Here is a 228,715-nt window from a genome sequence, read left to right as displayed (position 1 = left end):
GCACCTGCGCGGGCGCACGCGCGCCAACCGCCTGCCCGATAAGGCTTTCCGCCGCAAAGGCGAACCCGTCGAGCGCGTAAGCCGTGATCGACAGAAATTGCATCAACACCTGGTTCGCCGCGAGCGTCTGATCACCCTGCCCCGCGCCCAGAAACATGAAGCTCGTGAAAGAGGCCTGCAGCAGGATCGAGCGGATCATGATATCCGTGTTGACCCGTGCCATCTCGCGCAGCGCAACCGCATCAAGTAACCCGCCAAGTCGCACGAATAGCGCCGCACGGCACAGCCACAGGCCGATTGCCGCGCCGCCCAACTCCGAGATCAACGTGGCGATCGCAACCCCCTCCACGCCCCATCCGAACCCGAGCACGAACAGAAGATCCAGCCCGACATTCAATCCGTTCATCGCGAGTTGAATCATCAGCACGGCGCCGGTGCGTTCCGATCCAATCAACCAGCCATTGAGGGCGTAGAGCGCGATCGTCGCAGGCGCGCCCCAAATCCGGATCGCGAGATAGGCGCGCGCGAGATCCTCCACCTCGCCGCTCGCCGGGGCGATACGGAACGCGAGATCAATTAACGGCACCTGCAAGAGGACCATCAAGATCCCCGCGGCGAGCGCAATCATCAACGCGCGTTGCAAGGTTGCCGCGACCTCATCGCGCGCGGCCGCCCCTGTCTTCGCGCCCACGGCCTGCGCGGTAAGCCCCGTGGTGCCCATGCGCAAGAACCCGAAGATCCAGTAAATCGATGTCAGGATCACCGCCGCAAGCCCCACAGCGCCAATCGGCGCCGCTGCGCCCAACTGTCCGACGACGCCCGTATCCACCGCCCCAAGCAGCGGCACCGTCACATTGGACAAAACAATCGGCGCAGCAATCGCAAGCACACGACGATGCGTGATCGCGCGGGAAGGAATGGCCGAAGCCGCCGGCTGTGTCACGCCTCAGCTTGCCTCAAGAGGCGCACGATCCGGCATCAGAAAATGCCCCGTTGCCTGCGCGAACAGGCGCGTGCGGTTATCTTGCCAAGCCTCGACATGTACGCTCGCGTAGCGCCGCCCCGATCGATTGACGCGCGCGCGCGCATAGGCATCACGCGGCAAACCGGATCGCAGATAATCGACGGTAAAATCAATCGTCTTGGGCAAACGTGGCAACGCGGCCGGATCGGTCAGATCGATCCGGCCCGCCTCCACGTCCTCCCACAGATAGGCAAAGGACAGCTCGATGATAGCCGTGACCTCCATGAAGGCCGCCGTCGCCCCCCCGTGTAAGGCCGGAAGCATCGGGTTTCCGATCAGCTTCTCGTCATAGGGCAAGATCGCCGTGATCTCGTCACCGCGCCTGTCGAAGTCGATGCCGAGAAAACCGATATAGGGAACGCCATCGACAAGCGCCTTGAGGGCCGCATCGCGGCGCTGCTTGATAACTTGAACAGGTTCAGGACGTTTCATGCCGAAGTCTCCGCATCCGTTGATGGGGGCGTGTCGGTCGGGCGCGCCGCTCGCACGAAGGTAAACGTGCCAGTTGCCGCCGCGACAGGGTTTTCACGGTCGTCGTCATAGGCAAAGGCCCGCACGAACGCCACCGACCGCGTCACGTGATAGCATTGCGCGCGCGCGGTAATCCTTTGCAACGGCACGGCCGCGCGCATGTAATCAATGCGCAAATCGATCGTCGCTGTGCCCCCCGTGGCAAGGGGATGCGACATCACCGCCGCCCCACAGCACGTATCCATCAACGCCGAAACCGCGCCCCCATGGATGACCCCCGTATTGGGATCGCCGATAAACCGCGTATCGTATGGCATCGATATTTCAGCCGTCCCATTGACCAACTCATCCAGTCGCATCCCTAACGCTTTGGAATGCGGGATCACCTCAATCCATGAGCGCGCGCTTTGCATCAACGCCTCCGGATCTTTTCCCTGATCTTTGGCGGAAAGCGCACTCAAATCCGTGAATTGCGGCACTTCGGGGGCGTTCGGGGCCATGTCGACTCTCCTCCTCGGGATCTGACGCCTCTCGCGCGGATCACACCGCGTCACTCTAGGGCACAATTAATCGCGACCTCAAGCGGTTCAACCCGCCCTGCGCGCCGCAGGTATCTTGAGCTACGCGCGCGGGCGCGATAGCGTCTTGGCAAGAGGAGACGTCGAATGAGCGAAAAGATCAGTTTTAAAGAGATGTGTGCGATGTTCGATGCGACGCCGCGCACGTTACGCTACTATGAATATATCGAGCTGCTCTCGCCTCAACGCGAAGGTCGCGCCAGGTTTTACGGGCCCCGTGAGGTGGCGCGTATGAAATTGATTCTGCGCGGGCGGCGGTTCGGCTTCTCACTGGAGGAAATCCGGCAGTGGCTCGAGCTCTACGGCAAGGAAGGCACGAGCGCCCAAGGCATTGCTTGGGTTGAAATGGCTGACCGGCAACTGGCCGAATTAACGCGGCAACAAGACGAACTCGCCGCCTCGATTGAGGACTTACGTCAGCTCCGCTCCGAAGTTGCACAAAAAATGGGCATCTCGTAGCGGGTGAATTGTCGATGCTTTGGTGACAATCGGGGGTAAATGTCCACTTAACGGCAACAACAATGCGTGACATACATTTGACCCGTCGCCCCAATCGCCCAATGACATAAGTTCAAAAATGGCTTGAGACGGCGGAATTACACTTCTTAAGAGGTAATTGGCCCCGCTAACGCGACCCGATTGCCAATGTTGCACCTTTCGACGATCCGTGATGGATAGTCATCGTGAGCGCGTCGACTGGCGCCGAGCAGGTATCCGAAGCGGTCTGCATGTAGCAGGCTCCCGCCGTTTCGAGTAATGATTAATGCAAGAATATTTCGAACTTGCATCGGCTTATTTGCTGACATTACGTCATTCTTTTTTTGACGCCACGTTACAGTGACGTTCACGTCAACTTCACTTGTAAGATGTCTTTAGTTCACCTTTTTCAGCACTCCGCCCGACCCTAACGCGACCCTGAGAGGTGACTATGAACGACGATGTGATGACAATCCGCGCGATGTGCGATGCGTATGATGTAACGCCACGGACTTTGCGCTTTTATGAAGCGAAGGAGCTGCTGTTTCCGATCCGCGAAGGGCAAAAGCGCCTGTTTACACGGCGCGACCGTGCGCGGCTGAAGTTGATCTTGCGGGGCAAGCGCTTCGGGTTCAGCCTCGAATCAATTCGGCAGCTTCTGGATATGTACGACTTGGGCGATCAGCAGCACCTGCAAATGGTGGAAACGCTGAAGGTCGCTCGTGAGAGGCTCGACGAGATGACGCGCCAACGCGACGAGTTGGATGCGGCGATCGCCGAGTTGAATGATCAGATCGAGATGGGTGAAGCCGCAGTGCGCGCCAAGGTAGCCGCTGGGGACTAACCCGAAAACGGGAGAGAGAAATGCCTAGCTACAGCGCCCCAGTCAAAGATATGCAATTTGTCCTGCATGAGCTTTTGGAAGTCTCCAAAGCCGATATCGCAGGTTTTGAGGAAATGGAGGCCGAGTTTACCGAAGCGGTTTTAGAAGCCGCGGGTAAGGTCTCGTCCGACATCCTCGCACCCCTAAACAAGACGGGGGACGCCGAAGGCTGCGTTCTCGAAAACGGCACCGTCCGCACCCCGAAGGGGTTCGACAAAGCCTTCGCCGCGATGAAAGAGGGCGGCTGGACGGCCCTTGATTGTGATCCTGAATATGGCGGCCAAGGCATGCCATACGTCCTTGCGACCGCCGTGGGGGAGATGTTTGTCTCCGCGAACATGGCGTTCAACATGTATCAGGGCCTGACGCATGGCGCCTATTCCGCGATTCACGCCCATGGTACCGATGCGCAAAAGGCGACCTACCTTCCCAAGATGGTGACCTGCGACTGGACAGGCACGATGAACCTGACCGAACCGCACTGCGGCACCGATCTGGGATTGATGCGCACCAAGGCCGAGCCCCAAGACGATGGCAGCTATCTGATCACCGGTCAGAAGATTTTCATCTCGGCGGGTGAGCATGACTTGGCAGAAAACATCATCCATCTCGTCCTCGCGAAGGCGCCGGGCGGCGGTGAGGGCACGAAGGGCATCTCGTTGTTCATCGTTCCCAAGTTCGAGGTAAACGAAGACGGAACCCTCGGGGATCGTAACGCGGTGTCGGTCGGCGCGATCGAAGAGAAAATGGGCATCCACGGCAACGCGACCTGTGTGATGAACTATGACGGCGCGAAGGGTTACCTGCTGGGCGATCTCCACAAGGGTATGCGCGCGATGTTCACAATGATGAACGAGGCGCGTGTGGGCGTGGGCCTGCAAGGCTATGCGGTGGCCGAAGCCGCCTACCAAAACGCGGTCATTTACGCCAAAGACCGCCTGCAAGGCCGCGCCGTGACGGGCGTAGAAAATCCGAACGGCCCTGCGGATCCGTTGATCGTGCATCCTGACATCCGTCGTAGCTTGATGGATCAAAAGTCCTTCGTCGAGGGCGCTCGTGCGTTCACGTTCTGGGGCGCGAGCCTGATTGACCGCGCGCATAAGAACCACGACGCCGAAGCCGAAGGTCTGATTTCGCTGATGACCCCCGTCATCAAGGGGTTCTTGACGGATAAAGGCTTCGAAACGGCCGTCGCCGCGCAGCAAGTCTACGGCGGGCACGGATACATCGAGGAATGGGGCATGTCCCAATTCGTTCGTGATGCCCGTATTGCCATGATTTATGAGGGCGCGAACGGCGTGCAGGCGCTTGATCTGGTCGGTCGCAAGCTGGCTGCGGATGGCGGTAAGCATGTGATGGCGTTCTTCGAGATGGTGAAGGCGGAATGCAAGGCGCATGAGGGCGATGAGGCGATGGCCCCGTTCACCGAGGCGCTGAAGGTCGCTTCCAAACAGATGCAGTCGGCGGGCATGTTCTTCATGCAAAACGGGATGAAGAACCCCAATGCGGCCCTCTCGGGAAGCAATGACTTCATGCATCTGATGGGGCATGTCTGCCTCGGCCTGATGTGGACACGCATGGCGAAGGCCGCGCATGTGGCGCTTGCGAATGGCGCCTCGGACAAGGCCTTCTACGAGACCAAAATCGCCACCGGTCGCTATTACATGGCGCGCCAACTGCCCGCTTGCGCGATGCACTTGGCCCGCATCGAGAGCGGCGCGGACCCTGTGATGGCGCTGGCGGCGGATCAGTTCTAATCTGCGCGATGTGATATGATCTAGAAAGGGCGCGGGAAACCGCGCCTTTTTCATTTTCGCGCGGTGCTCCGTGCGACAAATTCAACCCTTTGAAATTCAAAATTTCTTGCCCGCAAGTTGATAGCGCCGTGATAAAATCAGGGCTAGAGTTTCCTTGGGCGAGTCTTTCGCCCTTATCCGGATACGACGACAGGATCACACAGATGCCCAAACGCCTGCGCCTCACCCGCCGATTTCCGGTTGCGATGACGAACGACGCGTATCGCCGCCTGCAAAGCTTTGCGAAAGACGCTGACCTCTCACCAGATGAGGCGCTGACCTTTGTGTTCGAGCATTTCAATTCGGTTCTGGACGAAGAGAAATTCCCGCACCGCCTGCGTTTGTTCAAAGCGGAACTGACCGCGCGCAAGGCCTGACGGGGCTCGCCCGCCGGAGCCTTCGAGATGTGACGTGCCGTCATTCAGCGAGTGACGTGGCGGCTTAGCTCTGGCGGGGGGATTACGTGCGGGTAAACCTGTGGCATCATAGCTCTGAGCGGGCATCGACTTGAGGAGGAAGTCATGACGGCGAAACTCTATTGTTTTGGGGAAAGCGGCAACGCTTACAAAGCGGCGCTGACGATGGCGCTGAGCGGTTATCCGTTCGAGCCTGTCTACGTCGACTTTTTCAACGGTGGCGCGCGCACCCCTGAATATCTCGCGATTAATCCGATGGGTGAAGTGCCCGCCTTGGTCGACGGGGACAAAACCCTGACGCAAAGCTGCGCGATCCAGTTATATGTTGCCCGCAAGACCGGCAAATTCCTCGCGGCGGATGAAGACGAGATGATGCGCTGGATGTTCTGGGATGCGCAAAAAGGATCGGGCCAGCAAGGCGGCCTGCGGTTTTTGAAAAACTTCCTACCCGAAGACAAACGCCCCAATGAGGCGATTGCGTGGCTATCGGGCCGCGTAGATACCGCGCTCAAGACGTTGAACACCCATCTTGATCACCGCGACTGGATGGTGGGCGATGCCCCTTCCCTCGCGGATTTTGCCTGCTGCGGTTACCTTTTCTATCCCGAACCTTTCGGGTTTGACCGCACGCAGTACCCCCATATTTCGGCTTGGCTGGATCGCATCAGCGCCCTGCCCGGCTGGCAACACCCCTATGATTTGATGCCCGGCAATCCGTCGGATCGGGCCTGAGGAGGATCTATGACCGAAGCATATATTTATGACGCCGCCCGCACACCGCGCGGCAAAGGTCGCAAGGATGGCAGCTTGCATGAGGTGACCTCCGTTGCGCTCTCAGCGCGTCTGTTGAATGCGATGAAAGCGCGCAACGGTTTGGAAGGCCATGCGGTTGAGGATGTGATTTGGGGCAACGTCACCCAAGTGGGCGAGCAAGGTGGATGCCTTGCGCGGTCGGCCGTGCTTCTGTCCGATCTGGACGAGCGCATCCCCGGCCTCGCGATCAACAGATTCTGCGCGTCGGGCATGGAGGCGGTGAACCTTGCCGCCAACCAAATTCGCGGCGGCGCGGGCCAAGCCTATATCGCAGGTGGCGTGGAAATGATGGGCCGCGTTGCGATGGGGTCGGACGGGGCGGCGATTGCCGTTGATCCGTCGCTCGCGATGAAGACTTACTTCGTCCCTCAGGGCATTTCGGCCGATATCATCGCGACTGAATACGGGTTCACCCGCGAGCAAGCCGACGCGTTCGCGCTGGAATCCCAGCGCCGCGCGGCCGAGGCTTGGGCCGACAACCGCTTTGCCAAATCCATCGTGCCCGTGATCGATCAAAACGGCGTCGTGATTCTGGACCGCGATGAATATATGCGCCCGGAAACCACTGCGGAGGGCCTCGCCGGCCTCAAACCTGCGTTTAAGGACATGGGCGAGGTGATGCCCGGTTTCGATAAGGTTGCGATGCTGAAATATCCGCACCTCGCGGCGGTAAACCACATCCACCACGCGGGGAACTCGTCGGGCATCGTCGATGGTGCGGCCGCGCTGCTGATCGGATCGAAAGAGTTTGGTATCGCGCACGGCCTCAAACCCCGCGCCCGCATCCGCGCGACCGCCAAAATCGGCACCGATCCGACGATCATGCTGACTGGTCCGGTTCCGGTCACCGAGAAAATCCTGCGCGATAGCGGGATGAGCATCAATGACATTGACCTGTTTGAGGTCAACGAGGCGTTTGCATCGGTCGTTTTGCGCTTCATGCAGGCGTTCGACGTCCCCCACGATAAAGTCAACGTCAACGGCGGCTCCATCGCGATGGGACACCCCTTGGGCGCAACGGGCGCGATGATCATCGGCACGCTTCTCGACGAGTTGGAACGCCGCGATCTGAGCACCGGCCTCGCTACACTTTGCATCGCATCCGGCATGGGTGCGGCCACCATCATCGAGCGTGTCTGAGGAGGACAATATGACTGATTTCACCTATGACCTCGGCGCGGATGGCGTGGCACAAATCACTTGGGATGTGCCGAACAAATCAATGAATGTCATGAGCTTGGAGGGGTTTGCCCTTCTCGACAGCATGATCGACAAAGCCTTGGCCGATGAGGCTGTTAAGGGCATCGTCATCACGTCGGGCAAGAAAGATTTTGCCGGCGGGATGGATCTCAACGTGATCGCGAAAATGCGCGATGAGGACGGCGCAAAAGGTCTTTATGAGGGCGTCATGCGGATGCATGGCATCTTGCGCAAGATCGAACGCGCCGGCATGGACCCGAAAACGCTGAAAGGCGGCAAGCCGATCGCGGCGGCCCTTCCGGGCACAGCCTTGGGCATCGGGTTGGAGCTTCCCCTCGCGACGCACCGGATTTTCGCCGCCGAGAACCCGAAGGCCAAAATCGGTCTGCCGGAGATCATGGTCGGTATCTTCCCGGGAGCGGGCGGCACGACACGACTCGCGCGCAAAATGGGCGCAATGATGGCCGCGCCTTTCTTGTTGGAAGGCAAGCTGTCCAGCCCGGCTGCGGCGAAATCCGCAGGCATCATTGACGAGGTTGTTGCCGACCCTGTCGCCGCCGCGCGCGCGTGGGTTCTCGCCGCGAAGGATGCGGATCTTGTTAAGCCGTGGGATGCGAAGGGCTTTAAGATGCCCGGCGGCGCGCCCTATCATCCGGCCGGATTTATGACTTTCGTCGGCGCATCGGCGATGGTTCACGGCAAGACGATGGGTGTCTATCCCGCCGCCAAAGCTTTGCTGTCCGCAGTCTATGAAGGCGCGTTGGTGCCCTTTGATACCGCCCTCTCAATTGAGGCGCGCTGGTTTACGAATGTCTTGCTGAACGCTTCCTCGACGGCGATGATCCGGTCTTTGTTCATCAACAAAGAGGCGTTGGAGAAGGGGGCGAACCGTCCGAAAGTCGCCGATCAGACGGTGAAAAAGGTTGGTATTCTCGGCGCTGGCATGATGGGCGCAGGGATTGCCTATGTCTCGGCCAACGCAGGGATCGAAGTCGTCTTGATCGACGCCGCGCAAGACTCGGCGGATCGTGGCAAAGCCCATGCGGCGGGCATTCTCGACAAGGGGATCTCACGCAAAAAGGTCACGCCTGAGAAGAAAGATGAAGTGCTCGCGCGGATCACAGCGACCACGGATTATAGCGCGCTGGAAGGGTGCGACTTGATCGTGGAAGCCGTGTTCGAAGACCCCAAAGTCAAGGCAGGCGTCACCGCGCAGGCCGAGGCCGTGATCGGGGCGGATGCGATCTTCGCAACCAACACCTCGACGCTACCCATCTCCGATCTGGCGAAAGCGTCCTCGCGCCCCAATAATTTCATCGGGATCCACTTCTTCTCGCCGGTCGATAAGATGAACCTCGTTGAGATCATTAAAGGCCGCGAGACAGGCGAGGTTGCCGTCGCAAAGGCCCTCGATTTCGTGCGCCAAATCCGCAAAACGCCGATCGTCGTCAATGACGCGCGGTTCTTCTACGCCAACCGTTGCATCATCCCCTACATCAACGAGGGAATGCGGATGGTGGCGGAAGGGGTGAGCCCGGTTCTTGTGGAAAACGCGGCGAAACTCGTCGGGATGCCGCTTGGGCCTCTGCAACTGGTTGACGAAACCTCGATTGATCTGGGCGTGAAAATCGCCAAGGCGACCAAGGCCGCGATGGGCGATGCCTATCCGGATGGTGCGGTGGACGAGGTGGTATTCTGGATGGCCGATCAAGGGCGTCTGGGCAAGAAAGCGGATGCGGGGTTCTACACCTACGCGGGCGGCAAGCGCCAAGGGCTTTGGGATGGTTTGGCGGCGCAATACCCCCTCTCCGATACCCAGCCAGAGTTGCATGAGGCCCAGCACCGCCTGTTGATGGCGCAAGTGTTGGAGGCCGTCCGCGCGTTTGAGGACGGCGTTCTCACCGATATCCGCGAAGGCGATGTCGGCGCGATCTTGGGCTGGGGCTTCGCGCCGTGGTCGGGCGGGCCATTCTCGTGGCTCGATATCATCGGGGCGGCGCGGGCCGTGGAAATCTGCGACGGGTTGACGGCGCGTTACGGCGCGCGGTTCACCACGCCGAAGCTTTTGCGCGATCTCGCAGCGACGGGCGAGAGCTTCTACGGCCGCTACGGCACGGGCAAAGCTGCCGCGGCGTGAAAGACCCTACCTAAAAACGCGAGAAAGCCGGGCAACATGCCCGGCTTTTTTGTTTCGTCTCAATGGGCTCATCACGGCGCCTAAAACTCGTATCCGAACCGATCGATATCGTGCCCGCAGATCCGCCGCACCAATGCGGCATCTGCATCGGTGTAATATTCGCGCCAATCGCGCCCGCGCGCGCTTTCATTCACCCGCGCGATCTGCCCCAATGCAAAACCGAGATGCGCCTCCACCGGCGCTAGATCCTCCGCGAGATGCTCAAGACGCAAGAATGCGGAGCAGTGCTCGCGCCCGTTCATTCGCAGATAACTGCCGTAGGGCGCGGCCTGCACCGAACTGATCGTATGCGCCGCGTTTAAAAAGCCCGAAAAATTCGACGCCTGCGCAAGATGCACGGCGGGATGATCGAAACTCTGCGCTTGGAGCCAATGATAGTAGCTCACCATCCGGTCCCAAGGGTTACGCACAAGCGTGAAGGTAAAGAAGCTCTCGGCTTCCTGCGGGGTAATCAGCCCAATGACATCGGAAAGGGTTGAATGCTTCCAGATCCGCCCCTGCGCCGTCAGGTTTTTCAGCCGCCCGCGACGCCGTTTTGCCTTTGGCGTGTCACCGATCAAGATATCATCCGCCATCGCTCGCGCCTCAAGCGCGAGGCTTAAAGCGGTGCCGCCCGTTTTGGGAATATGCACGAAGATGTAGCGGCGACCGCGCGAGATAATCATTCCTTATCCTAACTTCATTCGGGGACTGTGAGAAGCTATCCCTTACGGGCGCGCGGGCGGGCGTCCGCCGGAATTCGTCTCCCCGCCCCGTCTTCCCCGTATCCGCGAGTTGACCCCAACGCTACGTGCGCTATCGTGATGGAAACGCTATAAAAGCCGAAACGGCCCCCGACGACCAGGATACCTATACAGGCACATGACCGCGCTTCCCGAATTTCAAAGGCTCGAATGTTCGGGCGTCTGGCGCGAGAACGCCAAGACGCAGCGCCGTGATGTCATCGTGTCCTTTGGTGAGGCCACGATCGTCATCTCTGACGAACGGTCCGCCCGTGCTTTGACGCACTGGTCGTTGCCCGCCCTCACCCGCCTGAACCCCAACCAGATCCCCGCACGATTTGCGCCCTCAAAACCCGAAGACGGGGCAGATCAGGATGAGGAACTCGAGATCGACGATACGACGATGATCGGCGCGATCGAGAAGGTTCAAGCAAAGATCGAAAGCCGCCGCCCCCACCCCGGGCGCCTCCGCACGCGTATCGGGATGGGGACGGCAGGGGTTTTTGCACTGTTCGCGATTTTGTGGTTGCCCGGTGCGACCACCCGCCATGTCGCGGATGTCGCCCCCTTCGCGAACCGCATTGAGCTCGGCCACGCAGCGCTCGCGGATCTGACGACCCTGACGGGCACGCCGTGTCATAGCGTGCAAGGCGACGCCGCCCTTGCCCGTCTTGCAGAGCGGTTGAAGGGCGCAGACGAGATCTCGATCCTGCCCGAAGCGTTAAACGGCGTGCGCCGCCTTCCGGGGCGGGTCGTCGCGGTGGGCTTGCCATTGCTCGTCACGCAAGACACGCCGGAGGTTGTCGCGGGGCATATTATCACCGCCGAGCTTGAGGCCGAAAAACAAGACCCGCTCGTCAGCTTGCTCGACTGGGCGGGATTTGGCGCCGCGTTCGATCTTTTGACCACGGGGGAAGTCCCGCCGGATTCGTTGCGCGGCTACGGGGAATTCCTTCTGCGCGGCATGGACAATCACACACCTAAACTGGACGCCGTTCGCCTAGAAGCGCTGCTCGCGGAATTCGCCAAAGTCGGTGTGTCGTCCACGCCTTACGCTTATTCGATCGACCCGACGGGAGAGAGCGTTTTATCGTTGATCGAGGCCGATCCCTTCAAAGGTGCGCCCGCGCCGGAACCCGTTTTGGAGGATTCCGATTGGATCGCTCTCCAAACGATCTGTGACGGATAACACCGCAAAACATCCCTTCATGTTGACCCGCTGCGTGCCGTGCCGCATAGGAGAGATGACCCCACATGACCCCGAGTCCATCGGACACAGCCTTGAGGATCGACCATGACCACCAAACTCGAACAACTCCGCAAGCTTTCCATCGTCGTCGCTGATACCGGTGATATTGATGCCGTCGCAGCCCTGACGCCGGAAGATTGCACGACCAACCCTTCGATCGTTCTCAAAGCGGTACAGTCCGATGCGTTCAAGGCGCATTTCGATGCGGCTGTCGCGAAGGGCGGCGATACGATGGCGATTGCAGATGACCTGACAGTCACTGTCGGCGCAGAGCTTTCGAAACTGGTGCCCGGCCGTGTGTCGACCGAAGTCGATGCGCGCCTGTCGTTCGACACGCAAGCCTCTGTTGCGAAAGCGCGCCAAATCATCGCGGCGTACGAGGCTCGCGGGATCTCGAAAGATCGCATCCTCATCAAACTCGCCGCCACATGGGAAGGTATCGAGGCAGGCCGGATTTTGGAAGCCGAAGGCATCAATTGCAATCTCACGCTGATCTTCTCGCTCGCGCAAGCCGTGGCCTGCGCCAATGCGGGCGTGTTCTTGATTTCGCCCTTCGTTGGCCGCATCACCGATTGGTATAAAAAGGCCGAGGGCGTCGATGGCTACACCCAAGAAACAGATCCGGGCGTGCTGTCGGTGCGTAAGATCTACGACTATTACAAATCCAACGGCATCAACACGATCGTCATGGGCGCGTCGTTCCGCAACATCGGGCAGATTGAAGCGCTTGCGGGTTGCGACCGTCTGACGATTTCGCCGGACTTGCTAAATGAGTTGCAAGCCGCGACGGGCGATCTGCCAGTGTGCCTCTCGGCCGATAAGGCCACGGGTATGGCGGCTATTCCGATGGATGAGGCCGATTTCCGTTGGATGATGAACGAGGACCCTATGGCGACCGAGAAAGTCGCAGAAGGTATCCGTAACTTCAACAAAGACACGATGAAACTCTACGCGATGATCGAAGCTGCGCGCTGATCGCTTATCGCGCCGTTCAACTTAAAAGGGCCGGAGAGTACTCTCCGGCCCTTCTTTCATCACAGCTCGTGCCTATTTGCCTTTGAAAGCGGCGGGGCGTTTTTGCAAAAAGGCCGTAACACCTTCCATAAAATCTTCAGTCGCCCCGCATTTGGCCTGCAATTTGGCCTCGAGTTCGAGCTGTTGCGGCAAATCACGCTCAAACGAGCCGCGGAGGGCTTCTTTGATCGCCCCGTAAGCGACACTCGGGCCGTTTGCCAAATGTGCCGCGCGCGCTTTCCACCCTGCCTCGAACGCATCATCGGGCAAGGATTCCCAGATCATACCCCATTCCGCCGCCTGATCCGCCATGATTTTATCGGCGAACAGGGCGAGCCCCATCGCGCGCGAGAAACCGATTTGTCGCGGCAACCAATAGGTGCCGCCCGCATCGGGCATCAAACCAATGCGCGTGAAGGCCTGCACGAAGGACGCGCTTTGCGCGGCGATCACAACATCCGCAGCCAACGCGAGATTGGCGCCCGCACCCGCAGCAGGACCATTCACGGCACAAATCGTTGGGATCGGGCAGTCGTAAATCGATTTGAGCATCGGCTCATATTCGTCACGCAGCGTGCGCTCAAAATCCAGACCACCCTGACGCACGCCGTCCGCAAGATCTTGACCAGAACAAAACGCACGCCCCTCCCCCGTCAACACTGCGACGCGCGCTTCCCTAGCGGCTTGCGTCATAGCGTCCGTAATCTCGGTGCGCATTTGCGTATTGAGCGCATTCATCACGGCGGGCCGCGCCAAAGTGATCTGCGCGATGCCGTCATGCAGCTCGTATCGGATAGTTTCGAAGCTCATCTGTTCCTCCCGTTTCCCCTCACATTACCTCTGGCAGGGCAAGGCGAAACCGGAACACAGCGTCACTCGCGCAGGATTTCGTCGATCCGTGCCTGCTCCTCCGGCGTCAGCGCCTTCGGACTTGCCGTGTTGCGACGACCACGGATGAACCCGAAAGCCCCCAACATCGCCAAAACAAGCGCGACCGGCCCAAGCCAGTACAAGATCAGGTTGAAGCCCTTCGCCTCCGGCTCGAACAAAACATATTCCCCGTAGCGATCTGTGACATAGGTGATGACTTCCCAATTCTCATCGCCCGCGACCAGCCGCTCGCGCACCAGAACCCGCAAATCCTTGGCAACCTCGGCGTTAGATTCGTCGATATTCTCGCCTTGGCACACAGGGCACCGCAGCATCTGCCCGATATCGCGCGCGCGCAATTCCAACGCAGGATCTGCCAGAACCTCATCCGGTTCGACCGCGAAGGCCGGCCACGCCAACAACAGGACAAGCGCAAGATATCTGAACATAGTCACTCCGCCGGTTGCAGTTTTGCAGCTTTGCGCGCGCCTGCCGCAACGCGGTACCGCCGATCGGTCAAACTCAAGAACCCGCCAAACGACATGATCAAAATACCCGCCCAAATCCAATTGGTGAACGGCTTGATATAGCTGCGCACAGCCCATCCGCCGCCCTCTTGAGCATCCCCAATCACCAGATAAATATCGCGCCAGAACCCGTTATCGATTGCGGCCTCTGTGGTTGGCATCGCTTGCACGGGATAGTTCCGTTTCTCGGGCTGCAACACGGTGAGCAGCTCGCCATCGCGACGCACGGAAAGTGTCCCCATCACCGACACATAATTCGGGCCTTGAACCTGATCGACGCTGTCGAGCGTGATCTCGAACCCTGACACAGTGAATGGCTCGCCAATCTGTGCGACGCGCACGTCCTCGGTGGCCCAGGCCATCAACAAGGCAACCCCGATGAACAACACGCCGAGCCCACCATGCGCACAGGCTTTTCCGAGATCCGCGCGCGGCAAGCGCATCAGCCGCGCAGGTGTCCGACCTGCACGCAGCCACAACTCCGTCAGTGCGCCAAAGACCAGCCACGAGCCCAAACCCGCCCCGAACAACGCAAGCGCAGAGCGGTTTGCCCCCATCGCCCAGATCAGCGCCATAACCGCCAGCGCCAACCCTAAAGCCGGCATCATAGGTTTGACTGCCCGTGAAAGCTGGGCGCGTTTCCAAGGCATAACGGCCCCGATCGGAAGAATAATCGCGAGCAAGATCATGAACGGGGTGAAGGCCTGCTCGAAGAACGGCGCGCCCACCGATAGCTTGCGCGCCCAGAACAATTCCGCAATCAGGGGCCAAATCGTGCCCGTGAAGACAACAAGCGCCGAGACGGCGAGCAGGATATTATTTGCGACCAAAGCACTCTCGCGGGACACCATCGAGAACACGCCTTTCGCCTCCATCGCACCGGCTCGTGCGGCGTAAAGGATCAGCGCGCCTCCCACAAAACCGCCCAGAATCGCAAGAATGAATACCCCGCGCTCGGGGTCACTTGCGAAGCTATGGACTGATGTAATGACGCCAGACCGCACGATAAACGTCCCGATCAGGGAGAAGCCGAACGCCATAATCGCAAGCAAGATCGTCCAGCTTTTCAGCAATTCCCGCTTCTCAACGACGATGGCGGAATGAAGCAAAGCGGCGGCCAGAAGCCAAGGCATGAAGGACGCGTTTTCGACCGGATCCCAGAACCAAAATCCGCCCCAGCCAAGCTCGTAATACGCCCACCACGACCCCAAACCGATGCCGATTGTCAGGAAAATCCAAGCCGCAAGCGTCCACGGGCGAACCCAACGCGCCCACGCGGCATCCACGCGCCCTTCCAGCAAGGCCGCAACCGCGAAGGAAAATGCCATCGAGAGGCCGACATAGCCAAGGTAGAGGAATGGTGGGTGGAACGCGAGACCGGGATCTTGCAACAGCGGGTTCAGATCGCGACCGTTGAACGCGGGCTCTACCATGCGGGTAAATGGGTTTGACGTGAACAAAATGAACGCCAAAAACGCGACCCCGATCGCACCTTGAACGCCCAAGACGCGCGCACGAAGGCTATCTGGTAGGTCGCCGCCAAACCACGCCGCCGCCGCCCCGAACCCTGCGAGGATCAACACCCAAAGCAGCATGGAGCCTTCGTGATTGCCCCAGACACCCGATATTTTATAGAGCATCGGCTTATCGGTATGCGAATTTGCGTAAACGAGTTGCAACGAGAAATCGGACGTAACGAACGCATAGGTAATCGCCGCAAACGCGCCCGCGATAAGCAAGAACTGCGCCGTTGCCGCGGGATCGCCCACCGCCATCCAGCTACGCCATCTTTGATGCGCTCCGATAAGCGGGAAAACCGTCTGGATGATGGCCACGCCAAAGGCGAGGATCAGGGCGAAATGGCCAAGTTCTGCGAGCATGATAGCCTCCTATGCGCGGCGCGATCATATGCGGATGTGCGTGGAAGGCCAAGGCGGATGCGGCCGCAAAACGTGCCGTGATGTCGCAGCCGGAAGAAAGCGCGATGTGAGCGCCGCGCGGCGGCGAGAACGGCCGCGCGGCCTTAAGACCTCAGGAGGCGGGTTTGCGCCCGTGCCGCACCATCCAATCCATCAGCGCCTCATTTTCCTCAGGGCCATCCACGCCGCGCACATCGCCGCCAACCCCAGACACAGAATGATGAGAACCCTGCGTGCCTGTGGCATCAGTTTGAGAAGTTGCAGCACGCGGCGCGACACTGGGTTGCGCACGAAAATGGAACGCCTCACGCGCCCCGAAATAGAAGCCCACAATCGCCCCCAACAGCCACCACAGCGGCTCTGGAATATAGCCAAGCCCCACCATCCTTTGCGAAAAGCTGACCGGATCAATCATCGCGTAAACGAATAACCCCAATGTCCCAAAGGCCAGAAACGGCCGCGGAAGTCGGTTCAAGCCATTGACAACGCTGTCAAAAATACCAGGGCGCGCCACAGAAAACTCTGTGCCATATTGCGAGAGAGACGCGATATACGCCTCGTGCGAATTCGCCATCTGCGCTGTCGCATTCGGCTTGAAAACTTCCGCCACCGATGTCGCCGCACGGCCCAAGGCTTCGGTCGCGGCCGCACCTCCCAGAACTTTGTCGATCAAGCCCATGACGCCACCCGTGCGCGATGCGCCCCTTCCGTGAGGTGGTATTTCGGCGCGATGAATTCCTCCGCGCGCAAGATCCAACCGCCCTTGCCGCCATCGCGCCGCCGCGCGTATTTACGGCTCATCGGGCGCGCATCCGCCAGCGCATAATAGTAGTTGCGCCGTGCAATCCCGTAGGCATCTCGCAGATGGTCCGGGGCTGTCTGCGCGGCACGGTGGCTGGCCGCGACGGTCAAGCCGCCGAGCATTCCGTCCACGACAAGGCTCTCACCCATGTCATTCAAAAGACGTTGCAAGATGCGCACCGCGTTTGATCCGGCGTTGACATACATATCAAAAACGGTGGCTTGCAAGCTATCTGGAAGCCGCGCCAAACCGGTCCGCTCAAAATACTCTGTGACGAAAATCTGCACGGCCTGTTCTTGGGTCAAGGCTCGAACATCAGCCTCGGTCACAACACCGTCGCGCGTCAAATCCAACCCCAACCGCCGCATCGTCGCGATGGTCACGCCGTATTTTGTTGCCCCGCCCGGATCGGCGAGATCATTCACATAGCCGCCCTCACGCGCGACAATTTCTCTAGCGATTTCTTGAACTGTTTGCATGGCACCCTTCCCGAATTCCCATCGGGAAGGTGCTGCAGATTTGGTTAAAGCCCGCTACCGCGGCGCGCGCTGGTCAATACGACACGCTTTCGTCTTCGTCAGCGGGTTGGTAGATGCCTTGCTCTTTCAAACTGTCGACGACCTCACGCGGCATGTAGTTTTCATCGTGCTTAGCCAGAAGCTCATCCGCCTCAAACACCCCCGCACGGTAATACCCCTTGGCGATCGTGCCCGTGCCTTCGGAAAACAAATCCGGCCGTGGGTCGCGGCCGACATAGCGCACCGGGATTTCCTCGGCATTGTCGGTGATCACGAAGCTGAACTGCACGCCATCCAGCCCCGAAATCGATCCCTCTTTCACCAAACCGCCGAGCTGAAAATACTCCGCTTCGGAGGGGGCTTTTTCGACCAGTTGCGAGGGCGATCGGAACAGGTTGATCCCGTCGCGAAACGCGTAGCCAATCAACGCCGCCGACACGGCCAGCGCCAAGGATGCCACAATAAGCACCTGAATTCGGCGTGTTTTCTTCAGACTTTTCATCCAGCCCTCGCGACAGGTTTCGGTTTACGGGAAGACCGGCGCCAAAAGCAGACCAGCCGTCTCGTCGTTTCCGAGCATCAAGTTTGCGTTTTGCATCGCCTGACCGGACGAGCCTTTGCACAGGTTATCAAGCGCCGCGACAACGATCACCCGTCCTGCGATCCGGTCCGCCGTCACGCCGATATGAACGTAGTTGGACCCTGCAACCGAGCGTGTCGAGGGGAGTGCGCCAAAAGGTAGCACCTCGATGAAAGGCTCATCCGCGTACCGCGTGGCCAGCGCATCATAGATCGCCTGAGCTTCGCCGCGCACATAAACTGTCGCTAGGATACCACGATTAAACGGCATCAAATGCGGCGTGAATTGCACCTGCACAGGGCGTCCTGCAAGCAGGCTGAACTCTTGGTCAAACTCGCCCAAATGACGGTGCGTGCCACCGGCAGAATAGGGATGCGTGCCACCTGACAGCTCGGCATGGAGAAGATTTTCCTTGAGCGACCGCCCCGCACCCGAAACACCCGCCTTGAGATCCATGACGATTTCATCGAGGTCAATCACGCCCGCCTCGATCAAAGGTCGCACAACATATTGGCCTGTTGCCGCGTTGCAGCCCGTCCCTGCGACAAGTCGCGCTGCGCGAATCTCGTCGCGGTAGAATTCGGTGAGCCCGTAGACCGCTTCTTTTTGCATCTCGATGGCGGAATGCGGCTTGCCATACCATTTCTCATACTCCGCCGGATCCCGCAGCCGGAAATCGGCAGACAGATCGACGATCTTCAGCGTCGTTGGAAGATCCTTAATCACTGCCTGAGAGGTCGCATGCGGCAAGGCGCAAAATGCGAGATCAACGTTCGAGAAATCGATATCCTCGATTTTTTGCAACACTGGCAACGACATATGCCGCAAATGCGGGAAAACGTCGCCCATCGCCATTCCCGCCTTACGGTCGCCGGAAAGGGCTACGATTTCCATGCTGGGATGTGTCGCGATAAGGCGCACCAATTCCGCGCCAGTGTATCCCGACGCACCCAAAATTGCGATTTTCTGTGTCATAACTGCCCCCAATGCCGCGAAACGATGCTGATCATCTGCGCGAAATGTAATGTAAAAGCCCGCTTTTTGCCATGCTAGCCCCAGTGAGCGCCCTGCGCCCTAGGCGTTCTCGAACGTGATCGAACGCTTTAGGAATTGCGTCGCATGTTTCGACACCGCCGCCGCAGACCCAGTCGTAAGGTATTTTGACACGGTGCCCGCGCCCGTGAACTCCGGCCGCCGCGTGAGATAATCCGCGAGGCTTTCAGCAACGAGATTGGCTTGCGAATAGACTTTCACGTCCGCACCTAACGCAGCCTGAAACTCGTTTTGCAGCAACGGATAATGCGTGCATCCGAGGATCGCCGCTTCGGGCTTCGGCATCCGGCGCAAGAGCGCTTCGACATGGCTGCGCACGATTTGTTCTGCGAGAATCTCATCGCCCGCCTCGATCGCATCCACGACACCGCCGCAGGGCTGCGCCTCGACGTCCACGCCGATCGCACGATACGCCAGCTCACGCTGAAACGCGCGGCTCGCGACTGTGGCCGGGGTCGCAAACAACGCCACATGCTTCACCGCGACCTCGCGTGGAGGCGAGTTGTCGCCCCATTGGCGTTCGGTCAGCGCCTCGATCAACGGGACGAAGACCCCCAGAACCCGTTTATTCTCGGGCAGCCACATTTCTTGCATCCGCTTGAGAGCGGCCGCAGAGGCTGTGTTGCAAGCAAGGATGACGAGATCGCACCCCTCCTCCCAAAGCCGCTCCACCCCTTGGCACGTCAGCTTGTAAATATCATCCGCATCGCGCACCCCGTAGGGCGCGTTGGCGTTATCGCCGTAATAGACAAAAGCCTGTTCCGGCAAGCGTTTGACCAGCGCTTCATGCACCGTCAGCCCGCCAAGCCCACTATCGAAAACGCCTACTGCCATGCCAGCCCCCGCATGCGAGATTGATGATCCGGTCACGCCAGATCGTTCTCTCCCTCTTAGCGATCTACGTCGCGGAAATCCATCGCAGATCACGCGATATTGCGGGCTTGAACGCAGTGTCGACCGCGCGAAAATCTCGGCCCTATCGGAGGAGCGGCGCCCCACATCGACATGAGCTGGCCGTCATTCAGCGAATCATGTTGTTCATGCGCGCGGGGTGCGGCCTGCCTTTTTGTTTGTCATACGTTCAAAAAACAGGCATCCGCGCATGGCTTGCAGGCTTTCAGGTAGCGGGTGAATAAAGCCTGCACATCCGGAAACGCCCATCCCCGCAGTGCTTTTCAATGCTTTCCGGAACCATCGCAGCGCGCAATCAGCGCCGCAAAAGCAAGATCGCGGCCTGTCTTGTGACACCGATTGCTGGCGCCAAACGGCCCACCTTGCAACGGGCTGCGTAGCCCCTGCGAATTTACGGCCCGCAAACCAATGCCTTACGCATGAGGCCCAGAAAACAGCGCCATACCTCGCACGCGGCCCCCATCAAGCTTGCCCCGCGCGCCCTACGGCGCTGCACTTAAACAAAACCGCTTCTCCCCCCGACAAACACCGATAGCAAGGCCGCCTCAAGACCGCCCCCAGCCGACCAGGGCCGCAATGTGATCACATCAGATAAAAACCGCGTTGCGAGACGAAAAATTCCCGCAAAGTCATTTGTTATATCATTCAATGCTATATATTGACGGTAGCTCTTTAATTGATCGATTGTTTACCAGAAGGTGCCGTTATGGATTGGGATAAGCTGCGGATTTTTCACGCTGTCGCGGATGCGGGCTCGCTCACGCATGCGGGAGATACGCTGCACCTTTCGCAATCGGCCGTCTCGCGGCAGATCAGGTCGCTCGAAGAAAGTTTGGGAACGACCCTTTTCCACCGCCACGCACGGGGTCTTATTCTCACAGAGCAAGGCGAGCTTCTGTTTGATGCCACCTCGACGATGGCGCAAAAGCTCGACACCGCCTCCGCGCGCATCCGTGACAGCGAGGAGGAAGTTTTTGGCGAACTGAAAGTCACAACGGCCACGGGCTTTGGGACACTGTGGCTCGCGCCACGCCTCGTCAAGCTCTATGACCGCTATCCTGATCTGAAAATCGATCTGATCTTGGAGGAGCGAGTCCTCGACCTCCCCATGCGCGAAGCGGACGTGGCGATCCGGATGAAAGAGCCGTCGCAGGCCGATTTGATCCGCAAACGACTGTTGAACATCCGCATGCGTCTTTACGGCTCGAAAGAATATCTCGCGCGGAACGGCACTCCCACAACGCAGGCAGAGCTATCGACCCACCGCTTGATTTGCCAAAACCCCTCTACGCCGCAGGTGCAGGCGGGCGCTTCGCTCAGCCAACAGCTTTTGACCAATAGCGCGCCGTCTACCCTGACGATGAATAATTACTTCGGCGTTCTTCAGGGCGTCTTGAATAATATTGGCCTCGGGATTTTGCCGGACTATCTGACGGCCGATTTCCCGAATCTCGTGCGCGTTCTTCCCGATGTGGAATCTGTCGAAGTGCCTGTCTTCCTCGCCTATCCGGAGGAGCTGCGCCAATCTCGCCGAGTTTCAGTGTTCCGTGATTTCGTCCAAGAAGAAATCATGGCCTACCGCCGGCAGCAGTCGCAGGACGAGAGCAACGAATAACCACCATCTCGGCCACGTCGGGGCAATGCCTCGTCCCGCCATGTGCCCAGCGCATATCAGCAATGCGGTTTATCAAGCCGATTCCCCTTGATCGGTTCGCACACCGCCCATATATCGGGCAACGAAGCTGGTGATATGAGGAAACTCTCATCAGTTTTACCTCCCTGTTGGACTTCGGCCGAGCGAAAGCTCGGCCTTTTTTTTGGCACTCGCTATTATATCGCGCCGCCCCGCGCAGATGAGAGAGCTCCCCCAAAGGATACCCCGCCCTCCGACTTGGTGCGTCGAGGATGGAATGTGCACAGAATGTCGGCGCGGCAGATGGCACGGCAGGTGGCGCGGGGCCGCGCAAACACATCGCGCCGCAAAAGGTTCCGCAGATTCACGCGCCGCAGCTTCACATTATTGCGTTTGAACTTTCTCACGCCGCGGCGAGTTGTCTTCCCATGAACAGTCGGACGAACGAGCTACCTGCATCCTGCAGAGCCGCCGGCACTAAGATATGGAGAATAGACATGACCAAGTTCAACGCTCTCATCACCTCGACCACCCTCGCTGGCCTGATGGCCCTTTCCGGCCCGGCACTTGCGGATCAGTTCACAGATTCGGAATATCCGGCAGGCATCATGGACGCGCAAATCGGTAGCAAATTCATCGATAAAGACGAAACGTCGACCGGCATGATCCCGACGAGCGACGCAATCGAGGACGAGTATGGCCTTGTTGATGCGCAGCTTGGCGCTGCCGAGCCGGAATTTGGCGGCTCGATGGGTGAAGCAGCCATCCCCGCCGACCAGCAGTTGGCCCGCGATAAGGGCATCATCGACAATCAATCTGAGCTGGGCAAAATGGGCGCTGTAACCACGGCCGATAACGCCTCCATCGGCAGCATTGAAAGCGTGACGCCGTCGGGCGACGGTTACGATACAGTGCTGGTGAAGGTCTCGGAAACCTTGGAAACCGAAGTCTCGCAGTTTGAGATTAAAGTCCCGCAAGGCACGGCCGCTGATGGCCAGATCGAGCTTGCTTGGACGCTCTCGGATCTGTTGAGCAATCTCGAAGCACAAATCTAAGGCTAACGTTCAAGCGCCTAGCGCGATGAGCACTGCTGCGAGCGCCCCCGATTTTCGGGGGCGCTCGTCATTTTTACGCGCCTTTCGCGTAAAATGCTGGCTGCGTGACGCTGCGGCCCCTTTCCCCGAGCCCCCCGATAGCCTATGAAACCGCAAACTTCGCGCCCTTCGGAGGACTCCATGAACGAGCCGCAAATCACCCCCGACCTGATTTCCGCACACGGCCTGAAGCCCGACGAATATGCGCGGATCCTCGAAATCATCGGCCGCGAGCCGACCTTCACCGAACTCGGTATTTTCTCCGCGATGTGGAATGAGCATTGCTCCTACAAATCGTCGAAGAAATGGCTGCGCACTTTGCACACGACAGGCGACCAAGTGATCTGTGGCCCGGGTGAAAATGCGGGCGTCGTCGATATTGGCGATGGTCAGGCGATCGTCTTCAAAATGGAGAGCCACAACCATCCGTCCTATATCGAACCCCACCAAGGCGCCGCGACGGGCGTAGGCGGGATTTTGCGCGACGTATTCACCATGGGCGCGCGCCCGATTGCCGCGATGGATAGCCTTTCCTTCGGGATGCCAAGCCATCCGAAAACCAACCACATCGTTAAAGGCGTGGTTGAGGGTGTCGGATCCTACGGCAATTGCTTCGGCGTTCCGAATGTTGGCGGCGAAGTACGTTTCCACCCGTCCTACAACGGCAATTGCCTCGTGAACGCTTTCGCGGCGGGCTTGGCGGATGCGGATAAAATCTTCTACTCTGCCGCTTCGGGCGTCGGCATGCCGGTGGTGTATCTTGGCGCGAAAACCGGCCGCGATGGCGTGGGCGGCGCGACGATGGCCTCGGCAGAATTCGATGACACCATCGAGGACAAACGCCCCACCGTGCAAGTCGGCGATCCGTTCACCGAAAAATGCCTGATGGAAGCCTGCATGGAGCTGATGGCGTCGGGCTCCGTTATCTCGATTCAAGATATGGGCGCGGCGGGTTTGACCTGCTCCGCGGTGGAAATGGGCGACAAGGGTGGCTTGGGCATCAAGCTGAACTTGGAAAACGTGCCGCAGCGCGAAACCAATATGACCGCCTATGAAATGATGCTCTCGGAAAGCCAAGAGCGGATGCTCATGGTTCTCAAGCCCGAAATGGAGGCCATCGCACGCGCGATCTTCGTGAAATGGGATCTCGATTTCGCGATTGTTGGGGAAACCATTGCCGAAGACCGCTTCTTGATCTTGCACAATGGCGAAGTGAAAGCGGATCTGAAGCTTTCCGAGCTCTCCTCCTCCGCGCCCGAGTACGATCGCCCATGGGTGGAGACCCCTAAGGCCGGCGCGATGACCGATCTGCCGCACATCAGCCCGATTGAGGGCCTGAAATCGCTGATCTCCTCGCCGAACTACGCCTCCAAAGCGTGGGTCTATGAGCAATACGATACCCAAGTTATGGGCGACACGATCCGCCGTCCGGGAATGGGCGCGGGCGTCATCCGTATTCACGGCACCAATAAAGGCGTGGCTTTCACCTCGGATGTCACCCCGCGCTATGTGAAGGCGAACCCGTTTGAAGGCGGCAAACAAGCCGTTGCCGAAGCGTACCGGAACCTCACCGCAGTTGGCGCATTGCCCCTCGCTACGACAGACAACCTGAACTTCGGCAACCCTGAGAAGCCGGAGATTATGGGCCAGTTCGTCGGCGCAATTAAGGGCATCGATGCGGCTGTGCGGGCACTGAATGTGCCGATCGTTTCGGGCAATGTCTCGCTTTACAATGAAACCGACGGCGCCGGCATTTTGCCGACACCGACAATCGGCGCGATTGGTCTGATTTCGAACCTGGACGATTTGATCTCTGGCGTGCCGGCTGAAGGCCATATTGCGCTGGTCATCGGCGAGACCAAAGGCCACCTCGGCCAATCCGCGCTGGCGTTTGAGGCCTTCGGCAACGAGACAGGCGATGCACCGCACGTTGATCTCGATGCTGAATTGAAGAACGGCACCTTCTTGCGCGACAATCGCAAACTGCTGTCCTCAGCGACCGATCTCGCAGATGGCGGCCTCGCGTTGGCCGCATTCGAGATGGCACAAGAGGCTGGCGTCGGCGTCACACTGCAGTCTGACGAAATTGCCGCTTTGTTCGGTGAAGACCAAGCGCGCTACCTCGTCGCGGCCACCGAAGCGAACGCAGATGCGCTCGAGACTGCCGCACAAGCGGCAGGCGTCCCGATCGCCCGCGTTGGCCATTTTGGCGGCGATTCTGTGATGTTCGGGGGCGATACCGCCGCGTTGGACGCCCTCGCCGCGACCTATCGCACGGCTTTCGCCGCAGCGATCTCGGGCTAAGAATTGATTGGGGGCGTCCCTGCCCCCAATTCTCGCCTGCTGCTCTGCGGCGGTCCCCACGCGGAGCGTCACGCCAGCGCAGCCAGTTAAGCGCGTGCAACCCCCACCCACCCCTTGCAGCTTGCGCGACGGACACCTAGATTCATTTCAACCATTGAGGAGATGCCCATGCCGATGGAAGCCCATGACATTGAAGCCCTGATCCGCAGCGATTTCCCCGATGCGAAAATCACCATCACCGACCTTGCTGGCGATGGAAACCATTGGGCAGCGGAAGTCATCGATGCCTCGTTCAAGGGGATGAACCGCGTGCAACAACAGCGCGCCGTTTTCGCCTCATTAAAAGGGGCAATGGACGGGGCAAACGCGCCGCTCCATGCTCTTGCATTGACCACCAAAGCCCCTGAATAAACTGCGCCCCGCGCGTATTCCCGAAAGGATCACAGCGATGACCGCTATCGACCAAATCAAAGATACCGTTACGAAAAATGACGTCGTCCTGTTCATGAAGGGCACGAAAGAAATGCCGCAATGCGGTTTTTCCAGCCGCGTCGCAGGCGTGCTGAATTTCATGGGCGTCGAGTATCAAGATGTTAACGTGCTGGCCGATGCCGACATCCGTCAAGGTATCAAGGACTATTCCGACTGGCCAACGATCCCACAGCTCTACGTCAAAGGCGAGTTCGTTGGCGGCTGCGATATTATTACCGAGATGACCATCACCGGCGAACTAGACACCCTGTTTGAAGCTAACGGCGTGGCGTTCAACAAAGACGCAGCAGAGCAAATCCGCGCCGCGAACGCCTAAGGTCTGCACGAACCACAGTTTAAAAGGCGGGCCCGTGATGGAGCCCGCCTTTTTTACCGGACAACTTGCGCGACATGCGAAATGCTTACCGCTTTCCCGTCAGACGCCCCCAAAGGCCCTTGGCCTTTTTACCAGCACTGCCTGCACCTTCCTCGACATCGTCCCATGCCTCACCGATATCGTCAAAAACGGGATCGATCGACCGCTGCTTGAACTGCAAGAAGATCGCGCGGATCGTCAGCACCAAGAGCAAGAGCGTGATCAGGATAGTGATATTCACCCATGGCACGACCGTCGCGTCAGGGGATTCAACCTCTTTCAAGCCAACCGCGTTGGGGAAAATCGTAAACCATTCGTTGCGCCAACCATAATGCGTCACCATGACCCATTGCGGGTTTGCCGCGTTGGAGACCATCGATTGCGCTTGTGCCTGAAGGTTCGACGAGTTCAGCTTGAAATACGGCGGCCAGCCCCAGCCGGTATCTTCATTGCGATAGACCATGGGCTTTCCGTTCGGTTGCACCGATTGGATAAAGAAGACATCGCGATTGGTGTTCGCCGATGTACCCACATCCGCTTGCGCCCAGAAGAACGAATTCTCACCGAAATCGATCCGGCGGTTCTCCGTTCCCACGATCCGCACGACATCATGCTGCGGCAAGGTGTAGTGGAAGAAAGATAGCAACAAGATCGCGATCAACGACAGGAAAGTCCACTTTACGTATTTCATTTGCGCCTCACGCGTAATTCACGAGATAAATCAACACGCCGACCACCGTGACCGGAATGATGTAGACCAGCCAAACGAGCTTCACTCGTAGACTCTTGGCGTAGTCCGCCATGCCTTGCTCGACGAAGGCGTCACGGCCCACCCTATCTTGCGGATGCTCCCGATCCCAGTCGTTTTCAAGGTCCTCACGCCGGAGCGACCGCAGGTAAAGGCGCATGATCCAGTAGATTACCGTCAGGATCACGAGGCCGAAAACCCCTAGACGCAGTAAAGCCACCATCACTCACCCCCACTTATCGGCCCCCAAGGGCCAACCAACTCAACCGTATCGCGCACTGGCATCTGTGGCTCAGCGCCAAACAATCGCTTGCGTGCCCCAACCTTATCAATCAGATACTCTTTTTCGAGAAAATCCGCCACATAGGCACGCTTGATGTCCGGCCAGGCTGCGTAAAGCTTATAAAACAGCTCCTTATGGCAGATATACAGCGCGCGCACATCCAGCGGCGCGAGCTCAGCCAGCAACATGTTGACCTGATCCCGCAACGGGCCCTGTCGCGCGCGCAACGTGTAAAAATACGCTGGATGACGGGAATCGATCGCAGGCCACGGGCCATCGGCCTCCGCCCATCGCAAGAGCGCCGCCAAGCCGTCAAACGCTGGTGGCAAATTCGCGCCTAAGGATTGCGCGACTTTGCGAAGCTCCCTGCGTGAACCTACCTGCGCCACTCCCAGATCTGCGGCCGCGTCGACTAAAATGAAATCCATCTTTTGCCGGATGATCGCCCCCGCCTGATCGCCGCGCCCGTTTACAAGCGGCTCGACAAGGCCGTTTTGCTCCAGAAACTGGGCGATTTCGTTGCGCTGCACACCGGTTAGAACCTTGTCGACACGTAGCTGCGCCAGACGCTCGCCCATACAGATCGCAACCGCCTGAGCTGTCGAGCGAAACAGATAGACACCCCCAAAATGCGACGTCCAGTAATCCACGGACTCGACTTCGGTCGCCTGCAAGGTCAGGGGGTTGCGCGTTACGTCACCCGTTTTGCGCGACGCCTCAATGATATCGCGCATCAGATCGTCATCATGCCAGGCGGACGCCTCCGTCTGAAACCGCGCGATAAGCTGGGTCAGACGCGCCGCCTCAGCGACGTGATTGCCGGTGGTATCCGCCACGACCGACAGCCACCGGATGTTGAGGAGCCGGTTCGGATCATGAAGATCGAAGACGGAATTCTCGATCTCACCGCACATCGCATCCCGCGCGGTCAGCGAAAAGATTTGCGCCTCGTTTCGCGTGATAAACTGTCGCAAAACATCCCGCGACATGGAAAACTTCGCATCCAAAAGCGGCGCCGTTTTCTGCTCGGGCGCGAGCAAGATAAACTGCCGATTGCATCCATTTGGGTTGAGATAGAGAGGGTCTCCCAACTCATCCGCAACCTCGGGCGAAAACCCCGATATATCAATATGGAACGCCTCCAGCGCTGTCCGCCTGCCCGTCAACTGGCTCAAGGCACGGTTGTATCGTTCAACCAACGCGGGGCTCTCAACCCGAATTAAATTACCGAACATCAATCCCTTATCGATGAGGCGCCTCATCCGCGCCCCTCCAGATAGCGGCGTTTGGCCTCCTCCGCGCGGCCCATGTCACGCACCATCGCCTCAATCGCGAGGGCGTCGGATTTATCGGCATAGCGGAATTCGGAATCGGCGTAGCGGTTGATTTCCTGAACAACCATCTGTGCCGTCACGGGCTTGCGCAATTCCGCAATCATCGCGGCCTTTTCGTCATACCCCTTACGCAGGAAGAGGTCCGGCTGCTCCATCCAGTCATCCGGCAATTCGAAATCCATCGCGCGGGTTTTAACCGCGTCCGTAATGTTCTTGATGGCTCGCCCTGTGAAGCGCGGATCGGCGTCCTGAATAGCCTTGAGATACCCGCCGAGCTTCGCAATCGTATCAAGCGGCCCGATGCGACTCTCGACGTGCGCGAAGACCTTGAGCAGTTCCGGCTCATGGGGGCGCGCATGACCCTCATAGCTTTCTCGCACCGCGCGCTGGATCTCTTGCGCGGCGTAAAGCGAATGATCGCCCATTGGAATATCGTGCCGTTTACCCAGCAAAAGTGCGAGAATATCAACGTAGTCGTCGCGCGTTTGCGGGCCGTCCACCAAAAACCGTGCCCCAGCGCGCTGGCGCAGCGCATCGTCGACATTCTCGGGATAATTGGAAAACATCCCGAAGGTACAATTGCCGCGCACGACCGTATTCGCCCCTGCAAAGGCCTCCATCAATACCGCCGTAATCTCCTGCTGACCCGCCGAGCTTTGCTTATCGCCGCGCTTGCCCGCGATCTGATCGATATCGTCAATCGTCCCAAACCCGATTACGCTAGGGTCTAGAATGTTCGAAATAAACGATTTTGCGTTCTGGCCCGACTTGCCTTGATAGCTGTCGACCTGATCAATCGACAGGTTTTGATACCGGAATGCATAGCCCGCGACGTCGCAATACTCATGCAAAAGCCCCGCCATCATTTGAATCAATGTGGTCTTTCCGGTTCCCGGCTTGCCATCCCCCATGAAGGTAAAGATGAAACCGCCCAGGTCCGCAAACGGGTTCAATTTGCGCTCGAAGTCATAAGCCATCAACATTTTCGCCAGCCGCATGGCCTGATACTTCGCGATATGATTGCCAACGACTTCATGTGGTTTTTTGAACTGCATTGTCAGGCTTGTTCCGCGGGATTTTCGGGCGGGCTCGAACCCCGCAATCGGAAAATCATCCGCCGCAACGCGCCATGTCGACCCGGTGAAGGCCCCGATTCGCGCGGCCCCCATGCCGCGCATCTGCACCTTGCGCATCAACGCCTCTGCATAGGCCAGCACGACCTGCACCAATTTGATCTCGTCATCGGCAAACACCGCAAGATCTTGATCTAACTCCCAAAGTGCGCCGTGCAGCGCAAGCTGGGCATTATCCGTGAGGACTTCCTCAACGTCACCAATTTCAAGACTGCCCTCCGCCGCCAAGGGCGCGAGCAAAAACCCCGTCGCGTTCGCGAAACTCGACAACACGGCGATCGATTGCACCGCCAGCAACTCAGAAAATTCGAGCTTGCGCTCGACAGGCAAGCGCCCCTCAAAATTCGCTCGCTTCAATTCGGTCAGGCCCGATGCGTCCGCGACGGCTTCGCCAACCGCCAAAGCGATCGCCAAAGCGCGCCGCAACCCTTTTAACACCGACGCCCCCGCAACGCTCGGCAGGTCTTCGTCGCCCCCCAAGATACGGTCGCGCAACCGCACCCCCTCCGCGCGTGCGCTCGTCCGTGTCACCAAACCGGGCGTGGTTGATCTAAACCGAGGGCGCGTTCCGATCCCGGTTGAGCGTTCCGCCGCCAACGCCTCCACCGCTGTCGCCAGACGGGGCGCATGATCAAACCCCATCAGCAAAGCGCGCGCGGCCGGATACTGCGCCCGAATTGAGGCTTCGGCCAGCTCCATTTCATCCCGTCCAGCGCTCATCAGACTTTCCTTCCCAACAGGCTCTCGGCCTCACGTATATGCAATGACCCGCCCCTCGCGCCCGACGACATACTTACGTATATCGCGAAATCCCTGCGGTGCTTTTTCCGCAAGCACTTGAAACGCGCGCTGCGGCAGAATGACCGAGCGCGTCATCTTCGTTGTGCCCGTTTCCGTCCCTGAGAGCGGATCAAGCGAGAAGACTTGACGCTCCGTTTTGGAAAACCAGCCTTTTTCGATTTCCACCCCCGCAGAGGCCAGTTCCTCCAAAGTCCACGCCAGCGCCCAATCCTCCCCCGCGGGGGATTTTGCCTCATCGAGAACTTCGCGGATCGGGCCAGTTTGCAAAGTGAAGGCGCTGGAATACATCGGACCCAGATGAATACGCCGCAGCCGCTTGGGATGGAGCGCCTCGAAATCGGCATCAATCCCCTTAACGATCGTCAGCAGCTTGAGCCCCGCCGCCGCTTGAGCCAACAGGTGTGCTTGCAAGGACGCCCAGCGCCCCGCATCACGGTCCAACGGCGTGCGCGCGCTATCCTCGATCTCCATCAAATAGATGACAGGCACGTTGAGCTGCGTGTCGTAGACCGCCCAATGGATTTGATACAGCCGCCGCGCCCGCGGCCCCTCCGCCTCGCCCATCGGCGACGAGCAATGCGGATGCATTTGGGGCCAAAACAGGCCGCCTTCTTGCAATGCCGCAAAATACTTTCGCTGACTCATCGCGTATTGCTGCGCCACGGGCATCCGCCCCTGCGACAGCATCACCCGCACCATCTCCTCACGCAGGCTCGCTTCGGTTTGCGCGCCGTCAAGATGGGCGCGCGCCTGCACGGCGTCGTTCGCCATCGTCGCCAACTCTTGATAGATCGGAAAACCGCTCTCGTGCAGATCGATGGTCAGGTGCTTGGCAAACGCCCCCTCCAATCGACCCGCAATGAGATATTTCGTCGATAGCGCCGAAAAGGTCGCCGAAATGGCCGAAATATACCCCGCGATCACGGAGGTTTCCGTGCGCGAAAAGCTGCCCTCGCGCTCCATCTCGGCGGCGACAGACATCAATAGTCGCGTGATCCGGTCAAATTTCGCGAAATAGCGCCGCGCGCGGCCCTCGTCGCGTAAAACATGATGATCGTCTGTCAGTGCCGTATCGACCACGGCCTACTTCCCGTAAAGATTTTTGTCGTGTTTCTCGACAATCGCCGCAAAGCGCCGCGCAAAACGCTCATCCGCCTTGGCCTTAGCCTCCAGCACATCCCGCGCAAAAACCATCTGGCCCTCGTGGCTCTCCAGCATATCGGCCATCCGGGCATTTGTTGCTGCGCCGATCCCCGCCATCGCGGCTTGCGCTTGTTGATCCGTCTCCACGCCGATCTCGTTGATCCGATGCGCAACCTCTTGTTGCTGTGCAGTTTTCAACGACTTCGTCAGCGCGTCATAAAGGACAACGCGTTGTTTGGTATCCGTCACCAGCTTATTAACAAGTACCATCTGCGTCGCGGCTTGGTTTTGCAGGGAATCCATCCACGTCTTGCCTTGCTCGATGTAGCGTTCCAAGGTCTGGCTCTTGGCAAGTTTGACCTGCTCATCGCGCACCATCGCGTTGTGCTTGACGTTCAAATCCGCCAGTTCGGTTTCAAGTGACGTCCGCTTGGCGGCGTCCATCTCCATCGCAATCTGGTTTTCAAGCTCGATAATCGCAGGATCAAGCGCGGTGATCTCACGCCGCAGATCTTCCAATTCCTGCACGGTCATTTCGCGCTCGTCCAGCGTCGCCACCAAATTGGCCTCAACACGGGTTTTCTGATCCTCCAGAACGGCGAGTTGCCCATTCAGGAGCTTCACAATCACGTCCGATTTCGCGATGAGATCTTGCAGCTTACTCTCGATCGACGCGCTGCGGAGACGTTCCTGGCGCATTGCTTCGGATTTTCCCTTCGAGAAAATGCCGATAAAACTCTCCATCCCCGTTTTGGAACGAAGCGCGTCGAAATCCTTTGAGAAGCCGGACGTAACATCGTCGAGCCCCATAATCAGCTCCGCGATATTTCCGCTCATCGCGTCGGCGTGGGCTTGGACATCCGCGAGGGAGGCGTTCTCGATATCCAGCGCCGCGCCCTCGACATCCGTCCCGATTTTGACACGGGCGGATTCAATATGGCGGGTCAGTTCTGCGATTTTGCTTTGCGTCGTCGCCACTTGCTTGCTCGTGTCTGCAATTTGCACGTCGAGGTTGGACATCCGGCCCTCCAATGTTAATCATATTTACAATCTTGGGGCGCGATAGCGAAACAACAAGCCCTTCAGTCCCAAATGCTACCGAAAAACGAGGCGTATCGCTATCTATTTCCAAAATAACGGGTGTTGAGCGATGATCCCCCCCCACGAAGGGCCGCATCCGTGACTTGCACGGCTTTAAACGTCGATATTGTCGATCAGCCGCACATCGCCCAACCAAGCCGCCGCCAAAAGCCGCACGGGGCGCGAGAGGTCGCTCACCTCGCGTAGAGTTTCGGCATCGCGCAGCTCAAGATATTCGACTTCGCCAAACCCCGCCGCGACGATCATAGCCGTCGCCTCCTCAAGCGCCTGAGCAATCGGCACGCCCGATCTGATGCTTTGTGCCGCATGTTGCATGGCGTTTGGAAGTGCTGGCGCGCGGCTACGGTCTTGCGCAGTCAGGCGCACATTGCGCGATGACATTGCCAAACCATCGGCCTCGCGGATCGTCGGGCACGGAATGATCTTGATCGGGATATTCAGGTCACGCACAAGTCGCTGCACCACCTGCACCTGTTGCCAGTCTTTCTCTCCAAAAAACGCGCGCCCTGCCTGCGTCATCCCAAAGAGCTTACTGACCACGGTCGCAACGCCGTCAAAATGGCCGGGCCGCTTCGCCCCCTCGAGCATCTCGGAGACCCCCGCCACCGAAACAGTCGTGGCAAAGCCCTCGGGATAGACCTCCTCAGGCTGCGGCGCGAACAAGACATCAACACCTTCCGCCTCCAACAGCGCGAGATCCTGCGCTTCCGTACGCGGGTATTTCGTGAGATCTTCGGGGTTGTTAAATTGTTTGGGGTTCACGAAAATCGTGACGATGACACGATCTGATTGCGCCCGTGCGGCCCGCGCGAGGCTAAGATGCCCGTCATGCAGCGCGCCCATCGTCGGCACGACGCCGACCAAAATTCCCGATCGTTTCCAACCGGCAACCTTCTCCTGAAGCTCCGCAGCTGTGCGGATCACTTGCGTCATAGTCAATTCTCCTGGAACAAGCGGCGGCGTGCGCGCACTCGGATCAATCCGCGAAAAGGTGCTCGGCGGCGGGGAATGCACCGCTGCGGACCTCAAGCGCATAGGCCTCCACGGCCGCTTCGGAAATCTGCGCCACCTGCGCGTATCGTTTGACGAATTTCGGTTTGAAATCCGCGAAAATGCCCAGCATGTCATCGACGACAAGAACTTGCCCGTCGCACCCCGCCGAAGCCCCAATGCCAACGGTCACAATCCCGATCTCTGCTGTGATCGCGTCCGCCAATGAGGCCGGCACTTTCTCGAGCACGACAGAAAACGCACCTGCCTCCGCGACGGCGCGTGCATCCGCACGCAAGCGCTCGGCATCTGCGCCGCGCCCTTGGACTTTATACCCGCCCAGCGTGTTCACAGATTGAGGCGTCAGCCCGATATGCGCCATCACCGGAATCCCGCGCTTCACCAGAAACGCGATTGTCTCGGCCATATGCATGCCGCCCTCAAGCTTCACCGCCGCGCATCCGGTTTGAGACATGATTTTTGCCGCGTTACCAAACGCCTGCTGCGGGCTTTCCTCATACGACCCAAAGGGCATATCCACCACGACCAAGGCGCGCACCGCCCCGCGCATCACGGCCTGCCCGTGCATCACCATCATCTCCATCGTTACACCAATGGTCGATGGCATCCCGTGCAACACCATGCCCACGGAATCACCAACGAGGATCAGGTCGCAATGACTGTCCACGATCTTGGCGACAGGCGTCGTATAGGCCGTGAGGCAAACGACCTTTGACTGGCCTTTCATCGCGGCAATATCTGATGGTGTCTTGGCCCTGTTGCTGGCGCTTGCACTCATGGCTTATCCCCCCTTGCGCGGCACGAATGCCGCAAAACCCGCTCAATTCATATCCCGCAGCTTGGTCGAAAGAAAGATCTACGCAAGAAAGTTTCTCGCTTGATCCGGCGCCCATCAAAAAGGGCCCGCGAAGGCCCTTTTCAATTCATCGCTCTCGAATGCGTCCTCACGCAGGCACATCACCCGTCAGCGCCGCCTCGCGCGCGGCGTCGTCTTGCGCTGCTTGCTCTTGCATCGCGCGATCCGCGTCGATCACTTCAAATGATGCCGCCGGCACAAGATAGCCAGTCGAGAGCTCGACCATCTCGCCCTCAAGCTCCAAGCTCTCGGCCTTGGTGCGCACCTTCACCTTCGTGTTCAGCGGAACTTCGTCGAACATATCCATCACGTCTTGATTGAACAGACGGATGCACCCTGCCGATGTCGCTTTGCCGATCGAACTTGGGTCCATCGTGCCGTGGATGCGATACATGGTGTCGCGTCCGTTACGATAGAGGTAGAGCGCCCGCGCGCCGAGCGGATTATCCAACCCGCCCTTCAATCCGCCCTTGAGCGGGCCGTAAACATCCGGCTCTCGACGGATCATATTTTGCGTCGGCGTCCAGTTGGGATATTCTTCCTTGCGGCGGATCACACCCGTGCCGGAGAACCCAAGGCCCGCCTTGCCGACAGCCACGCCAAAGCGCATCGCGCGGCCTTCCTCGTAAATATGGTAGAGCACCCGCGCATAGGGATCGACGACGATCGTGCCGACCTCTTCGGGCCCGTTATAGGCAACCCAGCGGCGCTTGTTACGCTCGTTGAGGTATTTCGAGTTCACCGCTGGGACAACACGCGTGCCATCCTCGCGCGCCGCATATTCAGAAGGCACATTCGAGGACGACGGCGAAGATGTCGGTGATCCTCCCGCGCATGCCGCAACAGTCAAGACCAGAGGCACAAGCGCCATGCGACGTATCTTCATAAGTATCGTTAATTTCAAAGCAGCACCCCAGTCAGCGTCTTATTCGGCATCCCGTTTCCCTCGCCCGATCGCCCCCAGCGACTCCGGCGGGAAGCCTCCACAAGAGCCTTACCATCGCTAGGCGCGTCAAGCCCTTACGCAGTTTTGGCACGCGAATGGTGCATATGTGCCTGCATTTTACGAATGCTGGACCGCCACAAGGAACCAAACCGGATCGGGCGGCGTTTGCTATGTTGTTCCCGCCGCCGCGCGTCCGAATTCTCCTAGATTTGCCCAAAAATTAGGCGCGTGCGGGCGCGCGACTCAGGCTACGGGATGGACAAAGCCGCCGCTTTACGGTGAACCTTTTGCAAAGCTCTCAGGAGGCTCCAATGCTCGATTCGAACACCGATCTGAAATCGCTTCTCAGCGACCCATCCCTTTTGGAAACACGTGCGTATGTCGCGGGCGAATGGGTTGAGGCCGATGACGGCGCAACCTTCGACGTGCTGAACCCCGCGCGCGGCGACGTGATCTGCTCGGTGCCTGATCTGGGCCGTGCGGAAACCGCCCGTGCGATCGAGGCCGCGCGCATCGCCATGAAAGAATGGGCCGCGCGGACGGGAAAAGAGCGCAGTCAAATCATGCGCAAATGGTTCGACCTAATGATGGCGCATCAAAACGATCTGGGCCTTATCTTGACCGCCGAGATGGGCAAGCCCTTGGCAGAGGCGAAGGGCGAAGTCGCCTACGGCGCCAGCTTCATTGAATGGTTCGGCGAAGAAGCGAAACGGACCTACGGCGAAACCATCCCCGGCCATATGCGCGACAAACGTATTCAAGTGATCAAACAACCCATCGGGGTTGTCGGCTCTATCACGCCTTGGAACTTCCCCAACGCCATGATCGCGCGCAAGGCGGGGCCTGCGCTTGCCGTGGGGTGCGGTTTCGTCGCACGCCCAGCGTCAGAGACGCCTCTCTCTGCGCTGGCGATGGCTGTCTTGGGCGAACGCGCGGGGCTGCCGAAGGGCATCTTCTCCGTCGTCACATCCACCAAGGCCTCCGATATCGGCAAAGAGTTCTGCGAAAACCACACCGTTAAGAAACTGACCTTCACCGGATCGACCGGCGTCGGCAAAATTCTTCTATCGCAAGCCGCCGAGCAGGTTATGAAATGCTCCATGGAACTTGGCGGCAATGCGCCGTTCATCGTGTTCGATGATGCGGATCTCGACGAAGCCGTGAAAGGCGCGATGGCGTCGAAATTCCGGAACAATGGCCAGACCTGTGTCTGCGCAAACCGGATTTACGTGCAATCAGGTGTGTATGACGCGTTTGCCGCCAAGCTCAAAGAGGCCGTCGAGGCGCTCAATATCGGCGACGGGCTGGTTGATGGGATCGACACCGGGCCGTTGATTTCCGGCAAGGCTGTGGACAAGGTTGAGGAGCATATCAAGGATATCCTCGATCACGGCGGCACCATTTTGACGGGCGGAAAGCGCCATGCTCTGGGCGGCACGTTCTTCCAACCCACCGTCATTACCAATGTCACGCAAGGTATGAAGGTCGCGCAGGAAGAAACCTTCGGCCCGCTCGCGCCCTTGTTCAAATTTGAGACCGAAGAAGAAGTCGTGGGATACGCGAATGACACGATCTTCGGCCTTGCCTCGTATTTCTACGCGCAAAACATCGGCCGTATCACCCGCGTGCAAGAAGCACTGGAATACGGGATCGTGGGCGTCAATACAGGTATCATCTCGACTGAGTTGGCCCCGTTCGGCGGTGTCAAACAATCGGGTTTGGGCCGCGAAGGCTCGCGCCACGGCACCGAGGATTACTTGGAGATGAAATACATCTGCCTGTCGGTTTGATCGACCGCGACCTCAAAGCAAAAGGCCGTGCCACATTGGCACGACCTTCGCTTTCAAGAACGGTCCCCGATAGGGGCGCGTGATCAATTATCGTCTTCGTCGTCTTCATCCGCATCAGGCAACGAGAAGAAGCTGTCCGCGTTCGAATAATCCTTCGAGTCTTCGTCTTCCTCCGGCTCAGGTTTCGCATTGCCCAAGGTGAAGTTTTCGAGGCCCGCGATCCCCGATGGCATCCGTGGCTCGTCCGACATGCCAAGCGACTGCTCCGTCGAAACGAGTTTGCGGCGCTCGTCATCCGTCATCAGCCCGCCTTCTGCGGCCTTCTTCTTCGCGGCTTTTTGCACCTCGGCATCCAATTCGGACTGACGGCAGAGGCCCAATGCAACCGGATCGATCGGCGTGATGTTCTGGATGTTCCAGTGCGTACGCTCACGGATTGCCGCGATTGTCGGCTTGGTCGTCCCGACCAGACGCGCCACTTGCGCATCCGCCAGCTCGGGATGGAATTTCACAAGCCACAAGATCGAGGCAGGGCGATCCTGACGCTTCGACAATGGTGTGTAACGCGGGCCACGGCGCTTTTCCTCACCCGCCGCAGCAGGATTGTTCTTGAGCCGCAGCTTGAGAGACGCGTCTTTTTCCGCTTTCTCGATCTGATCAGCATCCAGCTGGTTCGAGGCAACTGGGTCAAACCCTTTCACGCCGACAGCAACATCGCCATCCGCAATCCCCTGTACTTCAAGCTCGTGCAAACCGCAGAAATCCCCGATCTGCTTGAACGTCAACGTCGTGTTATCCACGAGCCAAACGGCAGTGGCTTTCGCCATAAGCGGCTTCGTCATCGGATCTCTCCTTTACAAATCTCTCCCACGCCGAGAAAAACGGCTGCGGCTTGGGTGCTTCCCGTGCCGCTATTCCTGTTTTCAGGGGGAATTGGAGCGTCTTATACGCCCGATATTCAACGGAGGAAAGAGAAAATGCGTCAAATTAAGCGTATGCCCCGCGCCCTGCGCGCAGCTGTGATTACAGGGGCCGCCGCGCTAACCCTGCTGACCGGTTTCTCCGCCCCTGCCCGCGCTGATGGCGAGCGCGCTGGCGATTTTGATTACTACGTCATGGCGCTATCTTGGTCGGCGACATGGTGCGCCTTGACGGGGGACGCGCGCAATGATCCGCAATGCGACCCGCGGGAGGATTACTCCTTCGTCTTGCACGGGCTTTGGCCACAGTACGAATCCGGCTACCCGAGCTATTGCCGTACCTCTCATCGCGACCCCTCCCGCCAACAATCAGCCGCGATGGAAGACATCATGGGCTCTGACGGAACCGCTTGGTATCAATGGAAAAAGCATGGCCGTTGCGCAGGGCTTCCCGCCGCTGACTATTACGACGCGATGCGCGATGCTTATCGCTCGGTGACCATCCCGGAAGTTTTCACCAAGCTCACCAGAGATGTCAATTTGCCCGCCTCGGTCGTGGAGGAAGCCTTCTTGGAAACCAATCCAGCCTTATCGCGCGACATGGTGACGGTAACCTGCGCCCAAGGCCGGATCCAAGAAGTCCGCATCTGCCTGACCAAAGATTTGGCGCCGCGCACATGTGGCACAGATGTCGTTCGCGATTGCCGCATGACAGATGCACGGATGGATGCCGTCCGGTGACGCCATTCGCTCCGCGCAATACCTGCGCATAAAGAACGGCGCGCCTTTCAGCGCGCCGTCTCCCGCGTCAAGCGCGGGCCTGTCCTCGGAGCCCACCCCCGCCAGACATATTGATCCGGCCCTCTCTAAACCCGAGCCGTGACACTCGCGCGTCACGCTCATGACACTCGTGTAACTGTTTACTTTACCCGCAAGACGATCTTGCCGATGTGATCGCCCTGCTCCATCCGACGATGGGCGTCGCGCGCGTCTGCCAGATCGAACTCCTGATCCATAACGGGGCGCAAGGCGCCCGCCTCAATCATCGGCCAGACATGTTCGCGCAAAGCTGTCGCGATCTCCGCCTTGGCCGCATCCGACTGTGGCCGCAGGGTCGATCCTGTGATCGTCAGGCGCTTCATCATCACCTGCGCAAAGTTGATTTCGGCCTTCGGACTTTCCAAAAACGCGATGAACACCATCCGCGCATCCGGCGCCATTGCCTTGATGTTACGGGAAATATAGCTCCCGCCGACCATATCCAAGACGAGGTTTGCCCCGCCATGCGCGGTCAGCACCTCGACGAAATCAGCATCGCGGTAGTTGATACCATGCGCGCCCAATTCCTCCACCGCCGCCACTTTCGCCGCCGATCCGGCTGTCGCAAAAACCTCCGCTCCGAGGGATTTTGCGATCTGGATCGCGGTCGTCCCGATCCCCGAGGACCCACCATGCACAAGAAACCGCTCGCCAGATTTGAGGCCACCGCGCATCACAACATTGGACCAAACCGTAAAGCAGGTCTCGGGCAGACAGGCCGCCTCGCGCATTTCGACGCCCTTGGGAATCGGCAAGGCATGATCCGCGCGGCAAATTGCGTATTGGGCATATCCCCCGCCGGGCAAAAGCGCGCAAACCTGATCGCCCACCGACCATTGTGTAACGCCCTCGCCCACGGCCACGACGACACCGGACGCCTCAAGCCCTGGCAGGGGCGATGCGCCGGAAGGCGGCGCATAGAGGCCCGCGCGCTGCAGGCAATCGGGACGGTTCACACCAGCATAATGCACCTCGATGAGAATTTCGCCCGACGAAATCTCGGGCTTTGCTACATCGCTCAGCGTGAGCACATCTGGCCCGCCGGCCTTGCTGATCTTGATCGCTTTCATGTCCGCACGCCCTTTCTCGAAGATCCGCCCGGTAAATCACTCGGCGCAGGTTTGTTGAACTGCGCGAGAAGGTGCGGAACGAATGGCAGCTTCAGCAAGGTGCCCTTCACCTTCTCGAATTGCATCACGTTATCGATTTGCCGGTCGAGGAAGGCCCATGTGTCGGCCTTGCCCTCGCTCTCGTCACCCATCCAATACAAAACAACCGAACTATACACGGCCGAAAGCGTCATGCGTTTGGTGTGCCAGTTGTAATCCTCCGACGTATCACCCAGCGCCGACCAGATTGCATCTGCGGTGCCCCAAAGGAGTTTTCCGCCGGTGGTCGCATTTTGCGGCAAGGCAAAGATGGACGCCCCGCGCCGCACGAGTTCCGCATCCGCGCCCTCAAGCCGCAACTTGACCGCCAACGCAACTTTCTCGCGAAACTTCAATGCACTCATATCCGCCTTCGCGAGTGCAGCCTCCATCGCGCGGTCCCCCGCGAGATGATAGGCAACGGCGAGATCCACGCCCCCGCGCGGGCACAACACACGCGCCAGATCCGGATCAACCCCTAGATCCCCAACCGCCGCCTTGAATGCGGGCTCTGACCAGCCATCGAAGGGCACATGCGGCAAGATCGCCGCCAGCAGATCCTCAACCCCCGTCTCGACGCTAAACCGCGAATTGCGTATCGTTTCCATCGTGAGACTCCCAGTAGACAAAATAAATTCTCACTGCTATATGGGCGCTTCCTGCAATCTGACGCAACTCAAACTTAGGAAGGTGGTGAAAACCACATGCAGGTCAGCGTTCGCGACAATAACGTCGAACAGGCTCTTCGTGCTCTGAAGAAGAAACTTCAGCGTGAAGGCGTATTCCGTGAAATGAAGCTCAAGCAACATTTCGAGAAGCCGTCCGTGAAGAAAGCCCGTGAGAAAGCCGAAGCTGTTCGCCGTGCTCGTAAATTGGCACGGAAGAAAGCACAGCGTGAAGGCGGTCTCTAAGGCCATGCCAAAGCTGGCGGGTTCGCCCGCATCAGATCAACCCCCGAGGCCCAGCCATCGGGGGTTTTTCAACTCTCCCCCCATCGTTTTCTCTTGCGCATAGCACAACGTTCATGCCTGAAATTCGCCCAGTCATCCACATCCTAAGCCTGATCGCAGCGTCTCTGGGCGTGACAATGGCTTTCCCGATGGCATTGGATTTAGTGCGCGGAGATGCAAATTGGGCCGGCTTCTTCGAGGCGATGGTCGTGACCATCCTCGGCGCCAGCCTCACCGCAATCGCGAGCCACTCGCATCAAAAAGCCACACTCGGCCTGCGGGAGGCTTGGCTGCTCACCGCGGGGATCTGGCTGGTGTTACCCGCCGTCAGCGCCCTTCCCTTCATCTTTGGCGAACCCGATATCAGCTTCACAGATGCTTACTTCGAATCGGTTTCAGGCTTCACAACCACTGGCTCGACCGTCATCACCCACCTCGGTGACTTGCCGCAAAGTGTTCTTTTGTGGCGCGGGATGCTGAATTGGATGGGCGGCCTCGGCATCGCGTTTGTCGCGATGATTTTCCTACCCGTGATGCGCGTCGGCGGGATGCAGCTTTTCCGGACCGAAGGGTTCGATACATTTGGAAAAATTCTCCCCCGCGCGCGCGACATTGCCGTCTCGCTTCTGCAAGTTTACGCCGCGCTAACTGTCCTTTGCGCGATCAGTTTTGCGATCTGCGGGCAAAAAGCGATCGACGCGATTGTGCATGCGATGGCCTGTGTCGCAACGGGCGGGTTTTCAAACTACGATGCTAGCTTCTCGGAGCCGTCACTGCGCGGCGCATCGGAATATGTTGGCACGATTTTCATGCTGCTCTCCGCGATGCCCTTCATCCGGTTTGTTCAACTCATGCGCGGCGACGCCCGCCCGATCTGGCACGATTTGCAGGTGCGGGCGATGCTGCGGTGGTTCGGATATGCGAGCGCTGTTGTGATCTTATGGCGGCTTGTGAACTCCGACGCCGGCTTCGAACACGTGTTGCGGACCAGCCTGTTCAACATCGCCTCCATTCTCACCGGCACGGGTTTTGGCTCGGACAATGTCAGTGCGTGGGGATCATTCCCGCTGATGGTCGCCTTCACGATCGGGATGATCGGCGGATGCTCCGGATCATCCTCGGGGGCGATTTCGGTCTTCCGCTGGCAATTGTTCGGCGCAGTTCTGCGCGCGGCCATCCGGCGTCTCTATTCGCCAAACCGCATCGCCCCCGCGCAATATAACGGGCACACCCTGACCGAAGACGTTGTCCAGCCCTTGATGCTTTACTTCACTGGCTACGTTCTGGTCAGCGGGATCTCGGCAGAGGCAATTTCGATGACGGGCGTTGATTTCACCTCCGCCTTATTCGCGGTTTGGACATCCATCGGGAATATCGGCTACGGGATCGGCCCGCTCGTCAATCGCACGGGCACGATGGTCGATTTCAACGATGCCGCAACCTGGATCATGAGCCTAAACATGCTGCTCGGGCGACTCGGGTTGCTGGCGATTTTTGTCATTCTGCTGCCGCGGTTCTGGCGCGACTGACACAGCCCTTAGACCGGCAGTGCGGTTGTCTTGAACACCGTCCGCAATGCGAGCGCCGATTGCATCTGGGCGACGCCCGGCAAACGCGCGAGCTTCTGACGATGGATGCGCGCGAAATCTTCGGTGTCCTGTGCGACGACTTTTAAAATGTAGTCGGCCTGTCCCGTCATCAGGTGACATTCCAACACATCGTCGATCTTGCGCACCTCACGCTCAAACGCGTCAAGCACGTCATCCGTCTGTGCCGAAAGCGTAATTTCAACAAACACAACCATCGCGCGGTTCACCGCTTTCGCATCGAGTAACGCCACAAAATCGCGGATCACGCCGCCTTCTTCAAGCCGCTGAACCCGCCGATGGCACGCAGAAGCCGAAAGATTGACCCGTTCCGCCAACTCCGCATTCGTCACGCGGCCTTCGCGTTGCAACACCATCAGAATTCGTTTGTCTGTCGCGTCCAATTCCATAAATGCACAACTTTCTGTTACACTTCTTGGGTTTCACGCAGAATAATTCCAACATAGCGCCAGACTCCAGCGATATTTTCAAACTCTTATCATCAAAAAGGCGCGATACTTGCCTTCTAAAGCAGGGAGAACATCATGATCATCGGCTGCCCCAAAGAAATCAAACCTCAAGAATTCCGCGTCGGATTGACGCCGGCTGCTTGCGCCGAATTGAGCGCCCATGGCCACACGATTTTGATCGAGGCTGGCGCAGGGCTGGGCGCCGGTTTCGGGGATGACGATTACACCGCAGCAGGCGCGCAAGTGACCGACCTTGACGCGGTCTGGGACGCGCAGATGATCGTTAAGGTCAAAGAGCCTCAAGCTGTTGAACGGGCACGCCTGCGCGAAGACCAAGTGCTCTTCACCTATCTCCATCTCGCGCCTGACGCCGCGCAGACCCAAGACCTCCTCGCATCACGCGCCACATGCATCGCCTACGAGACGGTGATAGATCGCACTGGCGGCTTACCGCTTCTCGCGCCGATGTCGGAAGTGGCGGGCAAGCTCGCGCCGCAGGTTGGCGCTTGGGCGCTGCAAAAAGCAAATGGCGGGCGCGGCGTTTTGATGGGCGGCGTTCCCGGCGTTTTGCCCGCGACCGTCTTGGTGATTGGCGGTGGGGTTGTGGGCACGCATGCCGCGCGCGTGGCGGCGGGTATGGGCGCTGATGTCACCGTTCTGGATCGTTCCCTGCCCCGCCTGCGCCAGCTCGATGATCAATTCGGCCGCGATTTCCGCACGGGCTATGCCTCTAAGGCGTTGACTGCCGAGCTTGTCTCCGCCGCTGATATCGTCGTCGGCGCGGTCCTTATCCCTGGTGCCGCGGCGCCAAAACTCATCACGCGCGAGATGCTCGGCACGATGAAGGCCGGCGCGGTGCTTGTCGATGTCGCGATCGATCAGGGCGGATGTTTCGAGACCTCCAAGGCGACGACCCATCAAGACCCGATCTACGAGGTCGATGGAATCGTGCATTACTGCGTCGCAAATATGCCCGGCGCCGTTGCTCGCACCTCCACACTTGCGTTGGGGAACGCCACCCTCCCCTTCGTCGTGGCGCTGGCAAACAAGGGCTGGCGGGAGGCCTGCAAGGCCGATCCACATCTTGCGGCGGGACTGAATACGCACGCGGGGCATTTGACTTATGCAGCGGTCGGCGTTGCCCAGAATCTGCCCGTGATCTCGGTCGAGCAAGCGCTCGCCTTATAATCCCCCCGAACGCAAAAAGGCCCCGCACCACGGCGGGGCCTTCCGGATTTACGCGGATCTCACTTCTTGAGTTGATCGCGAATTTCCAAAAGCACATCAAGCTCCGACGGTCCCTTCGGAGCGGCAGGCTCGGCGGGCTCGGCGGGCTTCTCTGCCTGAATCTTCTTGACCGCCTTGATCAGCATGAACACGACAAACGCAATGATCAGGAAGTTGATGACGGCCGTGATGAACGCGCCGTAAGCGAATACGGCAGCCCCTGCCTCACGCGCGGCATCAAGGCTAGCGCCCGCGGGCACATCACCCGACAGAACAAGATACATATTGGTGAAATCAACGCCGCCCAGCACAAGGCCAATGATCGGATTGATCAGATCAGCCACCAGCGAGCTCACGATGGCGGTGAACGCAGCGCCAATGATGATCCCGACGGCGAGATCCATAACGTTGCCTTTGGCGATGAAGTCTTTGAACTCTTTGAGCATAACCTGTCCCATACTGATTAGTTGATTTTTTCCGATACCGAAAAGGTTAACACATTCCTAGCCCCGTATCATCCGCCTAACTTAGTGGACGCTACGTAAGCTGCGCCTCGATCAGACAAGCATATCTTTGACGACTGGGCGAATGCGCACGGGGCGAAAAAAGCCCCCTCTCCGCGATGGACAGGGGGCTTCTTTTGGTCCAGCAAATTGGCGGCGTTAGCTACGCAGTGTGCCGCCCGTCGCTTTGCTGACTTTCTCGACGATTTTGGCGCAAACGGCCTCGATCTCCGCATCGGTCAGCGTTTTGTCTTTCGGCTGCATCCGAACCGACAAAGCGATTGATTTCTTGCCAGCGCCCATTTGCGCCTCGGCCTTTTCCCCTGTGAATTGGTCAAACACGGAAACGCCTTCAATCAACGCCTTATCCGCGCCCAATGCGGCATTCACGGCCGTCAGAGAATCAACCTGCGCGTCGAGCACGAAGGCAAAGTCGCGCTCAACCGCTTGCAAGTCAGAGCGTTGCAGCGCCGCGCGCGTGGTCGATTTGGATTTGGGGAAAGGTATTGCCTCAAGCCAGATCGTGAAAGCAACAGCAGGCCCCTTAATCCCCATCTCACGCAGCACTTTCGGGTGCACCTCGCCAAAGGCGCAAAGCGCTTTAGGGCCGAGCCCCATCACACCAGACCGGCCCGGATGCCACCAGCCCGCGACCTTGCGATTGATCTGCACCTTTGCGGGCGCGCCGATGGCCGCCAGAACGGCCTCGGCATCGGCCTTTGCGTCATAGAGATCGACAGGGCGCCGCGAGCCGAACGGATCGCGCGGCGCGGTGGAGCCAACCAAAAGACCTGTCGCTTGCAAATGCTGATCGCCCGGCTCGCCGCCATGGAACGCGGGGCCAACCTCGAACAGCGCCATATCGGCAAAGCCGCGCGCTTGGTTCCGCGCCGCCGCTTGCAACAGACCGGGCAGAAGGTCGGGGCGCAGATGCGTCATTTCCGAGCTGATCGGGTTCTCGATCCGCGTCGCATCCTCGCCGCCGCCAAACATCACAGCGGATTTTGCGTCGATGAAACTATAGGTCACGCATTCATTGTAGCCCAACGCCGCTGTGGTGCGCCGCGCGGTTTTCTCGCGAACCTGCATCGGGGTCAGGATCGCTTTGGGCACGCCGGTCGTCTCGCGCATCATCGGCTTTCCGACAAGCTTGGTCAGGGAGGCCACCCGCGCGACCTCCTCGACCAGATCGGCCTCGCCCAAAACATCGGGCCGCCACGTCGGCACATGCGCCATGTTGCCTTCCAGCGTGAAGCCGAGCGCGGTCAAGGTCGCGCGCTGCTCCGCCTCGGGAATATCCATCCCAACCAGTGAGATAACCCGCGCCGGATCCAGCTTATACGCCCGCGACACATCCAAAGCCGCGCCGTCCTCAACAACTTCGGACGCCTCGCCACCACAGATATCAAGCACCATCTGCGTCGCCAATTCCAACCCGTCACGGGTGAACGCCGGATCAACGCCGCGCTCAAACCGATACCGCGCATCGGAGTTGATTTTCAGCGCGCGGCCCGCGGTCGCAATCGTGATCGGATCCCAAAACGCGCTTTCCAGGAATACGTCTACCGTATCGTCTTGCGCGCCAGATACCGCGCCACCCATGATCCCGGCGAGGCTTTCCACCCCGTTATCATCAACAATCACCATCTGACCTGCGCGCAGGGAGTAGGTTTTGTCATCCAGCGCCACGAACTCCTCGCCGCCAACTGCCGGCACAATCCGCAGATCGCCGGCGACCTTCGAAGCATCAAACACATGCAAAGGACGGTTCAGATCGAAGGTGAACAGGTTGGTAATGTCGACAAGAGCCGAGATCGGACGCAAGCCAATCGCCTTGAGACGTCGCTGCAGCCACTCGGGGCTGGGTCCGTTTTTGACGCCGCGAATAACCCGCCCCGTGAAATGCGGACAACCCTTCGCCTTCAGCGCGGGATCAATCGCCACGCCAATCGGGCTTTTGAACGTGCCCGCGACGGGGACCACATTGAGAGGCTTAAGCGTCCCCACGCCCCGCGCCGCCAGATCGCGCGCAACGCCGCGCACGCCCAAAGCATCGGGCCGGTTCGGCGTGATCGCAATCTCGATCATCGGGTCCACCGTCTCGGGACGGTTCTCGGCCAGCCAATCAACGAACTTCTCGCCAACCTCGCCCGAGGGCAGCTCGATGATGCCGTTATGCTCGTCCGACAGCTCCAATTCGCGCTCGGATGCCATCATCCCATGGCTTTCAACGCCGCGAATTTTGCCGATGCCCAGCGTGGTATCAATGCCCGGCACATAATCGCCCGGCTTGCACAGAACCACCGTGATCCCTTCGCGGGCATTGGGCGCGCCGCAGACGATCTGCTTCTCGCCCTCATCCGACATCACACGACACACCCGCAGCTTATCGGCATCAGGGTGTTGTTCCGCGTGAAGAACTTTGGCAAGCGTGAAATTCGCCAGCTTCGCGGCGGGGTTCACAACCTCCTCAACCTCAAGGCCGAGATCGGTAAGGGCGTAGAGGATCTGATCGAGCGACGCATCGGTGTCGAGATGATCCTTGAGCCAGGAGAGGGTGAATTTCATGTCTGTCTCCTAGTGTTTCTTGGATGCGATATCGGCATAATCGCCCATCCGCAAAAGTTTGATTTCACGCCATAGGCGGATTGTCGGCTTGGCCGCAAAGAAAAGCGATCCGATCAGAAACAGCCACGTTCCAGCGTTCTGGAGGCTGTCATAAAAGAAAAACATCGAGCCCACGATGAAGCAGAGCGCCGCGCTGAAATCGACGATCGTGTAGCAAATCTCCGTCATCGCAACGAAGCGGCGTTGTTCTGGCGAATGATCTGCGGACGATGCCTCAAACAGTTTCATGCGCGGCTCTTATGTGGGCCGTTGCGGTAGATCACTTACTCAACCCCCCGAACACCGTCGGCAAATCGAGCGCCGCGAAACCGTAGTGGCGGAGCCAGCGCAGGTCGGACTCGAAGAAGGCGCGCAGGTCGGGGATGCCGTATTTCAGCATGGCGAGGCGGTCGATGCCGATGCCAAACGCGAAGCCTTGGTATTCGTTCGGATCAATCCCGCCCGCGGCCAGCACTTTGGGGTGCATCATGCCGGAGCCGAGGATTTCCATCCAGCCGTCGCCTTCGCCGATTTTCAACTGGCCGTTATCCCATGAGCAGCGGATATCGACCTCTGCCGAGGGCTCGGTGAAGGGGAAATGCGAGGCGCGGAAGCGCAGTTCGACGTCATCGACCTCGAAGAAGGCGCGGCAGAATTCTTCCAGCACCCATTTGAGGTTCGCCATCGAGATATCCTTGCCCAGCGCCATGCCCTCGATTTGGTGGAACATCGGCGTGTGGGTTTGGTCCATATCCATGCGGTAAACGCGGCCCGGTGCGATCACGCGGATCGGCGCGCCGCGGTCCTGCAACGCGCGGATTTGCACGGGGCTGGTGTGGGTGCGCAAAACATGCGGCGGGCGCGGATCGGCGGCGTTTCTCGCCATGAAGAACGTATCATGCTCTTGGCGGGCGGGGTGTTCGGGCGCGATATTGAGCGCGTCGAAGTTATACCAATCGGATTCGACCTGCGGGCCCTCGGCCACGGCAAAGCCCATATCGGCGAAGATCGCGGTGACCTCATCCATCACTTGGGAAATCGGGTGGATCGTGCCTTGGCGTTTAGGCCGCGACGGCAGCGTGACATCCAGCCATTCCGACGCCAGACGCGCATCAAGGGCGGCATCGGCCAGCGCCTCTTTCTTCGCGCGCAACGCGCCGTCGATCTCATCTTTGAGACGGTTGAGCGCGGCGCCGGTGGTTTGGCGCTCTTCCGGCGTCATTTTGCCCAGCTCGCGCATCTGCAACGAGATTTCGCCCTTCTTGCCCAGAGCCGCCAGCCGGATTTCCTCCAGCGATGCCTCATCCGAGGCCGCGATGATTCCGTCGAGATATTTTGCTTTGAGCAGGTCGAGCGCGTCCATGCCAATTCTCCTTGAAGGTTGCCCCGTGCTACCCACGCGCCGCCCGATTTTCAAGCGCGATCAGGCAAAAGAAAACCCCGCGCGGGCAATTAAGCCAGCACGGGGCGATTTCGGCGTAATCCGGTTGGATTAGGCAGCAACAGCTTTCGCAGCAGCCGCTTTGGCTTGCTCGACGATCGCGTTGAAGGCTTCCGGCTCGTGCACTGCGAGATCCGCGAGAACCTTACGGTCAACCTCGATACCGGCCAAAGCCAGACCGTTGATGAAGCGCGAGTAGGTCATCTCGAAATCGTATGCGCGAACAGCAGCGTTAATACGCTGGATCCACAGAGCGCGGAAGCTACGCTTACGGGCTTTACGGTCCCGCGTTGCGTATTGCATTGCCTTATCGACGGCCTGCGTAGCTGTGCGGAAGTTGCGCGAACGGGCCGAGTAGTAGCCTTTCGCTTTCTTGATGACTTTGCGGTGCGAAGCGTGGGTAACTTTACCCGATTTGACGCGTGACATGGTTCAGGCCTCCGATCAGCGGTTGTAGGGCATGTATTTTTTGACGATTTTGGCATCGCAATCAGCCAGAACCATCGTGCCCGCGGTGTCGCGGATGAACTTCGTCGAGCGCTTGATCATGCCGTGACGTTTACCAGCTGCACCAGCTTTTACTTTGCCGGAAGCCGTGAACGAAAACCGCTTTTTCGCAGCGGATTTTGTCTTCATTTTGGGCATTTCCATCTCCTCTTTCGAGTGGGGTTCTACGCGACTCGGCATGCCACTTAAGCCGGTCGCGCAACGATTAGAGCGCGCCAATTACGACAGCGCGTGACGTTTGACAAGCCCGTCAGGGAATTTACTTGATGATATCTGCAAAGACCCGCGCGAAAGTATCGGGAATCTGCGCAGGGGCGTAACCGCTTGGCTTACCCAAGAAGGCAATCAACAGCATCGCGCCGCCGATCATCAAGGCAATCGCGGCCGAACGGGGCGGGCGGCTATCAGAAAACGCGGAAACAGCGGCCGGAATGGCGAAGGCCGCAACGATCAGGCCAAAGACAAGAAAATAATCACTCTGCATAAGAAGCTCACTAAAAAGCGGCGCGACAGCCCTGCACCTCCCTCAGCGTTAACAAAAGGTAAACTTCAAATCAAGAATTGCAGACAAGGTGAGGCGCATCGCGGCCATTTGATCCCGCGCGAAGAGCCAAGCCTCCTTCACGTAAAAAGCCCCCACACAATGTGCAGGGGCCTCATTAAGCTGCTTCCCTCGCCTATGAGGCGAGATAGGCTTACTCGGGATCGGCCGAGAAGATCAGGCGCTCGTCACACGGGGCGACACGCAAGATATTCGTGGTTCCCTGAACGTTGAACGGCACACCCGCCGTCACAACGATCTGGTCGGTCTCATCGCCAAAACCATAGGCCCGCGCCGCACGCGCCGCATTGACAACCGCCGCTTTGAAACGCTCGACTTCCTCACAATGCACGTTATGCGCACCCCACGTCAGGCATAGCTTGCGCAACGTCCCGACCACAGGCGACAGCGCGATGATCGGCACACGCGGACGCTCGCGGGCTACGAGGCTCGCCGTTTTGCCGGACTGCGTGTAGCAGCAGATCGCCGCGATTTCTGTCGTCTCCGCAATTTCGCGCGCTGCCGCGACGATACCATCTGCAACCGTTTTGCGGGTTGCAGGGCGGGACGCCTCGATCACCTGACGGTAGGTCGGATCGCTCTCGACGCTCATCGCGACGGAATTCATCGTCGAGACAGCCTCGATCGGATACCGACCGGCGGCCAATTCTGCCGACAGCATGATCGCATCAGCGCCTTCATAAATCGCGGTGGCGACATCAGACACTTCCGCGCGTGTCGGCATCGGGCTTTCGATCATGCTCTCGAGCATCTGAGTCGCGACGATGACCGGCTTACCGGCAGCGCGGCACTTGCGGATCAAGCGCTTCTGGATCGGCGGGACTGAGTGCACGGGAAGCTCCACGCCCAAATCGCCACGTGCCACCATGATCGCGTTGGACACGGCCAAAATCTCGTCGAAGGATTCCACCGCTTGCGGCTTTTCAATCTTCGACACGATCGACGCGCGCCCTGCGGCAAGCTCTTTCGCCTCAAGGACATCCTCTGGGCGCTGCACGAAGGACAACGCCAGCCAATCCACACCGATCGAGCACGCAAATTCCAGATCCGCGCGATCTTTATCCGAGAGCGCGGCGAGCGGAAGCAACACATCCGGCACGTTCACGCCCTTACGGTTGGAGATTGTGCCGCCGATGGTGACAACGCAATGCGCGAAATCGGCGCCGCAATCCTCGACCACAACGCGGATTTTACCGTCGTTGATCAAAAGGCTCGCGCCTGGCTTGAGCGCCGCGAAGATTTCAGGATGCGGCAGTTGCACACGCGTTGCATCCCCCTCAGCCGGATCAAGATCAAATCGGATCTTATCCCCTTCGGCCAGATCATGCTCGCCTGCGGCAAACACGCCAACGCGCAGCTTAGGCCCTTGCAAATCGGCCAAAACGGCGATCGGCCGACCTGTATCGACTTCGATCTGGCGAATAATGTCATAGCGCTCTTTTTGCTCGGCATGTGTGCCGTGACTTATATTGAGCCGGAACACATCTGCCCCTGCTTCAAACAGCGCGCGAATTGTCTCATAATCACTGGAAGCTGGGCCCAACGTAGCCACAATCTTCACGTTCCGAAGGCGTCTCATATTGCCTCGTCCCCTGTTGTCATTTGTTAAATTTAGTGGGCCAACCCCATATTGTCGGATATTCTCGACAAGAGCAATGCCCCATACGTTAGCGCCAACATATCCTGCCTTTCCATCCCAATGACAGCGGTTTACTAAAATAGCATGACGATTGATCTAAAACCTTCCGCCGAAACCGCCCCACCTCTCCCCCTCCCGGGGCCACATCCCGCCTATCTCGTTACAGGCCATGCGCGCCAATCACGATGGTTGGTGACATGCGATCATGCCTCCAATGCGGTGCCAGAGCCGATTGACCCGACCTTGGGAATTTCGCCGCAAGACATGGCGCGACATATCGCCTTCGATATCGGCGCGAAGGGCTTGGCGCACCGGCTCGCGCACCGGCTCGATGCGCCGGTCATCGAGTCGACCTTCTCGCGCCTCGTGATCGACCCCAATCGCGGCGAGGATGATCCGACCCTGCTCATGAAGCTCTACGACGGGACCATTATCCCCGCCAATCGCCACGCCGATGAGGCGGAGAAGCAACGCCGCCTCAACGCCCTGCACCGGCCCTATCACGCCGCCTATGAGGCGCTGGCGGCGCAGCGCCCCGACCGTGCGATCTGCGCCATCCATTCCTTCACACCCCAGTTGAAGGGACGCCCCCCGCGCCCGTGGCAAGCGGCGGTGCTTTACTCACATCGCGACACGCGCCTCGCCCTGCCTCTGATCGAGGGTTTGCGCGCAGCAGGGATTTTGACAGGCGACAACGAACCCTACTCGGGCCATCTGGATGGCGACTCCATCGACAGGCACGCGCTGCAAACGTCGCGCCCGAATGTGTTGATTGAAGTGCGCAACGATCTGATTGCCTCCGAGGACGGGCAAATTGCATGGGCGGATCTGCTCGCCCCGATTATCGAAACCGCTTTGCGCCGCGCCGGAATCTGACACCGCGAGGGGACGGCGGCGGCAGACAGCGTCGCACCACCGCCTTTCACGAAAAAGGCCGCCCGTTGAGGCGGCCTTCTAACTTTTATCATGATCTCGCGAGACGAAACGCGCCTTAGATCGCCGCCTTGAGGCTTTCCTCAAGGTAAATTTCGCGCAGACGGGTCGCAACCGGACCAGGCGCGCCGGAGCCGATCTGAGCGCCATCGACCTCGACCACCGGCATCACGAAGGCGGAGGCGGAGGTGAAGAACGCTTCATCTGCGGCCTGCGCTTCTTCAATGGTGAATGCGCGCTCTTCAACCTGCATTTGGGCCTCGGCGGCGAAACGCAAAACGGCAGCGCGGGTGATTCCGTGCAAGATGTCATGCGACAGCTCACGCGTGATAATCGTTCCACCCTTAACGATGTAGGTGTTGTTTGAAGTGCCTTCGGTTACCTTGCCATCTTCCACCAACCAAGCATCGTCAACCTTAGCGGCCTTTGCGGCCATCTTTGCCATCGACGGATAGAGAAGCTGCACAGTTTTGATATCGCGCCGTCCCCAACGCAAATCCTCGACGGAAATGACCTTGATGCCGGTCTTCGCAACAGGGCTATCGGCCAAGCCGGGCTTATTTTGCGTAAACATAACAACCGTCGGCGGGGTATCGGCCGGCGGGTAGGCAAAATCACGATCGCCCGGATTGCCGCGCGTCACTTGCAGATAGATCATGCCCTCGACGATGTCGTTGCGCGACACCAACTCGCGGTGCACAGCCAGTAACTCTTCGGTCGACATCGGCTGCGCCATGTCCAGCTCTTTCAGGCTGCGTTCCAAACGGATAGCATGGCCTTGAAAATCAACCAGCTTGCCGTCGAGCACCGACGTCACCTCATAAACCCCGTCCGCCATGAGGAACCCGCGATCGAAAATCGAGACGGTCGCCTCTTCTTCGGGCAGGTAGGCTCCGTTCACATAAACTGTCCGGCTCATCGCTTTCTCCTCTTAGCCCCAAAGCTCTGCTACGGGGGGGTAAACCATTCCCTCTGCGTATCGCAAAGGCGCATCTCGGTCTTGTGCCAACAAAAGCGGGCCGTCAAGATCCACAAATCCGGCACCTTGCGCAACAATGAGGGCGGGCGCCATCGCAAGGCTGGACCCGACCATACAGCCAACCATAATCCCAAAGCCCTGCTGCACCGCCGCATCGCGCAACAAAAGGGCCTCCGTCAGGCCGCCGGTTTTATCGAGCTTGATGTTGATGAAATCATATTTCCCCGCCATGCCCTCCAAAGACGCACGATCGTGACAGCTCTCATCCGCACAGATCGGAACAGGGCGCGCGATCCCGCGCAGCCCCTCATCCGCACCGGCAGGCAAGGGCTGTTCAACCAGCACCACGCCAAGACGCTGCAAGTGCGGCGCCAAATCGAGATACGTCGCGACGTCCCACCCTTCATTGGCATCGACCAAAATCTTTGACTGCGGCGCGCCGCGACGCACCGCCTCCAGTCGCGCCATATCATCCGCGGTGCCCAGCTTGATCTTCAAAATCGGACGGTCAGCATGGCGCGCGGCAGCGGCCTGCATCCGCTCGGGCGTATCGAGCGACAAGGTATAGCACGTCACCTCAGGCTGCGGGGCGGGCCAACCCGCCATTTCCCATACCCGCTTGCCAAGCGTCTTTGCCTCAAGATCCCACAGCGCGCAATCAACCGCATTGCGCGCCGCTCCGGACGGCAGCGCCTCTTGCAAATCCATGCGCGTGATATCGGCGGGCAGTCCTTCGATCTGCGCAATGACGCTCTCGATACTCTCGTTGTAGCGCGCGTAGGGCACAGCCTCGCCCTGCCCCGTTACACCACCGCGCGTCACCCGCGCCGTAACAACCGCCGCCTCAGTTTTTGACCCGCGCGAGATCGTGAAAACCTCCGCCAGCTTGAACCGCTCCGCCTCTACCGAAATCATCGCCCGCCCTTTCTCAAACGCTGACGGGCCGTTGCCGACCCGTCAAATATCTTACAAGATCATCACACACAGATCAGATCGCCGCTAGCGCATCCACCAGCTTTCCTGCGCCAAAGCGGAACGGGTCCGTGGCAGGCAGCCCCATCTCGGCTTCTAGCTTCGCGAGATACTCAAGAGCATCCGCCTCTGCCATCGCCTGTGTGTTGACCGAAATGCCGACAACCTGACACGCCGGATTTGCAACTTTTGCCAACCCGAGCGCCGTATCACGCAACGACGCCAGATCCGGCAGCTTGTACCCTGGCAGGCCGCGCATATGCGTCCGCACGGGTTCATGGCACAGCACCAACGCATCAGGCTGGCCACCGTGGATCAATGCCAAGGTCACGCCGGAATAGCTGACGTGGAACAAGCTGCCCTGCCCTTCAATCAAATCCCAGTGGTCCGCATCATTATTTGGCGTCAGCCATTCAACCGATCCGGCCATGAAGTCGGCAATAACAGCATCCAGCGGAACCCCGTCACCGGTGATCAAAATACCCGTCTGTCCCGTCGCGCGGAAGCTCGCGGCCATGCCGCGCTCGCGCATCTCACGCTCCATACAAAGCGCGGTGTACATTTTGCCGACCGAACAATCCGTGCCGACCGCCAGCATCCGCTTGCCGGTGCGCTTCTCGCCATTCGCAATTGGATAGGCCACGGTCGGAACGCGCACATCGTGCAACGAGCGACCGCAAGCCTGCGCAACCGCGACCAAGTCCGCCTCGTCGCGCAGAAGATTGTGGAGACCGGAAGCGAGATCAAAGCCCTCCTCCAATGCCGCAACCAGCACCTTCTTCCACGCGGGGCTAATGACCCCGCCGCGATTCGCGACACCGATCACCAGCGTTTTGCAGCCCGCGGCCTTGGCCGCTGCCAAGTCCATGTCCGGCAGACCCATGTCCGCCTTGCAGCCTTCCATACGGAATTGACCCAGAGCGAACTCGGGACGCCAATCCTTAATCCCTTGCGCCACCTTCGCGGCCAAACCATCAGGGGCGTCGCCCAAAAACAGCAGATACGGTGTCTCGATCATCGCGCCTCTCCTATGCGTCAGCATGTCTTACCTTACCTTAACAAACTCGCGGGGGATTTCTTACGGAGTTAAGGCGCATACACGTCCATTTTCCGAATAATATTTTGAACTAAGCAGCATTGGCGCAAGATTTTGGCAGAGTATGCGAAATTATAGGCGATTATCTCTCACCGATCAGCACCGCAATCAGCCCAAATGCTGCGCCTGCATGTTGCAGTTGCGAAATAACTTGAAATCTATCGCGCAATATTATAATCAAAGCGCGCATCATATTGACACATAATTGCAAGGTGACCCATGAGCTTCCGCATTCAGCCGACACCCGTTGCCCGCCCTAATCGTTGCCAACTCTTTGGGCCGGGCTCGAATACGAAGCTCTTTACGAAGATGGCCGCCTCTGCCGCAGATGTCGTTAATCTCGACCTCGAAGATTCGGTCGCCCCGTCTGATAAGCCGCAGGCGCGGCGCAACATCATCGCCGCATCGCATGAGATCGATTGGGGCAACAAATATCTGTCCGTGCGGATCAACGCGCTGGACACGCCTTATTGGTATCGCGACGTTGTGGAGCTGCTTGAAGAGGGTTCCGAGCGGATCGATCAGATCATGATCCCGAAAGTCGGATGCGCGGCAGACGTTTACGCCGTGGACGCGCTCATTTCCGCAATTGAGGCCGCGAAAGGGCGCAACAAGCGCGTATCGCTGGAGGTCATCATCGAATCCGCCGCCGGCCTCGCACATGTCGAAGAAATTGCCGCCGCCTCGCCGCGCCTGCAGGCGATGAGCCTTGGCGCCGCCGATTTCGCCGCCTCGATGGGCATGGCCACAACTGGCATCGGCGGGACGCAAGAGAACTACTATATGTTGCGCGACGGCGTGAAGCACTGGTCCGATCCTTGGCACTGGGCACAAACCGCGATCGTGGCCGCATGCCGCACGCATGGAATTTTGCCCGTCGATGGCCCGTTCGGTGATTTTTCGGATGATGAGGGCTTCCGCGCGCAGGCTTTGCGATCCGCGACACTTGGTATGGTTGGTAAATGGGCCATCCACCCGAAACAAATTGCGCTTGCAAATGAAGTATTTACGCCCTCCGAAGCCGCAGTTGCGGAGGCCCGCGAAATCTTGAGCGCGATGGAGAAGGCCAAATCGGAAGGTCAAGGCGCGACGGTCTATAAAGGACGTCTTGTCGACATTGCTTCAATTAGACAAGCCGAAGTGATTGTCAGACAGTCCGAAATGATTAACACTTGAGCAAGAAAGAAACGAATCACCTGAGTCGCGGCGCGTCCGCCTCAGATGTCGTGATCCCGGAGCGGTAGGGAGGGGAGGCCCGACTGCATGAGGGATATCAGGGACGCCCCGGCCCCACCGCCGGGGCGTTTCCTTGTTCAAAACCCCGTAACCAGCCCCAAACAGGCTCCTGAGTTGCATTTCCCGCCAACCCGTTTCATATAGCAACCATTCCCAATCGGAGTGCGTCATGACCTATCTCGAATTCGAAAAACCTCTCGCTGAAATCGAAGGCAAAGCTGAAGAGCTTCGCGCGATGGCCCGCAAATCCGAGGGGATGGATGTCGGGAAAGAAGCAGCCGCCCTCGACAAAAAAGCCGCCGATATGTTGCGCGATCTTTACAAAGATCTGACGCCTTGGCGCAAATGTCAGGTCGCGCGCCACGCCGACCGGCCGCATTGCAAAGACTATATCGAGACGCTTTTCACCGAATTTACGCCCCTCGCAGGCGATCGTAACTTCGCCGATGATCACGCCATCATGGGCGGCCTGGCTCGCCTCGATGACAAGCCTGTCATGGTGATTGGCCATGAAAAAGGCCACGATACGGCCTCGCGCATCGCCCGCAACTTCGGCATGGCGCGGCCCGAAGGATACCGAAAAGCGATTCGCTTGATGGATATGGCCGATCGTTTCGGGATTCCCGTTATCACCTTGATCGACACGCCCGGCGCCTACCCCGGCAAGGGCGCAGAGGAACGCGGACAAGCAGAAGCCATCGCGCGCTCGACTGAGAAATGCCTCCAGATCGGCGTGCCCTTGGTCACTGTTGTGATCGGCGAAGGTGGCTCAGGTGGCGCCGTTGCCTTCGCGGGCAGCGACCAGATCGCCATGCTCGAGCATTCCGTTTACTCGGTGATTTCGCCCGAAGGCTGCGCGTCGATCTTGTGGAAAGATGCGGAGAAAATGCGCGAGGCTGCCGAAGCTCTGCGCCTGACTGCGCAAGACCTCAAGAAATTGGGCGTCATCGATCGCATCATCAAAGAGCCCTTGGGCGGCGCGCAACGCGGACGCGAGGCGGCCATCGCCTCGGTGGGCTCCGAGCTCGCGCTGATGCTGTCCGAATTGGAGGGCACCTCGCGCAAGGATCTTATCGCGAACCGCCGCAAGAAATTCCTCGCGATGGGATCCAAAGGCCTCGCGGCCTGATCCAGTCCCGTCAGAATGCACGACCTCCCCGCCCGAGCTTGCCTCCGGCGGGGATTTTTATGCGTGCGCAGATCAGTTATCAGGGTTTGAGCGTGCGGCCGCGCTTGCCGCGCAGCACCGCCACGCCTATAAGGCAGCCATGATCATTCTTGCCGTCTTGCCTGCGCGCCGCGCTGGATCGCACGAATTACCAGCCCGGCGCTCTGACGCGTCAGGGTTGCCGGGACTGTTGCGCGCCGCTTCCGGCCGCGCCCTCCTCTTTTGCTCATCGCTTCATGAACATCTGGGCCGCCGCTTTTTCGCCGCCCGAAGACCAAGGATCACCGAATGTCCGCCGAGACTACCAACACGACCGCGCCCGATTATCGCGACACCGTCTTTTTGCCTGAAACCGATTTCGCAATGCGCGCAGGCCTGCCATTGCGCGAGCCCGAGTGGCTTGCCCGTTGGGAACGCCTCGATGTGTATGGCCAACTGCGCGCGAAAGCAGCAGGCCGGACACCCTTCACCCTACACGACGGCCCTCCCTACGCGAACGGGCATCTGCACATTGGTCATGCGCTGAACAAAACAATCAAAGATATGATCGTGCGCTCGCATCAAATGATGGGCCATGACGCGCGCTATGTCCCCGGTTGGGATTGCCACGGCCTGCCGATTGAGTGGAAAATCGAGGAACAGTACCGCGCTAAGGGCCTGAACAAGGATGACGTAGATATCGTTGATTTCCGGCAGGAATGCCGCAAGTTCGCGGAAGGCTGGGTCGATATCCAGCGTGAAGAATTCAAGCGTCTCGGCGTCGCGGGGAACTGGGCCGATCCCTATTTGACGATGAACTATCACGCCGAAGCCGTCATCGCGGAGGAATTCATGAAATTCCTGATGAACGGCACGCTCTACCAAGGCTCCAAACCGGTGATGTGGTCGCCCGTCGAGAAAACCGCCCTCGCGGAGGCGGAGGTCGAGTATCACGATCACACGTCGCATACGATCTGGGTTCGCTTCAAACCGCTGTCCGGCCTCGACGGGGCGTCGGTTGTGATCTGGACGACAACGCCTTGGACAATCCCGCAAAACCGCGCCGTCGCCTTCAACCCGACGATCAGCTACGCAATGTTCCGTATTGACGCCGCCGCGGAGAATGCGACGGCCGTTGTGGGAGAGACGCTGATCCTCGCGGATGCTTTGGTGGACGGCGTGATGACGCAAGCGAAGGTCACCGAATTCACCCGCGTGCGCGATGTCTCCGCCGCCGAACTCGAGGGCGTGATGCTCGCCCACCCGTATCGCGGCATCGCGGATGGCCAAGGCGAGTGGGATTTCGATGTCCCGCTTTTGCCAGGCGACCACGTGACCGATGAGGCCGGCACCGGTTTCGTGCACACTGCGCCGTCGCACGGCGATGACGACTACCAACTCGGCCTGAAATTCAAACTCCCGATGACGTATAACATCGAACCCGATGGCAGCTACCGCAAGGATCTGCCCCTCTTTGCAGGCCAGCATGTCGTCACGCCGGATGGCAAAGAAGGTCCGGCAAATGTCAGCAATATCAAAGCGCTGCACGGCGCGGGCGCGCTGTTGGCCAAAGGCAAGGTGAAACACTCCTACCCGCATTCGTGGCGGTCCAAAGCGCCGGTGATCTTCCGCAATACGCCGCAATGGTTCGCGGCGATTGATGCGAAGATGGATGATGGCATGGGCGAATACGGCGATACGATCCGCCAACGCGCCCTCAAATCCATCGAAGATCTGGTGCAATTCACACCTGTTTCGGGCAAAAACCGCCTGCATTCGATGATCGCCCAGCGCCCCGATTGGGTGCTCTCGCGCCAACGCGCTTGGGGTGTTCCGCTGACGTGCTTCGTCAAGACGGGCGCACGCCCGACGGATCCGGACTTCCTGCTCCGCAATGCCGACCTGAACGCGCGGATCACTGCGGCGTTCGAGCAAAGCGGAGCGGACATCTGGTACACGGACGGCTTCAAAGAAAAGATGCTGGACGGGATCGCAGACCCCGCCGCCTATACCCAAGTGTTCGACGTACTCGATGTTTGGTTCGATTCCGGCTCGACCCATGCCTTCGTTCTGCGCGATCGTGCTGACGGATCGGAAGATGGCATCGCAGACGTCTATATGGAAGGCACCGACCAACACCGTGGTTGGTTCCATTCGTCCTTGCTGCAAGCCTGCGCCACCAAGGGGCGTGCCCCCTATCGAGGCGTTGTCACGCATGGTTTCACGCTGGATGAGAAGGGCATGAAAATGTCCAAATCCCTCGGCAACACCGTCGTGCCAGCCGAGATCATCAAAGATTACGGCGCGGACATCTTGCGTCTGTGGGTCGCACAGGCCGACTACACGAACGATCAACGCATCGGGAAAGAAATCCTCAAAGGCACGGCCGACAGCTATCGCCGCCTGCGCAACACGATGCGCTATCTGCTCGGCGCGCTCAAAGGGTTCGACGAAGCAGAACGCTTGCCGTTCGATCAAATGCCGGAACTGGAGCAATGGGTATTGCACCGCCTCACCGAGCTGGATCACACCGTCCGCACCGGCTTCAAAGCCTATGACTTCCAAGGCGTATTCCAAGCCCTGTTCAACTTCTGCACGGTCGAGATGTCGGCATTCTACTTCGACGTGCGTAAGGATGTCCTCTATTGCGATGCGAGCAACTCCGTACAACGTCGCGCCGCGCGCACCGTAATGGATATCTTGTTCCACCGCCTGACAACGTGGCTCGCGCCGATCCTCGTCTTCACGATGGAAGATGTGTGGCTCTCGCGCTTCCCCGATGACGAGGCGACCTCGGTCCACTTGCAGGACTTCGCCGAAACGCCTGCCCAATGGGCAAATGCCGCACTGGCGAAGAAATGGGACGGCATCCGCCGCGCGCGTCGCACCGTGACCGCAGCACTGGAAATCCAGCGCACCGCGAAAGTCATCGGAGCATCGCTGGAAGCTGCGCCGATCGTCTATATCGACGACGCAGATCTGGCAGGCTCGCTTGCCTCCGTGCCTTTCAAGGACCTGTGCATCACCTCCGCGCTCACCCTGACTACGGACCCTGCCCCTTCGGAGGCGTTCCGTCTGCCGGAGGTGGCCGGCGTTGCCGTCGTCTTCGAGATGGCCGAGGGCGAGAAATGCGAGCGGTGTTGGAAAATCCTGCCCGACGTCGGCACGCACAGCCATGCGAAGACCTGCAAACGCTGCAACGACGCGCTCGGCTAAACCGCTGAAGAAGGTTAGGGGTGCCCTTGGGCGCCCCTTTTCTGATTATCCAAGTGGCGGATCATGACACTCACAGTCTTCCTCGCGACCCTATGCGCCGCGTTTTTTCACGCCCTTTGGAACGCCTTTCTCCGAACAAAGGGCTCTAAAATCTCTGCAATGACGCGCTTGTCGCTGTTCGAAATCCCGATCGGGCTCATGGTTGTCGCGGTTCTTCCAATGCCCAATCTCGCCGCGTGGCCTTGGGTTCTGGCGGCGGGTTGCGTTCATTTCATTTACAAAAGCTTCCTCGCCTTGGCTTATGAGCAAGGCGACCTCTCACGCGTCTATCCCATCGCCCGCGGCGCGGCGCCGATGGCGGTTGCGCTGTTTAGTGCGGCGTTTCTGGCCGATCAGATCGCGCCTCAAGGCTACGCCGGGATCGTGGTTCTCGGCTTGGGCATTTTGCTCATGGCGCGGGGTATTTTCACCGATGGCGAAAGCCGCCGCCTCCTTCCCTTCGCGCTTGGCTCCGCTGCCGCAACCGCCGTCTACACTGTGGTTGACGGGATGGGTGCGCGTATCGCTGGTGACGCGGTGGCCTATATCGGTTGGACATACATCATCGACGGCATTTTATTCGCAGGCGGGATGACCTTATGGCGAGGCACCGCTTGCCTTCGGGCTGCGCGGCGCGATTGGTTACTTGCCTGCGCAGGGTCCATCGCGTCATTTATCGCCTATGCCACCTCAATTTGGGCGATGACGCAGGCCCCCATCGCCGTGGTCGCCGCCCTTCGGGAAACCTCGATCCTGTTCGCCGTTTTGATCGGGTGGCTGTGGTTCGGGGAACGGATGTCGCGCAACAAGGCCATCGCCGCCCTATTGATCGTCGCAGGCGTGATTATCACCCGCCTCTGACCGATCAGCCCTCGCGATTTGTCAGGGGAATGATCTGCTGCACGATGCCGACCAAAACCAGATAGACCGACGTCACCATCAGACCCCAGTGCGCCCAGCTCGCGATGTTAAAATCGACCCAAGCAGCCCAGCCCGCAAAACCCGTCCAAGCGATTGCCATTGGCAATGACACGGTGCGCCAACGCATCGTGCGCGTAGGGTGGATAAATTTGAGCGGAGTGAACATCGCAACGCACAGCCCCAAGACAACCGCCAGCACCACACCGTGGCCGGGTTGGAGCGCAAACAAGACAAGGACGAGCATATTCCAGCACGCGGGAAAGCCCGCAAAGGAATTATCCTTGGTTTTCATGCGCGTATCCGAAAAATAGACCACGCTTGCATAGATAATCGCGACAATCGCGAGCCAGCCGGCCCATCCCTCCAGCATGCCCGATTTGAACAGCGCATAGGCGGGAATGAAGACGTAGGTGAGATAATCGATGATGAGATCCATCAAGACCCCGTCGTAAGTTGGCCAGTTCCGCTTGACGTCATAGCGGCGCGCCAACGGCCCATCGATCCCGTCGACAACAAGCGCCACGACAAGCCACAGGAACATCAGATCCCATTTTTCCTCGACCGCCGCCAGCATAGCCAGCATCGAAAGCACTGCACCTGTCGCAGTGAGAAGATGAACAAGAAGGGCTTTAATACGCAATGTCATGTCGTGTTCATGCCGCAAACGGCATCCGCTGGCAATGCTTGTGCAACGCGCCCTCTACTCCGTCGCACGACACCAAAGGGCCTGTATACCGCAAGAGCACTAGGTTACCTGCCTCTAAAAAGGCAGGCACCTTTCGTGTTTTCAGGTTGCGCGTTTCGCCCTTAAGAGGTCAGCGAGGTGCCATCCTCCGCCTCGGTCAGGCTCTCAAACAGCGCGTTGAACATCGACTCTGCGTCGGTTCCGCTCGCGTTCGAAGGCGGGGGTGGGGGCGGCGGTGGGGGCGGCGCGTCCTTGCGATCCGCTTTGTCGGTCGAAGTCGTCTCCTCGGTCGAAGCCGCTGAGGTTTGCGATTGCAGCGCCATGATCGACGAGGCACCAGAAAGAGACACTTGCATGGGATACTCCAGATTAACCCGCATTCGAGCGGTAGCATCACCATAGAACCGATGTATTAGCGCCCCGTTCACCGACGTGTAGCGTTTAAAATACCAGCTATTTTATCCCTCAAGCGCGCGGGTGCGAGGCGCGGTAGACTTCGAGCAATCTGCCTGCATCGACCCCGGTGTATATCTGCGTCGTTGAAACGGAGGCATGACCCAATAACTCTTGAATCGCGCGCAGATCTCCCCCCGCCGCCAGAAGATGCGTCGCGAAAGAATGACGCAGCGCATGGGGTGTGGCGGTTGCGGGCAGGCCCAATCGCATCCGCGCCTGCGCCATCGCTCCCGCGATCATTCGAGGGTTCAACGCCCCACCGCGCGCGCCCAGAAACAGCGCCTCCGTCGGGCCGACGTCAAACGGGCACTGTCGCAGATACTCGGCAACCGCGTCGCGTGCGGCGGGAAGAACAGGCACGATGCGTTCTTTCTTACCCTTACCAATGATCCGCAAAACCTCAGGCAGCGGCGCTTGACCGCGAACCAGCCCCAGCGCCTCGGAAATCCGCAAGCCGCACCCGTATAGCAAGGTCAGCACAGCCGCATCCCGCGCCGCGATCCAAGGCTCCATCGCTTGGGTGTCCACCTCCGAAATCATCGCCCGCGCGGCCTCTTGCGTCAGGGGGCGGGGCAAAGACCGCGTGTATTTGGGCGCGCGCGCCGATAAAACATGGGTAGGGTCAAAATCCTCACGCTGCGCAAGCCAGCGAATGAAGCTTTTGATCGACGAAAGCCGGCGCGCCAATGATCGCGCGCCGAGGCCCCGCGCCCGCTCATGCGCCATGAAGGCGCGCATGTCGGATTGCGAGACTGATTGAAACGCGCCCAACCCCAGTCCCGCGCCGTGGTGGTTCGATAAAAAGCCCAGAAAGCTCGAGATATCCGTCCGATAAGCCGTCAATGTATGATCGGACGCATCATCGAGGCCACGCAGATGATCCAGATATGTTGCGAGCGCCGCACTTAAGGCAGGGGAAAACCCCAATGCCATTACGATAGATACCGCTGCATCGCGCGCTCAAAAACGCCGGCGAAGAAGGTCAACAGATCGGTGCCCTGCGCCGGCTTGAACTGATGCGGATCTTCCGCCCCCATCACCAACAAGCCCGGCAGACGCCCCTTCCCCAGATCGAGCGCCATAAGGGCCTCCGAGCGGACCCAACTCGCAGCCTCGCCGTAAATCGCATCGGATTGCGGCAGGGTTTGGCGCAAGATCACTTGGCGCGGCGGCGTTGTGCGGCCAGCCCGCATGTATTCATCGATAAACCCCGGCTCGGCGACGCACAGCACATCGCCCAAGGATCGCAACGCCGGATCGTCATCGGAATTGAGGCTCTCCAGCACCAAGCGCACGCTGTCCACGCGCAATATCTCCGCGACATCCCCACTCAAGACGCGCAAGAACTCCTCGAACTCAACAGGCTCCAACAGGCGCGTAATTGCCCGGTGGATCTGGTTCGTGCCGGCCAGATTTTCATAGGCGGCGGCAATCACCGAGCGGTGCGCATCCTCAAGCCGGTCCAAGCGTTTTTCAAGTCGGTCCATCGCAACCCCGCGCAGATCGACGATATTGGCGCCCATCGCGCGCTCGTTTGCGGCCACCAGTGCACGCATGAGGTCGTGATCCTCCAAGATCATCTCGGGGTCGGAAATAATCTTGTCGCGCAGCTGCGCGGCGAGTGCTGTGTCGGTCATGCCTGAAATCTCGATCTTATCATTTTGAGCAACTATACCGCGATACGGATCGAAATGCAGCCCCCTTCCACGCTGCCCGATGTCACGACTTGATAACCGCTGACAGGGATGCCACACCCGACGCCAAAGCATAACAGACAGCCCCCAACGACGGGTGACAAGCCACCGCCCTGACGGACGCAAGACAGGAGCTAGAATGCAGGCCGCTCTGACCGAGGCTGGATATTTCGAGGAAGGCCAATTGGTCGCGGTCCTCACCGCTGAACCGATTGGCCGTCCGTTGGACTACCGCGCGCCTGAGGGGGGCTGCGCGCTCGGCGCTTATGTCGAGGTGCCGCTTGGCCCGCGCAAAGTGATGGGCGTCGTTTGGGGCGCGGGTGAAGGCGGTTACGATCTGGCCAAGGTGCGTCGCGTGATCCGCGTTTTGGATGTCGCGCCGATGCGCGAGGAGATGCAGCAGTTTTTGGTCCGCGCGGGAGATTACACCCTCACCCCCCTGCCCTTGATGCTCCGGCTGGCAACCCGCGCGCCGGGGCTTGCCGATGCGCCCGGATCGCGAAAAATCTACCGGTTGGGAACCGCCGCACCGTCGCGGATGACGGAAGCGCGCGGCAAGGTTATTGAGGTGTTACGCGCATACGGCGGGGTCGGCTTTTATCTGACGGAACTTGCCAAGCTCGCAGGCGTCACGCCGCAAGTCGTGAAAGGTATGGTTGCTTCGGGCGCCGTTGACGAAATCGACCAGCCTCGCGATCTCCCCTTCCCTCCCTTGGATGCAAATCGTCCGGGCAAAGAGCTCTCGGAAGATCAGTCAAACGCCGCCGCACAGCTGCGAACTGCGCTCCTGACAGGCGCTTACGGGACAACGCTTTTGAAAGGCGTAACGGGGTCGGGGAAGACGGAAGTCTATCTGGAAGCCGTCGCCGATTGCCTGCGACAGGGGCGTCAGGCATTGGTCTTACTGCCGGAAATTGCGCTGACTGCGGAATTTCTGGATCGGGTTGAGGCCCGCTTTGGCGCAAGGCCGGGCGAATGGCATTCGGGCGCCTCTATGTCCGAGCGTCGCCGCCTGTGGCGGATGTGTGGTGAGGGCGGTGTGCAATTGGTTGTCGGCGCGAGATCGGCGCTGTTTTTGCCGTTCCGTGACCTGGGTTTGATCGTGATCGATGAAGAACACGACACCTCCTACAAGCAAGAGGAAGGTGTGATGTATTCTGCGCGCGATATGGCCGTGTTGCGCGCGTCCTTCGCCTCTGCGCAAGTCGTTCTGGCCTCCGCGACTCCCTCGCTCGAGACATGGGTCAATGCCGAAGCGGGCAAATACCAGCGGATCAATCTTGCCGCCCGGTTTGGCGCATCGGAATTGCCCGAAATGGCGGCGATCGACATGCGCGCCGAGCAGTTGCAACCCAACAACTGGATCTCGCCCTCGCTCGCCAGCGAGGTGCGCGCACGACTAGCGGAGGGCGAACAATCGATGTTGTTTCTCAACCGCCGTGGGTATGCGCCCACCACAGTTTGCCGCGCATGCGGGCATCAGATCGGTTGCGATCATTGCGATGCGCGCATGGTCGAACACCGCTTTCTCAAACGCCTCGTCTGCCATCAATGCGGCGAGAGCAAACCGGTCCCCGACGTCTGCCCCGAATGCAAGGCCGAGGGCAAACTCGCGCCAATCGGCCCGGGGGTGGAACGGCTGGCGGAAGAGGTGTCCGAACGGTTCCCTGATGCGAAAATGGCCGTGCTGTCGTCAGATCTGTTTTCTTCGGCGCGCGCCCTGAAAGAGGCGATTCACAATATTGCCGCGGGCGGCGCTGATATCATCATCGGCACGCAGATCGTGGCGAAGGGGCATAACTTCCCGCTCCTGACGCTTGTCGGTGTCATCGACGCGGATCTTGGCTTGATGGGCAGCGATATGCGCGCGGCCGAGCGTACCTTCCAGCTGATGCGGCAGGTCGCAGGCCGCGCGGGCCGCGCCGAACGGCCGGGCCGCGCGCTGCTGCAAACCCACCAGCCTGAGCACCCTGTGATCCGCGCCATTTTGAGCGGGAATGAGGAAGATTTCTGGCGCGCGGAAGCGGAAGGGCGCCGCGCGGAGGGTGTGCCCCCGTTCGGCAAAATGGCTGGGCTGATCTTGTCCGGTCCTGAGCCGAAACCGCTGTTTGACCTTGGAGAAACACTGGCGCGCAGCGCCGGGCCCCTGCGCGCAATCAACGCGGAAGTTTACGGCCCCGCCCCCGCCCCGATCGCGCGTGTGCGCGGCAAACACCGCGTCAGAATGCTGATTAAAGCGCCCAAAGGCGCGGCGCTGCAACCGGCCATTAAAGCGTGGCTCGCCCCGTTGAAAATTCCAAACTCAATCCGCATTGCTGTAGATATCGACCCGCAGAGTTTCTGGTAACATCGAACCGCACGACGCAGATTAAACGCCAATTGCCAGAATGCTGCACAAGGGATACAGGTTTTCGCATGATCATTTCAAAACGCACCTACACCCTTGAAGAGGCACGTGCCCTGCCTCGCTGGCGCCGCCCCGATACGTTGCTGTACGTGATGGCAGCGGCGATGCCGATTGCCTTTGCAACATGGTCGGCCCTGCTCAATAACTTTGTGATCGAGGCGGCAGGCTTTACTGGGAAAGAGATCGGCTGGCTCCATTCAATCCGCGAAATTCCCGGATTGCTGGCGATCGGGGTGATCGTGTTGCTCTGGGCGATGCGCGAACAGGTTTTGGTGCTCGCGTCTCTCTTTTTGCTCGGCGTAGCGACAGCCATCACCGCAGCCTTCCCGAGCTTCGGCGGCTTGATGATCGTTACCTTCCTATCCTCTGTCGGCTTCCATTATTACGAGACAGTCAACCAATCCCTGCAGCTGCAATGGATCGACAAATCCCGCGCGCCCCAAACACTTGGCCGCATTGTGGCGGTCGGCTCAGGGGCCTCGCTGGCCGCCTATCTTTTGCTGATGCTGACGTGGAAGACCCTCGATCTCAGCTATATGACGGTCTACGCGATTTCGGGCGGGACGACGGCGCTCATCGCGATCGCTTGTGCGCTTTTATGGCCAAGTTTCCAATCGCCGGAGCCGCAACTCAAGACATTCGTCCTGCGCAAACGCTATTGGCTCTATTACGCGATGCAGATGATGGCGGGCGCACGGCGGCAGATTTTCGTTGTCTTCGCGGCGTTCATGATGGTCGAGAAATACGGCTTCGAAGTGCATGAGATCACAGGGCTGTTCGTGATCAACTTCTTCGTCAACATGCTGGCAGCACCGCTCATCGGGCGAGCCGTGGGCCGGTTTGGCGAACAAGCCGCGCTGGTGTTTGAATACTCGGGCCTGATTTTGGTCTTCCTCGCATATGGCGGGCTCTATATCTACAACTGGCCTGTATGGGTGGCCGGCGCGCTGTACGTGTTGGATCACCTGTTCTTCGCGATGGCCTTCGCCCAGCGTACCTATTTCCAGAAAATCGCGGATGCAGGCGATATCGCCCCGACGGCCGCCGTCGCCTTTACCATCAATCACATCGCGGCCGTGTTCCTGCCGGCGCTTTTGGGCTATCTATGGCTGACCTCCCCGGTGTCTGTGTTCGGCCTTGCCGCGGGCATGGCGTTTATTTCGTTGCTTTTGGCCCTGCTCATCCCGCGTCACCCCGAAAAAGGCAACGAGACCCGCGTCACCATGGCACTTGAACGGATCGGGCTACGGGCATAACCCCGCCCCGAAGGAGCCAGTCATGACAACACCCCCAACCCTGCCGCCGCGCTTCGAAATCACAGAAGCGGAGATCGAACAGGTCGTCGCGGCCTTCTACGCCAGGGTGCGCGCGCATCACCTGTTGGGGCCAATTTTTGGTGCCAAGGTCGAGGATTGGGAAAGCCATGAAGCAAAAATTGCGCGTTTTTGGAAGGGCGCGATTTTGCATCAATCCGGATATGAAGGCAGCCCGATGATGGCCCACCGCCGCGCCGGAAATGTCGAGGCGGGACATTTCCCGATCTGGCTCGGCCTGTTCGACGATACCTTGCGTCGCGAACTTGACCCGCTGCAAGCGGCCGGTTGGTCTGCGTTAGCGCATCGCATCGGGCAAGGACTACGCCAAGGTGTCGAAGATATCGGCCGCGCGAAAGGCGAAGTGCCGCGGTTCACATGAGGCTTAGCTCTCGGGCGTTTTGCTTCGGCCGAACAGGCCCGCCAAACCACGGCTGACCACCTGCGTCACACGCGGTTTGGGCAGCGCCTTGAACGGCATCGGTCGACAAACCTCCATCGCCGCCACCCCGACGCGCGCCGTCAAAGCCCCGTTGACAACCCCCTCGCCAAAGCGCCGCGAGACTTTCGACAATACACCCCCACCCGCAACCGTCTCGATAAAATCGTCGCCCACCGCGACAGCGCCCGTGGCGACCAAATGCGTCAGAACCGAACGCGCTAAACGCCATGCGCCAAACACTCCCGCGCGGCCTCCGTAAATCTCACCCAAACGCCGGATCATCCGAACATTCGACGTCAGCGCCGCGAAAACATCCGCCAAAGCCAGCGGTACAAGCGCCGTCACAGTCGCAACCTGACGCGCGGCGGCTTCGATTTCACGGCGCGCAGCCTGATCGAGCGGCGCCATCAACTCCGCCTCGGCAAGATCCAACAACGTTTCCGCGTCAAGGATTTCGCCCTCGCGCTCCCGCAGGCGCGCGAGCCCCCAAGCCTGTTCAGGCGCCTTTGCATATAGACCGGCAACCTTAGCAACCGCTTTGCGGGCGCTGGCCAAATCCGTGACCGACCGCACATCCTTTTGCACGCGGTCAAGCCGACCTAGCCGCGCATAGCCCGCCAACTCGCGCAGGATCATCACGGTGCAGGCGATTATAAACAAAGCCGTCAAAAACGCCCCGAGCCAACCAATTACCGGATTGGACGCGATCAACGCATCCAAGGCACGCCATGCCGATACCGACAGGATGAAGGTCAGCAATGCCACAAGTGAGCGCCAGAAGAAGCGGCTCACACCAGACGCGGGTTTGCTTGCGAGACGCGCCGCAATTTGCATGGCGCGCCCCTCCGAAACCGGCCTTTCCAAATCCGGAACAGGTGGCGCATCCGAAGGACTTGGATGTGGGCGATCCTGTGCATCGACTTCAACCATGACGGGTCCACGCCGTGGTGCGGATTGCGGTTTGGGGTCGGGTTGATCACTCACAGCTTATCTCCGATCAAAAATTGTGCGGCGCGATCCAGACGGATATGTGGCGGCCCCTCATGCGGGCGTAGCGTGATCGGCGCGGGGGCGAACCCCATGATCCCGTAATCCCCGTCCAACCAGCGTTGCGCCCCCGAGCGCGCAGGCGCCAGAAGTTGCGCAGGATCGGCGGGCAACTCCCCCGGATACAAAACCGCGGAACGACCGTCGAGGAGCTTGCCCCGCACTGCGGGCAACGGCCCGTCTTTATGCGGCAAATCTTCCTCCGTCGTCGTACGCAGGCTGGCGATCGACATCGCCTGCGTTGCGGCACCCGCGAAATCAGCCCTATCGCGCGCCTCGCGCAAAAGAGCTTCCGTTATCGCGGTCAGGCGCGGATGCTGCGTGTGATGGAGGTGATCCGCTTTCGTCGCCGCGAAGAGGATCTTCTCAATCCTTTTCCGCCCAAGCAGCGCGCCCAGAAAACCGGTTTGGCCCGGGCGGAACGCCGTCAAAATGGCCCCCATGGCGCGTCGTAAATCCTCCAGCGCTTCGGGCCCCGAATGCACCGCGCCAAGCACATCGACCAAAACAACCTGCCGGTCGATTTTTGCGAAATGGTCTCGGAAAAACGGCTTTACGATCTGCGACTTATACGCCTCAAACCGGCGCTCAAACTCACGCGCCAGCGAGCCGCGCGGCGCGGCGCCCTCGGGCAGCGGCGCGAAGGTGAGTGCCGGCGATCCTGCCATTTCACCGGGCAGGATGAACCGCCCCGGTGAGCAATCCGAAAACCCCGCCGCCCGCGAAGCATGGAGATGCGCGGTAAATGCGGCGGCCAAGCTCTGCGCGTCAGGCTCGTTCAATGCCTCTGCGGGCGCGTGAGCGGCCAGCGTCGCAAGATATTCGGGCCCCATCGGGCGACGCGGCAAGCGCGCGAGCGCCGCCTTGGACCAGTCACGGAAGGACAGCTCCAACAGACCAAGATCCAACAACCACTCGCCCGGATAATCAACGATATCGAGATGCAACGTGCGCGGGCCACGGATTGCGCCGAGAAGGCCCGAGGGCTGGATACGGAATGACAGGCGCAACTCCGAGATCGTGCGCGTCCCCTCCGGCCAATGCGGCTCGGGGCCGGTCAAAGCCGCCAGCATAGTCTCAAATTCGAAGCGCGGGACGGTGTCATCGGGTTGCGGCTGCAAGAATGCGGCCTGCACTTGGGCAGCGCCCGTCAAAGCGGGCATCCGGCCGCGATCCATCAGATTGGCAATCAGCGAGGTGATAAAAACCGTTTTGCCCGCCCGCGACAGGCCCGTCACCCCCAACCGGATCACCGGATCGAACAAAGCCTCTGAGGCGGAATCGATGCGGTTTTCGATCCCGCGTAGAAGATCGTCCGTCAAACTGCCAATACCCACCTTCGTCCCTCGCCTTAGCCCTTGCCACAAACATAAGCATCCTGCCGCCCCGCGGCTAGGGGCAAGCCGTCTTCGCGCGCGGATCTCGATATGGGCCTAGCACCTCGCCCGCGCCAACGTCGCGCTCGATTGAGCAATTGCGAAACTCCGCGCGGGGCGCTAGGCAAAGGCATGCCTAGATATGCTTTCAAAATCGAGTACCACGGCGCGGCCTTCGCAGGTTGGCAACGCCAAGCGGATCAACCCTCCGTGCAAGGCGCGATCGAGGCTGCCTTGGCTCGCCTAGACCCCCGCGACCACACCATTGCAGCCGCCGGCCGCACCGATGCAGGTGTTCACGCGACAGCGCAGGTTGCCCATGCCGATCTGGAGAAGGACTGGGACCCGTTCCGCTTATCCGAGGCGCTAAACTTCCATCTGCGTCCGGCGCAGGTGGCCATCGTCGCCTGTGCCCGCGTCGCAGAGGACTTCCACGCGCGCTTTACCGCGATCGAGCGGCGCTACATGTTTCGTCTCGCGCAGCGTCGCGCGCCGATGGTGCATGACCGTGGCCTCGTATGGGCGGTGCAAAACCCTCTCGATATAGAGGCCATGCGCGCGGGGGCCGCGCATCTGATTGGCCATCATGATTACACGACGTTTCGCTCCACGATGTGCCAAGCCGCCTCGCCGGTGAAATCAATCGACGAGATCCGGATCGAGGAAGTGCCTGTGCAAAATGGCCGCGAGTACCGCTTTTACCTTCGGGCGCGGTCGTTCTTGCACAATCAGGTGCGCTCCATTGTTGGCACAGTCGAGCGCGTCGGGGCTGGCGCGTGGCACCCTGAGCGCGTGCGTGAAGTGTTAGAGGCCTGCGACCGCGCCGCATGCGGGCCGGTCTGCCCTCCGCAAGGCCTCTATCTCGCAGGGGTCGGATATGGCAACGCCGACCCTTTCGAAACGCCCTCTAGCTCACTCTGATGGAAGGTCGGTGACGCGGCTGCGCCGTTTCTTATCCGCAGACGTCACCTGAACAGGCAAAGCCGAGGCGGGCAAGTTCTGCGGGTGGTATTCCGGCACAGCACGGGCGAGAGCCGTCAAGACGCCCTGCTCGGACCCTTCCGCAATCGCCGCCCGCAGCGCGCGCAAAGATCCCGCCATTTCCAATTCGGAGAGGCCGTGCTCGCGAACGCGGATGATCTTGGGATGTGCGGTGCTTTGGCCGCCCGTCCCCATCATCAGCTCCTCATGCAGCTTTTCTCCCGGACGCAGCCCTGTGCAAATAACCTCGATATCCCCATCGGGGTTCAACTCGTCGCGCACCGAAAATCCGGCGGCATGTATCAAACGGTAGGCCAGATCGCGGATCAAAACGGGCTGCCCCATATCCAGAACGTAAACCTCGCCGCCCTCCGCAAAAGATCCCGCGACCATCACAAGCCGCGCGGCCTCCTCGATCGTCATGAAATAACGCGTGACGTTCAGATCCGTCAGCGTAACCGGACCACCTCGGGCGATCTGCTCTTGGAATAACGGAATCACCGAGCCCGACGAGCCAAGAACATTCCCGAACCGAACAATCGAGAAGATCGTGTCCGTCGCGCGCGCGGCCATATCTTGCACGATCAGCTCCGCGAACCGCTTAGATGCGCCCATCACATTGCCCGGCCGCACAGCTTTGTCGGACGAAACGAGGACGAAACGCTTCACCTTCGCCTCATGCGCTTTCGCGACAAGAACCGATGTCCCCAACGCGTTATTCGCTAGGCCAACCCGGATATTCGTCTCCACGATTGGCACATGTTTATAGGCGGCCGCGTGCAGCACCGCATCGATACTGTGGCCGGCCAAAACCTGTTCAACCAGCACCTCATCCGTGATGCTGCCCAACACGGCCACAAGCTCGATGCCCGCCTCTTGCGCAAGCACCACAATCTCGGAGTGGATATTGTAAAGCGCCAGTTCAGAGAGATCGAACAAAACCAGCTTGCGGGGCCGGCACCGGAGTATCTGTCTGCACAGCTCTTGCCCGATAGATCCGCCCGCGCCCGTAATCAGGACCGACCCGCCCGTGTAATCCGCAAGCGAGCCGCTGATCTCATCATGCAAATGCCCTCGCGACAGGAAGGCCGCCGGACCCGCAGGCGTCAGTTTATCAAGAAGCGCATCATCGCCCGTCAAACGCGCAAAAGCAGGCAATGTCTGGATTTCGACCCGCAACCGCCCGAGCCGTTGCGACAGATACGTCTGCTTATGCGTCGACAAGCTGGGCATCGCGATGATCACACGGTTGATCCCGTATTCCTTCACAACCCGCGCAACCCGCGCGCCCGAATAGACCGGCAACCCTTCGACGTTCAGCCCGTCGAGCGTCGCGTTATCATCGAGAAACGCATAGGCGATAATACCGGGTTGCTGGCGCAGCGCCTGCGCCAATGCCATACCCGTGCGCCCCGCCCCATAAATCGCGACCCGCGTGACGCCCGCCGATCTGCGGTAGATTGCCAGCAAGACTTGCAACATCAAACGCCGCGCACCGAGATAGACAACGAGGAACACCAACGCGAACAGGGGGTGGAACCCCGGCGCGAAGGGAAGCTCCAACACCCCCGCGACCGCTGACGACGCGAGCCCCATACTCACCGCCAAGGCGGCAGACCGTAAAACAGCCTTTTCCTGAAACTCTTTCAGGCGCACATGCCACAACCCGAGCACGAACAGCATTACTGCGGCAATCCCAACCAACGCCGGCAGCGCTTCCCAATTCCGGTTCAAGTGTTCGATCGGCGCCAACGACGAAAACTGGATCATCAACGCGACGCAAAACGCGATGGGAACCACCAACAGGTCGGCAGAAAGAAGAATTAAGTTCTTCTGGGAGCGGGTAAATTTAAGGATAGACCCAAACATTCCAGCACCAATCAAGCGGCGTTGCCGCGCTATTCCAAATGTGACGAGGCCGCGAGTGCCGAGCACCCCGAACTATTCCGAGGCTGCTCTTTTCCGCATACGACGACTAACATGGCAACGCAAGCAAACCGCGAATCCGCGGGCGTAAAACCGCCAAAATGAGGCAAAAACCACCCCTAAAAGCACTTACGGGCGGCACAACACGTCAGGTCAGCTTCGAATGAAGCGGAAGATCTGCGATGCAAGCCAGCCCGAGAACGCCGCGAGCGCCAGTGCCATCAACCCGTAGAGCCAAGGTTGTTCACGCGAGGCGACAAACAGCCAGCGCTCCAGACCAACCTTGCGCACATAAATCGCGGCGCGGCTTCGGTCGATGACCTCCCCATCGCGCAGCAAGAATATCCGCGCCTTATAGTCACCCTCGGTCAGGCTCGCGGGTAGATCGAAATCGACGCGAAAGAGGGTGTCTTGCTGAAGTTCCACTGTATTCTCGGCAAGGGAAAACAAGCCCTCCGCTTCGCGTATCCGCAACAGCGCCTCGGTGAAGGGGCGCGCGTCCTCAACCTCGAGCGGCCCTGCGAACGCGCGCATGGCATAGCGCGCGGTGATGCGCTCTTGCGTATCCTCAGCGGCGGAAAGGATCGTATCAATCGGCGCCGAGCTCGCCACAGCGTAATAGGTCGGCACCGCCGCAACCCCAACGGCCTGCGTGTTGATCCAAATCCCCATCTCGCGCGATTTCTTCCGGATCGTCAGCGGAGCACTCGGCCCCTCAAGCGTCACGATCACGCCAAGCTTGCTATCGGGCAACGGCGCGGTGCGTTTGACTGCGCCGTAGATCATAATGGCAGACCCGTCGAAATTCGCGTGGATGCCAACGGTTTCTTGCGACAGGCCCGCGACAACGGTCTCCGCTCCGATGTCTGCGGGCGCGATTTCGCTACCGGTCTGCGCCAAAAGCTCCACAGGAGACGCCTCATCCGCAGATTGCGCATAAGCGGGCAAAGCAAGACCGACCAACCAGATCGAGAAAACGGGCATGAGACCGCGTATCATTGCCCTGCCCCCTCTTGCTGCAGCGAGAATAGATCATCGGGCGTCAGCAACAGATCCAATCCGATTTGCACCGCAACCCCGATCACCATCAACGCAAGCAAGATCCGCAACTGCTCCGCCTTGAGCTTCGCCCCCAAGCGCGAGCCGATCTGCGCCCCCACGACCCCGCCGATAATCAGCATCATCGCCAGCAACACATCAACCGACTGGTTGGTGATCGCGTGCATGAAAGTGGTGAACGCCGTGACAAAGATAATTTGGAACAGCGATGTCCCGATCACAACCTTCGTCGGCATCCCCAGCAAATAGATCATCGCAGGGACCATGATAAAGCCCCCGCCCACGCCCATAATCGCCGCAAGAACGCCCACAACCAATCCGACGAGCAGCGGCGGGATCACCGAAATATACAAGCCGGACGCGCGGAACTTTAGCTTAAAAGGCAGGTTGTGCGCCCAGCTATGCGTGTGCAATTTACGCCGCGCGGCCCCCGGTTTGCGCGCCCGCGTCAGGCTGCGGACGCTCTCTTGAAACATCAAAAGACCAATCGAGCCGAGAAAAATTACGTAAGACAGCTGCACGACGAGGTCGATCTGCCCCAACTCGGTCAACAGGTTGAACACCCACACGCCCAGCCCCGAGCCGATCATCCCGCCCACGAGCAAAACAAGCCCCATCGGCACATCGACCGCCTTGCGCTTGAACTGCGCCAAAACGCCCGACACGGAGGATGCAACGACCTGGTTTGCACCAGTGGCCACCGCAACGCCCGGGGGAATGCCGATAAAAAACAAAAGCGGCGTAATCAAAAAGCCGCCGCCGACACCAAATAGCCCCGACAACACCCCCACCAGACCGCCAATCCCCAAAAGGCTATAAGCGCTCACCGATACTTCAGCGATGGGGAGGTAAATTTGCATTTTGCAGGCCCGTGACACCAGTTAGCCCACAGTGGCCCGTTGCAAGAGCCGTGTCAAACAGCTCCTGCCGGCGGGTCGGGCCACGGGACCGGAATTCATCCCTGCGCGCGTAAGAACCGCCGCAAGATGCGTTCGAGCTTGGCAGCGCCAAGGGGCGCCATCGCCTTGGTGTGCTCGTGGCTGATGGATTCAGATGACAGGCCCGCGCCCATATTCGTCATAACAGACACTGCCGCCACGCGCAGGCCAAAGAACCGCGCAAGGATCACTTCGGGGACGGTCGACATGCCGACGGCATCCGCTCCGAAGATCTTTGCCGCGCGAATTTCCGCAGGCGTCTCGAAGCACGGGCCCGCAAACCAGCAATAGACGCCCTCTTTGAGATCAATCCCCTCATCGCGCGCAGCCTGCGCCAACTCCGCGCGCATTCCGGCGTCATGCGCCTCAGACAGCGGCACGAACCGCGCATCCGTCGGCTCACCAATCAAGGGGTTACTGCCAGAGAAGTTGATGTGATCATTGAGCAGCATCAGATCCCCCGGTGGGATATCATCGCGCAACGATCCCGCGGCATTCGTCAGCAAGAGCTGCTCGCAGCCAAGGCCCTTCAGGACCTCCAAAGGGACGCGCATCTCGGCCGGGTTGCCGCGTTCATAATAATGCGCACGCCCGCCGAACACCGCGACCCGCACGCCTTCCAACGTGCCGATCACCAGCTTTGGATTGTGCCCCGAAACACTGGCGTGGGGGAAACCGTCAAGCTCGGAATAGTCAATCGAGACGCCCTCGACGGCCTCCGCCAAATGCCCGAGGCCCGAGCCAAGAACCAAACCGATGCGCGGCGGGGTGTCACCCGCGCGCGCTTGAATCAGACTGACGAGATCAGCGCTCTTTGACATAAGGTTCTCCTCCTGCGCGCGGCGCGTAAGCGCGGCCCATGAGCCCCGCGAGAACGACCACGGTCAAAATATATGGCAACGCGTCAAGGAATGGCACCGGCACAGACACATGCGCGAGCCGCTCCACGACATCGGGACGCAGGGCGAGCGCCTGCAAGAACCCGAAGAACATCGTCGCGCCCAGCGCGTTGAGCGGCTTCCATTTGGCGAAAATCAACGCAGCGAGTGCGATATACCCGCGCCCCGCCGTCATTTCCTTGCCAAAGCCTGCCTGCAAGCCGGTCGACATATACGCCCCCGCCAAGCCACATAAAACGCCGGTGATCATCACCGCCGCGTAACGCATCCGGACCACAGAGATCCCGGCGGTATCAACGGCGGCTGGGTTTTCGCCAACCGCGCGCAGGCGCAGGCCAAAGCGCGTGCGATAGAGCACCCACCACGTCACAGGCACCAATGCCAGCGCCGTGTAAACAAGGATGGAGTCTCCCGAAAGAACCGTCGAGTAGAGCGGACCAATCACCGGAACCGACGCGATCTGCTCGGAGAACGGCAGCGAGATCGGCGCGAACCGCGCGCCGCCCGACAAAGGCGGCGTCCGCCCACCTTGATGGAACAGCGACTGGGCGATCAACACCGTCAAACCGGAGGCGAGGAAGTTTAGCGCCACGCCGGAAATCAGTTGGTTTCCGCGGAAGGTAATCGACGCCAAACCGTGCAACAGCGAGAACAGCAGCGATCCGAAAATCCCTGCGAGCAAGCCAATCCACACCGATCCCGTCAGGGCCGCGACCGCCGCCGAGGCCATGGCCGCGACGAGCATCTTCCCCTCAAGGCCGATATCGAAAATCCCGGCCCGTTCGGAGAACAGGCCCGCAAGACAGGCCAACAACAATGGCGTGCCAAGGCGCAGCGTTGAATCAAGAATTGCAATGAGTTCGACATAAGTCATGCGCGTGCCCTCACCAGACCGAAGGCCCATTTCACAAACATCCGCATCATCCCGTCCAAAGCGCCCGTGAACAAAATCACAAGCCCCTGAATAACGATCCGCAGCTCGATCGGGATGTTCGTCCAAAGTCCGAGCTCCGCCCCGCCTTGGTAGAGGAATCCGAACAACAACGCCGCAATCGCCACCCCAACCGGATGGTTGCGCCCCATAAGCGCCACCGCGATCCCGATGAATCCGGCGCCCTCAGACGCGTTCAGCACGAGCCGTTCGCTTTCCCCCATAACATTGTTGATCGCCATCATCCCCGCCAGAGCGCCGGAAATCAGCATCGAGATCATAATGACCTTCGTGGGCGAGATGCCCGCGTAAATCGCGGCCGATTCCGATTTCCCGAAGGCGCGGATCTCGTAGCCCAAACGCGACCGGAACAGCAAAAGCCAAACCGCAAAACAGGCCACAACCGCAATGAAGAACGAGATATTTGCCGGCGTCTGCGCATCGAACAGGTTGCCCAACACTGGCACATCCGCAAGGCTAGGCAACTTAGCCCCCTCGGGGAAGCGCGCCGAGGCGGGCTCGCCCGCGCCGATCGGGCGCAAGACATCCGTCAGGAAAAACACCAGAACCGACGCCGCGACATAGTTGAACATGATGGTCGTGATCACGATGTGGCTGCCAAACCGCGCTTGCAGCCAAGCAGGGATCGCCGCCCAAGCCGCACCAAAGAGCGCGGCGCCGAGGGTTGCGGCCAAAAGCGCAACCGTCCAATGCGGCCATGGCAACGCAAGACACACGAGCGCAACGCCCAAACCGCCCAACTGCGCCTGACCTTCGCCACCGATGTTGAACTGCGAGGCATGATAAGCCACCGTCACCGCAAGACCGGTAAAAATGAACGATGTCGTGTAATAGAGCGTATAGCCCCAGCCGTATGACGAGCCGAGCGCGCCATCGACCATCACCTTGATCGCCTCAACCGGATCACCGCCGATTGCCAGAATAACGCCTCCGGAAATCAGGAATGCGGTCACAAGGCTCAAGACGGGGATCAATACCACGTCAGCCCACTTCGGGATCTGATCCATTACCCTTCTACCCCCGCCATCAACAAGCCTAGCTCGCGCTCATTGGTGGTCTTTGGATCACGTTCGCCCATGATCTTCCCGTCAAACATCACGAGAATTCTGTCCGAAAGTGACATAATTTCATCAAGCTCCACCGAAACCAGCAAGATAGCGGCCCCTGCATCGCGCAGCTCCACGATGCGGCGGTGGATGAATTCGATTGCGCCAATATCGACGCCCCGCGTCGGCTGCCCCACAAGCAAGAGCGCCGGATTGCGCTCGATCTCGCGTGCGAGCACGATCTTTTGCTGGTTTCCGCCGGAGAAATGCTTAGCCGCGAGATCTGCAATGGGCGGGCGCACGTCGAACCGTTCCATTTTCGCGGCCGTGTCGGCCTTCAGCGCGGCGTTATCCATCAGCAGGCCCGAGCGGTAAGCGGGATCGTCCTGATAGCCGAAGGCCGTGTTTTCCCAAGCAGCAAAATCCATAATCAGGCCGAGCGCCTGACGGTCTTCGGGCACGTGGGCGATGCCGCGCTTGCGCCGCGATCGACCGTCCGAATGCTTACCGGTCAGATCAATTTCCACGCCATTTACACGGATTTTCCCCGTCGCTTTCTGGAAACCTCCCAGAACTTGCAACAATTCCGATTGGCCATTGCCTGCCACGCCCGCGATACCCAAAATCTCGCCCGCGCGAATGGTCAGAGAGATCTCCTTCACCCGCTCGACCTTATCCTCATCGACGACCTTGAGACGTTCGACGCTCAGCACTTCTGCGCCAGGCTGGGCTGTCTCTTTGGGAACATTGAGCAGGACTTTGCGCCCCACCATCAGCTCCGCCAAAGCTTCGGGCGACGTCTCCGATGTGCTGACCGTAGCAGTCATCTCGCCGCGGCGCATCACCGACACCGTATTGGTGATGTCCATGATCTCGCGCAGCTTGTGCGTGATGACGATAATCGTCTTACCCTGCGCGCGTAGATTTCCGAGAATCCGGAACAAGTGATCCGCCTCTGCGGGGGTCAGCACCCCCGTCGGCTCGTCCAGAATCAGAATGTCGGCGTTGCGGTAGAGCGCCTTTAGAATTTCGACGCGTTGCTGGTGGCCGACGGAAAGATCCTCGATCAACGCATCGGGGTCGACATCCAATTCATATTCATCAGACAGTTCCGCCAGAACCCGCCGCGCTTTCGCCAGCGACGGCCGCAGCAAAGCACCATCTTCCGCACCCAGAATGATATTCTCAAGCACGGTAAAATTCTGAACCAGTTTAAAGTGTTGGAACACCATCCCGATGCCGGCGCGAATTGCCGCTTGGCTATCGGGGATTTGCGTGAGTTGCCCGTGAATGAAAATCTCACCGGCGTCCGCTTTATAAAACCCGTAGAGGATCGACATCAAAGTCGATTTCCCTGCGCCATTCTCGCCAATGATCCCGTGGATTGTCCCTGGAAGAACGCGGATCGAGATGTTCTTATTCGCCTGAACCGGCCCGAAAGCCTTTGAGATACCGCGCAGCTCGATGGCTGGCGCGGCATCCTTGGAAGCGGTGCGGGCGGCAGTTTCCTGCCGCCCCTGTGTCGCGCGCGTCACCATGGATTATTCAACAGGGCAAGTGCTGTCGGTTTGATAATCATGCACCTTGATAGCGCCCGATTTGATGCCCTCAGCCGCTGCGTCAACAGCCGCCTTCATCTCCTCGGAAACCAGTGGTGCGTTATTGTCATCCATCGCGTAATCAACGCCACCCGATGCCAGATCCATGACCTTCACGCCGCTGGAGACGCCAGCCTCAGCCGAGAACGCGTCAAACACCGCATTGTCGACACGCTTGGTCATCGAAGTCAAAACCTTACCCGGATGCATGAAGTTCTGGTTGCTATCCACGCCGATCGACAGGATGTTTTCATCCGCTGCGGTCTGCAACACGCCGATGCCGGTGCCCCCCGCGGCCGCATAAACAACGTCCGCGCCTTGCGCGATTTGCGCGCGGGTCAACTCGGCGCCCTTCACCGGATCGTTCCATGCAGACGGCGTGCTGCCGGTCATGTTCTGAACGATTTTCGCATCAGGGTTTGCCGCTTTCACGCCCTGAACATAACCGCAGGCGAACTTACGGATCAATGGAACGTCCATCCCGCCGATGAAGCCAACTGTTCCGGTTTCCGAAGCCTTCGCCGCCATCACGCCAACGAGATACGAGCCTTGCTCTTCGGTGAAAACAACCGATTGCACGTTCGGCTGATCGACGACCATATCGATGATCACGAATTGCGTCTCAGGATAGTCCGGTGCGACCGTGTTGAGGACATCGGCAATTGCAAAGCCGGTCATCACGATCGGGTTCGATCCTTGCTGGGCAAGGCGGCGCAGGGCTTGCTCGCGCTGCGCTTCGGATTGCAGTTCCAACTCTTTATAGGTGCCGCCGGTTTCGGTTTTCCAACGCTCTGCGCCAACATAGGCCGCTTCGTTGAAGCTCTTGTCGAACTTGCCGCCGAGATCAAAAATGAGCGCTGGTTCTGCAAGGCCCGCACCTGCGGTAAGCGCAAGCGTTGCCGCCGCGCCAAGGAATTGTTTCATCAGGGTCATGAGTATCTCCCGGTCAATCGTGATCTGCCTGCATGGTTATAATCCACGCGAAGCACTATTGGCGAGCCGTTAAGGCGCCCGCATCCCGACTGAATTAGGGCCCGAGTTTGACCATGTGGTCAATAGTGGAAATGGCCTATCGTCAGGCAGATAGCGGGTTACGTTCGGGAAAACGCCCAAGTCATGATCACTGCATCCTCACTTTGCCTGTCAGGATGGCGGTAATAGCCCCGGCGCAGCCCCGACTCCGCCCAACCGGACGCGCGGTAGAGCGCGCGCGCGGGCGCATTGCCCGCCGCAACTTCCAAAAACGCGCGGTCACTCTCACCCAAATGCGAGAGGAATTTCGCGAGCAACGCACGCCCCATGCCGCGCCGGCGCGCCGCAGGATCCACCGCTAGTGTCAGGAGTTCCGCCTCACCCGCGATCAAGCGCCCGACGACAAATCCTTGCGACGTCGCTTCGCAAAAAACGCCGCGCATCGACATCAGATCCGCGAACTCTGCCGCGGCCCAAGGGCGCGGAACAGTGAACGATGCCGCATGGATCCTCGCCATCTGGTCCATTGTAAGGACACAGCCTCCGGCCTCGCCTTCCGGCTTGGCGATCAAGGCAGGATCACCGGTGGCGGGTCGGACGGCGGAGCGGCATCGGCGGCCCGCAGATACAGCGGCGCAGGCCGTAGCTGGGGCGTAAGGCGGCGCGCCTCGGCAAGCCGCGCAATCGCCTCCGCGATCGGCATCCCGCGATCCTCGTTGATATTCATCGCATCGCTCGCCAAAGCATAGGCGGATTCCGAGGCGGTTCCTGTCAACGCGAACCCCTCCACAAGCGCGGCGGCCTCAGCCAACGGCAAAAGCTGTGGCGCTTCGCCCGCAGGCTCCGCCTCGCGGAAGATCTGGAGATAAACGTCGCCGCGGCGCGCATCCTCAACGACCGCAAGCGGGCGCGGCAGCCCGTAGGCGCGGGCCTCAAAAAGACTGACCCCGACAGCAGGAACCCCCAACGATAAAGCAAGCCCACGCGCCGCCGAAACCGCAATACGGACCCCTGTGAAATTTCCCGGGCCCGTCCCGACCCCAATCACCGCGAGATCGGACCATGTCAGGCCATGCGCGTCGAGCATCTCGATCATCATCGGCATCAAACGCTCGGCTTGCCCCTTGCCCATCTCCTCCAAGCGGGAGTCCAGCAGCTCGCCATCGCGCAACAAAGCGGCCGCGCAATGCGCGGCCGATGTGTCAAACCCGAGGCAATAAATCTCAGACGGCAACGGGACGCACCTCTGTCACCTCTGGAATGTAATGCCGCAAGAGGTTCTCAATCCCCATTTTCAGGGTCAGCGTCGACGACGGGCAACCGGCACAAGCACCTTGCATGTGCAGGTAAACAACGCCTCGCTCAAACCCGTGGAACGTGATGTCACCGCCATCTTGGGCCACCGCAGGGCGGACGCGCGTGTCGAGCAGCTCTTTAATCTGCGACACAATCGCCCCATCTTCGCCGGTATGCTCGGCATGGCCGCTTTTTGGGGCGCCTTCGCCTTCAATCGCCGCCTGACCGGATTGGAAATGTTCCATGATCGCGCCCAAAACGGCGGGCTTGATATGATCCCAATCCGTCGCTGCGTCTTTCGTGACGGTCACGAAATCCGACCCGAGGAAAACGCCCGTCACACCCGACACACGAAACACCCGCGATGCGAGCGGCGAGGTTTGCGCGGCATCGGCATTCGTGAAATCTGCCGTGCCCATTTCCAAAACGGTCAAACCGGGAAGGAATTTAAGTGTCGCAGGATTCGGGGTCGTTTCGGTCTGGATAAACATATGCGCCTCCTTGGCTTGGCACCGATATGCGCTTTGTGACCAAATTCGTCAAGTTTACCACAGGCGAAGATGGTCACTTTCCTGCGCAATGCCAAAGCGGCCACCGGTGTTCAGGTGATCATCTCCAGCCGCTCTTTCGACATCTCCCCCGGAACAATCGTCATCGGGCAAGGCAGCGACCCCGAATTGCGCGAGAGTTGGCTGACCAATGGGCCGGGGCCGGATTTATCGGTGCCCGCCCCCAGAACGAGAACCCCGATCGTCGGGTCTTTCGCAATCACGTCCAAAATCTCCGTGAGCGGTTCGCCTTCGCGGATCTCCAATGTGGGATCAACGCCCTGACGATCGCGCATCCATTTGGCGAAGACCTCGAAATGGGCCTCAATCCGCTCACGCGCCTCCTCGCGCATGATTTCGGCAACCCCCATCCAGTGCTGATATTCCTCAGGCGGTATGACAGAAACAATCGTCACACCAGCGCCCGTGTTTGAGGCCCGCATCGCGGCAAAGCGCATCGCGTTCAGGCATTCACGTGTATCATCAAGCACGACCAAAAACTTACGCATGGGTCCTCCTATTCGCGCGGAGTGTCGCGCGAAACTGACGCGCTGGCAATGCGCTTTGCAACGCCCCTCGCGCGGCGGCGTTACGGCAAAGGGGCCACGTCAAGCCTCAGGCTCCTCCGTCGGCGCAAGCGTCAGCGCCGCAACCCCGCGCGGCAGATCCTCAATCGACAGGGGGCCAGACGGGCGCCCAAGCCGGTTTCGCACAACCCAAAGCAGACGATTTTCCGCCCGCGTGATGGCGACATAGGCGAGGCGCTTCCAAAGGGGGATCCCCGCCTCCATCCGGCCAACACGGGCTGCCGCGAAAATATCGGGCGCGAAGACCTGCACCGAATCCCACTGGCTCCCTTGTGCTTTGTGGATCGTCACCGCCGCCCCGTGCAAAAACGCCGCCCCCATCCGCGCGGCGTAGGGGATGAACGGCTCCTCCTCATCAGGCAATTCGATTTTCACGATCGACGCGGCCGAGAGACGCGGGTCCTCCGCTCCCATGACATGAAGGCGCGAGAACCCCGGCTTTTTGCCGGGCCCAAGGTAAATCACCTGCGCGCCCTTGATGAGGCCGCGGGCCTCAAGATCGATCCGTTTTTTGCGGTGTTTGAGCGGCAATTCGATCCCGTCGCACACCAACGGCTCACCGGGCAAAAGCGCATCCACAGGCGCGCCATGCGCCGCACGAAACGCCGCGATCAATTTGATCCGCGTCACGTTACGCCAAACCAAAACAGGCGAGCGCGCCATCAAATCGGATTCCACCCGTTCGGCCCAAACCACGCGAGGATCACGTTTTGACGCCTCCTCGACCATCCGCTCAAACCGGTCAAACGTCAGAGAATCGTCCGCCAAAGCATGAGCGAGATCGAGGATCGGGTTATCGCCCGATTGCCGGTGGATGCGGTGCAACCGGCAGGTCTGCGCCTCGGGGAGGGTTTCGAACACCATCTGACCCGACTGGTTCACGGGCGCCAACTGGGCCGGATCGCCAAACATCACCAAGGTCGGGAAAATTTCGCGCAGATCGTCATATTGGCGCGAATCGAGCATCGACGCCTCGTCGACAAAGCCGATGTCGAGAGGATCTTCGCGGCGCTTCCACCCCTGAATAAAATCAGATCCCCGCAAACCCGCCGTCGCCAAAGCCCCCGGAATGGATTTATGCAGATCGTAGAATGCTTTTGCGCGATCAAGCGCCTCCTCTAACAGGTCTTCGATCTTGGGACGTTCGCCCTGCCCTGCCAGCCACTCCGCGATGCGCTCATACTGCGGATCATAAACGGGCGTGTATAAAATACGGTGGATCGTCGTCGCCGGAACCCCGCGCGATCGTAGCACCGAGGCCGCCTTGTTTGTGGGCGCGAGGATCGCCAAAGTCCGCTTTTCTTTGCGCTTACGCCCTTCCCAATCGCCCGAGACGACTTCGACGCCCGCCTGCTCAAGCGACTTGTAAAGTTCCGCCAATAGCATGGTCTTGCCCGACCCCGCCTTGCCGATCACCGACAGCACCTGATTTCCGCCGCCCTCGCCTGTGAAATCGCCGGAGGTGATATCGATGCCCGCCGCTTCCAACGCTGTGGCCACGCGGTCCCAAGCCTCTGCCTGATCCTCCGAAAAGGTAAAGGCAGGGGCGGCAGGTTTCGGGCGCTGGTCGGCAAAGAGATCGCTCATGCTGTCTTAGTATTCGGGAGCGCCGTCGGGGGCAATGACCATGCGGCGCTCCGAAAAAGCAAAGGCGCGCTTTTGGCTGGAACGCGGGGCCATAGCCCATGGGAGCATCGGTGGCGCGGGGGGGGCACAGGATCACAGTTGCATCGCCGCGCCATCGCGCTAGAACACCTATATGAACACAGCGCCGCATTCATCCACGCCTGAATTGGCCTCCCTGCCGGCTCTTGAGACGCTGATCGCCTGCCCATATTGCGATGCCTTGCTGGAGGTCACCCCGCTGGCCGAGGATGAACGCGCGGCTTGCGTCCGCTGCGGCACGGTATTGATCGCGCCGCGGATCTACTCTTTTTTGCACGTCATCGCGCTCTCGTTCACCGCGATGATCTTGATGGTCGGCGCCGTGTTTTTTCCGTTCCTGAAAATCTCGGCCAGCGGGCTATCGCATGAAAGTTCCTTGTTCGGGGCGGCCCTCGCCTTTTCGGACGGGCTGTTGTTGCCCCTTGCCGTGGCTTTGATGGCCAGCATCGTGGCGGTGCCTGTGCTGCGGTTTGCGGCAATCATCTATACGCTCGCGCCGCTGGCCAACGGGCGCCCGCCTTGGCGCCACGCCGCCCGCACATTCCGCCTTGCGGAAGAATTGGAGCCTTGGGCGATGGCCGAGATTTTTGTCATCGGGACAGCCGTCGCTTTGGTAAAGGTCGCAGGGCTTGCCACCGTCTCATTCGGGGCGGCGTTCTGGGCACTGTGCGCGCTGATTATTGTGACCGCGTTGAAAAACTCATTCCTCTCGGAAGGCGCGATCTGGGCAGAGCTGGGCGCCAACCGCGCCGAGATTGAGGGCGACGCATGAAATCGGGCGCATCGGTTCTGACCGCCTCTCGTGCAGGGGTCGTGGGGTGCAAACATTGCGGCCGTGTCTTGCCGCGCGAGACCGAAATCTGCACACGTTGCGGTTCGGTGATCGAGCCCCCCTCAACCGCCAGCCTACAAAAAGTCTGGGCATGGTTCGCGGCAGGGTTGGTGATGTATGTCCCCGCCAATGTTTTGCCGATGCTCGTCACCTCCACATTAAACGGCACGCAGGCCAGCACCATTTTGGGCGGTGTCATCGAACTGATGCTCCACGGAAGTTGGGGCGTCGCCTCCATCGTCTTCATCGCGTCGATCATGATTCCGGTCGCGAAATTCATGGCAATCGCCTATCTTGCGCTCTCCGTCGGCACAGAGCGCCGCGCGGGCGGACATCGCCACCTCGTTCTTTACGAGATCGTCGAATTTATCGGACGTTGGTCAATGATCGATGTCTTTGTCGTCGCGATCCTGTCTGCCTTGGTGCAGCTCGGGTTTGTGGCCTCTATCCATCCGGGACCGGCGGCGGCATCTTTCGCGCTTTCGGTTGCCTTCACAATGCTTTCCGCCCAAAGCTTTGATCCACGCCTGATCTGGCGTGGACCAGAAGATCGCGAGACCCAATGACCACTGACCATACCCCGCAAAACCGCACAGATGCGGACAAACCTGCCGAGATGATCCGGACAAAGGCACCGCGGCCGATCTGGTCGCGGCTGTCCGTCGTGTGGATGGTGCCTTTGGTTGCGCTATTGGTGACGCTTGGGATCGCGTGGAAAAGCTACTCCGATCGCGGCGAGCTGATCCAGATCGAGTTCGCGGATGCGACAGGCATCGCGCCGGGCGAAACCGCGTTGAAATTCCGCGAGATTCAGGTGGGCAAGGTTGAAACGGTCGGGTTCTCGGCCGATCTCACCAAGGTCATCGTCGCCGTGCGGGTGGATAAAGAGGTCGCTCCCTTTATCGATGCAGACGCCTCTTTCTGGCTGGTGCGGCCTGAGGTCTCGGCTCAAGGGATTTCCAATCTCGGGACGGTGCTATCGGGCACATATATTGAGGGCGCATGGGATTCCGAGACGGGCGAAGACGCCGACCGCTTCGCCGGATTAGACCGCGCACCGATTGATACTGGGCGCGGGAATGGCACTTGGGTGACCCTCGCCGCAGAAGATGGCGGCGGTTTGAGCGAAGGCGCGCCAATTATCTTCCGCGGCATTCCGGTGGGGCGGATCGCGAACCCCCGCTTGGCCGATGGCGGCACGGGCGTTGTGGTGGATGCGTTCATCGAAGCCCCCCATGACGAACGCCTCACCACTGCGACGCGCTTTTGGGATACGTCGGGCTTTTCACTTTCGGTGGGGCCATCGGGCGTGAACGTCGATGTCCGGTCGCTGGCGTCTTTGGTGCAAGGCGGGATCGAGTTCTCAACCTACACAGCTGGCGGCGCCCCTGTGCAAAGCGGTCAGGAGTTCCGGCTGTTTTCTTCCGCCGAAGAAGCTCAAACCTCGATCTTCGATAACAATCTAGCCTCGCAAGTGAACTTCACCCTACTGTTCGACGAGGCCGTGCAAGGTCTCTCTGTTGGCACGCCGGTGCAATTCCGCGGCGTTGAGGCAGGCGAGGTCAGCGATATCTCCGTCAGGGTGGCCAATACCGAAGACGGCGAACAGGTCGTCCGCCAACAGATCGTCATCGCAATCGCGCCCGGCAGGCTGGGCATGTGGGAGGGGTCCGATGCGGAATCGGTCGCGGAATTCCTATCCGTGGAGGTCGATGACGGCTTGCGGGCCCGTATCGCCGGCACGGGCCTTCTGGGCCAAAATATCATCATCGAACTGATCGATATCGAAAACGCCCTGCCTGAGAAACTCGATCTGACGGCCATGCCTTACCCGACGATCCCTGTCGGCCCACCGACAAATACCGATCTTTCGGCATCGGCGGAGGGGCTGTTCACACGGGTGAACAACCTGCCCATCGAGGAGCTTCTCGAGAGCGCCATTAAAATGATGGATTCCGTGTCCGGCGTTGCGGGCAACCCCAACACGATGGAGATTCCGACGGAGCTCTCGGGCCTGCTGGCCGAGCTGCGCACCACGGTGGCGGAGCTGAACGAGGGGAACGCCGGCGAGAAAACCGTCACCGCAATCGAAGCCCTAACCACAGCCGCGAATGAAACGGTTGAGGCGTTTGACGGATTGCCCGCAATGGTGACCGAGATGGAGAAAGTCGCCGCGAATGCCGCCGAAATACCGCTGAAGGATATCGGTGCGCAGATTGACGGGCTGCTGGGCGACATCCGGCGGATGATCGGCTCGGAAGATGCTGAAAAGCTCCCCCGCGCGCTGGCGGATACGCTCAACGAGGCTGCGGTCTTGCTCAGAGAATTGCGCGAGGGTGGTGCTGCTGAGAATCTGAACTCCGCGCTCGCCTCGGCGGGCGATGCGGCGGATGCGGTCGCGCAAGGCACCGACCGCCTGCCAGAGATCTCCGCGCGTCTCGAGACGCTTATCAATCGCGCAGACGGGCTTGTTGCCTCTTATGGCGAACGCTCGGCCTTTAATGCGACATTGCTGGATGCGATGCGCGAACTTAAACGCGCTACGGCGTCCTTCGGGGCACTCGCGCGCACCATCGAACGCAATCCGCGCGCCTTTATCTTGGGCCGGTGAGGAGGAATGATGACCCGATTTGCGATGCTGATCTTGCCATTGGCACTGATCGCCTGCTCGAACCCCGAAGCGACGGGCCGCTATCTCATTGAAACGCCAACCGTCGCTAAGACCTTGCCAAACCGGCTCGGATCAGTCGAGCTGCGCGAGGTCAGCTTGCCAGATTACGCGGCAGGGCAAGAGGTGTCGTGGCAAACGGCCGATGGCGCCGTGCGTTCAAACCCCGATCAAGTTTGGGCCGATGCGCAACCACGCGCCGTCACCCTCGCCCTTGCGCGGCAAATCTCGGGCCTCTCCGGCGCAACGGTGATCGCCGAGCCTTGGCCCTTGGCAGAGGCCCCAAGCCGCCGCCTGGAGGTCCGCGTCGAGCAAATCCTCGCCCGTGCGGACGGCCAATTCCGATTGGCAGGCCAGTATTTCGTGACGCCTGATCTGGGTGGGCGCGGGGCAGACGTTGTGCGCCGGTTTGATATCTCGGTGCCGATTGGCACCCAAGGGGAGGCAGATCCGCAAGACCCCGCCCTGATCGCCAAAGCGCAGGCCGCCGCCCTTCAGGTACTGGCCCAGCAAATCGCGCAGTTGCAATAAAATGACCCCGCGCAGATGATCTGCGCGGGGTTTTTCTTGGAGCACGCCGCGAGGATGTTTGCGCGAGGCCTCCATATCCCTGCCATCCGTCGAGGGCAGGATTTCAAGCTGCGTGACACGGGGCCCCCGCGCGCGCAGGCCGTCTCACCCCTTGGTGGGGCCAGCCGCTAGCGCATCCTCGAAGGTCCGCAATCCGGTGCGTGGCGATTGTACGAGCACGGCCATATTCCCCGGCTTGTGTTGGTTACGCAGCATTTTGATATGCGCATCGGGGATCTCCGCCCAAGGGAAAACTTCCGACATGCACGGATCGATCCGGCGCTCCAGCATCATCCGGTTCGCCGCCGCCGCTTGCTTGAGATGCGCGAAATGCGAGCCCTGCAGGCGCTTTTGATGCATCCACATATACCGGACGTCAAAGGTGCAATTGAATCCGGTGGTGCCCGCGCAGATCACAACCATGCCGCCCTTTTTGCAAACGAGGGACGACACGGGGAATGTCGCTTCCCCTGGATGCTCGAAGACCATATCGACACTGACGCCTTTGCCGGTGATGTCCCAGATCGCCTTGCCAAACCGGCGGGCCTCTTTGAGCCACGCGTTATATTCCGGCGTGTTCACTGTCGGCAATTGCCCCCAGCAATCGAAATCTTTGCGATTGATAACGCCTTTTGCGCCCAATCCCATGACGAACTCGCGCTTGTCTTCCTCCGAAATCACCCCGATTGCATTGGCCCCTGCCGCGTTGATCAACTGGATCGCGAAGGACCCCAACCCGCCAGACGCGCCCCACACCAAAACATTCTGACCGGGCTTGAGGTCATGAGGCTCATGCCCGAACAACATCCGGTAGGCCGTCGCAAGCGTCAGGGTGTAGCACGCACTTTCTTCCCACGTCAGATGCTTTGGACGGCGCATCAATTGCTGTGCTTGTGCACGGGTGAATTGCGCAAACGAGCCGTCATGTGTCTCGTAGCCCCAGATCCGCTGGCTGGGCGAAAACATCGGGTCGCCGCCGTTACATTCCTCGTCGTCGCCGTCATCCTGATTGCAATGAATCACAACCTCGTCGCCAACTTTCCAGTTTTTAACCTTGTCGCCCACCTTCCAAACGATACCCGACGCGTCAGATCCCGCGACATGGAACGGTTGCTTGTGGACGTCGAATGGCGAGATCGGCACACCGAGACCAGCCCACACACCGTTATAATTCACGCCCGCCGCCATCACGAGAACCAAAACCTCGTAGCTGTCGATCTCCCACGTATCAACGACCTCAACTTTGAAGGATTTGTCCGGTTCGCCGTGCCGATCTTGGCGGATCGCCCACGCATACATCTTTTTCGGCACATGACCGAGAGGTGGCATTTCGCCAATCTCGTAAAGATCTTTCTGCGGCGCATCGTAGGGCGCGATTTCGGTCTGTGTGTCGAGTGCCATGCCTGTCTCCCGTGCTTGTGCCGCAGCGCAGAATCGCCGCGGGTTCCCCAAAGCGTATCGCAGCGCAGCGCAATTTAGCAACTTTAATTTGATACATTGCGCAATAATGTGTCCTTACAGAATTTAACAACATGAAAATTATGGACAAAATATTGAAGTTGGCAGAAAAACGATCCGCCGCATCGCAGCGAATTGACAGCGACACAATATGTCGCATAATCATTAATCATCGGAATATTGTAACTTTCCGGACCACCAGCGGAGGCGCGCAAGATGACGCAGCAAAAGGACAAACCATGGCTGTTTCGCACCTATGCGGGCCATTCCACAGCGGAAAAATCGAACGCGCTTTACCGGAGCAACTTGGCGAAGGGGCAAACCGGCCTCTCCGTCGCCTTCGATCTGCCCACGCAAACCGGCTATGATTCGGATCATATTCTGAGCAAGGGCGAGGTCGGCAAAGTCGGCGTGCCGATCAGCCATTTGGGCGATATGCGGATGCTGTTCCGCGATATTCCGTTGGAACAGATGAATACCTCGATGACGATCAACGCCACAGCGCCTTGGTTGCTCGCGCTGTATATCGCCGTGGCGGAGGAGCAAGGGGCCGATGTCTCGAAGCTGCAAGGCACGGTGCAAAACGATCTGGTGAAGGAATATCTCTCGCGCGGGACGTATATTTGCCCGCCGAAACCGTCTTTGACGATGATCACCGATATCGCGGCCTACACCCGTGAGCACTTGCCGAAATGGAACCCGATGAACGTGTGCTCCTACCATTTGCAGGAAGCGGGCGCGACGCCGGAGCAGGAGCTGGCCTTTGCCTTGGCAACCGGCATCGCGGTGCTGGATGATCTCAAAGGCAAGGTGCCGGCGGAGGGTTTCCCTGCGATGGTCGGGCGGATTTCGTTCTTCGTGAATGCGGGTATCCGGTTCGTCACCGAGATGTGCAAAATGCGCGCCTTTACCGAGCTGTGGGACGAGATTTGCCGCGATCGTTACGGCATCGAGGAGGAGAAATACCGCCGCTTCCGCTACGGGGTGCAGGTCAATAGCCTTGGCCTGACCGAGCAGCAGCCGGAGAATAACGTCTACCGGATTTTGATCGAGATGCTGGCGGTCACGCTTTCCAAGAATGCCCGCGCCCGCGCCGTGCAATTGCCCGCGTGGAATGAGGCGCTCGGGCTGCCGCGGCCATGGGATCAACAATGGTCGCTGCGGATGCAGCAGATCATGGCGTACGAGACCGATCTTCTGGAATTCGGCGATCTGTTTGAGGGCAATGCCAATGTCACCGCCAAAGTCGAGGAGCTGAAGGACGGCGCGCGGGCGGAATTGGCGACGCTAGATGCGATGGGCGGCGCGATTGCGGCGATTGATTACATGAAGGCGCGTTTGGTGGAGAGTAACGCCGCGCGGATTGGTCGGATTGAGGGCAATGAGACGGTTGTGGTGGGCGTCAACCGGTGGCAGCAAGGCGAGCCGTCGCCTTTGACGGCGGGGGATGGCGGGATCATGGTCGTCGATCCGGCCGTTGAGGCGGATCAGATCGCGCGGCTCAATGATTGGCGCGAAGGCCGCGACGGGGTGGCGGTTGAGGCCGCGCTGACCGCTCTAAAAGCGGCGGCGAAGGCGGGCGAAAATGTGATGCCCGCATCGATTGCGGCCGCAAAGGCGGGGGCGACCACGGGCGAATGGGCGGGCGTCATGCGCGCGGTTCATGGCCAGTATCGCGGCCCGACAGGCGTCTCGCAATCCGTGTCGAATAATGTCGCGGGCTTGGACGAAATTCGTGAGGCGGTCGATGCGGCCTCCGCGAAACTGGGCCGCCGGTTGAAATTCCTGATGGGGAAGCCGGGCTTGGATGGCCATTCCAACGGCGCGGAGCAGATCGCCTTCCGCGCCCGCGATTGCGGCATGGATATCACCTATGACGGCATTCGTTTGACGCCCGAGGAGATCGTCACGAAGGCGATTGACGAGAACGCCCATGTCGTCGGCCTGTCGATCCTGTCAGGGTCGCATTTACCGCTCATCGACGAGTTGATGGGGCGGATGAAAGCAGCCTCTATGGATCATATTCCGGTTTTGGTCGGGGGCATCATCCCCGATGATGATGCCGCGCGCCTGCGCGCGATGGGCGTCGCACGCGTATACACACCGAAAGACTTTGAGCTTAACCGGATCATGTTCGACATCGTCGAGTTGGCGACAAACGACTGAACGTGGCGCGCCCTTAGCTGCGGTGCGCCTCAATTCCGCTCGCGGCGGCGTTTTTCAAAACGGTCAGCGCCGCCTGAACTTTCGGCGTGCGGTGCAAATCCACATGGGTGACCAACCACAACGGGAAGGACCATTCCGGCTTCGGGGCCATCACCTCAATGAAGCCCTCGCGGGAATATCCGCCGAGCATCGGTAGGAAACCAAGGCCGATGCCCCCTGCAATGGCCGCGACCTGCGCCTCGAACTCGTTCGTCCGAAACACAATCCGTTCCGCGGACACCCTCTCCAACAACCATCGGACCCACGGCGCGCGCGTCTCGACATTCTCCGCACCGACGAAGCGGTGATTTTGGAGATCCGCCTCGCTCTTTGGCATCCCGTTACGGTCGATATATTCGGCCGATGCATACATCGCCACACGGCGCTCGATGAACGGCTGCACGACGTTATCGGGCTCCGTCGGACGGTTCCCCGCCCGGATGGCAACATGCGCCTCACCGTATTCCAAACGGAAGACCCGCAAATCGGTAATATAGCGCAAGATAAGGCCGGGATGTTCCACCGCGAGATTTTGCATGGCGGGGGTCACGATGTCCGATAGCATCGGCAGGGACGTCACGATCAAATCGCCCGACACTTCCTCACCGGCGCCTGCGATCCGCGCGGAGAGCTGGGCGAACTGGTCTTCTGTGGCCTGCCCAACCGCAAGCAGATAGCGACCGGCCTCGGTTGGCGTGTAGCCGCGCGGGTGTCGCTGGAACAGCTTGGCGCTCAGCCGCAACTCGAGGGCATCGATGTGCCGAATGACGGTTGCATGGTGAACCCCCAAAACCTCCGCCGCGCCCGAAACTGTCCCCACCCGCGCAACTTGAAACGCCGTGCGAATCTCATCCCAATTTTCAAAGCCCATCACTGTGCACCTGTGAACAAATTTCGTGCGATTATGGGCGTTGTGTTTGTCTATGCAATAGCGATTTTGGGCCGCAATACGATTGCACTCACCTGAAAGAACCAGACATGACAAAAATTCTTCGAATTGATAGCTCGATTAAAGGCCCAATGTCGGTAACGCGCAAGCTTACCGATAAAGTGGTCGCTCATCTCGGCGGAGACGTAACGTTGCGTGACGCAACCACGATTCCCCTGATTGACGGTGCGTGGATCGGCGCCGCTTACACGCCCAAAGCCGATCGCAGCGAGGCTCAGAAGGAAACCCTCGCGCTGTCAGACGCGCTCATCACGGAAATTAAGGCGGCGGATGTGCTTGTTATTGGTGCGCCTGTCTATAATTTCGGCGTGACGGGGCCACTTAAGGCTTGGATCGATCAGATCTGTCGCGTGGGCGAGACCTTCGCCTATTCCGAAACCGGACCGAAAGGCTTGATCACACCCAAGCGCGTCATCATAGCCTATGCGTCGGGCGGCGTACCGCTGGGGTCTGCTGTGGATATGGCGACAACCTATCTCACGCAGGTGCTCTCCTTCATCGGCCTGACGGATGTGACCTTTATCGCGGCCGAAGGTGTGGCGCAGGGTGAAGAAGAAGCCATCGCCCGCGCGGACGCGCAAATTGCGCGCTTGGCGGCGTAAGCCAATCTCACCGCTTGGCATAAGAATAAAAGGCGCCTTGGTTGACACCTTGGCGCTTTTTGCGTAAACAACGCCAGATTCCCGAAGGTCTAATGCCTTCGGTCCCCGCATGACGCAGGGATCGCCACCAGTCAGCGCGTTGCGCCCACTGGTGCAAATTTCGTTTGCGCTGGTCCATCCAGCCATCTTTTCGCGTCGGCACTGCTGACACATTCAACGCCGGAGATCCGGTTCGCCTCTGGAGGCCCGATATGTTCGAGAACCTTTCAGAACGCCTTGGCGGTGTTTTTGAACGCCTGACCAAACAGGGCGCGCTGTCGGAAGCTGACGTTCAGGCCGCGCTGCGGGAAGTGCGCGTTGCGTTGCTCGAGGCGGATGTGTCGCTTCCTGTCGCGCGCAGCTTCATCAAAGCCGTTGAGGCAAAAGCGACCGGCGCCGCCGTCACCAAATCCATCACGCCCGGTCAACAGGTCGTCAAGATCGTGCATGACGAGCTGATCGCGGTTCTTGGCGGCGACGAAGACCCGATGAAGGTCGACAATCCGCCCGCGCCGATCTTGATGGTCGGCCTGCAAGGCTCGGGTAAGACGACGACAACCGCGAAGCTCGCTCGCCGCTTTAAAGAGCGCGACGGCAAGCGTGTGCTGATGGCGTCGCTCGACACCCAGCGCCCTGCCGCGATGGAGCAATTGGCGATTTTGGGTGGCCAGATCGGCGTCGACACGCTGCCGATCGTCAAAGGCGAAAGCGCGGTTCAAATTGCCAAGCGCGCCAAGCAACAGGCGAGTTTGGGCGGCTATGATATTTACCTGCTCGATACCGCAGGGCGCCTGCATATCGACGAAGTTCTCATGGACGAAGTCCAGCAGGTTCGGGACGTTGCAAATCCACGCGAGACGTTGCTCGTGGTCGACGGCCTCACCGGTCAGGACGCGGTAAATGTCGCGACCGAGTTCGACGGCAAAGTCGGGATTTCCGGCGTTGTCCTGACCCGGATGGACGGTGACGGGCGCGGCGGCGCGGCGCTATCCATGCGCGCGATTACCGGCAAGCCGATCCGTTTCGTCGGCCTCGGTGAGAAGATGGATGCGCTCGAGACCTTCGAAGCGCAGCGCGTCGCAGGCCGTATCCTTGGCATGGGCGATATCGTAGCCCTCGTCGAGAAGGCGCAAGAGACCTTCGAGGCCGAGCAGGCCGAGCGGATGATGAAGCGGTTCCAAAAGGGCCTCTTCAACATGAACGACATGAAATCCCAGCTCGAGCAGATGCAAAAGATGGGCGGCATGCAGGGTGTCATGGGGATGATGCCGGGCATGGGCAAGATGGCCAAGCAGGCCGAAGAAGCCGGTTTCAACGATCAGTCTGTGCGCCGCCAGATCGCGCTTATTCAGTCGATGACCAAAAAGGAACGCGCCCGTCCGGAGCTTTTGCAAGCGAGCCGTAAAAAGCGGATTGCTGCGGGCGCAGGTTTGGAAGTGTCCGAACTCAACCGTCTTTTGAAAATGCACCGCCAAATGGCCGATACGATGAAGAAAATCGGCAAGATGGGTAAGGGCGGGATGCTCAAGCAGGCGATGGCCGCGATGCAGGGCAAAGGCGGCGGGTTGCCAGCCGCTGGCGAAATGGACCCCGCGAAAATGGAAGCCGCCGCAAAGCAATTGGGCCAGATGTCCGGCATGGGCAAACTGCCTGGCTTGGGCGGCATGGGCGGGCTCTCAGGGCTTGGTGGCCTTGGCGGCTTTGGCAAGAAGAAGTGAGGCATCATGGCTGATCCAACTTCCCGCGCCGCAGCGCTGCTTAAAGAACACCGCGACAGCATCGACCGTCTCGATGCCATTCTCGTCTACACATTGGCCGAGCGTTTTTCGCAAACTCAGGCTGTCGGTAAACTCAAAGCCGAACACGATCTGCCCCCGTCCGATCCAAACCGTGAAGCGACCCAAATCGCACGGTTGGAACGTATGGCGCAGGAGGCTGGGCTCGACCCAACCTTCGCAAAGAAATTTCTTAATTTCGTAATCTCGGAAGTCATCCGGCATCACGAACAATTCCAGAAATAACCCGAAGACACTATTCGCGGGGCCCTGCCCTGCTTCAGACCAAACTAGGAGAACTTACAATGTCCATGAAAATCCGTCTCGCCCGTGGTGGTTCTAAAAAGCGCCCGCACTACGCAATCGTTGCAACCGACTCGCGTATGCCACGCGATGGCCGCTTCTTGGAAAAGCTCGGCACATATAACCCACTCCTCGCAAAAGACAGCGAAGATCGTGTGAAAATGGACGTCGAGCGCGTTCAGTACTGGATCGCAAAAGGCGCACAGCCGACCGACCGCGTTGCACGTTTCTTGGAAGCTGCTGGCCTCGCACCAAAGGCAGAGCGCAAGAACATGAAGAAAGCCGTTCCAGGCGCGAAAGCGACCAAACGCGCTGCTGAGAAAGCTGCAAAAGCGGCTGCACCGGCTGAGGAATAATCCTCGCTTGAGGTGTAACCTCATTGCTATGATAAGAGGTCCGGACGTTCGCGTCCGGACTTTGCCACATCTATTGGCCCGCAACAGCATTCCGCTCGGGCCGTGTTAAGGGATCGCAGTATGACCAAACCGGACCGGACCTGCGTCGGCGCCATCGCAGGCGCTTTTGGCGTGAAAGGTGATGTGCGCCTCAAGAGCTTTTGCTCCACTCCCGAGGATATTTTCGATTATCAGCCGCTGTGGTCCGAGGATGGGTCACGCAGCTTCACGATCCAGCCCGCCCGCCAGATGGCCGGAGGGATCGGCGTGCGCATGACAGGCGTGACGACGAAGGAAGAGGCGGATCTCCTCAAAGGGCTCACGCTTTGGGTGGACCGAGATAAGCTGCCAAGCCTTCCGGATGATGAATTTTACCACGCCGATTTAATCGGGCTGGAAGCTGTCGATACGGGCGGCGCGATTTTGGGACGGGTGCGCGCGGTGCATAACCACGGGGCGGGTGACATCATCGAGATCGTCGGCACCTCGGCGCTGCTTTTGCCCTTCACCCGCGAGGCGGTCCCGACGGTGGACCTGACGGCGGGACGCATCGTCGTTGACCCGCCGGAAGACCTCGTATGAGCGGTGACGAGCGCGCGCCAGACGCGCCGCGCGGCGTGCCCTCCTCAGGCAGCCAGAAGATGACCACAAGCGAGATCATCGAACAGGCCACGCCGCGCTTGGGCGGGCTCAAATCGCATGGCCGGCTTTCGGCATCGGCCTCCCTCAAGCCACGTGATCTGATGGCCGAGGCCCCCAAACTGGCTGACACTTGGACGGCGAAAATCGTGACGTTGTTTCCCGATGCATTCCCGGGTGTTTTGGGCCTCTCGCTCACTGGTAAGGCCCTTTCAGACGGGTTATGGGCGCTTGAAACGATCGACCTCCGCCCGTTCGGGATCGGCAAGCATCGCAACGTCGACGACACGCCCGCTGGCGGCGGTGCGGGGATGGTGTTGCGCGCGGATGTTGTTGGCGCGGCGCTTGATCACGCACGCATCGGCACCCCGAAAGATCGCGCGCGTTGGCCCGTGATTTACATGTCGCCGCGCGGCAAACCCCTGACGCAAGCGATGGCGCAGCGCTACTCCAGCGCCGAAGGGATGACGATCCTGTGTGGCCGTTTTGAGGGCGTGGACGAGCGCGCGTTGGAACATTTCGGGGTGGAGGAGGTCTCAATTGGAGATTTTGTCCTTACTGGCGGCGAGATTGCAGCTCAGGTCTTGATCGACGCGACAGTTCGCCTTATACCCCGCGTGCTTGGGAATCAGGCGTCCACGGAGGAGGAATCCTTCTCTCACGGGCTTCTGGAGCATCCCCAATATACGAAACCCGCTCTCTGGGAAGGCCGCGCGATACCGGAAACGCTTCAATCCGGACATCACGCGAAAATAGCCGACTGGCGACGGAGCATGGCCGAAAGGCTAACAAAAGAACGACGACCTGATCTCTGGCGGGCTTGGTGTGAAGATCACAACAGGGACCCGAATGAAGACCGAGAGCTCTGAGGCGTTTCACTTCACGGGAAAAACCGTGAGCATTTGAAAGGACTTAGCGATGAACCTGATCGCGCAGATCGAGGCGGAGCAAATCGCCGCTCTCGGCAAGACTATTCCGGATTTCAAGGCCGGCGACACTGTTCGCATCGGCTATAAAGTGACCGAGGGCACCCGCTCGCGCGTCCAGATGTACGAAGGCGTTTGCATCGCACGTAAAGGCGGCGCGACGATCGCGGCGTCGATCACCGTGCGTAAAATCTCCTTCGGCGAAGGCGTGGAACGTGTGTTCCCGCTCTACTCGACCAACATCGATTCGATCGAAGTTGTGCGTCGTGGCCGTGTCCGTCGTGCGAAGCTGTACTACCTGCGCACACGTCGCGGTAAGTCGGCACGTATTGCCGAAGTCACCAACTACAAACCCAAAGCCTAAGGAGCGGTCCTATGCGTGCGGATATCCATCCCGATTACCACTTCATCACTGTGAAGATGACCGACGGCTCCACCTATCAGGTGCGCTCGACTTGGGGCAAAGACGGCGACCAGATGTCGCTCGAAATCGACCCGCTTGCACACCCTGCATGGAACGGTGGCGCATCGCGCCTCATGGACACCGGCGGCCGCGTGTCGAAGTTCAAAAACAAATACGCAGGTCTGGGCTTCTAAGTCTCACTTGCGCAAATATGAGAGGCCCGCCCATTTGGCGGGCCTTTTCTTTTGCCACGCCGTTATCTTACGGCACGAGATGACGCGACCCGCCTTGAAAAACACGCCACCAAAATGCGCCCTCTTGCGCGCACGCGCTTCCTTCGGTAGCCCGAGCATCCTATAGTCCGCCTGCGCCCGTAAAGAGGCGCACATGCAAACGGATCGCAGCAGAACTGATCGAGGGAAAAACGTGGCGCATATCATCGTTGTCGGCAATGAAAAGGGTGGCTCGGGAAAATCGACCACCTCGATGCACGTGGCCACGGCACTTGCACGGATGGGATACCGTGTCGGCGCATTGGATCTTGATCTGCGTCAGCGCAGCTTTGGCCGCTATATCGAGAACCGTCTCGCTTTCATGGCTCGTGAGGGGCTCGATCTTCCGGTGCCCGATTACCGCATCTTGCCCGAGGCCGATCCGGCCGCGCTCGAGCCCGGAGAAAACCCTTACGACCAGCGGATTTCAACCGCCGTCGCAGAGCTGGAACCGATTTCCGATTTCATCATCATCGACTGCCCCGGCTCGCATACACGGTTGAGCCAGGTCGCCCATTCGCTCGCCGATACGCTCGTGACGCCGCTCAACGACAGTTTCATCGACTTCGATCTTCTTGCGCGGATTGATCCTGAAACGTCGAAAGTGGTTGGCCCGTCCATCTACTCCGAGATGGTTTGGGCCGCGCGACAGCTGCGGGCGAAAGCGGGCCTCAAGCCAATCGATTGGATTGTGCTGCGCAATCGTCTGGGCGCACAGCAGATGCACAACAAAAAGAAGGTCGGGGCGGCTTTGGAGCAGCTCTCCAAGCGCATCGGTTTCCGCGTGGCACCTGGGTTTTCTGAACGCGTTATCTTCCGCGAACTGTTTCCACGCGGGTTGACCTTGCTGGACCTGAAAGATGTCGGCGTTGAGAGCTTGAACATCTCGAACGTTGCCGCACGTCAAGAATTGCGCGACCTTATGCGCGAGCTTGATCTGCCGAATGTCGAAGTGAACTTCTAAGCTTCTGACCCGACCCGTCCATCGCCCCCCCCCCCTAAACTGAAAAAGCGGAAGCCGGTGGCCTCCGCTTTTTTGTATTTTGGATGTGCTTGCGATTACAGCTTTCCGAACGACCAGAAGAACGTCTCGCCCGAGCTATCATCGACGCCGTCGTTGTCGGTGCTCACCCATGCCGTGCCGTCAGCGGCAATCGCCAGACCCTCGACCTTGTCGACCACGTAGCCGTTTTGGGCTTTTAGATCCGGGATCAAGTCGCGCACTTCTTCCTTTAATACGACCGGTAAATCACCACCCAGTGCGGCAGGCACCAGTTCACTCAGCGCCACTCGGAAAATCTTTTTAACCTTTGCAGCGTCACCGATCTGGTTGTCACGCTCGACGATATACATCATCTCGCGATGCGCCACGATATCGGACAGCCCCATCCACCCCGCATCTGCGGTTTCAAGCGGATAGTGCACCGCGCCCCATTCCTCCGTTTCAAGGTTGTAGGACACCAGCTTGACCATCCCCGCCGGATCATCGCCCCATTCACGCTGAACCGCCATCCAAAGCGTGTCACCGACCTTGGTCACGCCCTCAAATCCGAAGCGCTTTTCCCCTGCGAGCAGCTCCGCTGGCAGGCCGATCTCTTCCGCGATCTCGCCATCCGCCGTCACGTGGTAAATCGCATGCGGCACAAGAACCGCGCTATTGCCCTCGGACGCGAGCCAGAAGCCGCCCTCCCCATCAACCGTGATCCCTTCGAGGTCCAGCTTCTGCGCCGGCATCCCCGCGCGGGTGATCCGAAGCGCGTTGACGATGTTTGCGGGAGAGACATTCGTATCGATCGTGAATATCGTCGGCTGATACCCGTAGAAGCTATCGTTAACGGCATAGACGATTCCGTCTTCGCCCGCGACCATGCCCGAAATCGCCCCCCATCCGATCAAGGTCTCCGCGCCTTTGGAGGTCACCTGCGGATAGGCGGCAAGGGCATCTTGGTACTCATAGATCATAACATGGCTGCGGACGCCGCCATCTTCGATAAGATCGGCCTCATTGGCCGTGACAAACAAATTCCGCTCGGGAATAGCGATTGCACCCTCCGGCGCGATCCCCGATGGAAGGATCTGGTGAAGCCTCGGCGCGGCCACGTCGGTCACGTCATAGACGCCGACGACTGAGGCGCGCTCGGCCAGAATGAACGCAAAAGGTGTTCCGTTGAAGCTGGCGAATTCCATGCCTTCTGGCTCAATCCCTTTGGCGTCCGAACGCTTGTCGGGATAGTGCCCCGTCTCGATCACGGCATGTTCAAAGCTGTTGCCCGCCTCGAACACTTCCTGACCGGACTTGTCGAAAATCGTCCATCCTCGCGAGCCGCCATCCATATCCCCTTCATTGGCGATGGCGAAATGGGTCTCGTCGAGCCATTGCACACCGTCCGGTTCGCGCAAGACACCCGTTTGAGATTGGGTGAAGGTAAGCGCGCCGCGCTCATCCGTCATATCAATCTCGGTGAGATCCACTTGACCCGCCGAGAAATGGGATTGGATCGTGCCGTCGCGATTGACCACAACGATGTGGTTATTCTCTTGCAAGGTCACAACGATCTCGCCCAGCGCGTTGATGTCGACGAACTCCGGCTCTGGGTCTTCGGGAGAAATCTCCGCGAGGCCGAGCATCTCAACCTTGGTCATCGCGGTGCAATCGGGGGCGCCGTCCTTCACATCGATGAGCATCAAGTAGCCCGCAGGTGCTTGCCCGACACGGCCATCTCCGGCCTCCTCGTCACGCTCGTTTTCGATCGCGACGGCAAGGAAGCTTCCGTCCTTCGCGACTGCGGTGCTATCGGGCTGTCCCCCTAGATCACATGCTGCGATCTCGGACTTGGTGGCGATATCAAAAGCCTTGAGCATCCCCGACGGCGCCGTGTAGCTCTCGGAGGTATTTACCCCCACAAACGCAGTCGTCCCGATGATCGAGACCGCTGTCGGCTCACCGCCGACATCAATATTGCCCAGCGCTTGGGGCGCTTTAGGGTCGGTGATGTCGATCAACCCGACAACGCCCAGCGGGCTGTCGGAATAGGCGAGGGTCATGCCATCGGACGAGGCGGCGATAATCTCTGACGATGAGGGCGCGCTGGCCTCTGCGTTATTATGATAGGTCGCGAAGCTTGCGATGCGATTGAAATTCATCTCCGCCATGGCCGCGTTGGCGGTGAGGCCGAGGATGGAGGTCATGCAGGCGAGTTTGAGAGACATCTTGGCCCTTCCCGAGGCAATTGTGATCGCGGGAGCTTTGAACCACGTCGTAACACCTGCATGACCGCAAGACGGCATTTGCATGAAACCCGTTGTCGCTTCGAGAGAGCTTAACTATCTCCTTGTTCCGAAACCCAGTCCTGCTACTTTCGAGGCAAAGATATCAGGGATATTCATGACCGATCATCCGATTGCCCATCTGCTCGCCCGTGTCGCGCTGAACGATCGCGCGGCCTTCGCCCAGCTCTATTCCGAGACCAGCGCGAAACTTTTTGCCATCTGCCTTCGTATTCTTAAAGACAAACGAGATGCGGAGGATGCGTTGCAAGAGATTTACATCCGAGTCTGGCACAGGGCCGCAGGGTTCGATGCAACAGCGGGCAGCCCTTTGGGGTGGCTCAATGCGGTTGCACGCAACCATGCTATTGATCGCCTTCGGGCGCGCAAGCCCGGATCGTTGCCCGACGGGATGGATATCGCCGAAGCAATCGCAAATTCCGGCCCGACCCCCGAGGAGGCCGCAATGACAGCCTCTGACGGGCGCCGCATTGATGGTTGCTTGAGCGAGCTTGACCTTGACCGAGCCGACGCCATCCGGCGGGCCTATGTAGAGGGCGAAAGCTATCTCGAACTCGCGGAGCGCTTTAGCGTTCCCCTCAATACCATGCGCAGCTGGCTCCGCCGGAGTTTGCTGTCCCTGCGGGAGTGCCTGAGCCGATGACCCGTTTAACATCTCAAGACCGCGCCGAAGTCGCCGAATACGTGCTGGGCGTGATGCCTAAAGACGAACGTCCCGCAATGACCGCGCGGATCATGCGCGACGCCGATTTCGCGCGCGAGGCGAAATATTGGGAAGCGACGCTTGATCCCTTGTCCGATGAGGTCGCGCCGCTGGCGCCGCCCAACCGTGTCTGGCGCGGGGTCGAGCGACGGTTGTTCAAACCTGCCGCGATGTCGGTATGGCGCTGGTTCGGTCCGGCTCTTGGGGGGGCGCTCGCCGTTTTGGCGGTGGTCGGCTTCCTTCGCTCACCGGATGCGGGCCCGGTTTGGGTCGCGGATATGGCGACGCCGGAGGGTCTTCGCCTTGCCGCGCTTTATGATGAGGACAAAGGCGAAATGCGCGTGTCGATGGCGGGGATCTCATTGCCAAACGACCGTGACGTGGAGCTTTGGCTGATCGCGGGCGAGCGAGCGCCGATTTCGCTCGGCGTTATGCCGCGCACTGGACAGGCCGCCATGCCAATCCCGGCCGATCTGCGTGATCTGGTCGCGGGCGCGACGATGGCGATCTCGGATGAACCTCTGGGCGGCTCGCCGACAGGGCAGGCAACGGGCCCCGTCCTGGCAGTCGCGCCGATGGTGCGGATTTAAGACCTTATCCGCGCGGAAACATTTGAAAATTTACGGTCACGCTGCAACTTATTCGCGGCGTGACGCGTCTCATTGCGTAACGGTTAACGAGGGGACGACATGCGGCAACGTGTAGCAATTATCGGAAGCGGAATTTCAGGGCTTGGAGCGGCTTGGATTCTGGGCCGTCATCATGATGTCACCGTGTTCGAATCCGAGGCCCGCGCGGGTGGCCACGCGCGAACCGCCGAGGCCTTCGGTACAGCAGTCGACACCGGATTTATCGTCTGCAACCGCCGGACCTACCCGCTGTTTATCCCGATGCTTGAACATCTTGGCGTTCCGTTGATCCCGACAGATATGTCGTTCTCCGCCTCGCTCGGCCAAGGCGACTACGAGTATGGCACCCGCACCCTGCCCGCCCTCTTTGCGCAATGGCGCCGCCTGCTTGATCCTTCGCATTGGCGTATGCTGCGCGATACGATGGCGTTTTTCAAAGGAGCCACGGCTTACAAAGACAGTCACTTGACCCTCGGTGAGATGGTTGAGGATATGGGCCTTGGCCGCGCGTTCAGGGATCGGTTTCTACTCCCCATTTCGGGTGCGATCTGGTCCACGCCGACGCGCGGCATGCTGGATTTCCCCGCCGCCCCCTTCGTACAGTTCTTCGACAATCACGGTTTGCTGACGGTGGCGAGCCATCCGCAATGGTTTACCGTCGAGGGTGGCTCGCGGCGGTACGTCGAGGCCTTGATCAAGGATAGCAATGCCCAGATCCGCCTTGCGGATCCGGTTAGCCGCGTCATTCGGAACGCCGACGGGGTGCATGTGCAGTCGGCCTCCGGCGCGCATATTTTCGACCGTGTCGTTTTCGCGACCCATGCGCCGCAAGCGCTTGCATTGATCGACGCACCGAGCCCGCAAGAACATGAGGTGCTAGGCGCTTTCCGCACCCAAGCAAACCGCGTCGTGCTGCATTCCGACAAACGGTTCTTGCCGCAACGAAAGGCCGCTTGGTCGGCATGGAATTACGTCACGGATGCGCGCGATCCTTTGTCAGACGCCCCTGTGAGCTTATCATACTGGATGAACCTGCTGCAATCGCTTGAAACGCCGCAGCCTTTGATCGTGACCCTCAACCCAGAGCGCGACCCTGAAGCGATCCATGATGAGACTTGGCTCTCGCATCCGCAATTCGACGCCGCAAGCCATGCCGCCCAAGCGCTCCTGCCGTCAATTCAGGGCGCGGACCGTCTTTATTTTGCGGGCGCATGGACGCGTTACGGGTTTCACGAAGATGGCCTCCTCTCGGCGCTGCGCGTCGCGCAAGCGATGGGGCATGACTGGCCGCTCGGAGCGGATCCATGGGCGTGACGACAACAGATCTGTGGTCTGGCGCGCTGATTGATGCTAAAATATGGCACGCGCGCTCAAGCAAGACCGCGCGGCGCGAGTTCACCTATCACGCGACCTATGCCGCGGTCGTTCCCGAACACATTGACGCGCAGATCGGCCCGATTGCGGTAGACCGTGCCGCATTATGGCAAATTCGCCGCGCGGATTATGGAGCGAAAGGCGAAAGCCTGCGGAGCTTTGCGGATCGCATCATCGGCCGTTCCGATCTGGACTTGTCGATTGTGACCTTGCCGCGCAGCCCGTTGCACGGGTTCAATCCGGTGTCGTTCTGGCTTGCGCGCGCGGCGAATGGGGATCTGATCGCGGTTATCGCGGAAGTGTCCAACACCTTTAATGAGCGCCACATCTATCTCGTGCGGCACCCCGACATGCGCGCGATCACCCGATCGTGTCGCATTTCGGGCGAAAAGCTGTTTCATGTCTCGCCCTTCCTGCCGCGCGAAGGACGTTACGAGTTTCGCTTTGACACAAGCCAAGGGCGCTTTGGCGCTTGGGTTGATTGGAGCAATGACACAACCACGCTGCAAACATCGCTCACAGGGCGCACTCGGCCATTGACCGCGAGCACGGTCCGGCGCGCCGCCATAACTGCGCCGTTGCAATCTGCGCGCATTATGGCGTTGATCCATTGGCAAGCCTTGAAACTCTTTGCCCAGCGCTACCGTTTCTATTCCAAGCCCGCCCCGATCACCCCAAATCTCTCCTCAGCAGAAAGTTCCACGCATGTTTCCCCAGACGCTGACTAAACCTCTACAGACAAGGTTCCTCACCACGCTGGACGGCATTACGCATGGCACATTGACCCTGACCACGCCCGACGGCCAAGTCCGGCACTTTGGCGGCAAGAGCGCAGGGCCGGAGGCGGCGCTGATCATCCACGACTGGCGTATGGTTCCCGCCATTGCTGCAAAAGGCGATATCGGCCTGACGGAAGCTTACCGAGACGGCTGGTGTGACACGCCCGATCTGACGGCGCTGTTGACGCTCGCGCTGGCGAACGAGGCGACGCTGGATCGGTATCTCCACGGGCATCCCGTGCAGGCCATGCTGATCCGGATGATTTATTTCATGAACCGCAACACCCGCAAAGGTTCGCGGCGCAATATCTCCGCGCATTACGATCTGGGCAATGACTTTTACAAGCTCTGGCTTGATGAGACGATGACATATTCCTCCGCGATTTATGCGGATGGCGACACCGACCTCGCGCGCGCACAAACGCGCAAATATGATCGCATTATTGACAATCTCAACGGCTCGTCAGGCCGGTTGCTGGAAATCGGGTGTGGTTGGGGCGGGTTCGCAGAACGCGCCCTCGCGCGCGGTGATTTCGCGCCCAAAGGGCTGACCCTATCAACCGAGCAAGCCGACTTTGCGCGCGCGCGACTGGGGCGGGGGGCAGATATTGCCTTGCAAGATTACCGTGATGAAAAAGGCCGCTACGATCATATCGTTTCGATTGAAATGTTCGAAGCGGTCGGCGAGCGCTACTGGCCGACCTATTTCGGCAAGGTGAAGGAAAACCTCGCGCCGAACGGCCGCGCGGTGGTGCAGACGATCACCGTGGGCGAGGCGCATTTCGATCGCTATCGCAACGGCGCAGATATGATCCGATCGTTCATCTTCCCGGGCGGGATGCTGCCCGCGCCGTCGAAATTCGCAAGCGCCGCCGAGACAGCAGGCCTGCGCGTCGAAGATGGATTCGGGTTCGGGATGGATTACGCGCGCACGCTGCAAGACTGGCTTGACCGTTTTGAAGCCCGCCTGACAGAGGTCCGCGCGCTCGGATTTGACGAAGCGTTCATCCGCGTGTGGCGTTTCTATCTCGCGGCTTGCATCGCGGGGTTCAAGACGGGCCGGACGGATGTCATGCAATACCGGCTTGCCCATGTCTGATCTGTCGCAAGAACGTATCTGGATCATTGGCGCGAGTTCTGGCATCGGCGCCGCCGTCGCGAAGGCCTATGCCAAAAGGGGAGCAAGCCTGATCCTGTCAGCCCGCTCGCAAGGGCCTTTGCAGGCCCTCGCGGATGAGATCGGTGCAACGGCCCTCGCCTGCGATGTCGGTGAGCGGGCGACGATCGAGGAGGCCACGGCACAGATCGCACAATCTGGCCCGCTGGACCGGATCATCCATTTGGCCGCGCTGTATGATCCCGGTGCGATTGCAGAGCTTGACCACGAAAAAGCGGCGCAGCTTGTTCAAGTCAATCTGATGGGCACGTTTCATATCGCCCAACTCGCGCCCTCTTTGCTGCGCGAAGGCGGGCAACTCGCACTATGCGGATCGGTGGCGGGGTACATCGGTTTGCCGAAGGGACAAATTTACTCGGCGACGAAAGCGGCCGTCATCAATCTCACCGAAAGCCTCCGAGCCGAACGCAAGGATCGTGATATCCGGCTGATATCGCCCGGGTTTGTCAGCACGCCGATGACGGCCAAAAATGATTTTGACATGCCCGCCGTGATCACGCCGGACGCCGCCGCCACGGCGATCGTTCGCGGCCTGGATGGCTCAGGGTTCGAAGTGCATTTTCCACGCCGACTGACGCTTGCTCTCAAGCTACTCCGGCTTCTTCCCTACCGTATCTCTTTGGCGCTGACCAAACGCATTGTTTGATCCCCACCCCGCACATCAAAGTGCCACCTGACGACATTCGGAAAGGCAACATCATGTCCATTTCAGCTCCGCACCGCAGCATTGCAACCGCAGTCGCCCTTTGGGGCGCCATGGTTGTATCCGCCCACGCGGAGCCTGTTCCCGATGTAACTTTCCCCTCAATTGACGGCGGCGAGATCGCGACGAAGGACTGGCGCGGGCATCCCGTGCTCGTCGTTAATACGGCATCGCTTTGCGGCTTTGCGGGACAGTTGGAAGACATGCAGGCCCTACACGAGGAGCTTGGCCCCAAGGGGCTGATCGTTCTGGCAGTGCCTTCAAACGACTTCAATCAGGAGCTGGAGGATGCGGCCACAGTCAAAGAGTATTGCAGTTTGGAATACGGCGTGACCTTGCCGATGACCGATATCGTATCGGTTGCAAAAGGCGACGTTCACCCGTTCTATCAGTGGCTTAAGGCCAGTGAAGGGTTCGTGCCGAAATGGAATTTTTATAAAGTCCTGATCGATGCAAATGGCGAGGTGGTAGAGACGTACTCCTCAGTCACGGCGCCCGATGCGCAGGCTTTGCGCCGTGATATCGACGCTGCCTTCTAACGTCGCGGGGGGCCTTCTAACGTCGCGGGTCGGTTTGAGACGCGCGCCAAATCCCGCGCCCGTCTCAAACAACTCATGCCTGCGTCGTCACCATCCGTGTCACCACAACACCCGCCCATGCCGAGAACCCCGTCAGCAGGCCGCCCCACAACGTATCCGCGACAACTTGCGCAGGCGACCAAGCTTTCAGCGTGGCATAGTTCGTAAACTCATACGTCCCGTAGCACATGAGCCCCAAAAGAGCGCCATTCATGAACACGCGCAGCAAATCTCCGTCACGCAATGCGGGCCAGCTCACGAACCATAACACCCCCGCGACATAGGCAAGATAAAACGCCGCCGCGGGGCCAACGCGCATCTGTTCAGGGTAGAGATCCGCAATGTGCCGATCAAAGAGCGGCTTGATGAAAAAGCTGATCCCCACCGCGTCGATGGCGAGGAAGATGAACGTCGTGACGAGGTAGAGAATAATCAGGGTCATAGCGCGCTCCTATCTGTCTTTTCACAAGTCTAGGGCGCGAGATCGATCTGTCACGCGCATTCAGTGCCGCAAGCCGCGCATCCGGACAATCTGCTGTAAAGTCATCATCGGTGAAACGGTTTGGAAAATATCACGGATCATCCCGAAATCGGCTCTGATCCCTGCCACCCACCCCGATTTTTCGGCCTTGAGCGGGCTGCGCACCCCGTCCCAACGAACGACCCCGACGCGCGCCGCGTTCTCTATCCAAATCTTATTGAGCCAAACCTCACAGCCAAATCGCGCCATCGCGTCAAGCTCGTGCAACCGCCCCGAAACCCAGTCGCGCGGCAAGACACGCTCCCCCGAGATGTAATCGAGCCCCAATGCCCGCCACGGGCGCGGTGCGTTCCCGCGCAGGCTGATAGAGACATCCGCGCGGGCGGCCAGAACAGGCTCGAGCAGTCGCGTGATCGCATCCGCATCAAGCCCTTGGAGATCAGCGTCCAACATCAACAAAAGCTCTCCGCGCGCCGCGCCGATACCGGCGGCCAACGCCCGCGCCTTGCCCCCATTGCGCGGCTGGCAGATGACGTGCGCGCCGAGACTCTGCGCGATCTGCGCAGTCGCATCGCCCGAGCCGTCGTCAACGACGATGACTTCCGAAATCAAGGGATGCGTGACGGCCGCTTGCAATACCGCCGCGATTCGCGCCGCCTCGTTGAACGCCGGGATCACGCAGCTGACCTTGCGCACTTGGGTGCAAGCCGATTGGTCCGAGGTTAAATCGCCCATCTGGATCTCCGTTTCCAAACCCATACCGCGACAATCGCGCCACCGATCCCCGCCCCAAACCAAACGCCGCGCGCGAGCCAAAGTTCAATCTGCGTGTGGGTTATTCGCGCCGACATCTGGCCCAGCCAATACCCCAACCCAAGCAAAGCGGCACTTTTTGGCAGCGTTGCGAGTAGATTCCATCCCAAGAATGACCACAGATTCATCCGCGCAGCCCCCGCCGCGAGCAACGCGATCACCCCCAAACTATGCGTCATCTTTGCGAGGACCAAGGTGCGCCCGCCGCGGGCCTCAAAGTGATGCGCGAGGCCCGCGAGCCGCGCCGCGCTGATCCGATCGCGCCAGCGACGTGGGAGGCAGGACGGAACAATTTTTGGACCTGCGCGGCCCAAGGCGTAAAACAATGCATCCCCAATGAGGTCGCCAACGATGACCACAAAAGCTATAGTCCACAGGCTGATCTCCATCGCGGAGGCGAGACTGCCTGCCAGAACCGTGACAATCGGCCCCTCAATGACCGCCAGCGGGGCGAGTAAGCTTAGCCCGTGCCCCTTGAGCAGCCCGATCACCGCCGACGCGTCAAGCACTGCTCGCCTCGGACTGAAGAACGCGCGCCCCTGCGGCCAATGGTTGCTCAGCACCAAAGCGCGGCGCCGTAACGGGCGCCATCGCCGTGCCACGCCAGACAAACCCGGGCCGAAGCCATGTGAGGCACCAGATCAAAGGCATCATCGCGTCGCGCAAGAGATAGGTGAGGCCATCGCCCGCCGCCGTGCTCACACGCCAACCCATCAAACCCGCAAAGCCGATCTCTGCGCCGTACCAGATCACCGCGAACACCAGCGCCGCCGGCGCTGCTGCGCCCATCTGCGCCCCCAAAAAAGAAGCTGCGATCAGGCCCAACACCGGCCCGTTAAGGAGTTCCAACGCGAAGATCCAGCGGAACCCGTCACGCCGCACCCGCGCCCAGCGCAACTGACGATCCCAAACACTGCGGAATGATCGGCGGCCGATAGGCTGCACGTAAGGCGTGTCAACCAAGCAAACCCGTTTGCCGCCCTCACGAACGACCTTCGTCGCGGTGACGTCCTCGGCCAGTTTGCGACCAAGTGCGCGCAAGCCCCCGATGTCCTCGAGGGTCTTGCGTTGCCAAAATAGGGTCTTTCCTTGCGCGAACCCGAAGCCGAGCGCGTCTGCGGCCAATTGCCAGCGCGCCTGATTGGTGTTGAGAAACGCGCATTCGACGCCTGCCCACACGCCCTCGGCGCGGTCCCCCAAAGGCGGCGAGGAGACTAAGCCTACGCCATCATTCCACGTGCCGATGAGATCGTAGAGATAGCTGCGCGGCAGAACCAGATTGCTATCCGCCATCGCCACCCACGGGGCATCCGTATTGATCCACCCTTTTTGAAGGTTGTTCAGCTTGGGGTTTCCCGTGATCGCATCCTCTCCGATCAACAAGCGCGCACGGACATGCGGGAAGGAGGCGATCAAGCGCTCGACCAGTTTGATCACCGGATCCGCTGGGTCTGCCGCGCAAAAAATCACTTCATAATTCGGGTAATCGATGGTGAAAGAAGAGGCCAATGTCTCGGCGTCGAACGGGTCCAACCCGCAGACGGGACGCATCAAACAAATGAACGGTGCACTTTGCGGCCGATGCGTCTGCGCCGATGTTCGTGAGCGCGCGCGCCAGATCACCAGCCCCATCGTTCCCAGATGCAGCACCAAACCAAGCGCGAGAACCGCCGTCGCACCCCAGATCAAAACGTTCATACTCATGCCCTTTCCGGCAAAGCGTCGTAGAGGCCGCTCACGACAGACACCCGCGCGGTTTCGCGTTGCAATGCAAGGAGTTGCAGACCACCGTCCGCGCGTTCGGAAACGGCTGTCAAACTATCGACCCAGTCTCCGCAGTTGGCGTAAACGCGGCCATCGCATGTTTCGAGCGCGGCGATGTGACTGTGACCACAAATCACACCATCCGCGCCTGCATCTTGGGCGCGGCGCAAAAGCTTGGCGCGGTAGCGATCCCCGAATTGCAAAAAGGCATTATATCGCGCGAGAAACCGTGCAATCAGCGTCGGGCCTTCGCACCGATCAGACAGTCGTGCATCGATCAATCGCAAGGCGGCATCGATCCGGCTTCCCAGACGTGTCATGATGTGGCTGCGCAGAATACGGCCATCCGCCACATCGCCATGCAGCACAAGATACCGCCGCCCGTCCGCGGCCTCATGGAGCGCTTGCTCGGCCACCTCGATACATCCCAGATGGTGGCCGTAATGTTTGCGAACCGCGTGATCGTGGTTGCCGGGCAGATAGACGATGCGCACTCCCGATTGGGCGCGTGCGAGTAGATCCGCCAAAATGGCATCATGGGTTGGCGACCAATGCGCCATGAGCGGGTGCCACAGGTCGAGAATATCGCCAACGAGATAGATCGTATCGGCGTGGTTTTCGGAGAGAAATGTCAGGATTTCTGTCGCCGCACAGCCGCGCGCACCGAGGTGAAAGTCCGATAAAAACAATGTCCGGTGACGGGCGCGTAGCCTGCCCTGCGGCCCGATGCCGGACTCACTACCGTTTCCTTGTCTGAAGTCGCGTGCCATTGCTCCGCCCCCTACGGCCTCGTTTGCTACGGGTCGCTTTTCCTTGACAGGCGCAGGCGTCGATTGCGTGACGGATAGGTTGCAGTTTCATGACGCGCCTAATCGCCCGATGTCGCAACATCTGGGATCAATCTTGCGCCACGAGGCTACATCGTGAGCGATGCATCAAGGCAGGCCGCGCAACACACCCGCAGCGCGCCGGCGCGGGATGGCGTTCTGGTCAAAAATGCGGAAAGACCAGTCATGAGCAAGGCTTATTTGTGCGCAGGCGCACAACACCCTGTCAGGCTTTGCGAGGCACATTCTCCTTAAATTCCTTGACACAAGAGTGCTAGATCTACCTTTTGCACACACCTGTCAGCCTGCCTGGCCTCCTCTCCAAAAGCTGCCCCCAAACGGGGCTCAAGGGACCGCAATGACCAAACGCTTTATCATCGCTATCATCGCCCTCATTGTGGTCGCCGGTGGCCTCATCGGATTCAACCTGTTCCGCGACAAGATGATCGCGGGCTTTTTCGCATCGATGAAACCACCCGTCGTGACGGTCTCGACCTCGACCGCCGCGCCGATCAAATGGGAGCCGGGCATTGAAACAATCGGCTCCGCTCTGGCGGGGCAAGGGGTCGACCTCTCGACGGAAGCGGCGGGCGTTGTTCGCGAAGTGCCGTTCTCCGCGAATGACAGGGTCGAGAAAGGCGCGCTTTTGCTCCAGATCGACGACCGTTCGGAACGCGCTGATCTGGAATCCGCGCAAGCCAGCCTCGCGCTTGCGCAAACCGAACTTGAGCGCGCAGAAGCATTGCAGAAACGCGGAGTGTCTTCCGCGAACACCTTGCAAACCGCGCAAGCCTCCGCAACGGCCGCGGAAGCCACCGTTGCCAAGCTGGAAGCTGCGATGGAAACCAAGCGCCTCACCGCACCGTTCAGCGGCACAATCGGCATTCCACAGGTTGAGCTTGGCCAGTTCGTGACAGCAGGAACGCCCTATGCGACGTTGCAAGATACCACGACAATGCGCGTTGATTTCTCGTTGACGGAACAACAAGCGCCCCTCGTCTCGGCGGGTCAGGCCGTGGTCGTGACGAGCGAGGTTGGCGATGTGTCCGCAGAAGGCAAAATCATCGGTATCGAGCCAAAGATTGATGCCAATTCGCGCCTCGTCACCATCCGTGCATCGGTCGAAAATCCGGGTGGATTGACGCCGGGCCAATTCCTGCGCGTGCGCGTTGTTTTGCCCGCAGAGGAAGGCGTGATTGCCCTGCCGCAAACGGTTGTGGCATCATCGCTTTACGGTGATTCCGTCTACATTGTCCGCGAAGATAAGGATGAAGAGGGTGAAGCAATCCTCAAGGCGCAGCAGGTGTTCGTGACCTTGGGGCGCCGTTCGGGCCCATTGGTCGAAATCGTGAAAGGCGTTGAGGCGGGCGATAAAGTTGTCAACGCCGGGCAGAATAAACTTTATTCCGGCGCAACAGTCTTGATCGACAATAGCGTCTCGCCAGACCCGCAATCGGCCTCCGCAGCGACACAAACCGAAGACACCGCGGCTGACGCGCCGGCGGCGAATTGAGGTCGGTATGAGCATTTCAGAACTCTTTATCCGCCGCCCCGTCCTGTCGACGGTTCTCGGCGCCTTCATGTTGCTCTTGGGGTTCCAAGCGATCTTTTCCCTTCCGGTGCGCCAGTATCCAGAGGTCGAAGAGACGGTTGTCACCATCACAACCGTTTACGCGGGCGCCCCGTCGGATCTGATCCAAGGCTTCGTCACCGCCCCGATCGCCGCAGCAGTCGCGACAACGGAGAATATCGATTACGTCACCTCGCAATCGACGTCATCGGCCTCGATCGTTTCGGTCAACATGAAGCTCGGATCCGACCCGGATGTCGCGCTGACCGAAGTTCTCGCAAAGGTTCAACAAGTTCGCGGTCAATTGCCGTCTGAAGCCGATGACCCCGTCATTGTCAAAGGCACGGGACAGACCTTCGCGCTCATGTATCTCGCGGCGCAAAACCCGAATATGACGCAAGAACAGATCACTGAATATCTGGATCGCGTGATCCGCCCGCGCATGTCGACAATCTCTGGCGTCGCGGAGATTCAGATTATTGGTGCGTCCGAATATGCGATGCGTGTTTGGCTTGATCCACTCAAGATGGCATCGCGCAATGTGACGGCATCCGAGGTTCTCAACGCTATTCAGGCGTCGAACTTCCTTGCTGCTCCCGGCAAGACTGAAAACGAGTATATCGCGCGCTCGATCACGCTGAAATCAACGCTGCAGACATCTGACGCGTTTGGGGCGCTGCCGCTGCGCTCGGAGGGCGATGCGGTTGTGCGCCTGCGCGATGTCGCCACAATCGAGCTGGCTGCGGCAGAGCAAGACGAGATCGTGACCTTCAACGGAACCGCGGGCACGTTTATCGGCGTCACCTCGACACCGTCCGCGAACCCGTTGGACACGGCGGCTGCGGTCGTCGCGGATTTGCCTGCGATTAACGACTCGTTGCCCGAAGGAATGCAGATCGAATTGGTTTACGATTCGACCGATACGATCTCGGCCTCCATCTCCGAGGTTTTCAAAACTTTGGAAGAAGCGGTCATCATCGTGGTGCTCGTGATTTTGCTGTTCCTCGGATCGTTCCGGTCGGTGGCGATGCCAATCATCACAATTCCGCTTTCGCTCATCGGCGTGATGTCGTTGCTGTTGGCGCTGGGTTATTCGATCAACCTGCTGACCTTGCTGGCGATGGTTCTGGCGATCGGCCTTGTGGTGGATGACGCAATTGTCGTCGTCGAAAACATCCACCGCCACATCGAGGACGGCATGGAGCCGATGCCCGCCGCGATCAAGGGCATGCAGGAGATCACCGGCCCCGTTATTGCGATGACCATCACGCTCGCCGCCGTTCTCGCGCCGCTGGGCTTTACCGGCGGCATCACGGGGGCCCTCTTCCGCGAATTCGCCTTCACTCTGGCGGGTGCGGTGATCCTCTCTGGGGTTATCGCCTTGACGATTACCCCGATGATGTCTGCGCGACTGTTGAAACATGGGGGCGCGTCGAAGTTCCAAAAGGCCGTGGACCGCTACTCCGACCGCATTTCGGCGTGGTATGGCCGCATGGTCAGCGGCTCGCTAAACTATCGCCCCGTGACACTGCTTATGATCATCGTGCTCGTCGCGACGACAGGTTTCCTGTTCCAAAAAACGTCTAGCGAGCTTGCACCCGATGAAGATCAGGGCGTCTTGTTTGCTTTCCTGAACGGCCCGCGCTACGCGACGACCGATTACACCAAGCTCTACACCGATCAGATTTCCGCCGCGACGAGCGACATCGAAGAAGTCCGCACCGAATTTTCGATTGCTGGCTTCGGCGGCGCGTCCAATTCGGGAATCTACATCTGGTCGCTGAAAGACTGGGCCGATAGATCGCGCAGCCAAGCCGAGATCCAAGCCGAGGTGCAAGGTCGCCTCGACAAGATCGCCGGTGTGCAAGGCTTCGTCTTCGCGCCCCCTACCCTGCCTGGAACGGGCGGCGGTTTGCCTATTTCGATGGTGATCCAATCGATCCACGCGCCTGACCGCGTCGCGGAAGTTGCCGAGGAGATCAAGAACAAGGCCCAGGCATCAGGCAAGTTCATCGTCGTGCAAAACTCCCTCGCGTTTGACGCACCGGAAGCGCGCGTGACAATTGACCGTGATCGCGCGGCGACGCTGAACGTCCCTGTCAGCCAGATCGGAACGACGCTTGCGCTTTTGGTTGGGGGCGGTGCGGTATCGCAATTCGATCGCGATTCCAACAGCTACGACATTATCACGCAAGTCCCGCAGGACCTCCGCGAAAACCCAGAACAGCTCGGCACCTACTTCGTGCGGGCCGCGACGGGCGAGATGGTTCCTTTGTCGTCCGTGGTGAGCATCGAGACAGGCGTCATGGCGTCCTCCATCGAGCAGTTCAACCAGCTCAACTCCGCCACGCTCACCGCGCTGCCCCTGCCGGGGCAATCGACGGGCGACGGGCTGGCCGAGTTGAAACGCATCGCGGATGAGACATTGCCCAGCGGATTCTTCATCGATTACTCGGGGCAGTCACGTTTGGAAGTCACGCAGGGCAATACGATTGTAATCGCCTTCGCTGCAGCGCTCATCGTGATTTACCTCGTGCTGGCCGCACAGTTCGAGAGCTTCCGCGATCCGCTCATCATCATGATGACGGTTCCGCTGACGATTTTCGGGGCGATTATTCCACTGAACCTCGGCCTCGGAACCCTGAACATCTATTCGCAGGTGGGATTGATCACGCTGATCGGTCTAATCACCAAGCACGGCATCTTGATGGTCGAATTCGCGAATATGCAGCGCGAAAACGGGATGTCACGTCGCGACGCCATCGTGGAATCCGCAACTGTGCGTTTGCGCCCTATCCTGATGACAACCGCCGCCATGGCGCTCGCGGTGATCCCGTTGATCCTCGCAGAGGGGGCAGGCGCGGCGGCCCGTCAGGCCATGGGAATCGTGATGTTCTTCGGTTTGATCCTTGGAACAGGGTTCACCCTTTTCGTCGTGCCGATGTTCTATACCTTCATCTCACTCTCTGACGAGAAGTGGAAAAAGGCCCAACACGCCCACACGGCGCATTAACTCCCCGCCCCCGCCGACACCTTCGGTGGGGGGATAAAACGTGAAAAACGCAGCGAGAGGATCGCTGCGTTTTTTATATATAATGCTGGACGTTTTGATCAGCTTGGCTTTGCTTGCGCCAGATAATGCAAGACAGACGGCCTCACGGTTTGCGCGCCTGTCGCGCGGGCTTCCAAGATAACCTCTTTGAGGTCCGCCAGATTGGTGCGCCGGATCAGGTGCTTGATCGGACCGATGGAGGCGGGTCGCATCGACAGATTGCGGAACCCGAGCGCCGCGAAGGTCAGCGCCTCAACGGGCCGCCCCGCGTCCTCCCCGCAAAATGACAGCGTCGTATCGGAGGCCGCGCAGCGCGCGACGATCTTTTCCAAGAAGGTCAGGAAACTGACATCCAACGTGTCGTACCGCCGCCGCACGCGTTCATTCTCGCGGTCCGCCGCAAAGAAGAACTGCTTGAGATCATTCCCGCCGATCGAGATAAAGTCGCACGACTGGAAGAACTTATCGGGCGCGAAGGCGAGCGACGGAGTCTCAAGCATCGCCCCGATGCGGATTTTGCTCGGCAATGTCCGGCCCCGACCGCCTTCGCGATCCAATTCTTTATAGAGCGCATCACGCGCGTCGTAGAATTCGTTGGGCGTGGCGATGAAGGGGAACATCACCGACAGCGGCCGCCCGTTCGCAGCCCGAATGAGTGCCTGCAACTGCATCCGCAACACACCCGGTTTATCAAGCCCCACACGGATCGCGCGCCATCCCATCGCAGGGTTAGGCTCATCCTGCGGTTTCATGTAGGGAAGGACCTTATCCGACCCGATATCAAGAGTGCGGAAGTTGACAGGTTTCGTCTGGGCTGCGTCCATCACCCGCGCGTAGAGCGCTGCGAGATCCCCGCGCGAGGGCACGCGGGTGCGCGTCAGGAATTGCAATTCCGTTCGGTAAAGACCGACGCCCTCCGCCCCCGAGCCCTCCAGCGACGGTAGGTCCGCCATCAGCCCCGCGTTCATCATCAAGCTGACCGTCTCGCCACACAGGGCCTGCGCAGGCAAATCGCGCAGGCTTGCATAACGGCTTTGGGCCTCGGCCTGCATCGCGATACCCTCGCGAAAAGCCTTCGCGACACTTTCTTCGGGCCGCAGATGGACAATCCCTTGGTCGCCGTCGACCAAAATCTGATTGCCGTTCAAGGCTTCAGTCGTGATCCGTTTGGCATTGATCACCAAGGGGATGGAAAGCGCCCGCGCCACAATCGCCGCATGCGACCCGACGGAGCCTTCTTCAAGCACCACGCCCTTAAGCTTACGCCCGTAATCGAGCAATTCGGCTGGCCCGATGTTACGCGCCACAAGCACCGGCTGGTCCGGCATCTCGGCGCCAGTGTCGTGGCCTTGCCCCGTCAAGATACGTAGCAAGCGATGCGAAAGGTCATCAAGGTCGTTCAAACGCTCGCGCAGATAGGGATCGGGCGATTGCTCCAGCTTTGAGCGGGCGAGCGATTGCTCCTTTTCGACGGCTGCCTCGGCAGACAGGCCGCGTTGGATATCTTCGCACATCCGCCGCAACCAGCCCCGTGAATGGGCAAACATCCGGTAGGTCTCAAGCACAGCGCGGTGGTCTTTGTCCAACCCCGCGCTCGCGGTCAGCATCTCGTCGATCTGATTGCGCAACGTCTCAATGGCGCCCGTCAGGCGCGCTTCTTCGGCATCAGGATCGTCGCCGACCGGATTGGTGACCACCACACGCGGCTCATGCAGCCACACGCGCCCCTCCGCGACACCTTCCTGACCGGTGCCGCCACGGATCATCAACGGGTGTCGATGCTGCGCACCGAGGGTCTCGCCCTCGTTCACAAACGCGCCGAGCTCCGTCATCTCTGCAAGAACCATCGCAACGACTTCAAGCCCGTAGACCTCATCGTCGGAATATTGCCGCGCCTCACGCGATTGCACGACCAAGACGCCGAGCTTCTCGCCAACGCGCTGGATTGGCACACCGAGGAAGGAAGAATAGATCTCCTCGCCCGTCTCGGGCATGTAGCGGAACCCTTGCTCTGCGGGTGCATTGCCGGAGTTTACGGGCCGACCGCTGCGGGCCACACGCCCCACGAGCCCCTCGCCGAGACGCATCCGCGTCTGGTGCACAGCCTCGGCCTTCAGGCCCTCGGTTGCGCAAAGCTCAAGGGTTTCTGGGTCTCGGAAAAGGTAGATCGAGCACACATGCGTGTGCATCGAATCCGCGATCAGATGGGTGATCCGGTCGAGCCGATCCTGCCCGCCCCCTGAGGTGGCGAGTGTGTCGCGAAGACGCCGCAGCAATTTACGGCTGTCACTCTCGCTTCGTTCGGTCATTCGCCCTGCCGTCCCCTCCGAACCGATCCGCAACCTCAGGTTGTCTGGCGCGTCCGCCACCACCCGATATCCGGCTCAGGTCATTCAACGGCCTGATTAGACCGCTTTTTCCAATTCAAAAGCATCATGGAGGGCCTGCACGGCCAATTCCATATATTTTCGGTCAATCAATACGGAAATTTTGATTTCCGAGGTCGAGATAACTTTGATGTTCACGTTTTCCGCTGAAAGCGCCTTAAACATCATCGCCGCCACGCCTGCATGCGACCGCATCCCGATGCCGACGACCGAAACTTTCGCAACATCGGTGTCGATAACCAGATCGTCATAGCCGATCTTGCCCGCCGCTTTCGCGTCTTCCATCGCCTTTTGCGCCCGCGCAACCTGATTGATCGGGCAGGAGAAGGTCATATCCGTGACCGCGCCCGCATGGCCTTCATAATCCCGCTCGGAGATATTTTGCACGATCATGTCGACGTTCACGCCAGCATCCGCCAAAGGCCCGAAGATCGCCGAAGCGATTCCCGGACGATCTTCGACCGTCACGAGGGTCATTTTCGCTTCATCGCGCGAATAAGCTACGCCGGAGACAACTTTCGATTCCATGAGTTCATCCTCACCGCAAACAAGGGTTCCAGAGGTTTCATCCGTATCCTCGAACGAGGATAGCACACGCAAGCGCACATTGTAGCGCATCGCCAATTCAACAGACCGCGTCTGCAAGACCTTCGCGCCCAAGGACGCCAGTTCTAGCATCTCTTCAAACGCGATCTTATCGAGCTTGCGGGCCTTTTGGCTGATCCGCGGATCGGTGGTGTAGACGCCGTCCACATCGGTATAAATATCGCAACGCTCGGCCTCAAAGGCCGCCGCGAACGCGACGGCCGTGGTGTCTGACCCGCCGCGCCCCAATGTCGTGATGCGGCCTTCGGGCGAAACGCCTTGGAAGCCAGCCACGACGGCCACGCGCATACCTTCGTCGAATTTCGTATCGAGGTTCTCACGCGGGATCGACACGAACCGCGCCGACGAATGCGCCGAGGTCGTGTTGATCGGCACCTGCCATCCCTGCCAGCTCCGCGCAGGAACGCTCATCTCTTGAAGCGTGAGCGCCATCAAGCCGGCGGTGACATTCTCGCCCGACGAAACGATTGCGTCATATTCACGCGCATCGAACAAGGGCGAGGTCTGTTCGACCCAGTTCACCAACTCGTTGGTTTTTCCCGACATCGCGGAAACGATAACGATCACATTATATCCGCGGTCCACTTCGCGTTTAACCTTCGCGGCCGCATTTTTGATGCGGTCGAGATCGGCTACCGAAGTGCCCCCAAATTTCATAACGAGAAGCGGCATGACGACCCCCCATAAGCAACCGGGAACGGCCCCGGAAAACAATCAAAAACCTGCTAACGGATGGGGGGGGCGCATGCAAGGACAATGGTTGATTTGGCGCATTTCACCAACGGCTTGGCGCAAGTTCTTGCGACCGACCGCCCGCAAAGTTCGTGAGCCCCGCATCGATTTGAGCGCGTCTTCGCCCATCACAGGAATATCGCGCGACGGTTGTGCGCACGTCACTTAACCGTCACGGCAGTGTCGCATGCCCTGCCTAGAGCAAAGCCATTAGGGAGGAGCGCGCCATGACACGTATCGAAATCGACGCCGCAGAACGCCGTGCGGAGGCCCGCGGCCTGCATACGGCCTTGCTGGAAATCCGTGAGGACATGGCGCGGCGCGCCAATCTGCGGTTCGATCAATGGCGCGGGCACATCCTGCGCCCTGAATTCCACGGCTCCGCCCGCAACCTGGCGGATTATCTGGCGTTTCGGCGGGGCGATCTGGCGCCGTTTCAGCCGCGGCTGACCGCGCTCGGGCTCTCATCGATGAGCCGTGCGGAGGCGCATGTCCGCCCCTCACTTGACGCAGTTCTTGCGGCCCTTGCGTTGATCGGGGAAGAAACAAGCGCGCAGGAGCGTGTGATCGATTTTCCGCCCACGGAGATTTTCGCTGCCGGACCGGCGCGGCTGAAAGCGCGCCGCGACGCGTTGTTTGGAGCCTGCGGGGAAAACGGGACGCGCATCATGGTGACCCTGCCTGCGCAGGCCGTCGAGACGGACCTCACACCGCAAATCATTGCGGCGGGCGCTGATTGCTTACGGATTGATTGCGGCGTTGATACGCCCGAAATTTGGGAGGCACTTGCCGCGGAGGCCGCGGGGCGCAAGATCCAGTTCGATCTGGTCGGGCCCGAAATCCGGATTTTGGACGTGCAGATTGATGCGCCACGCCTGCATCAGGGGGGGCTGTTCTACATCTCCAAATCGCTCACCGTCGGCAAAGCCCGCCGGAAACTACGCGCGCCGGAAGTCACCCTGACTTATCGGGAGGTTTTCGCCAGCCTGACTGCCGGTGCGGAGATCCGGATTGAAAACGGCAAGCTGCGTGCGCTCGTGGTTGAGGTCGAAGACGATCGCGTTCTGTGCGAGGTGCAAATGCTGCGCCCGAAAGGAATGCGGCTGAAGCCGGGACGCCGGGTAACTTTGCCGCGCGCGGATCTGGAGATACCGGCGGTGACACAACACGATCTTGAGGCCCTGCCCATCGCGATGCGTCATGCTGACATCATCGGATTCGGATTCGTGCAGACGCGTGACGATGTGGGGACCCTGATCAAGGCGATGGAGATCGAGGCAAAGGTCATCAATCGAGCCGATCTCCCCGCGATCATGCTGCGGATCGAGACGCCCAAAGCGTTGCAGAACCTGCCGGAGCTGATCGTCGCTGCGGGGGGGCGGGTGCCGGTCGGCGTGATGATCGCGCGCGCCGATCTCGCGGACGAATTCGGGTTCGAACGGCTATCGGAAATCCAGGACGAACTTCTTTGGCTGTGCGATGCCGCGGAAGTGCCTGTGGTTTGGGCGCCGCAGGTTCTTGAGGGTATGCTGGGCGACGGGCTCGTATTGCAAAGCGAGACGGCCGATGCCGCGCTTGGCCAGCGCGCCGAATGCGTGATGCTCGAAAAGGGCCCGCATATTCTTGGCACGGTAAAATATCTGCGCGCCCTGCTCACGAGGCTGGATCGCTATCAAACCAAACATTCGCCGCGCCTTGGTGCGCTCGGCCTATGGCAAGAAACACAGCAGGGCTCTACGAGCTGATGCGGCGGATCAATTCGTTTTGCGTTTGGGAATGAACGGCAAAGGCAGAACCGGCACACCGTCCTCAATCAATTTCTTTGCCTCCTCGGGGCGGGCCTCGCCGTAGATCGCGCGCGTCGGGGCCGTGCCCTCATGCATATCGCGCGCTTCCTTGGCAAAATTACTCCCGACATAGGCCGAATTCTCCTCAACCTCTTTGCGCAACCGCGCGACAGCACGCTGCATCTCGCCCTCGCGCGACATATAGGCGCCACGCGGATCCGATGACGGCGCGGGGACGGTCTCGCCCGCAGCGGCTTGAGGTGAAGAGCCTGCCGATTTGTGGCGCACTGCGGGCGCCATCAGTGTTTTCTCGACCCGCGTCGACCCACATTCCGCGCAAGAAATCATCCCGCCTGCGGCAAGCTTGTCATAAGCATCGGCAGATGCGAACCAGCTATCAAAACTGTGGCCTGCATGACATTTCAGCGCGTAGCGGATCATCGGTTTCTCCTCGCACCGTGAAATATGCGATGGGGCGCAGATTGCAAGATAGCACGATCGACGCGGGCGTGCCTCTACGCTTTGGGTTTCGCGATACGGGCGATCAGTTCCTCGCGCATCAACCCCTCATCCAATCCGCGATCCCGCGCCAGCGCTTTCAGGCCGAAATGCACCCGCGCGATCTCTTGATAATAACTGGTGAAGGAATAGTTCACCGCCGCGCCCGCAACAGCGCCCAAGACGGGAGCGGCCTGCGCGGCAAGTTTTTGCCCCAAAACGGCCGCCAGCTTCGGCGCGACCTTGGCGATCAGCCCCTGTAAACCCTGCCCCGTAATCGTGACCTTCGCGGCCACAAACGCCATATCCGCCCCGTCATCTTGCGCGAGCGGCCCCGCGCTTGCGAAGACGCGCAGACATTCCAACCGCACCTCGTCTTCATCAGGGTCGAACCCGTGTTCCTTGGCAATTCCTTGAATTGACCGCAGCAAAACCGTCACCGTGAAGGGCACCTCCGCGAGGGATGTCGCCAACCCGCCCGCGCCGCCAACGACCCCCATCGCCGTCGAAAGAGCAGTGTTCATCCAATCGGGACGATCCCCGACAACGCCCCGTGAACGCTGGGCCGCGCCGAACGCGCCTTGCAATGCACGCGCAGTCGCCCCCTCCAAACCATCGCGGACCGGCGCGGGCAGCTTGGACAGTAAAGTTTCCGCCGAGCCCCCGAGGTAGGTCATGATCTGCATGCCGACGCCGCTCGCGGCGCGGTGGCGCGCAGCCAAAGCGTTGAGTTCTTTTGTAATTTCCGGCTCCGTCACCGGCATCAAAATTTCTGGATCCGCCATCGTCGAGACTCCGCATCTTGCGCCGACTGCCAACCACGGGGACGGCATCCCCGACGCAGCCGAACAGGCCTTAGATTTAATATGGGAGGTGATCCGTCCTTTGGAAAGGGCATCGGCGAGAATGCGCCGTTTACTCGCTGAACTTAACGACGTCGCCAGTGACGCCCCGCCAAGCGTCAGGTTGCAACTCCAACCCCAGAACGCGATCAGGGTTCGTGGGGGGCGGCATGACAACACCTTCGAGTTTTTTGAACCCGAAGCGCGAATAATAGGGGGCATCGCCCACCAACAGCACACGCTCCCATCCGAGCCTGCGCGCCTCCGAGAGGCTCTCGCTCATCAAAAGCGCGCCAAGCCCTTCGCCCTGACGCGTGGGGTGGACCGCGACCGGCCCCAGCAGCAGCACACGCTTGCCCGCCACCCGCACCGGCCAATACCGGATCACCGACGCCAACACATCCCAATCATCGCGCAGCACAAGGCACAACTCTGCCACCTTCGGAACCCCGTCACGGAGCCGATAAGAAGACAACGCCGTCCGCCCAGGAGCAAAGCAAAGATCGTATAAAGCCTCGACCTCCCACCAGTCGGCCTCGGTTTCTTCCTCTAGCTGATACATCGGCCCCTCGAAAACTACTGGAATCGCGCCTAGCATGACGTCACTGTGAGGGCAAACCCGCAACGCGAAAATGACAGGCAATCCCAATGTTCTACAGACCCGAAGATGGCCATGGCCTCCCTCATAACCCTTGGAACGCGATTATCGCCCCTCGCCCTATCGCATGGATTTCGACGCGCAGCACTTTGGGCGACAATCTTGCGCCCTATTCGTTTTTCTCCGCATGTGCCTATTCACCGCCGCAACTGATGTTCGCATCGACCTCCACGAAACCTGACCGCGACACCGGCAAGGATACACTCGCGCAGATCCGTGAGACGGGCGTATTTTGCGTGAACCTTGTCACGCCCGCCCTCACGGCCCCGATGAATGCGAGCTCTGCCCCCTTGGCGGCGGGTGTGTCAGAATTCGACGTCGCGGGATTGACCCCTGCCGAATGCGAGACGATCGCCTGTCCGCGCGTGGCCGAAGCGCCCGCGTCAATCGAGTGCCGTATGACGCAAATCGTCAAACTTGAAGGCACGGCGAATTACCTGTGCACCGGTGTGGCGGTTGGTATTCACATCAGGCCAGATTGTCTGGTCGACGGCCGTTACAGCCCGCAAGACGGTTATCTCGCGCGGATGGGGTATCAAGATTACGCCGCTGTTCGCGACGTGTTTGAGCTAGAGCGACCGGAATAGGAAAGCGGCCCTCACCGCTTCAAACGCGGATCAACGCCCTCATCCGCAACGCCCGGCAGGCGGCGCGCTTGGGTGAGGGTGTAGATGCCGCTGCCGACGATGAGCACCGATCCAACAACCATCGCAAGATCGGGGCGCTCGCCGAATGCCGCCGCCCCCAAAACCAGGGCGAAGGGCAGGCGAATATAGCGGAACGGTGTCACAACAGAGATCTCCCCCACGCGCATCGCGCAGGTCAAAGACCAATAGGCCAGCACGCCCACCGCCGCGGCGAGAACAAGCAAGCCTGTGTCCTTCAGGTTCGGCACAACCGGATCGCCCGTCACCATCAATATCAGGGCGCCCACGGGAACCAGCATCGCGAAGCCGTAAATCCCGAGTTGGAAATTCGACAGAATTGGCGGCGCTTTGCGCGTGGCGAGATCACGTCCCGCGAATCCGAGCATCCCGACGAGTGCCCAGAGCGACGCAGCATCAAACCCATCCAATCCCGGCCGCAAGATGATCAACACGCCGACAAAACCGATCGCAACCGCAAGCCAACGCCGCCAGCCGACGCGCTCGCCGAACAATAGCGACGCAGCCCCAACGACAACAAGCGGCGTCGCCTGCAAAATCGCGGAAGCATTCGACAGAGGAATCAGCGCAATCGCAATCGTGTAGCCGAGCCGCCCCATGACCTCGAACGCCGCACGCAGCAGCATAACGCGACTGCGGATGGCGGGGTTGATCACTTTTTGCCCGCGGCTCACCGCCAGGGCAATGAAACCGCACATCCCCAAGAACCCGAAAGCCATCAAAGCCTCGCCCACCGGAATGCTATGCATGGCCGCCTTCAGCGTCATATCCTCAAGGGCAAATCCTGCCATCGCCGCAACCATGAAAGCCGCGCCGCGCATGTTATCTGATTGGATCATTGGGTCCTCCGCGGCGGCGACGCTAGGCGGGCCGTCGCCCGATGGCAAGGCGCGCAGATGTATCCCGCACAATCAAGGGTTTTCCTAAGCCGATCCTCGTCCTAGTCTGCGTCTGACAACGACATCTTGGAGAGAATATGGAACCGGTCATTGGCATCATCGGCGGCTCGGGCGTCTATCAGATCGACGGATTGGAAAACGCCCAGTGGCGCGCGGTCGAGACGCCCTTCGGCGCGCCCTCGGACGAGATCCTGACCGGCGAACTCAACGGGGTGAAGATGGCCTTCTTGCCACGCCACGGGCGCGGTCACGTCCACACACCGTCCACGGTCCCCTACCGCGCAAATATTGCGGCGCTCAAGGCGCTAGGCGTCACCGATATCGTTGCGCTCTCCGCTGTTGGCAGCTTGCAAGAGGCCTACGCGCCCGGCGATTTCCTGATCGTGGATCAATATATCGACCGCACATTCGCCCGCGAAAAGACCTTTTTCGGAACAGGTCTCGTAGGTCACGTCCCCTTCGCGCATCCAACATGCGCGCGTTTGGGCAAGCTGTGCGGCGAGGCCGCAAGGGGCGCGGGGGTGCGAGTGCATGACAAGGGCACGTACGTTGCGATGGAGGGGCCGCAATTCTCGACGCTCGCGGAGAGCCGCCTCTACCGCCAATGGGGCGCGGATGTGATCGGCATGACGGGGATGCCGGAGGCAAAACTCGCGCGCGAGGCAGAGATTTGCTACGCCTGCGTCGCGATGATCACAGATTATGATTGCTGGCATCCCGGACATGATGCGGTAGACGTGGCACAGGTGGTGGCGACACTGACCGCCAATTCGGGCAATGCGCGCGCGACGGTCGCGGGCATCGCGGCGCGCGTCAGCGCGCGTGACATCTGCCCTTGCGGATGCAACCGCTCGCTGGACGGAGCCATCATGACTGCGCCGTCGGCACGTGACCCAGAGATGGTGAAAGCTCTCAAATCTGTCGCGGGACGCGTGATGTAGGGAATCTATACGAGGGCGATATCAGCGGCCGCGCTTAGGCGATAAAACGGGCGCAGGGGAAAACACCTTGCGTCAAACCGTCCCCTCCCCTATGCCGCCCGCCGCGCATTCCAGTTAGGGTCGGCGTCGGGATGACGCGACAGACCTCCCCCTATCCTCGTCTTATGGCGGATCGATCGCCGAACAAAGCCACGGAGCCTCATATGAAAACCGTCAAAGATTACATCCGCACGATTGCCGACTTCCCCCATGAGGGAATCTTGTTCCGCGACGTTACGACCCTGTTTGCCGACCCGCGCGGATTTCGGATGGCGATTGACCAGTTGTTGCACCCATGGGCGGGGGAGAAAATTGATAAGATCGTCGGGCTTGAGGCGCGCGGCTTTATCCTCGGCGGCGCGATTGCGCACCAGCTCTCGAAGGGGTTTGTGCCAATTCGCAAGAAGGGCAAATTGCCCGGCCAAACGATCAGCCAAGCTTACACGCTGGAATATGGCGAGGCCGTGATGGAGATGCATGAAGATGCAATCGCGCCGGGCGAAAAGGTTTTGATCGTCGACGACCTTCTCGCAACGGGCGGAACCTGCGAGGCGGCGATTAAGCTGATTGAGCGCGTCGGCGGCGATATCGTCGGCTGTTCCTTCATCGTCGACCTGCCCGAATTGGGCGGACACAAGCGGCTTGATGCGTTGGGAATGAATGTGGCTGTGCTTTGCGACTTCGAAGGGCTTTAAATCCCTTTAACGTTAACGCTTCGTTCATTGGAATCGCGCTAACACAGAGATGCCTGATGGTTCAGGGCTACTTGCAAAACACGTGAACCTCAATCGGCGCGCCCTGCTTCCACCCCTAAGCAGGGCGCAACCGATTTCTTCCCCTAAAATCGAGCGATGTCGCCTATCAAGCCCTCAGAACAGCGCCGGGATTCATGATACCGTTTGGATCGAGCGCGGATTTCACCGCCCGCATCAAGGTGAGTTTCGCCGGATCTGTGAACCTCTCCAGATCTTCGACTTTCAACCGACCGACACCGTGCTCCGCCGAGACCGAGCCGTCGAACTGATCCACAACCTCATGCACGCAGCGTTTGATCGCAGCGCGCAGCGGATCGAATTCGGATTTTTCATGCCCTTGCGGAGGGAAGACATTGAAATGCAAATTGCCGTCGCCGACGTGACCAAAACAATTGATGCGAAACGCCCCGAGCTCCGCGATCGCTTGCGTGGCGCGCGTGATAAACGCAGGGATATCCGCCAGCGGAACGGAGATATCATGCGATGAGATCGATCCGATACGCTTGTTTGCTTGCGGTAGGTTCTCACGCATCGCCCACATCGCCTGCGCTTGTGCCGCGCTTTGCGCAACGGCTGCATCGAGCACCAACGCCTCGTCGTAAATATCTGCGAAAGCGGCCTCAGCACCAACGCCAGCAGGCAGGCCAAGCTCCATCAGAACCATCCAATCCGCCTGGCCAAGCGGCATCACACTTTGCGGGCCAACCTCGCGCAAGAAATCCAAGCCCTGTTTCGAGATCAACTCGAAGGCAGTGACATTGCCCGCCATCCTCGCCTCTGCCCGTGCCAGTAGTTCCAGGGCCGCCTGCGGCGAGCGCACCGACATCAGCGCGACGCCCGTTTCAAACGGAGGCGTCACTAGCCGCAAAGAGGCCGCCGTGATCACCCCGAGCGTCCCTTCCGAGCCGATCAGCAATCCGCGCAGGTCATAACCGGTGTTATCCTTGCGCAAGCGCTTGAGCCCGCGCAAGATGGTGCCGTCAGCCGTAACGGCCTCAACGCCCAAACACAGCTCGCGCGCATTCCCATAGCGCAGTACGTTCACGCCGCCCGCATTGGTGGACAGGCAGCCACCAATCCGCGCTGTGCCTTGCGAGGCAAGCGCAAGCGGAAACATCCGGTCTGCGTCACTAGCGGCCTCACGGCAGTTCTGAAGGGTGACACCGCCCTCCACCACCATCACGTTACCGACCGGATCGACCGAACGGACGCGGGTCATTTTCTCCAGTGACAGCAAAAGCGGCGCCGCGCCCTCTTGCATCACCTGCCCTCCGACAAGCCCTGTGCCGCCGCCAAATGGCACGACGCCGATGCGCCGCGCATTTGCCTCGCGCAATATCAGGGAGACTTGCTCGGTATCTGTCGGGCGGGCGACGCCGCCCGCAATGCCATGGTAACGCCCGCGCGGCTCAACAAGATAGCCAGTATCCGGGGCGATGACATCAATCCCAAGGCCTTGCAGATGCTGAATAAAATCTTGATCGGCGGGGTTTAGCATCGGTCTCTCCTCAAAGAAGCAATCCTCGCCCCCGCTCACCCGATATCGGTGCGACCGCGGCGATCACTGCGCAGATTGGCGTATAGCACATGGTTGCGCCAACGATTGTTGATTTGCAGATAACTCTGCGCAACGCCTTCATATTTGAAACCGGATTTCTCCAAAACGCCGCGTGAGGGGGTGTTCTCGGGAAGGCACGCGGCCTCGATCCGGCTTAGATCCATGACTTGGAACGCGTGATGGACCACCGCTGCAATGGCTTCGCGCATGTAGCCGTTGCGCGCGAAACGTTCCCCGACCCAGTAGCCCAAAGTCCCCGCCTGCGAAGGCCCGCGGCGGATATTGTCCAGTGTTACGCCGCCGATAATTTGGCGATCGGATCGGCGCACCATAAACAGCGGCAGCGCGGTGCCAGAGGATTCGGCGCGCGTCGCCCAATACACACGGTTCGTAAACGCCTTGCGCGTCAGATGGTCTGGCGCCCAGGCTGGCTCCCACGGGCTCACGAATGCGCGGCTTTCGCTGCGCAGGGACGCCCAAGCTTGCCAATCGCCATGCGCGGGAAGCCGGAGCGTGAGCCGCTCCGTCTCGATCCCGATCTTGCGGCGCCGCCCGAACATCAGGCCAGAAGCCGCTCGCGGAGGGTGTCCAGACTTGGCGCAGAGCGAACAGGACCGTAAAGCGCCAAAGCGGAGTTTTGCGACCCAACCAGCGCCTTCGCATAGTCGCGGACACGGCCCAGATCTACGGCTTCAATCTTCGCGGTCACCGTTTCAAGATCTGGCACAGATCCGTAAATGGCGATGTTGCGCGCCATACGCTCTGCGCGGCTCGACGGGCTTTCCAGCCCCATCAACATGCCGGCCTTCATCTGCGCACGCGCACGGGACACTTCGACTTCGGTCATATCGTCCGCCGCACGCTTCAACTCGTCGATCGTCAACTCGGCAAGCGACGCGATTTCGTCCTCAGATGTGCCCGCGTAGATCGTCATCATGCCGGTGTCTTCATGGGCACCAGCCTGCGCGAAAATCGAATAACACAGGCCCCGCTCCTCGCGAATTTTCTGGAACAAGCGTGAGGACATCCCGCCCCCCAGCGCTGTGGTGTAAACCTGCGCGGTGTAGAGATCGGGATCATGGAACGCGGGCGCTTCAAAACCGATCGCAAAATGGGCCTGCTCCAGAGCTTTGACCTCACGGCGCTCTGCGCCCTTCCAAGTCGCGGGCTGTGCGACTGCCGCGCTTGAGCGTTTCGCGTCAGCAAAGAGCGTTTCGGCCATTCTAACGAGCGCATCGTGATCAACAGCCCCCGCAGCCGACAGGATCATTTGGTCCGGTCCGTAATGCTCGGAGACGAACCCTGCGAAATCATCCCGGTTGAAGGATTTGACGCGCGATGCGGGGCCCAAAATCGTCCGGCCGATCGATTGATCGGGGTATGCCGCCTCTTGCAGCCAATCGAAGATAATATCATCCGGAGTATCTAGCGTTTGACCGATTTCGGACAGGATGACGTGACGCTCCACCTCGATCTCGCGTGGATCAAAGACGGGGTTCAAAACGATATCCGCGATCACTCCCAACGCCAAAGGGACATCAGCCGCCAATACGCGAGCGTAATACGCTGTCATCTCGCGAGAAGTGTAGGCGTTGATATATCCGCCAACATCTTCGATTTCCTCAGCAATCTGCAAGGCGCTCCGGGTCTTGGTGCCTTTAAACGCCATATGCTCCAAGAAATGCGCAATGCCATTTTGCTCGAGCCGCTCGTGGCGGCCGCCGGCGTTCACCCATATTCCGACAGAGGCCGAAAGCAGCCCCGGCATATGTTCAGTCACAACTCTCAGCCCATTGGGCAGCGTGGTAAATTCTACGCTCAAACGCGGCGCCTCTCTTGGATTAGCGCCTCGAGGGCGCTTAGGTCATTGGGAACGCGCGTTACGCGCTCTGGCCGATCAAACAAGTCACCCATCCGCTCTGGAAGCGCGGGCCGGATGCCTGTCGCGGCCTCAACCGCGTCGGGGAATTTGGCGGGATGCGCCGTTGCAAGGGTCACCATCGGGACGGCGCCGAGATGCTGATCTGCGACATGCACACCGATCGCGGAATGCGGGCAAAGCAACTCACCCGAGCGGACCAATTCGTCTTTGATCTGCGCGGAGGTCTGATCCTCCGAAACGCGGCCCGAAGCATAAATCTCGCGTAGAGCTTCCAACGCGCCTTGGCTGACAGTGAAGCCCCCCGTGGTTTTAAGCTCGTCCATCAGTTGAGTTACAGCCGCCCCATCTTGGCCGTAGGCCATGAACAAGGCGCGCTCGAAATTGGAGGAGATCTGGATGTCCATCGACGGCGAGATCGACGCCTTCACACCGTCCATCTCATACCGGCCAGTTGTCAGGCAGCGGTGCAATATGTCGTTCTGGTTTGTTGCGATCACCAGTTGATCGATCGGCAGCCCCATCGATTTGGCGATATACCCTGCAAAGATGTCACCGAAGTTGCCGGTTGGCACGGTAAAGCTGATCTTGCGATCGGGAGCCCCAAGCGTGACGGCGGCGGTAAAGTAGTACACCACCTGCGCCAAAACCCGCGCCCAGTTGATGGAATTCACACCCGCAAGCCCCACCGCATCGCGGAACTCGAAATGGTTGAACATGTCTTTCAGTTTGCCCTGACAATCGTCGAAATCGCCATCCAACGCCAGCGCGTGGACGTTATCCTCAATCGGGGTCGTCATCTGGCGGCGCTGCACATCGGACACGCGGCCATGCGGGAACAGGATAAACACGTCGACATTATCGAGGCCCCGGAACGCCTCGATCGCCGCCGAACCGGTATCGCCCGAGGTCGCGCCGACAATGGTGATCTTACGGCCTTCTTTCGCGAGCGCGATCTGGAACAACTGGCCAATAATCTGCATCGCAAAATCTTTGAACGCGAGCGTCGGCCCGTGGAACAACTCCAGCAAGAAGTGGTTCGGCGCGAGTTGCTTGATTGGCGCGCGGGCGGCATGGCCGAAGCCGGCATATGCTTTGGCAATCGCCTCTTTGAGCTCAGCATCCGAGAAAGTCTCACCGCAGAACGGCTGCATCACGCGGTAGGCGACGTCCTCATAGGACAGTCCAGCAAGAGCCTTGATATCGTCGTGCGACCATTGCGGGATCTGGGCGGGAACATACAAGCCGCCATCGCGCGCGAGCCCTGTGAGCATCGCTTCGCCAAAGGTCAATTCAGGCGCTTGGCCCCGTGTCGAAATATACCGCATCAATCCCTCCTAGAGATCCCTTGTCGCCTGATACGCCACGTGAACAGAAGTGTCATCCCCGCCCATACTGTCGCGAGCAAAAACCACGTGATTGCATAGCCTTTATGGTCGTTCTTTATGCCTGTAATCGTGATTGGGTTTGGATCGACTGATTGCAGATCGCCCTCAACCGCGGAGGCCACGATCAAAATCGGCTCAGTTTTCAAATGAGCCGCCATCCGCTCGACGTCCCTCGCATACCACACACCCGCCGCCAGATCAGGCTCTGGCGTGTAGCTGTCGGCCTCCTCCGGCCAATGGAGGTTCCCGCGTACAACCAAAGGCACCGCAGGACGCTCGGCGTAGCGATCAACCTCGCGCAAGAAACCGCGATCTACGAGAATGCGGCGCCCGTCACCCGTTTCGAAGGCCGAAATGACCTCATAGCCTGCGCCCTGACCTTGACGCCCCGTCAGCATCAAGATCTCCTCGCCCGTCGTCGCCCCGGGCGTCACGACGGGAAGGTATTTCAAACTCGCAGGATCCTCCGGTACGGTAGGCAGCTCAACGGGGGTATCATTGATCTGGGCGGAAATCTCAGCGAGCATCGCTTCCTTCCACGCAAGGCGCCGCAATTGCCACATCCCGAGGTTGATGAGAATCGCACAGCCAACGATGCCAAGGATCGCGGGGAATAGGTATTTTTTCATCATAGCTCCAGTGCGACAGGCTGGCCGAGTTTGAAACAAAAAAGCGCGGAGGTTGCCCCCCGCGCTTTTGGTAAACCGTCAGCTCGGGCTTATTGGCCCCAGATATAGATTGATGCGAACAGGAACAACCACACCACATCAACGAAGTGCCAGTACCATGCGGCAGTCTCGAAGCCTGTATGGTTTTCTTGCGTGAAGTGACCCTTTTGCAAGCGCACCAAGCAGACCAACAAGAAGATCGTACCGACAAGAACGTGGAAGCCGTGGAAGCCCGTCGCCATAAAGAAGTTTGCGCCGTAGATGTTGCCCGCCAAGCCGAAAGCGGCGTGCGAGTATTCATAAACTTGGAAACAAGTGAACAGCGCCCCCAACAGAACCGTCAGGATCAAGCCGTCGCGCATGTCTTTGCGGTTGTTGTCATGCACGAGCGCATGGTGCGCCCACGTCAAAGTCACACCGGACAGCAACAAGATGACGGTATTGATCAGCGGCAAATGCCAAGGATCGAAGGTTTCAATACCGGCCGGAGGCCAAACGCCATCCACTGCGGGCGAGAGCGGGCCCATCGGATACATTGCGTGTTTGAAGAACGACCAGAACCACGCGACGAAGAACATGACTTCGGACATGATGAACAGCAAGAAGCCGTATTGCAGGCCGATACGGATAACAGGTGTGTATTCCCCGTTTTCGCCTTCTGCGACAACGTCAGACCACCATCCGAACATCGAATAAAGCGTGCCGACGAGACCGGCGAGGAAGATGAAGGGCGTCATGCCTTTCATCCAGACAGCCGCGCCGCCGAGCATGATGGCGGTCGCGATCGAGCTCAAAAGCGGCCAGATCGACGGGCGCAGAATGTGGTAATCGTGGTTCTTAGCGTGTGCCATGGCTGTCCCTCAGTTGACGGTCTTGGGGTCTTGGGTCGTCAGGCTGGCCTGATCGACCGGAAGGTCGGTTTCAAAGAAAGTATAGGAGAGCGTGATGTTGCGGATATAACCGGCATCACGATCATCTACGATGGCTGGATCGACGAAGAAGGATACCGGCATCTCAACCCGTTCGCCGGGTTGCAAAACTTGCTCGGTAAAGCAGAAGCAGTCGATCTTCTCGAAGAAGTAACCCGCTTGATCGGGGCCAACGTTATAAGCTGCGGTGCCGGCAACGGGGCGATCCGAGAGATTGACGGCCTCATAGAAGGCGAGCCCTGTCTCACCGATCTTGATGGTCATCTCTTTCTCGATCGGGCCGAACTTCCAAGGCATCCCTTTTTCGACGGAGCCGATAAACCGCACGGTGACGGTTTCGTCCAAGCTGTGGTCGGGCGCCACGGTTGCGACGCGCGGCGTTCCGGCGAACCCTGTCGTGGCGCAGAACCAATTGTAGAAAGGCACAGCCGCCCATGAGGCCGCCCCCATCAACACAACCACGCCTACGAGACGCGCGAGAACTTTGTTATTTGCATTCATTGAGGGGCTCCGCTGGCCGGCGCATCTGCTGGCAGAAGAGAGTTGCGCACGGAATGATCGCTGCCTTCCAGGCTTCCACCACGGGTCACTTTCACAATCGTCAGGCCAAAGACCAAAGCGACGAAGGCTACAAGAACAACGCCAAGGCCCAAGTTGCGGCCAAAACGGCGCGTGTGGAGTTCGTGATCTTTAGTAATGGCCATTTACAGAACTCCGGTCGCGCGCAGGGCAGCATCGACCAGTAGCGCCGAGAAATGGCAGAACAGGTAGAGCAGCGAGAATTTGAAGAAACGACGCTCAACGGCAAAATTATCTGCATTCGCGGCGTCTTCCGAGCGTTTGAGAATAACCCAACCACCGCGGATGAACAGGATATTGAAGATCACGGCGGTCAAGCCATACGCAGGCCCGCCGATCGAGGTGAATGCCAGAGCCAGCGCGAATGGCGCGAGGATTAGTGTGTAGCCGAAGATATGCTTGCGCGTGACGCGGCGGCCATGCGTAACCGGAAGCATCGGAACACCGGCCTTCGTGTAGTCATCATTCATGAACAGCGCCAACGCCCAGAAGTGCGGCGGTGTCCACAGGAAGATAACAGCGAACATCAGAACTGATTCGACGGAGATACCGCCCGTCGCAACCGCCCAACCGATCATCGGGGGGAAGGCCCCTGCCGCCCCACCAATGACGATGTTTTGGGGCGTCGAGCGTTTCAGCCAGACGGTGTAGACGACCGCGTAGAAGAAGATCGTGAAGGCGAGGAACAGGCCCGCGAAAACATTGGCGGCCAACGCCAGCATCACGCAGGAGATCCCCGAGAGCGCCAGACCGAAGCCGAGAGCCTCACCTTCGGAGACACGCCCCGCGGGAATCGGGCGGCCTTTGGTCCGGCCCATCACACGATCAATATCGGCGTCATACCACATATTCAGCGCGCCGGAGGCCCCGCCCCCGAGCGCGATGAACAAGATGGAAACAAAACCGACGAACGGATGCACAGAGCCGGGCGCAACGATCAAGCCGACCAGCGCCGTGAACACCACTAGCGACATCACACGCGGCTTGAGCAAGGCGACATAGTCGCCAAATTGCCCGTCGCCCTCACGGGAGTCGTTAAATGTGCTGATATCCGTCATGCGCGCCGTCCTACTCCTCTATGCTTTCACTCAGCCGAAGCGAGCTTCACAGCCTCGGCAGGCGCCAAGGACGCTTGCTGCTGCGCGAGCCACTGGTCGTAGACTTCTTGGCTCACGACTTTGACTGCGATCGGCATGTAGGCGTGGTCTTTGCCGCAGATCTCCGAACATTGACCGAAGAATGTGCCTTCCATGGTTGGCTTGAACCACAGCTGGGCGGTCCGGCCTGGTACGGCGTCTTGCTTCACGGCGAAGGCAGGAATGGTCCACGAGTGGATCACGTCCGCGCCGGTGACTTCCATCACAACGGTTTTGTTCACAGGCAGGATCACCGCGTTATCAACCGCCAAGAGATATTCATCCTCAGCATAGCCGTAAGCTGCCAGATCTTCGCGCGGCAACATCAGAGCGTCGAAGCTGACTTCCTCGTCGAGGTACTCATAGCTCCAGTACCACTGGTTGCCGGTAACTTTGATCGTGATGTCACCTGCAGGAATTTCCTGTTGCTTGAACAGGGTCGGCAGCGAGAACGCGCCAACGAAGACGAGAATCACGATCGGAATGATGGTCCAAGCGATCTCGATCGGCGTGTTATGGGTAAACCGTGCCGGAACAGGGTTTGCGCGGCGGTTGAAGCGCACAATCGCGTAAGCCAGCAGGCCGACGACGAAGATCGTGATGACGGTGATCAACACCAGCATCATGTGATCGAGCCACTGCTGATCGACAGCCAGCTCCGACGCGGCAGGTTGGAAACCAAGCCCCTTGTCATGCGGCTTCCCGATGCTTGGCACCGAGATCCCGTCCTGAGCGAAAGCCATCCCAGCGCCGAGGGTGGCCACAGTTGCGGCAGCCAAGCCGCGGCGAATCATGGCAAAATGCATAGTAACTCCCGTTCCCTTAAACGACCGTCAGGCCGCGGACGGCACATTGGCTCCCGAACCAATGCCCCGTTGAATGTTTGCTGGTAGACAACATATCCTAGAGCTATCGCAAGCGAAAGGTGCGAAAACAAGCCGCTTTTCCTTCCGAATCAAGCCCAAAGGACTGCACATGACCGATGAACGCTTCGCCCCCTTCGAGACCATGATCGACGAAGGACGCGCGCTTGCCATCCTTCAGGCCGCCGTAAATGGCGCAGATGACGGGGAATTGTTCCTCGAACGCCGCCGTTCCGAGGCATTGAGCTTCGATGATGGCCGGCTTCGCAACGCATCTTACGACGCCTCGGAAGGCTTCGGCCTGCGCGCGGTGCGCGGAGAAGTCGCAGGCTACGCACATGCAACCGAGATCTCCGAATCGGCCATCACCCGCGCCGCACAGACTGCCCGCCTTGCCGTCGGCGACGGAGGCGGCGTCATGGCGCCTGCGCCGCAAGGCACGAACCGCCATCTTTATGCCGATCTCGATCCGATGTCGGATGCCCCCTTCCCCGCAAAAATCGAGCTTTTACGCGAGATTGATGCCTTCGCGCGTGATCTGGACCCGCGCGTGGTGCAGGTGTCCGCCACCGTTGCGGCGTCGCTGCAGGAGGTTGTCATCATGCGACCGGAGGGCGGGGTGATGACCGATGTCCGGCCAATGGCGCGGATGAATGTCTCCGTGATCGTTGAAGAAAACGGCCGCCGCGAATCTGGCGGCACAGGCGGCGGCGGACGGCACGGTTTGGCGCAGCTGATGACGCCGGATCACTGGAAGGCGCAAACGCGCGAAGCTTTGCGGATCGCCTTGGTGAACCTCTCGGCTGAGGCAGCGCCAGCAGGGCAAATGGATGTCGTCCTCGGCGCAGGTTGGCCCGGGATCTTGCTTCATGAGGCGGTTGGCCATGGGTTGGAGGGGGACTTCAATCGCAAGAAATCCTCCGCGTTTTCAGGATTGATGGGACAACAAGTCGCAGCCCGTGGCGTTACGGTCCTCGATGATGGGACCCTTCCGGATCGCCGTGGGTCTTTGACCTTCGACGATGAAGGCACGCCCTCGGCAAAAAACGTCTTGATCGAGGACGGCATTCTCGTCGGCTACATGCAAGACCGCCAGAATGCGCGGTTGATGGGCGTGAAACCAACGGGCAACGGGCGGCGCGAGAGCCACGCTCATATCCCGATGCCACGCATGACCAACACTTATATGCTGGGCGGGGACGCCGATCCGAAGGAGATCCTTGGGGACCTGAAAGACGGCATCTATGCGGTTGGCTTCGGCGGCGGTCAGGTCGACATCACCAACGGGAAGTTCGTCTTCAGCTGCACAGAGGCCTACCGCGTTAAAAACGGGGTCGTCGGCGCGCCGGTAAAAGGGGCGACTTTGATCGGCGACGGCCCGACTGCGATGCGTCAGATTCGTGCGATCGGCAATGATATGGCGCTGGATCCCGGCATCGGAAACTGCGGCAAGGCAGGGCAATGGGTGCCGGTGGGTGTCGGCCAACCTACGCTCATGATCGGGGGCCTGACCGTCGGCGGTTCGGCGAAGTAAACCGCAAGGGTCGCAAACAAAACAAAGCCTGCGCAGACACGTTATCTGCGCAGGCTTTTTTATTGAACCATCCGCCGCTTAGAACGGAATATCATCGCCCTTATCGGTAACGTCCTTGGGCGCGGCCTTCTCAGCCGTTGCTTTCTTGGCGGCCGGTTTCTTCGCAGCGGCGGCCTTCGTGGTGGCGGCTTTCGCGGCGGGCTTTTTGGCTGCGGGCTTCTTCGCCGCCGCTGCCTTTGCCGGCGCTTTCTTGGGCGCGGCCTTCTTAGGCGCAGCTTTTTTCTTGCCGCCCTTCGACGCCTTGGCCTCGATCAACGGCAGAGCAAGCTCCATCGTCATATCTTCGGGCTCGATCTCTTTAGGCAAAGTCGCATTTACTTTCGCCCATTTGACATAGGGCCCATACCGCCCCGGCATCACCTGAACCGGACCGCCATCGGGATGCTCGCCCAACTCCTTGATCGGCTGAGCTGCAGCGCCACGACCAGGGCCACGGGCCGCCTTTTCCGCCAGAACAACGAGCGCACGGTTCATCCCGACGGTGAACACCTCCTCAACGTCCGAGAGGTTAGCGTAGATCTTCCCGTGCTTCACGTAAGGGCCATAACGGCCAATCGCAGCCTCGATCATCTCGCCATCTTCAGGGTGCGGACCAATCTCGCGCGGCAAAGACAGCAACTCGAGTGCGCGATCAAACGTCAGCTCGGCAGGCTCCCACCCTTTGGGAAGCGATGCACGCGGCGGCTTCGGCGCGTCCTCGGTTGGCTCGCCTTTTTGCACATAAGGACCAAACCGCCCAACGCGCAATGTGACTTCCAAACCTTCATCCATACCCAAGACGGTGCCATCTAATGCCGCGGCCGACCCATCCCCGGGGGCAGAGATCGGGCGCGTGTAGCGACACTCAGGATAGCTCTTGCAGCCGATGAAAGCGCCGCCCGACCGTGCCGTCTTCAAATGAAGCTCGCCCACACCGCACACCGGACAAATCTTCGGGTTCGATCCGTCAGGACGCGGCGGATAAAGATGCGGCGACAGAACTTCGTCGATCTTTTCCAAAACTTCAGTGATTCTTAGCTCGGACGTCTCGGCGATCGCCGCCGAGAAATCACGCCAGAAGCGCGCAAGCACCTCTTTGTAATCGCGCTCGCCCGCCGACACGTCATCAAGCTGGTCTTCCAGATCCGCCGTGAAATCATATTGGACATAGCGGCTGAAATAGTTGCTCAGGAAGATCGTCACGAGACGGCCTTTATCCTCGGGAACAAGACGGTTCTTGTCTTTAAGAACATAGCCGCGATCCTAAATCGTCGTCACGATCGATGCATAGGTGGACGGGCGCCCGATGCCGAGCTCCTCCATCCGTTTTACCAAGGTGGCCTCGGTATAGCGGGGGGGCGGTTGCGTGAAGTGCTGGCCACCGTAAACAGCAGCCGCCGCATCCATCACGGCGGCATCACAGCGCTGGATGCCGCTCGTCTCGATCAGCTCCGCCTCGCCGCGCGCCTTTGCAAAGGCTTGCTCGTATTGGCCGGCAGCCAAGGTGACCTTCTCGCCTTGCATGATCTGCGGCAGACGCGCGCCATCTTCGCCCTCGTCATCATCGCGACCTTGATCGTAAATTTTAAGGAACCCGTCGAAGGTCACAACTTGCCCCGTGGCACGAAGCTCCACCTGACCGTCCTTTGACCCCAGATCAACCGTCGTACGCTCCATGACGGCCGCCGCCATTTGCGATGCGAGGGTGCGCTTCCAGATGAGGTCGTAAAGCTTGAACTGATCATCCGAAAGCTTCAGAGCCGACGGCGCCTGATGCATGTCTGTTGGACGGATACATTCATGCGCCTCTTGCGCGTTCTTGGCCTTATTTTTGTAGATACGCGGCTGGGCGGGGACATATTTGTCGCCGAACTTATCCTTGATGGCATCACGCGCCTGCGCCACGGCCTCGGGGGCCATATCGATGCCATCCGTCCGCATATAGGTGATGTAGCCCGCTTCATAGAGACGCTGCGCCGAGGCCATGCAGGCCTTCGCGCCCATGCCGAATTTACGGCTGGCTTCTTGCTGAAGCGTTGACGTCATGAAGGGCGGGTAAGGGTTGCGCGTGGTCGGCTTGGCCTCAACAGAGGTCACCGTCAGCGCACGCGTCGACACCGCACTCACCGCCATTTCTGTCTCAACTTGGCTGGACAGATCAAACTTATCGAGTTTTTTCCCACCGAGCGCCGTCAATCGCGCCTCGAAGCTCGCCCCGCGAGGGGTCGTTAGACCCGCAACCACGGACCAGTATTCACGCGCGTTGAAGGCCTCGATCTCCATCTCGCGCTCAACGATCAGTCGCAAGCATACCGATTGCACGCGACCTGCCGACTTCGCGCCCGGCAATTTGCGCCACAGAACCGGAGAAAGGTTAAAGCCGACAAGATAATCAAGCGCGCGGCGGGCGAGATAGGCCTCGACCAGCGCGGTATCAACCTCGCGCGGATGCTTCATTGCCTCCAAAATCGCGGGTTTGGTGATCGCGTTGAAGGTCACGCGAGAGACCTTCTTATTTTTCAGTTTGGACGCCAACGCTTCCTGCAAATGCCACGAAATGGCCTCTCCCTCGCGATCAGGGTCGGTCGCGAGGATCAATTCGTCATCGTCTTTCAACGCATCGGTGATCGCCTTGATATGCTTTTTGCTATCGGTCGCGATCTCCCATTTCATGTCAAACTCATGCTCGGTATCGACCGAGCCATCCTTGGGAGGAAGGTCGCGAACGTGACCAAACGAGGCCAGAACGGTGTAATTGGACCCAAGATAACTGTTAATTGTCTTGGCCTTGGCGGGGGATTCGACGACGACGACGGCCATGACTTCCTCTCAATACACGCAGAACTGATGCTTTGGGCGCGGAACATGTGGCCCACAAGGGGGGAATGTCAATGTGCGTCGCATCCGCAAGACATAGACGTGATATCCGCGCATCGCAAACCCGCCGCGCGAGTTGGGGGGCGAACCCGTCGGGAGACCCGCGTCACAGCGCCCGCAATTGTCCACCCGCCTCACGCACGATCTCGCCCTCCAATTCGAGGACAGAGATCGCTTGCAAACACAGGTTCGTTGGCGCGGGACAGCGCAGGAATAGCTCATCCTCTTGAACTGGCCCAGCCTGCAAAGCCCCGAGAATCCACTCAACAAGTGCAAGCTCGTCAAGTTCGGGGGGTGCCGTTTGGGTTTGCGGCGGAGGCAGCTCCGCGTCGCAGTGTGCAAAGTGCGCGACCCTATCCGGCGTCGCGGCTTCGGTCACGGTTTCATGACGCGCGCGCCCTTGGCGCGGCGTTTGCGGAAGGATTAGCGCGCGGGGCTCAGGATCATGCGGCAAGCTAACCCCGGCCGCGGCCAGCCCCTCCAAGACATCTCGTCCTCCCCGAATCAACGCCGCACCGTCGCGGATCAGGATGTTGCACCCCGCCGCGCGCGGCTCGAACGGGTGGCCTGGAACGGCCATGACTTCGCGCCCCTGATCGCTCGCATGACGCGCCGCGTTCAAAGCGCCCGACCGCGACGATGCTTCCGTCACAACCAGCGCGCGCGACAGCCCCGAAATAATCCGGTTCCGTGCGAGAAAACTCTGCGCCCGCGGCGCCATGCCGATGGGATGTTCTGATAGTCGAAGCCCTTTTTCGGCAATGTCCCTTGCCAATTTCTCTGTTTCACGGGGATAGAGGACATCCAGTCCGCAGGGCTGCACCGCGATCGTGCCCGTTTCCAGAGCAGCTTCATGCGCCGCGCAATCCACACCTTTCGCCAGCCCAGACACGATGACACAACCGGCCTCGCCCAATTCCTGCGCGATCTTCCGTGTCATTCGAATGCCGAGGCCGCTCGCCGCGCGTGCGCCCACGACCGCCACGCAAAGACGCGTTAGCAATTTAATATCGCCGATCATCCACAGCGCAGGCGGTGGATCGGGTATCTCGCGCAGCAAGGTGGGATAGTTCGGCGAGCCCCATTGAACAAAGGTCGCGCCCAATGCACGGCCTGCATCCAACTCGGCCCGCGCGGCATCAATCGAGCACAGGGCATAATCCTGTGCGCCGGCCGCGGCGGCGACATGTGGCAACATCTCCAGCGCAGCGGCGACTGATCCGTATTGAGCGATCAATTTGTGAAATGTCGAAGGGCCAACCCTTCGGGAGCGAATGAGGCGCAAGACGGATATATCGTCTTCTTCCTTAGGGGTGGGGGTGAAGGGGGTAGGGTGAGAAAACAAATTCCGTCCATCCATCTCAGCCTCATTCGCCCTCTCACCTTGCCTCCTTAAGGTTAACAAGAAGTTTACAAAACCGTCCCTTCGCCAGTTCTCTGCGAGAAGAGCATTGCTGCAGCGCAGCGATTGACAGACGCTTTACCGCGCGTCAGTGTCTGCGCAGAGCATTAGGGAGGCTTCTATGACTAAAATTTACCCTTCCGCATCCGCGGCCCTCGACGGGTTGCTGGACGACGGAATGATGATTGCCGCAGGCGGATTTGGCCTCTGCGGCATTCCGGAGTTGTTAATCGACGCCTTGGTCGAAAGCGGTGTGAAAGATCTGACGATAGCATCGAACAACTGCGGCGTAGACGGATTCGGTCTCGGGAAGCTTCTCGATACGCGCCAGATCAAGAAGATGATCTCGTCCTATGTTGGCGAGAACGCGGAATTCATGCGGCAATACCTGTCGGGCGAGCTCGAACTCGAGTTCAATCCGCAAGGCACATTGGCGGAACGGATGCGGTCGGGCGGCTGCGGCATTCCAGGTTTCTATACGAAAACCGGCGTGGGCACCGTGATTGCAGAAGGGAAAGATCACCGCGATTTCAACGGCGAGACCTATATTCTCGAAGAAGGTATCTTCGCAGATATCTCGATTGTGAAAGCGTGGAAGGCGGATGAAACCGGCAATGCGATTTTCCGCAAAACCGCGCGCAACTTCAATCCCCCTGCCGCGATGTGCGGCAAGATCTGCATCATGGAGGTCGAGGAGATTGTGCCCGTCGGCAGCCTTGATCCCGATCACATCCATCTGCCCGGAATTTATGTGCACCGCCTGATCCAAGGCGATCACGAAAAACGGATCGAACAGCGCACCGTTCGGGAGGCAAAATAATGTGGGATCGTAACCAGATGGCGGCACGTGCCGCGCTCGAATTGGAAAACGGCACCTATGTCAATCTCGGCATCGGCATCCCGACCTTAGTGCCCAACTTCATCCCCGAAGGCGTCAGCGTCACCTTGCAATCCGAAAACGGAATGCTCGGCATGGGCCCCTTCCCGATCGCCGGCACCGAAGATCCTGACCTGATCAACGCCGGCAAACAGACCATCACCGAATTGCCCAATACCGCGTATTTCGATAGCGCGACGTCGTTCGGCATGATCCGTGGCGGCAAGATTGCAATGGCGATTTTGGGCGCGATGGAAGTCGCCGAGAATGGCGATCTTGCGAACTGGATGATCCCGGGCAAGCTCGTCAAGGGCATGGGCGGCGCGATGGATCTCGTCGCGGGGGTCGGCCGTGTTGTCGTGGTGATGGATCACACGAATAAACATGGAGAGAGCAAGGTTCTAAAGGCCTGCACCTTGCCGCTCACGGGGAAATCCGTGGTCAACCGCATCATCACCAATCTCGGGGTTCTGGATGTGGTGGAGGGCGGCCTCAAAATCGTCGAATGCGCGGAAGGGGTCACCGAGACGGAGTTGCGTGCGGCCACCGAGGCGACCATCGTCGATTGACGATCGCCTTGTGCAAACACTGTTACGGCCCCGCCCCACGTGCGGGGCCGCTTTCATATTATTCCGCAAAGCCGCCAAGTCTCATGAGGCGTAAGAAACAAGTTCATATTTTTGACGAACTCGGTCATTAACTCCTTTATCATGATGACACCGCCCCCCCCAATACCGCGTTCAAAACGCACCCGCGATCAATTGCTCCTGATTGGTCTAATCGGTCTCGTAGGGCTTGGCCTTGCGGGCCTCGCCTCCGCAACGGGCTGGGCGGAAACTTGGGCGCAAATCACTCGGCTGAACGCGGGCCTCGTCGCGGGCCTTTTGGCGCTCTCGTTGGTGAATTACGGTCTGCGGTCTGTGCGTTGGCACGTGTTTGCGCGACGCTTAGGTGTGCCGCTCGGGCTGGGGGTGAATGCGCTGCATTTCATCGGCGGATTCGCGATGTCGGTCACGCCAGGCCGTGTGGGGGAGCTGGTGCGGATGCGCTGGATCAAACGCGAAACGGGATGGGCGGTCGAACGGTCGGCGCCACTCGTCTTGATGGACCGCGCATCGGACCTTGCTGCTATGGCTTTGCTGCTTGCGATCACCTTGCTTTTTGCAACTGGCGGAATCAAGGGCGCGGCACCGGTCGTGATTCTCGCGCTGGGTGCGGCCTATGTTGCCACGCGGCCGGTTCTGCTGACGGGGCTGATCACTCTAGTTTACCGGCTCTTGGGCCGTGCGCCGCGTGTTTTTGCGCGCGCGCGGGCCGCGGCGCGCCTCGTCGCGCGTTTTAGCCATGGGCCGACATTGTTGTTGGGGCTTCTCGCGGGTCTGGCGGGCTGGGCCGCGGAGGGCTACGCCTTCCACCTGCTCCTGGTTGCCATGGGTGCTGACATCGGCGCCGCGAAAGCCATTGCCATTTTCCTGTTCGCCACATTGGCCGGTGGCCTAACGGGCGCGCCCGGCGGGCTGGGTGGCGCGGAGGCTGCGATGGTCGGGCTCCTCGCACTTGAGGGCATCCCGCTTGAAACCTCCATTCCCGCGACGGCTGTGATCCGTCTCACGACGCTGTGGTTTGCAATTGCGGTCGGATTAGCGATTTTCCCGATTGCCGAACGAAGATCAAAGAGAGCCTGACATGCCTTGGAAGCCAACCAAATACGCCGGATGGGGCCGCGCGATTACCGCAAAGGGCGAGATAACCCGCCCGACCGACCGGACGCGCGCAGAAAATCTCAGCTTGGATGCGCCGGCTATGGGGATGCGCCGATCTTACGGAGATGCCGCGCTCAATGACGGCGGCCGGATGATCGATATGACAAAGCTGGACCGGATTATCAGCTTTGACGAGACAACGGGCATTCTTGACGTTGAAGCTGGCGCGCGGATTGGCGACATTGCGACACTTCTTGCGCCGCGCGGATGGATGCCTGCGGTGATGCCCGGCACTGGGTTTGCGACCATCGGCGGATGCATCGCGCAAGATGTCCACGGCAAGAATCACCATCACGCGGGTTCGTTTGGCCAACATCTCCTCGAGATCACCCTCGCGCAGCACGGCAAGACCTGCCTTGCCTTGCCCGAGACGGATTTGTTCCGCGCAACTTGCGGCGGCTTGGGGCAGACAGGGGTGATTATCTCGGCAAAGCTCCAACTGATCCGCACCCTCGGTGACATCGTCACAGTGACAGAACGGCGCGCAGAAAACTGGGCGGAGCATCTCTCCATGCTCGATCAATCCACGGCAAGTTACACCGTCGGCTGGATCGACGCTACGGCGACCGGCACCGGTCTGGGGCGCGGCATCGTTGAGGAAGGCGAAAGCGCCAAAGGCTTAGCAAATCCGCGTGAGACGCCGATGAAAGTGCCAATGGATGCGCCGCGTTGGGCTTTGGCTGCCCCCATCGTGCGGGCGTTCAACACACTCTACTTTTACCGCGTCCCCGCGCGGGGACGCACGCTGGTAAAACCGCTGACAGATTTTTTCTTCCCGCTCGACAAAATCCACGACTGGAACCGGCTGTATGGCAAGCGCGGATTCCATCAGTTTCAATGCGTTGTTCCCCTTGATCAGGCCGAAACATTGCGCGGGATGCTGCTGGATATCGCGACGTCCGGTCTCGCCTCGCCGCTTGCCGTGCTCAAACGCATGGGCACAGGACGTGCGGGCTATCTAAGTTTTCCGATGGAAGGCTATACGCTCGCGATTGACTTCCCCAACCGCGCGGCGGCGCGCGAGCTGATCCGCTCGTTAGAGATGCGCGCCGTGGATGCGGGCGGAAGGCTTTATTTCGCGAAGGATGCGCTGGCCGAAGCCGCCAAAATCCGTGTGATGTATGCGGAGTTGGGGGCGTGGCAGGCTGAGGTCGAAAAAGCAGACCCTGATGCGGTTTATGAAACGGATCTCGTTCGCAGGCTCGGTTTGCGAAGCGCTTAAGCGCAACGCAAACCGCGCATTATCCGCCGAACCATTGCGCCCAGAGGCCCGCCGCCCAGAACATTAAAGAAAGCGTGATCATCAAAACGCCCAACCCGAGTTTGTCCTTCAGGGCGAAGACGATTGGGTCGTAATCCTGTTTTCCGATGTATCCCAAGACCACCATCCGGATCAGCCAGAACGCCATCGGGATCATCGCAAGCCACATCAACCACGTGTCGGGGTAAAGCTCGCGTCCTTGATCGGAAACCGTGTAGAGGAAAAAGATTAGGAGCGCGCCAAACACGCCGAGCCCCGCGACATTTAGCAGATCGCCGCGATCCAGCCGCCCGTATCCCCGCCCTGGCAAACGATCGTCAGTGGTAGCAAGCGTGAGCTCGGTCAACCGCTTGACGCAGCCCAGCGCGACGAAGACGGGGAAAATGAAGATCAGCATATAGACGGAAGTATCGACCCCGCCCGCTGCTGCGCCCGCGACGACGCGAATCGTATACAGCGCGGCCAATGTCGCGACATCGACCCAGCGCATCCGTTTAAGTTTTAACGAATATGCGAGCGAGGTGATCATATAGAGACTGACGACACCGAAGAAAGCGCCCCCAAGCAGTGCACCTACCCCCAGCGCAATCGCCGCGAGGCCGACAAACGCACCCATCCCGGACGTAATCGAGGCCGTGCCTGCGGCAAACGGACGGCGGCACTTGGTGGGGTGCAACCGATCCGCCTCAAGATCGAGCAGATCATTAATGATATAGATCGACGAAGCCGCCGCGCTAAACGCCACGATACCGCAAAGCGTCAGCCAAAGATGGGCGAGGTTAAACTCATGCGCGGCAATGATGGGCAGCAACAAGAGAACGTTTTTCACCCATTGATGCGGACGAATCGCCTTCCACAAGCCGCGCCAGTGGTACCCGCTCGCGAGATGCATCGCGTCCGCAGGCGCGCCGTCGACCTTACCGACGACGATCGCATGATTCGCGTGTTCCCACACGGCGAGATCGTCTTGCGAGTTCCCCGCATAATCGAAGCCCGCGTCACCGAACGCCCCCGTCAGCGCATCCGCCTTCGCTTTGGACTTCAGATTGGTGACCCCGTCCGACGCGAACACACGATCCGAGAGACCATGAAAGGCCGCAAGCGGCTTTACCTGCATCTCATCGGAGGCGGAGGCAAGGATCACCTCCCGCCCCTCGGCCTGCGCCGCACGCGCGAGGCGCACAACCCCCTCATTGACGGGCAACAGATCAACGCGAATTTGCGCAATCCGCGCCAGCTCCGCCTTCAGCCGCGCGCGATCCCCAAGGTAGCGCAGGGCTTTGAGTGTCGCGAACGGATCACGCCCGAGCCCCCCCCAAAAGGCCTCCAGCAACATATCCGTGCGCAGAAAGGTGCCATCAGCATCCAAAACCAAGGGCTTCGACATCAGTTATCCTTTCAACGCAAACACACAGCCGTCGGAAACGAGTTCCGGCGGAGACAGACATAATCCGCGCGCAACATTCCACGCGGCGAGAACTTTCGGGACATAATTGCGGGTCTCGACATAATCGGGAACGCCGCCCGCCTTGCGGACCGCACCCTCCCCCGCGTTATAGGCGGCAAGAACCATCAGCGGATCGTTATCGAACTCTTTCATCAACCAATCGAGATAGGCCACGCCGCCTTTAATGTTCTGTTTGGGATCGTTCGAATCGCTCACGGCAAAGCGCTCGGCCGTTGCCGGGATAAGCTGCATCAAGCCCTGCGCGCCTGCGGATGAGACCGCATCGATCTTTCCGCCGGATTCGATTCCGATCACGGCCAAAACCAGCGCGGGCGATACGTTTGTTCCGATTGTCGCGGCGAGGATCTCGCGCCCGTGGGATTGAGCAATCGTCTGAAGATGCGCGAGCCGCGGCGCGGCGACGGAGCTCCCGCCGGGGCCTTGACCTAACGCCGAAATCGCCGTTGTGAAGCGCCCCGAGACATCTCCCAAGGCGGGGGATACGGCCTTCCAATACCAATCATACGCCGCAGGTGCGCGCGGCCCCGTAGGCGCACTCGCGGCGACGGGCGACTTTTCGACCCATGCTGGCAAGGAGGCCAAAGCGCGCGCTTGCTCCTCTGGATCGATCTGGATCGTCAAAAGTTTCTTTTGTCCCGCCTTTGGCACCCCGATGCGTTTGATCGTCGCGACAGGGCCGAGCTGTGGCGCGGTTTCGGCCACAGCGCGCTCGGCCCAGAAGGCCGCGCAAAGAAGAAGACTCAATGCCTGTTTGCGCATCCGCGCTATCCTGACTCTGCGCACTTGCGCGTAACTGCTCGATTGGCGCCCTTATGGACGCTCTTGCTCTCTTTATTCGCGAGTCTTGCGGAAAAATCCACAAAAAGGCGCCGCAACGCGTGCGTTTCTGGGGAAACTGCGGCAATCCAGATCAGAGTTTCTCCCGAGGCAGCGGCGATCCATCATTTTTTATCGATAAAATTCAATACGATAAATGAATTCACCAAAAATAACGTCCGATGTCCAAAACCGCCGCGACCGTGCCCAATTCGCGCCATGATCACAGGTCAAAACATCCTCATCCCGCGACGGACAGCCGATCTACCGGCACCGGAACGTGGTGCCACAAACCTGATCGGCCGCCCAGAGCGGCTCACATTTTCTCTAGGAGAGACCCGATGAAACTGTTCAAACTCGTTAAAAAATTCAACGCAGAAGAAGAAGGCGCTGTGACTGTTGACTGGGTTGTTCTGACCGCAGCAGTGGTTGGCCTCGGCGCAGCAGCGCTCTCGATGGTCACCAAAGGCACAGGCGCAGCCTCCACGAAAATCGACGCTGCCCTGTCGAGCGTTACCGTTAAAACGACCTTCTAAGACCGGCGTCGCCACGCGCGACGACTTAAGACCCGAACGGGATCTGGCACCAGGCCGCGCTTTCTGCGCGGCCTCTTGCGTTTTGGCGCCGGACCGCGGCACGGCCCACTCCCGCCTCGCGGCAGGGCTTCTCAACCCTGCCCCCAAAATGCCGCGCCGAAACTTAAAACGGCACGCACCAAAATACCCCCAGTCCGCCCCACTCCCGCCCATTTTCAAGGTCAACAAAGCGTTACGCAAAAGCGAAAACGCTTAGCCAGAAACATACGGTCAACCAATCTGTCGGAGAGATCAGATGAAACTTTTCAAGCTCGTTAAGAAATTCAATGCAGAAGAAGAAGGCGCCGTGACTGTTGACTGGGTTGTTCTGACCGCAGCAGTGGTTGGCCTTGGCGCAGCAGCGCTCGCGATGGTCACGAAGGGTACGGGCGCCGCGTCGACGAAGATCAACGTCGCGCTGTCGAGCGTTTCGGTGAAAACGACCTTCTAAGGGTATCGCTCTCAGATAGCGTGACGCAACGACCTCTGAACGCCCAACGAAATAGGCCGCGCACGATGCGCGGCCTATTTCTTTAAATGCCCATCTTCTCGATGACCCGGCCGAGATTTTCTTTGCGCGCCATAGGCTAATGAAAATGACGCTGCTCGAAAATGGCCTACGGATCGCCCCATTCACGCCCAGATTGGGAGCCAAAACGACCTCATGCCAAGGCGCAAACGCCTAGCCAGAAACCACTTACGATTAATCACTCGGTAGGAGAGACCCCATGAAACTGTTCAAACTCGTTAAAAAATTCAATGCAGAAGAAGAAGGCGCTGTGACCGTTGACTGGGTTGTTCTGACCGCAGCAGTGGTTGGCCTCGGCGCGGCAGCGCTCTCGATGGTCACCAAAGGCACCGGTAAAGCCTCGACCTCGATCGATGCGCACCTGTCGAGCATCACGATTAAATCGACCTTCTAATTTGATCGATCTCCATTGGGGATCATCGCCATCAGGCCGCACAATCTGTGCGGCCTTTTGCTTATTGCGGGGAAGGTGTCCGCTGCATTCATTCCCGCGCGCAATACAATGCCAGGGCTATGATATGGAGTGTTTCCAAAATAGGGGCCTGACTGCCCTACTGATGCCCAAATTCTAAGTCATTGAAGGCCATCGCGAGGCGGTCAGATTTCGTTTACCATCTCGCTTGCCGTAAACGAGTTTTGTATTCGTGTGAGATATCGGATGCGCCGTAAGATTATGGAGACGAACATGACTTTCTTTAAATTCGCAAAACGCCTTAAAGACGATGAGGACGGTGCAGTGACGGTCGATTGGGTTGTTCTGACCGCAGCGACCGTTGGGCTCGGCATCGCTGCGCTGAATATGATTCGCGGTGGCGTTGCCGACCTGACGAACGAAATCACGCAGTACCTTTCCGATGCGACCGTGAAGACCGCCTTCTGACGTCCTCTCGGAGACTTGGGCTTCCGTCAGTTCCTAATTCTATCATCTGCGCGCCGCCCCGGCTTAATTGCCTGGGCGGATCTTGCGTTTCGCGATATCGATTGCGGCCCCGCCACCGAGGCGATGCATCCTCGCCTTTCTCTCGCCATTTTTGATCTCTAAATAGCCCCTAGCAGCCTCGCATTACAGGCGTAGAGACGCCCCCGAGCAATTAGGCGGGCCGGAGTGAAAGGAATTTGACATGCGGATGATTGTCGCCCTCGTTTTGGCGCTCGGTGTGGGCCTTGCGGGCTTCGCTGTATTTATGGCGCAGGATTACATGGCCGAGATGTCGGTTCAGCGCGACCAGCTCCTCGCTGCGCAAGCGAATACCCCCCAGCTGATGGATGTCGCCGTCGCTAAGCGCGCACTTGCCTACGGCGAGCGGTTTACGATGGAAGATGTCGAAATCATCAAGGTTCAAGCGGGCAAAGCGCCTGCAGGTGCCTATGCCGCCATCACAGGGCCGCAGGGTGATCCGAATGCTCCGCGTGCAGTGTTCTTTGACGGCGAGACCCGTCCACGCGCTGCGCTGCGCTCTTATGAGCCGCTTGAACCTCTCCTCGAGACAAAAATCACCGAACCGGGCGTTGACGCGGGGATCATGGCGAATCTCGCAGACAACATGCGCGCCTTCACCATTGATGTGACGGCCACCACGGGCGTGTCTGGCTTTTTGCGGCCCGGCGATCATGTCGACGTGTACTGGTCCGGCCGATCGGGCAACAGCCAGGTAACCAAGCTGATCCAGCCCAACGTGCGCCTGATCGCGATCAACCAGAACGCGGATGCGGACCGGTCGGAGGAGACGATGATTGCGCGGACAGTGACGGTCGAGGTGTCGCCCGAACAGGTTGCCGCCCTGACCTTGGCGAACGCCACCGGCCAGCTCAACCTCGCGCTTGTTGGAACGATTAATAGCAATGCAGTCGCAGAGATCGAAATCAACACCGACCAGCTTTTGGGCATCAAGCAAAAGCAGGTCGTCGCCGTCGAGGCGGAGCGCGTCTGCACCATCAAAACCCGCAAAGGCGCGGATGTGATCGAGACGCCGATCCCCTGCGCCACGGAATAAGCGCGGGTCAGTCAGGCACCTCCATGGGATACTAGGCTTCACGCACCCTCCAATCGCTTCACGATCGGAGGGTGCGTGACATTGACGCGAGCGCAAGCTCAAGTCCTCACCTTAAGCGTGTGGCGGGGAGAAAGATGTGCGGAGGGTCGGTTGATTCTTGCAATAAAAGGGGAATTAACGCATCTTCTAAAAGAAATGAGGCAAAAACACCTCGCAAACGGGCGTTATAGATCCGTAGTGTGGCGTGATCGGAGAGGCAGGATCACAATGAAAACGAGTGGAATTTTAAGGGCTTGCCTGTTAGGTACAGCCATTTCTATCGCGACAGTTGCACCTTCTGTGGCCGAGACGCTGCGCGTCATGTCCGGCTCATCTTCCGCCCCGCTTCAGGTTCCGATGAACCGCGCGGTGGTCGTGGAATCTGATCAGCCCTTCGCGGAACTGTCGATCGCGAATCCCGGAATCGCGGATATTACAACGCTTTCGGATCGCTCGATTTACGTTTTGGGCAAACTCCCCGGCCGGACAACGATGACAATCCTTGGCCCCAACGGGCAGTTGATCACGAACGTCGAAGTTCAGGTCACACCCGACATCGCCGAATTCAAAGAACGCCTGCGCCAGATTCTTCCAGGCGAGAAGATCGAAGTGCGCACCGCGAATGACGGCATCGTTCTTTCGGGAATCGTGTCGTCGACAGGCAAACTGGATCGCGCGCTTGATCTTGCGGCCCGATATGCGCCCGACCGCGTATCGAACCTGATGAGCGTGGGCGGCACGCAACAGGTCATGCTGAAGGTTCGCTTTGCAGAGATGCAGCGGTCCGTCTCGAAAAATCTTTCGTCCTCGATCGCAATGCAAGGCACCAGCGGCAGCTCCGGCTTGCTCGGCGGGACAGGTAACTTCAGCACGACCGGCGCATCGCAGGCGGCCTTTGGCTCTTCCGCGACAATCCCGTTGTCGGGCACATCAGGATCGCTGGCAGCAGGCTTCACCGCAGGAAGCTTGGAATTCGCCGTTCTGCTAGAAGCGCTCGAAACCAAAGGGGTCGTTCGCACACTTGCTGAACCGAACCTCACCGCATTGTCAGGCCAAGAGGCGAAGTTCCTCGCGGGCGGCGAATATCCGATTCCGGTATCGTCCGACGGCAATGTGACGATTGAATACAAGCCATTCGGTGTTGAAATGGCGTTTATCCCGCGTGTTGTGGACAACGATCAAATCAACCTCGAGATCAAGGCAACCGTTTCGGGCATCGATACCTCGGTTTCGGTCACGGCGGACGGGTTTGCGGTCAACGGCTTCAAAACGCGTATGACGGAAACGACCGTCGAGATGCGCGACGGCGAGAGCTTCGCGATTGCGGGCCTCCTCCAAGATGACTTCAGCGACTATAGCTCACAAATTCCGTGGCTGGGCGACATCCCTGTTTTGGGGGCGTTGTTCCGTTCGGCCGATTACGCACGCGACCAATCCGAACTGGTGATTATTGTGACGCCGCATCTTGTGACACCAACTCGCGGGGAGGCGCTCGCCTTGCCAACGGACCGCGTGAAGCTTCCGTCCGAGAAGGAGCTGTTCCTGTACGGACGCACGGAAGGGGCCGCCGCTGAAGTTGCGAAGCAAGATTTCAGTGGCTCTTACGGCTACGTGATGGAGTGAGTTAATGGCTATTTTTACCTCCCTCCCCCGCACCCTTACTGTTTTGAGCGCACTGACAATGATCTCAGCCTGTGCGTCATCCAACACGTCGGAATTCAACGCCCCCGTCGGCAGCTTCCTTGATCAGGGCAGTTTCGGCAACGCGACGATGAACAACACCTTGGCGCAAACCGGCCAAATTGATCTCGCAGTTTCCTTGACTGAACGTTTCGCGCGCGAAGTGCCGAACACAGTGAACTTCGCGTTCAACTCCTCGACGCTTGATGCGGCGTCGATGTCCGCATTGGATATGCAAGCAAATTGGATCCGGCAGTTCCCCGAGATCCGATTCCGTGTTTACGGGCATACCGATCTTGTCGGATCGAACGCCTATAACAAAACGCTAGGCTTGAAGCGTGCGCAGGCAGTTGTCGCCTATCTCTCGACACGCGGGATTTCGCGCTCTCGCTTGGAGGCGGTGGTCAGCTACGGCAAGACCCAACCGCTCGTCTATACGCAAGGCCCGGAAGTTCGGAATCGCCGCACCGTGACGGAGGTGTCCGGCTTTGTGGAGTCTCACCCGATGGTGCTGAACGGAGAATACGCGAGTGTAATCTTCCGCGAATATATTACGTCGGGCGCACCCGCATCGACCCTCTCCGGCACTTCGGGCGAAACGACAGGCGGCTAATCCGTCAATTTGAACATTTAATGACGGCGATCTTTGGCAACAAAGGTCGTCGTTTTCTATGACAGTCCCAAAATTCCGCACAATTACGTTTTTTTAGCCCCATTTGCGCCATGGTTGAGCGCGAGATTGGGCATCGGCAGGTATGGACCGACATCTGAGTCGCGCCATCCGACCCTCGACAGTGCACCTGAGGCGCGAGACGCCTTGATCATAAAAGGGCGTTGTCGGCGGTCATCGTGGAAAAGGACGTTAGGCAATGAGTGTTGCAGTAGCACTGAAACCAGAACCGGCAGCGATCGTGGCGTGCACGATTTCGCGCGATGTCGCGAATTTCGATCTCCTGATCGAAGATATGGAAACCGAACTCGGCGAAAGCTGGGGGGATCTGACCTTCGACGACGCCGCGATTTTTCTCGCCCAACCCGATAGCGACTCACTCGAATTTGTTGCAATTGCGGTGGATAGCGATGACGAGGACGATCTCGCACGGATCTCCGCCCTGATCAAACAGGCGCGCGATAAAGACATCCACGTGATCCTCATCGCGGAAGAACTCAGCCCCATCGCCCTGCACCAGTTGCTGCGTCACGGCGCAAATGATTTTGTGCCCTACCCGCTCCCTGAGGGCGCGCTGCACGAGACAATCGAACAACTGCGCCTCCCTCCGGAGCCCGTCGCTCAGACGAGCAACGACGCGCCTACGACCTTCAAGGCAACGGGCGGCAAAGAAGGCAGTGTGATTGCCGTTCATTCCTTGGCCGGTGGCACGGGCGCTTCGACCCTCGCGGTGAACCTCGCGTGGGAGCTTGCAATTCTCGATAAGAAAAAGCCGATCAAAGTTTGCTTGATCGATCTCGATCTCCAAATGGGGGCCGTCTCGACCTATCTCGATCTGCCGCGTCGTGAGGCTGTGTTCGAATTGCTGACCGACACCGCGCATATGGACCCTGACACCTTCGCACAGGCGCTTTTGCCTTATGGCGACAAGCTTCAGGTCTTCACCGCCCCGCCGGAGATGCTGCCTCTCGATATCATCGAGGCTGAGGACGTGAACCGTCTTCTGGAAATGGCGCGCGCCAATTTCGACTATGTGATTGTCGATATGCCTTCGACATTCGTTTCGTGGACAGAGGCCGTGATGAACAAATCCGATCTCTATTTCACGACACTCGAACTCGATATGCGCTCCGCACAAAACACGTTGCGCATGATCCGGGCGCTGAAAGCCGAAGGTCTGCCGGTCGAGAAACTGCGCTTCGTGTTGAACCGGGCGCCGAAATTCACCGATCTGTCGGGCAAATCGCGCGTGAAGCGTTTGGCCGAGAGCCTTGATATCTCGATAGAAGTCCAGCTAGCGGATGGCGGGAAGCAAGTCACGCAGGCCAATGACCACGGTCAACCGCTTGCCGAAACCGCGGCCAAGCTACCACTGCGCAAAGAGATTTTGAAACTCGCCAGCTCGCTGCACGCGGCAAATATTGCCGCCGCCGCCGCTGAGCACGCCTGAGGAGACGTTAATGTTCTCGCGTTACAAAAAACCACAGGGTGCTCCGGTTAAAACGAGCGAAGCCGTTGCACAACCGAAACCGACCCCGGCGCCCGAGCCAAAGGCCGATAACGTCACGAAGCTGCGCCGCGCCGTGACGGAGGCCGCTGCCGCTCCGGTGACAGCCGACAAAGACCGCAAGCGCAAAGAAAAGCTGCAGGAAATCAAGGTTGAGCTTCACCGCCGCCTGCTCGACGATCTCAACCTCTCCGCGCTTGAACACGCGACGGAGAAAGAACTTCGCGCGGAAATCTCCGCGATCACGACTGAGGCCTTGGCCGATATGTCGATCGTCCTGAATACCGCCGACCGTTTGGCCATGGCGGACGAGCTCTACGACGAGGTCATGGGGCTGGGACCGCTTGAGCCGCTTTTGAAAGACGACACCGTTTCCGATATTCTGGTGAACGGCCCGCAGCAGGTTTTCGTCGAACGCGGCGGGAAGCTGACGCTGACGGACACCACATTCAAAGACGAAAAGCATCTGTTGCGGATCATCGATAAAATCGTCTCCGCCGTGGGCCGTCGCGTCGATGAAAGCAACCCTTACGTCGATGCGCGCCTTCAAGACGGATCGCGCTTCAACGCGATGGTGCCCCCGGTTGCCGTCGACGGATCGCTCGTATCGATTCGGAAATTCAAGAAAGACAAGCTCGCGATTGACGACCTCGTGCGCTTTGGCGCGTTCACCGAGGAGATGGCCGCCTATCTCCAAGCCGCCTGCTCGACCCGCCTCAACGTCATCGTTTCGGGCGGAACGGGTTCGGGGAAAACGACGACGCTCAACGCCCTCTCCTCGTTCATCGCGAATGACGAACGCATCCTAACGATCGAGGATACCGCCGAACTTCAGCTGCAACAGTTGCACGTTGGCCGGATGGAAAGCCGCCCGCCGAACGTCGAGGGCAAGGGCGCCGTCACCCAGCGGGACTGTCTGCGCAACGCACTGCGGATGCGCCCTGACCGGATCATCGTGGGGGAAACCCGCGGTGAGGAGGTTATCGATATGCTTCAGGCAATGAACACTGGCCACGATGGTTCGATGACAACCATCCACGCGAACTCGGCGCGCGACGGGATCTCACGGCTTGAAAACATGGTCGCAATGGCTGGCATCGATATGCCGATCAAAGCTGTGCGCAGTCAAATCGCATCGGCGGTCAATCTGATCGTGCAGGCATCGCGCCTGCAAGACGGTTCGCGCCGCATGACCTCGATTACCGAAATTACGGGGATGGAGGGTGACGTTATCTCGATGCAAGAGATTTTCCGCTACGAGCGACTCGGCCTTGAGCCAAACGGCAAAATCATCGGCCGCTTCACCGCTACGGGCGTGCGCTCGCATTATTCGGACCGTTTCAAGCAATGGGGCTTCGATCTTCCCGCCTCGATCTACGAACCCGTGCAAGGCTAACCCATGATTATCTCGCCCACCCCGATCATCTACGGACTTATCTTCGTCGCCGTGCTTTTGCTCGTCGAAGGGATCTACTTGCTCATTTTCGGCAAGTCGATTTCGCTCAACTCGAAGGTCAACCGACGGTTGGAACTCCTCGAAAAGGGCGGCGCGCGCGAAAAGGTTTTGGAACAGCTTCGCAAAGAAGCCTCGCAGCATCTTAATTCCAAAGGCATACCGCTCTATTCCGTGCTCGCGGCGAAGGCGCAAAAAGCCAATATTGCGTTCTCCCCTATGGCGCTGATCGGCGTGATGGCCTTGCTCTCCTTCGTTGCCTTTGTCGGGCTCGCAATTGGGACCTCCGCCAGCCCTGCCGTCCGCTTGGCGGTATCGGTTCTGATGGGTGTCGGCGCAGTATTCTTCTGGGTGAACGGCAAGGCGAAAAAGCGCATCGAGCTCGCGCAAGAGCAATTGCCCGAGGCGGTCGAGCTCATGGTCCGCAGTTTGCGTGTCGGCCATCCGTTCTCGTCCGCGATCCAGATCGTGGCGAAAGAAGTCCCCGATCCGATGGGGTCGGAGTTCGGTATGATCGCCGATGAGGCGGCCTACGGGCGCAACGTCGCGGAATCCTTGCGAGATATGGCAGAACGCCTCGATATGCAGGATTTACGCTTCCTCGCGGTGGCCGTATCGATCCAGCAAACTTCGGGGGGTAACCTCGCAGAGATCCTGGAAGGGCTCGCCAAAGTGATCCGCTCGCGGTTCCGCCTGTTCCGCCGCGTGAAGGCCATCACCGCCGAGGCGAAATGGTCGGGGATGTTTCTCTCCGGCTTCCCGCTCGGCGTCCTCGCCGTGATCCAGCTCACGAAGCCTACATTTTACGACACGGTGAAGGATACAGAATATTTCATCCCAGCCGCCCTCGTCGTCTTCGTATTTCTGTTCGCGAATATGATGTTCATGAAAATCATGACCAATATTAAGGTGTAACGACCATGGAAGCTTTCGCACCCCTCAAGGATATGCTGATCGCGAACTTTGGTCCTCTTGGGCCGGTCTTCGGGGTTGGGGCACTCGCGCTTTTGATGGTTCTGGGGGCTGTGCCCCTGTTACTGCGCAAGCGCGCTGATCCGCTCGACAAGCTGCGCAATTCGGATGCGGCGCAGCAATGGCGCGCAGCGTCGTCCAACGCCCCTTCCAAGCTACGCCATGCGCAGGGCACGGACAAACTGGATAAATTTGCGGGCTTCCTCGAGCCTCAGACCGAAGAAGAGATGAGTGCCTCGCGCCTGTTGATGACGCGCGCGGGCTATCGCGGAAAAAACGCCGTCCGCACGTTCCACGCGATCCAGTTCATCGCGGGCATCGGGTCTTTGATGGCCGGCGTTGTCTATACGATGATCACATCCGCCGAGGCCGAAATGACAACTGCGAGCATGGCCATGAGCGTTCTGCTCCCTGCGTCTGCCGGGTATTACCTGCCGAAATACTGGCTGAACAACCGTGTGGAAACACGAACCGAAGAAATCCAGAACGCGTTCCCTGACACGCTCGATATGCTGCTTGTGTGCGTCGAGGCCGGTCAGTCGCTTGACCAAGGGATCATCCGCGTCTCGAAAGAACTGGAGCGCGGATATCCTGTGATGGCGGGCGAGCTTGAGCAGATCGCGCAAGAGATGAAGGCCGGCAAAGAAAAAATCTCGGTGCTGCGCGCTTTTGGCGAGCGTTCCGGCGTGCAGGACGTCATGTCCTTCGTCACCGTGATGATCCAATCGCAGACCTTCGGGACATCCATCGCGGAATCCCTGCGCGTCTACTCCGCAGAGATGCGCGACAAACGCGTGATGCGTGCCGAGGAGGCCGCGAACAAGATCCCGACGAAGATGACATTGGGCACTATGATGTTCACCGTGCCGCCTTTGCTAATCATCCTTGTCGGCCCGTCGGTTTACGATATGCTGCAAACGTTCCAAAACATGGGCGCTGGCTAACATATGTATCGAGGCTTCGCAGCGCATGCCAAGTGTATCGCTGTATCTCTAATGCTCTCTTTGCTCGCTGCCTGTTCGGGTGGCGGGCTTTCGGCGTCGTCGGAAAGCCCCTATGCCCCAGGCGCCAGCGGCGGTGAGGCGGTTGACGGTCTGGTTGTTGGCCACCGCCTGATGGAAGCTGGCGAGTATGAGCTTGCCCTCAAGTCCTATTATCGATCTGCCGCCCGATACGGCGCCACGGTTGACACCCTCTCCGCCATCGGATCGGCAAATCTTGCGCTTGGGCGCCTTGGCCAGGCCGAGCAAATCCTGCGCCGAGCCGTCGAGGCCGATCAAAGCTTCCCGCCTGCGTGGAACAACCTCGGTGTTGTTCTGATGGAGCGCAACAAAACATCCGAAGCTGCCCGCGTGTTCGAGACGGCCTACGCCTTGGACAGTGGCCAATCAGACGCGATCCGTGAGAATCTGCGCCGCGCTCTCGCAAAATCGGCCGATCCAGGGTATTCTGAGCCGGAGAGTGAGAACTTTTCGCTGGTGCGGCGTGGGACTGGTGAATACCTGCTCCTCACCAAGCTTTGAGGCAATGAGCAAAAAAGGACGCAAAATATGCGCCACCCGACTTTGATCGCGACCCTCTTGGGCGGCGCAATGGTATTGTCTGCCTGCCAAAATGGCGTGTCCGATGCAGAAGCTGCAAGAGCCCTGAAATCGGTAAACGCGATTGACGAAACCAATCTTTCCGATGTGATGCTGACGATGGGCGACCCTGACGAAGCGGTTTCCTATTTCCAACGATCCAGCTCCGAGAACCCCGACCGGATAGACCTCCAACGCGGCCTCGCGAAGTCGCTTGTGCGCGCGAAGAAACCTGCGGACGCGGCGAAAGTCTGGACGGCAATCTCCTTGCGTCCCGAAAGCGGGCCCGAGGATCTGGTTGAATTGGCGGATGCCCAAATCCGCGCGAATGATTGGGCCGGCGCAGAGGTCACGTTGAACCGCATCCCGCCGACCCATGAAAGTTATATGCGCTACCGCCTCGAGGCGATGGTCGCGGATAGCAAAAAGAACTGGCAAAAAGCCGATAGTTTCTATGAGACTGCGGCAGGGCTGACCACGTCACCCGCCGGCGTTTATAACAATTGGGGCTTTTCCAAACTGACCCGCGGCGATGCCAACGGCGCGGAAAAATTGTTTGGTGAGGCGCTGCGCTACGACCCAAGCCTGTTCACATCGAAGAACAATCTTGTGCTCGCGCGCGCAAACCAACGCAAGTACGACATGCCGGTGATGGCGATGACGCAGACCGAGCGCGCGATGTTGCTCTACACGGCCGCGCTCGCTGCCATCAAGCAAGGCGATGTCACGATCGGCAAAGGTTTGCTACAAGATGCTGTCGACACACATCCCCTACACTTCGAAGAAGCGAGCCGAGCCTTGGCTGCGCTGGATGCAAAATAAGGGGATCTGATGCTCGGTCTTTCGCCAAACACCGCTTATCTTGTTTTGTTTCTGGCCACGTTGCCGGTGTCATTCTGGGTCATCTGGTCAGACTTAAAATTTATGAAGATACCGAACAAAGCGGTGATCGCTATGCTCGGTATCTTCGTGATTGTCGGCCTGCTGGTCATCCCGTTTGAGGCATGGCTATGGCGCTGGTCGCATTTCGTCGTCGTTCTTGTGATCGGCATCGTTTTGAATGCCACGATCCACTTCGGCGCGGGGGATGCGAAATATGCGGCCGCAGCGGCGCCGTTCATTGCGCTTAACCCGAGTTCGATCCGTCTCATGTTGGTGCTTCTCGCCGCCGTGACGCTGAGCGCCTTTGTCACGCACCGGATCGCGCGCGGTCTTCCTGCCTTGCGCGGGCTGGCGCCAGACTGGCTCTCATGGTCACGTAAGGATTTCCCGTTCGGGGTCCCGCTCGCATTGACGCTCTCGGCCTATCTCCTGCTCTACGGCTTGGGCTAAAGCGGCAAGACGAACAGCGAAAGGCCCGCGGGTTTGCGCGGGCCTTTTGCTATCTTAGGGATCACTGCGGGGCGACGGGCCGGAACAAGATGTAAAGTGCGGTGCGGCGCACTTCCTCCAACCCCCAGCCAGCATCTGCGATCCCTTTCAAGATCGCTTTGCGTTGGGAACGCCCCGTTGCACAAAGCGGCACGAGCACGTAATCCGCGTGCTGCACACCGGACGCACCCGCATAATACCACGGGGCGGCGCCGTCGACCGGTTTGAAATCACCGTACAGCCAGAAGGCCCCGAACAGATCCGCCGCCAGCAATGCCGACCCGCCATAGCCCGCACCTTCAAGATCGCGGCTCACGACCTCGAAATAGGCGCTGAAACCGGATGACATATCGCAATCTGACAGAACCTCACCGTTGACCATTGCAGGCTCGGCCTCGGGATCAACGTAGCTCACCCCAGCATAGGGCGAGTCAGACGCATCGATATTTCTACTTTCCGTGACGCTGTACAGCCGCCCCTTCGAACTCATGACGTCCGATGCAATGTCTGCCCCCGACACCAAAGGCGCGGGGCTCTCAGATGTCAGGAAGTAATGCCTGATGGGCGACGCACCAAGGTTGATAACCGATGCTGACCCAAGCGCCAGAATGACCGCCGCAGTGACCGTTAAGGCCATGCGCGGCGCTACGGCGTCGATGTTGGTGGCTGGCACAGCCGACCGCCCCGACAGCAGAATCATCGCGATCAAGATCAGCCACTGCGGATCATTTCCGAAGTTTTGGTACGTGATATAGAGAAAGGCCGGCGTGAGCAGCAAAAGCAAAAGCCCCTCCGTCATCCGCTCGGCGCGGCGCAACAAAACGACGCCCGCCAAGAGCGCGAGATTTCCCACGACAAAGCTCGGCCCCGAGACAATATCCTCGAAGCTAGCGCCCGGAGCCGCGCGGGTGTCCGACGTTGCGACCGCAAGCAAATCCGCGACATAGGCCGGCCAAAACGAGATCCCCCACGCCAATGCCGCCCCCCCCATCACCATGAGGCCCGCCAAGACAGAAAGGACCAAACCCCGCACCTGACCACGAACCAGCAAAATCACGATCACTGCAGGGGCGAGTGCGATGGCATAGGTCGCCTTGAGAAGGCCGAGAGCGGCCATCCCGACCCCGATCAAAAGCGCATCGATCCACCAGCGCGCGGGCTTTCCTGCCTCCGTTTCGCGCGCAAGGGGCGGCAGGGTCAACAAGATGACAACATAGCTCACCGCCCACGCCCAACGGTTATAATGCATTGAAACCGAGATCGCGGGATTAGCCTCTCCATGCACAATCGCAAGCGACAGCATCATCACATATCCTGCGCACAGGATCGCCCAAGGCCACGCCAACCGCGTGCCTGCCGCGTAGACCGCAGGTGCAAAAAGCACCAGCGCGACAAGGGCCTGAGCCATAAAGAACGCCTTGCCCAAATGGTTTCCCGCCTCGACAAACCACGCGATCGGCGCAATGCCCAGAATACCCAACGGCGTCATGAAATCGAGATGCGGCACCTGTCCGAACTGCGTCATGCGCAGCACGATATCGATAAGATGCAACGTATCGCCCTCATGGCGCGCAATCAGCAGCTCGCCTTTGAGAAACGGCACCCCCCCAAGCACCAGCGTCAGCAACGCGAGTATAAGGATGGTGCGCCCCCAATGCGCTCGTGGTTTTTCCACCTGATTATGCGCGGCCTGCGCGGTCTGCTCTGCCCGATCCATCCCAGCTTCTCCGCGCTGTTTCCTTGTTGTGGCCACAATAGCCCGCGAGAGTGTCAGTGTGAATCCCTCGCCAACGGGCCGTTGCGCGTGAGGGCCTTTATACAACAGCACACCGCCAAGAGGGCATCGCAATGAACATGATCACCGGAAACGTCCTCGCGCCGCCGCAGCCTAAGACGCTTTCTGAAACCGGTATTTCGCCGGTGATGATGCGCGATATTCTCATTAAAACGATGTTCCGCACGCATTCCGAACAGGTGAGCGATATCGCCAAGAAGATCTGCCTGCCGCCAGTTGTTACGCAAGAGCTGATCGACCTGTGCCGCAGCCAGCGCCTCTTGGAGGCAACGGGCACTATGTCGGCAACCTCCAACGGCGAGATGGGCTACCAGCTCACCGATGCCGGCAAGGCGCGCGCACTCGATAGCCTCGCGCAATCCGAATATTACGGCGCGATGCCAATCACTTTGGATGCCTACCGCGAGCAGGTCAAACGCCAATCGATCCGCAATATCGCCCTCACACGCCAACAGCTTTTGGGCGCAATGGGGCATCTGATTCTGCCTCCGACGTTGATCGACCAACTCGGGCCAGCCGTGGGCGCAGGGCGATCCATCTTGATGTATGGCCCGCCAGGCAACGGGAAATCGTCGATCTCGAACGGGATCCGCGATGCATTGGGCGACAAGATCTACATTCCTCGCGCCATTGAATATGCCGGCACGGTGATCACTGTCTTCGACCCCATCGTGCACACCGCCGTCGCCCCCGAGGACGTGGGAACGGGGCTGCGGCTCTCGGCATCACGGTTTGATTCCCGCTACGTCTATTGCCAGCGCCCGACAGTCATCACCGGCGGAGAGCTCTCGCTCGACATGCTAGACCTCACTTACAACCCCACCGCGCGGACCTACACGGCGCCGCTTCAAATGAAATCCTCAGGTGGCGTGTTCATTGTCGACGATCTTGGCCGCCAAGCCGAACCGCCGCAAAAGCTCGTCAACCGCTGGATCGTTCCATTGGAGGAAAACCGCGACATCCTCGCGCTTCAATCGGGTGAGAAGTTCGAAGTGCCGTTTGACACGCTCGTCATCTTCTCCACCAACTTCCACCCGAATGAAATTTTCGATAAAGCGGCCCTCCGTCGGATCTTCTTCAAAATCAAAATCGACGGGCCCGGGCAGCAGGATTTCCTGAAGATCTTTGCGATGATGGCAAAGAAACGCGGGATGCCTTTGGATGAAAAGGCCCTCGTTTATCTGCTCAAACACAAATATCCGACCATCGATAATATCTACGCAAACTATCAACCGATCTTCCTGATCGATCAGATGATGGCGATTTGTGATTTCGAGGGCATTCCGTATCAAATGAACCCCGACCTGATCGATCGTGCTTGGGCGAATATGTTTGTGAAAGAAGAAGTCATCGTTCACTAAACACTTCGAAATTGAAAAGGCGCGCCACTTCAGGCGCGCCTTTTTATTGAGATCGTTCTGATGGATCAGGCGGTGAGGCCTTCAGGCTCCGGCAAGCCATTCGCACGGCAACAGGCGGTGACCGTATTGGCCAACAAGCAGGCGATCGTCATCGGCCCCACCCCCCCCGGCACTGGCGTGATCGCGCCCGCGACCGCAGCGGCAGATTGGAATTCGACATCCCCCACCAGCTTTTTCTTACCGTCGCGTTCAATCCGGTTGATGCCCACATCAATGACCGTGGCCCCCGGTTTGACGAAATCGCCGGTGATCATCTCCGCGCGGCCGACGGCGGCCACAAGGATATCGGCCGAACGGCATAGGGAGGCGAGATCTTTCGTGCGCGAATGCGCGATCGTCACCGTGCAGCTATCGTTCAGCAATAGCTGGGCCATGGGCTTACCCACGATATTCGAGCGCCCGACGACCACCGCATTCAACCCCGACAGGCTTCCGTGATGATCACGCAGCATCATCAGGCAACCAAGCGGCGTGCACGGCACCATGGATTTTTGCCCCGTGCCCAGCAGGCCAACGTTCGAGATATGGAACCCGTCCACATCCTTGGCCGGATCAATCGCGTTGATGACGAGATCGGAATCGAGATGCGCGGGCAACGGCAACTGTACAAGAATCCCGTGAACCGCCGGATCTGCGTTCAACTTGCCAATCAGCGCCAACAAATCAGCTTCGGAAGTCGATGCGTCCAGCTTGTGCTCGAAAGATGCCATGCCGCTTTCGAGCGTCTGCTTGCCCTTATTGCGGACATACACTTCGGAGGCCGGGTCTTCGCCCACAAGCACGACCGCAAGACCAGGCGTTATGCCATGCACCTCTTTGAGGCGGGTGACGTGATCCGTCACTTGCGCGCGCACAGTCGCCGCGAAGGCTTTGCCGTCAATAATAGAAGCCGTCATGCGTCATCTCCTTTTCCCAAAACCAGTTCTTCGCGTGCGATCGACCAATCGATCAAACGCCGCCAGAGATCTTCCGTAAGATCAGCATCTAGCCCCCTCGCCTGCGCGAAACCACGCACATTGGCGACGACTTCCTCAACGCGGCTTTCGATCCGCGCGGGCAAGCCCTCATTGGGCTTCAGCTCTGCCGCGCGGTCGATGAGTTGCGCACGTTGCGCCAACAGGTCGACAATCCGTGCGTCCATCAAATCAATCTCCGCGCGAAGGTCATTCATGCTTGCGATGGTGTGAGGGGCTTTCATGCTGTCTCTCCGCAGGGGGCGCAGCTTGCTCCTCCGCGGCATCGCCATGCGAGGGCAGCTACTCTTGCGGAAATCGTTTCGCAGAGATCGACGCCAGTCTCAAGCCTCGCAGCACAGATCGACGCGCGATCCGTCCTTTGCGGAAAGAAAAAGCCCCGAAACCGTCTCCGGCCCGGGGCTTCTTTTCAATTTGCGCTCCGCAGCGATTAGCTATCGCCCTCGCCCGCTTCATTTTTAGGCGCAGGCTTGGTGCGCGGAATCGACGACACAGACGGCACAGGCGCCGGAACATCACTGTCGACGCCGAGCGTTTCGCCCGCAACGACCTTGGTGATTTCCTCACCCGTCAGCGTCTCGTATTCCAATAGCCCAAGTGCAAGGCGTTCGAACTCGACAGATTTCTCTTCCAAAATCCGCTTCGCCGTCCGGTATCCCTCATCGATCAGCTCGCGAACTTCGTCCTCGATCTGCTGCTTGGTATTGGCGGAAACCGAGAAACCAGCGGTGCCGCCCGTATACCCTTCATGCGCTTCGGCATAGTCGATATTGCCGACCTTATCCGACATGCCCCAGCGCATCACCATCGCGCGGGCCAGAGCGGAAGCTTGCTGGATATCGCCGGCAGGGCCGTTCGAGACGCCCTCCTCACCGTATTTGATGATTTCCGCGGCTTTCCCCGCCATCGTCATCGCAATACGCTGCTTGGCCTCATCCTTGTGCATGTTGAGACGATCCATCTCAGGCAAGGACACCACCATACCCAGCGCGCCGCCGCGCGGGATGATCGTCGCCTTATACACCGGATCACATTTCGGCAGGCTGATCCCGACGATCGCGTGGCCAGCTTCGTGCCACGCTGTTTTCTCTTTTTGATCGGCAGTGAGAACCATCGAGCGGCGCTCAACCCCCAGCATGACCTTGTCTTTAGCGCTCTCGAAATCGCTCATCGTCACTTGATGACGTCCGACACGCGCCGCCATCAAAGCAGCCTCGTTCACAAGGTTCATCAGGTCCGCACCGGAGAAGCCCGGCGTGCCCCGCGCGATCAGACGCAGATCAACATCCGGCCCCTGCGGCACTTTACGCGCATGAACGGTCAAGATTTTCTCGCGCCCCTTGATGTCAGGGTTCGGGACGTGGATCTGACGGTCAAAGCGGCCCGGACGCAGCAAAGCAGGATCAAGAACGTCGCGACGGTTTGTCGCCGCGATGATAATGATCCCTTCATTCGCCTCGAACCCGTCCATCTCGACGAGAAGCTGGTTCAATGTTTGCTCGCGCTCGTCATTGCCACCACCGATGCCAACGCCGCGCGCACGCCCAACGGCGTCGATTTCATCGATGAAAACAATGCAAGGCGCGTTCTTTTTAGCCTGTTCGAACATATCGCGCACACGGCTCGCCCCGACGCCGACAAACATCTCGACAAAGTCGGAGCCCGAAATCGTGAAGAACGGAACCCCCGCCTCGCCTGCAATCGCACGCGCAAGGAGCGTCTTACCAGTGCCCGGAGGGCCGACAAGCAAAGCGCCCTTTGGAATCTTGCCTCCGAGACGCGAGAATTTCTGCGGGTTGCGCAGGAACTCCACGATCTCCTCCAGCTCCTCTTTCGCCTCGTCAATGCCGGCGACGTCATCAAACGTCACGCGACCTTGTTTCTCAGTGAGGAGCTTGGCCTTCGATTTGCCAAAGCCCATCGCGCCGCCTTTGCCGCCGCCCTGCATCCGGTTCATGAAGAAAATCCAGATCCCGATCAGAACGAGGAATGGCAACCACACGCCCAAGAGCGACATGAAGCCCGATTGCTCCTGCTTTTTCACTGTAACATCGACGCCCTTGGCGATCAGCATTTCTGCGATCGGGTCCGACATCGGTTTGATTGTGCTGTAGGTTGTGCCATCCGCGATCTGGTACGTGACGTTTTCACCGTCAAGACCTACGGTTTTCACATCACCCTTCTCTACGCTGGAGATAAACTCCGAATAGCTCACCGAGCGCGCATTCATTGCACCTTGGCCGTCGCCAAAAATACTCAGCAACGCCAGAACAAGCACGATAAGCACGGCCCATAAGGCGAGATTGCGTCCATTACCCAAAGGGAGACCTCCAAACGATTATCGGGCCGTAAGACAGGTTCGGCCCTTTGACATGAAAATAGGCATTCAGCGGGCAGGTTCAACGCCTGATTAGAGAATGAGCGAATGCGCCGCAGGCAATTTGTGCTTTCCAGCCATTTTCTTGCCCCGCGAGGGGCGCAGAAACCAGATTTTCACCCTGCCAGATCGCGGGTGAGGCCAAAAGTGACGCGCGCGGGAGTTCGGCCTCGCGCCAATTTGGACAGGCCAGCAACCCTCGCTCTCCCAATGCCGAGACCGAAAGCGCGCCGTTTGCGATCGGATCATCCACAGGAAACTCGTTTTCTGTGCCGCGACTGACCCTCCATCTGTCCCATTGCGCGCCAATTGGAACTTGGAGGCCTTGCACCGCGCGCGCTTCGCGGGTGATACGCAAGACGCGATCCCCAACCGAAATGCGACAGCCGTGCAAAGTGAAATCGCGCCGCGTCTCCCAGTCGTCCAAGACGCCTGCGAGCTTTGCCGCACGCGGGGTATAATCCGCCCCCGACACCCAGAGCAAAGCCGCGTTGATCAACCGCCTTTGCATCTCACGACTAAAGACGTCGCGAAACGCGGCGCGATCAATAACCACATCGCCCACCGGTGTTGTGACATGGGCGGCAACCAGCGCGGAGAGATAGCGTGTCAACTCCTGCTCTGCCTGCGCAAGATGCCCCACGACAGCCATCAGTGAGCCCGGCGTCACACCCATGGGTGCGAGTGTCTGCAGGGCTTGTCGGACACGAACTCTTTCAAATTTCGGGTTCTCATTGCTTGGGTCATCGATCCAATCTCGCCCAAGCTCGCGGAGATAATCGCGCAAGTGTTCTCGCGTTTGTCCAAGCAAGGGCCGATGCCACGTCACCCCCTCCGCCTGAAACCGAGGACGCATTCCGGCCAATCCCTCCAAGCCCGATTCGCGCGCAAGCCGCATCACGAATGTTTCGGCCTGATCATCCGCCGTATGCCCTAACGCCACATGCGCCACACCCTGCGTGCGCGCCCATGCCCCGATCAGCGAGAATCGCGCGCGGCGTGCCTGATCCATCAGGTTTCCCTGCGCGGACGGGCCCGACCACCGCAACGTGCTATGCGCAATCCCGAGATCTGCGCAGTGATCAGAAACAAATTTCGCCTCTTGCGCAGAGGCCGCCCGTAGCCCGTGATCGACCGTCACCGCATAAACAGGGTGATGTTCATGGAGGAGATGCAAGAGCGCGAGCGAATCAGATCCGCCGGACACAGCGACACCGATTGGTCCCATGCCGGTCGAGAACGCTTGCTCGGCGATGGCGCTTAGTTGGGCGCGCACCATTAAAGCTGGCTCCGAGCCACGAGCACCTTCACGCGCGCCATAGGCAAGGCTACGCGAGAGGAGCCCCTCATTGGCAGGCGAGGCTTTGCATTGCGCCTTGTGCACTCGAGGTCGCAGCCGCATTCGGGAAGCGCGCGCCAACTTCGCGCAAAGTCGCGCAAGCTTCGACCGTTTGTCCTAAATTCGCGAGGGATGTGCCGAGTTTGAACAGGCTATCGGGCGCGAAAGTGCCTTCGGGTGCTGCGGAAAACGCGTCGAGATAGGCGCGTGCGGCACTACCGGTATCGCCGGTTTTCTCCAACGCTTCCCCGCGCAGATACATCGCCTCGCCGGTCAGCGGGCCACCCGGGTAGGATTGGGCAAAGGCCGAGAAGAGGTCAGCGGCGCCTTGAAAGTCACCTTGAGCGAGCACCCCCTTGGCCCGGTCAAAATCTGCCTGCTCGTTCATCGCGAGGGCTGGGGCGTTGGACGATGCGCTTGGCGCTGCGGCTGCGGGCGCAGAGGCGACGGACGCGCCACTGCTCTCACCGCCCAAAGTCGGGGTTTGCCCCACCGAGCCGATATCACAGCCCGGTGTTGCTTCGCACAGACGGAATTCGAGATCGCCTATCCGGTTTGTGCCGTCTTTGACGACACGGTCGATCCGGTTTTGCAATTCCTCGGTGCGCGATGTCAGGCGCATCAACGACGCCTCCATCGTATCCATGCGCTCCAAGGCGGAAGACCCTCCGGCCGCCTGCATCCCTTGCGCGCCCGATGCCACAAGCTCCGACCGCAACGATTGTAGCTGAGCGGAGAGATCCGCCAACTCGCTGCGCACATCGGCTAGGGACTGATCTTGCGCGGCGGCGGGGGCCGCCAGCGCAAGTGCGGCAATAAATGCAAGTGACCGGATCATAGCAAACTTCCTTCTTAGGCGCCTGCGCCGAGGGAAATAACCGTCACGGCGCGGCGGTTCTTGGCGTAGCAATCTTCGGTGGAACAAGCCTCGAGCGGGCGCTCTTTACCGTAGGAAACGGTGCGCAGACGGCTCGATGCAACCCCTTGCGAGATCAAGAACTGCTGCGCTGCATTGGCGCGGCGCGCACCCAGCGCAAGGTTGTATTCGCGTGTGCCCTGCTCGTCGGCGTGGCCTTCAACGATCGCGCTATAGCCTGTGTTGCTCATCAACCATTGAGCCTGACCGGCAAGGGTCGTGCGCGCTTCGGCCGTCAGGGTCGATTGGTCAACCGGGAACAGAACCTTATCACCGACTGTCTGGCTGAAATAAGCAGGCGAACGTGGATCGTTTGCGCCGCCCAACGAGGACTGGTCGAAGCCATTGCCCAAAGCACCGCCTGCGCCATTCGCGCCGTCGCCGTATTTATCAGGGTTGTTACATGCCGCGAGAGCCAGCGCGGAGACGACAAGAAGCGCCTTGTGAGTGAGAGCCATATTTAAGTCCGCCTATAAGTTTGTTTGGGGCAATCTAGCAGGTTTGGGAGGCGATGTGAATCGCCCCCGAGTCAGATCAAGGAAGCAAGGGCGACCATGCGGGATCGGATGCTGCGCTCGGTGTTGGAACCGCCTTGAGGTTCCGGCCGGAGATGTCGACCGACATCAACGTCGCGCCCCCCGAAGCACCCGAAGTCTCACGCGTGAACATTACAACGCGGCCATTTGGCGCCCAGGTCGGACCCTCGTCAAGGAACGACGCCGTGAGCAAGCGCTCCTCCGACCCATCGGTGCGCATCACGCCGATATGGAACCGGCCTGCGTGTTGTTTGGTGAAGGCGATCATATCCCCACGAGGTGACCAGACGGGCGTGCCGTAGCTCCCCTCACCGAAGGAAATCCGCGCTGGCTCACCACCACCTGCCGACATGACGTAAATCTGCGGGCGGCCAGAGCGATCAGATTCGAATACAATCTGGCTTCCATCGGGCGAATAGGATGGCGCAGTCTCGATCGAGGGAGAGTTTGTCAAAGGCGAGCCGCCACCGCCATTGACCGACATGCGGTAAAGATCGGTGTTACCACCACGCTCCAACGAATAGATAATGGAGTTGCCGTCGGGCGAAAACCGCGGCGCGAAGGCCATCGTGCCGTCCACCGCACCCAAGGCGCGTGCTGATACGGATGCCACGTCGAGCATTTTAATCTGCGGGAAGCCCGTCTCGAAGGATGTGTAGAGAATACGATCGCCTTGCGGCGAGAAGCGCGGCGCGAGAACAATGGTCGAGCTATCCGTCAGATATTGCACGCCCGCGCCGTCATAATCCATGATCGCGAGACGCTTGAGGCGCGCGTTCTTTGGACCCTGCTCGGAAACGAACACAACGCGGCTATCGAAGTAGCCTGCCTCGCCCGTGATGCGCGAATAAACCTGATCGGCAACCTTATGTGCGAGACGACGCCACGAGCCTTCCGAGGCCGCAAGCTGCATCCCGTCGCCCAAGGGCTGGCCCGAAAAGACATCGTAGAGGAAGAATTTGACCGTCACCTTGCCGCCCGACGACGAGACAGCGCCCGTAATCAACGCCTGCGCATTGATGGCCTGCCAGTCGGGATAGGACACTGGCGTGTCAAACGATCCGATCTGCTGGATATGCGCCGAGGCAGGGATTTCGCGGAACAGTCCGGTCCCTGAAAGATCGGCGCGGATCACTTCGGAAATCTGCGCCGCAAGCTGCCCCGCGCCACCTTCCGCGACAAACTGCGGGAGCGCGTACGGCATCGGTTCGATCACACCTTGGTCCAAGGTGATCCGGAGCGGCTCGGCGGCAACGGGCGCGGGCGCGTTGACGAACAAAGCTGCGGCAACAAGTGTCAGGTAGCGGAGCATTTCAAGCCTCCCTCGCATCGGGGTTTTCTCGTTATAACGTAAAGTGCGGCGCCACGTCACGGGGGGTCGTATCCGCGCGCATCACTTCATCCTCATATTATTGGGATCGAACGTAATTTCGATCTCACGCCAGTGGTCATATTTCTCCGCCGGCAACGGGAAGCCATCGGAGCCACAGCGGATAATCGCGCGGCGACCTGCCTCATACGCTTGGGCTGCGGCGGCATCTGACCCGCCGGAATACGAAATCCGGTGGATCGACGTATTGTCGGGCTTGCCGTCAGCGCCCATCGTCATGCCGATCACAACAGTCGTGCGCAAGGCCTCCGACGAGAGCGCGCCGACATTCCAGCACGCCTTCACATCGACGATCAGCGCCTCTTTCTCCCCTGCCGTTACCGGCGGACCGGACGCGAGGCTTCCATTGCCGCCCGTCCCAGTTTTCGCCGGTGTCGGCTCGGAGAGAGCTTCGGCCAATGCATCATTCACCGCGTCATTGGCCGAGGCACTGGAGGCTTTGGGCGCAGCGGGGGCGGCTTTGGGCGCATCGGGCGTCTCCGCTGCGGTTTGGGTCGGCGTCGGCGTTGGGGCCGCCGGTTTCGCTGGTTTGGTGCGCGGGCGTGAAGATGTGGCGGGCGCGGATGTTTCCGGCTTCTCCACGGTTTCAGTCGCCTCGGTCACGATCTCGGTGGCGGCCTCTGGCGGGGCGGCCTCCTCCTTCTTCTCGACAGGCTCTTGCGGCTCGGCTGTCTCGTCAGGCTGGGTCTGGGCCTCCGCCGTCTCCGAGATCCGTGCGTCCGGCTCCGGCGCTTCTGCCGGCGTTGGCGCGACACGAGCGATCGGTTTTTGTTTCGGGCGCGGCGACATATCAGGCGCGGCTGTGTCTTGCGGCACCTCTACAGGCTGCATCATCTCCGGCGGAATTTCATTGACCTCAGCAGGGGTCGGCGGCGCGAGGTCGCTCACATCGGGCAAGACTTCTGCCTCGGCAGGCGCAGGCTGTTCCGGTGTCGTTTGTTCTGGCGCGGTTTCCTCTACCGGGGGCGTTTCCGGTTGGGTTTCGGCCGTTTCCGCAGGCGCCTGCGGCGTCAAGGGTTCGGTCAGAGCGGCAGGCGCTTCGCTGGCTTTTGGCGCAGCCGCCATCATCGCCGCGAAATCCGCCTCCGACATAACAGAGGCTTCCGCCATGACGATCGGCTCGGAGGGTTTTGCACGAAACCAAAGCCCGCCAAACGCAGCCCATGCCACCAGCACGAGATGCATCACAGCCGAGCCGATGGTGCCGATTTTTTCGGCACGCGACATTGACGAGAAAGGGGAAGGTATCATGGGCATCGCCCTTAATTACCCGCCTGAGGCGCGGCAGCACCCGACAGGCTCGGCCCGCCGGTATCCGTCACGAGAACGATATTGGTGAAGCCACCTGCGTTCAACGCGCCCATCACCCCGACGACGCGCGAGTATTCGATCCCGCCGTCCGCGCGCAGATAAACCTTATCGCTATCGCGTTCGGCAGACACAGCAACCAGCCGCGCGACGAGTTCATCCTCGGCGACCGGCGTGTTCATCATCGAAACCGATCCGTCGATCTGCAAGGAAATCGTCAGCGGCTCTTCCTGTTCCGTCGGCACGGAGTTGGCGGCGGTTTTGGGCAGTTCCAAAGGAACGCCCACCGTCATCATCGGCGCGGCGACCATGAAGATGATCAAGAGCACCAACATCACGTCCACGAAGGGAGTGATGTTGATTTCCGACATCGCGCCACCGCTCGAACGGCCCCGACGACGACGCCCGCCGCCTCCGCCTTTTTTAACGACACCACCGCCCATCGTTCACTCCGAATCCAGCTGGCGCGACAAAATCGTCGAGAACTCATCCGCGAAGGCTTCGTAGCTAGCCATGATCCGGTCACTGTCCGAAGACAGCTTGTTGTAGAAAATAACCGCAGGAATAGCGGCAAGAAGGCCGATACCTGTCGCCATTAGGGCCTCGGAAATACCGGGTGCAACGACCGCAAGCGAGGAGTTCTGCGAAATCGCGATTTCCTCGAACGCGACCTTGATCCCCCAGACCGTCCCGAACAGACCAACGAATGGCCCTGTCGAGCCAACAGTTGCGAGGAAGGTCAGGCCGGAGGTGAGCTTTTCGCTTTCCTTGGTGATTGCAACATCCATTGAGCGATCGATCCGCGCCTGAGCACCAGCGATCAATCCACCATCATGGCGGTGCGACCGCCGCCACTCCAACATGCCGGCCGCGAAAATCCGCTGGCTCGCGCCTTCGGGCGCAGGGCCGATCATGTCGAACAATTCATCGAGCGGCTCACCCGACCAGAAGGCGCGATCAAACTCGCCAGCTTCATTCCGCGCCGCACGGAAGGTGATGTATTTGCGAATGATAATCGACCATGACCAAAAGCTGGACACGATCAAAAGGATCATTACAAGTTTAACGGGGATAGATGCGCGCGCAAAAAGCGCAAGCAATGAGAAGTCGATATTCGACGCCTCATGCGCCATCGCAAGAGTCTGCTGGTCCATAGATCACTGCTCGCCGGTTGGGCCCAATTCGGGCTCTGATTACATGTGATTCTAGCGATGTTTTAGGGGGAAGGCTATAACAACTGCGTCATCATTTGTTACAGCGCCCCAGTCACCCGATCGCCCCGACAAATAAGGCACATCGAGCGATGCGAGCGCGGATAGAAAAGTCCGGCCTTTTCCGCGTTTTAATGAACTGCAGGGGCGATTTTTCGGCGGATGTCTGCGGGCAGACGCGCCGGTGCTCCGGCCTCGTTCAAACACACCAAAGTGACCTGAGCCGTAAACAGCAATTCGTCTGAGCGGAGCACATTTTGCTCCAGCACGATCCGCGCGCCTGTTTCCATCTCCAGACGGGTCTCCACGGTCAACTCGTCGTCGAACTTGGCCGGCTTGATATAATCAGCCTCAATCCTGCGGACCGCGAACACGATCCCGCTCTCCGCCTTGAGCGAAACCTGAACGACACCAAGCGAGCGCACCCATTCAGACCGCGCGCGCTCAATAAATTTGAGATAGTTCGCGTAATACACGATCCCCGCGAGGTCGGTATCTTCGTAGTAAACCCGCAGCGCAAATTGATGCATCAAACCGCCCCGATACGTGCGGCAAGGCGCAGCGCATGGCTCGGGTCCTGCGCCGCGACAGGCATAACAGGGTCGTAGACCGCGCGAATGACATCCCCGATTTCGGGGCGGATCACCGCAAGACCATTCGCCATACCCAAGGGGCTTGCTCCCTTGAAAGCTGTATCAGACCACAGGCAAATCATCAGAACCGCCTGATTCAACGCAATCGTCTCCGCTGGCACCTCATCCAAAGCGGCATCCATACGGATGAAAGCGAAGCACGCCTTGATTGCTCCTGCCTCATCAAATCGGAACACCCGATATTGGTTCGCGCCCGCGTCATCGAGCTTGGCCACGACATCCGAAAGCCCGTCAATCAGATGGTCAAGGTTGGGAACTTCCAACAACTCCTGCCAGTCGCGGAAGAAGAAGATCATGAGGTTTGCGCCAATATCCGCATCATGATCGGACATTTTATGGCCCGCCATCGCAACAACGGCCTCAACAGCGCCCTTCACGATTGACAAAGTCGCCGCCTCAACGCCGAAGACGATCGGCACAATCGGCCGCCCCCAACGAGCGAAAGCATAGCTTCCATCCGCCCGCGTAAAGAGGGTCTCAACCTCTTTGATCCCGAATTGCGCCATTCCGGCCCCCTCACGTTTCCCCAAAAAGATCTCCGCTCGGCGCGGGGCGCGGAGGTTCAAGCCCCATATGGCGCCACGCACGCGCGGCAAGCATCCGCCCGCGAGGGGTGCGCGAAATTAATCCCTGTTGCAAGAGGTAAGGCTCGATCACCTCCTCGATCGCGTCGCGGCTTTCCGACAGGGCCGCCGAGAGGGTCTCAACGCCCACCGGACCGCCAGCGTAATGCTCCGCAATCAATGTGAGATAGCGACGGTCGGCACCGTCCAATCCGAGCTTATCCACGCCAAGACGTGTCAGGGCGCTATCCGCAAGACTCCGCGTCAGCTGCCCGTCCCCCTCAACGAGCGCAAAATCAACCACCCGCCGTAAGAGACGCCCCGCGATCCGCGGCGTTCCGCGGGCACGCTTGGCGATTTCCCGCGTTCCGGCCTGCTCTGCCGGAATGCCCAACAAACGCGCGCCGCGACTGACGATGCTTTCCAACTCGTCCTCGGTGTAGAATTGTAAACGGGTCGGGATGCCGAAGCGATCCCGTAAAGGGGTCGTCAACAGGCCAAGACGCGTCGTCGCGCCCACGAGGGTAAATGGCTGCAACTCGATGCGGACCGTGCGCGCGGCGGGGCCTTCACCGATTACGAGATCAAGCTCGAAATCCTCCATCGCGGGGTAGAGAACCTCCTCAACAGCCGGATTGAGCCGATGGATCTCGTCGATGAACAGCACATCACGCGCCTCGAGATTGGTGAGGATGGCCGCGAGATCGCCCGCCTTCGCAAGCACCGGGCCCGAGGTCATCTTGAAATTCACCCCCAACTCCCGCGCCATGATCTGTGCGAGTGTTGTCTTCCCCAGACCGGGCGGGCCATGAAACAGCGTATGATCCATCGCTTGCCCACGCATCTTTGCGCTTTCGATGAACACACGTAAATTGGCCCGCGCCTCGGCTTGACCCACGAATTCCTCAAGCACCTGCGGCCGCAAGGCGCGATCGGCGTCTTCGGGCTGGCGGTCGGGGCGAAGCGTGGGATCGGGATCAATCATGGGAGCAGTGTCGCGCCTGTGAACGGGGGATGCAAGGACGTGCGGAAAAGAGTTTCAGGCGATGGGCCGGAGGGGGCGGGCCCCCTCTTCCTCGCGGCGTCTGCTCGCCTGAAAATACGCTCAAAATCCGGATGGTGTCAGGTTTTGGGGGCGAGCAACCGAAGCGCGCCGCGAATGAGTTTTGCGGTGTCATTCGCATCCGGATCGTCACCTGCTTGCGCAACCGCGCTCGCCGCATCCGACGGCGCGTAGCCAAGATTGGTGAGCGCAGACAGCGCTTCCGCAGCGTAGTTCACTTCGCGCGCGGCGGGCATGGGGCGTGTCTTGGGCCGCGCTTTGGGCTCAACCTCGATCACCTCGTCTGATCCCGCCGTATCCACCGACAAGTTCGCGCCCATCGCCATGACCGTCGGCGCCTTCGTCTTCAGCTCCATCACCACCCGCTGCGCCAGCTTTGGCCCAACGCCGGGCGCGGATTTAATCGCCCCCCAATCGCCCAACGCAATCGCCCGCCCGACACCTTCCGCGCCCAGCGTCCCCAAGATCGCGAGTGAGGCTTTCGCGCCGATGCCCTGAACAGAGGTCAAAAGGCGATGCCATTCTTTTTCCAGCATCGACGTAAACCCGAAAAGCTGCAGCAAATCCTCGCGAACGAGAAGCTCGGTATAAAGCGCGCAGACTTCACCAACGGGCGGCAAAGATTGCGCCGTGCGTGAGGAAACGTGAACGATATACCCGACGCCGCGCACATCAATCATCACATGATCCATCGCGCGGTGAAGAATGACGCCGTTGAGCCGACCAATCATGCAACATTTCCTTTCAGGGTGGTTTCATGCGCCTTAGCGAGCGCGGCAGTCAAGCGACCTGCGGACTGGAGATGGTGCGCATGGGTGATAGCAATCGCAAGGGCATCGGCGGCATCGGCCCCGGCAAGCTGAACCCCCGGCAATTGGAGTTTTACCATATGCTGGATCTGAACCTTATCGGCGTGCCCCACGCCAACGACCGCCTTTTTAACGGCGTTCGGCGCATATTCACCGATTGCGAGGCCCGCCTGCGCCGGCACTAACAACGCGATCCCTCGCGCCTGACCAAGCTTGAGCGTTGCAACCGCATCCTTGTTGACGAAGGTCTGCTCGACGGCGGCCCCATCGGGCAGGTAGCGCTCAAAAATAGCGGTAAGCTGCATGTGCAACTGCAGCAGCCGTGAAGCGAGTTCGGTTTTCGCGTCGGAGTGAATGATCCCGTTTGCGACATGGCTCAGCCGTGATCCGGCGACATCTATGATACCCCACCCGAGGTTCCGTAACCCCGGATCAATTCCGATCACCCGCATCCGCTCACCTCTTTTATGCTTTTTCCGACGCTTAGCACGAAAGGGGAACATTGCATAGGGCAATCCCCGAACGCCACCTGCCGCCCTGACACGGTGCGGCAATTCGACAACGAGGTGATAGGTCCGTGATAAGGGGTGATCCGCGCGCCCGATGGGCAAAGTCAGCGGGTTAGGAGTGCCTGCGGCGGCTAATTTAATAAACGAGCGGACGGATCGCCTCGCCAATCGCTTGCGTGATCGGGTCGGCGGTCATCACCCACGCACCGGCACGATCAAGCTTCGAGCCATCCGCAAGCGTCGCAATACGCAACTCGTACGTCTCCTGCCCAAGCTGGCCGAAGATCGCCGCTTTGAACAAGAGCGTAGCGGCGAGGATAAAAGCGAGCGGACGCAGGATTGACAGACGACGACGGCGCGGGCGTTCCATCGACGCGTAATAGGCACGGCCGATTGTCCCAGACGCCTCGAATGCGCCGCCCGCTTTGTGAATGCGGTCGATGCGCTTCAGACGCTTTTGAAATTCTCGCGTGTTCAGGTCTACCATTGTCGTCACCGTTAAAACTGTACCGTGAAAGATTAACCAGGCACCCACAATATACCGCAAAGATACAAAAAATTCGACTTAAACTTTGCGGGCATTAGCTCCGCTGAAGAACCAATGTCGTCCAGTCGCCATGCTCGTCGCGCGAGGCGAGACAATAGCCGACAGATTCGTAGGCGGAAATCACCTCGTCTGCCTGCTCATGCAGAATACCCGAGAGAATCACATGCCCGTTTTGCGACGTATTTTGCGACATTTCAGGGGCGAGCATCAGTAATGGCCCTTTGAGGATGTTCGCGAAAATCAGATCGTATGGCGCTCCCGCGGCCAGTTCAGGCGCATCAAAGCCTGCAGCTTCGACGCAGCGCACGCGGCCGCCCAGATCATTTGCGGCGACATTCGCCCGTGCCGTATCCACCGCGATTGGGTCGATGTCGGAGGCAATCACCTCCTCCGGCCATATCTTCGCCGCCGCCATCGCGAGCACCGCCGTGCCGCAACCGATATCAGCCACCTTCTTCGCCTGCAAACCGGCGGCCTCCATCCGGTCCAATGCGGTTAGGCATCCGAGCGTCGTCCCGTGATGCCCAGTGCCAAAGGCCATCGCCGCGTCGATCAAAAGCGGGATAGACCCTTGGGTAACCTTATCCGCGTCATGCGAGCCATGCACAAAGAAGCGCCCTGCGATAACTGGCGCCAACTCGCGGCGGACATGGCTCACCCAGTCGATATCCGGCAATTCCGACACAGCGAAGGGCTCCGCGCCATAAGCCATCGCGAGAATGGCCAGCTGGGTCTCGTCAGGGCGTTCAAGGAAATAGCTCCCGACTTCCCAGCGATCAGATCCGTCCTCGATTTCAAAAACACCAACGCCGTAGGGCGTCGGGTCAATGTTCTCCAAAATTTCGGAGAGTGCCTCCGCTTGGTCACGGTCGCCCAAAGTGGTGAATGCGGTGAAAGTTGTCATATTATGCCCCTTGATCGGGATCGAAGCCCGCTTCGCGCATCAACCGGTCCGAATTTGTTTCGATCACGGTTGAGATTTTTTCCATAAAGTCACTGGTCGGCAAGTTCGCCTCGATCGTCGGTAGGAATTCGATCACTGCAAGACCCGGCTTACGCAGCAAAGCCTGACGCGGCCAGAACACGCCCACATTCACCGCCACGGGGACGCAACGCTGGCCGAGCTGGTTGTAAAGCGCCCCTGTGCCGATCTTGTACTTCGCTTTCACGCCCGGCGCGACACGCGTCCCTTGGCTGAAAATAATAAGCTGACCACCCGTCCGTTTACCCTCGCGGACATCCGACAGCATCTTCTTGACGGCCGCGCCCTTGGCGCTGCGGTCTACAGGGATGCAGCCGATAAGATACCCGTACCATCCTACGAACGGCGTCCAAACAAGTTCCTTTTTCATGATAAACAGACCCGCCGGAACAGCGGAGTAGATCATCAAGATATCCAGAAAGGATTGATGCTTCGCCGCGACGAGAACATTCCCCGTCGGGATCTCGCCGCGCACTTCGGTGCGCAGCCCAATGAGCCAGCGCGCCGAAAACCGCACCCAGTGACAGAATTGCTGCGCCACCCAAGTCGCGCCTTTGCGTCCGCCCAAAATGCCGATCGGCAAGCCGCATACGGCGATAATGGCAAGCGCGACATACATCTGCACATTGAAGATGATGGAGCGGATATATTGGATGACGATCATCGGATCCCCCTCAGGATACGCAAAGCCGCGGCGCGCGTTGCGGCGAAGGCCACAACAGCCGCCAGCGGCGGGATGGCGAGCGGCCAAAGCCAGCCCGAGCCAGTAAAACCAAGCCCCGTCAAGAAGCCGCCTGCGGCCTCCGTATCAGGAAGAAGCGCGACAGCGATCATGCCAAGGGCGGTTCCCGCCCCTGCTCCGATCAAACCGCGCAAGGTGAAACGATGCACGAAAGCGCGCGCGATAAAAAGGTCTCGCGCCCCGACAAGCCGCAAAACTTTGATCACTTGTGCATTCGCGGCGAGGGCGGCTTGTGCCGCCAATGTGATGAGGCCCGCCATAACGCCACCAATGAGCAGGAAAGACAAAACGCCCAACAAACGTAGCCGCTCGGCGGCGGCAACAAGAGGTGCGCGCCACCTCGTATGGTCGTCGAAGACAGCGCCCGGCGCCTCCGCCGAAAGCCTCAGCCGCAGGCCCTCCGCATCAAAATCGGCCCCTTCCACAACCTCGACAAGCCGTGGAAGCGGCAGGGTCTCAACGGGCAGATCCGGCCCGAACCATGGGACGAGAAGCGCCTGCATCTCCTCTGTTTCCAACGCGCGGAAGCTGGTGACGCCGGGCGTCGAGGACAATGTCGAGAGAACGGCGTCCAACTGCGTCGCCATCTGATCCGCCGGGGCGGAAATCCGGATCGTTGCCGACCGCGCCAAAGCTTCCGACCACCGGTCGGCCAAGCGTCCCGAGGCCAAAGACAGCGCCAGTGCAAACACCGCCAAAAACGCCATCGCCGCAGAGGTCATCATCGTCAGCCGTGCGGTAAATCCTGTTGGGGGAACAACCCGATCGGACCCGCGCGCATCGGCCGATACAAACGATTTCAGGCGCTCAATCATGCTCATAGATCCGCCCCCGCCAGATGGAGCCGGCGATTCTGGATTCGAAGCACCCTTGCCTGCACCTGCGCCTTGACTGACCGGATCAACGTAAGATCGTGTGTCGCGATCATCACCGTCTTACCCATTTTATTCAACTCGATCAGCAGCGTCAGAAGTCGAAGAGACATTTCCCAATCAAGATTGCCCGTAGGTTCATCCGCGATGATCACATCGGGGGATTGGATCACTGCGCGGGCAAGTGCGGCGCGTTGACGCTCGCCGCCAGAAAGCTCTGGTGGCAGGGCATCCGCCCGCGCAGACAAGCCCACCCAGCCCAAAAGTTGCTTGAGCTCACCGGCGTTCACCGATTGGCCTGCAACCGCGAGAGGCAATGCGATATTTTCTGCGAGGGACAAATGGTCGAGGAACTGGCAATCTTGGTGCACCACCCCGACGCGGCGACGCAGCAGCGCCAAATCATCCCGCCCCATCGCCCGCGCATCCGCGCCAAACAGCGTCACACGCCCAGCCGTGGGCATGAGTTCCCCGTAGCACAGTTTCATGAACGTCGTTTTGCCCGCGCCCGACGGACCAGTCAGGAAATGAAACGACCCGGGAACGAGTTTAAGGGTCATCTCCGCGAGGAGTTCCCCTCCGCCATAGCTCATGGCAACATCTTCAAGCTCGATCACAGCAGAGCCTCCGGCCCGATAAAAATTGGATCCCGAACGGGATATTTCGACGCGACGAAAGTGAAGCACCACCGATCAGATCGCAGCACATAATCTTCATAATGCGTCAAACACTTGGACATTGGTTCGCCGCTTGCTACAACACCTCAGAAGCAATTGCCATAATGGCATTGATCCGAGGTGGTTTCGGGGGTTTTTATGCGGTTGACTTGTCCAAACTGCAATGCCCAGTACGAGGTAGATGCAGCTGTCATTCCGGACATGGGGCGGGATGTGCAGTGTTCAAACTGTGGGCAGACGTGGTTTCAAGCCGGCGCGCTCTCCGAGGTAGCAACGTCCGAACGCCAAGATGTGCAGCCTGTATCGGGCGTTCCCGCGCCCCATTCTGCGGAGCCCGATCCGTTTGACGGATGGGAAGACACCGCCGCCAATGAGGACGACGAGCCGCAAGCGGCGATTGAACCCGCGGAACACGAGGCATCCTCTGTCGCGCAAGCCCCCGCGAACTGGCCGGATCTTGAGCGCGAGATCGAGGCGGCCATGGCCGCAGATGGGACTGCCCCCGCCAAAAGCTTGGAGGACGGGTGGAACCGTGCGCAAGCCGAACAATACGGTTTCACGCCCGAAGAAGCCACGAACGCATCGGACCCGCAGGACGTAGATGACACCGCGCAACCGACGTCTCCCGAGCCGCAGGACGCGGTATTGGACCGTCCAGCCCAAGGCGCTTGGGAAAGCCAAGCATGGGACGAGTTCCAAACCCCCGATGTGGTCCCCGAACAAAGCGCGGATGCATTTGACGAGGATTATGAGGACGCACCTGCGCCCACCGCGATTCCGGCGCGGCGCACAATGGATGATGATTTGCTCGCCGTTCTGCGCGAGGAAGCGGCCCGCGAAGTGCAGGCCCGCAAGGCCGAAGGCAGCGCGCTCGAGGTTCAGCCCGAACTTGGTCTTGCCGCTATCAAGCCGACACCGCGCGCGCCCCTGACCGCGACGCGGGACGAGGCCGACGATTTCGAGCATGAAGTCCGTCTGAACAGCATGGATACGATGCCCGATGCAAATGCGCCGCGCGCCACGCGCCGCGACTTGCTCCCCGACATTGAAGAAATCAACTCCAGCCTGCGTGCGACATCGGATCGGGCAAAGCCATGGGACAAGGGCGATCCCGTGCTGGATCATCCTAAGGTCTCAGCGTTTAAAATCGGGTTCCTGACGGTGATCTTCATCGCTGTGATCGGCGTCGGTGTTTATGTGGCAGCCCCGAAGATCAGCGCGCTCTGGCCGCAAGCCGCCCCGTTGCTGTCGACGTATAGCGCGAAAGTCGATGATGCGCGTCTTTGGCTTGATCAACAGATGCTCGACATCACGCAAGCCCTGCGCGAACGCGATGCGTAACGTCTAAGGCGCGGGCGAGCGGCTCGCGCCTTAGACCATCGTCAGAACTGATCAAGCAGCCGCTGGAAGTAGTCGAGCTCCTCATCGGGGCGCAGCCGCTCCCCGGACCGCCGCCGCAATTCCTCCAAAAGATCCTGCGCGCGTTTCCCGGCGTCATTCTCCCCCAGCAGAGATTCGTTCGTCCCCAGTTGCTCTCCGCTGCCCTGATTTCGGCCCAACGGATCACGCGGCGTCTGATTGCCTGATTGCCCCCCACCTTGGCCCATCTGGCTGTCGTCACGTTCTTCGCCCTCCGGCGCGTCAGGAGTTGCCCCCATCGCCCGCTGGAACGAGCGCATCCCCTCGCGCAGGGCCTCGATCGCATCGGCCTGACGGCTTATCGCGCCGGCGGAATCGCCCTCGCGCAGCGCCTCCTCGGCGCGTTCCATCGCACGGCCGGCGTCGTCAAGACGACGACGGGCCTCCTCGCCCGCCTCATTCCCCGGGCGCGGCAGGAGCCCTTGTTGGCGGCCCAATTCACGGCGCAAATCCCGTTGACGCTCTGCGAGTTGATCGAGCGACTGCCCTTCATCGGAGGAGCCCTCCCCCCCGTTTGGATCCCCCTGTTGCGGTGCGCCACCGTCTTCGCCGCCGCCTTGCGGCGTATCCTCATCATATGGAAGATCCCGCAATGGCGGTGTCGTCCCATCTTGCTGGCCCCCGCCTGTCTCGCCGCCTTGCGAGGGCGCATCTGCGCGCGGGTCGCCCTGCTGGCGATCAAATTCTTTTTGCAACTCCCGGAACGCTTCATCAGACAGCTCTTGCTGATCTTTCAACGTCTCGGCTAGATCTTCCATCGCCTGACCGCCGGGCATATCGCCCTCGCCGCCCTGCCCTTGCTGGATTTCGAGGTTCTCCATCAGCTTGGCAAGTTGGTCCAACATCTCTTGGGCCTCGGACATGCGCCCTTCTTCCATTAGTTTTTGGATCTGATCCATCATCTGTTGGATTTGGTCGCCGGTGATCTGCTGGGCCTCTTGTTGTTGCCCAAATTGCGGGCCCTGATCTTGCTGCTCGGACTGCTGCGCGAGTTGGCGCATATAGTTGTCCGTCGCCTCCTTCAGCTCCGCCATCAGCTTTGCGATCTCGTCTTTCGACGCACCGTTGCGGATCGCCTCTGACAATCGTTGCTGAGCTTGCTGCATGGCGGCGAGCGCATCCGCCAAGCCGCCATCCTCCAACAGCTCCGCCATCTGCCAAAGCACATCCGCAAGATCATCGCGCAAGGCGGGCTCAATCGCGATATCGGCCCCCGCGGAGGCCGACACCGCCGTGATCCCCCCTTGCAAGCGGTCGATCACCGCGGGCAAAAGCTCCGCCACCTCGTCATTCGCAATGACCTGTTCGGACCGATGGTTGATCGCCCGCAAAATCTGCAAACTGCGCGCGGCATTTTGCGCAGACCAGAGCAGATCGCGCCGAACCTCTATGAAAGCGGCCGCGAGCGGATCGAAAAAGCGTCGCCCCGGCAGTTCCATCTGCTGCACCGGCGCACGCCCGAACTGTCCGCGCCCGTCCTGAACCTCAACCGTCACCGTCACAGGCAAGTTCGCCCAAGGGTGCTTGGCCGCGTCCTCGACCAGAGTCTCGGTGAACGCGACACGCGATCCCGAGATTGGCATTGGCAGGTCGAAGACAAGATCGGGGCGGCTCTCCGGCGCAACCGTTAGGCCAAAACGGCGGTCAACCGAGGCCAGATCGAGGGTGATCTGTGCACGGCCCTCATTCACCCCGTAATCGTCACTTGCCGAAAACGGTTGCGACAGCCGACCATCCGCACGGCGTGTCGCCGGACTTAACAGGGAAACCTCCGGGGCGTCATCAGCCAATAAGGTAATCTCGAACCGGCGCCCGAATGCGCCCTCAAGTACAATCTGACCAGAGGTCTCCGCGGTGAATTCGCGGCGTTCACCCGTCGCTGCCGACGACGCATCCTGCGGGGTCTCTCCCGATACGGTCTCGGTCAAAGGGCTAGCGGCTTGATCGCCGTAAAAGCGGAATGAAAAGACCGTGCCTTCCGGAAGTTCGAGAGTATCATCTTTGAGTGCGTTCAGATACAGCCCGGGCTTGCCCGTGTATCTTGGCGGCTCGGCCCACCCCTCCCAGCTCGGGCCCATCGCGGCCTGCGCCGGCCCGCCCAGTGGCAAGACCGTATGATCCGAGAAAACACCGCCCTGCCCCCCGAACAAAATCGCGATGCAAAGCGCGGTCAGCCCCGTAAGCCGCAAGGCAAATGGATCACGCGGCGCAAGATTGGCAGAGGGCATCGGCGCCTTCGCAGCCAACGCCCGCCGGGCCAAGCGCCGCCGGTGCACTTGCCACAGCGCGGCGACCGCATCATCAGCCCCGCCCAGCGCGAGATCATCGGTCAAGCCGGAAATCGGCCGATTGGGAAGGCGAGACTCCAGCGCGGCAATCGCATCGGTCCGGCTCGGCATCCGAAACTTACGCGCGCCCCAGAGCCCCGCCGCCAAAAGCCCGACGGTGCCGACAGCGGCGCTGATCTGCGGCGCGGCGGAAATAGCGCCGAAACGCACCGCAGCGATCGCTAAACACGACACCGTCATCAAAGGCCAGAACGCCCGCGCCGCGCGATCCACCGTCAAAGACATCCGCGTCAGCGCGATGGGGCGCCGCAACCGCAAAAGCGCGTCAGCCACCTCATCATTCGTCTCGCGCGGATCAGCCATGCAACGGAGCCCCTATGGGATATCTCAAACTTGGCAAACGCGGGATTGCGTTACAACCATTCGGGGATGCTATCGCGCGCAAGCATTTCCTCAAAGGAGGGACGCGCCCGGATGACGGCGAATTGATCCCCGTTCACCAAAACCTCTGGCACAAGCGGACGCGAGTTATATTCCGATGACATCACCGCGCCATAGGCCCCTGCGGACCGGAAAGCGACGAGATCACCCGCGCGCAAAGGCGGCATAGGGCGCGATTTAGCAAAGGTGTCCCCCGTTTCGCAAACCGGACCAACGATATCGACAGGCTGCGGCAGGATGGCAGCATCCGCCTCGATCACCGGCACGATATCATGATGCGCGCCATACATTGACGGGCGCACCAAATCGTTCATCGCGGCATCGACAATCAGGAAATCGCGGCCTTCGCCCTCTTTCAAATAAATGACCGACGTCACAAGAAGCCCCGCATTGCCCGAAATCAGGCGGCCTGGTTCGATCTCGATCTCGCATCCCAAATCCCCGACAGTGCGGCGGATCACATCACCATACTCGACAGGCAAGGGCGGCGCAGAATTTGAGCGCTCATAAGGAATGCCAAGTCCGCCACCCAGATCGAGACGGCGGATGTTGTGACCATCTTCACGCAAGAGCTGCGTCAGCTCACGAACCTTCATGAAAGCGGCCTCGAATGGCGCGAGATCGGTCAACTGGCTGCCGATGTGCACATCCACGCCGATGACATCGATCCCCGGCAAGCGGGCCGCTTCGGCATAAACGGCGCGCGCTTTGGCGATCGGGATGCCAAATTTATTGTCAGATTTCCCTGTCGCGATTTTCTCGTGGGTCTTGGCGTCAACATCCGGATTCACCCGTAGCGCGATCGGGGCCGTCACACCCATCGCAGCCGCGATGCGCGAAATCTCAAGAAGTTCAGGCTCCGATTCAACGTTGAACTGACGAATCCCCCCTTCCAAAACCAGCGCGATTTCCTCCGCTGTTTTGCCAACCCCGGAGAACACAATCCGCTCGCCAGGCACACCAGCAGCTTTCGCGCGGCGATATTCCCCACCCGAAACAACATCCATCCCCGCGCCTAGATCGCCCAATGTCTTTAACACTGCGAGGTTGGAATTGGACTTCACCGCGAAGCAGACGAGATGCTCCATCCCCGCCAAAGCTTCGTTAAACAGACGGAAGTGACGCGTTAAAGTCGCTGTCGAGTAGACGTAAAACGGTGTCCCCACCGCTTCCGCGATTTCGGTCAGGGCAACGTCTTCGGCGTACAGCGCGCCGTTGTTATAGAGGAAGTGATCCATTGAACCCTCAAATGCTCGCCCGCAGGCGTCGCCGTCATGTGTAAATCAGGAATTGCCGAGACCGGCCGCGTCCTCACCGGACACTGGGATGGTGGCTTGTTGCGCCGAAACTTGCCCGCTTGGCGCAATCGGATCACCGTCGACGCCGCATGCCGCCAAGGCCGAAAGGGCGGCAAGTGCCGCAAACAGTGTGATAGGCTTGATCATCGGCTCACCGTAAGAGTTGTGTCGCCCACTCGACCTTGCACCGAGGGAGAGACATTGATTCCTGAAGGCGACACCGAGACCCCCGCGTATAACGAGGGGTCCGAGCACGCGGCGAGACATAAAACCCATGCCAATCGGTAAGCCATTCACATTCCTTATCCCAAGAGTGCCTTCCAGCGCGCGATCTGCTCACGCACCTGCGACGGTGCAGTCCCGCCATAGGATTGACGTGAAGCAACCGAGTTGTGAACCCCGAGAACCTCGAAAATGGCGGAGGTGATCGATCCGTGAACCGATTGCATCTCCTCGAGGCTCAAATCTGGGAGGTCGCAGCCCTTATCTTCCGCCATCGCAACGAGCGTGCCTGTTACGTGATGCGCGTCACGGAACGGCAGGCCTGCCTCGCGCACGAGCCAATCCGCGAGATCCGTCGCCGTTGAGAAGCCCGACGACGCCGCGGCGGCGAGTTTGTCGGTATTCACGGTCAGATCAGAAATCATGCCCGTCATCGCCGCAAGTGACAGCATCAAGTTGTCGGCGGCATCAAAGACTTGCTCTTTATCTTCCTGCATGTCCTTGGAGTAGGCCAGCGGCAGCCCCTTCATGATCGTGAACAAAGCAACTGTGGATCCCAAAATCCGGCCAATTTTCGCGCGGATCAACTCGGCCGCATCGGGATTGCGTTTCTGCGGCATGATTGACGATCCTGTCGACCACTTATCCGACATTGCAACAAACCGGAACTGCGCCGACGACCAGATCACGAGCTCCTCCGCCAGACGCGACAGGTGCACGGCGCAGATCGATGAGGCCGACAGGAATTCGAGGGCAAAATCACGGTCCGATACCGCATCGAGCGAATTCGCCATCGGACGATCGAACCCGAGCGCCTCCGCCGTCATTTGGCGATCGATATTGAACCCCGTGCCCGCGAGAGCCGCGGCGCCCAGAGGCGATTCGTTCATCCGGTTGCGCGCGTCGATGAAGCGTGAACGGTCTCGCGCGATCATCTCAACATAGGCCATCATATGGTGTCCCCATGTGACAGGCTGCGCAGTTTGCAGATGCGTGAAGCCCGGCATGACCCAATCGGCCCCCGCCTCGGCCTGCGCCAAGAGTGCTTCGATCAACGCTGTCAGCGAGGCGATGGCCGCGTCACATTGGTCCCGCACCCAGAGTCGGAAATCGGTCGCGACTTGATCGTTACGTGAACGCGCAGTGTGCAAACGGCCCGCAGGCTCGCCAATCAAGGTTTTCAGGCGCGCTTCGACATTCATGTGAATATCTTCAAGCGCTGCTGAGAATGGGAAATTACCCGCTTCGATTTCTGACAAGACCGTGAGGAGGCCTTCACGGATCGCTTGCGCATCGTTATCGGTGATGATGCCTTGATGCGCCAACATCGCAGCATGGGCGCGGCTACCTCGGATATCTTGGGCGTAGAGCCGCTGGTCGTAGCCGATCGAGGCGTTGATTGCCTCCATGATCGCATCCGGACCTGCGGCAAAACGCCCCCCCCACATTGCGTTGGAGGTCTTATCCGTGGCTTGGTCGGTCATCATCAGGCCCTTTCAGGGAGGTAACATGCGCAAGATTTTCTATTTCGTCCTCTACACCGTGACCGCGTTCGGTGCAAATCCTGCTGTATCAGATCCGCTCGATGCACTCCGCGCGGGTGACATGCGCAACCTGAATCTTTCGGCGCCCCAAGAGATTCCGGATGTTGCCGTAACATCGCTCGACGGTAAGGAAATGCGATTTTCCGAGCATGAGGGCAAAGTGGTCCTCTTGAATTTCTGGGCGACATGGTGCGCCCCCTGTAAAGAGGAGATGCCCGCTTTGGAGCGCCTGGAGACGCGGTTGGGGGGCGATGATTTCGCCGTAATCCCTGTGGCGACAGGGCGCCAATCGACCGCATCGATTGAAAAATTCTTCACCGAGGCCGACATCAACGCGCTTCCTATTTGGCTCGATCCTAAGTCAGAACTTGCGCGTGGCGTTGGCGTCGCAGGCTTGCCCGCGACTTTGATCCTCGATCGAGATGGCAAAGAACGCGGCCGTCTTGTTGGCCCTGCGGAATGGGATGGCGAGCACGCCATCGCGTTGATCGAGGCCATCATCGCCGAATAAATCACACGTAGGGCGACAGGGCTCTCGGAAAGCGGCTTTATGCCGCGTGCCGCAGATAAGATGTCATGCCGGAGGAAATCGTCTCCGAGAGCCCCATCAGCGCGGCTAACCGCCCCTTGATGTCATCGTGGAATGTATCAAGTTGATCGATCGCCGCGGACAACCCGCCGCCGTTCTCGCGCATCCGGCCGCATTCGACACGCCCAAGGACGCGGATTGTATCCAGCCCGAGCATCTGCCGTCGAATATCAGCGCTTGACCTACTTAGACTTGCTGCGACATCAACCCCGCTGCGCAGAGCGGCGCGCGCCTTTTCACGGCAATCGCGTGAGACTTTCGCAAGCAATTCGCGCTCGACGCTCCAATCCAACACGATTGATGCTCTATCCTGATCCCCCATTGCGATCATCTCATCGATGATCCCCGCTGCTCCCAGTAAAAAGATCGCGTTCGCGACCTCACGCGACATTTTTTCGCACAGATTACCATCCCCACCGACGAAGGACCGCAAGCGATCCGAGATGCCAATAGATGACGCCTTATAATTCTCGGAGATGGTCGAAACAGGCCCCCCTGAAGGCTCCAAGCGGGAGGCAACAAGCCGCATATTGTTCGGTATGGATTGGAGCGCATCAAAGCTGCGCAGCAAGGCATTTTGCTCCGCCCCAGCGCGCTCCAGCGCCGTGGTTAACCCCAACAGGGTTTTTGTCTGGACCTCTTGTTCGCGCCCCAAGGCGCGATCACGCTCCGCAATTTCTTGACCCATCGTGAAGGCCATAAATTCAGCATAATGTCGGAAACCATGTTGCGCCGCGATATCGTTCAGGCGCCGCGAGGCCGTGTCCAGATCAAAACCATCCTCCGACTCGCGCGCACGCAGCTTGGCGTAAGACGCACGAATTTTTTCAAATCCCTCGCTCGAGGGCTTCAGTCGCACCGACAAATAGCCCCCGTCGATCGGCAGGATCATTGCGTAAACCCAGTAAAAGCCACCATCCTTGCCTCGGTTTTTGACATAGGCTCCTATCGGTTCGCCCTTCCCGATCCAGTCCCACAGCACGCGAAACACCGATTGCGGCATATCGGAATGCCGGACAATCTTGTGGGGCGCCCCGACAAGCCGTTCCCATTCGATACCCGAAACGCGTTGGAAAACTGAGTTCCCCGCACTGATAACACCGCGCTTATCCGTGCGAGAGTAGAACAATTCATCCAGCCGGAATGGAATTTCAATCTCGGTATTCGAGGTGGAGATAGGACTTTGAGCGCGCATGGTTTCGATAGGTCCCTGACTGAGCATTCGCCGATTTAGCTTCTCCCGACAGTAGGCATATAAAAGTTACCGGAGAGTTTAGGCCGACAGCTCTATGCAAGTCGCAAAATCTTGCCGATTCCTTAAACGGTCACGAGCAATAAACCATTAACCTTAAAAGAAAAAATTCGCCGATATTTACGCCTTGTTAGCCCCGTCACTGCAACTTGCAGGGGACAGCCAAGGAGAGACGCATGCATCACCCCCATTTCGCTACTCACACACAGGTGGACCGCGAAAATGTGAGCCCGCTCGATTATGCGGTGGCGCAGCGGGATCGCGATATTCTGACAATGGTCAGAGACGCCATCGATCGCCGCGATGTCGTGCTCGCCTTCCAGCCCGTCGTTCAAACCGCGCAGCCCAACCATCCCGCGTTCTACGAGGGACTTATTCGGGTCTTGGACGAAACTGGCCGCATCATTCCCGCCAAGGACTTCATCGAGACAATCGAAGATACCGAACTTGGCAGGAAGATCGATTGCCTTGCCCTTGAGCTGGGCCTCAAAGCTCTCTCACAGGAGCCTTCACTCCGGCTGTCGGTCAACATGTCGGCGCGCTCGATAGGCTACCCCGCTTGGATGAAGACCCTCAACAAGGGGCTGGCTATCGACGAGACGGTTGCCGAGCGGCTCATCTTAGAGATCACCGAGAGCTCTGCCATGGCTGTGCCAGATCTCGTATCGGTGTTCATGGAAGACCTACAGCAGCGCGGAGTTGCATTCGCCTTGGATGACTTCGGCGCAGGCTATACGTCGTTCCGATATCTTCGGGAATTCTACTTCGACATCATCAAAATCGATGGACAATTTATCCGAGGAATTGCGACTACGCCTGACAATCAGGTGCTGACCAGTGCACTTCTGTCGATTGCACAGCATTTTGACATGTTCACCGTGGCCGAGTCCGTCGAGAGTGTTGAAGACGCGCAATACCTTGCTTCTATCGGGATAGATTGCCTGCAAGGCTATTATTTCGGTGCTCCTACGATTCAACCTCCGTGGGAACTACACAAATCACGCATGCGCGCCTGATTGAAAACAGGTTTCAAAATTACTCTCTGCAACAAGATGCCGGAATAATATTATCGCGAAAGATCGGTCTTCGCGTTCGGACCTCTTGACGATTGGGGACCAAGCGTCATGCTGGCGATTGACGTTGGGGAGGCGTTCTTCCTAACTGCTCTTGCATTACGGAGAGGATCCAAATGACGAATGTCGTGATCGTATCGGCGGCTCGGACCGCTGTTGGCAGCTTTAACGGTGCTTTCGCAAACACCCCGGCACATGATCTGGGGGCGGCTGTGTTGGAGGAAGTCGTTGCGCGCGCCGGGATCGACAAGGCCGATGTTTCAGAGACCATTCTGGGTCAGGTCCTGACCGCAGGACAAGGACAGAACCCGGCACGGCAAGCCCATGTCAACGCAGGTCTGCCCATCGAATCGTCCGCATGGTCGATTAATCAGGTTTGCGGGTCTGGACTCCGTGCAGTGGCCCTTGGCGCTCAGCACATCTTGCTAGGTGATGCCTCAATTGTCATCGCAGGTGGACAGGAAAGCATGTCGCTCTCGCCCCATGTCGCGCATCTGCGCGCAGGGACAAAAATGGGCGACATGAAGATGGTCGATTCGATGATCAAAGATGGCCTTTGGGACGCGTTTAACAACTATCACATGGGCCAAACTGCCGAAAACGTTGCCGCGCAGTTCGCGATCACGCGCGAAATGCAGGACGAGTTCGCGCTGGCCTCACAAAATAAAGCCGAAGCGGCGCAAAAGGCCGGAAAATTTGCGGATGAGATCGTTCCATTCAGCGTGAAAACCCGCAAAGGCGAAACCATCGTCGATGCGGATGAGTACATCCGGCACGGGGCGACGCTCGAATCGATGCAAAAACTTCGGCCAGCCTTCACGAAAGATGGCTCCGTCACCGCCGCAAATGCGTCGGGTCTGAACGACGGCGCTGCTGCGGTTCTGCTGATGACTGAGGAAGAGGCCGCTCGCCGAGGTCTTACACCGCTCGCGCGCATTGCCTCCTACGCGACAGCGGGCCTCGACCCTTCGATCATGGGCTGTGGCCCTATTCCCGCCTCGCGCAAAGCGCTTGCCAAAGCAGGCTGGAAGGCTTCCGATCTCGACTTGATCGAGGCGAACGAAGCCTTTGCAGCGCAAGCTTGCGCCGTGAATAAGGAGCTCGGTTGGGACACCTCAAAGGTAAACGTCAACGGCGGCGCAATTGCGATCGGTCACCCGATTGGTGCCTCTGGCGCCCGCGTCCTCAACACGCTTGTCTTCGAAATGAAACGTTCGGGCGCCAAGAAGGGCATCGCGACGCTTTGCATCGGCGGCGGCATGGGCGTTGCGATGTGTATCGAAGGGCTCTGAGGGACGCCCACAAAATCATCGCCGCAATATTGTTGCGGCTATGATAGGATTTGTGCAATAAGATTTCGAAGACAAGAAACAGCAGGGAGGAATCATGTCTAAAGTTGCACTCGTGACGGGTGGCACGCGCGGTATCGGCGCTTCGATCTGTCTTGCCATGAAGAATGCGGGCTACACTGTTGCGGCGAATTTCGCGGGCAACGAGGAAGCCGCCGCAAGATTCACCGAAGAAACCGGAATCAAGACCTTTAAATGGTCTGTCGCGGACTACGACGCCTGCGTTGCGGGCATTGCTCAGGTCGAAGCCGATCTGGGGCCGATCGACATCCTCGTGAACAACGCCGGAATCACGCGCGATGCACCGTTCCACAAGATGACTCGTGACCAATGGAAAGAAGTGATCGACACAAACCTTTCCGGCGTTTTCAACATGACCCATCCGCTATGGAGCGGGATGCGCGAGCGTAAATTCGGTCGCATCATCAACATCTCGTCGATCAACGGGCAGAAGGGTCAGTTCGCGCAGGCAAACTATTCCGCGGCAAAGGCGGGCGATCTTGGCTTCACAAAGGCGCTTGCGCAGGAAGGCGCGCGGGCGGGCATCACGGTGAACGCGGTCTGCCCCGGTTATATCGCGACGGAAATGGTGATGGCCGTGCCGGAGAAAGTGCGCGAATCGATTATCGGGCAAATTCCGGTCGGTCGTTTGGGAGAGCCGGAGGAGATCGCCCGCTGCGTCGTCTTCCTAGCGTCAGACGATGCGGGGTTTGTAACAGGCTCGACGATCACGGCAAACGGCGGCCAGTACTTCATTTAAACTCGATGCAAACGCGTAAACTGCAAAGGCCCGCAAATCGCGGGCCTTTCGCATAGCAAGAGGTACAACGTCTCAAGCGGACGCACATCCGAACGTCCCCAACGACATAGGACGTAGCGCGGACTGGAAGTCACTCAGCGCGCAGAAAATTATTGAAGGATGCAAGGGAGAGCTTAGCAGATCTAATCGGATCAGCGGCTCAGACGGGCTTTGAAGAAAGCGGAGCAGGGTGAGCTTCTCGTCAGCTCAGGACTTTACCCATCCTGCTCCGGTCCTTTCTCTACAAAGCGTTGCGTCGGTCATCAAAACTGTCCTTGCGGCCACCCGAAAGTCTCAACGAGCGATCCGATGGCCACAAAGCTTTTCTGAGCACGCGCGAATAAATCCGCGCATGCGAGCTTACAGGGCCGAGCCTTTCGCGCTCGGATGTCCGCTCATCTAATGCCCGCTTCCACTTCGATAGGTCACATCACGCAGGCGCTGACCCAAGCGCGAGACTTACCCGCACCTGTCTTTATTTGGGGAGGTTATGCGAATTGCGACGAGAGCCGTGAGATTTCCTCTTTCAAGCGCAGCTTCTTTTTCTTCATCTCGGCGATCTGGAGATCATCAACGCCGGGGCTTCGATGGGCGCGTGAGACAGCGTCCGACAAAGCCTCGTGTTTCCGGCGGAGTTCATGAATGTGGGAATTCATCGTCATTGATAGCTCCTCTTCTGTGAACTTCTTCAGTGCAACACAAGTTTTGAGTCGTGTCACGCGCTAGTCACATTCGACTGCGAAAATCATCATTTCATACGGATTATTGCCGAATCGTTAACGGATAAGCGGCAAATTCGCGCCGTCGCGAAAAATTGCGCGGGCTGCGGCCGTGAGATCCTCCCCATCCGCCGCATGATAGGCACCCGCGTGAAGCACAAACGGCGCGAGCAGCTTTAGCGGCCCGCGTCCGAGTTTGCGCGCTTGGATGATGACGCGCCCGGCGGGACGGTCCGCGCGCGACGCTATCGGCAAAACCGTGACCGACCCCGCCCGAGACGCGGTGAGCGCGCAGAGAACGTCGCCCATCCGGTCTGCGTTTTGAATAATTGTGATCCACCCCCGCGGATGCAAGCGTTTGAGCCCTTGCGACACCCATAGCGCTAACGGCGTGGCTTCGCGCTGGCCTGTCTCACGGCCGGCGTCAGCCGCGGCGGTGCCAGAGGCGGGCGGAAAGTAGGGAGGGTTGGCGATGACGTGATCAAAACTCTGTGCGCGCAGCGCCGATGGCATCAGCGCCAGATCCCCCTGATAGACCTTTAAATCCACCGCATTCCGCTGCCCGTTCGCGCGCGCGAGATCCGCATATTCGGGCTGCAACTCGATCCCAGTCACATCCGCGCCGGTCCGATATCCCAGGCAAAGGCTCGCAACCCCTACGCCGCACCCAAGCTCCAGCACCGTTTCGCCGCGCTCAGCCGAGCAGGCAGCAGCCAGCAAAACGGGATCCATCGCCGCACGGTAACCATTTTTTGGCTGTGAAACCAACAATTTACCGCCCAAAAACTTATCTAACGACAGATCAATGGCCGAGAAGCTCATGGGGTATCCAGCTGTAAATCCCGCAAGATCGCCTTTGCCATGAACAAATCCTGATCCCGCACCATCAATCGGCGCGGCAATATGCCCAAGCCGCCTTCGAGCATGCTCATATGGACGTCCAGCTCAAACGTCTTTATACCCTCGCCCTCAAGAAGGGCGGCCGCCATGGAGATCCGAACAGGGTCCGTGCTACGTAAAAGCTCTTTCATATACCGAGATTTAGGGGCAACCATCGCCCCTGTCGAGAGAGACGGGAAAAACGTGATGAGCTTGGACGATAAAGCGGTCAAACCACATGACAGGCTGGCACAGGCTTTGGCGCCGGAGATGGAAGCGGTGAATGCACTGATCCGCGAGCGCATGGCCTCTGAACATGCGCCGCGCATCCCTGAGGTGACGGCGCATCTGGTTGAGGCAGGCGGCAAGCGTCTCCGCCCCATGCTCACGTTGGCGGCGGCAAAACTGTGCGGGTATGACGGCCCCTACCACATCCACCTTGCCGCAACGGTTGAGTTTATTCACACCGCAACCCTGCTGCATGATGACGTTGTTGACGAAAGCGCCCAGCGCCGCGGCAGACCAACGGCGAACTTGCTGTGGGATAATAAATCCAGCGTCCTCGTCGGTGATTACCTCTTTGCACGCGCCTTCCAGTTGATGACGGCGGCGAATGACATGCAGGTGCTTTCGATCCTGTCGAATGCCTCCGCCGTTATTGCCGAGGGCGAGGTATTGCAACTCACCGCAGCGCAAGATCTTGCGACGAGCGAAGACATCTATTTGAACGTCATCCGCGGAAAAACCGCGGCCCTGTTTGCTGCGGCCACGGAAGTCGGCGGCGTTTTGGCAAACGCTCCCAAGGAGCAGATCGACGCGCTGCGTGTCTACGGCGACGCTCTGGGAATTGCGTTCCAAATCGCGGATGACTTGCTTGACTACAGCGCCACACTCGAAGCGATGGGAAAGAATACGGGCGATGACTTCCGCGAGCGCAAGCTAACGATGCCGGTCATCAAAGCCGTCGCTTTGGCAGATGCTGAGGAACGCGCGTTCTGGCAGCGCACGATCGAAAAAGGGCAGCAGGACGACGGCGATCTCGAACATGCCATCGCTCTGATGACAAAGCATGGCACGCTCAATGCAACCCGCACCGCGGCAGTGCAATGGGCGGATAAAGCTCGTGACGCGCTGCAGACGCTGCCCGATTCGAGCCTGCGAGGAATGTTGGACGATATCGCAGATTACGTCGTGGCGCGCCTGCGCTGACAACGTTAAGCGGTCCGCGGCGCCGATAGCGCGGTTTGATCGCCCAGCATCCCGAACCGCACCCACCAGTCAGGATGCGCGGCGGCCACAAGCGCCGCTGCTTCGCGCGCGCGCTCCGGATTGGCGCAAAGCCCGAAGCAAGTGGCACCAGAACCCGACATCCGCGCAAAATCACAATGCTCGCGAAGGCTGGCCAGGACCTGACCGATCACCGGCTGCAATGAGACCGCAGGCGGCTCAAGATCATTCCGCTGCTCAGCGAGCCAAGCGATCATCTGCGCCGCATCTTGCCAATGCGGAATGGTTTGCGGGCCAGGTGCGTTTGTCTTGGTCGTAAGCGCCTGAAAAACCTGCGGCGTCGACACCTCAACCCGCGGATTCACTAAAATCGCAGGGAGGGGCGGCATCGAAACCGGCGTGATGTCCTCGCCAATCCCCTGCACCCGTACCGGTCGCGGATGATAGCACATCGGCACATCAGCCCCCAATGCGAGCAAGTTAAGGTCATAAGACCCGCCGCTGGTTTCGGACCGCAAAAGACCGCGCGTCACATGAGCGTCTTTGTGCCCCGCCAACGCAAACGCGCCGCGCAAAGCCGCCGCAGCATCAGACGAGCCGCCCCCAATCCCCGAAGCCGCCGGCAGATGCTTATCCAACGTCACCGCAAAGCGCGCGCCCTGCATCAGGTCCAGCGCGCGCCAGACGAGGTTTCGGTGATCGGTGGGAACGCCAGCGGCCTCCGGCCCGATGACGCTCACCGCCATAGCCGAGCTTGTCGCCACGCGCAGCTGATCTCCGACCGGCGCGAATGCGATGAGGCTATCGAGCAGATGATACCCATCCGCCCTCTGCCCCGTGATATGCAGCGTCAAATTCACCTTCGCAGGTGCAAAAACCTCAATTGGCATCCGCAGGCGCGCTCTCACCGGCGGCGTCCGCCTTAGCCGGCGCTGCAACCTCTTTCAGAGCTGGCGCCCCCTCTTCACGCAAGACCGCATCAAGCCCGCGGTCAATTTTCGCGCGCATCCGTTCAGCGTCTTTTTCTTCCTCAGGCTTAAACGACAAAGCGCGGCGCCATTGGAAGCGCGCCTCGCGCTGGCGCCCCACGGCCCAGTAGACATCGCCCAGATGATCGTTCACCAAACTATCATCAGACATCAACTCAACCGCCGCCTCCATCGCGGCCACAGCCTCGGTGTAGCGACCAACACGGAACAAGCCCCAGCCGAGACTGTCCATAATCGCGCCATCCTCTGGCCGCTCGACCACAGCGCGTTCGATCATCGACAGCGCCTCATCGAGATTCTCATTCCGGTCGATATAGAAGTAACCAAGATAATTCAGAACGAGCGGCTGATCCGGCTCAAGCTCTAACGCTTTGCGGAAATCGGCCTCGGCTTTCGGCCAGTCGCCCGAACGCTCATAAGATATCCCGCGCGCGTAAAACGCGACCCAGCCTGCGCCGCCGCTTTCATTGGTGAGGTCGATCAACTTGCTATAGGCGGCGATCGCCTCCTCATACCGCTCGGTGCGCCGCAAAAGATCGGCGAGCGACGACCAGACCAAAGGCTGATCGGGGTTTGCCTTGCTCAGCGCAGTCAACGCCTCTTGCGCGGCTTCCGGCTTGCCTTCAGATTCCAAAGCTTCCGAACGGCCAAGCTCGGCCGCCAGATAGGAGGGGTGGTCCGCAGGGACGCGCCCATAAGCCTCGGTCGCGAGCTCATATTGCTCATGCTGCTCCAAGATCGCAGCGGTCAGGAGAAGCGCCTCGACATGGTCCGGCCGCAGATATTCCCCCAAACGTGCATAGATCAAAGCGAAGATTTCCTCGCGATCTCCCGCCAACGCGCCGGCGATGGTGAAGAATGCCTCCGCAGCGCCCTGCGCAGGTGACGTTACCGCCGTGAAAGGCAATGTTTCACCCTTCTCGAGCGCGGCCCGCATCTCTGCGGTTGCAGGGTCAGGGTCGGTCGCGAAAGCCTCGTCGATCAGCGCGATTGCGTCGTCGTTCCGTTCCAACTGCGACAAGATCTCAACCCGCGCAATCAAGCCGCGCCGTGAGCCCGACAGGCTCGCCCCTTCGGGCGAGGTGAAAATCTCTTCTGCTCCGCCAAAGTCGCCGACCATCGCAAGCACGAGCGCCTTTTGGTATAAGGCAAGCGCGCCGAAGTTCGGCTCCTTGCGCATCTTGTCGAATTGCGCAGTGGCTTCCGAAATCTGGCCTTGCCCCGCATAGGCCCAAGCCCGCACCAGCCCCGCGACAACCGGCCCGACATTCGCCCCATCATCGATCCGCGCGATCAACGCTGACCAGTCTTCGCGCTTTGCATCATCGGCAAGCAACATCAAAGCGGAGACTTGGCTGCCATCGGGAAGGCTGCCGATCTCTTTCGACAGCGCAAGCGCCGCATCAAATTCGCCGCGCGCGACGTTCATCAAAACGGTTGTGTCTTGCAAAAACCGGCTCGTCGGATCTGCGAGTAAAGCAGTCGCGAAATATTCGGCCGCAACGTCGTAATTATTGGCTCCGGCGGCGGCGCGCCCCGCGAGATAGGCGCCGGGATTTTCCGCCAAGGCAGGCGTTGAAAGCGTCGTTGTCATAAAAAGGGACGCCCCGAGGAGGAACGCGGGGAAACGGGCGAGACGTGCTGGCACAGCGGAATTCCTTATTGCTTGCCCGCAAAGTAGCGGGGTGCCTGCGTCAAGGCAATGCGGCCAACACCGCACACATGGTCACAAACGTCTGACTCGCGCAGCTGTGAGCAGAACGGCGGACGATTTCTCGCCCGCCGCAGCATTTCCGTTCGATTTTTTGAGAATTGCGAACGCTTCGTCCGCATCACCTCACATGTTCGGGTAGTTCGGACCATCCCCACCTTGCGGCGTCGTCCAATTAATATTCTGCGACGGATCTTTGATGTCGCAGGTTTTGCAATGCACGCAATTTTGGAAGTTGATCTGGAATTTCGGACCATTCTCTCCTTGCAACACTTCGTAAACGCCAGCAGGGCAGTAGCGCTGCGCTGGCTCGTCATACAAAGGCAAGTTCACATTCACCGGCACAGACGCATCTTTGAGGTGCAAGTGACAAGGCTGGCTTTCTTCATGGTTCGTAAACGAGAAGGCCACGTTCGTCAGGCGATCGAACGACAGCTTGCCATCGGGCTTCGGATAGTCGATCGGCGCGAAATCTTTGGCTTTGCCAGTCGCATCCGCATCGTTCTTACCGTGCTTGAGCGTCCCGAACAGCGAAATACCGAACAGGCTATTGGTCCACATATCCAACCCGCCGAAAACGAGCGATGGCAACATCCCCCACTTCGACCACATCGGCTTTACGTTGCGCACTTTTTTCAGATCGCTCGCGATCGGGCCGGACCGCAAATCGGCCTCGTATGCCGCTAACTCGTCGCCCATACGCCCTGCGGCAATGGCATCGGCCGCAGCATTCGCGGCCGCGATACCCGAGAGCATAGCGTTATGATTGCCCTTGATGCGTGGCACGTTCACAAGCCCCGCCGAACACCCGAGCAACGCCACGCCCGGTGCGACAACCTTCGGCACCGATTGCCAGCCCCCTTCGGAAATCGCGCGCGCGCCGTAAGCAACGCGCTTGCCGCCTTCCAAAAGCTCCGCGATCATTGGGTGATGCTTGAAACGCTGGAATTCCATGTAAGGGAACAAGTGCGGATTTTCGTAATTCAGGTGAACGACAAAACCGACATAAACCTGATTATTTTCGAGATGATAGACGAACGATCCGCCACCGGCATTGGACCCGAGCGGCCACCCCATCGTATGGGTAACCGTGCCTTCGCGATGTTTGGCGGGGTCGATCTCCCAGATCTCCTTCATGCCGAGGCCGAACTTTTGCGGGCAATGCCCAGCAGAAAGATCGTATTTCGCCATGACTTCCTTCGCCAAAGACCCGCGCACACCTTCCGACAAGAAAACATACTTGCCGAGCAATTCCATCCCCGGCTCATAGCCGTCCCCGATGGAGCCATCGGGATTTTTGCCAAACTCGCCCGCGATAACGCCGGCAACACGATCTTGCCCGGTCTCGTCTTTCGCCCAAACGAGCTGCGAGGCCGCCATTCCAGGGAAAATTTCGACGCCCAGTGCTTCCGCCTGCTCCGCCATCCAGCGGCACACATTTGCCATCGAGACGATATAGTTGCCGTGGTTCGACATAAGCTTCGGCATCGGGAAGTTCGGGATGCGCAGGCTCCCCGCAGGGCCTAAGACGTAGAAGTTATCGTTCTTGACTTCCGTCTTGATCGGCGCGCCCATGTTCCGCCAATCCGGCAGCAACGTATCGAGGCCGATAGGGTCCAACACAGCGCCCGACAGAATATGCGCCCCGACCTCAGAGCCCTTTTCGAGAACAACGATATTGAGATCGGCGTCGCGTTGTTTCAAACGGATCGCCGCAGAAAGCCCAGCCGGCCCCGCGCCTACGATAACAACATCATATTCCATCGACTCGCGTTCGATCTGGTCCACGCTCGGCTCTCCCTGTCTTGGCTGCGCATTTTCTCAGGCAGTTTGCTAGCCTAGCATCACATGGCTGGCAATCCTGAGCGCTACGTGACGGCAATAAAATTAGGCGAATGACATCATTTGGCTAAAGATTGCACTTTGTTAAGGCATTGCGCAAACGCCTTTCCGTTCTCGGCGGATGCGCGCCCGATGTTCCTTACCAATCGTCACCTGTTCCGTTTTTTTCCCCAATCACTTGACTTTAGGTGGACAAGCCGGATTTACAGGCTGAAAGCTAAGAAAATTTGCCAGTCACCACAGGCCCTGTTCCATGGAAAAAATCCTTCTGACGCGCGCCGGCTACGACGCGCTCGATGCAGAACTGAAACAACTCAAATCGGTTGAGCGCCCTTCGGTGATCAAGGCGATTGCTGAGGCGCGCGAGCACGGCGACCTCTCGGAGAACGCCGAATACCACGCAGCCCGCGAGAAGCAGAGCTTTGTCGAAGGCCGCATCAAAGAGATCGAAGGGACCCTCGGTCTATCCGAAGTCATTGATCCGAAAAAGCTTTCCGGCTCGGTCAAATTTGGCGCGACGGTTACTCTCGTTGATGAGGATACCGACGAAGAACGCACCTATCAGATCGTTGGCGAGCCAGAAGCCGATCTGGAACGCGGCCTTTTGAACATCAAATCCCCCATCGCACGCGCCCTGATCGGCAAGGACGAAGGCGATAGTGTCGAGGTGAAAGCCCCCGGCGGATCAAGATCGTACGAAATCCTCGCCATTCGCTTTATCTAACGGTTAGGATGGGCTCGTGATGACCGAACAGCCCCGCCCACAAGACACCGCCACGCGCGCCGCGCTGGAAACCCGTTTGCGCGGTCAATCGCGCGCGGGTGAGCCTGAGCGCGCGATGACGAAAGCCGAGTGGATTGCCCTTGCGCTCAGTGTCTTGTGGCTCGGCTTGGTCGGCGTGTTCTATGTGTTTATGCCAAGCTCCGAAAACACGAACACCCTCAGCGCAATAATGGGTTTGATCGGAGTTTTTCTTCCCATTGCGATGTTTTGGGTGGCGGCGATTCTTGCCCGTGTAACGCGGGAAATGCGCGCAGAGGCTGCGGAGTTGCGGCAATCTGTCGAAGCGATGCGGCAGGCATGGGTTTCCCAAAATTCCAACCGCGCAATGCCGCAGATGGAAAAGAAGCTCGACGAAATCGCCAAAGCAACGCGCCAAACCGAGACCGCATTGGCGACATTCACATCACGCCGCGACGTACAGGCCACCGTGCCCTCCGCCAACCGCAAGGCCGCTCTGGCCGCGCCGCGCCCTTCCAGCCCAGCCGAAGATCAACCGGTTCTCGCGCTCGGGACACCGGCCGAGGAGATGCGCTCGCCCGTATCGGTGAGTGACTTTGTACGCGCCCTTAACTTCCCGGATAATGCCGAGGATAAAGACGGCTTCCGCGCGCTGCGCCGCGCATTGGAGGACCGGACGATGTCCAAGCTCGTGCGGGCGGCGCAAGATGTTCTTACCCTGATGAGCCAAGACGGAATCTACATGGATGATTTGCGCCCGGACCGCGCGCGCCCCGAGATCTGGCGGAAATTCGCCAAGGGGGAACGCGGGCGCGAAGTTGCCGCGCTCGGGGGGGTCCGTGACCGTTCTTCATTGGCATTGAGCGCAGGCAGAATGCGGCAAGACCCCGTGTTCCGTGACGCCGCGCATCATTTCTTGCGGCAATTCGACAAAACTTTCGCGGAATTTGAATCCAACGCCTCGGATCAAGAGGTCGCCGAACTTGCCGAGACACGCACCGCGCGTGCCTTCATGCTGTTGGGCCGCGTGACAGGCACGTTCGACTAAGGTCGCGCGATCGGAGGCTGGACGGATGGCGCGATCGATTTTTCCATAACAAGAACCCGACGAAATCCGAACGTTATAGCCGTGATCAGGCTGCGACGCTCGCGGGTGACGATGAACCCCATCCGCTCGTAGAGCGCGCGGGCGCGCGTGTTGCTGGCGACAACATCCAGCCGAACGAAATCATAGCCTCTGCGGCGCGCCTCAATGCAAGCCGCCTCAACCAAGGCGGCCCCGACACCGCGGCCGCGCCAATCAGGGCGCACGACGATCCCATCTACCATGAATGCGCGGCTCTCGATATCGCGTGCCAGCCATGCGAAGCACAAGCCCCGCCAAAACGCACCATACCGCCCGTAGACCGCGCGCAGATCATCAGGCGTCCCGTAGACAAGCCCGCCCCGCACCGAACGATACCCGATTACGCCAATGAGCTCATCGCCGCGCCGCGCACTGAGCGCGTGATTCACATCCAGCACGCGATCGACAAATTTTAGCCCACGTGGATCGGGCCCCAAAACACGCGAGAGTTTGCCCCCAAACGCGCCCCAATAGAGCGCGACAGCAGACGCGCGGCCCTGCGCGGGCAAGCCACGCTCAATCTCAAATGTCATGACTTTCTCCCCCCGGAGGAAATATCATACGGGACCGCGCCCTCGCAAGATCCTCGGGGGTGTTCAGATTGGTAAACGGATCAGGGATGTCATGAAAATCGGCATGCGCCGCTGATTTTAACGCAATGCGGAGGCGTCGTTCTCCGTCGCCAAGCGCTTGTGAAATATCGGCGCGCATCGAGACCGGCCAAAGTGCCACGGCGGGATGCGCTCGCATCTCCCCCTCAATATCCACGCTGCGAGCATAGCTAGCCCCCCCCTCCACGGACGCCGCACGCAACCGCGCGACAAGATCCAAGGGGATAAACGGCGTATCCACGGGCACCGTCACCAATGCATCCGCGCCGATCCCCGCAGCCCATGTGAGCCCCGCCAAAACCCCGCCCAGAGGCCCTTGCCCGACAACCGTATCGCGCAAGATGGCCTTGCTGTAATGGGCGATATGGGTCGCGTCACCGTTGAAGGAAATCGCAACGGGCGCGATCTGTGGCGCCAGCCTGCGCAATACATGCGTAATAAGCGGCGCGCCGCCCAGATCAAGAAGCGCCTTATCGACACCGCCCATCCGACGCGCTTCGCCGCCTGCAAGGACCAACGCCACAAGCCGCATGCGATCTCTCCCGTCTCAATCGGCGTGACAGATCAGCCGCCGATTGTGCGCCCGTGGGTAACCTCATCGGGGCGGATCATTTGGATGCCGTGAACATTGCGCGGATCGCCGTCATAGACATCCTCGCTCACCACGCCGTCCACCTTGCCGAACATCTCGGACAACGGCACAGGGAAGTACGTATGGGAGATTTCCTCAAATCCGGGCAATCCGCGAAGGCTCGAACTCACCGAATTCGCGCACATCGATTTAGGCACTGCGCCGTACGCCTCAACACGTCGGCGGAGTTCCTCGGCCACGTCGAGAGGAACGTAGACTTTTTGCACCTTCACGTACCAATCTTCGCGCGCATGATAGTCGATGTAGAATTTCCGCATCCGCTCCGTCATGCCGTAATGGACATCATTACGCTCGGGGGCGTAGGGGTATTTCCATGTGCCGGCCGGATCGAACAAAACCCGTTCATTGCCATCAATAAGCAACGAGGAATGCCCGCCCGCGCCGGTGTTTTTGCTGATCACGGTGTAGAGGGTAATGGAGGGCGCCTCGCCCGACGAGAACGCAGCTTTGCGAACGGCATCATCGGGAGCCCAGACAGGCTCGGCACCACAAGCGGCAAGGAACAATGGCAACAACAGGCACAGGATAAGTCGGCGCATTGCAGACCTCGCGTTTCATAAGAGAATTGAGCACGTAAAATAACGTTGCTTGGCGGCCGCCTGCGGATCAGGCAACCGCCGAATGGTCATCAAACCAAGGCCCGCTCTGGGCCAGAGTTCTGTCTATCAGCCGTTGACCAGCGCGAGGAATACGAGGAACACGACAATCGCGATCACGCCGTATTTCACGAAGCTGATGAAGCCTTTGAATGTTTTCTCTTGGGCGGTGATATCCATCGTGCCCTGAATGTGCTCTGCCATTTTAGAAATCTCCCGTTCAACTTTCGCGCAAATAATCACAAGATCTGGGCACTGTCACGCCCGAGTTTGCACGGTTTCACACTGTTGCGATGGTTTAGGACACAGTCTCTGACGCTTTGACCTCCCCGCCGTCTTCGCGTTCGATATCCTCGAACAGGCGAAACCCGATGCGCCGCGGCTTTTCTTCCGGTGCTTCTTTCGGCAGAGCCACCAGCGAGAAGTTCAGCTGCGAGACATGCTGAATCAACTGGGTGCGCACGCCTTGCTCGTTGCGGCCGTAAAAGGTCAGAATATCAGGCGCGAAATAACCTAGCCCCTCGATCCGCAGAGCGCCCGAGGTCCCCCCCGTCATGCCCAGCGCAATTTCCTGATCCTGATCGAGTTGTTCCTCAAAGTTTTTGATAAACAAAACAAGACGTTCATACGCCCATTGCGCCTCTGACTTTTGCTCCGCCGGCGTGCGGCGCAGCGCCGCGGGAAGGGGCTGTGCCTCGGGGGTTTGTGGGGCGTCATCGCTTGTGTGCACAACATGCCCGCGGCACAATGCGGTGGCTTCCATCGCCTCGGCGGAGGTGGAGATATCTAGCTCTTGATCCAGATCCATTGGCCGGCCTCATCTGTCGTTCGCGCTACCTGCCCAGTGTGGCGCAAATAATTCAGATGCGCCACCGCCTCAGCAAGCGCGAGGCCGTAAACCGCCGGCGTAATCGCACGTTTGAACAAAGGCGCGAAACACTCCCCCGCCGTGCGCGGTGTTTCAAGGTGCGTCACAAGCCTGACCAAGGCCGCCTCGTGATTCTCGATCATTTGTCGCAGGCGGAGCGGCAGACCGGTGAAAGGCAATTTGTGCCCCGGGAGCACGAGATGCTCCGACGACGCCTCCAACTGGAACCGTCGACAAGATACCAGCCACTCCGCCACTGGATCGGCATCCGGTTCGGTCGGATGGACACCAAGATTAGCTGATATCGAAGGCAAAAGCTGATCGCCGCCGAGGATGATCCCGTCCTCATCCGACCAAAGGGTCGCATGTTCTGGCGCATGGCCATCCCCCGTTCGGACGCGCCAATGCCGCGCGCCAATTGTCAGGGTGTCGCCATCGCTAATCCTGACATACCCCAAAGGCAGCGGATGAACGCAATCTTTAAAGTTGAACGGGCGTGCAACTTGACGACTGGCGAAAATCTCGGGATCCATCCCCGCCGCCCGCCAAAATCGGAGCGCTTCTGGAGTTGGAAGAGGATGTTCGTCCAGCACCAACATCCGCGCCATCAACCAACTCGTGCGCGTCGTGACGAGGTCGGCGCCGCGCGCCATGAACCACCCCGCCAAGCCAATGTGATCCGGATGATGATGCGTCACCACAACACGGGTGACCGGCCACGCGGCCAAGGGGCCGCGTAGCAAATCCTCCCAAATCTCGCGACACGCGCGCGTATCCATGCCCGGATCCACGATACACCAGCCACCCGAGACGGCACGATCATCGAGGATAAAGCTATTCACGTGATCCAATGCCATCGGCAACGGCAGGCGTGCCCAAAAGATACCCTCGCCGACCTGTGTCACGGCACCTGTTTCGGGTGCGACGTCGAAAGGATATCTGATGCGATCTATCACCCGTGAAGCACCTCTGGCGTAAGCGCGTAAAGGCCAGCCGCGCCCTCCTTTGCCTCAGCAAGGCAAGCGGCGTATTGCGGCAACAAGCGGCGGATATAAACCCGCGCGAGATCGGTGCGCGGACCGGTTCCTCCCTCGGCGACGGCGGCACGCAGATGGTAATGCGCGCCCAAAACACGGGCAAATGCGCGCAAATAGGGCACAGCTCCGGCGAACCGATCCTGCATCTCCTGATGCACGAGCCATTCCGTCGCCTCGCGCAGGCTTTCGGCCGCCAACCACGTATCCTCCGCAAGCTGCGGCAACATCGCACGGGCGGAATGTGCGAAATCCTCAACCTCTTGCAGCAAACGCGCTGCTGCCTCGCCATTGTCCGCCATTTTGCGGGCCACGAGATCCATCGCCTGAATCCCGTTGGTGCCCTCATAAATTGTCGTAACACGCACATCGCGGTAGAATTGCGCCGCGCCGGTCTCTTCGATAAAGCCCATCCCGCCGTGGACCTGAACGCCCGTCTCTGCGACATTGCAGCCGACGTCGGTGCCGTAAGCCTTGGCGATCGGCGTCAACAAGGCCGCCCGCGCCGATTGCTCGGCATCGCCCGACGCACGACCCAGATCGAGCGCAACCGCACATGCGAGCGCAATCGAGCGCGCCGCAAAAATTTCGGCTTTCATCGTGGCCAACATCCGGCGCACATCAGCATGCTGAATGATTGCCCCCGCCTGCTCGCGCTCTTGCGCATAATCGAGCGCCTTTTGGAACGCCGCCTCCGCGATCCCGATGCCTTGCACACCAACAGCCAGCCGCGCGTTGTTCATCATGGTGAACATCGCGGCCATTCCCTTGTGCTCGCCCCCGACCATCCAGCCCTGCGCGCCCTCATAGGCCATCACACAGGTCGGCGAGCCGTGAAGCCCCATCTTATGCTCGAGCGATACAACGCTCAGCGAATTCGCCTGCCCTGGCTTACCATCCGCATCCGGCAGGTACTTCGGCACGATGAAAAGCGAGATCCCCCGCGTGCCCGCTGCGCCATCGGGCAAGCGTGCCAGAACGAGGTGACACACGTTCTCGGTCAGATCGGAATCGCCCCATGAGATGTAAATCTTTTGGCCGGTAATCGCGTAGCTGCCGTCGCCGTTCGGCTCGGCCTTGGTGCGCAATGCGCCGACATCGGTGCCCGCTTGCGGCTCCGTCAGGTTCATCGTTCCCGACCATTCGCCGGAAATCAGTTTCGGCAGATAGAGAGCCTTGATCTCATCGGACGCATGATGTTCCAGCGCCTCGATCTGGCCTTGAGTCAAAAGGGGATTCAACTGCAAGGACAAGCAAGCGCCCGACATCATATCGTTCACGGCCATGTTTACCGCTTGCGGCAAGCCCATACCGCCGAACTCCTCAGCAGCCGCCAATGCGACCCAGCCGCCCTCACGAATAGCGGCGAAGCCCTCTTTAAAGCCCGGCGTTGATCGTAGCACGCCGTTCTCCAGCCGCGCGGGATGAAGATCAGAAGCTCGGTTCAAAGGCGCCATCACTTCGTCGCACATACGCGCGGCTTCGGTCAGAATCGCGTCAACCGTCTCGGACGTCGCCTCGGCAAAACGCTCAGACGCACTCACGGGCGCGAGTGGCACGACTTGATCCAGAATGAAACGAAACTCCGCCGCTGGCGCGCGATATGGCATGTCTTCTCCCCCTCGCGCTTGGCAATGCTTTGCCATACGCGTATGCAACAACTCCGATACACACCACGCTAACGCATGGGTGCCCACCCCAAAACCTGAACGCTGCGTCACGACTATGCCCCAAACCACCCACCTTTTAAACTCGGATCATGACGGTCTTGCCCAAGCCGCAGCGCTGTTGCGCTCGGGCGCGCTGGTCGCGTTTCCCACCGAGACAGTCTACGGATTGGGCGGAAATGCTCGCGATGCGGCAGCCGTGGCCGGAATTTATGCCGCGAAAGGGCGTCCATCCTTCAACCCCTTGATCGTGCACGTGGCAGATCTCGACGCGGCAGAGCTGATCGCCGTTTTCAACGATCAAGCCCGCAAGATCGCCGCCGCTTTTTGGCCTGGCCCGTTAACGATGGTGCTTCCCCTTCGGCCCGCGTCGGGGATCGCTGATCTGGTCACGGCGGGGCTAGAGACCGTCGCAATCCGGATTCCTGCGCATCCGGTCGCCCGCGCGCTCCTGCGCGAATTCGGGGGAGCGGTCGCCGCACCGTCCGCAAATCCGTCGGGTAAGATCTCGCCCACAACGGCCGCGCATGTGATGGGGGGATTATCGGGGAAGATTGCGGGTGTTGTTGATGGTGGGGCCTGCCCAGTGGGCGTTGAATCCACGATCATCTCCCTCGCCCCGCTCACGCTTTTGCGCGAGGGCGGGTTGGTTCGCGAGGATCTCACCGCAGTGCTCGGACCACTTGCGGACGGCGGAGATGCGCAAAAGCCGAATGCCCCAGGCCAATTGACGTCGCATTACGCGCCGGCCGCACAGGTTCGATTGAATGTTGTGACGCCCCGACCCGACGAGATCTGGATAGGGTTCGGCGATTGCGCCGGATCCCCCCTGTCCCTATCGCCGCGCGGTGATTTGGTTGAAGCGGCAACGCGCCTTTTCTCTGTTTTGCGCGAGGCAGACGCGCTTCAAAAACCGATTGCCTTCGCGCCCATCCCTGAAATCGGCTTAGGCCGCGCAATCAATGATCGCCTGCGACGCGCCGCTGCGCCGCGCGACTGATCGTTTCAGGCGTGGCCGGCCGTGGCGGATAGCGTCATCGGATCAATGCCAAGCCCGTGCAGCGCTTCTTCCCACTTCCGCACATTTGGCTCGCGAAAGATAATCCGGTCATCGAGATCGGCGGTCAACCAGACGTTTTGCAAAATCTCGCCTTCCAACTGTCCGGGCCCCCAGCCTGCGTAACCCAATGCAAGGATTGCATTATCTGGCCCAAGACCTTGGCCAATCGCCTCAAGAATATCGCGCGTCGACGTAAGAGAAAGCGCAGATGTCACCGCGAGAGAACCGCCCTCGCCCTCCCATTCGTTTGAGTGCAAAACAAACCCGCGCGACAGTTCGACCGGTCCGCCAAGCTGTACAGGAACAGCAGGCAACGTCGCGCCGTGATGAATGCCCAATTGCGCGAACAGGTCCCGCAAATCGAGATCAGGCGCAGGCTTGTTGATCACAACCCCCATCGCACCCTCCGGATTATGCGCACAAATCAGCAAAACAGCATGCTCAAATCGCGGATCACCCATTCCGGGCATCGCGATCAAAAGCTTTCCAGTGAGATCCATTTGATAGGCTTCCATCTGTTTAAAGTTGCGTGCCGTTGGCGTGGTTTCAAGGGCAATCGCACTTGGGTCCGCAATATTTCCAACATTGCGTAAACACGCGCCGCCCGAATGTGGCGCGCAGGCCATCGCGGCCGTAAATTCATCGCAACACGCGGTTTTGTGACTTTGCGCAAGGATCGAAGGGGCGCTATGCAGCCAGCATGTTTATGTCTCTCGCCCCCAGTTTTCATCGCCCAACCTCGCGCGACCGACGCGTGTTGACCGCTTGCGGTGCAGCATCCGTCTTACTCATTTGCGCAGCCGCAGCGTCTGCGCAATCCGCCCCAGCCGGCGTGATGGAAACCTCGGTTGTGTCTGGTTGGGCCGAAGACGACGGCGCGCAGATTGCAGCGGTTCGAATTTCGCTTGCCGATGGATGGAAAACTTACTGGCGGGCGCCCGGTGACGCAGGGATTCCACCACTGTTTAGCTTTGCAGGGTCGGAAAATATCGCCGCTACGGAAATTCTCTGGCCAAAGCCCGAGGTGTTCGAAAGTGCTGGCTTGCGGACGGTTGGATACCATCACGAATTGGTCCTTCCGATCCGGATAACGCCGCAAGATGCCAGTGCACCGATCGCCCTCTCAGCCCTAATCTCGATGGGCGTTTGCGAAGAAATCTGCGTGCCCGTCGAGGTTGAACTGAAGGCGGATCTGGCCGCAGCCCGCGATGCGACCCGCGATCCCGAAATCGTGCGCGCGTTGGCCGCGACACCCCAAAAACGGCCCGGGCTTGCTCACTGCAGCGCCGAGCCGATCCGCGACGGGATGCGCGTCACGGCCCATATCGATCTGCCCCCTCCGAGCGGCGCGCCACTCACGCCGCAAGCGCTCGCCTTCGCCGCGCGCGAAGCGATCCTCTCGACCTCTCAAAATCCACCTGACGGATATGTCGAAAGCGAGGTCGCGCTGTTCGAACTGCTCGATATGCCCGTCTGGATTTCGGAATCCGATACGCGCCGCGTCGGCGAGGGTCTTATTTCAACCGCCGAGATCGTGCCCGATGCAGCAGCGCCGTTTGATATCAATCTCGCAGCCCTGCGGTTTACGGTTTTGAGCGGTGGCGAAGCATATGAGATAACCGGGTGTGAGGCACTCTAGCCGGATCAAATCGCGAGTCGCGCCCGAAGTTCGAGCAAATCAGTCCACGCATTGCGCTTTTCCGCGGGCGTTGAGATCAGGTTGCGCGGATGGGCCATCGCTAAAGCCGGCTTTCCGAACGCTGTGAGCCATTGCCCCCGCACACGGGTAACACTTGTTTGCGCCAACGGCCGCCCTAGGCCCATCGCGCAAGCACTATTGCCCATCATCACGACGACATCAGGGTCAACGAACTCGACATGCCGAGCGATGAAAGGCGCCATCATCGCAAACTCCTGCGATGTCATGTCGCGATCGCCGGGCGGGCGCCAAGGCAGCACCGGCAAGAGGTAAACCGCGCGGTTCGCGTCGGTCGGATCGCGCGTCAAGCCGATGGCTGACACCATCTTATCAAACATCACGCCCTCGTGCCCCGTCATCATGCTTGCCGCGACATCTTCTTCGCGGACTGGCGCTTCCGTGAGAAAGAGCACGCGCGCTTGCGGGTGTCCCCCCCCGAAAATGCAATTGCGCGCCCCTTTTTTTGGCTCGCAATGCTCGAACGCTTCCAACAGGTCGCGAAGCGTCTCAAGCGACGTCGCCTTCATCGCCGTCGTCCGCGCAGCTTCAACGGGGTCAGGTCCCTGCGGAGCGCGGTGGATTTCGGGCGCGGGGCCGCGCGCGGGCGGTTGGTCACCGCGCTCCACATCGCGCCGCGCCTCGATCTGGTTGGGCGCCGACGCTCGGCTGGGCGCAGAACTGCGCGCCATTGGCATCGGCTCTGCGCGCTCGGGCAAATGATAGCGGTTTAGGGGCGCATCGAGTATCCCCTCATCCGCACCCATTTCGAGCTGCCACTCCAAGAGGGCTGCTGCGGTGTAGAGATCAATGGGTAAATTTTGCGCCGATTCCATGCCGTCAATCCTATTGCCTCAGCCGTCCAAGGTAAACGCCGGATAGTGCGCGCGCCCATCACCGCCCCGACGCACGCCTTAAGCATTGTCGGGAGCGCAGGCATTTGGCATAAGCGGGAAAACAACATCGGAGAGCCCGCGATGACCTTCCGCGCACGGCACCTATTGGGGATCGAATACCTCAGCCAAGAGGACATTCGCACCGTTCTTGATCTCGCAGACCGTTATGTCGATTTGAACCGCCGCACCGTGAAGCGCACCGATGCGCTCGCGGGGATGACGCAAATCAACATGTTTTTCGAAAATTCGACCCGCACACAGGCCAGCTTCGAGTTGGCGGGAAAACGCCTCGGCGCGGATGTGATGAATATGTCGATGCAGAACTCCTCCGTCAAAAAGGGCGAGACGCTGATCGACACGGCGATGACGCTCAATGCGATGCGCCCGGATCTGCTGGTTGTGCGTCACGGCTCCTCTGGCGCGGTCAATTTGCTGGCAGAAAAAGTGAATTGCGCGGTGCTCAATGCGGGCGACGGCAAGCACGAGCATCCGACGCAAGCGCTTTTGGATGCGCTGACGATCCGGCGCGCAAAGGGCCGGATTTCGCGCCTGACGGTCGCGATTTGCGGCGATGTGGCCCATAGCCGTGTTGCTCGATCAAATCTCATTTTGCTCGGGAAAATGGAAAACCGTGTTCGTTTGATTGCCCCGCCCACCTTGATGCCATCGGGCGTCGAGCATTTCGGATGCGAAGTGTTTGATGACATGCGCAAGGGTCTTGAGGGCGCCGATGTTGTCATGATGTTACGACTTCAAAAAGAACGGATGGATGGCGGCTTTATTCCGTCCGAACGAGAATATTTCCATCGCTACGGGCTCGACGCCGAGAAGCTCGCCTATGCGAAAGACGACGCAATTGTTATGCATCCCGGCCCTATGAATCGAGGCGTCGAAATTGATGGGACCATCGCAGATGACATCAACCGCTCAGTGATTCAGGATCAAGTGGAAATGGGCGTAGCGGTGCGCATGGCCTGCATGGATCTGCTGGCGCAAAACCTGCGGGCCGAACGTGGTCGCCTAGCGGATACGGCGTATGCATGAGGCGCGCGCATCCTTCGAGAGCGCGCCGATGAGCCGTCAGCGAGACCATTCCACGCCGCCGCCGCTACCCGCGCCCAATCAAGCGCCATCGCCGGCTGAGCCGGTCGTGCTCCGCGAGCCGGATCGTTTCGCGCAGACGCCCCCGCAGCACACCGTGCCCGATGCGCCCGAGCGTGCCAACATCCCCGCCCGATGGCGCGGGATTGTCGGAACAAACGAGGCCATCTTATGGCAAGGCCAGCCTCGCGCCGCATTGGCGCGGCTCGTCGTGCGCAAGCCAAGCCTATTCGGCGCAGCTCTCATGACCGGATTTTCGATCTTCTGGATGTCGATAGCGGCGCGCGGCGGCGGCTTTATCTGGGCCTTCGGCCTCATTTTTCTTTTTAGAGGGCTTCGCAGCCTCAAGGCGGCGCTGACGCCTGCTCAGGGAAACGCCGCCGCCGATGCCGTACATGCCAGTGACGCGCCGCAGTATCTCTTAACGACACGCGCCGCATATATCATGCAAAGCAATGGTACGGCCGAGCGCGTGGCGATTACGCCCCACACCCCCTTGCGACTGCATAAAGGGCGCAAACCGTCCGTGACCTTTGCGCGCCCGCAGGTTTCGGCCACTCGAGGGCGGCAACAAACATCAACTCGGCCCTACGGATTTGAAAATATCGACGGGGCAGAACAAGTTTATGCGATGATGCGCGAGATCGCACAGGAGATGGAATGATTGTATTCTTGCAAAATGCGCGACTGATTGATCCAGAAGCTATGACCGAAACCCTCGGAAATGTGGTGATCGACGATGGTCGCATCGCCGCAATCGGCCCAATGAGCGCACCGGAGGGCGCGCGCGTCATTGACTGCAAGGGCAAATGCCTCGCGCCGGGAATTATTGATATCGGCGTAAAAATCGGCGAGCCGGGTGAGCGCCATAAGGAAAGCCTGCGATCGGCGGGCTTAGCGGCGGCGGCGGGCGGCGTTACGACGGTTGTCGCGCGCCCTGACACCTTGCCCGCAATCGATACGCCAGAAGTCCTCGAATATGTAAGACGGCGCGCCGAAGACGCCCCTGTGCGCATCCTGCACATGGCGGCCTTGACGAAGGGGCGCGAGGGCCGCGAGATGACCGAGCTTGGCTTCCTTCTGGATGCCGGTGCGGTGGCGTTCACCGACGGGAACAATGTTTCGACCGCGCCCAAGGCGCTCGCTCGCGCGATGACCTACGCCCGCTCGCTAGGCGCGCTGATCATCGGGCATCCACAAGAGCCAGAACTTTCAAAAGGCGCGTCCGTCACCAGCGGCAAATTCGCGTCACTGCGCGGGCTCTCAGGTGTGTCTCCTTTGGCGGAACGCATCGGGTTTGACCGTGATATGGGCCTCGTCGAGATGACAGGCGCGCGTTATCACGCCGACCAAGTCACCTGCGCGCGCACATTGCCCGCGCTGGAACGTGCGAAGGCCAACGGGTTGGACGTTACAGCTGGCGTCTCTATCCACCATTTGACGCTCAACGAGTTTGACGTGGGCGATTATCGTACCTTCTTCAAATTCACACCACCGCTGCGGGCAGAAGAAGATCGCCTCGCAATCGTCGAGGCCGTGCGGTCGGGGCTCATCGATATCATTTGCTCGATGCACACACCTGCGGATGAGGAAAGCAAACGCCTGCCCTTCGACGAAGCCGATGCGGGGGCGGTTGCGCTGGAGACATTCCTGCCCGCCTTGATGCGGCTTTACCATTCCGGCCATCTGACACTTCCGGAGATTTTCCGCGCTTGTGCGCTGAATCCGGCAAAGCGCCTATCCCTTGAACAGGGCCGAATGGCGGAAGGAGCGCCTGCGGATCTGGTCCTGTTTGACCCGGACGCACCGTTCCTGTTGGACCGATTCGCGTTGAAATCGAAATCGAAAAACACCCCCTTCGACGGGACACGGATGGAGGGGCGCGTTCTGCGTAGCTTCGTCGCGGGCGTCGAAGTCTTTTGTGCGGAGACCACATGATGATGACACTAATCTTCGCGGCTTTCGGGGGCTATTTGCTCGGGTCGGTGCCCTTCGGCCTCGTGATCACGCGCGCTTTAGGACTGGGCGATCTGCGCCAGATCGGGTCGGGGAATATCGGCGCGACAAACGTTTTGCGCACGGGCAACAAGCCCGCAGCGCTGGCGACCTTGTTGCTCGATAGCGGTAAAGGCGCAATCGCCGTGCTCATTGCGCGCGCCCTCCTAGGGGAACACGCCGCGCAGATCGCCGGCGGGGCCGCATTTCTGGGGCATGTTTTCCCGATCTGGCTGGGCTTTAAAGGCGGAAAAGGGGTCGCGACATTCTTGGGCACATTGCTTGCTTTGGCATGGCCCTTGGGGCTTGCCGCCTGCGCGACATGGCTCTTGACGGCTTTCATAAGCCGGATTTCCTCGCTTTCGGCGCTGATCGCGGCTGCGGCCTCCGTGCCGCTGGCCTATGTTTTAGGGCGCGCGGATCTGATGATCCTTTGCGCGCTTTTGGCCGCATTGGTGTTTTACCGCCACAAAGCCAACATCGCGCGGATTGCCGACGGCACCGAACCAAAGATCGGTAAGAAGAGCTAAACTGCTCAATGCAAAAGAGGATGCTTGCGCATCCCCTTTTTCGATCCACCAAGGCGATCAGTTCACAGGTTATATCCCTCGTAGATCTTCGTGATATCACCCTGCCAAGCCCCATTCCAGTTTTCCAAAATATCGTCCGCCATGGTCCGGCCTGTCGCGACGCTTTCCTCAACCGGCGCGAGGTAATGTGTCTCGTCGGGCAACAAGCCATCCTGAGACGCCATCGCCCGCGCGGCCAACCCCGTTTTCGAGAGCGCGACAGCCTCGCGCGCCAAATCATGCAGACGAATGCCATTCGCCTCGCCCTGAAGGCCAGAAACCGACGCGGCAATCCGCAGACCCTCGCGGGTTTGCGGATCGAACCCTTTGACAAGATCCCACGCGCCATCCAACGCCGTTTGATTATACATCAAGCCCGTCCAAAACGCGGGCAACGCGTTGATGTGACGGACATCCCCCACATCCGCGCCACGCATCTCGATGTATTTTTTGACGCGCGCTTCGGGGAACACGGTCGTCATGTGATCCGCCCAATCCGACAAGGTCGGCTTTTCGCCCGGCAGCGCTGGCAACTCGCCACGTAAGAAATCGCGGAAGCTTTGCCCAAGTGCGTTGATGTAATTGCCGTCGCGGTAGACGAAATACATCGGCGTATCGAGAACGTAATCGACATAACGCTCATACCCCATACCATCCTCGAAGAAGAACGGCAGCATACCCGTGCGCGCATCATCAAGCCCGCGCCAAATCCGCGAGCGCCACGACTTATGGCCGTTCGGCTTTCCCTCAAACAACGGAGACGATGCGAAAAGCGCCGTGGCGACCGGTTGCAGGGCGATCGCCGTTCGCATTTTGAGGACCATATCCGACTCGGAGGCGAAGTCGAGATTCACCTGAACAGTCGATGTCCGATACATCATCTGCGTGCCATGCGTACCAACGCGGCCCATATAATCCGTCATCAAACGATAACGGCCCTTCGGCATCATCGGCATTTGGTCATGCGACCATTGCGGCGCCGCGCCCAGACCCAAAAACTGAATCCCCATCGCATCGGTGATCGAATGAACTTCGCGCAAATGATCCTGCAATTCATGCGCCGCAGCATGCATATCTTTAAGTGGCGCGCCGGAAAGCTCCAACTGGCCACCCGGCTCGAGCGATATGTTAGCGCCATTCCGCGTGAGGCCGATAATCATGCCTTGCTCGAAGATCGGCTCCCATCCGAAGCGATGCTGGAGCGCCTCAAGGATTGACTGGATTGATCTCTCGCCTGCGTAAGGAAGCGGCAAAAGGCTGTCGGTTAAGTAGCCGAATTTTTCATGCTCGGTCCCGATCCGCCACGCGTCCCGCGGCTTTTCGCCGGACGCGATATACTGTGCGAGTTGATCGAAGGATTCGATAAGACCGCCACCTTGCTGGGGAATGGACATATTGAGGCTCCGTGGCGGTTGGGTTTCTTAGAGTGTGGCTAGAGGTGGGGCGCGTAGCGCGCGGTGTCAAGGGGCGCGACGCCACAGACTTTGTGCGCCAATGCGCGGGGGCAGTTCAGCACCCGAACGCCCCTGCCCAATTGCGAATTCCGGCGGCGGGTTTGCCTGCGCTTTGGTCAGCGCATTTGTCAGCACCGCCATATCAATGCCCGGCAAACGCGCGAAAGCATCATAGAGTTTTTCCGCATGCGTCGTACTTGCCGGTATGACAATTGCGCGCCCGTCCGTTGATTTTAGCCGCCAATGTGGCGCTTGACGCAACGAGATCAAACGTATTTCCGCCAGATCATCAATTTCGATATAACCGCCAAGCCCTTGGCCAGCGCCGAAATAGCCGATGCGTCCCTCATCCAGATCCACCAAGCCTGGCGCCGTCACGGGATGCGCAAAGCGGGCGCGGCGCAGCGCAATGATCCCCCATGTCGCGGCCAAGGCTGCCAGCGCGAATCCCAGTGGCGTTAAGAAATACCCGCCAAAACTCGCAACCCACAGAGCAAGGCCGATCGCCCCCAATGCCGCAAGGACTTCGCGAAAACGGTAAAGGCGCGCCCGCAAAACGGGTCGGATTTCGATCCGCATCAAGCCCAATCTCCAAGAGCGGTTTGCCATAGCGTCACAGCCGCGCAGACCGCCGTATCAGCGCGCAAGATCCTTGGGCCTAACGAAATCGGATGAACAAACGGTAAAGCTCGCAACTTCTCGCGCTCTGTCGTCGAAAAGCCACCCTCGGGCCCGATCAAAATCGCCCACGGCTGCGGCCCTGTCGCAAAGGTGCTGGCGCGCTCCGCCAAGGCCTCAAGAGTCTCTCCTGCGCCTACGAGCGACTTATCAGCCCAAAGGATTTGCCGCACAGATTGGCCTGTAACCACCCAATTATCCAGCACTTTCCAAATATTCTGAATATCGTGAACCATCGGAACATATGTCCCGCCGCATTGTTCCGCGGCTTCCACGGCATGGGCCTGAAGTTTGTCCTGCCGCAGGCGTTCCGAGTTGGTGAATCGTGTCTGCACGGGAAAAATCGCGGCAACGCCAAGCTCGGTCGCTTTCTCGACGATAAAATCAGTGCGGGCTTTTTTGATCGGCGCAAATAAAAGCCATAGATCAGGCGGCGATAGCTGTGGCCCTGATTGTGCCACGCAGACGAGATCGCCGCCGCGCTTTGCCGCCCGTGTGATCTCGGCCTGCCACTCGCCATCCGTGCCATTGAACACGGTGACTCGCGCGCCGACGCCCTGCCGCATTACCGAGACAAGGTAATGCGCTTGCGCCTCGTTGAGCGGCAACGGTTGCCCCTGCCCCAAATGATGCTCTACATGGAGCCTGATTTTAGCCTTTTCCATGGGGGCAACTGTATGTCCGAACCACGAAAGATGCCAGAGAATGTCGCGCGGCCAGCGGGGCAGGTGGCCGATGCCGTCCGCGGGAATTGGGTCGATGAGACTGCCCCAGCGTGGAGCCGCCCTTGGCTGCGTCTTTCGCGGGCGGATCGTCCGATTGGGACATGGCTTTTGCTGCTTCCTTGCTGGTGGGGGCTTGCGCTTGCGGCGGCAACAACCGGCCCACGATATGAAGATCTTTGGATCCTTGCGGGCTGCGCGATTGGCGCTGTTTTGATGCGCGGTGCGGGGTGCACATGGAATGACTTTACGGATCGGGAGTTTGATGTCGCCGTCGCCCGCACGCGGTCACGCCCGATTCCCTCGGGTCAGGTCACGCCAAAAGGCGCCCTGATCTGGATGCTCCTCCAAATGGGCGTCGCTGCGCTCATCTTGCTATCGTTCAATGGCGCCGCGGTCCTTATGGGGTTGATCGCGCTCGCTCCCGTTGCGGTCTATCCGTTCGCAAAACGCTTCACATGGTGGCCGCAGGTATTCTTGGGCCTTGCGTTCAACTGGGGCGCGCTGCTGGCTTGGGTCGCGCACACTGGATCCCTCGGCTGGCCTGCGATCTTGTTGTATCTCTCGGGCATCGCATGGACTTTGTTCTACGATACTATTTATGCCCATCAAGACAAAGAAGATGACGCGCTTATCGGCGTCAAATCCACCGCGCGCCTATTTGGTGACCGCACAGGCGTGTGGCTCGTGCGGTTCCAGATTTTAAGTGTCGTGCTGATGACGGGGGCGATTTTGGTCGCGCTTCTTCCGCAAGATAACGTCATCAAACTGGCCATTGCCTTAGCCGCGCCTTGGGCGATGGGTTGGCATATGTGGTGGCAGCTACGCCGCCTCGATATTAATGACACGGATATTTGCTTGCATTTGTTCCGGTCTAATCGTGACACAGGCCTTCTGGCTGCGCTATTTATCGCCTGTGCTGCGGTCGTGTGATTGAACCTCTGAGGTTCGACCGCTAATGAATTGGCACCTCAGACCACATGAAGGCCATATGCTTATGCGGCTCAGCCCGAAGATCCTGACGATTTCTGCCTTCACCGCCGCGACCGTTGTGTCGGCGTTTATTGCTGGTGGCTCGGCTACCATCATCGAGAAGCGGTCAAGGTCGCTCATGCGGGTCGAACTCGAAGCCGCAGGTTATAGCTGGGCGAATGTCGAGACCGACGGCCTTTTGGTTCAGATTTCGGGCACGGCGCCAACCGAAGCAAACCGGTTTCGCGCGCTGACCAAAGCGGCCTCTGTTGTCGAGGCCACGCGGGTGATCGACCTCACGGAGGTTGAAGTCCAAAAGGAGGCGACGCCGCCGAATTTCTCGCTCGAAATTTTGCGCAATGATGACGGGATATCGCTCATCGGTCTCGTTCCGGCGTCGATGGATCGTGAAGCCTTTATGGAGCGGATCGAGACGATTGCAGGCACAGCCGCCGTCAAAGACATGCTGGAAGCGGCAGATTACGCCGAACCGAAGGGATGGCAATCAGCGCTCGATTTCGGGATATTGACACTGAATACACTTCCCCGCTCCAAAATTTCTGTTGCTCCCGGGAAGGTTGCCGTCACCGCCATCACGAACAGCGCGGCCGAGAAAGCGCGGATCGACGCAGATCTTGCCCGCCGCAAACCCGCTGCGATCGCCCTCCAAAGCGATATTTCCGCCCCCCGCCCCGTCATAACCCCGTTCACATTGCGGTTCGTCATCGATGGCGACGGCGCGCGCTTTGATGCCTGCTCGGCCGACACCGACCGGGCAAAGGCGCGCATCCTCGCGGCAGCAACCGCCGCAGGCGTACCAGCCGGCGCAGGATGCACCGTTGGCATGGGCACCCCTTCAACGCGCTGGGGCGAAGCCACGGAGATGACCATCAAGGCGCTTAAAGACATGGGCGCCGGCCTTGTCACAGTATCGGATGCGGATATCTCGCTGATCGCGGCGGATACCGTGACGCAGGCCGATTTCGATCGGATCGTTGGCGAGTTGGAATCGAACTTGCCGGAGGTCTTTTCCCTCAAAGCGGAGCTAACGAAGAAAGCAGATGCGCTGCCTGCTGGCGGGCCTGAATTCTCGGCAGTGCTGTCTTCAAAGGGCCAAGTGCAATTGCGTGGGCGCCTGTCAGACGAGCGCCTGCGCGAAGCGGCGGAAATTTTGGCGCGCGCGCGCTTTGGTGCCTCGAATGTGTACGGTGCAACCCGCGTCGATGACACTTTGCCCGCAGGGTGGGCTTTGCGGTCGCTCTCGGCGATCGAAGCCCTCTCGCAACTGGCCGAGGGCGAGGCTGTCGTCACGCCAGATCTGATTAAAATCAGCGGCGTATCGGGCAACACGCTTGGCTCGGACGCAATTTCGCGCATTCTGACGGATCGCTTGGGCGAACACTCCCGATTCGATCTCGATGTGCGCTATGACAAACGGCTTGATCCAATTCTTGGCCTTCCGACAGGGGCGGAATGCACAGACATGCTGAACGGTGCCCTTGCCAAGGCAAAAATCAACTTCGAGCCGGGCGCATCTGTCGTGGCCGAGGGCGGCGGCGCGGTTCTCGATACGCTTGCCGGTTTGATGAAAGATTGCGCCGATTTCAAAATGGAAATCGCGGGTCATACGGATAGCCAAGGATCTGACGAATTCAACATGGCACTGTCGCAAGACCGCGCTACGGCCGTTTTGCGCGCCTTGATGGAGCGCCGCGTCAACACCGAATACCTCAGCGCGCAAGGCTACGGCCCGAGCCAACCTGTCGCGCCGAATGATACGGAAGTCGGTCGCGAGGCCAATCGGCGGATTGAATTCGTGCTGCTTGATGCGGCGCCGGTCAACCGCCCCGTCGCCCTGCCCCCTGCGGACGGCACCGTTGCCGCCACCCCGGCGCCTGAAAAAGCTGACGAGGGCGCGGCGCCGCCGAAAGACGGCGAAGACGGCGATGATGCCGCAGCCGAAACCGGCACGATATTGACCCCCGCAACCCAGACGACAAGACGCCCCAAAGCGCGTCCGCAACAAAACTGAGGGATATCCGATGAACAGAACCGAATTTGTGATCGCGACCGCGATTATCCTGATCGTCGCCTTCACCTTGGGTTGGTTCGCCTCATGGCTGATCCACCGCCTTACCCGCGTTACCCGCGCGGATATGGGCGAGTTGGAGCAAATGGCGCAGGCTTTGCATGAGGCCGAAGAAATGCGCGATCAGGCCATCACCTATATCGAACAGCGCGAATCCGAGTTGACCAACCAGATCAGCCAGACCGAGGCCGAACTTCGCGCGGCGATGGACGGGCTGCGTGATGCGCGCCACGAAGCGGAGGAGCTTCGGAACTATATCGAACGGACGAATGCCAAAACCTGACGGCGCGTGGCGTGTCGATCTAAGTTACGACCGGATCAGAGGCTTGGCCTGAACAAGCAGCGGATGCTGATCGGCCTCGTCATCTTGCGCGAGAAAATCGGCGCGCATTTTGGGCGCCCAGTTCTCATTCAAATGCGCCGCAATCGCTGCCGGTTGATCGCCGCGCTGGCTCGCGAAGAAGGTTGCTATCTGGTTTGCCATTTTGGTCAGTTTCATGCGGCCTCTCGAATGCGGAATTCGTGGGTGTAAATCTCGTAGCTCGTATCGCGCGTACGCCCGATCAGTGTAATGCCCGCGCGCGCGGCCTCATCAACGGCCAATGACGTGGGCGCGCCGGCTGCGACGATAACCTCCGCGCCGATCATTCCCGCCTTCTGCACCAAGTCAACGGACAGGCGTGACGTGAGGACCAAAATACCCCCCTGCCCCAGCCGCCCGACTGCGGACCGCGCCAGAGCACCTGCAAGCTTGTCCAGTGCGTTATGCCGGCCAATATCCTCGCGCAGCACATGCAACCCGCCCTCCGCAGACCAAAGCGCCGCAGCATGGGCTGCACGTGTCGCATCTTGCAAAGGCTGTGCCGCGCGCAACGATGCCATCGCGCGCGATGGGTCTTCGCGCCCCAATGTAACCGTCCGCCCCACTAGACGCGCTGGCCGCAGGGCCTCTTTCAAGCTGTCGATGCCACAAAGACCGCACCCGACAGGCCCCAACATCGCGCGGCGCCGCGCATTCAATCGAGCGCTCAGCTCCGGCTTGAGCCACATACGCGCCTCAAGCCCCAGCTCTTGTTCACACGCCTCGAAACGCACCACATCGTCTGGCCCATCGATCACCCCTTCGGTGAGCGCGAAGCCCAGCGCGAAATCCTCCAGATCTGAAGGCGACGCCATCATAACGGCCTGTGTACTGCCGTCGAAAACCAGTGCAACGGGCGCCTCAATCGCCAACGCCCCTGTGCCGGTTTCCCGCCAGACATCCATTATTCAGCAGCCTCAATCCGCCGCGCCTGTGTCGCCTGCGCGGCATAGGTTTCCTGCCAATCCGATGGGCCGTTGGACGCAGAGACCTGCACCGCCGTCACCTTATATTCCGGGCAATTCGTGGCCCAATCGGAATTGTCGGTGGTGACCACATTCGCCTGCGTCACCGGATGGTGGAAGGTGGTGTAGACCACGCCCGGGGCCACCCGTTCCGTAATCTGCGCGCGCAAGGTGGTTTCCCCCGCGCGGGACGCAAGGCGGACGAAATCGCCCTCCTTCACGCCGCGATTTTCGGCATCATGCGGGTGGATTTCCAACACATCCTCGGGGTGCCACGCGGTATTCTCCGTGCGCCGCGTCTGGGCGCCCACGTTATAATGCGCAAGCACACGCCCCGTGGTCAGCAACAGCGGGAAGCGCGGGCCGGAGCGTTCCTCGGTCGCGACATATTCGGTGCGGATGAACCGCCCCTTGCCGCGCACAAACGCATCCACATGCATGATCGGAGAGCCATCCGGCGCATCGTCATTGCACGGCCATTGCACCGACCCGCGATCCTCCAACATCGCGTAGCTGACATTGGCAAAGCCCGGCGTGGTGGCCGCGATCTCGTCCATGATCTGGCTCGGATGGGTGTAATTCCACCCCGCGCCCAGCGCATTGGCCAGCATCTGGGTGATTTCCCAATCGGCATAGCCATTCTTCGGCGCCATCACTTTGCGCACACGGTTAATCCGGCGCTCGGCATTGGTGAAGGTGCCGTCCTTTTCCAAGAAGGTCGATCCGGGCAGGAACACATGCGCGTAATTCGCCGTCTCGTTGAGGAAAAGATCGTGGACGATCACGCAATCCATCGCCGCCAAACCCGCCGCGACGTGCTTGGTATCGGGATCGGATTGCAAGATATCCTCGCCTTGGCAATAGAGCGCGCGGAAGTTTCCGGCGACCGCCTCATCCAGCATATTCGGGATCCGCAACCCCGGCTCGGACGGCAAAGTCACCCCCCAAGCGCGTTCAAAAATCTCGCGCGCAGTGTCATCGGAGACATGCCGATAGCCCGGCAATTCATTCGGGAAGCTGCCCATATCGCAGGCGCCTTGCACGTTGTTTTGTCCGCGCAGCGGGTTCACACCCACGCCCTCGCGGCCGATATTTCCGGTGAGCATCGCAAGGTTCGCAATCGCCATCACCGTGGTCGATCCTTGGGAATGTTCGGTCACGCCCAGCCCGTAGTAAATCGCGCCATTCGGTGCGGCGGCAAAGGCCCGCGCGGCGGCCCGCAAGGACGCGGCAGGCACGCCGGTTTGCGCCTCCACGGCTTCGGGGGCATGACGCGGATCGGCGATAAACTCGGCGTAATCCGCGAATTCCTCGGTATCGCAACGATCCCGAATGAAGGCTTTATCCTCCAGCCCTTCGGTCAAAATCACATGCGCGAAGGCCGACAGCACCGCCACATTCGTCCCCGGTTTCAGCGCAAGATGATGCGCCTCATTCAGATGCGGCGTGTTCAAAAGATCGGTCCGGCGCGGATCGGCCACGATCAACGATGCCCCCTGCCGCAGCCGTTTGCGCAGCCGCGAGGCGAACACCGGATGCCCGTCGGTCGGGTTCGCGCCGATAATCAGCGCGCAATCGACATGCTCGACACTGTCGAAATTCTGCGTGCCGGCGGAGGTGCCAAACGTCTGTTTCAGCCCGTATCCGGTGGGCGAATGGCACACGCGCGCGCAGGTATCGGTGTTGTTATTGCCAAACACCGCGCGGGTCAGTTTCTGCACGAGGAATGTTTCCTCATTGGTGCAACGCGAGGAGGTAATCACCCCCATCGCATCCTTGCCATGCCTTGCCTCAATCGCGCGCAGGCGGTTGGCGGTGAACTCCAGCGCCTCGCTCCACGACACTTCGCGCCAAGGATCGGTGATCTGATCGCGGATCATCGGGTACAAAATCCGGTCTTGGTGGTTGGCATAGCCCCACGCAAATCGCCCCTTCACGCAGGAATGGCCGCGGTTCGCCTCGCCGCCTTTATAGGGCACCATGCGGACCAATTCATCGCCGCGCATCTGCGCCTCGAAGGAACATCCCACCCCGCAATAGGCGCAGGTGGTAACGATGGATCGCTCCGGCGTGCCGATCTCTTCAACCGATTTCTCGACCAAAGTCGCCGTCGGGCAGGCCTGCACACAAGCGCCGCAAGACACGCAATCGGAGGCGAGAAAATCGGGCGCCGCCGTCGAAATCCGCGCGTCAAACCCACGGCCCTCAATCGTCAGCGCAAAGGTGCCCTGCACCTCTTCACAGGCCCGCACGCAGCGCATGCAGACGATACATTTCGCCGGATCATAGCTGAAATATGGGTTGGAAATATCCTTGGCGATGTAGCGCGGATTGGCCTCGCCATTGGCGCGCACCTCGAAATGGTTTTCGCCCTTCGTATAGCGCACATCGCGCAGGCCCACCGCCCCCGCCATATCCTGCAATTCGCAATCGCCATTCGCCGCGCAGGTCAAACAATCCAGAGGGTGATCGGAGATATAGAGCTCCATCACGCCCTTGCGCAGGCGTTTGAGATGGGTGGTTTGGGTGTGAACCTCCATCCCGTCCGTGGCCGGCGTGGTGCAGGACGCGGGCGTGCCGCGATGGCCCTTGATCTCCACCATGCACAGCCGGCACGAGCCGATCGGATCAATGCTATCGGTCGCGCACAGCTTGGGAACCGTGATCCCCGCCTCTTTCGCGGCCCGCATCACAGACGTGCCCGCAGGCACGGTCACTTTCTGGCCGTCGATGGTCAGCGTGATCGGTTTGCCCGATTTCACAGGCGTGCCCATATCGGGAAGGATGAAATCTTTCATTCAGCGGCCTCCTTCAGAGGGGAAAATTCCTGCGGGAAATGGGTCAGCGCGGAGAGCACCGGATAGGGCGTGAACCCGCCCAGCGCACAAAGCGAGCCGTGTTTCATCGTGTGGCACAGATCGAGGAGCAACTCCTCCGCCTCAGGATCGCCCGCCAGCATCCGATCAATCGTCTCCACCCCGCGCACCGCGCCAATCCGGCACGGCGTGCATTTGCCACAGCTTTCCACCGCGCAAAATTCCATCGCAAACCGCGCGAGCTGGGGCATGTCGGCACTCTCGTCAAACACCACGATGCCCGCATGGCCAATCAGCCCGTCCTTGCCCGCGAATTCCTCATAGCCAAACGGCGTATCATATTGTTGGGGCGTGAAATACGCGCCCAAAGGCCCACCTACCTGAATGGCTTTGACCTTGCCGCCCGACGCCGTGCCGCCGCCAATCGTCTCGACGATCTCGCCCAAACTGGTGCCAAACGCGGTCTCATACAGCCCGCCAAATTTGATATTTCCCGCCAGTTGCAGCGGCATCGTCCCGCGCGAGCGGCCAATCCCGAAATCGGCATAGGCCTGCGCGCCATTGGCGAAAATCCACGGGATCGAGGCCAGCGTGAGGACGTTATTGACCACCGTTGGCCGCCCCATGAACCCTTCAATCGCGGGCAGCGGCGGCTTCGCACGCACCACGCCGCGCTTGCCCTCCAAGGAATTCAGCAACGAAGTTTCCTCGCCGCACACATAGGCCCCCGCGCCGACGCGGATTTCCATGTTGAAATCTTTGCCCAAAATGCCTTGCGTCCGCGCAATCTCGACCGCGGCCGACATGATCCGGATCGCATCGGGATATTCCGACCGAATATAAACATAGCCCATCGACGCGCCCACGCTGAGCCCCGCAATCGCCATCCCCTCGATCAAGGTGAACGGATCGCCCTCCATCAACATCCGGTCCGCAAACGTGCCGCTATCGCCCTCATCGGCGTTGCACACGATATACCGGCGGTCCGCGGGGGCCAGCGCCACGGTTTTCCATTTGATCCCCGCTGGGAAGCCCGCACCGCCCCGGCCGCGCAGACCGGAGGCCGAAACCTCATCGAGCCGCTGATCGCGGGTCATTTTGCGGGCGTTTTCCAATCCCACAATCCCGCCATGGGCGCGGTAATCCTCCAACGACAAAGGATCAATCACGCCCACCCGCGCGAAGGTCAAACGGGTTTGCGATTTGAAGAACGGGATTTCCTCGGTCAGGCCCAGCTCTTTGGGATGCACCCCCGCATCAAACAGCGCGGGCACATCGGCCACCGTCATCGGGCCGTAAGCAATCCTGCCATTTGGCGTCTCGATCTCGATCATCGGCTCCAGCCAGATCATCCCGCGGGTTCCGTTGCGAACAATCTCAACCGCAATCCCGCGCTCGGCGGCGGCGCGACCAATCGCGGCGGCAACGGCATCGGACCCCAAAGCACGGGCGGCGGCATCTTGAGGGACGTAAATTTTCATGCGCGCGCCTCCGAAACCAGCCGATCAACCGTAGCGCGGCCGATCAATTCGCCATTCACCTGCGCGGCAGGGGCACAAGCGCAAAGCCCAAGGCAATAAACCGCCTCCAACGCCACATCGTTCTTCGTCTCGCCCAGCTTCATGCCCAAAGCCACCTCCAGCGCGGAAATCATCGACGCGCCGCCCATCGCCTGACACGCCTCGGCGCGGCACACGCGGATCACATGTTTGGCCTGCGGGGCGCGATGGAAATCGTGATAAAATTCGATCACGCCGTGCAATTCGGCGTTGGAAATCTGCAACGCCGTCGCAATCGGCGCGAGGGCTTCAGCTGGCAAATACCCGAATTCGGCCTGAACAGAATGCAGGATCGGCAAAAGCGGCCCTTCCATTGCGGCA

At 59.6% G+C, this 228,715-nt stretch carries 224 protein-coding genes and 1 pseudogene (2 of these 225 cut by a window edge); 93 read left to right on the top strand and 132 right to left on the bottom strand.

All coding sequences use genetic code 11. From position 1 onward, the window contains the following. The 3 genes in view from SJY32_RS15445 to SJY32_RS15435 are tightly spaced (at most 3 nt apart) and all read right to left on the bottom strand, a layout consistent with a single transcriptional unit that may run on beyond the window. Window positions 1-943: the 5' portion of an MATE family efflux transporter gene (locus SJY32_RS15445; protein WP_376877406.1), read on the bottom strand. 398 nt of this gene lie to the left of the window's left edge; the window shows 943 of its 1,341 coding nt (coding positions 1-943); its start codon is at window positions 941-943; the stop codon falls past the left edge of the window. A gap of 3 nt (window positions 944-946) precedes the next feature. Beyond that, a complete protein-coding gene (locus tag SJY32_RS15440) occupies window positions 947-1,456 on the bottom strand; it encodes a PaaI family thioesterase (RefSeq protein ID WP_376877403.1) in 510 nt (169 codons plus the stop codon). Beyond that, a complete protein-coding gene (locus SJY32_RS15435; RefSeq protein ID WP_376877792.1) occupies window positions 1,453-1,908 on the bottom strand; it encodes a PaaI family thioesterase in 456 nt (151 codons plus the stop codon). Before SJY32_RS15435 ends, SJY32_RS15440 begins: the two co-directional genes overlap by 4 nt. Window positions 1,909-2,160: 252 nt before the next feature. Here SJY32_RS15435 and SJY32_RS15430 point away from each other — a divergent pair, with 252 nt between their 5' ends. The 7 genes from SJY32_RS15430 (at window position 2,161) to SJY32_RS15400 (ending at window position 9,795) form a co-directional block, all read left to right on the top strand. After that, window positions 2,161-2,532, top strand: a complete 372-nt coding sequence (locus SJY32_RS15430; protein WP_376877400.1) for a MerR family DNA-binding transcriptional regulator — start codon at window positions 2,161-2,163, stop codon at window positions 2,530-2,532. A 469-nt stretch (window positions 2,533-3,001) separates the two neighbouring features. Next, window positions 3,002-3,394: a MerR family DNA-binding transcriptional regulator gene (locus tag SJY32_RS15425; RefSeq protein WP_376877397.1), complete on the top strand. Its 393-nt coding sequence runs from the start codon at window positions 3,002-3,004 to the stop codon at window positions 3,392-3,394. Between the two features lie 20 nt (window positions 3,395-3,414). Beyond that, window positions 3,415-5,190: an acyl-CoA dehydrogenase C-terminal domain-containing protein gene (locus SJY32_RS15420; RefSeq protein ID WP_376877394.1), complete on the top strand. Its 1,776-nt coding sequence runs from the start codon at window positions 3,415-3,417 to the stop codon at window positions 5,188-5,190. A 203-nt stretch (window positions 5,191-5,393) separates the two neighbouring features. Continuing rightward, the gene (locus tag SJY32_RS15415) at window positions 5,394-5,606 is read left to right on the top strand and encodes a hypothetical protein (RefSeq protein WP_376877391.1); all 213 of its coding nucleotides are present in this window, start codon (window positions 5,394-5,396) and stop codon (window positions 5,604-5,606) included. A 144-nt stretch (window positions 5,607-5,750) separates the two neighbouring features. Continuing rightward, window positions 5,751-6,377: a glutathione S-transferase family protein gene (locus tag SJY32_RS15410; RefSeq protein ID WP_376877388.1), complete on the top strand. Its 627-nt coding sequence runs from the start codon at window positions 5,751-5,753 to the stop codon at window positions 6,375-6,377. Between the two features lie 9 nt (window positions 6,378-6,386). Further along, a complete protein-coding gene (locus SJY32_RS15405) occupies window positions 6,387-7,598 on the top strand; it encodes an acetyl-CoA C-acetyltransferase (RefSeq protein WP_376877385.1) in 1,212 nt (403 codons plus the stop codon). A gap of 10 nt (window positions 7,599-7,608) precedes the next feature. Then, window positions 7,609-9,795 carry a 3-hydroxyacyl-CoA dehydrogenase NAD-binding domain-containing protein gene (locus tag SJY32_RS15400; RefSeq protein WP_376877382.1) on the top strand — a complete coding sequence of 729 codons (2,187 nt, stop codon included), beginning with the start codon at window positions 7,609-7,611 and terminating at the stop codon, window positions 9,793-9,795. 80 nt (window positions 9,796-9,875) lie between these two features. On the opposite strand, the gene SJY32_RS15395 is transcribed toward SJY32_RS15400, so the two are convergent. Continuing rightward, a complete protein-coding gene (locus SJY32_RS15395) occupies window positions 9,876-10,520 on the bottom strand; it encodes a sulfotransferase family 2 domain-containing protein (RefSeq protein ID WP_376877379.1) in 645 nt (214 codons plus the stop codon). A gap of 196 nt (window positions 10,521-10,716) precedes the next feature. On the opposite strand from SJY32_RS15395, the gene SJY32_RS15390 reads away from it, so the two are divergent. Together SJY32_RS15390 and tal are read left to right on the top strand one after the other, a co-directional pair. Beyond that, on the top strand, window positions 10,717-11,766 hold the full coding sequence (locus tag SJY32_RS15390) for a hypothetical protein (RefSeq protein WP_376877376.1): 1,050 nt from the start codon (window positions 10,717-10,719) through the stop codon (window positions 11,764-11,766). Window positions 11,767-11,871: 105 nt separating this feature from the next. Further along, window positions 11,872-12,801, top strand: coding sequence for a transaldolase (gene tal / locus SJY32_RS15385; protein WP_376877373.1), 930 nt, complete (start codon window positions 11,872-11,874; stop codon window positions 12,799-12,801). Between the two features lie 72 nt (window positions 12,802-12,873). Here tal and SJY32_RS15380 read toward each other — a convergent pair whose 3' ends face one another. The 8 genes from SJY32_RS15380 to murI form a co-directional block, all read right to left on the bottom strand. Next, window positions 12,874-13,650 (bottom strand): enoyl-CoA hydratase-related protein, encoded by a 777-nt coding sequence (locus SJY32_RS15380; protein ID WP_376877370.1) that lies wholly within the window; start codon window positions 13,648-13,650, stop codon window positions 12,874-12,876. A 62-nt stretch (window positions 13,651-13,712) separates the two neighbouring features. After that, entirely contained in the window at window positions 13,713-14,159 is a 447-nt protein-coding gene (locus tag SJY32_RS15375) for a cytochrome c-type biogenesis protein CcmH (RefSeq protein ID WP_376877367.1), read from the bottom strand. 2 nt (window positions 14,160-14,161) lie between these two features. Further along, entirely contained in the window at window positions 14,162-16,117 is a 1,956-nt protein-coding gene (locus tag SJY32_RS15370) for a heme lyase CcmF/NrfE family subunit (RefSeq protein WP_376877364.1), read from the bottom strand. Window positions 16,118-16,268: 151 nt separating this feature from the next. After that, the gene (locus SJY32_RS15365) at window positions 16,269-16,835 is read right to left on the bottom strand and encodes a holin family protein (RefSeq protein ID WP_376877361.1); all 567 of its coding nucleotides are present in this window, start codon (window positions 16,833-16,835) and stop codon (window positions 16,269-16,271) included. Further along, window positions 16,826-17,437, bottom strand: a complete 612-nt coding sequence (locus tag SJY32_RS15360) for a holin-associated N-acetylmuramidase (protein ID WP_376877358.1) — start codon at window positions 17,435-17,437, stop codon at window positions 16,826-16,828. The genes SJY32_RS15365 and SJY32_RS15360 overlap by 10 nt, the downstream gene beginning before the upstream one ends. A gap of 73 nt (window positions 17,438-17,510) precedes the next feature. Further along, window positions 17,511-17,978: a cytochrome c maturation protein CcmE gene (ccmE, locus tag SJY32_RS15355; RefSeq protein ID WP_376877355.1), complete on the bottom strand. Its 468-nt coding sequence runs from the start codon at window positions 17,976-17,978 to the stop codon at window positions 17,511-17,513. 24 nt (window positions 17,979-18,002) lie between these two features. Beyond that, window positions 18,003-19,031, bottom strand: a complete 1,029-nt coding sequence (gene argC / locus SJY32_RS15350) for an N-acetyl-gamma-glutamyl-phosphate reductase (RefSeq protein ID WP_376877352.1) — start codon at window positions 19,029-19,031, stop codon at window positions 18,003-18,005. Between the two features lie 99 nt (window positions 19,032-19,130). Further along, the gene (gene murI, locus SJY32_RS15345) at window positions 19,131-19,943 is read right to left on the bottom strand and encodes a glutamate racemase (protein WP_376877350.1); all 813 of its coding nucleotides are present in this window, start codon (window positions 19,941-19,943) and stop codon (window positions 19,131-19,133) included. A 784-nt stretch (window positions 19,944-20,727) separates the two neighbouring features. On the opposite strand from murI, the gene SJY32_RS15340 reads away from it, so the two are divergent. From SJY32_RS15340 to grxD, 5 genes are all read left to right on the top strand, one after another. Next, a complete protein-coding gene (locus SJY32_RS15340) occupies window positions 20,728-21,636 on the top strand; it encodes a LysR family transcriptional regulator (protein ID WP_376877347.1) in 909 nt (302 codons plus the stop codon). Between the two features lie 515 nt (window positions 21,637-22,151). Further along, window positions 22,152-22,709, top strand: a complete 558-nt coding sequence (locus SJY32_RS15335) for a hypothetical protein (RefSeq protein ID WP_376877344.1) — start codon at window positions 22,152-22,154, stop codon at window positions 22,707-22,709. A gap of 180 nt (window positions 22,710-22,889) precedes the next feature. Continuing rightward, a complete protein-coding gene (gene purL, locus SJY32_RS15330) occupies window positions 22,890-25,052 on the top strand; it encodes a phosphoribosylformylglycinamidine synthase subunit PurL (RefSeq protein ID WP_376877341.1) in 2,163 nt (720 codons plus the stop codon). A gap of 168 nt (window positions 25,053-25,220) precedes the next feature. After that, window positions 25,221-25,463 (top strand): BolA/IbaG family iron-sulfur metabolism protein, encoded by a 243-nt coding sequence (locus SJY32_RS15325; protein ID WP_376877338.1) that lies wholly within the window; start codon window positions 25,221-25,223, stop codon window positions 25,461-25,463. A 37-nt stretch (window positions 25,464-25,500) separates the two neighbouring features. Further along, window positions 25,501-25,860: a Grx4 family monothiol glutaredoxin gene (grxD, locus tag SJY32_RS15320; protein ID WP_376877335.1), complete on the top strand. Its 360-nt coding sequence runs from the start codon at window positions 25,501-25,503 to the stop codon at window positions 25,858-25,860. An 85-nt stretch (window positions 25,861-25,945) separates the two neighbouring features. Here the strand turns inward: grxD and SJY32_RS15315 are convergent, their stop codons facing one another. From SJY32_RS15315 to SJY32_RS15275, 9 genes are all read right to left on the bottom strand, one after another. Then, on the bottom strand, window positions 25,946-26,590 hold the full coding sequence (locus SJY32_RS15315) for a DUF1523 family protein (RefSeq protein ID WP_376877332.1): 645 nt from the start codon (window positions 26,588-26,590) through the stop codon (window positions 25,946-25,948). Window positions 26,591-26,597: 7 nt separating this feature from the next. Then, window positions 26,598-26,870, bottom strand: coding sequence for a hypothetical protein (locus SJY32_RS15310; RefSeq protein ID WP_376877329.1), 273 nt, complete (start codon window positions 26,868-26,870; stop codon window positions 26,598-26,600). Then, on the bottom strand, window positions 26,870-28,192 hold the full coding sequence (locus SJY32_RS15305) for a DUF6638 family protein (protein ID WP_376877326.1): 1,323 nt from the start codon (window positions 28,190-28,192) through the stop codon (window positions 26,870-26,872). The genes SJY32_RS15310 and SJY32_RS15305 overlap by 1 nt, the downstream gene beginning before the upstream one ends. Next, window positions 28,189-30,117 (bottom strand): ATP-binding protein, encoded by a 1,929-nt coding sequence (locus SJY32_RS15300; protein WP_376877323.1) that lies wholly within the window; start codon window positions 30,115-30,117, stop codon window positions 28,189-28,191. The genes SJY32_RS15305 and SJY32_RS15300 overlap by 4 nt, the downstream gene beginning before the upstream one ends. A gap of 30 nt (window positions 30,118-30,147) precedes the next feature. Next, the gene (locus tag SJY32_RS15295) at window positions 30,148-31,278 is read right to left on the bottom strand and encodes a hypothetical protein (RefSeq protein ID WP_376877320.1); all 1,131 of its coding nucleotides are present in this window, start codon (window positions 31,276-31,278) and stop codon (window positions 30,148-30,150) included. A gap of 3 nt (window positions 31,279-31,281) precedes the next feature. Beyond that, a complete protein-coding gene (locus SJY32_RS15290) occupies window positions 31,282-32,361 on the bottom strand; it encodes a hypothetical protein (protein ID WP_376877317.1) in 1,080 nt (359 codons plus the stop codon). A 174-nt stretch (window positions 32,362-32,535) separates the two neighbouring features. Next, window positions 32,536-33,375, bottom strand: coding sequence for a pantoate--beta-alanine ligase (panC, locus tag SJY32_RS15285; RefSeq protein WP_376877314.1), 840 nt, complete (start codon window positions 33,373-33,375; stop codon window positions 32,536-32,538). A gap of 43 nt (window positions 33,376-33,418) precedes the next feature. After that, window positions 33,419-34,231, bottom strand: coding sequence for a 3-methyl-2-oxobutanoate hydroxymethyltransferase (gene panB / locus SJY32_RS15280; RefSeq protein WP_376877311.1), 813 nt, complete (start codon window positions 34,229-34,231; stop codon window positions 33,419-33,421). A 166-nt stretch (window positions 34,232-34,397) separates the two neighbouring features. Next, a complete protein-coding gene (locus SJY32_RS15275; RefSeq protein WP_376877308.1) occupies window positions 34,398-35,180 on the bottom strand; it encodes a L,D-transpeptidase in 783 nt (260 codons plus the stop codon). Between the two features lie 386 nt (window positions 35,181-35,566). On the opposite strand from SJY32_RS15275, the gene SJY32_RS15270 reads away from it, so the two are divergent. Beyond that, complete coding sequence (locus tag SJY32_RS15270; RefSeq protein WP_376877305.1) at window positions 35,567-37,045, top strand: NAD-dependent succinate-semialdehyde dehydrogenase; 1,479 nt, start codon at window positions 35,567-35,569, stop codon at window positions 37,043-37,045. Window positions 37,046-37,128: 83 nt separating this feature from the next. Here SJY32_RS15270 and SJY32_RS15265 read toward each other — a convergent pair whose 3' ends face one another. Continuing rightward, window positions 37,129-37,887: a DUF1013 domain-containing protein gene (locus SJY32_RS15265; RefSeq protein ID WP_376877302.1), complete on the bottom strand. Its 759-nt coding sequence runs from the start codon at window positions 37,885-37,887 to the stop codon at window positions 37,129-37,131. Between the two features lie 135 nt (window positions 37,888-38,022). Between SJY32_RS15265 and SJY32_RS15260 the strand changes: the two genes are divergently transcribed. Continuing rightward, window positions 38,023-38,706: a ribonuclease T gene (locus SJY32_RS15260; RefSeq protein ID WP_376877299.1), complete on the top strand. Its 684-nt coding sequence runs from the start codon at window positions 38,023-38,025 to the stop codon at window positions 38,704-38,706. Between the two features lie 179 nt (window positions 38,707-38,885). Here SJY32_RS15260 and SJY32_RS15255 read toward each other — a convergent pair whose 3' ends face one another. Then, window positions 38,886-39,854: an NAD(P)H-quinone oxidoreductase gene (locus SJY32_RS15255; protein ID WP_376877296.1), complete on the bottom strand. Its 969-nt coding sequence runs from the start codon at window positions 39,852-39,854 to the stop codon at window positions 38,886-38,888. Next, complete coding sequence (locus SJY32_RS15250) at window positions 39,851-40,540, bottom strand: COQ9 family protein (RefSeq protein ID WP_376877293.1); 690 nt, start codon at window positions 40,538-40,540, stop codon at window positions 39,851-39,853. Before SJY32_RS15250 ends, SJY32_RS15255 begins: the two co-directional genes overlap by 4 nt. Before the next feature lie 96 nt (window positions 40,541-40,636). Here SJY32_RS15250 and rpsU point away from each other — a divergent pair, with 96 nt between their 5' ends. Beyond that, entirely contained in the window at window positions 40,637-40,843 is a 207-nt protein-coding gene (rpsU, locus tag SJY32_RS15245) for a 30S ribosomal protein S21 (RefSeq protein WP_376877290.1), read from the top strand. A 113-nt stretch (window positions 40,844-40,956) separates the two neighbouring features. Next, complete coding sequence (locus SJY32_RS15240) at window positions 40,957-42,411, top strand: TrkH family potassium uptake protein (RefSeq protein WP_376877287.1); 1,455 nt, start codon at window positions 40,957-40,959, stop codon at window positions 42,409-42,411. 8 nt (window positions 42,412-42,419) lie between these two features. On the opposite strand, the gene SJY32_RS15235 is transcribed toward SJY32_RS15240, so the two are convergent. Next, a complete protein-coding gene (locus SJY32_RS15235; RefSeq protein WP_376877284.1) occupies window positions 42,420-42,878 on the bottom strand; it encodes an Lrp/AsnC family transcriptional regulator in 459 nt (152 codons plus the stop codon). 135 nt (window positions 42,879-43,013) lie between these two features. Here SJY32_RS15235 and ald point away from each other — a divergent pair, with 135 nt between their 5' ends. Beyond that, window positions 43,014-44,126, top strand: a complete 1,113-nt coding sequence (gene ald, locus SJY32_RS15230) for an alanine dehydrogenase (RefSeq protein WP_376877281.1) — start codon at window positions 43,014-43,016, stop codon at window positions 44,124-44,126. 59 nt (window positions 44,127-44,185) lie between these two features. Here ald and mscL read toward each other — a convergent pair whose 3' ends face one another. From mscL to pyk, 8 genes are all read right to left on the bottom strand, one after another. Beyond that, a complete protein-coding gene (mscL, locus tag SJY32_RS15225; protein WP_376877278.1) occupies window positions 44,186-44,611 on the bottom strand; it encodes a large conductance mechanosensitive channel protein MscL in 426 nt (141 codons plus the stop codon). Between the two features lie 216 nt (window positions 44,612-44,827). After that, the gene (gene pheT / locus SJY32_RS15220) at window positions 44,828-47,236 is read right to left on the bottom strand and encodes a phenylalanine--tRNA ligase subunit beta (protein ID WP_376877275.1); all 2,409 of its coding nucleotides are present in this window, start codon (window positions 47,234-47,236) and stop codon (window positions 44,828-44,830) included. Between the two features lie 9 nt (window positions 47,237-47,245). Next, the gene (locus tag SJY32_RS15215) at window positions 47,246-47,524 is read right to left on the bottom strand and encodes a YrhK family protein (protein WP_376877272.1); all 279 of its coding nucleotides are present in this window, start codon (window positions 47,522-47,524) and stop codon (window positions 47,246-47,248) included. 31 nt (window positions 47,525-47,555) lie between these two features. Then, a complete protein-coding gene (gene pheS / locus SJY32_RS15210; RefSeq protein WP_376877269.1) occupies window positions 47,556-48,638 on the bottom strand; it encodes a phenylalanine--tRNA ligase subunit alpha in 1,083 nt (360 codons plus the stop codon). A gap of 129 nt (window positions 48,639-48,767) precedes the next feature. Then, window positions 48,768-49,145: a 50S ribosomal protein L20 gene (gene rplT, locus SJY32_RS15205; RefSeq protein WP_376877266.1), complete on the bottom strand. Its 378-nt coding sequence runs from the start codon at window positions 49,143-49,145 to the stop codon at window positions 48,768-48,770. A gap of 15 nt (window positions 49,146-49,160) precedes the next feature. Beyond that, the gene (rpmI, locus tag SJY32_RS15200; RefSeq protein WP_376877263.1) at window positions 49,161-49,361 is read right to left on the bottom strand and encodes a 50S ribosomal protein L35; all 201 of its coding nucleotides are present in this window, start codon (window positions 49,359-49,361) and stop codon (window positions 49,161-49,163) included. A gap of 121 nt (window positions 49,362-49,482) precedes the next feature. Next, entirely contained in the window at window positions 49,483-49,707 is a 225-nt protein-coding gene (locus tag SJY32_RS15195) for a hypothetical protein (RefSeq protein WP_376877260.1), read from the bottom strand. A 211-nt stretch (window positions 49,708-49,918) separates the two neighbouring features. Further along, window positions 49,919-51,364 carry a pyruvate kinase gene (gene pyk / locus SJY32_RS15190; protein ID WP_376877257.1) on the bottom strand — a complete coding sequence of 482 codons (1,446 nt, stop codon included), beginning with the start codon at window positions 51,362-51,364 and terminating at the stop codon, window positions 49,919-49,921. 144 nt (window positions 51,365-51,508) lie between these two features. Here pyk and SJY32_RS15185 point away from each other — a divergent pair, with 144 nt between their 5' ends. Next, window positions 51,509-52,300 carry an N-formylglutamate amidohydrolase gene (locus SJY32_RS15185; RefSeq protein WP_376877254.1) on the top strand — a complete coding sequence of 264 codons (792 nt, stop codon included), beginning with the start codon at window positions 51,509-51,511 and terminating at the stop codon, window positions 52,298-52,300. 115 nt (window positions 52,301-52,415) lie between these two features. Here SJY32_RS15185 and SJY32_RS15180 read toward each other — a convergent pair whose 3' ends face one another. From SJY32_RS15180 to dgcN, 3 genes are all read right to left on the bottom strand, one after another. After that, on the bottom strand, window positions 52,416-53,276 hold the full coding sequence (locus SJY32_RS15180; RefSeq protein ID WP_376877251.1) for a D-amino-acid transaminase: 861 nt from the start codon (window positions 53,274-53,276) through the stop codon (window positions 52,416-52,418). A gap of 12 nt (window positions 53,277-53,288) precedes the next feature. Next, window positions 53,289-54,251: an N-acetyl-D-Glu racemase DgcA gene (dgcA, locus tag SJY32_RS15175; protein ID WP_376877249.1), complete on the bottom strand. Its 963-nt coding sequence runs from the start codon at window positions 54,249-54,251 to the stop codon at window positions 53,289-53,291. 73 nt (window positions 54,252-54,324) lie between these two features. After that, the gene (dgcN, locus tag SJY32_RS15170; protein ID WP_376877246.1) at window positions 54,325-55,326 is read right to left on the bottom strand and encodes an N-acetyltransferase DgcN; all 1,002 of its coding nucleotides are present in this window, start codon (window positions 55,324-55,326) and stop codon (window positions 54,325-54,327) included. 297 nt (window positions 55,327-55,623) lie between these two features. Between dgcN and SJY32_RS15165 the strand changes: the two genes are divergently transcribed. From SJY32_RS15165 to SJY32_RS15150, 4 genes are all read left to right on the top strand, one after another. Beyond that, complete coding sequence (locus SJY32_RS15165; RefSeq protein ID WP_376877243.1) at window positions 55,624-56,580, top strand: L-malyl-CoA/beta-methylmalyl-CoA lyase; 957 nt, start codon at window positions 55,624-55,626, stop codon at window positions 56,578-56,580. A 229-nt stretch (window positions 56,581-56,809) separates the two neighbouring features. Further along, complete coding sequence (locus tag SJY32_RS15160; RefSeq protein WP_376877240.1) at window positions 56,810-57,769, top strand: acetyl-CoA carboxylase carboxyltransferase subunit alpha; 960 nt, start codon at window positions 56,810-56,812, stop codon at window positions 57,767-57,769. Between the two features lie 327 nt (window positions 57,770-58,096). Further along, a complete protein-coding gene (gene ileS, locus SJY32_RS15155) occupies window positions 58,097-61,003 on the top strand; it encodes an isoleucine--tRNA ligase (protein ID WP_376877237.1) in 2,907 nt (968 codons plus the stop codon). 63 nt (window positions 61,004-61,066) lie between these two features. Next, the gene (locus SJY32_RS15150; protein WP_376877234.1) at window positions 61,067-61,903 is read left to right on the top strand and encodes a DMT family transporter; all 837 of its coding nucleotides are present in this window, start codon (window positions 61,067-61,069) and stop codon (window positions 61,901-61,903) included. 4 nt (window positions 61,904-61,907) lie between these two features. Here the strand turns inward: SJY32_RS15150 and SJY32_RS15145 are convergent, their stop codons facing one another. The 4 genes from SJY32_RS15145 to SJY32_RS15130 form a co-directional block, all read right to left on the bottom strand. After that, on the bottom strand, window positions 61,908-62,609 hold the full coding sequence (locus SJY32_RS15145; protein WP_376877230.1) for a CDP-alcohol phosphatidyltransferase family protein: 702 nt from the start codon (window positions 62,607-62,609) through the stop codon (window positions 61,908-61,910). Window positions 62,610-62,770: 161 nt separating this feature from the next. Beyond that, window positions 62,771-63,004, bottom strand: coding sequence for a hypothetical protein (locus SJY32_RS15140; RefSeq protein WP_376877227.1), 234 nt, complete (start codon window positions 63,002-63,004; stop codon window positions 62,771-62,773). Window positions 63,005-63,113: 109 nt separating this feature from the next. Continuing rightward, a complete protein-coding gene (locus SJY32_RS15135; protein ID WP_376877224.1) occupies window positions 63,114-64,037 on the bottom strand; it encodes a tyrosine recombinase XerC in 924 nt (307 codons plus the stop codon). Further along, on the bottom strand, window positions 64,037-64,741 hold the full coding sequence (locus SJY32_RS15130) for a DUF484 family protein (protein ID WP_376877222.1): 705 nt from the start codon (window positions 64,739-64,741) through the stop codon (window positions 64,037-64,039). The genes SJY32_RS15135 and SJY32_RS15130 overlap by 1 nt, the downstream gene beginning before the upstream one ends. 196 nt (window positions 64,742-64,937) lie before the next feature. On the opposite strand from SJY32_RS15130, the gene SJY32_RS15125 reads away from it, so the two are divergent. The 3 genes from SJY32_RS15125 to SJY32_RS15115 all read left to right on the top strand — a co-directional run bounded on the left by SJY32_RS15125 (window position 64,938) and on the right by SJY32_RS15115 (window position 68,900). After that, window positions 64,938-67,145, top strand: a complete 2,208-nt coding sequence (locus SJY32_RS15125; RefSeq protein WP_376877219.1) for a primosomal protein N' — start codon at window positions 64,938-64,940, stop codon at window positions 67,143-67,145. A 68-nt stretch (window positions 67,146-67,213) separates the two neighbouring features. Then, window positions 67,214-68,461, top strand: coding sequence for an MFS transporter (locus tag SJY32_RS15120; RefSeq protein WP_376877216.1), 1,248 nt, complete (start codon window positions 67,214-67,216; stop codon window positions 68,459-68,461). A gap of 22 nt (window positions 68,462-68,483) precedes the next feature. Continuing rightward, window positions 68,484-68,900: a group III truncated hemoglobin gene (locus tag SJY32_RS15115; RefSeq protein ID WP_376877213.1), complete on the top strand. Its 417-nt coding sequence runs from the start codon at window positions 68,484-68,486 to the stop codon at window positions 68,898-68,900. A 3-nt stretch (window positions 68,901-68,903) separates the two neighbouring features. On the opposite strand, the gene SJY32_RS15110 is transcribed toward SJY32_RS15115, so the two are convergent. Together SJY32_RS15110 and SJY32_RS15105 are read right to left on the bottom strand one after the other, a co-directional pair. Continuing rightward, window positions 68,904-69,944, bottom strand: coding sequence for a YcjF family protein (locus SJY32_RS15110; RefSeq protein ID WP_376877210.1), 1,041 nt, complete (start codon window positions 69,942-69,944; stop codon window positions 68,904-68,906). Further along, complete coding sequence (locus SJY32_RS15105) at window positions 69,941-71,344, bottom strand: YcjX family protein (protein WP_376877207.1); 1,404 nt, start codon at window positions 71,342-71,344, stop codon at window positions 69,941-69,943. Before SJY32_RS15105 ends, SJY32_RS15110 begins: the two co-directional genes overlap by 4 nt. Window positions 71,345-71,515: 171 nt before the next feature. Between SJY32_RS15105 and truA the strand changes: the two genes are divergently transcribed. Beyond that, window positions 71,516-72,304, top strand: a complete 789-nt coding sequence (gene truA, locus SJY32_RS15100) for a tRNA pseudouridine(38-40) synthase TruA (protein ID WP_376877204.1) — start codon at window positions 71,516-71,518, stop codon at window positions 72,302-72,304. Here the strand turns inward: truA and SJY32_RS15095 are convergent. From SJY32_RS15095 to SJY32_RS15035, 13 genes are all read right to left on the bottom strand, one after another. Then, on the bottom strand, window positions 72,296-74,233 hold the full coding sequence (locus SJY32_RS15095; protein ID WP_376877201.1) for a polysaccharide biosynthesis protein: 1,938 nt from the start codon (window positions 74,231-74,233) through the stop codon (window positions 72,296-72,298). The two genes, truA and SJY32_RS15095, sit on opposite strands and share 9 nt — an antisense overlap. Before the next feature lie 210 nt (window positions 74,234-74,443). Beyond that, window positions 74,444-75,289, bottom strand: coding sequence for a TIGR02186 family protein (locus SJY32_RS15090; protein WP_376877198.1), 846 nt, complete (start codon window positions 75,287-75,289; stop codon window positions 74,444-74,446). Further along, the gene (locus SJY32_RS15085) at window positions 75,286-76,209 is read right to left on the bottom strand and encodes a sulfite exporter TauE/SafE family protein (RefSeq protein WP_376877195.1); all 924 of its coding nucleotides are present in this window, start codon (window positions 76,207-76,209) and stop codon (window positions 75,286-75,288) included. The genes SJY32_RS15090 and SJY32_RS15085 overlap by 4 nt, the downstream gene beginning before the upstream one ends. Before the next feature lie 95 nt (window positions 76,210-76,304). Beyond that, the gene (locus tag SJY32_RS15080; protein ID WP_376877192.1) at window positions 76,305-77,108 is read right to left on the bottom strand and encodes a purine-nucleoside phosphorylase; all 804 of its coding nucleotides are present in this window, start codon (window positions 77,106-77,108) and stop codon (window positions 76,305-76,307) included. After that, window positions 77,092-78,060 (bottom strand): ABC transporter permease, encoded by a 969-nt coding sequence (locus SJY32_RS15075; RefSeq protein WP_376877189.1) that lies wholly within the window; start codon window positions 78,058-78,060, stop codon window positions 77,092-77,094. The genes SJY32_RS15080 and SJY32_RS15075 overlap by 17 nt, the downstream gene beginning before the upstream one ends. Further along, the gene (locus tag SJY32_RS15070) at window positions 78,057-79,145 is read right to left on the bottom strand and encodes an ABC transporter permease (RefSeq protein ID WP_376877186.1); all 1,089 of its coding nucleotides are present in this window, start codon (window positions 79,143-79,145) and stop codon (window positions 78,057-78,059) included. The genes SJY32_RS15075 and SJY32_RS15070 overlap by 4 nt, the downstream gene beginning before the upstream one ends. Further along, window positions 79,145-80,722, bottom strand: coding sequence for an ABC transporter ATP-binding protein (locus SJY32_RS15065; RefSeq protein ID WP_376877183.1), 1,578 nt, complete (start codon window positions 80,720-80,722; stop codon window positions 79,145-79,147). The genes SJY32_RS15070 and SJY32_RS15065 overlap by 1 nt, the downstream gene beginning before the upstream one ends. A gap of 3 nt (window positions 80,723-80,725) precedes the next feature. Continuing rightward, window positions 80,726-81,715: a BMP family protein gene (locus SJY32_RS15060; RefSeq protein ID WP_376877180.1), complete on the bottom strand. Its 990-nt coding sequence runs from the start codon at window positions 81,713-81,715 to the stop codon at window positions 80,726-80,728. A gap of 158 nt (window positions 81,716-81,873) precedes the next feature. Then, complete coding sequence (locus SJY32_RS15055) at window positions 81,874-82,326, bottom strand: GNAT family N-acetyltransferase (RefSeq protein WP_376877177.1); 453 nt, start codon at window positions 82,324-82,326, stop codon at window positions 81,874-81,876. Next, window positions 82,323-82,988 carry a tRNA (adenosine(37)-N6)-threonylcarbamoyltransferase complex dimerization subunit type 1 TsaB gene (gene tsaB / locus SJY32_RS15050; RefSeq protein WP_376877174.1) on the bottom strand — a complete coding sequence of 222 codons (666 nt, stop codon included), beginning with the start codon at window positions 82,986-82,988 and terminating at the stop codon, window positions 82,323-82,325. The genes SJY32_RS15055 and tsaB overlap by 4 nt, the downstream gene beginning before the upstream one ends. Continuing rightward, window positions 82,978-83,541, bottom strand: coding sequence for a NifU family protein (locus SJY32_RS15045; RefSeq protein ID WP_376877171.1), 564 nt, complete (start codon window positions 83,539-83,541; stop codon window positions 82,978-82,980). The genes tsaB and SJY32_RS15045 overlap by 11 nt, the downstream gene beginning before the upstream one ends. Window positions 83,542-83,651: 110 nt before the next feature. After that, window positions 83,652-84,107, bottom strand: a complete 456-nt coding sequence (locus tag SJY32_RS15040) for a universal stress protein (protein WP_376877168.1) — start codon at window positions 84,105-84,107, stop codon at window positions 83,652-83,654. 99 nt (window positions 84,108-84,206) lie between these two features. Continuing rightward, window positions 84,207-85,772 carry an ATP-dependent RecD-like DNA helicase gene (locus SJY32_RS15035; RefSeq protein ID WP_376877165.1) on the bottom strand — a complete coding sequence of 522 codons (1,566 nt, stop codon included), beginning with the start codon at window positions 85,770-85,772 and terminating at the stop codon, window positions 84,207-84,209. Between the two features lie 172 nt (window positions 85,773-85,944). Between SJY32_RS15035 and SJY32_RS15030 the strand changes: the two genes are divergently transcribed. The 4 genes from SJY32_RS15030 to SJY32_RS15015 are packed head-to-tail and all read left to right on the top strand — an operon-like array spanning window position 85,945 to window position 89,881. Continuing rightward, a complete protein-coding gene (locus SJY32_RS15030) occupies window positions 85,945-86,622 on the top strand; it encodes a paraquat-inducible protein A (RefSeq protein ID WP_376877162.1) in 678 nt (225 codons plus the stop codon). Then, window positions 86,619-87,248: a paraquat-inducible protein A gene (locus SJY32_RS15025; RefSeq protein WP_376877160.1), complete on the top strand. Its 630-nt coding sequence runs from the start codon at window positions 86,619-86,621 to the stop codon at window positions 87,246-87,248. The genes SJY32_RS15030 and SJY32_RS15025 overlap by 4 nt, the downstream gene beginning before the upstream one ends. Further along, window positions 87,245-89,293: an intermembrane transport protein PqiB gene (locus SJY32_RS15020; RefSeq protein ID WP_376877157.1), complete on the top strand. Its 2,049-nt coding sequence runs from the start codon at window positions 87,245-87,247 to the stop codon at window positions 89,291-89,293. The genes SJY32_RS15025 and SJY32_RS15020 overlap by 4 nt, the downstream gene beginning before the upstream one ends. A gap of 9 nt (window positions 89,294-89,302) precedes the next feature. Further along, on the top strand, window positions 89,303-89,881 hold the full coding sequence (locus SJY32_RS15015) for a membrane integrity-associated transporter subunit PqiC (RefSeq protein ID WP_376877154.1): 579 nt from the start codon (window positions 89,303-89,305) through the stop codon (window positions 89,879-89,881). A 144-nt stretch (window positions 89,882-90,025) separates the two neighbouring features. Here the strand turns inward: SJY32_RS15015 and ccrA are convergent, their stop codons facing one another. Then, on the bottom strand, window positions 90,026-91,321 hold the full coding sequence (gene ccrA / locus SJY32_RS15010) for a crotonyl-CoA carboxylase/reductase (protein ID WP_376877151.1): 1,296 nt from the start codon (window positions 91,319-91,321) through the stop codon (window positions 90,026-90,028). Window positions 91,322-91,594: 273 nt separating this feature from the next. On the opposite strand from ccrA, the gene SJY32_RS15005 reads away from it, so the two are divergent. After that, window positions 91,595-93,544 carry a methylmalonyl-CoA mutase family protein gene (locus SJY32_RS15005; protein ID WP_376877148.1) on the top strand — a complete coding sequence of 650 codons (1,950 nt, stop codon included), beginning with the start codon at window positions 91,595-91,597 and terminating at the stop codon, window positions 93,542-93,544. Window positions 93,545-93,557: 13 nt separating this feature from the next. Here the strand turns inward: SJY32_RS15005 and SJY32_RS15000 are convergent, their stop codons facing one another. Further along, window positions 93,558-94,454, bottom strand: a complete 897-nt coding sequence (locus tag SJY32_RS15000) for a LysR family transcriptional regulator (RefSeq protein ID WP_376877145.1) — start codon at window positions 94,452-94,454, stop codon at window positions 93,558-93,560. 107 nt (window positions 94,455-94,561) lie between these two features. Between SJY32_RS15000 and SJY32_RS14995 the strand changes: the two genes are divergently transcribed. The 9 genes from SJY32_RS14995 to SJY32_RS14955 all read left to right on the top strand — a co-directional run bounded on the left by SJY32_RS14995 (window position 94,562) and on the right by SJY32_RS14955 (window position 100,850). After that, window positions 94,562-95,134, top strand: a complete 573-nt coding sequence (locus tag SJY32_RS14995) for an FMN-dependent NADH-azoreductase (RefSeq protein WP_376877142.1) — start codon at window positions 94,562-94,564, stop codon at window positions 95,132-95,134. A 251-nt stretch (window positions 95,135-95,385) separates the two neighbouring features. Then, window positions 95,386-96,891 (top strand): signal recognition particle protein, encoded by a 1,506-nt coding sequence (gene ffh / locus SJY32_RS14990; RefSeq protein ID WP_376877139.1) that lies wholly within the window; start codon window positions 95,386-95,388, stop codon window positions 96,889-96,891. 6 nt (window positions 96,892-96,897) lie between these two features. Beyond that, complete coding sequence (locus SJY32_RS14985; protein ID WP_376877136.1) at window positions 96,898-97,194, top strand: chorismate mutase; 297 nt, start codon at window positions 96,898-96,900, stop codon at window positions 97,192-97,194. A gap of 59 nt (window positions 97,195-97,253) precedes the next feature. Beyond that, entirely contained in the window at window positions 97,254-97,607 is a 354-nt protein-coding gene (gene rpsP, locus SJY32_RS14980) for a 30S ribosomal protein S16 (protein ID WP_376877133.1), read from the top strand. Between the two features lie 120 nt (window positions 97,608-97,727). Next, a complete protein-coding gene (rimM, locus tag SJY32_RS14975) occupies window positions 97,728-98,228 on the top strand; it encodes a ribosome maturation factor RimM (RefSeq protein ID WP_376877130.1) in 501 nt (166 codons plus the stop codon). A gap of 59 nt (window positions 98,229-98,287) precedes the next feature. Next, window positions 98,288-99,154, top strand: a complete 867-nt coding sequence (gene trmD, locus SJY32_RS14970) for a tRNA (guanosine(37)-N1)-methyltransferase TrmD (RefSeq protein ID WP_376877789.1) — start codon at window positions 98,288-98,290, stop codon at window positions 99,152-99,154. A gap of 49 nt (window positions 99,155-99,203) precedes the next feature. Continuing rightward, window positions 99,204-99,575 carry a 50S ribosomal protein L19 gene (gene rplS, locus SJY32_RS14965; RefSeq protein ID WP_376877127.1) on the top strand — a complete coding sequence of 124 codons (372 nt, stop codon included), beginning with the start codon at window positions 99,204-99,206 and terminating at the stop codon, window positions 99,573-99,575. An 11-nt stretch (window positions 99,576-99,586) separates the two neighbouring features. Beyond that, complete coding sequence (gene rpmE, locus SJY32_RS14960; protein ID WP_376877124.1) at window positions 99,587-99,808, top strand: 50S ribosomal protein L31; 222 nt, start codon at window positions 99,587-99,589, stop codon at window positions 99,806-99,808. Window positions 99,809-100,040: 232 nt separating this feature from the next. After that, window positions 100,041-100,850, top strand: coding sequence for a division plane positioning ATPase MipZ (locus SJY32_RS14955; protein WP_376877786.1), 810 nt, complete (start codon window positions 100,041-100,043; stop codon window positions 100,848-100,850). 95 nt (window positions 100,851-100,945) lie between these two features. Here the strand turns inward: SJY32_RS14955 and SJY32_RS14950 are convergent, their stop codons facing one another. Further along, window positions 100,946-103,096: an esterase-like activity of phytase family protein gene (locus SJY32_RS14950; RefSeq protein ID WP_376877121.1), complete on the bottom strand. Its 2,151-nt coding sequence runs from the start codon at window positions 103,094-103,096 to the stop codon at window positions 100,946-100,948. 175 nt (window positions 103,097-103,271) lie between these two features. On the opposite strand from SJY32_RS14950, the gene SJY32_RS14945 reads away from it, so the two are divergent. The 7 genes from SJY32_RS14945 to SJY32_RS14915 all read left to right on the top strand — a co-directional run bounded on the left by SJY32_RS14945 (window position 103,272) and on the right by SJY32_RS14915 (window position 109,078). After that, window positions 103,272-103,817, top strand: coding sequence for a sigma-70 family RNA polymerase sigma factor (locus SJY32_RS14945; RefSeq protein WP_376877118.1), 546 nt, complete (start codon window positions 103,272-103,274; stop codon window positions 103,815-103,817). Continuing rightward, a complete protein-coding gene (locus SJY32_RS14940; RefSeq protein ID WP_376877115.1) occupies window positions 103,814-104,467 on the top strand; it encodes an anti-sigma factor domain-containing protein in 654 nt (217 codons plus the stop codon). The genes SJY32_RS14945 and SJY32_RS14940 overlap by 4 nt, the downstream gene beginning before the upstream one ends. A 99-nt stretch (window positions 104,468-104,566) precedes the next feature. Beyond that, window positions 104,567-105,820: an NAD(P)/FAD-dependent oxidoreductase gene (locus SJY32_RS14935; RefSeq protein ID WP_376877112.1), complete on the top strand. Its 1,254-nt coding sequence runs from the start codon at window positions 104,567-104,569 to the stop codon at window positions 105,818-105,820. Continuing rightward, a complete protein-coding gene (locus SJY32_RS14930) occupies window positions 105,811-106,608 on the top strand; it encodes a DUF1365 domain-containing protein (RefSeq protein ID WP_376877109.1) in 798 nt (265 codons plus the stop codon). Before SJY32_RS14935 ends, SJY32_RS14930 begins: the two co-directional genes overlap by 10 nt. Then, entirely contained in the window at window positions 106,586-107,758 is a 1,173-nt protein-coding gene (locus SJY32_RS14925) for a class I SAM-dependent methyltransferase (RefSeq protein ID WP_376877106.1), read from the top strand. Before SJY32_RS14930 ends, SJY32_RS14925 begins: the two co-directional genes overlap by 23 nt. After that, window positions 107,751-108,482 carry an SDR family NAD(P)-dependent oxidoreductase gene (locus tag SJY32_RS14920; protein ID WP_376877103.1) on the top strand — a complete coding sequence of 244 codons (732 nt, stop codon included), beginning with the start codon at window positions 107,751-107,753 and terminating at the stop codon, window positions 108,480-108,482. The genes SJY32_RS14925 and SJY32_RS14920 overlap by 8 nt, the downstream gene beginning before the upstream one ends. 53 nt (window positions 108,483-108,535) lie before the next feature. Continuing rightward, entirely contained in the window at window positions 108,536-109,078 is a 543-nt protein-coding gene (locus SJY32_RS14915; protein WP_376877100.1) for a glutathione peroxidase, read from the top strand. A gap of 73 nt (window positions 109,079-109,151) precedes the next feature. Here the strand turns inward: SJY32_RS14915 and SJY32_RS14910 are convergent, their stop codons facing one another. Genes SJY32_RS14910 through SJY32_RS14890 form a run of 5 tightly spaced genes read right to left on the bottom strand, consistent with a single transcriptional unit; the run spans window position 109,152 to window position 112,945 of the window. After that, window positions 109,152-109,559 (bottom strand): DUF2177 family protein, encoded by a 408-nt coding sequence (locus tag SJY32_RS14910; RefSeq protein ID WP_376877097.1) that lies wholly within the window; start codon window positions 109,557-109,559, stop codon window positions 109,152-109,154. A gap of 60 nt (window positions 109,560-109,619) precedes the next feature. After that, window positions 109,620-110,333 carry a glycosyltransferase family 2 protein gene (locus SJY32_RS14905; protein ID WP_376877094.1) on the bottom strand — a complete coding sequence of 238 codons (714 nt, stop codon included), beginning with the start codon at window positions 110,331-110,333 and terminating at the stop codon, window positions 109,620-109,622. Further along, window positions 110,321-110,920, bottom strand: a complete 600-nt coding sequence (locus SJY32_RS14900) for a DedA family protein (protein ID WP_376877091.1) — start codon at window positions 110,918-110,920, stop codon at window positions 110,321-110,323. The genes SJY32_RS14905 and SJY32_RS14900 overlap by 13 nt, the downstream gene beginning before the upstream one ends. Next, the gene (locus SJY32_RS14895; RefSeq protein ID WP_376877088.1) at window positions 110,913-112,109 is read right to left on the bottom strand and encodes a ceramide glucosyltransferase; all 1,197 of its coding nucleotides are present in this window, start codon (window positions 112,107-112,109) and stop codon (window positions 110,913-110,915) included. Before SJY32_RS14895 ends, SJY32_RS14900 begins: the two co-directional genes overlap by 8 nt. 2 nt (window positions 112,110-112,111) lie before the next feature. Continuing rightward, a complete protein-coding gene (locus SJY32_RS14890) occupies window positions 112,112-112,945 on the bottom strand; it encodes a UDP-2,3-diacylglucosamine diphosphatase (RefSeq protein ID WP_376877085.1) in 834 nt (277 codons plus the stop codon). A 415-nt stretch (window positions 112,946-113,360) separates the two neighbouring features. Between SJY32_RS14890 and SJY32_RS14885 the strand changes: the two genes are divergently transcribed. Further along, on the top strand, window positions 113,361-114,515 hold the full coding sequence (locus tag SJY32_RS14885) for an efflux RND transporter periplasmic adaptor subunit (RefSeq protein ID WP_376877082.1): 1,155 nt from the start codon (window positions 113,361-113,363) through the stop codon (window positions 114,513-114,515). Between the two features lie 7 nt (window positions 114,516-114,522). Then, on the top strand, window positions 114,523-117,585 hold the full coding sequence (locus tag SJY32_RS14880; protein ID WP_376877079.1) for an efflux RND transporter permease subunit: 3,063 nt from the start codon (window positions 114,523-114,525) through the stop codon (window positions 117,583-117,585). Window positions 117,586-117,683: 98 nt separating this feature from the next. Here the strand turns inward: SJY32_RS14880 and ptsP are convergent, their stop codons facing one another. Together ptsP and SJY32_RS14870 are read right to left on the bottom strand one after the other, a co-directional pair. Next, the gene (ptsP, locus tag SJY32_RS14875; RefSeq protein WP_376877076.1) at window positions 117,684-119,933 is read right to left on the bottom strand and encodes a phosphoenolpyruvate--protein phosphotransferase; all 2,250 of its coding nucleotides are present in this window, start codon (window positions 119,931-119,933) and stop codon (window positions 117,684-117,686) included. A 96-nt stretch (window positions 119,934-120,029) separates the two neighbouring features. Then, on the bottom strand, window positions 120,030-121,289 hold the full coding sequence (locus SJY32_RS14870) for an aspartate kinase (RefSeq protein WP_376877073.1): 1,260 nt from the start codon (window positions 121,287-121,289) through the stop codon (window positions 120,030-120,032). Between the two features lie 287 nt (window positions 121,290-121,576). On the opposite strand from SJY32_RS14870, the gene SJY32_RS14865 reads away from it, so the two are divergent. Next, a complete protein-coding gene (locus tag SJY32_RS14865; RefSeq protein ID WP_376877070.1) occupies window positions 121,577-123,094 on the top strand; it encodes a pyruvate kinase in 1,518 nt (505 codons plus the stop codon). A gap of 9 nt (window positions 123,095-123,103) precedes the next feature. Here SJY32_RS14865 and SJY32_RS14860 read toward each other — a convergent pair whose 3' ends face one another. The 3 genes from SJY32_RS14860 to SJY32_RS14850 form a co-directional block, all read right to left on the bottom strand. Next, window positions 123,104-123,577, bottom strand: coding sequence for a DUF1178 family protein (locus SJY32_RS14860; protein WP_376877067.1), 474 nt, complete (start codon window positions 123,575-123,577; stop codon window positions 123,104-123,106). Between the two features lie 74 nt (window positions 123,578-123,651). Next, window positions 123,652-124,419, bottom strand: coding sequence for an EcsC family protein (locus tag SJY32_RS14855; RefSeq protein WP_376877064.1), 768 nt, complete (start codon window positions 124,417-124,419; stop codon window positions 123,652-123,654). Between the two features lie 130 nt (window positions 124,420-124,549). Further along, a complete protein-coding gene (locus SJY32_RS14850; protein ID WP_376877061.1) occupies window positions 124,550-125,038 on the bottom strand; it encodes a GNAT family N-acetyltransferase in 489 nt (162 codons plus the stop codon). Between the two features lie 86 nt (window positions 125,039-125,124). Here SJY32_RS14850 and SJY32_RS14845 point away from each other — a divergent pair, with 86 nt between their 5' ends. Further along, complete coding sequence (locus SJY32_RS14845) at window positions 125,125-125,721, top strand: flavin reductase family protein (protein WP_376877058.1); 597 nt, start codon at window positions 125,125-125,127, stop codon at window positions 125,719-125,721. An 11-nt stretch (window positions 125,722-125,732) separates the two neighbouring features. Here the strand turns inward: SJY32_RS14845 and SJY32_RS14840 are convergent, their stop codons facing one another. Further along, window positions 125,733-126,638, bottom strand: a complete 906-nt coding sequence (locus SJY32_RS14840; RefSeq protein WP_376877055.1) for a DMT family transporter — start codon at window positions 126,636-126,638, stop codon at window positions 125,733-125,735. 137 nt (window positions 126,639-126,775) lie between these two features. Between SJY32_RS14840 and SJY32_RS14835 the strand changes: the two genes are divergently transcribed. Continuing rightward, window positions 126,776-127,639 (top strand): S-methyl-5'-thioadenosine phosphorylase, encoded by an 864-nt coding sequence (locus SJY32_RS14835; protein WP_376877052.1) that lies wholly within the window; start codon window positions 126,776-126,778, stop codon window positions 127,637-127,639. Between the two features lie 203 nt (window positions 127,640-127,842). Continuing rightward, on the top strand, window positions 127,843-128,373 hold the full coding sequence (locus SJY32_RS14830; RefSeq protein ID WP_376877049.1) for an adenine phosphoribosyltransferase: 531 nt from the start codon (window positions 127,843-127,845) through the stop codon (window positions 128,371-128,373). A 166-nt stretch (window positions 128,374-128,539) separates the two neighbouring features. On the opposite strand, the gene SJY32_RS14825 is transcribed toward SJY32_RS14830, so the two are convergent. The 10 genes from SJY32_RS14825 to coxB all read right to left on the bottom strand — a co-directional run bounded on the left by SJY32_RS14825 (window position 128,540) and on the right by coxB (window position 137,364). After that, window positions 128,540-129,931, bottom strand: a complete 1,392-nt coding sequence (locus SJY32_RS14825) for an FAD-binding oxidoreductase (protein ID WP_376877046.1) — start codon at window positions 129,929-129,931, stop codon at window positions 128,540-128,542. Window positions 129,932-129,966: 35 nt separating this feature from the next. Continuing rightward, on the bottom strand, window positions 129,967-130,551 hold the full coding sequence (locus SJY32_RS14820) for a GNAT family N-acetyltransferase (protein ID WP_376877043.1): 585 nt from the start codon (window positions 130,549-130,551) through the stop codon (window positions 129,967-129,969). Beyond that, the gene (locus tag SJY32_RS14815; protein WP_376877040.1) at window positions 130,551-131,813 is read right to left on the bottom strand and encodes a M16 family metallopeptidase; all 1,263 of its coding nucleotides are present in this window, start codon (window positions 131,811-131,813) and stop codon (window positions 130,551-130,553) included. Before SJY32_RS14815 ends, SJY32_RS14820 begins: the two co-directional genes overlap by 1 nt. Further along, entirely contained in the window at window positions 131,810-133,198 is a 1,389-nt protein-coding gene (gene thrC, locus SJY32_RS14810) for a threonine synthase (RefSeq protein ID WP_376877037.1), read from the bottom strand. Before thrC ends, SJY32_RS14815 begins: the two co-directional genes overlap by 4 nt. Further along, entirely contained in the window at window positions 133,198-133,890 is a 693-nt protein-coding gene (locus tag SJY32_RS14805; protein ID WP_376877034.1) for an SURF1 family protein, read from the bottom strand. The genes thrC and SJY32_RS14805 overlap by 1 nt, the downstream gene beginning before the upstream one ends. A gap of 86 nt (window positions 133,891-133,976) precedes the next feature. Next, window positions 133,977-134,777, bottom strand: a complete 801-nt coding sequence (locus SJY32_RS14800; protein WP_376877031.1) for a cytochrome c oxidase subunit 3 — start codon at window positions 134,775-134,777, stop codon at window positions 133,977-133,979. Window positions 134,778-134,786: 9 nt separating this feature from the next. Next, complete coding sequence (locus SJY32_RS14795; RefSeq protein ID WP_376877028.1) at window positions 134,787-135,356, bottom strand: cytochrome c oxidase assembly protein; 570 nt, start codon at window positions 135,354-135,356, stop codon at window positions 134,787-134,789. Beyond that, complete coding sequence (locus tag SJY32_RS14790) at window positions 135,353-135,559, bottom strand: hypothetical protein (protein WP_376877025.1); 207 nt, start codon at window positions 135,557-135,559, stop codon at window positions 135,353-135,355. Before SJY32_RS14790 ends, SJY32_RS14795 begins: the two co-directional genes overlap by 4 nt. After that, window positions 135,560-136,492 carry a heme o synthase gene (cyoE, locus tag SJY32_RS14785; protein WP_376877022.1) on the bottom strand — a complete coding sequence of 311 codons (933 nt, stop codon included), beginning with the start codon at window positions 136,490-136,492 and terminating at the stop codon, window positions 135,560-135,562. A 26-nt stretch (window positions 136,493-136,518) separates the two neighbouring features. Continuing rightward, the gene (coxB, locus tag SJY32_RS14780) at window positions 136,519-137,364 is read right to left on the bottom strand and encodes a cytochrome c oxidase subunit II (RefSeq protein WP_376877783.1); all 846 of its coding nucleotides are present in this window, start codon (window positions 137,362-137,364) and stop codon (window positions 136,519-136,521) included. 181 nt (window positions 137,365-137,545) lie between these two features. Here coxB and tldD point away from each other — a divergent pair, with 181 nt between their 5' ends. Next, window positions 137,546-138,967, top strand: coding sequence for a metalloprotease TldD (tldD, locus tag SJY32_RS14775; RefSeq protein WP_376877019.1), 1,422 nt, complete (start codon window positions 137,546-137,548; stop codon window positions 138,965-138,967). Window positions 138,968-139,045: 78 nt separating this feature from the next. Here tldD and topA read toward each other — a convergent pair. Both topA and dprA read right to left on the bottom strand, forming a co-directional pair. Then, window positions 139,046-141,826: pseudogene (topA, locus tag SJY32_RS14770) on the bottom strand (type I DNA topoisomerase). Between the two features lie 163 nt (window positions 141,827-141,989). Next, window positions 141,990-143,243 carry a DNA-processing protein DprA gene (gene dprA, locus SJY32_RS14765; protein WP_376877016.1) on the bottom strand — a complete coding sequence of 418 codons (1,254 nt, stop codon included), beginning with the start codon at window positions 143,241-143,243 and terminating at the stop codon, window positions 141,990-141,992. Between the two features lie 163 nt (window positions 143,244-143,406). Between dprA and SJY32_RS14760 the strand changes: the two genes are divergently transcribed. The 4 genes from SJY32_RS14760 (at window position 143,407) to SJY32_RS14745 (ending at window position 147,147) form a co-directional block, all read left to right on the top strand. Beyond that, window positions 143,407-144,105, top strand: a complete 699-nt coding sequence (locus SJY32_RS14760) for a CoA transferase subunit A (RefSeq protein ID WP_376877013.1) — start codon at window positions 143,407-143,409, stop codon at window positions 144,103-144,105. Then, window positions 144,102-144,731, top strand: a complete 630-nt coding sequence (locus SJY32_RS14755; RefSeq protein WP_376877780.1) for a 3-oxoacid CoA-transferase subunit B — start codon at window positions 144,102-144,104, stop codon at window positions 144,729-144,731. Before SJY32_RS14760 ends, SJY32_RS14755 begins: the two co-directional genes overlap by 4 nt. 192 nt (window positions 144,732-144,923) lie before the next feature. Beyond that, window positions 144,924-145,847, top strand: a complete 924-nt coding sequence (locus tag SJY32_RS14750; RefSeq protein WP_376877010.1) for a YbhN family protein — start codon at window positions 144,924-144,926, stop codon at window positions 145,845-145,847. Between the two features lies 1 nt (window position 145,848). Continuing rightward, window positions 145,849-147,147, top strand: coding sequence for an FAD-dependent oxidoreductase (locus SJY32_RS14745; RefSeq protein WP_376877007.1), 1,299 nt, complete (start codon window positions 145,849-145,851; stop codon window positions 147,145-147,147). 19 nt (window positions 147,148-147,166) lie between these two features. Here the strand turns inward: SJY32_RS14745 and SJY32_RS14740 are convergent, their stop codons facing one another. Then, window positions 147,167-148,573 carry a UbiA family prenyltransferase gene (locus SJY32_RS14740; protein ID WP_376877004.1) on the bottom strand — a complete coding sequence of 469 codons (1,407 nt, stop codon included), beginning with the start codon at window positions 148,571-148,573 and terminating at the stop codon, window positions 147,167-147,169. 3 nt (window positions 148,574-148,576) lie between these two features. After that, the gene (locus SJY32_RS14735) at window positions 148,577-149,413 is read right to left on the bottom strand and encodes a lytic transglycosylase domain-containing protein (protein WP_376877001.1); all 837 of its coding nucleotides are present in this window, start codon (window positions 149,411-149,413) and stop codon (window positions 148,577-148,579) included. A 53-nt stretch (window positions 149,414-149,466) separates the two neighbouring features. Between SJY32_RS14735 and SJY32_RS14730 the strand changes: the two genes are divergently transcribed. The 15 genes from SJY32_RS14730 to SJY32_RS14660 all read left to right on the top strand — a co-directional run bounded on the left by SJY32_RS14730 (window position 149,467) and on the right by SJY32_RS14660 (window position 161,801). Then, window positions 149,467-149,631, top strand: coding sequence for a hypothetical protein (locus tag SJY32_RS14730; protein WP_376876998.1), 165 nt, complete (start codon window positions 149,467-149,469; stop codon window positions 149,629-149,631). A 180-nt stretch (window positions 149,632-149,811) separates the two neighbouring features. Next, a complete protein-coding gene (locus SJY32_RS14725) occupies window positions 149,812-150,006 on the top strand; it encodes a hypothetical protein (protein ID WP_376874518.1) in 195 nt (64 codons plus the stop codon). A 295-nt stretch (window positions 150,007-150,301) separates the two neighbouring features. After that, on the top strand, window positions 150,302-150,496 hold the full coding sequence (locus tag SJY32_RS14720; RefSeq protein WP_376876995.1) for a hypothetical protein: 195 nt from the start codon (window positions 150,302-150,304) through the stop codon (window positions 150,494-150,496). A gap of 277 nt (window positions 150,497-150,773) precedes the next feature. After that, on the top strand, window positions 150,774-150,968 hold the full coding sequence (locus SJY32_RS14715; protein WP_376876992.1) for a hypothetical protein: 195 nt from the start codon (window positions 150,774-150,776) through the stop codon (window positions 150,966-150,968). A 291-nt stretch (window positions 150,969-151,259) separates the two neighbouring features. After that, complete coding sequence (locus tag SJY32_RS14710; RefSeq protein WP_376876989.1) at window positions 151,260-151,454, top strand: Flp family type IVb pilin; 195 nt, start codon at window positions 151,260-151,262, stop codon at window positions 151,452-151,454. A 241-nt stretch (window positions 151,455-151,695) separates the two neighbouring features. Next, entirely contained in the window at window positions 151,696-152,568 is an 873-nt protein-coding gene (cpaB, locus tag SJY32_RS14705; RefSeq protein ID WP_376876986.1) for a Flp pilus assembly protein CpaB, read from the top strand. Window positions 152,569-152,835: 267 nt separating this feature from the next. After that, window positions 152,836-154,230, top strand: coding sequence for a type II and III secretion system protein family protein (locus SJY32_RS14700; protein ID WP_376876983.1), 1,395 nt, complete (start codon window positions 152,836-152,838; stop codon window positions 154,228-154,230). 4 nt (window positions 154,231-154,234) lie between these two features. Continuing rightward, the gene (locus tag SJY32_RS14695; RefSeq protein WP_376876980.1) at window positions 154,235-154,900 is read left to right on the top strand and encodes an OmpA family protein; all 666 of its coding nucleotides are present in this window, start codon (window positions 154,235-154,237) and stop codon (window positions 154,898-154,900) included. Window positions 154,901-155,156: 256 nt separating this feature from the next. Next, window positions 155,157-156,407 (top strand): CpaE family protein, encoded by a 1,251-nt coding sequence (locus SJY32_RS14690; protein WP_376876977.1) that lies wholly within the window; start codon window positions 155,157-155,159, stop codon window positions 156,405-156,407. Between the two features lie 10 nt (window positions 156,408-156,417). Then, window positions 156,418-157,860 carry a CpaF family protein gene (locus SJY32_RS14685; protein WP_376876974.1) on the top strand — a complete coding sequence of 481 codons (1,443 nt, stop codon included), beginning with the start codon at window positions 156,418-156,420 and terminating at the stop codon, window positions 157,858-157,860. 3 nt (window positions 157,861-157,863) lie between these two features. Then, entirely contained in the window at window positions 157,864-158,832 is a 969-nt protein-coding gene (locus SJY32_RS14680; protein WP_376876971.1) for a type II secretion system F family protein, read from the top strand. 5 nt (window positions 158,833-158,837) lie between these two features. After that, window positions 158,838-159,833 (top strand): type II secretion system F family protein, encoded by a 996-nt coding sequence (locus tag SJY32_RS14675; RefSeq protein WP_376876968.1) that lies wholly within the window; start codon window positions 158,838-158,840, stop codon window positions 159,831-159,833. 51 nt (window positions 159,834-159,884) lie between these two features. Continuing rightward, a complete protein-coding gene (locus tag SJY32_RS14670; RefSeq protein WP_376876965.1) occupies window positions 159,885-160,412 on the top strand; it encodes a tetratricopeptide repeat protein in 528 nt (175 codons plus the stop codon). Window positions 160,413-160,439: 27 nt separating this feature from the next. After that, window positions 160,440-161,291 (top strand): tetratricopeptide repeat protein, encoded by an 852-nt coding sequence (locus SJY32_RS14665; protein ID WP_376876962.1) that lies wholly within the window; start codon window positions 160,440-160,442, stop codon window positions 161,289-161,291. A 9-nt stretch (window positions 161,292-161,300) separates the two neighbouring features. Continuing rightward, window positions 161,301-161,801 carry a prepilin peptidase gene (locus SJY32_RS14660; RefSeq protein WP_376876959.1) on the top strand — a complete coding sequence of 167 codons (501 nt, stop codon included), beginning with the start codon at window positions 161,301-161,303 and terminating at the stop codon, window positions 161,799-161,801. A 61-nt stretch (window positions 161,802-161,862) separates the two neighbouring features. Here the strand turns inward: SJY32_RS14660 and SJY32_RS14655 are convergent, their stop codons facing one another. Beyond that, window positions 161,863-163,557 carry a hypothetical protein gene (locus tag SJY32_RS14655; protein WP_376876956.1) on the bottom strand — a complete coding sequence of 565 codons (1,695 nt, stop codon included), beginning with the start codon at window positions 163,555-163,557 and terminating at the stop codon, window positions 161,863-161,865. Window positions 163,558-163,688: 131 nt separating this feature from the next. Here SJY32_RS14655 and SJY32_RS14650 point away from each other — a divergent pair, with 131 nt between their 5' ends. Continuing rightward, window positions 163,689-164,996, top strand: coding sequence for an ATPase (locus SJY32_RS14650; protein WP_376876953.1), 1,308 nt, complete (start codon window positions 163,689-163,691; stop codon window positions 164,994-164,996). Window positions 164,997-165,061: 65 nt separating this feature from the next. Here SJY32_RS14650 and folD read toward each other — a convergent pair whose 3' ends face one another. The 20 genes from folD to SJY32_RS14550 form a co-directional block, all read right to left on the bottom strand. Next, complete coding sequence (gene folD, locus SJY32_RS14645) at window positions 165,062-165,952, bottom strand: bifunctional methylenetetrahydrofolate dehydrogenase/methenyltetrahydrofolate cyclohydrolase FolD (protein ID WP_376876950.1); 891 nt, start codon at window positions 165,950-165,952, stop codon at window positions 165,062-165,064. After that, window positions 165,949-166,254 carry a chorismate mutase gene (locus tag SJY32_RS14640; protein ID WP_376876947.1) on the bottom strand — a complete coding sequence of 102 codons (306 nt, stop codon included), beginning with the start codon at window positions 166,252-166,254 and terminating at the stop codon, window positions 165,949-165,951. Before SJY32_RS14640 ends, folD begins: the two co-directional genes overlap by 4 nt. 206 nt (window positions 166,255-166,460) lie before the next feature. Then, window positions 166,461-168,350, bottom strand: coding sequence for an ATP-dependent zinc metalloprotease FtsH (ftsH, locus tag SJY32_RS14635; RefSeq protein WP_376876944.1), 1,890 nt, complete (start codon window positions 168,348-168,350; stop codon window positions 166,461-166,463). Between the two features lie 79 nt (window positions 168,351-168,429). Beyond that, window positions 168,430-169,686 (bottom strand): tRNA lysidine(34) synthetase TilS, encoded by a 1,257-nt coding sequence (gene tilS, locus SJY32_RS14630; protein WP_376876941.1) that lies wholly within the window; start codon window positions 169,684-169,686, stop codon window positions 168,430-168,432. 67 nt (window positions 169,687-169,753) lie between these two features. Then, complete coding sequence (ybgF, locus tag SJY32_RS14625; RefSeq protein ID WP_376876938.1) at window positions 169,754-170,584, bottom strand: tol-pal system protein YbgF; 831 nt, start codon at window positions 170,582-170,584, stop codon at window positions 169,754-169,756. A gap of 14 nt (window positions 170,585-170,598) precedes the next feature. Beyond that, a complete protein-coding gene (gene pal, locus SJY32_RS14620; protein ID WP_376876935.1) occupies window positions 170,599-171,120 on the bottom strand; it encodes a peptidoglycan-associated lipoprotein Pal in 522 nt (173 codons plus the stop codon). Window positions 171,121-171,196: 76 nt separating this feature from the next. Continuing rightward, window positions 171,197-172,510: a Tol-Pal system beta propeller repeat protein TolB gene (gene tolB / locus SJY32_RS14615; protein WP_376876933.1), complete on the bottom strand. Its 1,314-nt coding sequence runs from the start codon at window positions 172,508-172,510 to the stop codon at window positions 171,197-171,199. 81 nt (window positions 172,511-172,591) lie between these two features. Further along, window positions 172,592-173,839: a hypothetical protein gene (locus tag SJY32_RS14610; RefSeq protein WP_376876930.1), complete on the bottom strand. Its 1,248-nt coding sequence runs from the start codon at window positions 173,837-173,839 to the stop codon at window positions 172,592-172,594. 11 nt (window positions 173,840-173,850) lie between these two features. Beyond that, window positions 173,851-174,339: an ExbD/TolR family protein gene (locus SJY32_RS14605; RefSeq protein WP_376876927.1), complete on the bottom strand. Its 489-nt coding sequence runs from the start codon at window positions 174,337-174,339 to the stop codon at window positions 173,851-173,853. A 3-nt stretch (window positions 174,340-174,342) separates the two neighbouring features. Continuing rightward, entirely contained in the window at window positions 174,343-175,050 is a 708-nt protein-coding gene (tolQ, locus tag SJY32_RS14600; protein WP_376876924.1) for a protein TolQ, read from the bottom strand. A gap of 188 nt (window positions 175,051-175,238) precedes the next feature. Next, on the bottom strand, window positions 175,239-175,640 hold the full coding sequence (ybgC, locus tag SJY32_RS14595; RefSeq protein WP_376876921.1) for a tol-pal system-associated acyl-CoA thioesterase: 402 nt from the start codon (window positions 175,638-175,640) through the stop codon (window positions 175,239-175,241). Beyond that, on the bottom strand, window positions 175,637-176,290 hold the full coding sequence (locus SJY32_RS14590) for a hypothetical protein (RefSeq protein WP_376876918.1): 654 nt from the start codon (window positions 176,288-176,290) through the stop codon (window positions 175,637-175,639). The genes ybgC and SJY32_RS14590 overlap by 4 nt, the downstream gene beginning before the upstream one ends. Continuing rightward, window positions 176,277-177,308, bottom strand: a complete 1,032-nt coding sequence (ruvB, locus tag SJY32_RS14585) for a Holliday junction branch migration DNA helicase RuvB (RefSeq protein ID WP_376876915.1) — start codon at window positions 177,306-177,308, stop codon at window positions 176,277-176,279. The genes SJY32_RS14590 and ruvB overlap by 14 nt, the downstream gene beginning before the upstream one ends. 137 nt (window positions 177,309-177,445) lie before the next feature. Next, window positions 177,446-178,117: a Holliday junction branch migration protein RuvA gene (gene ruvA / locus SJY32_RS14580; RefSeq protein WP_376876912.1), complete on the bottom strand. Its 672-nt coding sequence runs from the start codon at window positions 178,115-178,117 to the stop codon at window positions 177,446-177,448. After that, window positions 178,114-178,647: a crossover junction endodeoxyribonuclease RuvC gene (gene ruvC / locus SJY32_RS14575; RefSeq protein WP_376876909.1), complete on the bottom strand. Its 534-nt coding sequence runs from the start codon at window positions 178,645-178,647 to the stop codon at window positions 178,114-178,116. The genes ruvA and ruvC overlap by 4 nt, the downstream gene beginning before the upstream one ends. 193 nt (window positions 178,648-178,840) lie before the next feature. Next, window positions 178,841-179,191 (bottom strand): hypothetical protein, encoded by a 351-nt coding sequence (locus SJY32_RS14570; protein WP_376876906.1) that lies wholly within the window; start codon window positions 179,189-179,191, stop codon window positions 178,841-178,843. A 94-nt stretch (window positions 179,192-179,285) separates the two neighbouring features. Continuing rightward, the gene (locus SJY32_RS14565; RefSeq protein ID WP_376876903.1) at window positions 179,286-180,155 is read right to left on the bottom strand and encodes a 50S ribosomal protein L11 methyltransferase; all 870 of its coding nucleotides are present in this window, start codon (window positions 180,153-180,155) and stop codon (window positions 179,286-179,288) included. 1 nt (window position 180,156) lies between these two features. Further along, window positions 180,157-180,897 carry a lysophospholipid acyltransferase family protein gene (locus SJY32_RS14560; protein WP_376876900.1) on the bottom strand — a complete coding sequence of 247 codons (741 nt, stop codon included), beginning with the start codon at window positions 180,895-180,897 and terminating at the stop codon, window positions 180,157-180,159. Continuing rightward, on the bottom strand, window positions 180,894-181,796 hold the full coding sequence (locus SJY32_RS14555) for a cell division protein FtsX (RefSeq protein ID WP_376876897.1): 903 nt from the start codon (window positions 181,794-181,796) through the stop codon (window positions 180,894-180,896). Before SJY32_RS14555 ends, SJY32_RS14560 begins: the two co-directional genes overlap by 4 nt. Beyond that, window positions 181,793-182,464: a cell division ATP-binding protein FtsE gene (locus SJY32_RS14550; protein WP_376876894.1), complete on the bottom strand. Its 672-nt coding sequence runs from the start codon at window positions 182,462-182,464 to the stop codon at window positions 181,793-181,795. Before SJY32_RS14550 ends, SJY32_RS14555 begins: the two co-directional genes overlap by 4 nt. A gap of 198 nt (window positions 182,465-182,662) precedes the next feature. Here SJY32_RS14550 and SJY32_RS14545 point away from each other — a divergent pair, with 198 nt between their 5' ends. Then, entirely contained in the window at window positions 182,663-183,865 is a 1,203-nt protein-coding gene (locus SJY32_RS14545) for a zinc-ribbon domain-containing protein (RefSeq protein ID WP_376876891.1), read from the top strand. 41 nt (window positions 183,866-183,906) lie between these two features. Here SJY32_RS14545 and SJY32_RS14540 read toward each other — a convergent pair whose 3' ends face one another. The 4 genes from SJY32_RS14540 to argH form a co-directional block, all read right to left on the bottom strand. Beyond that, window positions 183,907-186,594 carry a DUF4175 domain-containing protein gene (locus SJY32_RS14540; RefSeq protein WP_376876888.1) on the bottom strand — a complete coding sequence of 896 codons (2,688 nt, stop codon included), beginning with the start codon at window positions 186,592-186,594 and terminating at the stop codon, window positions 183,907-183,909. Window positions 186,595-186,644: 50 nt separating this feature from the next. Beyond that, window positions 186,645-187,910: a diaminopimelate decarboxylase gene (gene lysA, locus SJY32_RS14535; protein WP_376876885.1), complete on the bottom strand. Its 1,266-nt coding sequence runs from the start codon at window positions 187,908-187,910 to the stop codon at window positions 186,645-186,647. A gap of 45 nt (window positions 187,911-187,955) precedes the next feature. Then, window positions 187,956-188,117, bottom strand: a complete 162-nt coding sequence (locus tag SJY32_RS14530; RefSeq protein ID WP_376876882.1) for a hypothetical protein — start codon at window positions 188,115-188,117, stop codon at window positions 187,956-187,958. Between the two features lie 155 nt (window positions 188,118-188,272). Then, window positions 188,273-189,676 carry an argininosuccinate lyase gene (gene argH / locus SJY32_RS14525; protein ID WP_376876879.1) on the bottom strand — a complete coding sequence of 468 codons (1,404 nt, stop codon included), beginning with the start codon at window positions 189,674-189,676 and terminating at the stop codon, window positions 188,273-188,275. Window positions 189,677-189,701: 25 nt separating this feature from the next. Between argH and SJY32_RS14520 the strand changes: the two genes are divergently transcribed. Next, window positions 189,702-190,247: a TlpA disulfide reductase family protein gene (locus tag SJY32_RS14520; protein WP_376876877.1), complete on the top strand. Its 546-nt coding sequence runs from the start codon at window positions 189,702-189,704 to the stop codon at window positions 190,245-190,247. 37 nt (window positions 190,248-190,284) lie between these two features. Here the strand turns inward: SJY32_RS14520 and SJY32_RS14515 are convergent, their stop codons facing one another. Then, on the bottom strand, window positions 190,285-191,520 hold the full coding sequence (locus SJY32_RS14515; RefSeq protein WP_376876875.1) for a PAS domain-containing protein: 1,236 nt from the start codon (window positions 191,518-191,520) through the stop codon (window positions 190,285-190,287). 233 nt (window positions 191,521-191,753) lie between these two features. Between SJY32_RS14515 and SJY32_RS14510 the strand changes: the two genes are divergently transcribed. The 3 genes from SJY32_RS14510 (at window position 191,754) to SJY32_RS14500 (ending at window position 194,759) form a co-directional block, all read left to right on the top strand. Beyond that, a complete protein-coding gene (locus SJY32_RS14510) occupies window positions 191,754-192,593 on the top strand; it encodes an EAL domain-containing protein (protein ID WP_376876873.1) in 840 nt (279 codons plus the stop codon). A gap of 173 nt (window positions 192,594-192,766) precedes the next feature. Beyond that, complete coding sequence (locus SJY32_RS14505) at window positions 192,767-193,942, top strand: acetyl-CoA C-acetyltransferase (protein ID WP_376876870.1); 1,176 nt, start codon at window positions 192,767-192,769, stop codon at window positions 193,940-193,942. Between the two features lie 94 nt (window positions 193,943-194,036). Further along, on the top strand, window positions 194,037-194,759 hold the full coding sequence (locus SJY32_RS14500; protein WP_376876867.1) for a beta-ketoacyl-ACP reductase: 723 nt from the start codon (window positions 194,037-194,039) through the stop codon (window positions 194,757-194,759). A gap of 527 nt (window positions 194,760-195,286) precedes the next feature. Here the strand turns inward: SJY32_RS14500 and SJY32_RS14495 are convergent. The 3 genes from SJY32_RS14495 to SJY32_RS14485 all read right to left on the bottom strand — a co-directional run bounded on the left by SJY32_RS14495 (window position 195,287) and on the right by SJY32_RS14485 (window position 196,548). Next, the gene (locus SJY32_RS14495) at window positions 195,287-195,460 is read right to left on the bottom strand and encodes a YdcH family protein (protein ID WP_376876864.1); all 174 of its coding nucleotides are present in this window, start codon (window positions 195,458-195,460) and stop codon (window positions 195,287-195,289) included. Window positions 195,461-195,574: 114 nt separating this feature from the next. Then, on the bottom strand, window positions 195,575-196,339 hold the full coding sequence (locus SJY32_RS14490) for a tRNA1(Val) (adenine(37)-N6)-methyltransferase (RefSeq protein ID WP_376876861.1): 765 nt from the start codon (window positions 196,337-196,339) through the stop codon (window positions 195,575-195,577). Beyond that, on the bottom strand, window positions 196,336-196,548 hold the full coding sequence (locus tag SJY32_RS14485) for a DUF2007 domain-containing protein (RefSeq protein ID WP_376877777.1): 213 nt from the start codon (window positions 196,546-196,548) through the stop codon (window positions 196,336-196,338). Before SJY32_RS14485 ends, SJY32_RS14490 begins: the two co-directional genes overlap by 4 nt. A 55-nt stretch (window positions 196,549-196,603) precedes the next feature. Here SJY32_RS14485 and SJY32_RS14480 point away from each other — a divergent pair, with 55 nt between their 5' ends. Beyond that, on the top strand, window positions 196,604-197,605 hold the full coding sequence (locus SJY32_RS14480; RefSeq protein WP_376876858.1) for a polyprenyl synthetase family protein: 1,002 nt from the start codon (window positions 196,604-196,606) through the stop codon (window positions 197,603-197,605). Window positions 197,606-197,610: 5 nt separating this feature from the next. Here SJY32_RS14480 and SJY32_RS14475 read toward each other — a convergent pair whose 3' ends face one another. From SJY32_RS14475 to SJY32_RS14465, 3 genes are all read right to left on the bottom strand, one after another. Further along, the gene (locus SJY32_RS14475; RefSeq protein WP_376876855.1) at window positions 197,611-198,513 is read right to left on the bottom strand and encodes a 4-(cytidine 5'-diphospho)-2-C-methyl-D-erythritol kinase; all 903 of its coding nucleotides are present in this window, start codon (window positions 198,511-198,513) and stop codon (window positions 197,611-197,613) included. Next, window positions 198,503-200,206 carry a tetratricopeptide repeat protein gene (locus tag SJY32_RS14470; protein ID WP_376876852.1) on the bottom strand — a complete coding sequence of 568 codons (1,704 nt, stop codon included), beginning with the start codon at window positions 200,204-200,206 and terminating at the stop codon, window positions 198,503-198,505. The genes SJY32_RS14475 and SJY32_RS14470 overlap by 11 nt, the downstream gene beginning before the upstream one ends. A 243-nt stretch (window positions 200,207-200,449) precedes the next feature. Then, on the bottom strand, window positions 200,450-202,111 hold the full coding sequence (locus SJY32_RS14465) for an electron transfer flavoprotein-ubiquinone oxidoreductase (RefSeq protein WP_376876849.1): 1,662 nt from the start codon (window positions 202,109-202,111) through the stop codon (window positions 200,450-200,452). Between the two features lie 307 nt (window positions 202,112-202,418). Here SJY32_RS14465 and greA point away from each other — a divergent pair, with 307 nt between their 5' ends. Next, the gene (greA, locus tag SJY32_RS14460) at window positions 202,419-202,889 is read left to right on the top strand and encodes a transcription elongation factor GreA (RefSeq protein ID WP_376876846.1); all 471 of its coding nucleotides are present in this window, start codon (window positions 202,419-202,421) and stop codon (window positions 202,887-202,889) included. A 19-nt stretch (window positions 202,890-202,908) separates the two neighbouring features. After that, complete coding sequence (locus tag SJY32_RS14455) at window positions 202,909-203,955, top strand: hypothetical protein (RefSeq protein ID WP_376876843.1); 1,047 nt, start codon at window positions 202,909-202,911, stop codon at window positions 203,953-203,955. Here the strand turns inward: SJY32_RS14455 and SJY32_RS14450 are convergent. The 7 genes from SJY32_RS14450 to SJY32_RS14420 form a co-directional block, all read right to left on the bottom strand. Next, window positions 203,952-204,566: a GNAT family N-acetyltransferase gene (locus SJY32_RS14450; RefSeq protein ID WP_376876840.1), complete on the bottom strand. Its 615-nt coding sequence runs from the start codon at window positions 204,564-204,566 to the stop codon at window positions 203,952-203,954. The genes SJY32_RS14455 and SJY32_RS14450 overlap by 4 nt on opposite strands. Continuing rightward, complete coding sequence (gene mobA, locus SJY32_RS14445) at window positions 204,556-205,176, bottom strand: molybdenum cofactor guanylyltransferase MobA (protein WP_376876837.1); 621 nt, start codon at window positions 205,174-205,176, stop codon at window positions 204,556-204,558. Before mobA ends, SJY32_RS14450 begins: the two co-directional genes overlap by 11 nt. Before the next feature lie 32 nt (window positions 205,177-205,208). After that, a complete protein-coding gene (locus SJY32_RS14440; protein ID WP_376876834.1) occupies window positions 205,209-205,835 on the bottom strand; it encodes a hypothetical protein in 627 nt (208 codons plus the stop codon). 126 nt (window positions 205,836-205,961) lie between these two features. Next, window positions 205,962-206,096 carry an aa3-type cytochrome c oxidase subunit IV gene (locus SJY32_RS14435; protein ID WP_376876831.1) on the bottom strand — a complete coding sequence of 45 codons (135 nt, stop codon included), beginning with the start codon at window positions 206,094-206,096 and terminating at the stop codon, window positions 205,962-205,964. A gap of 94 nt (window positions 206,097-206,190) precedes the next feature. Then, window positions 206,191-206,700: a DUF6173 family protein gene (locus tag SJY32_RS14430; RefSeq protein ID WP_376876828.1), complete on the bottom strand. Its 510-nt coding sequence runs from the start codon at window positions 206,698-206,700 to the stop codon at window positions 206,191-206,193. Then, on the bottom strand, window positions 206,679-207,716 hold the full coding sequence (locus tag SJY32_RS14425) for an MBL fold metallo-hydrolase (protein WP_376876825.1): 1,038 nt from the start codon (window positions 207,714-207,716) through the stop codon (window positions 206,679-206,681). Before SJY32_RS14425 ends, SJY32_RS14430 begins: the two co-directional genes overlap by 22 nt. Then, a complete protein-coding gene (locus SJY32_RS14420) occupies window positions 207,713-209,404 on the bottom strand; it encodes an acyl-CoA dehydrogenase (RefSeq protein WP_376876822.1) in 1,692 nt (563 codons plus the stop codon). The genes SJY32_RS14425 and SJY32_RS14420 overlap by 4 nt, the downstream gene beginning before the upstream one ends. A 115-nt stretch (window positions 209,405-209,519) precedes the next feature. Here SJY32_RS14420 and SJY32_RS14415 point away from each other — a divergent pair, with 115 nt between their 5' ends. Beyond that, window positions 209,520-210,461 carry an L-threonylcarbamoyladenylate synthase gene (locus SJY32_RS14415; protein WP_376876819.1) on the top strand — a complete coding sequence of 314 codons (942 nt, stop codon included), beginning with the start codon at window positions 209,520-209,522 and terminating at the stop codon, window positions 210,459-210,461. Window positions 210,462-210,466: 5 nt separating this feature from the next. Here the strand turns inward: SJY32_RS14415 and SJY32_RS14410 are convergent, their stop codons facing one another. Further along, entirely contained in the window at window positions 210,467-211,021 is a 555-nt protein-coding gene (locus SJY32_RS14410) for a YqgE/AlgH family protein (RefSeq protein ID WP_376876816.1), read from the bottom strand. Window positions 211,022-211,221: 200 nt separating this feature from the next. On the opposite strand from SJY32_RS14410, the gene SJY32_RS14405 reads away from it, so the two are divergent. Then, window positions 211,222-212,160 carry a protein-disulfide reductase DsbD domain-containing protein gene (locus tag SJY32_RS14405; RefSeq protein ID WP_376876813.1) on the top strand — a complete coding sequence of 313 codons (939 nt, stop codon included), beginning with the start codon at window positions 211,222-211,224 and terminating at the stop codon, window positions 212,158-212,160. A 5-nt stretch (window positions 212,161-212,165) separates the two neighbouring features. Here SJY32_RS14405 and SJY32_RS14400 read toward each other — a convergent pair whose 3' ends face one another. Beyond that, window positions 212,166-213,053 carry a uracil-DNA glycosylase family protein gene (locus SJY32_RS14400; RefSeq protein WP_376876810.1) on the bottom strand — a complete coding sequence of 296 codons (888 nt, stop codon included), beginning with the start codon at window positions 213,051-213,053 and terminating at the stop codon, window positions 212,166-212,168. Window positions 213,054-213,194: 141 nt separating this feature from the next. Here SJY32_RS14400 and SJY32_RS14395 point away from each other — a divergent pair, with 141 nt between their 5' ends. Genes SJY32_RS14395 through plsY form a run of 4 tightly spaced genes read left to right on the top strand, consistent with a single transcriptional unit; the run spans window position 213,195 to window position 216,739 of the window. Then, a complete protein-coding gene (locus SJY32_RS14395; RefSeq protein WP_376876807.1) occupies window positions 213,195-214,157 on the top strand; it encodes an aspartate carbamoyltransferase catalytic subunit in 963 nt (320 codons plus the stop codon). A gap of 28 nt (window positions 214,158-214,185) precedes the next feature. Next, the gene (locus tag SJY32_RS14390) at window positions 214,186-214,878 is read left to right on the top strand and encodes a hypothetical protein (protein WP_376876804.1); all 693 of its coding nucleotides are present in this window, start codon (window positions 214,186-214,188) and stop codon (window positions 214,876-214,878) included. Then, entirely contained in the window at window positions 214,875-216,152 is a 1,278-nt protein-coding gene (gene pyrC / locus SJY32_RS14385; protein ID WP_376876801.1) for a dihydroorotase, read from the top strand. Before SJY32_RS14390 ends, pyrC begins: the two co-directional genes overlap by 4 nt. A 2-nt stretch (window positions 216,153-216,154) precedes the next feature. Further along, window positions 216,155-216,739 carry a glycerol-3-phosphate 1-O-acyltransferase PlsY gene (gene plsY, locus SJY32_RS14380; RefSeq protein WP_376877774.1) on the top strand — a complete coding sequence of 195 codons (585 nt, stop codon included), beginning with the start codon at window positions 216,155-216,157 and terminating at the stop codon, window positions 216,737-216,739. A 62-nt stretch (window positions 216,740-216,801) separates the two neighbouring features. Here plsY and SJY32_RS14375 read toward each other — a convergent pair whose 3' ends face one another. From SJY32_RS14375 to SJY32_RS14365, 3 genes are all read right to left on the bottom strand, one after another. Beyond that, window positions 216,802-218,172: a glutamate--cysteine ligase gene (locus SJY32_RS14375; protein WP_376876798.1), complete on the bottom strand. Its 1,371-nt coding sequence runs from the start codon at window positions 218,170-218,172 to the stop codon at window positions 216,802-216,804. Window positions 218,173-218,238: 66 nt separating this feature from the next. Continuing rightward, window positions 218,239-218,811 (bottom strand): hypothetical protein, encoded by a 573-nt coding sequence (locus SJY32_RS14370; RefSeq protein ID WP_376876795.1) that lies wholly within the window; start codon window positions 218,809-218,811, stop codon window positions 218,239-218,241. Further along, a complete protein-coding gene (locus SJY32_RS14365; protein WP_376876792.1) occupies window positions 218,811-219,575 on the bottom strand; it encodes a 16S rRNA (uracil(1498)-N(3))-methyltransferase in 765 nt (254 codons plus the stop codon). Before SJY32_RS14365 ends, SJY32_RS14370 begins: the two co-directional genes overlap by 1 nt. Window positions 219,576-219,587: 12 nt before the next feature. Here SJY32_RS14365 and ubiA point away from each other — a divergent pair, with 12 nt between their 5' ends. From ubiA to SJY32_RS14350, 3 genes are read left to right on the top strand one after another with little or no spacing between them, the layout of a single operon-like run. Continuing rightward, the gene (ubiA, locus tag SJY32_RS14360) at window positions 219,588-220,565 is read left to right on the top strand and encodes a 4-hydroxybenzoate octaprenyltransferase (protein ID WP_376876789.1); all 978 of its coding nucleotides are present in this window, start codon (window positions 219,588-219,590) and stop codon (window positions 220,563-220,565) included. 58 nt (window positions 220,566-220,623) lie between these two features. Then, window positions 220,624-222,636 (top strand): OmpA family protein, encoded by a 2,013-nt coding sequence (locus SJY32_RS14355; RefSeq protein ID WP_376876786.1) that lies wholly within the window; start codon window positions 220,624-220,626, stop codon window positions 222,634-222,636. 10 nt (window positions 222,637-222,646) lie between these two features. Next, entirely contained in the window at window positions 222,647-222,976 is a 330-nt protein-coding gene (locus SJY32_RS14350; protein ID WP_376876783.1) for a hypothetical protein, read from the top strand. A 24-nt stretch (window positions 222,977-223,000) separates the two neighbouring features. On the opposite strand, the gene SJY32_RS14345 is transcribed toward SJY32_RS14350, so the two are convergent. The 5 genes in view from SJY32_RS14345 to SJY32_RS14325 are tightly spaced (each overlapping or abutting the next) and all read right to left on the bottom strand, a layout consistent with a single transcriptional unit that may run on beyond the window. Further along, window positions 223,001-223,192 (bottom strand): formate dehydrogenase subunit delta, encoded by a 192-nt coding sequence (locus SJY32_RS14345; RefSeq protein WP_376876780.1) that lies wholly within the window; start codon window positions 223,190-223,192, stop codon window positions 223,001-223,003. After that, window positions 223,189-223,959: a formate dehydrogenase accessory sulfurtransferase FdhD gene (gene fdhD, locus SJY32_RS14340; protein WP_376876777.1), complete on the bottom strand. Its 771-nt coding sequence runs from the start codon at window positions 223,957-223,959 to the stop codon at window positions 223,189-223,191. The genes SJY32_RS14345 and fdhD overlap by 4 nt, the downstream gene beginning before the upstream one ends. Continuing rightward, window positions 223,959-226,817: a formate dehydrogenase subunit alpha gene (fdhF, locus tag SJY32_RS14335; protein WP_376876774.1), complete on the bottom strand. Its 2,859-nt coding sequence runs from the start codon at window positions 226,815-226,817 to the stop codon at window positions 223,959-223,961. The genes fdhD and fdhF overlap by 1 nt, the downstream gene beginning before the upstream one ends. Beyond that, window positions 226,814-228,316 (bottom strand): formate dehydrogenase beta subunit, encoded by a 1,503-nt coding sequence (locus SJY32_RS14330; protein WP_376876771.1) that lies wholly within the window; start codon window positions 228,314-228,316, stop codon window positions 226,814-226,816. The genes fdhF and SJY32_RS14330 overlap by 4 nt, the downstream gene beginning before the upstream one ends. Continuing rightward, window positions 228,313-228,715, bottom strand: partial view of an NAD(P)H-dependent oxidoreductase subunit E gene (locus tag SJY32_RS14325; protein WP_376876768.1) — the 3' portion only. Its footprint extends 41 nt past the window's final position; only the last 403 of its 444 coding nucleotides appear in the window; the start codon falls outside the window, past its right edge — the gene reads right to left on this strand; it ends in the stop codon at window positions 228,313-228,315. Before SJY32_RS14325 ends, SJY32_RS14330 begins: the two co-directional genes overlap by 4 nt.

This window comes from Albirhodobacter sp. R86504 (assembly GCF_042466415.1).
Taxonomy (GTDB): Bacteria; Pseudomonadota; Alphaproteobacteria; order Rhodobacterales; family Rhodobacteraceae; genus Albirhodobacter.
The sequence above is the reverse complement of the archived record's forward strand: the minus strand, read 5'-3'. Positions and strand labels throughout refer to the sequence as shown.

Coding starts and splice junctions, on each gene's coding strand:
- SJY32_RS15440 (WP_376877403.1), bottom strand. CDS start 1,456: ATGAAACGTCCTGAACCTGTTCAAGTTATCAAGCAGCGCCGCGATGCG.
- SJY32_RS15435 (WP_376877792.1), bottom strand. CDS start 1,908: ATGCAAAGCGCGCGCTCATGGATTGAGGTGATCCCGCATTCCAAAGCG.
- SJY32_RS15430 (WP_376877400.1), top strand. CDS start 2,161: ATGAGCGAAAAGATCAGTTTTAAAGAGATGTGTGCGATGTTCGATGCG.
- SJY32_RS15425 (WP_376877397.1), top strand. CDS start 3,002: ATGAACGACGATGTGATGACAATCCGCGCGATGTGCGATGCGTATGAT.
- SJY32_RS15420 (WP_376877394.1), top strand. CDS start 3,415: ATGCCTAGCTACAGCGCCCCAGTCAAAGATATGCAATTTGTCCTGCAT.
- SJY32_RS15415 (WP_376877391.1), top strand. CDS start 5,394: ATGCCCAAACGCCTGCGCCTCACCCGCCGATTTCCGGTTGCGATGACG.
- SJY32_RS15410 (WP_376877388.1), top strand. CDS start 5,751: ATGACGGCGAAACTCTATTGTTTTGGGGAAAGCGGCAACGCTTACAAA.
- SJY32_RS15405 (WP_376877385.1), top strand. CDS start 6,387: ATGACCGAAGCATATATTTATGACGCCGCCCGCACACCGCGCGGCAAA.
- SJY32_RS15400 (WP_376877382.1), top strand. CDS start 7,609: ATGACTGATTTCACCTATGACCTCGGCGCGGATGGCGTGGCACAAATC.
- SJY32_RS15395 (WP_376877379.1), bottom strand. CDS start 10,520: ATGATTATCTCGCGCGGTCGCCGCTACATCTTCGTGCATATTCCCAAA.
- SJY32_RS15390 (WP_376877376.1), top strand. CDS start 10,717: ATGACCGCGCTTCCCGAATTTCAAAGGCTCGAATGTTCGGGCGTCTGG.
- tal (WP_376877373.1), top strand. CDS start 11,872: ATGACCACCAAACTCGAACAACTCCGCAAGCTTTCCATCGTCGTCGCT.
- SJY32_RS15380 (WP_376877370.1), bottom strand. CDS start 13,650: ATGAGCTTCGAAACTATCCGATACGAGCTGCATGACGGCATCGCGCAG.
- SJY32_RS15375 (WP_376877367.1), bottom strand. CDS start 14,159: ATGTTCAGATATCTTGCGCTTGTCCTGTTGTTGGCGTGGCCGGCCTTC.
- SJY32_RS15370 (WP_376877364.1), bottom strand. CDS start 16,117: ATGCTCGCAGAACTTGGCCATTTCGCCCTGATCCTCGCCTTTGGCGTG.
- SJY32_RS15365 (WP_376877361.1), bottom strand. CDS start 16,835: ATGGGCTTGATCGACAAAGTTCTGGGAGGTGCGGCCGCGACCGAAGCC.
- SJY32_RS15360 (WP_376877358.1), bottom strand. CDS start 17,437: ATGCAAACAGTTCAAGAAATCGCTAGAGAAATTGTCGCGCGTGAGGGC.
- ccmE (WP_376877355.1), bottom strand. CDS start 17,978: ATGAAAAGTCTGAAGAAAACACGCCGAATTCAGGTGCTTATTGTGGCA.
- argC (WP_376877352.1), bottom strand. CDS start 19,031: ATGACACAGAAAATCGCAATTTTGGGTGCGTCGGGATACACTGGCGCG.
- murI (WP_376877350.1), bottom strand. CDS start 19,943: ATGGCAGTAGGCGTTTTCGATAGTGGGCTTGGCGGGCTGACGGTGCAT.
- SJY32_RS15340 (WP_376877347.1), top strand. CDS start 20,728: ATGGATTGGGATAAGCTGCGGATTTTTCACGCTGTCGCGGATGCGGGC.
- SJY32_RS15335 (WP_376877344.1), top strand. CDS start 22,152: ATGACCAAGTTCAACGCTCTCATCACCTCGACCACCCTCGCTGGCCTG.
- purL (WP_376877341.1), top strand. CDS start 22,890: ATGAACGAGCCGCAAATCACCCCCGACCTGATTTCCGCACACGGCCTG.
- SJY32_RS15325 (WP_376877338.1), top strand. CDS start 25,221: ATGCCGATGGAAGCCCATGACATTGAAGCCCTGATCCGCAGCGATTTC.
- grxD (WP_376877335.1), top strand. CDS start 25,501: ATGACCGCTATCGACCAAATCAAAGATACCGTTACGAAAAATGACGTC.
- SJY32_RS15315 (WP_376877332.1), bottom strand. CDS start 26,590: ATGAAATACGTAAAGTGGACTTTCCTGTCGTTGATCGCGATCTTGTTG.
- SJY32_RS15310 (WP_376877329.1), bottom strand. CDS start 26,870: ATGGTGGCTTTACTGCGTCTAGGGGTTTTCGGCCTCGTGATCCTGACG.
- SJY32_RS15305 (WP_376877326.1), bottom strand. CDS start 28,192: ATGAGGCGCCTCATCGATAAGGGATTGATGTTCGGTAATTTAATTCGG.
- SJY32_RS15300 (WP_376877323.1), bottom strand. CDS start 30,117: ATGAGCGCTGGACGGGATGAAATGGAGCTGGCCGAAGCCTCAATTCGG.
- SJY32_RS15290 (WP_376877317.1), bottom strand. CDS start 32,361: ATGTCCAACCTCGACGTGCAAATTGCAGACACGAGCAAGCAAGTGGCG.
- panC (WP_376877314.1), bottom strand. CDS start 33,375: ATGACGCAAGTGATCCGCACAGCTGCGGAGCTTCAGGAGAAGGTTGCC.
- panB (WP_376877311.1), bottom strand. CDS start 34,231: ATGAGTGCAAGCGCCAGCAACAGGGCCAAGACACCATCAGATATTGCC.
- SJY32_RS15275 (WP_376877308.1), bottom strand. CDS start 35,180: ATGGCGCTTGTGCCTCTGGTCTTGACTGTTGCGGCATGCGCGGGAGGA.
- SJY32_RS15270 (WP_376877305.1), top strand. CDS start 35,567: ATGCTCGATTCGAACACCGATCTGAAATCGCTTCTCAGCGACCCATCC.
- SJY32_RS15265 (WP_376877302.1), bottom strand. CDS start 37,887: ATGACGAAGCCGCTTATGGCGAAAGCCACTGCCGTTTGGCTCGTGGAT.
- SJY32_RS15260 (WP_376877299.1), top strand. CDS start 38,023: ATGCGTCAAATTAAGCGTATGCCCCGCGCCCTGCGCGCAGCTGTGATT.
- SJY32_RS15255 (WP_376877296.1), bottom strand. CDS start 39,854: ATGAAAGCGATCAAGATCAGCAAGGCCGGCGGGCCAGATGTGCTCACG.
- SJY32_RS15250 (WP_376877293.1), bottom strand. CDS start 40,540: ATGGAAACGATACGCAATTCGCGGTTTAGCGTCGAGACGGGGGTTGAG.
- rpsU (WP_376877290.1), top strand. CDS start 40,637: ATGCAGGTCAGCGTTCGCGACAATAACGTCGAACAGGCTCTTCGTGCT.
- SJY32_RS15240 (WP_376877287.1), top strand. CDS start 40,957: ATGCCTGAAATTCGCCCAGTCATCCACATCCTAAGCCTGATCGCAGCG.
- SJY32_RS15235 (WP_376877284.1), bottom strand. CDS start 42,878: ATGGAATTGGACGCGACAGACAAACGAATTCTGATGGTGTTGCAACGC.
- ald (WP_376877281.1), top strand. CDS start 43,014: ATGATCATCGGCTGCCCCAAAGAAATCAAACCTCAAGAATTCCGCGTC.
- mscL (WP_376877278.1), bottom strand. CDS start 44,611: ATGCTCAAAGAGTTCAAAGACTTCATCGCCAAAGGCAACGTTATGGAT.
- pheT (WP_376877275.1), bottom strand. CDS start 47,236: ATGAAATTCACCCTCTCCTGGCTCAAGGATCATCTCGACACCGATGCG.
- SJY32_RS15215 (WP_376877272.1), bottom strand. CDS start 47,524: ATGAAACTGTTTGAGGCATCGTCCGCAGATCATTCGCCAGAACAACGC.
- pheS (WP_376877269.1), bottom strand. CDS start 48,638: ATGGACGCGCTCGACCTGCTCAAAGCAAAATATCTCGACGGAATCATC.
- rplT (WP_376877266.1), bottom strand. CDS start 49,145: ATGTCACGCGTCAAATCGGGTAAAGTTACCCACGCTTCGCACCGCAAA.
- rpmI (WP_376877263.1), bottom strand. CDS start 49,361: ATGCCCAAAATGAAGACAAAATCCGCTGCGAAAAAGCGGTTTTCGTTC.
- SJY32_RS15195 (WP_376877260.1), bottom strand. CDS start 49,707: ATGCAGAGTGATTATTTTCTTGTCTTTGGCCTGATCGTTGCGGCCTTC.
- pyk (WP_376877257.1), bottom strand. CDS start 51,364: ATGAGACGCCTTCGGAACGTGAAGATTGTGGCTACGTTGGGCCCAGCT.
- SJY32_RS15185 (WP_376877254.1), top strand. CDS start 51,509: ATGACGATTGATCTAAAACCTTCCGCCGAAACCGCCCCACCTCTCCCC.
- SJY32_RS15180 (WP_376877251.1), bottom strand. CDS start 53,276: ATGAGCCGGACAGTTTATGTGAACGGAGCCTACCTGCCCGAAGAAGAG.
- dgcA (WP_376877249.1), bottom strand. CDS start 54,251: ATGATTTCGGTAGAGGCGGAGCGGTTCAAGCTGGCGGAGGTTTTCACG.
- dgcN (WP_376877246.1), bottom strand. CDS start 55,326: ATGATCGAGACACCGTATCTGCTGTTTTTGGGCGACGCCCCTGATGGT.
- SJY32_RS15165 (WP_376877243.1), top strand. CDS start 55,624: ATGAGCTTCCGCATTCAGCCGACACCCGTTGCCCGCCCTAATCGTTGC.
- SJY32_RS15160 (WP_376877240.1), top strand. CDS start 56,810: ATGACCTATCTCGAATTCGAAAAACCTCTCGCTGAAATCGAAGGCAAA.
- ileS (WP_376877237.1), top strand. CDS start 58,097: ATGTCCGCCGAGACTACCAACACGACCGCGCCCGATTATCGCGACACC.
- SJY32_RS15150 (WP_376877234.1), top strand. CDS start 61,067: ATGACACTCACAGTCTTCCTCGCGACCCTATGCGCCGCGTTTTTTCAC.
- SJY32_RS15145 (WP_376877230.1), bottom strand. CDS start 62,609: ATGACATTGCGTATTAAAGCCCTTCTTGTTCATCTTCTCACTGCGACA.
- SJY32_RS15140 (WP_376877227.1), bottom strand. CDS start 63,004: ATGCAAGTGTCTCTTTCTGGTGCCTCGTCGATCATGGCGCTGCAATCG.
- SJY32_RS15135 (WP_376877224.1), bottom strand. CDS start 64,037: ATGGCATTGGGGTTTTCCCCTGCCTTAAGTGCGGCGCTCGCAACATAT.
- SJY32_RS15130 (WP_376877222.1), bottom strand. CDS start 64,741: ATGACCGACACAGCACTCGCCGCGCAGCTGCGCGACAAGATTATTTCC.
- SJY32_RS15125 (WP_376877219.1), top strand. CDS start 64,938: ATGCAGGCCGCTCTGACCGAGGCTGGATATTTCGAGGAAGGCCAATTG.
- SJY32_RS15120 (WP_376877216.1), top strand. CDS start 67,214: ATGATCATTTCAAAACGCACCTACACCCTTGAAGAGGCACGTGCCCTG.
- SJY32_RS15115 (WP_376877213.1), top strand. CDS start 68,484: ATGACAACACCCCCAACCCTGCCGCCGCGCTTCGAAATCACAGAAGCG.
- truA (WP_376877204.1), top strand. CDS start 71,516: ATGCCTAGATATGCTTTCAAAATCGAGTACCACGGCGCGGCCTTCGCA.
- SJY32_RS15095 (WP_376877201.1), bottom strand. CDS start 74,233: ATGTTTGGGTCTATCCTTAAATTTACCCGCTCCCAGAAGAACTTAATT.
- SJY32_RS15090 (WP_376877198.1), bottom strand. CDS start 75,289: ATGATACGCGGTCTCATGCCCGTTTTCTCGATCTGGTTGGTCGGTCTT.
- SJY32_RS15085 (WP_376877195.1), bottom strand. CDS start 76,209: ATGCAAATTTACCTCCCCATCGCTGAAGTATCGGTGAGCGCTTATAGC.
- SJY32_RS15080 (WP_376877192.1), bottom strand. CDS start 77,108: ATGTCAAAGAGCGCTGATCTCGTCAGTCTGATTCAAGCGCGCGCGGGT.
- SJY32_RS15075 (WP_376877189.1), bottom strand. CDS start 78,060: ATGACTTATGTCGAACTCATTGCAATTCTTGATTCAACGCTGCGCCTT.
- SJY32_RS15070 (WP_376877186.1), bottom strand. CDS start 79,145: ATGGATCAGATCCCGAAGTGGGCTGACGTGGTATTGATCCCCGTCTTG.
- SJY32_RS15065 (WP_376877183.1), bottom strand. CDS start 80,722: ATGGTGACGCGCGCGACACAGGGGCGGCAGGAAACTGCCGCCCGCACC.
- SJY32_RS15060 (WP_376877180.1), bottom strand. CDS start 81,715: ATGACCCTGATGAAACAATTCCTTGGCGCGGCGGCAACGCTTGCGCTT.
- SJY32_RS15045 (WP_376877171.1), bottom strand. CDS start 83,541: ATGTTTATCCAGACCGAAACGACCCCGAATCCTGCGACACTTAAATTC.
- SJY32_RS15040 (WP_376877168.1), bottom strand. CDS start 84,107: ATGCGTAAGTTTTTGGTCGTGCTTGATGATACACGTGAATGCCTGAAC.
- SJY32_RS15035 (WP_376877165.1), bottom strand. CDS start 85,772: ATGAGCGATCTCTTTGCCGACCAGCGCCCGAAACCTGCCGCCCCTGCC.
- SJY32_RS15030 (WP_376877162.1), top strand. CDS start 85,945: ATGAACACAGCGCCGCATTCATCCACGCCTGAATTGGCCTCCCTGCCG.
- SJY32_RS15025 (WP_376877160.1), top strand. CDS start 86,619: ATGAAATCGGGCGCATCGGTTCTGACCGCCTCTCGTGCAGGGGTCGTG.
- SJY32_RS15020 (WP_376877157.1), top strand. CDS start 87,245: ATGACCACTGACCATACCCCGCAAAACCGCACAGATGCGGACAAACCT.
- SJY32_RS15015 (WP_376877154.1), top strand. CDS start 89,303: ATGACCCGATTTGCGATGCTGATCTTGCCATTGGCACTGATCGCCTGC.
- ccrA (WP_376877151.1), bottom strand. CDS start 91,321: ATGGCACTCGACACACAGACCGAAATCGCGCCCTACGATGCGCCGCAG.
- SJY32_RS15005 (WP_376877148.1), top strand. CDS start 91,595: ATGACGCAGCAAAAGGACAAACCATGGCTGTTTCGCACCTATGCGGGC.
- SJY32_RS15000 (WP_376877145.1), bottom strand. CDS start 94,454: ATGGGCTTTGAAAATTGGGATGAGATTCGCACGGCGTTTCAAGTTGCG.
- SJY32_RS14995 (WP_376877142.1), top strand. CDS start 94,562: ATGACAAAAATTCTTCGAATTGATAGCTCGATTAAAGGCCCAATGTCG.
- ffh (WP_376877139.1), top strand. CDS start 95,386: ATGTTCGAGAACCTTTCAGAACGCCTTGGCGGTGTTTTTGAACGCCTG.
- SJY32_RS14985 (WP_376877136.1), top strand. CDS start 96,898: ATGGCTGATCCAACTTCCCGCGCCGCAGCGCTGCTTAAAGAACACCGC.
- rpsP (WP_376877133.1), top strand. CDS start 97,254: ATGTCCATGAAAATCCGTCTCGCCCGTGGTGGTTCTAAAAAGCGCCCG.
- rimM (WP_376877130.1), top strand. CDS start 97,728: ATGACCAAACCGGACCGGACCTGCGTCGGCGCCATCGCAGGCGCTTTT.
- trmD (WP_376877789.1), top strand. CDS start 98,288: ATGACCACAAGCGAGATCATCGAACAGGCCACGCCGCGCTTGGGCGGG.
- rplS (WP_376877127.1), top strand. CDS start 99,204: ATGAACCTGATCGCGCAGATCGAGGCGGAGCAAATCGCCGCTCTCGGC.
- rpmE (WP_376877124.1), top strand. CDS start 99,587: ATGCGTGCGGATATCCATCCCGATTACCACTTCATCACTGTGAAGATG.
- SJY32_RS14950 (WP_376877121.1), bottom strand. CDS start 103,096: ATGTCTCTCAAACTCGCCTGCATGACCTCCATCCTCGGCCTCACCGCC.
- SJY32_RS14945 (WP_376877118.1), top strand. CDS start 103,272: ATGACCGATCATCCGATTGCCCATCTGCTCGCCCGTGTCGCGCTGAAC.
- SJY32_RS14940 (WP_376877115.1), top strand. CDS start 103,814: ATGACCCGTTTAACATCTCAAGACCGCGCCGAAGTCGCCGAATACGTG.
- SJY32_RS14935 (WP_376877112.1), top strand. CDS start 104,567: ATGCGGCAACGTGTAGCAATTATCGGAAGCGGAATTTCAGGGCTTGGA.
- SJY32_RS14930 (WP_376877109.1), top strand. CDS start 105,811: ATGGGCGTGACGACAACAGATCTGTGGTCTGGCGCGCTGATTGATGCT.
- SJY32_RS14925 (WP_376877106.1), top strand. CDS start 106,586: ATGTTTCCCCAGACGCTGACTAAACCTCTACAGACAAGGTTCCTCACC.
- SJY32_RS14920 (WP_376877103.1), top strand. CDS start 107,751: ATGTCTGATCTGTCGCAAGAACGTATCTGGATCATTGGCGCGAGTTCT.
- SJY32_RS14915 (WP_376877100.1), top strand. CDS start 108,536: ATGTCCATTTCAGCTCCGCACCGCAGCATTGCAACCGCAGTCGCCCTT.
- SJY32_RS14910 (WP_376877097.1), bottom strand. CDS start 109,559: ATGACCCTGATTATTCTCTACCTCGTCACGACGTTCATCTTCCTCGCC.
- SJY32_RS14905 (WP_376877094.1), bottom strand. CDS start 110,333: ATGGGCGATTTAACCTCGGACCAATCGGCTTGCACCCAAGTGCGCAAG.
- SJY32_RS14895 (WP_376877088.1), bottom strand. CDS start 112,109: ATGAACGTTTTGATCTGGGGTGCGACGGCGGTTCTCGCGCTTGGTTTG.
- SJY32_RS14890 (WP_376877085.1), bottom strand. CDS start 112,945: ATGGCACGCGACTTCAGACAAGGAAACGGTAGTGAGTCCGGCATCGGG.
- SJY32_RS14885 (WP_376877082.1), top strand. CDS start 113,361: ATGACCAAACGCTTTATCATCGCTATCATCGCCCTCATTGTGGTCGCC.
- SJY32_RS14880 (WP_376877079.1), top strand. CDS start 114,523: ATGAGCATTTCAGAACTCTTTATCCGCCGCCCCGTCCTGTCGACGGTT.
- ptsP (WP_376877076.1), bottom strand. CDS start 119,933: ATGACCGAACGAAGCGAGAGTGACAGCCGTAAATTGCTGCGGCGTCTT.
- SJY32_RS14870 (WP_376877073.1), bottom strand. CDS start 121,289: ATGCCGCTTCTCGTTATGAAATTTGGGGGCACTTCGGTAGCCGATCTC.
- SJY32_RS14865 (WP_376877070.1), top strand. CDS start 121,577: ATGACACGTATCGAAATCGACGCCGCAGAACGCCGTGCGGAGGCCCGC.
- SJY32_RS14860 (WP_376877067.1), bottom strand. CDS start 123,577: ATGATCCGCTACGCGCTGAAATGTCATGCAGGCCACAGTTTTGATAGC.
- SJY32_RS14855 (WP_376877064.1), bottom strand. CDS start 124,419: ATGGCGGATCCAGAAATTTTGATGCCGGTGACGGAGCCGGAAATTACA.
- SJY32_RS14850 (WP_376877061.1), bottom strand. CDS start 125,038: ATGTATCAGCTAGAGGAAGAAACCGAGGCCGACTGGTGGGAGGTCGAG.
- SJY32_RS14845 (WP_376877058.1), top strand. CDS start 125,125: ATGTTCTACAGACCCGAAGATGGCCATGGCCTCCCTCATAACCCTTGG.
- SJY32_RS14840 (WP_376877055.1), bottom strand. CDS start 126,638: ATGATCCAATCAGATAACATGCGCGGCGCGGCTTTCATGGTTGCGGCG.
- SJY32_RS14835 (WP_376877052.1), top strand. CDS start 126,776: ATGGAACCGGTCATTGGCATCATCGGCGGCTCGGGCGTCTATCAGATC.
- SJY32_RS14830 (WP_376877049.1), top strand. CDS start 127,843: ATGAAAACCGTCAAAGATTACATCCGCACGATTGCCGACTTCCCCCAT.
- SJY32_RS14825 (WP_376877046.1), bottom strand. CDS start 129,931: ATGCTAAACCCCGCCGATCAAGATTTTATTCAGCATCTGCAAGGCCTT.
- SJY32_RS14820 (WP_376877043.1), bottom strand. CDS start 130,551: ATGTTCGGGCGGCGCCGCAAGATCGGGATCGAGACGGAGCGGCTCACG.
- thrC (WP_376877037.1), bottom strand. CDS start 133,198: ATGCGGTATATTTCGACACGGGGCCAAGCGCCTGAATTGACCTTTGGC.
- SJY32_RS14805 (WP_376877034.1), bottom strand. CDS start 133,890: ATGATGAAAAAATACCTATTCCCCGCGATCCTTGGCATCGTTGGCTGT.
- SJY32_RS14800 (WP_376877031.1), bottom strand. CDS start 134,777: ATGGCACACGCTAAGAACCACGATTACCACATTCTGCGCCCGTCGATC.
- SJY32_RS14795 (WP_376877028.1), bottom strand. CDS start 135,356: ATGAATGCAAATAACAAAGTTCTCGCGCGTCTCGTAGGCGTGGTTGTG.
- SJY32_RS14790 (WP_376877025.1), bottom strand. CDS start 135,559: ATGGCCATTACTAAAGATCACGAACTCCACACGCGCCGTTTTGGCCGC.
- cyoE (WP_376877022.1), bottom strand. CDS start 136,492: ATGACGGATATCAGCACATTTAACGACTCCCGTGAGGGCGACGGGCAA.
- coxB (WP_376877783.1), bottom strand. CDS start 137,364: ATGATTCGCCGCGGCTTGGCTGCCGCAACTGTGGCCACCCTCGGCGCT.
- tldD (WP_376877019.1), top strand. CDS start 137,546: ATGACCGATGAACGCTTCGCCCCCTTCGAGACCATGATCGACGAAGGA.
- dprA (WP_376877016.1), bottom strand. CDS start 143,243: ATGGATGGACGGAATTTGTTTTCTCACCCTACCCCCTTCACCCCCACC.
- SJY32_RS14760 (WP_376877013.1), top strand. CDS start 143,407: ATGACTAAAATTTACCCTTCCGCATCCGCGGCCCTCGACGGGTTGCTG.
- SJY32_RS14745 (WP_376877007.1), top strand. CDS start 145,849: ATGCCTTGGAAGCCAACCAAATACGCCGGATGGGGCCGCGCGATTACC.
- SJY32_RS14740 (WP_376877004.1), bottom strand. CDS start 148,573: ATGTCGAAGCCCTTGGTTTTGGATGCTGATGGCACCTTTCTGCGCACG.
- SJY32_RS14735 (WP_376877001.1), bottom strand. CDS start 149,413: ATGCGCAAACAGGCATTGAGTCTTCTTCTTTGCGCGGCCTTCTGGGCC.
- SJY32_RS14730 (WP_376876998.1), top strand. CDS start 149,467: ATGGACGCTCTTGCTCTCTTTATTCGCGAGTCTTGCGGAAAAATCCAC.
- SJY32_RS14725 (WP_376874518.1), top strand. CDS start 149,812: ATGAAACTGTTCAAACTCGTTAAAAAATTCAACGCAGAAGAAGAAGGC.
- SJY32_RS14720 (WP_376876995.1), top strand. CDS start 150,302: ATGAAACTTTTCAAGCTCGTTAAGAAATTCAATGCAGAAGAAGAAGGC.
- SJY32_RS14715 (WP_376876992.1), top strand. CDS start 150,774: ATGAAACTGTTCAAACTCGTTAAAAAATTCAATGCAGAAGAAGAAGGC.
- SJY32_RS14710 (WP_376876989.1), top strand. CDS start 151,260: ATGACTTTCTTTAAATTCGCAAAACGCCTTAAAGACGATGAGGACGGT.
- cpaB (WP_376876986.1), top strand. CDS start 151,696: ATGCGGATGATTGTCGCCCTCGTTTTGGCGCTCGGTGTGGGCCTTGCG.
- SJY32_RS14700 (WP_376876983.1), top strand. CDS start 152,836: ATGAAAACGAGTGGAATTTTAAGGGCTTGCCTGTTAGGTACAGCCATT.
- SJY32_RS14695 (WP_376876980.1), top strand. CDS start 154,235: ATGGCTATTTTTACCTCCCTCCCCCGCACCCTTACTGTTTTGAGCGCA.
- SJY32_RS14690 (WP_376876977.1), top strand. CDS start 155,157: ATGAGTGTTGCAGTAGCACTGAAACCAGAACCGGCAGCGATCGTGGCG.
- SJY32_RS14685 (WP_376876974.1), top strand. CDS start 156,418: ATGTTCTCGCGTTACAAAAAACCACAGGGTGCTCCGGTTAAAACGAGC.
- SJY32_RS14680 (WP_376876971.1), top strand. CDS start 157,864: ATGATTATCTCGCCCACCCCGATCATCTACGGACTTATCTTCGTCGCC.
- SJY32_RS14675 (WP_376876968.1), top strand. CDS start 158,838: ATGGAAGCTTTCGCACCCCTCAAGGATATGCTGATCGCGAACTTTGGT.
- SJY32_RS14670 (WP_376876965.1), top strand. CDS start 159,885: ATGCTCTCTTTGCTCGCTGCCTGTTCGGGTGGCGGGCTTTCGGCGTCG.
- SJY32_RS14665 (WP_376876962.1), top strand. CDS start 160,440: ATGCGCCACCCGACTTTGATCGCGACCCTCTTGGGCGGCGCAATGGTA.
- SJY32_RS14660 (WP_376876959.1), top strand. CDS start 161,301: ATGCTCGGTCTTTCGCCAAACACCGCTTATCTTGTTTTGTTTCTGGCC.
- SJY32_RS14655 (WP_376876956.1), bottom strand. CDS start 163,557: ATGGATCGGGCAGAGCAGACCGCGCAGGCCGCGCATAATCAGGTGGAA.
- SJY32_RS14650 (WP_376876953.1), top strand. CDS start 163,689: ATGAACATGATCACCGGAAACGTCCTCGCGCCGCCGCAGCCTAAGACG.
- folD (WP_376876950.1), bottom strand. CDS start 165,952: ATGACGGCTTCTATTATTGACGGCAAAGCCTTCGCGGCGACTGTGCGC.
- SJY32_RS14640 (WP_376876947.1), bottom strand. CDS start 166,254: ATGAAAGCCCCTCACACCATCGCAAGCATGAATGACCTTCGCGCGGAG.
- tilS (WP_376876941.1), bottom strand. CDS start 169,686: ATGGTGCGCGCCCAACTAAGCGCCATCGCCGAGCAAGCGTTCTCGACC.
- ybgF (WP_376876938.1), bottom strand. CDS start 170,584: ATGATCCGGTCACTTGCATTTATTGCCGCACTTGCGCTGGCGGCCCCC.
- pal (WP_376876935.1), bottom strand. CDS start 171,120: ATGGCTCTCACTCACAAGGCGCTTCTTGTCGTCTCCGCGCTGGCTCTC.
- tolB (WP_376876933.1), bottom strand. CDS start 172,510: ATGCTCCGCTACCTGACACTTGTTGCCGCAGCTTTGTTCGTCAACGCG.
- SJY32_RS14610 (WP_376876930.1), bottom strand. CDS start 173,839: ATGATACCTTCCCCTTTCTCGTCAATGTCGCGTGCCGAAAAAATCGGC.
- SJY32_RS14605 (WP_376876927.1), bottom strand. CDS start 174,339: ATGGGCGGTGGTGTCGTTAAAAAAGGCGGAGGCGGCGGGCGTCGTCGT.
- tolQ (WP_376876924.1), bottom strand. CDS start 175,050: ATGGACCAGCAGACTCTTGCGATGGCGCATGAGGCGTCGAATATCGAC.
- ruvB (WP_376876915.1), bottom strand. CDS start 177,308: ATGATTGATCCCGATCCCACGCTTCGCCCCGACCGCCAGCCCGAAGAC.
- ruvA (WP_376876912.1), bottom strand. CDS start 178,117: ATGATTGGTCGGCTCAACGGCGTCATTCTTCACCGCGCGATGGATCAT.
- ruvC (WP_376876909.1), bottom strand. CDS start 178,647: ATGCGGGTGATCGGAATTGATCCGGGGTTACGGAACCTCGGGTGGGGT.
- SJY32_RS14570 (WP_376876906.1), bottom strand. CDS start 179,191: ATGGTAGACCTGAACACGCGAGAATTTCAAAAGCGTCTGAAGCGCATC.
- SJY32_RS14565 (WP_376876903.1), bottom strand. CDS start 180,155: ATGACAACTTTCACCGCATTCACCACTTTGGGCGACCGTGACCAAGCG.
- SJY32_RS14560 (WP_376876900.1), bottom strand. CDS start 180,897: ATGATCGTCATCCAATATATCCGCTCCATCATCTTCAATGTGCAGATG.
- SJY32_RS14555 (WP_376876897.1), bottom strand. CDS start 181,796: ATGAGCATGATTGAGCGCCTGAAATCGTTTGTATCGGCCGATGCGCGC.
- SJY32_RS14545 (WP_376876891.1), top strand. CDS start 182,663: ATGCGGTTGACTTGTCCAAACTGCAATGCCCAGTACGAGGTAGATGCA.
- SJY32_RS14540 (WP_376876888.1), bottom strand. CDS start 186,594: ATGGCTGATCCGCGCGAGACGAATGATGAGGTGGCTGACGCGCTTTTG.
- lysA (WP_376876885.1), bottom strand. CDS start 187,910: ATGGATCACTTCCTCTATAACAACGGCGCGCTGTACGCCGAAGACGTT.
- SJY32_RS14530 (WP_376876882.1), bottom strand. CDS start 188,117: ATGATCAAGCCTATCACACTGTTTGCGGCACTTGCCGCCCTTTCGGCC.
- argH (WP_376876879.1), bottom strand. CDS start 189,676: ATGACCGACCAAGCCACGGATAAGACCTCCAACGCAATGTGGGGGGGG.
- SJY32_RS14520 (WP_376876877.1), top strand. CDS start 189,702: ATGCGCAAGATTTTCTATTTCGTCCTCTACACCGTGACCGCGTTCGGT.
- SJY32_RS14515 (WP_376876875.1), bottom strand. CDS start 191,520: ATGCGCGCTCAAAGTCCTATCTCCACCTCGAATACCGAGATTGAAATT.
- SJY32_RS14510 (WP_376876873.1), top strand. CDS start 191,754: ATGCATCACCCCCATTTCGCTACTCACACACAGGTGGACCGCGAAAAT.
- SJY32_RS14505 (WP_376876870.1), top strand. CDS start 192,767: ATGACGAATGTCGTGATCGTATCGGCGGCTCGGACCGCTGTTGGCAGC.
- SJY32_RS14500 (WP_376876867.1), top strand. CDS start 194,037: ATGTCTAAAGTTGCACTCGTGACGGGTGGCACGCGCGGTATCGGCGCT.
- SJY32_RS14495 (WP_376876864.1), bottom strand. CDS start 195,460: ATGACGATGAATTCCCACATTCATGAACTCCGCCGGAAACACGAGGCT.
- SJY32_RS14490 (WP_376876861.1), bottom strand. CDS start 196,339: ATGAGCTTCTCGGCCATTGATCTGTCGTTAGATAAGTTTTTGGGCGGT.
- SJY32_RS14485 (WP_376877777.1), bottom strand. CDS start 196,548: ATGAAAGAGCTTTTACGTAGCACGGACCCTGTTCGGATCTCCATGGCG.
- SJY32_RS14480 (WP_376876858.1), top strand. CDS start 196,604: ATGAGCTTGGACGATAAAGCGGTCAAACCACATGACAGGCTGGCACAG.
- SJY32_RS14475 (WP_376876855.1), bottom strand. CDS start 198,513: ATGCCAATTGAGGTTTTTGCACCTGCGAAGGTGAATTTGACGCTGCAT.
- SJY32_RS14470 (WP_376876852.1), bottom strand. CDS start 200,206: ATGACAACGACGCTTTCAACGCCTGCCTTGGCGGAAAATCCCGGCGCC.
- greA (WP_376876846.1), top strand. CDS start 202,419: ATGGAAAAAATCCTTCTGACGCGCGCCGGCTACGACGCGCTCGATGCA.
- SJY32_RS14455 (WP_376876843.1), top strand. CDS start 202,909: ATGACCGAACAGCCCCGCCCACAAGACACCGCCACGCGCGCCGCGCTG.
- SJY32_RS14450 (WP_376876840.1), bottom strand. CDS start 204,566: ATGACATTTGAGATTGAGCGTGGCTTGCCCGCGCAGGGCCGCGCGTCT.
- mobA (WP_376876837.1), bottom strand. CDS start 205,176: ATGCGGCTTGTGGCGTTGGTCCTTGCAGGCGGCGAAGCGCGTCGGATG.
- SJY32_RS14440 (WP_376876834.1), bottom strand. CDS start 205,835: ATGCGCCGACTTATCCTGTGCCTGTTGTTGCCATTGTTCCTTGCCGCT.
- SJY32_RS14435 (WP_376876831.1), bottom strand. CDS start 206,096: ATGGCAGAGCACATTCAGGGCACGATGGATATCACCGCCCAAGAGAAA.
- SJY32_RS14430 (WP_376876828.1), bottom strand. CDS start 206,700: ATGGATCTGGATCAAGAGCTAGATATCTCCACCTCCGCCGAGGCGATG.
- SJY32_RS14420 (WP_376876822.1), bottom strand. CDS start 209,404: ATGCCATATCGCGCGCCAGCGGCGGAGTTTCGTTTCATTCTGGATCAA.
- SJY32_RS14415 (WP_376876819.1), top strand. CDS start 209,520: ATGCCCCAAACCACCCACCTTTTAAACTCGGATCATGACGGTCTTGCC.
- SJY32_RS14410 (WP_376876816.1), bottom strand. CDS start 211,021: ATGGATCTCACTGGAAAGCTTTTGATCGCGATGCCCGGAATGGGTGAT.
- SJY32_RS14405 (WP_376876813.1), top strand. CDS start 211,222: ATGTTTATGTCTCTCGCCCCCAGTTTTCATCGCCCAACCTCGCGCGAC.
- SJY32_RS14400 (WP_376876810.1), bottom strand. CDS start 213,053: ATGGAATCGGCGCAAAATTTACCCATTGATCTCTACACCGCAGCAGCC.
- SJY32_RS14395 (WP_376876807.1), top strand. CDS start 213,195: ATGACCTTCCGCGCACGGCACCTATTGGGGATCGAATACCTCAGCCAA.
- SJY32_RS14390 (WP_376876804.1), top strand. CDS start 214,186: ATGAGCCGTCAGCGAGACCATTCCACGCCGCCGCCGCTACCCGCGCCC.
- pyrC (WP_376876801.1), top strand. CDS start 214,875: ATGATTGTATTCTTGCAAAATGCGCGACTGATTGATCCAGAAGCTATG.
- plsY (WP_376877774.1), top strand. CDS start 216,155: ATGACACTAATCTTCGCGGCTTTCGGGGGCTATTTGCTCGGGTCGGTG.
- SJY32_RS14375 (WP_376876798.1), bottom strand. CDS start 218,172: ATGTCCATTCCCCAGCAAGGTGGCGGTCTTATCGAATCCTTCGATCAA.
- SJY32_RS14370 (WP_376876795.1), bottom strand. CDS start 218,811: ATGCGGATCGAAATCCGACCCGTTTTGCGGGCGCGCCTTTACCGTTTT.
- SJY32_RS14365 (WP_376876792.1), bottom strand. CDS start 219,575: ATGGAAAAGGCTAAAATCAGGCTCCATGTAGAGCATCATTTGGGGCAG.
- ubiA (WP_376876789.1), top strand. CDS start 219,588: ATGTCCGAACCACGAAAGATGCCAGAGAATGTCGCGCGGCCAGCGGGG.
- SJY32_RS14355 (WP_376876786.1), top strand. CDS start 220,624: ATGCTTATGCGGCTCAGCCCGAAGATCCTGACGATTTCTGCCTTCACC.
- SJY32_RS14350 (WP_376876783.1), top strand. CDS start 222,647: ATGAACAGAACCGAATTTGTGATCGCGACCGCGATTATCCTGATCGTC.
- SJY32_RS14345 (WP_376876780.1), bottom strand. CDS start 223,192: ATGAAACTGACCAAAATGGCAAACCAGATAGCAACCTTCTTCGCGAGC.
- fdhD (WP_376876777.1), bottom strand. CDS start 223,959: ATGGATGTCTGGCGGGAAACCGGCACAGGGGCGTTGGCGATTGAGGCG.
- fdhF (WP_376876774.1), bottom strand. CDS start 226,817: ATGAAAGATTTCATCCTTCCCGATATGGGCACGCCTGTGAAATCGGGC.
- SJY32_RS14330 (WP_376876771.1), bottom strand. CDS start 228,316: ATGAAAATTTACGTCCCTCAAGATGCCGCCGCCCGTGCTTTGGGGTCC.